Source organism: Haloterrigena salina JCM 13891 (genome assembly GCF_000337495.1).
In the GTDB taxonomy this organism is placed as follows: domain Archaea; phylum Halobacteriota; class Halobacteria; order Halobacteriales; family Natrialbaceae; genus Haloterrigena; species Haloterrigena salina.
In genome coordinates this window covers 55550-282792 of record NZ_AOIS01000037.1, presented here as the reverse complement: position 1 = coordinate 282792, position 227243 = coordinate 55550, and the positions used below count along the sequence as shown (strand labels likewise).

Here is a 227243-nt window from a genome sequence, read left to right as displayed (position 1 = left end):
TCGGTGGCATCGTCGTCGCCGCTGGCGTCGTCTCTCTCGCTATCCACGGCGCCGGCTGTCTCGATAGCAGTCGCGCGGTCAGTGAGCACGAGGTCCCCGTTCTCGTCTCGGTACTCGGTCTCGTAGACGGCGAAGGTCATCGACCCGGCTCGTCCGCCGTCGCGCTGGTAGACGTCGGTCAGCGTGGTCGTCCCAGTCAGGACGTCGCCGACGAACAGCGGTCGCTCGTACTCGTAGGCCTGCTCGCCGTGGAGGACGTACTCGGGCCGGAAGCCGAGGTCGAAGCCGTACCCCTCGAGGCCGTCGGGGCGATACCGCGGAAACCGGCTCACGCGAGCGTACGTCAGCGGCGCCGGAACGGTCTCGTAGCCCCGTTCTCGAGCGACGCCCTCGTCGCGAAAGAGCGGGTCGGGCTCCGTGATCGCCCGCGCGAACTCCTCGACCTTGCCGCGCTCGATCCGGAACTCCTCGACGGTTGTCCGAGAGTCACCTACCATCGCCTCGAGTTCCGGGAGGGGCTTAGTCGGCACGGGGACCACCTCGAGCGATCCGTTCGTGGGCGGGTTCGAGCGCGCGGTTCCGGCCGATCGGCGACCGACTCGAGTCGGGCGATCCGTGTACCATTTTCGTGACGGTTCGGTGACTGAACGCATAACTGTGTTCCTCGCGGTAGATCGGCGCCATCCCGATGAGACCGTCCCGCTGGTCGCGTTCCCGTCGGTCGTTCTCGTCGTATCGTAGTGGTGGAGAACGGGATCGAGAGCGCGACCGGAGGACAGCAACGGTCCCTCGAGCGGATCGCTCGACCGTTTGCGGTGGCGCGCGCTGGCGGTCGGCCGAACGAACGTGAGGGCGGCCGACCACATTGCGCGAGGGATGAGTGAGCGACCAACGGGAGCGAACGTTAGCGCGGAACCGAAGGTTCCGCGAACCGTGCGAATAGTGCGAGACCAGAGGTCTCGCATACCGTGCGAACGGCCGGAGGCCGTGAGCAGAGGGCGCTTTGCGCCCGTGAGCAGAAATCGGCTGGGGAGGGTGTGGCAATTCCCTGTTGCCACGATAGGTGAATCGTCCCGTCGTATTCCGCTCTCACTGGCGGGCAGGATTTCTACCCCCTCGTCAGCCGATTCGCTCCACCGCGAGCTAGCGCGCACCACCACACACCGATTCTATCGACCGCTCGTGATATCGAGAGAGACGGTATGCAGCGGCTACTTCCCCTCGAACTCCGGCTCGCGGTCCTCGTTGAACGCGGCCGCGCCCTTCGCGTGGTCTTCGGTCTCGAGCAGTTCCCCGAAGAGTTTGGCGTCGTAACGCAGGCCCTCCTCGAGGCCCGACTGCACGGCCATGTGCGCCGAGTCCTTGATCGCCTGGACGGCCAGGGGCGCCTGCCCAGCGAGGTCGGCGACGAACGCGTCGACCTCGTCCTCGAACCCCTCGTCGGAGTAGACGCGGTTGACGATTCCCTCGTCGGCGGCCCGCTGGGCGGAGATGTACTCGCCGGTCATGGCCAGTTCCTTCGCGACCGCGGGGCCGGCCAGCTTCGTCACGTACTGGACGCCGCCGGCGCCGGGGAGGAGCCCGAGGTTGACCTCGGGAAAGCCGAGCGTACTGGACTCGCTCGCCAGCCGGAAATCGCAGGCGAGCGCGGTCTCGAGCCCGCCGCCGAGACAGTAGCCGTCGATCTTCGCGATCACCGGCGCCGGGAAGTCACGGATGTACTCGTAGTGGTCCCGCTCGGAGCTGGCGCCGGCCGACTCCTCGGAGAAGCCGCCGATGTCCGCGCCGGCACAGAACGCCTTCTCGCCGGCGCCCTCGAGGACGACCGCCCGCAGGGCGACGCCGTCGGCGTCCTCGTTTTCGGCCTCGAGACGCTGCAGGCCGGCGATGATGCCCGCCCGAAGCTGGCCGTTCAGCGCGTTGAGCGCGTCCGGCCGGTCCATCGTGATCGTGCCGACGCCGGTCTCGTCGTCGAACGCCACTCGGACTGCATCGAGATCGTCGTCCATACGCGATGATCGCTACTGGGCCCCAAATAAGTGCACGGAGTCGCTCGATGAGCGTCTGAGTGACGGGAATCGTCTCGAACGACGGCGACGATCCCCACTCGGGCGGAACGAATATCTCGCTGGCCATGTGATGGCCCCACATGAACGACGCAGTCATCGTCGACGCGGTCCGGACGCCGTTCGGTAAGCGGGACGGCTCCCTTCGAGACACCCATCCGCAGGATCTGGCGGCGACGCCGCTCGAGGCCCTCGAGGAGCGAACCGGCTTCGACCCCAACGCGATCGAAGACGTGATCTACGGCTGCGTGACGCCGGTCGACGAGCAGGGGCTCAACATCGGCCGGATCGCACCGATGGTCGCCGGCTGGGGCGACGGCGTCCCCGGCGTCCAGCTCAACCGGATGTGCGGCTCCGGTCAGCAGTCCGTGAACTTCGCGGCGACGAACGTGATGGCCGGCCAGCACGACGTTCTCGTCGCCGGCGGCGTCGAGCACATGACCCGCGTCCCGCTCGGTTCCGACGGCGCCGACGGCGTGGCCGGCGAGGGCGCCGTCACGGACACCTACTTCGAGTACTTCGACGAACTGACCCACCAGGGCGAGGGCGCCGAACGGATCGCCGAGGAGTACGGCTTCGACCGCGCGGAACTCGACGAACTCGCCGTCGACTCCCAACGGCGCTGGGGCGAGGCCTGGGAGGAGGGGCGGTACGACGACCAGATCGTGCCGGTTGAGACGGAACTTGATGGAGAGGATGTAGTCGTTGAGCAAGACGAACACCCGCGGCCGGAGACCGACCTCGAGACGCTCTCGAGCCTCCCGCTTTCCTTCCGCGAGGAAGGCGAGGGCGTCCACCATCCCGGTAACTCCTCGGGGATCATCGACGGCTCGAGCGCGCTGCTGATCGCCAGCGAGGAAGCCGCCGAGGCCCACGGGTGGGAGCCGATGGCTCGCATCGTCGCGACCGAGGTCGTCGGCGTCGACCCCGTGACGATGCTCACCGGCCCGATTCCGGCGACCGAGGGCGTCCTCGAGAAGACCGACCTCGAACTCGAGGACATCGACCTCTTCGAGGTCAACGAGGCCTTCGCCTCGGTCGTCGCCGCCTGGCTCGAGGAAACCGGCGTCTCCTGGGAGGACGTGAACGTCAACGGCGGCGCCATCGCCCACGGCCACCCGCTGGGGGCGACCGGCGCGGCGCTGCTGACGAAGTTGGTGCACGAACTCGAGCGCACCGGCGGGGAGCGGGCGCTCTCGACGATGTGTATCGGCTTTGGACAGGGGATCGCGACGATCATCGAGCGGGTCTGAGCCGTCTGTCGCTGCCGTTCCTAGACGGGCGACCTACGCTGTTACCGTGACAACGATGGGAAGCCATACCCTCCATCGGAAATGGTGTGGGGTCGCAGTAATTGAAATCAGGAGTATTGCGTTAAAAGCGGATTCTTCAGACAGTTATTATGGGGGAACGACTCACAGGGAGACACCGAATATAGCCAAGAGACCCGTTATGAGGAAGTACAGGAGAGAACCCCCGAAGAACACTGCCACTGTTATCAGTAAGACCATCTGGAGAACTGACTGTCTAGAATCCGTAGAATCTTCCTCCCGCCGACCCATTCCGGTACCATTATCTATGTAGCCCATCGACTGGAGGGCTGAAGTTTCAGAATCTCCGTCCGCGTTCTCCATTCTAGCTTCAATATCCCCATTTAGACTCCCTTCATCTTCGTCCATAATTATTTCAAAACCATTTATGACAATAAACCTTCCTAGCAATTAGCTATATCTTCTTGAATGAACAGGAGAAACGCTCTGTATTCAGTACGCAGTTATTGAAATCTGTCGGAGATAGTGACAGCCTCTCCAGTACCGCCTCCGCCTGTACTGAACGCTGATTCACACTCTGTTAAAGAAGCCGTCTTACCAACTACTGACGCAAAAATGCCGCCGACGGACGGCGTCCGTTACTCGTCGAGCGCGTCGATGCGTAGGTCCTCGTCGAACTGCAGCGCGTTCTCGATCTCGGTCTCGTCGACGTCGTCGAAGGCCCAACGGGCGATCGAGCGGCGGTGGACCTCGTCGGCGCCGTCGACGATCCGGAACGCGCGGACGTTCTCGTAGAAGTGGGCGATCGGAAGGTCCTTCCCGATCCCGTTGCCCCCGCAACACTGTAAGGCGAGATCGATGGTGTCCTGCGTGACGTTCGCGGTGAACATCTTCGACATGGCGACCTCGATGCGGGCGTCGCTTCGGTCGAGTTCGCGCGCGGCATGACGGACCATACAGCGGGCGGCGTGCAGCCGCGTCTCGGCGTCGGCGATCCGGTGGCGCAGCGCCTGTTTGTCCTCGAGTTTCGTTCCGAACGCCTCCCGCTCCTGCAGGTAGGCCTTCGCGATCTCGAGGGATCGCTGGGCCATCCCGGAGTAGCGCATGCAGTGGGTGAGTCGGCCGCCGCCGAGTCGCATCTGGGCGATGCGAAAGCCCTCGTTCTCCTCGCCGATCGTGTTCTCGAGGGGGACCCGGACGTTGTCGAACTTCACTTCGGCGTGGCCGCCCTCGCGCTCGGTGATGCCGTGGCCGCCGAGGTGGGGGACGTTCCGGACGACCTCGACGCCGTCGGCGTCCCGCGGAACGAGGATGATCGAGGTGCCGTCGTAGGGGTGGGCGTCCAGATCGGTCCGAGCCATCACCAGGTAGAAGTCGGCGTCGAGTCCGTCGGAGGTCCACCACTTGTGGGCGTTGATGACCCACTCGTCGCCGTCCTTGACGGCCGTGCTCTGGAGCATCTTCGGATCCGAGCCGCCGCCCTGTTTGGGCTCGGTCATCGCGAACGCCGACGAAATGTCGCCCTGGACGAGCGGGCGCAGGTACTCCTCCTTCTGGTCTTCCGTGCCGACCATCTCTAAGGTGTGCATATTGCCCTCCTGGGGCGCGTTCGCCCGAATCGCGAGCGCGCCAATCAGCGAGCGGCCGACCTGCTCGAAGGAGGGCAGCATATCGCTGAAGTCCAGCCCCTGGCCGCCGTACTCCTCGGGGACCTGCGGCGCGAACAGGTCGCGCTCTCTGGCCTGCTCCCACAGGTCCTCGATTTCGGCCATCGAAATCCGCTCGCCGGTGGCGAGCGCCTCGCGTTCGCGCGGGATGACGACCTCGTCCATGAAGTCCGCTACGCGACCCGCAACCGCCGTCGCCGTCTCTGAGTCGTGGTACTCCATACCGGGGAATGAACACACAACATTGTAAATGTGCAGCAAAGTAGTCAGCTACAACGTTGTGAAATAAAGTCCAACGGTGTGCTCTCTATGCTGTCGAAGTGACTACTCGAGCGAATCGTCCCGCCGGTCGAGACGGTCGCTACAGCAGGAACCCGCCGACCATCGCCAGCACGAAGACGGCGGCGACGACGGCTAGCGCCTCGTACTTGTACTCCCGTTCGTCGGTCACGTCCGGCGTCGCGAAGACGACCCCGAGCAGGCCGCCGACCGCGACGACGAGCACCGCCACGGCGTAGATCGAGTACAGGAGGTCTGCCATAGAGTAGCATACGCTGCGAAGCGACGTAAATCCCCCGCGGAGGCGTCGGATTCCCGACGGCTCGAGCGGGTGGCGGGCTCGAGTCGGCGACTAACGACGTGACTCGGAGTACCCGAATGCGACGACTCGAGCGGGCGGAAAACCGACCGCGGCGGTCAGTCGTCGGCCTCGCTGGGGCCGTCGTCGCGAGCCGGTCCGCTGCCGTCCGCTGCGGGCGCCCGTTCGGTCGGTCGCTCCTGGGCCCGTTCCCGGCGCTGGCGCAGGTACCGTGCCCGGAGCACGTTGCCGAACACCGAGAGGACGAGCCCGACGAGCAGCACGAAGATTCCGGCGTTGATGCCGATCGTCCGGAGGGCGCTCCCCTCGTCGAACGCCAGCGAGTCAGGCACCGGGTAGCCGCCGTACTCGAGGCTGGCCATCATCACGCTGACGATGCCGACGACGACCAATACGCCCATCACGTTCGTCGCCCACCGCCAGGAGGACTTGCGCCGGAGGCGTTCGATCCCGGTCGTCTCGTGCTCGTCCGGATCGCCGTGGAAGTTCGGCGTCTGCTCTTTCGGCAGGAACGCCTTCATCTCGACGGGGTAAAACGCCGGGTGGAAGCCGTGCTCGAAGGTGTGGAACATCACGCCCATCAGCATGATGACCCCGAGCAGGCCGTGGAAGGCGACGAAGGCCATCACGACCGACTGGGAGTCGTAGAAGTCGATCAGCCAGGTCTTGCGCCAGATGAGCAGCCCCGAGAGCATCAACAGGAGGAGTTCGACGGTGAAGATCCAGATGACGCCCTTGCCGATGTAAGAGATCAGCGGCACCTCGTCGGCCTTGTAGCCCGCGAACTGGCGGGCCGCCGGATGGCGCTCGTCGGCTCGTCCCAGCGCGAACTTGACGTCCTGAACGAAGGCCGTCACGTCGGACGGAGCGGGCAAGACCGACCGGAAGTTGGACCGACTGGCCGACCGAAGCAGCATGTAGGGCACCCAGAACCCGGTCAGCGCGATCAGCGCGAAGCCGGCCAGCCGGTGGATCGAGAGCACGCCCTGGTTGCCGCCCATCAGCTCGACAAGCCACCACAGCTCCGTGTTGAAGGCGATAGCGTACCCCGTGAAGAACAGGATGAACACCGTCAGCGCCAGCAGCGAGTGGAACATCGTCGTCACCCGCGAGAACTTCCCGTGATCGAGGTTCGTCACCGTCGATCACCCCCGTCGGGATCGGCTGAATCGTCGGCCGAACCGTCCCTCGAGGCCGCCGTTCGATCGCTCGAGCCGTTGTCGGTCGTCTCCGGAACGCCGCCGTCAGATCTTCGGTCTGACGAGGATCGCGGTCCTGCGGACCGCTCACCCCCGTCCGTCGCCGCCGCGCTCTCTCCGGCGCGACTCGAGCCCGCGGGCGGCCGCATCCGGGTCGCCAGTCGGCGGAACGCGGCCCAGTGGATGAACACCATCAGGAGGATGAAGATCCCCATGACGACGTCGGCCAGGTGGACCAGGGTGATGGCGGCCTCGAGGATCGGGCCCGTGTTGCCGACGACCCAGTCGGCGCCGACGCCGCCGCCCTCGATAGTCGGGCGGACCCGCATGACGTCCTCGAAGAACGGGGCGCGCCCGGTGACGAGCGCGACGGCGCCGACCGCCAGTCCGAGGCCGAACAGGGCGCTGAACAAGAAGGCGAGACGGCCCGACCAACCGCCGCCGTCGTCGCCGCTCCCGTCGCTCCCGTCGCCGCCGGACCCCTCGCCGGTGGCCGGGCCGGGCCCGGCGTCCGCTCGCTGTTCGTCGGACGGTACTCCATCCTGTGCCTCGCGTTTCCGGGCGCTCGAGGCGGCCTCCCGATCGACCGCGTCGGTCGTCCGCTCGCGCTCGCTGGCGGCCCGGACGTCGTCGCCTGCGTGGTCGTGCGTGTCCGCTGATCGGTCGTCGCTCATGGTCACTGGAAGAGTTGGGCGTCCTCCTCGCCGAAGATGATCGCCATGGCCTCGTCGTTGAAGAACGGCTGGCTGTCGCGGGCCTCGAGTTCGTCGGCGATCTCGCCGGCGCCGCCGACGAGGATGGCGTCGGTCGCACACTCCTCGGCGCAGGCCGGCCCTTTCTGGACCTCCTGGCGTTCGCGACAGCCGGTGCACTTGTCCATGATGCCGCCGGTGCCGAAGATCTGGGCCGCGCCGTCGTTGCTGTCGGGGAACTGCGGCGCACCGAACGGACAGCCCGACAGGCAGTACTGGCAACCGACGCAGAGGTCCTCGTGGACCGACACGAAGCCGTCGTCTTCCTTCTGGAGGGCGTTGGTCGGGCAGACCGAGACGCAGGGCGCGTTCTCGCAGTGGTAACACTGCATCGGCAGGCTGGTCTCGCCGGGGTTCTCCCCCGCGGCCAGCCGGCCGGTCTTGTCGGCGTTCTCGCCCTGCGGGCCGGCGACGCCCTCGGCCATGGTCGTGATGTCGATGCGCTGGTTGTCGATCTCCCGGTCCCAGGTGCGTTTGCAGGCGACGACGCAGCCGCCGCAGTCGATACAGGCCTCGACGTCGGGGAAGATCCGCATCCCCTCGCCGGTGCTCATGACGCCCTGGCTCATCACCTGTCCGGAGGATTCGTCCTGTGTCATAGTTGCTCACCGCCGTTCTCCATGTCCCACTCGCGGACGTCGTACTGTTTCTGCGCTCCGAGGCCGCCCTCGTCCTGCGGGTAGTCGATGAACTCCATGTCAAGGTCGTCGACCACGCTCTGGGTCGCTTTCTGGACGTGGACGACGCCCGACTTCGTCTCCTGCATCTGCGTCTCCGCGTCGAACCCGCTGGGCGTGATGATGTTCGCGCTCTCGCCGATCGCCAGCGGTTCGGTGCCGTCGGGCCAGTTCGGCGTCCTGTCCTCGCCGTGGAAGACCCCGCCCCAGTGGTAGGGCAGGAAGACCTCCTCGTCGTTGACGCGGTTGGTCACGTTGGCCTTCACGAGGATCGACCCCTTGTCGGCCGACGTGACGACGACGTGATCGTCGCCGCCGACGACGTCGAGTTCCTCGGCCAGACTGGGGCTGATCTCCGCGTACATGTGCGGCTGCCGGTCGGCGGTATACTTGTTGTTCCGCGTCTCGGCGCCGCCGCCCTGGTGTTCGACCTGCCGGCCCGACGTCATGATCACGGTTCGGCCGCTCTCGAAGTCGCTGCCGAGCTCCGTGTGGACCGCTGCAGTCGCCTGCTCCTGTACGCTCGCGTTGTTCTGATCGAGTCGCCAGAAGTTGGTCTGCTCGCCGTTGGCCGGCCACTCCTCGACCAGATCGGGTCGCGGGCTCTCGACGGGCTCGCGGTGGACCGGCACCGTGTCGATGAAGTTCCAGACGACCGCACGGGCCTTTCCGCGCCCCGTCGGCGGGTCGGGCTGTTCGTAGTCGTACTCCTCGAACTCCGCGGGATCGACGTCCACCTGATCGCCGTACTGCTCGTCGACCGCCTGGGCCGCCTCGTACACCGAGACGTCCTCGTCGAGGGCCGCCTGCACCGGCAGCGTCTGGCTCGAGGCCTCGGTGGGGTCGTCGGGCAGGATCGTCGCGTAGCCGGGATACGACGGCACGCCCTGGATCTCCTGGTCGTCCCACCACGGCGCCTCGAACGAGCCGGCGATGAGGTCCAGTCCGTCCTCGCCCTGCTGGTCGACGGTCTCCTGTAAGGGGTACTCCTTGTCGACGTCCATCTCCGTCCACTCCTGGGGCGTCGGGGCCTGCTGGCCCCAGTTGACCCGGAAGTCGTGGCCGCCGTCGCGGGGGTCGGCCTCCTTCGTCCAGATGATCGGCGATCCCGGGTGGTCGTCGCCCCAGTAGGGCCAGGGGAGCGACCAGTAGTCGCCGTCGACGGGCGTGCCGGTGTTCTCCGCCCGCAGGTCCTCGGTGCTGAACGCCCAGTCGTACTCGTGGTGTTGCTGGAGTTTCTCCGGCGGCTGCTGGTAGCCGATCGAGCGCACTCCGAGGTTGATCTCCCGGAGCGCGTCCTCGTAGGAGCTCCGGCCGTTGTGTTGTTCCGGTCCCGACCCCCAGTCGAAGTGCTCGCCGAAGCCCATGTAGTCGGCCAGCTCCTGCATGATCTGGAGGTCGGGCTTGGAGTTGTGCGCCGGCGTCGCGACGGCCTCGCTCCACTGGACCGACCGGTGGGAGTTGGTCACCGACCGGACGTGCTCGTACTGGCTCGAGGCCGGCAACAGGAGGACGTCCGCGTCGTCGGGCAGCGTACTGGAGATCGCCGGGAAGACGTCGACGACGACCAGCAGGTCCAGCGCCTCCATGGCCCGTTTCATCTTGTCCATCTCGCTGATCGAGTTCGCCGAGTGCCCCCAGAAGAAGGCCATCTTCAGCGGGTTCGGCTGATAGAGGTTCGAGTCGAGCAGTCGGTCCTCCTGGCCCAGCGCGGCCTCGTACCAGCGGGCGACGGTCAGCCCGCGCTGGAACATCATCGACTGGGGATCCGGCTCCTCGAGCGGAGCGTCCTCCTGGAGCCCCTCGTCCTCGCTGCCTTCGCTGTCACCGCCTTCGTCGCCGCCGCTTCCGTCCTCCTCGCCGTTGGGCGATTCGCCCTCGTCCTCCGAGTCGGACTCTCCCTCTTCGACCGAGGCGGGGACCTCGAGGCCCGCCCACATCTCGTCGGGCATCCGCTCGAAGTTCCGGTAGAGGTCCTCGAAGGAGATGCTCCCGCTGGTCCAGGGGCTCCGGTTCCAGACCGACGACCAGTGCTCCCACGAGCCGGGCGCGTCGACGCCGTAGTAGCCCGGCAGGATGCTCGCGTCGACGCCGAGGTCTGTCGCGCCCTGTACGTTCGCGTGGCCGCGCATGACCTGGAGGCCGCCGCCGGAGCGGGCCGCGCTCCCGGTCGCGAGGCTAAAGAGCGCGTACGCGCGGATGTTCTGGGTCCCGTTGTTGTGCTGGGTGCCGCCCATCGCCCACTCGACCTGGATGTGCGGCGAGTTCTCGACGATCAGGTCGCCGATCTGCTCGAGATCCTCCTGGTCGATCCAGGTGATGTCGGCGACGGTCTCGAGGTCGTACTGGTCGAGTTCGGCCTCGACGTCGGGCCAGCCCATCACGCGGTCCCCGAGGAACTCGTCGTCGAGTTCTCCCTGCTCGCGGACGTAGTTGAGCAGCCCGAAAACCAGCGCGACGTCCGTCCCAGGCCGGAGTCGGTGGAAGTAGTCGGCGTGGGCCGACGTCTTCGTGTACCGAGGGTCGATCGAGACGATCGTGCCGCCCCGCGCCTGCCCCTCGAGGATGTGTTGCATCGCGATCGGGTGGGACTCGGCGGGGTTCTGCCCGAGGATGATCAATAGGTCGAAGTTGCGGTAGTCGTTGATCGTGTTCGTCATCGCGCCGAACCCCCAGGTGTTGGCGAGCCCGGTGACGGTCGGCGAGTGGCAGATCCGCGCCTGGTGGTCGACGTTGTTCGTCCCCATGAACGCCGCGAGCTTCCGGCTGGCGTAGGCCGCCTCGTTCGAGTGGTGGGCGCTGCCCAGGAGCATCACGCTCTCGCGGCTGTACTCCTCGACGGTCTCCTCCCAGGTGTCGGCGATCTCCTGATAGGCCTCGTCCCACGTCACCTGCCGCCACTCGCCGTCTTCCTTTCGCATCGGGTGTTTCAGCCGCTTGGGCGAGTGCTCGGTCTCGAGGATACCCGCACCCTTCGAGCAGAGCGAGCCGTTGTTGATCGGGTTCTCGAACCACGGCTCCTGACCGACGAAGGAGTTGCCGTCCTTGACGGCCTTGAACCCGCAGCCGACGGCGCAGTAGTTGCAGATCACCTTCGCCGTCTCTTCCCCCTCGGGAACGCCGTCGTCCTCTTGTTCCTCCTGGGTGCCGAGGACGTGGCCCGTCACGCCGCCGCCGAGGAAGACCCCTCCGGCGAGCGCGCTCGCCTTCATGAACGAACGCCTGTCGAGGTCGATCGTGACCGGCTCGTCCGCCGCGCTCATGGCATCACGCCCGTTGTCGCGACGACCGCGAGTGTACCTTCCCGTCGATTCGTCTCTGTGCTACGTACACCCATGATAACGCCTTTCCCGGTACCCACTATCAATATTTGCCTGAGTCAGTAGCGAGGAATGTAGCGTTCGACTAGGTTATCCGCGCATTACTCGAACGGTCTCGAGATATGACTCGTTTATCCCGCCGAGTCGGGAGAAGTTCGGGCTTACTCGGCGCAACGTTCATATCGTGGCATGAGATAGCACGACAGGATGAAGGTCGGGAGTTTCGTCTGTTCCTGTGCCGACACGTGTGACATCGACCTCGAGGCGGCCCGAGAGGGGATCGAGGGCGTCGACGTCGCGGCGAGTTCGCGGCTGCTCTGCGAGGACGGCCTGCCCGCGATGGAACAGGTGATCGACGAGTACGACCTCGATCAGGTGATCGTCACCTGCCCCGAGCGGCGAGTCCAGCGAAAACTCGAGCGCGTCGCCGAAGCCCAGGGGGTCCACCCCGACGCCGTCTCGTTCGTCGACCAGCGCGAGGGCGCGGGCTGGGTCCACGACGAGGCCGGCGCGACGGCGAAGACCGCCCGCATGGTCAACGCCCGGCAGGCCGGCCTCGAGGCCGAGTCCCGCCCGCAGACGCTCACGGCGGCGGCCGGCGACAGCGTCGCGGTCGTCGCCGATCCCGATACCGCCGCCGCGCTGGCCGACGACGCCGACGTGACCCTGATCGCCGACGGGAACGAATTCGTCGACGCGGCGGCCGATCTCGACGGCGTGACGATCGAACGCGGGCGCGTCGTCGATGTCGACGGCCGCTTCGGCGAGTTCGAGGTTCGACTCGAGTCCCGCGTCACCGAGGACTGTATCTCCTGTATGAAGTGCGTCCGCGAGGGCCCCGACGGCGCGGTCACGCGCTATCCGGTCGACATCGATCCCGACGCGCCCGACGGCGCGTGGACCGACGTCTGTCCCACCGACGCGATCGAGATGGACGGCGTCCAGCGGACGCTCGAGTTCGACCAGATCGTCTACCCCGCGGCGAACCGGCGAACGCGGGGCGGCCGCGTCGGCTTCTACACCGCGCCGATCGACGCGGCGACGATCTCCGCGGTGCGAAAGCACCTCGGCGGCATCGAAAAGCCCGCCCACCTCGATCTCGAGATGGACGTCTGCGCGGCCGGTGACTCGAGCCAGCCGGGCTGCAACGAGTGCGTCGAGGCCTGCCCGCACGACGCGGTCGAGCGGGCGAGGATCGACGAGGTCGCGTTCCACGAGGAGGCCTGCCAGAACTGCGGGGCCTGTACCAGCGCCTGTCCGACGGGCGCGACGCGGCTGCGCGAGCCCTCGAACGAGCGCGTCGCCCGCGAGATCGAGGCGCTGCTCCGGCCGACCGACGAGGAGGGGGGCTGGCTCCTGAACCGCTCGGGTTCGGACGTCGAATCGCCCATCGTCGCGTTCGTCTGCTCCGAAGAGGCCGACGATGCGCTCGCCGAGTACGGCCGCCTCGCGGCCGCGGGCAAGGCCGACGTCAAGTACCCGCCGATCCTCCCCGTGCGCGTCAACTGCACCGATACCGTCGGCGAGGCCCACGCGATGCACGCGCTGGCCTGCGGCGCCGACGGCGTCGCCGTCGTCGGCTGCGGTGGCGACTGCCTGCACTCGGGTCCCGATCCGAAAGCCGAACTGGTCGACCGGCTCAACCGAGCCGGGCGCGATCTCGAGCTCGGCGAGCGGTTCGCGTTCTTCGCGCCGGACCCCGACGAACCGGGCGCCTTCGTGGAAGCGATCTCGACCTTCGCCGTCGACCTCGAGCCCTCGCCCGTTTCGGCCGGCGAGCACGAGGCCACCGGCGGAATCGACGACGGGAGGGAGCGTCCGCCGTTCGACAGCCACGGCTGGACGTTAGAGAGCGTCCGGGCGATCCTCGAGCACGTCGACCCCGACCGCGAGGTGATTCGGGGGCTGAAGGACTTCGGCCGGATGGCGGTCGGCGACGGCTGTACGCTCACGCCCACGTGCTCGAACCTCTGTCCGACCGACGCGATCCGCCGCGACGAGGAGACGGCGACGCTGGAGTTCAACCACGAGCGCTGCGTCAACTGCGGGACCTGCGAGGAGGGTTGCGTCGAGGACGTCATCGCGATGCGCGACGGCCTCGACCTGACGCTGCTGCCGGAGAACCGCTCGGACGCGGACGATCCCGCCTGGGTCGCGGTCCACGACGGCGAGATGCGCGAGTGCAACCGCTGCGGGAAGCCCTTCGCGAGCGAGGGCACCGCGCGGAAGATCCAGTCGGAGGTCGGCGACGCCGTCGCCGGACTCGTGCCGGGTGCACAGGGGAGCGTCTTCGAGTACTGCGGCGACTGTCGCGCGCAACTGCTCTACGATCGCGGCAACGGCTAATCGAGACGGACGATCACGATCCACCGACAGTCATGAGCGTAAATCAACAGGCGCTATACGAAGCACGGATCGAGCTGGTGAACTTCCTGATCGACGCGTTCGCGGACGTGCCCAGCGAGGCGTTCGTCGAGGCGATCTGCTCGGAGGACGTCCTGTTGCCCGACGAGGGCGCCGGCGAGAAACTCGACGAGGGGTTCGCGACGCTCGAGGCGTTCATCGAGGCGAGCCGCGACCAGGAGGTCGACGCCGTGCGGGACGACCTCGAGCGCGAGTTCACCCGGCTGTTCGTCGGCCCGCGGCCGCCGATCCTCCCCCACGAGACCTACTACCGCGAGGACACGGACTTCCGCGGCGCGGGACTGGCGAAAGTCGAGGCCAGCTACGGCGCCGCGGGCTGGTCGCCGCCGGAGGAGTATCCCGAGGAAAACGACTACATAGCCGTCGAACTCGCCTTCCTCCGCTATCTGATCCGCCAGCAGCGGGCCGGCTACGAGGAGACCGTCGGCTACCAGCGCGTCTTCCACGAGGAACACCTCTCCGAGTGGATCCCCGCGTTCGCCGACGACGTTCGCGAAACCACCGACGAGCGGTTCTACGAGGCCGTCGCCTCGATCCTCGAGGGAACCGTCGCGTTCGAAGAGGAGATCGCGACGAGCATGGCGTGAGCGGAGAAACGGCGGAAAGACGGCGAGGAGAACGGGCGGCGTTACCGACGGAGTGCCGACGCGGCGCTCTCGAGTTCTTCGGTCTCGAAGGTCGCGCCGTTGATGACGACGAACGCGACCGCCAGCAGCGCGGCGAGGCCGGCACAGCCGAGCGAGAGTCGGCGTCGGCGATTCGGCGCGAGTCCCAGACGATCGCCGACCGCGTCGATTGCGAACAGCCCCGACAGGAGGAGGGCGATCCCGATCGCGGCGATCCAGGCGCCACCGAGCGGCGACGCCGAAGCGACGAGTAACCCGTAGCCGACCACCAGTATTCCGATGAGGATCGAGAGTGCGGCGACGAGGCTATTCGATTCGCCTGACGTGTGCGGAATATTTGAAGTCACGTCCGTCTGAAAGATAGCGACGATGATAATCATTGCGCGCCGCGAGTCGCGATTCCGAGACGGGTCGCGAGCGCTGAGTGTTCGGATCGGCGTACACCAACTATGTGGGTAGTACGACTAAGCACAGTTCTCGCGTGGCTACTGCCGTGACTCGAATTCTTAACCCACAGACGAACACCGCGCACAAACCGTGCGACGACGAAAGCGTACGCACGACGGCGTGCGGATCGCTTGTTACCGCGACCCACGACCGCACGCGTATCGTCTCCGACGAGACGGTCCGGACGTCGGCCGCGATCGAACGATGCGGGAGCTGTTTCGACGACGTCTCCGGCTACTGACGGGACCGCAGAATCGAACCGCCGATCAGTCGTCTTCGTCCCGGAACCCCTCGAGGACCTCGTCGCTGAACGAGACATCCCCGTCGACCTCGCCGTCGTTGATGCGGTGTGGCGCCTCGTGGTCCCACACTTCTCTGCCACAGGAGCACTCGAGGGCCGGCTCCGGTTTCCACTCGGTGTGCGTCATAGCTACGCGTTCACGAGCCACACGATTATAGCTTTCCCGCGATTCGCGTACAGGTCGGCCCCGCGGCGTCGAGTCGCCGATCACCGCGGGCGCGGATCGTCCGGGTCCGCGGGCTCCGTCTCCTCGCCCTCGAGGAACACCCGCGCGAACAGGTCGACGTGCATCGAGAGCACCTCCGCGGGCTCGAGGCCGTAGCGGTCGGCCTGTCGGTCGAGAAACGCCGCGAGATCGTCGCTCGGCCGGTGGTGGATCGCGCCGTCCTCGACGGTGAACTCGACCTCGGTCGCGTCGGCGACGAGGTGTTCGATCTCGAGCAGCGCCTGTTCGGCCTTGGTCTCGAGGGCGTCGTCCGCGTCCATGAGCCGGTTGTCGCCCCAGTCGGTCGCGGCCTCGCGGAACCGGTCGCTGACGGGAACGGTGAGTCGATCGCCCGTCATCTCACTCGGGCGGCCACTCCTCCGGTGCGGGATCGGGTTCGCCGAGCGCGCCGAACGAGGCGATCAACAGGCCGAGGAAGGCGACGATGACGAGCAGACCCATCAGGCCGCCGAGTCCGTTTTGGCCGACCCAGTTGCCGCCGACGATCGGTCCCATCTGGTCGACGATCCGGACCCCGATTACGACGGTCCAGCCGATGGCGAACAACAACCCCGCCGTGACGAGCGGGTTGTGTTCGATCGCAGTACGGATACCCATGTGAGCGGACACCACGGCCACGGTAAAAATTCCCTGCGCCACCGGTTCTCGAGCCGAACTGTCGTCGACGCTGATCCGTAGACCGAAACCGCTTACCTGGCCGCCTCGAGGCGACCGAGCGGAAACGCCTCACTCGGCGTCCGCGAGTTTCCAGTCGGCCTTCTCGGCCGCCGTCTCGAGGGGGACGAACTCCCAGTCGGCCGCCTCCGCGATGGGTTCGTCCTCGCCCGCGAGTCCGACGACGACCATCCGATCGGCGTAGAACATCGAGTTGCGGTCGATCGCGGCGAGGCGTTCGCCGGGACCGGTCCCGGTGCCGTTGAAGAAGTCGACGTCGATCCCCCGGTCGCGCTGGAACTTCTGGATCACGTGGGCGGGAACGTCGCCGACGATGCCGACCCAGTCGCTCCAGCCGGTGGCGTCCGCGACGACCGCGGCCGGGTGCTCGAGTCGCCGGAGCGCGCCGTAGGTGATCGCCGTCGTCATTTCGTCGGCGCCGCCGCCGTGGGGTCCCGACGCCGGCTCGGCGGCGTCCGCCGCGTTCGACGCCTCCGACGGCGACGCACCCATCGGTCGCATCGACTCGGTTCCCCGGTCGCTCGCTCCCGCCGTCGTCCCCGTCGATCCGCTCGAGGCGCCGCCGCTCGATCCGGATCCCTCGGTCGGAATCCCGACGGGCGTGCTCTCGTCCGTCTTGGGGACGTGCGGGGCGGGCGTGCGGTCCGGCCCGTCCGTCTCCGCGCCGTCGTCCCCGGTCTCGGTCGCCGGGTCTGCGTCTGTCGTCCCCTCCGTCGTCCCCGCCGCTGGCGAATCGGGTTCGTCCGCCGGCTCCGTCGCCCCGTCGTCGCGCCACAGCCAGTCGCCCCGGTTTCCCGACTCCTCCTCTTCTTCGGTACCGGTCTCGAGGTCATCGAGATCGATCCGGTCAGTCACTGTCACTCACCCCGCGGGCGGTTCCGATTCGCCCTCGGATACTGGACCGTCCGCTGTAGGCGCTGGCGACGGCCCGCGCGGAGAGGTCGACCCGAAGGACGCTCGCCGGATGCTCCCGTACCATCGTCACAACGTACGCGCGGACGGACTTCAATACCGTCCCCAAAACGAGGAATATACTGGAACAATGTCGTGTTGGACGCTCTCACTCGCCTCGAGCGGTCGGCCGCGAGGAACGGTATCGGTCGATTACGGTTCGGGGCATCTCACCGACTTATCAAATCGCGCGTGACTGACGCCGTCGCCTGCGAAACCCCCTTGCGGGATGATATCGAACGACGTCGTATGCGCATGGAACTCCGCGTCTGCAAACACTGCTACGAGGGGACCCACGGCAACGAGGGAAAGACCGCGATCACGCGCGATATGGTCGCCTGCGCCGAGCGCGTCCGCGAGTACAAGGACCTGATCGGACTCGACTCGCTGTACATCGCGAAGGTCGAGGAGGGCGACGTCGGGGGCGCGGAGGCCCTGCCGGCCATCGTCGCTCACATCGAGAACGATCAGGTAACGCTGGCGGACACGCAACTGGTGATGGAAGACGGGGACGGAAACCTGCTGGTCTACCCCGAACCGGAGGACGTCCTCGAGGTGCTGACGCGGAACATCGATCAGATCAGCGACCAGACGCGACAGGACGTCACCGTCGAACTCTCCGCGGAGAGCGCGGAACTGCTCGCCTGAGCCGGAATAAACCGGTTACACGTTTCCGTTCCGGGTATTTCTCATAAACTTTTGTGGTGTCCGGCGGAACTAGGTGGCATGCGAGCAGCCGTCATCGAAGAACACGGGGAACCGCTGGCGATCGAGGACGTATCGTATCCGGAGCCGCAGCCGGATCAGGTGATCGTCGAGACGGAGGCCTGCGGCGTCTGTCGCAGCGACTGGCACGCCTGGCAGGGCGACTGGAGCTGGATCGGTGCGGGGGTCCCGGAGGGGCAGATCCTCGGCCACGAACCGGCCGGTATCGTCTCCGAGATCGGGTCCGACGTCGAGACCCTCGCGGTCGGCGACCGGGTCGCTGTCCCGTTCCACCTCGGCGACGGGAGCTGTCCGCACTGCCGCGAGGGGCGGGCGAACAACTGCGAGACGGTGCTTCCGCTCGGACTGTCGGAGTACTCCCAGGGCGCGTTCGCGGAGGCGTTCCCGGTCCGGGAAGCCGACTTCAACTGCGTCAAGCTGCCCGAAGCCGTCGAGTACGACGAGATGGCGGGTCTCGGCTGCCGCTTTATGACCGCCTACCACGCGCTGGCCGACCGCGCCGACCTCCGCCCCGGCGACTGGGTGGCCGTCCACGGCTGCGGCGGCGTCGGGCTCTCCGCGATCCACATCGCGGACGCGCTGGGTGCCCACCCGATCGCGATCGACCTCGTCGATGACAAACTCGAGCGCGCCGCGGAACTCGGCGCGCGCGAGACGATCAACGTGACCGAGGTCGACAGCGCGGCCCGGGAGGTCCAGGCGATCACCGACGGCGGCGCAGACGTCTCCATCGACGCGCTGGGCGTCGCCGAGACCTGCACGAACTCGGTCAACAGCCTCGGCACGCGGGGCAGCCACGTCCAGGTCGGTCTGACGACCGGCGAGGAGGAGGGGCAGATCGAACTGCCCGTCGACGTCATGACGATGCAGGAGATCGACTTCCACGGCTCCTTCGGCATGCCGCTGGTCCGCTACGAAGAGCTGTTCAAGCTGATCGCGCAGGGCACCCTCGAGCCGAGCGAGATCATCGGCGAGCGGCTCTCGCTCGACGACCTGCCGGAGACGCTGGCCTCGATGGACGACTACGAGACGGTCGGCATTCCGGTCGTCACCGAGCTCTGAGCGGTTCGGAGAAGGCGACCGCTCTATCGATACGGAGCCGTTGCTGGTCCGGTATCGGTTTCGGAAACCCGGGCGGGGGCGGGAGCCCGCCCTGGCGTGAGAGACATGAGCTAACTCGAAGCGGGGGCGAGTCCACTTCCGAGCGATCCGGGCACGAACGCACGCAATCGACTGGTCAGCGCGTCGTCTCGGTTGAGCGCGTACCCGGCGGGGTTGATTTCCCCGCACCCGGTGCAATGCAAGTGTCACCCATTGTTATGCAGGCGCTTGGCCGGCAGTAGTCTCCCCAAACAGTTGACAGGCGTCGGCTAGCCCGGACGTTACGCGCGACAACGGCGGCGAAATCGCCGCTCAGATCCCGGTTCGTCCGCGACACGCCTCGGCGGACTCGCAACGCGCGTCGCGGGGCCCACGACGGGCGAAGATAATTGGTCCCGTTTCCCGTCTAGCGGTCCATGCACGAGGACAGCTTCGAGGAGCCGCTTCGGCTCGGAATCGTCGGGCTCGGATACATCGGAACGACCGTCGGCGGGCAGTTTCACCGACGCGGCGACGCGACCGTACGGGCGCTCTGCGACCTCGATACGGAGCGGCTCGCGGAAATCGGCGACGCCTTCGACGTTCCCGACGCCGAGCGGTACGCCGACTACCCGACGATGCTCGAGGACGCCGCGCTGGACGCCGTCCTCGTCGGCACGCCCCACACGCTCCACTACGAGCAGGTCGTCGCGGCCCTCGAGAACGGCTGTCACGTCTACTGCGACAAACCCCTCACCACGGACCTCGAGCGCGCACGCGACCTCGCGGAGCGGGCCGAACGGTCCGCGGAGACGCTGATGGTCGGCTACCAGCGACACCTCCAGACGGCGTTCCGGACCGCCAGAGAGCGCTTCGAGGGCGCGCCGCCGAACTGGCTGACCGCGTCGATCACCCAGGACTGGATCGAGGATTCGCGGGGGACGTGGCGGCTCGACCCCGACCTCTCGGGAGGCGGCTTCCTCTACGACACCGGGAGCCACGTCCTCGACGGCGTCCTCTGGACGACCGGCCTCGAACCCGAGTCCGTCGCGGCGAGTATGGACTTCCACGACGACGAGCAGCGGGTCGATAGCCGGGCACACCTCGACGTCCGGTTCGCCGACGGCGCGACGGGGACCTTCTCCTTTCACGGCGACGCCCCCTCGGTCCGCGAACACGTCCACGTCTGGGACGACGACGGCGCCATCTACCTCGAGGGGCGCCAGTGGGGCTCTCGAACCGTCACCGAGATCGACAGCGATGCGGGCGAGTACGAGCCCTACATCGACGCCCGGGCCGAGCAAACCCGCGCCGAGGCCTTCCTCGAGAGCGTCCGGACCGGCGACGAGCCGCCGGCGACGGCCCGGGACGCCCTCCGGGTGACCGCGCTGACGGAAGCGGCCTACGAGGCGGCCCGAACCGGGGATCGGATCGACGTGCCGACCGCGGAGTGAGTCGTGCCTCGAGCGAACCGCCGGACCAACGGTTGCCGTAGCTGGAAGTGACGACATTCCGCCGTGGAACGATCGATAGAACGCAGTTTTTCGGTCGCTAATATCGTTATACCGAGTCGCTGAAACCCGGCGCAGTCGGTCGGTTATGCAGTTATTACGGCTGGGAACGTCCCGGTTCTCGGATCGGCGGTCGAACCGCTTCGGCCGACGCCAGGTCGGCTGTCAAATCGTCGGTAAGAAGCGCATAGATCGGTTCCACTTTCGGTTACAAGCCGGATAACTACAACCGGTCGTGGCCTTCGATCGGATATGATCACCTGCAGTAACTGCGAGACCGCCCAATTCCTGCAGATAACGCAGAGCCGCGTCTACTTCGAAGATGGGGAGATGATCAACGAGATCTCCGAGACGTACGAGTGTACGCTCTGCGGGGCCACCGGTCAGTACATCTACGACGAAGACCACGACACGGAGGACGTCACCGGCGACGTCGAGCTCACCACGGAACGACCGAAGCACGCCTGAGCGACGGCGACCGGCCGTCGATCCCGTTCGGTTCGGCCCACTGATACGGTTGCGGCTCCCGAAACCGACGCCCGAGGCGTCTCACTCGTCGTCCGCTCGGGACCGCTCGGTAGCATCGTCGTCCGATCGCTCGTCGTCCTCCGTTCGGGACTGCTCTCCGTCGTCGCCGCGAGACCGTTCCTCGGCGCGGTCTCGAGGCGCTTCGTCGTCGCGGTCTCGATCGCGCTCGCGCTCGCCCTCCGGCGTCGATCCGACCGTGAGCCGCTCGAGTTCGTCGGGCGCTCGCTCGCGCTTCCGTTTTCGGTTTCGCTTTTTCTTGTGCTGTCGACGGGTGATCGCCGTCTGCCGGCGTTCGACGTCCCACTCCTCGAAGAAGCCGTACTCGGTCATCGTCTCCATCCCGGCCAGGGCGGCCGTGAGCTTGAGCCCGACCAGCGGGATCCCCGCGACCGAGATGATGACGTCCGCCCGGAGGACGGCGCCGTCCCTGAGCACCACGTCGAGCACGTCCACGAGCGTCTCTTCGTCCTTTCGCGGTCTCATGCGTGTGGCTGGGTATCGGTCGATTCGTCGCCGCCCAGTTCCGGCGCGAACGTGTACGGCGGCCACGGCCCCGTAAACCGGACCTCGAAGCCGTCGTGGTCCGCCACGTCGTCGAGGATCGAGCCGATCGCCGACTCCTCGTCCTCGTGGGCGAGCAGCGTCAGTCGACAGAGCGTTTCGCCGTCGCGTCCGTCGGCCTCGTCGGCGATATCGTCGGAGAGCGACGCCGTCGGCGACCGCTCGAGGCTGTGGACCTCCCGCGCGGCGTCCGCGAGTCGGTCCCGTAAATCGGCCGTGATCGACTCGCGGCGGGCCGCCCGCAGTTCGGTCAGGCGCTGCTCGAGTTTCTTCTCGAGCAGGAACGACGTCCCCGAGCCGGAGTCGTCGATCCGGTCGGCGAGTTCCTGTAGGCGGTCGTCCCGTTCGATCAGCGCCTCGTCGTCGACGGGATCGATCTCGACGACCTCGACGCGGTACTCCCAGTGGCCAGCCAGCCCCGAGAGCGCGCGGTCGAGCGTGTCAGACTCCTCGCGGAGCCACTCGCGGACGGCCTCGTCGCCGCCCCGGAGGATCGTGTCGAACTGGAACGGCACGGGCGTGCCGAACTCCTGGGCGGCCTCGTCGACGACCGTCTGGTGGCGGACGAGCCAGCGCCGAACCTGCGCGAGGTCGGCCGAATCGTAGATCCCGTCCGTGTCGTGGACGACCGCGCCGATGCCGTCGGCGACCACGATCGAGACGGGTTCGCCGTCGACGCCGGTCGTCTCGAGCGTCGCGCCCTCGTCGGCCCGGACGATACAGTAGAGGTACCGCCCGTCGTCGATCTCGGGAACCGCGTCGTCGACGGCGTCCTGGAGGTCGTCGAAATCGTCGACGCCCTCGAGATCGTCGATGCGCTCGGCGTCTGCGATCTCCTCGAGCCGGTCGTTAGATCGTCCGGAACTCATTCGTCCTCACCTCCGAGCACGGAGTAGCCGGGCTCGCTGGTGGCCCGCGGCTCGCCGTGCAGCTGTTCGATCGCGTCGTTGACTAGCCCGTTTAAGTCGCCGCGCAGGTCGTCGACGCCGTCCTCGATCCCCTCGTCTTCCTTGAGCTGCTCGAGCTCCGCCTCGATCGTCGCGAGCTGCTCGCCGAGCCGTTCGATCTCCTCGTCGGCGAGATCTCCCGACTCCATGCGACGAACCGCCTCGCGCTCTAGGGCGTCCATCAGGATCTCTACGACGGTGACGACGAGCGTGACTAGCCCCTGGCGCGCGTCCTCGCCGTCGCCGACGTCGATCTGCGTCATGATCCGTCCTCCGCGTTCGTCGCTTCCGCCTCTACTTCCTCGCCGTCGCCGCTCTCGGTCGAGTCGGTGTCTTCGCCGTCGCCGGATTCCGTTTCGTTCTCGCCGTCGCCGTCGGAATCGGAATCGTCGCTGAGCAGATCGAACCCGCCGCGGGTCGGCCGGTTCGGATCCGGCCGCGCGCCGAGGTGGGAGACCCCGCGGTCGGGCATCTCGTAGCTCTCCGCGCTCTCGTCGTCGCTCGAGTCGCCGCGCTCCGTTTCGGTGTCCGTCTTCTCGCGCTCGTCTGTATCCTCGTATCGCTCGTCCGGCGTGACGTTGACGCCGCTCGTGGGATCGATCACCGGGTTCGGCCGCTCCGTTTCGGCGAGTTCGGGGTCGTCGACCGCCGCCGCGACGCGGCGCATGTCGGTGCCCTCGGGGAACTCGAGGCCGTACTTGGCCGCGGTCTCGAAGGAGGCGATGGCGGCCCGGAGCTGTACGCCGAGCAGTTGCGTGTCGCCGATCGAGACGGCGATGTCGGCGTTGATGACGATCCCCTTGTCGAGCAGCATCTCGACGACCTCCGCGAGGTCGGCCTTCTGACGGCTCGGCTGGAAGTCATCGACCACGGCTCTCACCTCCGTCGTCGAGCGGTCCCGATTCGATCACGTCCGCAGCCGTCGGCCCGGTCGGGTCCGTCGGCGGCGAGACGGTCGCCAGCCCGACGGCCGTCAGTACTTCGAGTCGCCGTCGAATCGCCTTCGGTAACATAGTATCACTCATTGGTTGCTCGCTGCTGTTGGGTCTCCGAATCGTCGTTCTCGCGCCGTTGCTGGTCCGCCTGTCCGCCGTTCTCCCGCCGGCGCTGTTTCTCCCGTTCGATCTCGAACCGGCGGCCGTAGATCCGTTTCCGGGTGGGCGCCGTCGAGAGCTTGACGTCCTGTGGCACCGTCGAGTAGCGGGCGCCGCCGCCGAGGTCGCGGCGCTCGGTCGGAATCGTCGCCGCCGCGGTCGGGTTTCGGGAGTTCGTGCTGGTGTCCTTGCGGCGCATCTTCTCCCGGTTCATCTCGTAGAGCTGCTCGAACTTCTCGTGGGTCTCGAGCAGCGCCGACCGGAAGGCATCGATTCCCTTCAGCGCCTGTTCTTGAATGGCGATCTGATAGGCCTCCGGATCCGACGCGACGTCGATGTCGCCTAACGCCTGCTTCGCGTCGCCGGCGTCCATCTCGATCAGGTCCTTGTCGTCGCCGCCGATCAGGCCGCCCTCGTCGTCACCGCCGCCGGCGACGTCCGAGATGGCGTCTTCGACCATCCCGGCGTCCTCGCCATCTTCGAGCTCGTCGACGGCGTCCTGCAGTTCGCGCTTCTCCCGCCAAAGGTTGGTGAGATCCGTGGCGTCCCAGGCGTTCAGCAGGTTGATCGCCCGGAACAGCTGCGTGAAGTTTACGAGGTCGGTCGCGCCCTGCTCGTCGTCGGCGAGCACGTCGGGAATGTCCCCGACCTCGATCGCCGCGAGGAGGTCGTCGCCGTCGACGGCCTCGGGAAGCTCGCTGAAATCGATCGCCTCGAGCAGCTCTTCGGTCTCGCGGACGACGTTCACGAGCGTCTCGACGTCGCCGAGGATCGTCTCGAGCGTGCTGTCGTCGAGGTTCTCTACGTTCTCGACACCGCCGAGATACTCATCGAGGTTCTCGAGTGAGTCCTCCGCCTCGTCGAGGAGGACGTCGAAGGTCTCGCCGGCGTCGGCCGCGTCGTCACTCATCGTCGGCCTCCGTCTCGGACGCCGCGTCCGTCGTCGACTCGGTCGTTTCAGTCCCGGTCTCGGTCTCCGTCGACGCTTTCTCGTCCGCCTCGGAGGTCGAGTCCGGTTCGATCAGAACGGTGAGCACGCCGTTTTTGATCGTCGCCTCGGCCGTTCGCTCACCCCACGGGACGTCGATCCGATCGAGTTCGCGGTCCTCGACGCCGACGACGAGCGCCGCGCCGTCGAAGCCGACGGTGACGTCGTCCGGATCGGCGCCGGCCACGTCGGCGGTGACGAGCAGTTCGTCCTCGCTCTCCCGCGTCGTCAGGTGGTGGTCGCTCGAGGGCGCGGGCGACGAACTCGAGGAATCGGGCCGGTATCGGCGCGTCCGCGGCCGGTTCCGGTCGACGCCCCGATCGCGGTCGAACCGATCGCGATCGTCCTCACCGGCGAACGGGTTCCGGTCGTCCCCCGGTCGATCGGCGAGCGCGTCGCCGGTCCGGATCGAGACGTCGTAGTCGATCGTCGTCCGGTCGCCGCGATGCTGGCCGGAGCGGGAGGCCTCGTCCAGCCACTCGAGGGCCGACAGCAGGCTGGTGAGCCAGTGGCCCTGATCGTCGCTCGATTCGTCGCGTCGGTCCTCGGGTGTGTGGTCGTCCGGTGACATCAGCGTTTCACCTCTACGCGGCCGCTCGCGAGCCGCTCGTGGACGTCGCGAGCGATCTCGATCTCCTCCTCGAGTTCGTCCTTGCGCTGTCGATACTCCTCCTCGGAACGCTCGCCGAGTTCGTACAGCAACTGATTCTCCTTGAGTTCGGCCTCGAGCGCCTCGATGTCGTACATCTCGCTCAGCGCCATCGTGTGCAGCGTGTCCACGATTCCGACGAACGGTCGAATCAGGAGGTCGTCGAGGATGAACATGGTTACTGTTGGGCACCGATCCTAACGTCGACGAAGCTGTACGGTGCGAACGGCCCCGTGTAGCGGAACATGAGGTCGTCGTACTCGTCCTCGAGGACGGAGACCGCCTCGTCGAACCGCTCGCGCTCGTCGCGGTCGACGAGGTAGGAGCGGTTGAGTACGAGTCGGTCGCTGAACAGGTCGTTGGGAACCGACTGCGCGGCGATCGACTCGAGTTCGTCTGCGATGGCTTCCTCGAGCGCATCGGTGTCGACCTCGGCGTCCTCCTCGCGGACGATCTTGAGGCCGAGTTCTTCGCGGCCCTCGATGTCGTTGATCGCGCGCCGGAACGCCGGTCTGGCGCCGCGGAGGACGTTCTTCAGCGCCCGGTCGTTCTCGAAGGCCATCCCGAACTGCATCGGCACGATCGTTCGGCCGCCGTCGCGGTCCATGATCTCCCGGAGGACGTCGTCGTGTCGCTGGGCGTCCTCGTCGGTCTCCTCGGGATCGGTCGTGTCGATGTCGGAGACGACGGCGTTGAGCCGTCGATGCGAAACCGTGTAGACGCGGTCGGCGTCGCCGACGGCGTCGGTCTCGAACTCGACGGGATCGTCGTTCATCACGCCGTAGACGTACCGGTGGGTCATCGATCGATCACCCCGGCGTCGAACGACGGCGCTGCTCGTGCCCGCAAGCGCGGGCGCGATTCGTCCACGGCCTCGAAGGGGATCGATCGGGAAATCATGGGAACGGGTCGACTACCCGGGGAAGCGCCTCCGGACTCCGTTACGTCCGCGCTCACCCGCGGGTATTCGAGGAACTCGTCATGCGAATTTCACCGCCGCGATGGGTCATCGTAGTGCTTGCAATGGCAGCCCGCGACGGCGACCAGAACGGGTCGGAGCGGTTGCGGTCCGGCGTCGCCGGCTTGCAGACGCAGTCCCAGTCGTGTTACGAGCAGGGGGAGTACCCGGATCCGTATGGCAGCATCATCAGGTCGGAGACCCGACTCCTCGAGTCTCGCAGAGGTACTGGATCGCATCCTCGACAAGGGCGTCGTCATCGACGTCTGGGCGCGGATCTCGGTCGTCGGGATCGAACTCCTGACGATCGAGGCCCGCGTCGTCGTCGCGAGCGTCGACACCTTCCTGCACTACGCGGAGGAGATCGCCAAAATTGAGCAAGCGACGGCGGAGGGCGACCTCGAGGAGTTAGAGGAGCTCGAGGTCGAACCGCGTCCGGAATCGTCACCCGAATCCGCCACTCAATAACACTCCATGGCCGACGATTCGTCGCGCAAGCGCAAGGTCAGAGGTCGAAAGATCAGGAGCGACCGCTCCCGGAAGGAGAGTCGACACGCGAAGAAGAAACTCGCCCGGAAGTCGTCGAACGGGACGTCGCCGTCGAGCGCCCAGAGCGGGGACGGACCCCTCTCGGCGCCCGAAGCCGTCGCTCCCGACCCGTTCATCGAGACCGACGCCGTCGCCTCGCTGCGAAGCCGGATCACCGGCTGGCTCGAGGCGGAGAAGCCCGTCCACCTGATCGGTCCGACGGGCTGCGGGAAAACGGCGCTTGCGCTGTCGGCCGCCGCCGAACGCGGTCGGCCGGTCGTCTGGATCAACGGCGACGAGTCCGTCGACACCGCCGCGCTCGTCGGCGCGAACGCCGGCGGCGAACGGTACAAGGAGACCGATCAGTTCGTCGGCGGCGTCAGCAAGAAGACCGAAGTCGTCCGCGAACGGTGGGTCGACAACCCGCTCTCGGTGGCCGTCCGAGAGGGCGCGACGCTCGTCTACAACGAGTTCTCGCGCAGCGATCCCTCGGCGCACAACGTCTTGCTCTCGGTGTTCGAGGAAGGGGTCCTCGAGCGACCGGGCAAGCGCGGCGAGGACCGGACGATCGACGTCCACCCCGAGTTCCGGGCGATCTTCACGTCGAACGACGTCGAGTACGCGGGCGTCCACCGCCAGCAGGACGCGCTGCTCGACCGGTTCGTCGGCGTCCACATCGACTACTACGACGCGGAGACCGAACGCGAGATCGTCAAGTCTCACGTCGACCTCTCCGAGGAGGATATCGAGGCCATCGTCTCGAAGACCCGGGCGCTGCGCGACGAACTCGACCTCGTCGTCGGCACGCGGGCGGCGATCACGGCCGCGAAGGGGCTGGCGGTCTTCGACGGCCAGCGAAACGGTGACGGCGACGGCGAGGCCGGCGAGTTCGATGACGAGTTGTTGACCGACGTCTTCATGGACGTGCTCGCCCCGAAGATCGCCGGCGAGGGTCCGGAAGACGTCTCGCAGCTCCGGACGCGGATCGCCGAGTCCGTCTGACTCGGCACCCGTCTCCGAGGGAGAACGACGGTACGCGGATCACGGAGATCCAGACACGGACGAATACACACGAACGGTTCAGTACACGCCAATGGCCGAAGCCGATACCCAGCAATCAGCGGAAGCGGAGCAAGCGCGGGACCAGTGTCGGGCGCTGACCGAGGACGGCGAGCGCTGTTCGCGGCCGGCCCAGGAGGACGGCTTCTGCTATCAGCACGACGAGAGTGATCCAACAGTGAGCGACAGTCAAGCAGTCGAAGACGAACAGGACGAAGCGGCACAGGACGACGAACGGCAGTCGCAGGCTCAGAGTCAGGAACTGGGCGCGGTCGACATGACCGACGAGGAGAAGACCGATCCCGAGGACGTCGAGGCCGACGTCGACACCGATCACGACGAGATCGCGGGCGTCCTCGCGGTTCGCCGGACCGTCCAGTCGACCGCGGGCGAACTCATCGGTCGAGAGTTCGACGCCGTCAGCGAGATCTCGCCGACCGACGACGGCTGGCGCGCGATCGTCGAAGTCGTCGAGCGCCGAGCCGTCCCCGACACGCAGGACATCGTCGGTCGCTACGAGATCGAACTCGACGAGAGCGCGACCGTCCACGGCTACCGTCGTCTCGACCGCTACCGGCGCGGCGACACGACGTCGTTCGAGTAGCGGATCACCGCGTCGAAGCCGTCCGACGCTGGCCCGGTTCGCCGGGCACCGAGAGCCGCCGCTGTCGCCAACGCGTCCGTCGAAACTTCGAAGTCCCGTGCGCCCGTCGGTTCGACCGACGATCCGTGTCTGAACCTCCCGTTCGCGGCGTCGACGTCGATTCCGAGACCCGGTGTGCCCACTACCGCACCGAGCGCGACGTCGTCGCCTTCAAATTCGCCTGTTGCGAGCGCTACTATCCGTGCTATCGCTGCCACGCCGAGACGACAGACCACGACGCCGTCCCGTGGCCCCGCGATCGGTTCGACGAGCCCTCGGTACTGTGTGGCGTCTGCGAGACCGAACTCGTGGTTCCCGCGTACCTCGAGGCCGACTACCGGTGTCTGTCCTGCGACGCGCCGTTCAATCCCGGCTGTAGCGCGCACGCCGATCGGTACTTCGAGGCGAACGACGCCGTCGAGTAAGCCGGACCGTTCCGGAGCTAGTCGGCGTCTACCGACTGTGGGACGTGAGTGAGCGCGAGCAGACAGAACACGCTCGAGATCAACAGGAACGCCAGTCCGATGATCGAGGGCCCGGTAATCGGAACGCGAGCGGCGGCGAGCGTAAGTGCGATCGCCACCGCCGCGACGACGACGCTCGCCGCGAGTCCCGTCAGCTCGACGGTGACGGTTTCGGCGGTGCCGCCGACTCGGTTACCCAGCGCGATCGCCCGCTCCGACGCGTCCCACGAGAGCAACACCAGAGTGACGGCGACCGCCGACCGCCACAGCGACGGCGTTCCGACGACGGTCGTCGCCGTCACGCCGACGAAGACGAGCGCGATACCGACGGTCGAGAGCGGTCGGGCGACCCGCGCGGAGACGGGAAACACGCCGAGGGTCACCGAGAGCGCTCCGAGCCCGCACGCGAGGAGCGGCAACAGCGTCGGCAACGGCGGAGCGAGAGCGACGGCGCCGAGAAGGCCCCCGCCGGCGATCAGGAGGCCGACCGCGGTAGCCGATCTCCCCGCGAGTCGGTGGCCGCGTCGACGGGACCACATCCCGACGGCGTAGAGCGTCAGTCCCGCCGTTTCCACGAGCAGCGGCGCGATCCGGATCGCTCCCGTCGAACCGACGAGGCACGCGCCGAAAATCGCGACGAGCGTAACGCCGGCGCTCACGGTCGTCGGAAACGGGTCCGTCGGATCGCCCGGAAGACCGGTCATCGGGTCACCTCGTTTCGTATCGCCGCCTCGAGCGGCGTCGCCGGGTCCCAGTCGACGACCGACGCGCTCGCTCGCCGAAGGGCGTCGATACGGTTGTCTCGCCGGATCCGCGCGAGGTCCGTCCCGAGCGATTCCGCCGCCGTCACGTCGGGAGAGAGAACGGTCACCGGGTGTCCGTCCGCCCGGAGCGCGCGAGCGATCTCGAGGGGTCCATCGTCGAGCAGCGGCGAGCAGAGGACGACGCCGGTGCCCCGGTCGAGCCGTGTTCGAAGCGCGCGGGTCCCTCCGTCGACGGGTTCGTCGCTGTTCCGTTCGTCGGGCGGTTCGAGCGGAAGGACGTCCCCGTCCTCGAGTGTCCGTCGCAGCGTCGCCGCGTGGCGGGAACCGGTGTTCGGAGTGACCCAGTGGAACTCGGCGCCGAAGACCGCGAGCCCGATCGGTCCGTCCGACTCGGAGACGGCCGCGAGCAGTTCGCGCGCCGCGGCGCGTTCGTAGAGGACGGCGTGCGGTTCGCCGCGGCCGGTCGAGCGGTAGCAACGGTTCCGAGCGTCGAGACAGAGGACGGTCGCCCGGGAGCGGTTCTCGCGAAAACTGACGGTCGTCAGTTCGCCGTCTCGAGCGTACCGGTTCCAGTCGATCTTGGCGGGCGAATCGCCCGGTCGGTAGGAGCGGACCGTCGAAAACTCGATGCCGCTTTCGCCGTCGGTCGTGACGGTCGCGCCCGCGTGTCGGTGCGCTATTCGACCGAGCGAAACCGTTCGGACCGGGGAGCGACAGGCGAGTTCCGTCTCTTCCTCGACGGTCGTCTCGACTTCGACACTGCGGCTCACGTCCTCGAGGACGGCGCTCGCCGGCCCGAAGCGGTGAACCCCGTGTTTCGCCGTGACCGTGTACGAGAACGTCGTCTCGTCGCCAGGATCGAGCGCTGCCGCGTGCCGTGCCGACCCGTTCCGAACCGAGAGCATCGGCGGGACGCCGTCGACGAGACAGACGCTGGGGAGCGTCCGATCGCCCGCGTTCCGGAGGGTAACCGTGACCTCGACCGGATCACCGTGCGACGGATCGGAATCGGTCAGCGATCGCTCGAACTCCAGTGTCGGAGCCGGAGCCGACGTGACGTGCGAATAGGTCGCGAAGACGACACCGGGAATCGAGACGAGCAGGAGCGTCGGTTCCGCCAGCAGAACGCCCGTTCCGCTCGCGAGCAGGGCGGCGGCCAGCGAGAGGTTCCAGCGCGTCGTTCGTCGCGTCGTCATCGCCGCTCCTCCTCGGCCTCCGCCTCCGCAGCGAGCACTCGGATCGCTCGCGCCGTCCGCCGAGCCCGTCGCGGAACGGAGACGTAGTCCACGAGCGATCGGAACCGGGACGATGCCGAACCGTCTTCGACGCGGACGAACGCCGCGGCGACCGGATCGTCCGTCCACGTCCCCCGCTCGAGTCGCTCGCGGGCGGCCGCCGTAGAGCAGTCGGTCGTTCGGACGATCGTTCGAATCGCCGCCTCCCGGAACCGAGAGCGAACGCGTCGGTGTCGAGTCGACGGGCGCAATACCAGCCACCGACGGTCCAACAGTCGGTCGATCTCGGACCCGGGTGTCGGCGTCGGCGGGGGCGACTCCGGTGCCCGGCCGTCCGACCCCGTGCGCTCGGCGTCGTCGAATGCAACGAACGGACCGAGGAGGCTCGCGATCGTAACCACCACCGTGAAGAACGCGACCGGCAGCAGCTCGCCGTCCCACGGCCAACGGAGCCAGTCCTCGATTGCGGGTACGGTCAAGACGACCGCTGCAGCGCAGACCGACACCGCGCCGATCGTCACCAGGCACCTCCGAGCGACCGATATCGGTTCCGTCACTCGGTATCACCCTCTCCTTCGAGCCGTTCGAGTTCGCGGATCGCGTCCCGGCGACGCTCGAGCGGTTCGGTCGCGTCTCCGTATCGCGTTTCCCTGAACAGCTCCGTTATCGCCGTTACCGCCTCCTCGTCGTATCCCGCGTCGATGGCGGCCTCGGCCCACTCTTCGGGCGTTCGAGAGCGGGGGCGCTCCACGTCGAGCCGCTCGGTCATCGAAACCCACGCCTCGGCCACGTCGTCCCTGGGCTCGGCGGGCGGCCAGCCCTGATCCGTCGCGATCGACCGCGACGTCCGGTTCGACGACCGTCGGGCGCCCGGACGAAAGACGAGCGATCCGGATACCGACGTCGGGAGCCGACGGCGAACGTGCAGGACGATCGTCGCGATCGCGCCGATACCGAGAAGCGGAAGGGCGATCGAACGGAGCACGCCGAGGGCCGCGACGAGCGCGTCCGCCCGGGAACCGGTCCCGGCCGCAAGAGCGGCGGGATCGGCCTCGATGCCGAACAGCGAAAGCAACGCGTCGACGAGCAGTATCAGGACGGCCATCAGAGAGAGACCGGACCCTCCGGTCCCGTCCGCGGGAGCGTCGTACGAGGACGGTATCGGTGTCGACTCGAGGACCGCCGCCGTACCGCCGAGCGTGAGAATCGACAGGAGGGCGATCGCGATCAGGACGGTCCCGTTTCGGCGCACCGCCGCACGAACCGTATTCATCCGTCCAGACATCCCGTGCATACTGTGCGGTCCGCTTCGAGGGCGTCTCGATCGCGCATCGAGCCGTCACGGTGTCGATATCGGCCGACCATAGTTCACTCGAGCGTCGGTACCTCCGAGCGCGCGGGCGTTCCGTGTCGAGTTCGTCTTCCATCTCTCCGAACCGGAACCCGATACTGACTCCGTCGTTTCGGTCGGTGACTCCGATGAAGGCGCGTAGCGAACCGCCGGCAGGAACCCGACGACGGATATCCATGATGATATTAGCAATAGTCAGATTAAATCCTTTTGGGTATGTACGGTAAGTAAGTCACCACCCATCGGCAGGACTGCGTTCGTATCGAACTCGAGGGGAACAGCGAGGGCTCCGACGCGGTTCTCGCAGTAGCGAGGGGGGCGAGAACGACGTATCGGCCGACGACGCCGGTCTATCGAGGACAGTGGTCGGACGAAATACACCGTCTGAAGTCGAGAGGGGCGTGAATGAGACGGATCGTCGACGGTGCTGATCCGCTCCGTTAGTCGTCTGCAGGCACCGAGGCCGATGGTTCGACCGTTTCGTCCTCGAGCGGCCGCTCCGTCTCGCTCAGCGCCGCCTCGACCGTCGGGGCGAGTTCGTTGACGACCGACCGACCCTCTTTCTCCCGAACGACCAGTCCGTCCGCCTCGAGCGCCGAGAGGTGGTGGGAGACGGTACTCGGGTCACGCTCGAGTTCGTCGGCGAGGCGACCGTTCGGCGCCGAACCGAGGTCCGCGAGCGTCTCGAGCACCGCCCGCTTGGCGGGCTCCGCGAGGGCGGCGTGGAGTTCGGCGTCCTCGACGGTCGGCCCGCCGTCGCCAGGCGCCACCGCGGCCTCGTCCGCGAGGAAGTACCGGCGCTTGCCGTTAACCTTGGTCGCGGCGACCAGCCCCTCCTCCTCGAGGATGCGGACGTGGTGGCGGACCGTCGAGAGCGCGACGCCGCTCTCCTCGCTGACCTGCGAGAGGTAGCAGCCGGGGCCGGACGCGATGGTCTCGTAGATCGTCCGCCGCCGGTCGTTCTCGAGGGGGTCGGAGTCGTCGTAGCGGCTGTAGCCGAGGATCGAGAGGAGTTTCACCGGGAGCAGCGAACCGAGACGGCGGAGGTGCCGAAGGACGGAGGACTGGCCGAGCCAGTTCGCTGCGAGGCCGGTCGCGCCGCCTGCGGCGCTGCCGGCACCGCCGGCCGAACCGGCAGCGGCACCCGCGCCGGCACCGGTGCTGGCTGCCCCACCAGCGGCGCCGGCACTCCCCGCTGCAGCCCCCGCGGCGGTGATCGTCCCGAGCAGGCCGACGAGGACGGCGTCGGCCGTCGTCGAGGTTCCGTCCGGAACCGGGGAGCCACCGGTCCCGTCGTCAGCACTTCCCCCGCTTGCAGCGTTATCATCGCCGTCATCCGCGCCGCCGCTCGAATCGGTCGACGCGGACGCCGACACCTCGAGGTCGGCGGGCCCCGTTCCGTTCGGTCCGTCGAGTTCGGCGTCGCCGTCGATCGCGCCGCTCGAGTTCTCGAGCAGCCTGTCGGCCGTCTCGGTCGTCTCGTTAGTGACGGTGTCGACCGCGTCCCTCGTCTCGTCAGTGGTGTTTGTCGCCGTCTCGGTCCCGTTCTCGAGGATATCTTCGGGTTTGTCGGCGGAGTCATCGCTCTCGTCGGTTGCGTTCCATGTCCCGTCCGTCCCGGAATCCCGTTCGGCAGTCGTCCCGTCGTCCTCGTCGACGGTCTCGTTCGTCGCGTTCCCGTCGCCGACGTTCTCGAGGTCGTCGCTCGCGTTTTCGAACGCGTCGTCCGTCTCATCGACGGACTCGACGAGCGAATCGTCGGTCCCCAGCGACGCGGCGCCGCCGGTCGCGGCGGCGGCGATCCCGACCGTCCCGGCGCCGCAGACGAGGAGGGTGACGAGACAGACGAGGGCGCGACTCGCGGTCGACGAACGGATGGTCATGCTATTCGTGTGGGGTTGTGCGGTCGAGCGTAATACACCTTTTCCGTTTCCTGACAGTCTTGTGATTAGACCTGTCGCGGAATCGGACCGTCGGCGCCGATCCAGCAAGCTATTTCCGCGTCCGACGGCGGTATTCGGGTATGGATCCGGCGCTTGGCCCTCCGGTACAGATGGCCGAGAAGCGCGACGAGCTGACGCCCATGATGGCGCAGTACCACGACCTCTGTGCCCGCTACGACGACGCCATCGTGCTCTTTCAGGTGGGGGACTTCTACGAGACCTTCTGCGGCGCCGCCGAGCGCACCGCTCGCCTGCTCGAGATTGCCCTGACCAGCCGCGAGGACTCCACCGGCGAGTACCCGATGGCCGGCATCCCGATCGACAACGCCGAGTCGTACATCGAGGAGCTGCTCGAGGCCGGCTACCGCGTCGCCGTCGCGGACCAGGTCGAAGAGCCCGGCGAGACCTCCGGCGTGGTCGAGCGGGCGGTCACCCGCGTGATTACGCCCGGGACGCTCACCGAGGACGAACTGCTCTCGAGCGACGACAACAACTTCGTCGCGGCGATCGCTCGGGAGGGCGAGCGGCTCGGGCTCGCCCTGCTCGACGTCTCGACGGGCGACTTCTACGCGACGAGCGCGACCGCCCCCGAGTCGATCGCCGACGAGGTGAGCCGCTTCGCTCCCTCGGAGGCCGTCGTCGGCCCCGATGCACCCGCCGACCCCGTTCCCGACGACTGCATGGTGACGCCGTTCGACGCCCGCGCCTTCGACCGCGAGCGGGCCGGGGAGAAGCTCGCGACGTACTTTCGCAACCCCGACGCCCTGCTCGCGGCGGACGCCGAGATACGGGCCTGCGGCGCCTTGCTCGCGTACGCCGAGTACGTCCGCGGCGGCGAACACGAGGGCGAACGCGGCGACGTCGACGACGAGGAGCGCGTCGAGGCGGTCTTCGAGGGCGGCGCCGAACAGCGTCTCGAGTACATCACCCAACTCACCCGCTACGATCCCCGTGAGTACCTACTGCTCGATGCTGTCGCCCTGCGCAGCCTCGAACTGTTCGAGCCCCGAACCGTCCACGGCCGGGACGACGCCACGCTCGTCGGCGTGCTCGACGAGACCGCCAGCGCGCTCGGGGGTCGCAAGCTCAGGGACTGGATCCGTCGGCCGCTGCTCGAGCCCGCGCGGATCGAGGCCCGCCACGACGCGGTCGCCGAGCTGAAATCGGCCGTGCAGACCCGCGAGCGGCTCCACGACCGACTGCGGGAGGTCTACGACTTAGAGCGGCTGATCGGGCGTATCTCCCGCGAGCGAGCCAACGCCCGGGACCTGCGCTCGCTGCGCGATACGCTCGCGGTCGTCCCCGAGATCAGAGAGCAGTTGGCCGACACGGACTGCGAACGCCTGCGGAGCCTCCGCGAGAACCTCGATCCGCTGGCGGACGTCCGCGAGTTGATCGAGGACGCCGTCGTCGCGGAGCCGCCGATCGAGATCACCGAAGGCGGGATCATCGCGGAGGGGTACGACGAGAATCTGGACGACCTCAGGGGGACCGCTCGAGACGGCAAACAGTGGATCGACGACTTAGAGGAACGCGAGCGCGAGCGAACGGGCATCGACTCGCTGAAGGTCGGTCACAACTCCGTCCACGGCTACTATATCGAGGTGACGAACCCGAACCTCGATGCCGTCCCCGAGAACTACCAGCGCCGGCAGACGCTGAAGAACTCCGAGCGGTTCGTCACGCCGAAGCTCAAGGAGCGCGAGGACGAGATCGTCGGCGCCCAGCAGCGGGCCGACGAGCGCGAGTACGAACTGTTCTGCGAGGTCCGCAGCGACGTCGCCGCCGAGGTCGAACGCGTGCAGGGACTGGCAGAGGCGATTGCGGCCCTCGACGCGCTCGTCTCGCTCGCGACCGTCGCGGCCCAGTACGACTACTGTCGCCCCGAAATGCTCGAGCGCGACGGTCGGGACGGCCTCGAGATCGATATCGAGGGGGGCCGGCATCCGGTCGTCGAGCGCACCCAGGAGTCGTTCGTCCCCAACGACGCCCGGCTGACGAACGACCACCGGCTGGCCGTGATCACGGGCCCCAACATGTCGGGGAAGTCGACCTACATGCGCCAGGTCGCCCAGATCGTCCTGCTCGCACAGGTTGGGAGCTTCGTCCCGGCCCGCGCGGCCAGGCTGACGCCCGTCGATCGGATCTTCACCCGCGTCGGCGCCAGCGACGACATCGCGGGCGGGCGCTCGACGTTCATGGTCGAGATGGACGAACTCGCGACTATTCTTCGCGAGGCCGACGAGCGCTCGCTGGTCCTCTTAGACGAGGTGGGCCGGGGCACCTCGACCGCCGACGGGATGGCCATCGCGCAGGCGATCACCGAACACCTCCACGACCGGGTCGGCGCGACGACGCTGTTCGCGACCCACCACCACCCGCTGACCGAACTCGCCGACGAGCTCGCGGCCGCGTTCACGCTCCACTTCGAGGTCGACGAGGACGACGGCGAGGTCGTCTTCCACCACGAGATCGCCCCCGGCGCGGCGACGGGCTCCTACGGCGTTGAGGTAGCGACGGCCGCGGGCGTCCCCGAGACCGTGGTCGAGCGCTCGCGGGAACTGGTCGCGGAGGCGGCCGGTGACGACGTTGGCAACGGTGAACCGATCGAAGAACGTGAAGACGCGAGCGACGGGGACGCCTCGGCCGAACTGACCGCCGACGCGGCTGCTGCGGCCACTGCAGACGGAGGCGACATTCCCACCGACGTCGCCGCCGAACTCCGTGCGCTGGACCTCGCGCACCTCACGCCCGTCGAGGCGCTGACGGAACTGGATCGGCTGAAGCGACTGGTCGAGGACTGATTCGCGTTTCGGGGGCGTCATCAGTCACCATCCGATGTTCGGATTTCCTCGAGAAAGTCGACGTAGTGGGCTATCTCCTTCCAAACCACTCTCGAGAGAGTGTGATAGGTGAGAGGTAACCTCGGGATCTGGCCGACGCCGTCAGTGCCAGCGCAAGTACGAACGGAGGCACAAGCGAATCGATAAACACCAACCTAGCATCGGTCGTTCGTTGTCAAGACGTACGACTGGACGGTACGTGCCGTATCCAACTCGATAGTCAGCCATCTACTTCAAAGACGAATGATCGGGTACCGTCAACGGCTAGTTCGCCGCGTCGACGATCGGAACGCGATCGGCGAGTTCGAATAACGGCGTCACGTCTGTAGTCGCATAGTGATCAAGGGCGGCGCGCATCTCCTGAAATACCAGGGTGTCAGTCGCACCGACATCCGCCAGCTTTAGGTAACGTTCGCCGACGACCGGCACGTCACAGCCCTTGAACACCGGTTCAATACCTTTGTACGTCGGCCGCTGGGGGATCGGGTCAATACCCATCTCATACTCGTCGAGCGGCGTCTCTGGAACTCGAATCTCGAAGCGCTCGCACGCTTCTTCGAACTGTACCTTCTCGCCGAGTGCGTCGGTTACGCACGGATAGAGATCGACGCTGCCGGTGCCCTTGAGGAACGACTCGACGCGCTCGGGCACATTGAACCGGCGATCGATCGTTTCGGCGGCGATCCGGGCACGCTCTTCCAGATGCGGGATATCGAACGAATTGCCGTTGTAGGTCAGTAAGGTGTGGCCGGGCTTGGACTCGAGCCACTGGACAGTCTCTTCGATCACATCCAGTTCGGCCTCAGGACTCGAATCCTCTCGGAAGAACACCTCGTAATCGACCGGCTTCGCTGGTTCGGGCTGGTATGCCGCACAAATGCAGAACATCTCGACGTGTTCGCTGTTCTTCATATCGAACTCCTCATCGTCCGGTATCTCGGCGTTGATCGTCTCGATATCGAAGGCCGTTCGCGGTTCGGGTGCAGTCGACATACTCTCCCTATCGGGATATAACAACTTAAATATGTAATATACACACACTCACACTGTAGCTGATTAACACGCAGACACAATTAAATCATTAATTCGCCACAGAGTGATGGCTATCGCTGTAATATCGGATCCGGGCGCCTGAGACTGTTTTATCCGTAATGTCATCAATAATGACTATTCGTCAGTGGGTTAACACAATTCCCTATACCAGCAACTTCCGATAAAACAGTAGTTCGAACGGCTCGCCGAACCCCTCGATCCGCTCGCGCGCCGCTTCCTCGTACCCCAGCGTCTCGTAGAGCCCGCGGGCGGCGGTCTGCGTCGGCCTCGTGTCGAGGACGATCCGCGTCGCCCCCCGCTCGCGAGCGCGTCGTTCGAGTTCCGTCGCGATTCGCCGACCGTAGCCACGGCGCTGATAGTCCGGATCGACGCGCATACGGGTTAGTTCGACCGTCGACTCCGGGAGGTCGGAGAGGACCTGCGCGACGAAGTCCGTCCCGCCGACCGGCCGGAACGAACCCATGGCGACGATTCGCCCCTCGCGCTCGCCGACGAGGAACTCGCCGCCGCTCTCGAGGTACGTCTCGGTGACGGTCTCGAGGTCCTCGTCCGGAACGTCCGCGACGTAGGCCCCGACGTCTCGCATTGCAGTTTCGTGTAGCTCCCGGATCCGATCGGTGTCCGCCGGTTCGAATCGGCGAACGCGGAGGGCGGACATCTATCACTCCTGCTGCGACGGGCGGGACGCGCGATCGACGGTGCGGCTCATGGAGTATCGTCACCTCCCCAACGTGAAAAAGGGTGGATACACGAGGTGTCCCGCGTATGCCGCGGGCGACGGACTACGCATCTCGCTGGCCGACCTCGAGGAACGCCAGCGCCGCGCCCAGCAAGGCGGTGTTCTTCAGGAAGTGGGTCAGCTCCTGTTGTTGCTGTTGGGGATCGTCCTCGTTCCAGAAGTCGTGCATGATCGGCGTCGTTCCGATCAGGAAGCTGGCGATCGCCGCGGCGCCGGCCGCCGGGGCCCGCCAGAGGGCGACGCTGAGACCGCCCAGCAGGAGGCTCCCGCTGACCGAGGGCACCGCCACGCCGGGCAGCGGCGCGTCCTTGGCGTCGGCGTAGTCGATCCGCCCCTCGAGATCCCGGAGGTTGTCAATGGCGGTGAACGCGAGGACGCCGCCGAACAGGACTCGTCCGAGGCGGAACAGCGGTCGTGCTGTCACGTCTCTATCCGACGCCGATTCGGCGTCGCCGCTCCGCTGGCCGACCGCGCTGTCGCGCTGCTGTTCGGATTGAGAGAGGATGCTCATTGCCGGTTCGAAACGCGGTCGCAAACGGGTTAGGTTCACTCGTAGCAACTGCAGGCGTTCGTCTCGGCCGTCTTCGCCTGACCGCGCTCGTTTCGTCAGTCCTCGAGTCCGCGCTCGAAGAGTTCCCGAATCCGGTCGCTCCCGCTGTCGACGTAGCCGCCGTGGTAGCAAACGACGTGCTCGATCTCGTGATCGACCAGTTTCTCGACGGATTCGAGGGCGCGATCCATGTCGGGCGTGAAGTCAGGCTTCGGGCCCGACAGCGAGCCATCATCCCCGTCAGCGACGAGAGCGTCCCCGGCGATCAAGAAGCCGTCCTCCGGAAAGTACAGGGAAACGTGTCCGGGCGCGTGGCCCGGCGTCTCGAGGACCTCCATCGGGCCGGCGAGGGTCGGAATCCGGACGCCGCCGGCGAGTTCCAGATCGACGTCGACGGGGGGATAGCGATCGCCGTCGCCCTTGATCGGATCGCGCTCGCCGGTGATGTACGGCGCCTCCTCGCGGTGGGTCGCAACGACCGCGTCGACGGCCTCGAGCAACGCGTCGAGTCCGCCCGCGTGATCGGCGTCGTGGTGGGTGAGAACGACGAGCCAGATGTCCTCGAGGGCGTAGCCGAGCGACCGGAGGTGCGTTCGAAGACCTTCGAGCGCGCCCTCCGGGCCGGCGTCGATCAGGACCGGTCCGCGCTCGGTCTCGACCAGCGTCGGGGTGAGCGTAATCGTTCGACTACCGTACTCGACCGTGATCGGGAGCGTGTGGACGCCCGCCTCGCGTTCGTCTGCCGGCATACTCGAGTCGTTCGCTCCCAGCACGAAAGGACTGTCCGTCCGGTTTCCTCGCGTCGTTCGCCGTGGGGCGCCAACGGCATATTACGATTTAAACAATTAGCAGAAAACATTTTTAGTTTCAGCTATCTTTTGGGTGAACGATGGTAGCCGAGTCGCAGTTCCCCAGCCTCGAGGACGAGATTGATCCGTTTGCGAACGCACCGACGCGGACGCTCTCGGAAACGGTTCGGCCGCTGGCCGACGCCTACGACGACCGGATCGGCGATCGGGACCGATCCACGTGGCGGTGGTTCGACGCGGTCGAGCCCGAGTTTCGCCTGTCGTGTGTCAACGACGAGCGCGGACGGTGCGTTCGCGACGCAAAGGTGCTCGCCACGATGTTCATCACCGTTATCGACGACGTCGCAGAGCGACACGGCGACCGGGCGACCCTCGAGGAACTGCTGCTCGTCCCGTTCGACTCGCGGCCCGCCGATCCGACGCGCGACGGCGTCGACGGCGCGTACGTTCGATTCCAGCAGGAGCTCTGGGACGCGCTGCTGTCGCAGTTCCGGGAGGGCCCGCGGGCCGAGGAGTTCGAGCCGCTGTTCCGGTTCGACGTGCGGCAGGCGCTCCAGTCGGTCGACTACTCGGCGCTGCTGGCCCGGTATCCCGGCCTCGCCGGCGAGCGCGAACTCCAGACCTACGACGTCTACAACATGATGCTCTTCCCGTTCGCCGACATCGATCTCGCCAACGCGCCCGAGTTCGAGCGACGCGACCTCTCGGCCGTTCGGGACGTCGTCGCCCGCGGCCAGCGGATGGCGCGAATCGGAAACTGGATCGCCTCCTGGGAGCGCGAACTCGCCGAGGGCGACTACAGTTCCGGTGTCGTGGTCCGCGCCCTCGAGTCCGGCGTCGTGTCGATCGACGAACTCCGGGCGCTCCGACGGGAGCCGTCTGCGGAGGCGGTCAGCGTGATCGCCGAACGGATCCGCGACGCCGGCATCGAAGCCGCGTTCGTCGATCGGTGGCGCCGCGAGTACGAGCGGGGCGCCGACTACTGCGGCGAGATCGCGTCCGTCGACGTTCGAGCGTACCTCGACGGGTTCGTCCCGATCTTCCGCTCGCAACTCGCCCGTCGGGGCGGGGCCTGACGTCTTTCGCGGGTACGGAGCCCGGAAGGTGACCCATCGGTGCTGGGCGGTTACTCGAGTGCCGTCTCGATCGCGCACTCGAGGTCGCCGATCAGGTCGTCGACGTGTTCGATGCCGATGCTCGCGCGGATGAGGCTGTCCGAGAGGCCGGCCTCGAGCCGTTCCTCGCGCGGAATGGCGGCGTGGGTCATCGGCGCAGGCTGTTCGATCAGGCTCTCGACGCCGCCGAGGCTCTCCGCGAGGGTGAAGACCTCGGTGTTCGAGACGACCTCGCTGGCCTCCTCTAAGCTCGCGTCGAGTTCGAAGCTCAGCATCCCGCCGAAGTCGTCCATCTGCTCGGCGGCGATCTCGTGGCCCGGGTGGGACTCGAGGCCGGGGTAGTAGACCCGATCGACGTCGGGGTGGTCGTCGAGCCACTCGGCGATCGCGCGGGCGTTCTCGCAGTGGCGGTCCATGCGGACTGGCAGCGTCTTGGTGCCCCGGAGGACGAGGAAGGACTCGAAGGGGCCCGGCGTCGCGCCGACGGAGTTCTGGTAGAAGCCAAGTCGCTCGTCGAGGTCGGCGTCGTTGGTCAACAGGGCGCCGCCGACGACGTCCGAGTGACCGCCCAGATACTTCGTCAGGGAGTGGGAGACGATATCCGCGCCCAGATCGAGGGGGCGCTGGAGGTACGGCGTCGCGAAGGTGTTGTCGATCGCACACAGCGCGTCGTTGTCGTGGGCGATGTCGGCCGCGCCCGCGATATCGACGATCGACATGAGCGGGTTGGTCGGCGTCTCGAGCCAGAGCAGTTCCGTTTCCTCGCGGAACGCCGCCTCGATCTCGTCTAAGTCGGTCATATCGACGAACGAGAACTCGATATCGTACTCCTCGTAGACCTGCGTGAAGATGCGGTGGGTGCCGCCGTAGACGTCGTTGCCGGTGACGACGTGATCGCCGGCCTCGAGGAGGTTGAGCACGGTGTTGATCGAGGCCATCCCGCTGGCGAACGCACGGCCGTAGTCGGCGTTCTCGAGGCTCGCGAGGTTTTCCTCTAAGTCCGTCCGGGTCGGGTTCCCGGTCCGGGAGTACTCGTAGCCGCGGTGGTCGCCCGGCGCGTCCTGTTTGTAGGTGGAGTTCGCGTGGATCGGCGTCATCAGCGCGCCCGTTTCGGGATCGGGCGCCTGCCCGGCGTGGATCGAGCGGGTTTCGATTCGGTGCGGCTCCTGCTCGCCGCGTTCGTCGACGCCGTCACCGTCGCTGTCGGAGTCGTCCATACCGGCCCAACGACCTCGAGCCGGGTGACTCTTGCTCCTTCGGGGCGGCCGGAAACCGACTCACTGGAGCTGTCGTCGCTTCGGCGACTCCGTGACCGAGGCCGAGACGACGTGATCGACGAGTTTCGCCTCGATCTTCCGGAGGTGTTCGCCGACCGTCCCGCCCGCGATGCCGACCTCGCGGCCGATCTCCTCGTAGGTCGTCTCCCGGGGCGAGCCGTAGTAGCCGAGTTCGATCGCCGTCTCGAACAGCCGGCGCTGTTTCGGCGTGAGCGACGCGAGGAAGACGTTCTCCTCGGGTTCGAACGGCTGCTTCGTCTCGAGGGTGAGATCGACGGTGTCGGGCACGACCGACCGCGCCCGCTGGAACGACTCCTCGGTCGCGAACAGCGACACCTTGAGATCGCCCCCGCGGACGTACGTCAGTGGCGGGTCGAGGAACACCTGGAAGTCCCGCGTCACCCGCAGGAGTTCGCTGACGGTCTCGTTCGGAACGAACCGCGAACAGACGAAGATTCGGTCGCCGAACTCCTCGATCCAGTAGCCGAGATCGCCGAGCTCCTCGTCGACGAGCGCCTCGACGCGTTCGAACTCCCCCGCGAGTTCGTAGACCATCACCCCGAGCCCGTCGGGACGGAGACGGATCCGGTGGATCGCCACGCGGTCGACCCCTTCGCGGCGATCGATCCGCTTTTCGAACGGATGAAACCACCCTCCCTGCGGCGAGAGCCGAAGTTCGTACTGACGCATCAATGCGTAGGAATACCACAGGACCGCTTCAATAAACACCCCCTACGCTCCCAGTGAGCGGGAACCGGCCGACCCACCGCGCTCTCTCCAGCGATCCGCCCGCGGCGCCGTCCGGTTTCGCCGTCACTACCGCCCGACGGCGGGCCGATCGGCTCGTCGCCGCCACGGTCGTACGAATACGTGCGTTTTATAACGCCGACCGGACAACACCGTCGTACGACTATGCCGAACTCTAATGGCCCTCGTCAGGGATCCCGTAGAAAACTCTCGAACGAACCTCGAAACCGCGGCACCTCGTCGCCACAGCGCGCGATTCAGGAGTACGAGGAGGGCGAGAAGGTCCACCTCAAGATCGACCCGAGCGTCCCCAACGGCCGCTTCCACCCGCGCTTCGACGGACAGACCGGCGAAGTCGTCGGCAAACAGGGCGACGCCTTCAAGGTCCAGATCAGCGACCGCGGCAAGGAGAAGACGCTGATCGTCACCGCCGCGCACATGCGCGCCCAGAACCAAGAGAAGACCCGGATCTGAGCGAGCATGACGATCTTCAAGGAGATCGTCGACGAGGAGTTCCTCACGGTCTCGGAAACGAAGGAGCTGCTCGCCGACATCGAAGCCGAACGGGCGTTAGACGAGGACCGGGAGCTGCCGTACGAGCTCGCACGCGCAGTCGAGCACGTCAACCGGTTTACCGTCCTCGAGCCCGCCGAGGCACAGGACCTCGTCGACCAGCTCCAGGAGGTAGAGAAGGTCGACGAACCGACGGCGTACAAGATCGCCAACCTCCTGCCGCGCAACCGCGACGAACTCCGCTCGGTGTACGCACAGCAACGGTACTCGCTGTCGGGCGACGAACTCGACGAGATTCTTAACGTCGTCGCCCAGTACGCCTGACCGCGGGCCGACTCTTTAAGTACGCCGTCGCCGTATGGTTATGACAATGACCGAATCCGATAGCGGCGAGGCGGACGTCCGTCGCGCAGTCGTATTGGACTATCTCGCGCACGGGCTCTCGGACGACAGCCGTCCGCAGTACGAGAAATCGCCGGCTGGCTACGCTCTCGAGACCGACAACTTCGAGCTCTATCAGGTCGCGTTCGACGAGGACGAGCGACTCACGATCGGCAGCGACGTCGTCATCGAGCCCGACAGCGAACGCGACGTCGTCACCGAAGCCCGGCGGGTCGAGTACGAGGACCTCTCCTCGGGCGCCCAGTCGGAACTCGAGTACGTCGTCGCGGACCTCGTCGAGGACGAGGAGGAGCGGTTCGTCGACTTCTACAACGACGCCCAGCCGATCACGCTGCGGCTCCACCAGTTGAACCTGCTGCCGGGGATTGGGAAGAAGCTCCGCAACGGCATCCTCGACGAACGCAAGCGAAAGCCCTTCGAGAGCTTCGAGGAGCTCTCCGAACGCGTCTCCGGGCTCCACGATCCCGACGAGATCCTCGTCGAGCGCATCCTGGAGGAACTGCGCGACGACGACCTGAAGTACCAGACGTTCGTTGGTCGGCGCGAACAGGAACAGAACCAGTAGCTGGTTTTCGCGCCGCGAACCGTCAGCGAGTGCCTCGAGAGCAACGCGAACCGTCTATCAGGGACTACCTATGGAGGAACCGCGATCCACTGGACCGAGATCTCAGTGTGCGGTGGCGCGCGCTGTCGGTCGACCGAACGTGAGTGAGGGCGACCCGACGACATCGTGCGAGGGATGAGCGAACGACTCGGGAGTGAGCGAATCGGCTGGGGAGGGCGTGGCGACTCCCTGTTGCCACGATAGCAGAACACTGCTTTCGACGTACTTCTTCTCGAGTCTACTATGCAACCGACCTGAACGGCCCGTTCGGAGGGAAGTGAAACGGAACGAGGCGTCCTGCTATCGTGGCAACGATGAATTGCCACACCCTCCCCAGCCGATTCGTTCGTTCACTTCGTTCACTCACTCATCCCTCGCACGATATCGTCGATTGGTCTTCACGTTGTTCAGACACGATCGACAGCGTGCGCCACAGCACACTTCCAAGAATCCACTCGCGGGGGCTTCGGACGTGAATCGGTGCGAGTACATCGACCGCGAGACGGTGCGTTTACACCCGTCCCCGCGCAACCACTGGCAATGAGAGACCCAGACGGACTGATCGCGCGGGCGGGCGTCCGCGGCGATCCCGACCGGGACCAGCACTTTCTGGTCGACGACCGGGTGCTGGACCGACTGCCGACCTATCTCGAGGAGATCGACGCCGACACGAGTCACGTCCTCGAGATCGGCGGCGGGACGGGCGCGCTGACGGACCGACTGCTGGCGATGGGCGACGGGGACGACGAAGTCACTGTCGTCGAGCGCGACCGGGAACTCGCCGCGTTCCTGCGAGAGGAGTTCGCCGACGAGATCGCGGCCGGCGACCTGACCGTGATCGAGGGCGACGCCCTCGAGGTCGACCTGCCCGAGTTCACGGCCTCGCTTTCCAATCTCCCCTACGGCGTCTCGAGCGAGATTTCCTTCCGCTTACTCCCCGAAGGGCGTCCCCTCGTTCTCATGTTCCAGCGAGAGTTCGCCGAGCGGATGGTTGCCGAACCCGGCACCTCCGAGTACGGCCGGCTCTCGGTGTCGACTCAACACTACGCGGCGCCCGAAATCGTCGAAACGATCCCCAAGGAGGCGTTCTCGCCGCCGCCGGCCGTCGAGAGCGCGGTCGTCAGACTCGAGCCTCGCGACCCCGACTACGAGGTCGGCGACGAGGCCTTTTTCCTGCGGTTCGTGAAGGCGCTGTTCACTCAGCGGCGGAAGACGATCCGGAACGCGATCCGCAACACGGCCCATATCACCGGCCTCGAGGCCCCCGAGGCGGTCGTCGAGGCGGTCGGCGAGGAGCTCCTCCGGAAGCGGGCCGACGCGATGGCGCCCGCGGAGTTCGCGGCGCTGGCCGAACTCGCGGCCGAGGTGGGCGAGCCGAACGAGGCCCGAGCGCAGTGAACGCTGCAGGGGGAGGAAAGCGGCTCGCCACGGTTCCGATCGCGCTCGACCGACGGATACTCAAGCCTGCGCGAACCAGTCGCTCGAGAGACGCGTGATCCCATGTCCGTGCCACTGACCGTTTTCAATCGGTTGTCGGACGCGTTCGGGACCGAGTTCCAGATCGCGGCGACGATCGCGGTGGTCGCCGCGCTGCTGGCCGTGATGCTGTCCTATCGACGGCTCCAGGACTGGCTCTGCGAACGGACCAAGCCGCTGTACGCCGACATCGCGTCGACGGCCGTCCTCATCGCGACCTGCGTGATCACCCTCAGCGTCGTCCTCGAGGTGTGGAACCTCACCGGCGACGCCTACACGCTCTACTCCGAAGGACTGGGGCTCGACGAGACGATCTTCGTCCGAGCGGCGGTCACGTTCATTCTCGTTATCGGGACGCTGATCGTCAGGCGGTTCGTCAAGCGAGTTATCGCGGAGGTGCTGAGTTCGGCGTCGGCGGTCACGGACCACCAGCGCGAGGTCACCCACCGGATCTCGCAAGTGATCATCTGGTCGGTGTCGCTGGTCGTCATCCTCGGCATCTGGGTCGACGACCTCGGCGGCCTGCTGGTCGGGGCCGGGTTCCTCGGTATCGTCGTCGGTATGGCTGCCCGCCAGACGCTCGGCACCGTCCTCGCGGGCTTCGTCCTGATGTTCGATCGGCCCTTCGAGATCGGCGACTGGGTCGAGGTCGAGGACCACGAGGGGATCGTCACCGACATCTCGATCGTCAACACCCGCATCCAGTCGTTCGACGGCGAGTACATCATGATCCCCAACGACGTAATCTCCTCGAGCGCGGTCACGAACCGCTCGCGGCGCGGTCGGCTGCGCATCGAGATCGACGTCGGCGTCGACTACGCGAGCGACGTCGAGCGGGCCGCCGAGATCGCCAGGACGACGGTCGAGAACCTCGACCGATCGCTGACGGCGCCGTCACCCCAGGTCGTCAGCAAGTCCTTCGGCGATTCGGCGGTCGTCCTCGGCGTGCGGTTCTGGATCGACAACCCCTCCGCCAGACGCCGCTGGCAGGCCCGCACGACCGCGATCAACGAGGTCAAGACGGCCTTCGAGGACGAGGAGATCAAGATCCCGTACCCGCAGCGCGAACTGTCCGGCCGGGCCGAAACGAACGGCTTCCGGATCAACGACGGCGAAACTCGAGCGAGCGATCCCGGACAGGCGGGCGACGGTGACGAAACGGACGCACGCGACGGCGACGGCACGGAGCGGGAACCGAAACGGATGCCGCCGACGGAGGACGATTAAATGGGACTCGAGGATCAACGCGACGTGGAAACGGACGTCTACCAGCCCGCAGAGGACTCGCACCTCCTCGCGGACGCGGCCTGCGACGACCTCGCCGACGCCGACGAGGGCTCACTTGTCCTCGAGGTCGGCACCGGCTCGGGCTACGTCGCGGGCCGAATCGACGACGAGACGCCCGCCCGCGTGATCGCCGCGGATCTGAACCCCCACGCGGTTCGGCAGGCCCGCGAGGCGGGCCTCGAGGCGGTTCGGGCCGATCTGGTCGCTCCCTTCGCCGACGGCGCCCTCGACGCGGTCGTCTTCAACCCGCCGTACCTGCCGACCGATCCCGACAACGAGTGGGACGACTGGATGGAACAGGCTCTCTCGGGCGGCGAGGACGGCCGCGCGGTCATCGATCCCTTCCTCGCGGAGGTCGGCCGCGTGCTCGCGCCCGACGGCAGCGTCTACCTGCTGGTCAGCAGCCTCACGGGGGTCGACGATGTGGTCGAAGAGGCCGGCGAGCACGGCTTCAGCGCCGCCGCCGTCGCCGACGAGTCGTTCCCCTTCGAGACGCTGACGGTCCTCGAGTTGTTCCGCTGAGCGCGAGTCGGTCGCGTCTCGGAAGCGATTGATTCTCGGCGCGATGTCCGGAGAAATCCTGCGAGAGCCATTCGCACGGTTCGCGAGAAGAATCGAGGATCGCGGTGAAAACCCGAAAGAATTACTCCAGTGTATTAGCAAGGATGGAAAATATTAAGCGTCGGTATAGCCTAGCCGTTCCTACGATGACTGAGTACGTTTCGACCACGCCGGGGCTCTATCCGCTCCCGGACTGGGCGAAAGACGACCTCTCGGACCTGAAGGGCCACCAGAAACACGACCTCATCAGCGGCGACGAGGGCGAGGAGATCACCGCGGCCTACGAGGAGGCCCGCGAGGAAGTGATCGGCGTCCAGGAGGAGGCCGGCCTCGACCGCATCGTTGAAGGCCAACTGCGCTGGGACGACATGCTCGCCCACCCGCTGGCCGTCCACGACGCCGTCGAGACCCGCGGGATCGTCCGCTACTACGACAACAATAACTTCTACCGAGAGCCGGTCGTCCAGGACGACCTCGGCTTTTCCGGCGACGTCGCGAACGAACTCGAGGCGACGGCCGAACTGACCGACGGCGACCTGCAGGCCGTCCTCCCCGGTCCGTACTCGCTTTCCGATCTCGCCACCGACGAACAGTACGGTGACGAGGCCGAGTTCCTCGGCGCCATCGCCGACTTCCTCGAGGGCGAGGTCGACGCCTTCCCCGAGATCGAGACGCTGTTCCTGCTCGAGCCGTCGCTGGTCGAGAACGTTCCCGAGGACGGGCAGGACGAACGCGCGAGCGAGGCGATCGATCAGGTCGCCAGCGCGACCGACGCCGACGTCGTCGTCCAGCCCTACTGGGGCGCACTCGAGGAGAAGGTCTACGCGCACCTGCTCGACGCTGATATCGACGCAGTCGGCTTCGACTTCGTGGCGAACCAGGACGACAACCTCTACAACATCCAGGAGTACGGCGCCACGGACGACGTCGCGCTCGGTCTCGCCGACGGCCAGAACACGCTCGTCGAGGACCCCGAAGCGATCCGCGACCGGACCGAGTGGGTCGAGGGCCAACTCGGCGTCACCGAGTTCGAGACGGTGTACCTGACGACGAACACGGAGACGTTCTACCTGCCCTACAGCAAGTACCAGGAGAAACTCGCCGTCCTTGCCGAGGCCGCGGATCTCGCGGAGGTGACCGCCGCATGAGCGCAAACGAGAACAAGGATCAGTTCCGACCCGAGGACCACGCGAACGACAACTTCCTGCTGACGACCGTCGTCGGCTCCTACCCGAAGCCCAAGTGGCTCAACCGCGCGAAGGAGCTCTACCAGGACGAGGATCACGGCTTCGACGAGGACGACTATCAGGAGGCCAAGGACGACGCCGCCCGCCTCATCACGAACGAACACGAGCGCGCGGGGCTCGACGTCGTCGTCGACGGCGAGATGCGGCGCAACGAGATGGTCGAGTTCTTCGCCCACCGGATCGAGGGCTACGAGTTCAACGGTCCCGTCAAGGTCTGGGGTCACAACTACTTCGACAAGCCGAGCGTCGTCAGCGAGGTCGAGTACGACGAGAGCTGGCTCGTCGACGAGTACAAATTTACCGCCAGCGCCACCGATCGCCCCGTGAAGGTCCCGATCACGGGCCCGTACACGCTCGCGAGCTGGGCGTTCAACGAGGCCTACGAGGACGACGCGGAACTCGCCTACGCCCTCGCGGACCTCGTCAACGAGGAGATCGAGAAGCTCGTCGACGCCGGCGCCCGCTACATCCAGATCGACGAGCCCGCGCTCGCGACCACGCCGGACGACCACGCGATCGTCGGCGAGGCCCTAGAGCACATCGTCGCCGACATCGACGACGACGTCCGTATCGGACTGCACGTCTGTTACGGCGACTACTCCCGCATCTACCCCGAGATCCTCGAGTTCCCCGTCGACGAGTTCGACCTCGAGCTCGCCAACGGCGACTACGAACAGCTCGACGTCTTCAAGGACCCCGAGTTCACCGCCGACCTCGCGCTCGGCGTCACCGACGTCCACGTCGCCGAGGTCGAATCGGTCGAGCAGATCGAGGAGAACATCAAGAAGGGCCTCGAGGTCGTCCCGCCGGAGCAACTCGTCGTCTCGCCGGACTGCGGCGTGAAGCTGCTGCCCCGCGAGGTCGCCTACGGCAAGATGGAGAACATGGTGAAGGCCGCCCGCAACGTTGAAGCGGACTTAGACGAGGGCAATATCGACATCGAGCGCGGCACGCCGACGCCCGCCGACGACTGACGCGGATTCCACGGTGAGTCGTCGGCGATTCGTTTTCCGCCGGCGGTTTCGCTCACGACTTTCTTCGCTCCGTTCCAGCTTCGAGAGCTGCATGTGACCATTCTTCGTGGGTGAACTTCACACACAAATTTCTCTCCAGAGAATTGTTGAACCAACGGACACTAGCACGACACGAGTGTTACCTGGTGACCCTCGTGTCCGATAATATATACATAGGGGCGGTTCGAATAAACCGTCGATGCAAGATACGCTCGAGAGCCGACGCGAACTGCGTGACGAAGTTGCCGAACACCGCGATCCCGATCACGATATCGATCCGCTGTTCGTCAACCGCTGGTCGCCGCGCGCGATGACCGGCGACCCACTCGACGAGGAGGAGTACCTGCCCCTGTTCGAAGCTGCCCGCTGGGCGCCCTCCGCCTTCAACAACCAGCACTGGCGGTTCCTCGTCGCCGACCGCGAGGACGAGGAGTGGGACGCCTTCCTCGATCTACTCTCCGAGAACAATCGCGCGTGGGCGAGCGACGCCGCCGTGCTCGCGGTCATCGTCTCGAAGACGACGTTCGACCACAACGGCGAACCGGCGCCGGTCCACTCCTTCGACACCGGCGCGGCCTGGGAGAACCTCGCGCTCGAGGGCGCGCGCCGAGGGTTGGCCGTCCACGGAATGGCCGGCTTCGACTACGAGCGCGCGGCCGAAGAATTGGACGTCCCCGAGGAGTACGCGGTCGAGGCGATGGTCGCGATCGGCGAGCGCGCCCCGCCCGAGACGCTCCCCGAAGAACTGCAGGACCGCGAACAGCCCAGCGACCGGAAGCCTCTCGAGGAAATCGTCCACCGCGGCGGCTTCGAGTAGTCGATCCGATCGTTCACTCGGCCCCCGTTCCCGCGGAGTCGGCTCCGAACGTGACACCCGGCGTCGATAATCTCGTCTGAGTCGCGAGCACCAGCGCAGCGCTTGCGCTCAAGCCGTTCATCTCCGCTACACGGAACGAACCGAGACGATCGATCGGGACGAATAGAGCGAACCATCCCTGTAGTGCCCGTGCTCGACGATCCTCGGAAGGTCTCTAGCAGTAGTTGGTAATACGGTTTTTATTCAGAGTTACCTTCGAAACTTACAGTGAGTACAGACGATGCGCTTCCCAGCCTACACTTAGAGTTCGAGGAGAATTCGCTGACTCAGCAAATTCACAGAAGTGTCTTTTTATACACCTGTATAGGTGTGAGTATGTCCAACGGCGCGTCGATCGGTATCCGCCTCAAAGAAGACCTCACAGAGAGCTTCACGGTCAGTGCCGTCTCTGTCCTTATGGCCCTTCTCGCCCTCCTCGCCTTGTATAGAATTGAGCTTTCAGTATCAGAAACCGGTGGACTCTTACTCGCTATCGCGGTGTTCATCCCGTACGCTTACGAGCAGTACTGGCCAATCACGTACACCGGTGGCGCTGCCGTCGTCTGGACTGTCTCAGCGGCTCTCATCACGATGGGGATTTTCATCGGAACCTACCAGCTCGCCCGTTCCTCTGTCTCGGTTCAATACGACGGTGAAATTGCGTTTCTCGTGACCGTAGCCGTCCAATATGGAACCGCCGCGATATTCATGCGAGTCTACCAACATTCGTGAACACAGTACGACGGTGCATGAATGATCTGTGCCTGGAGTTCTCGATATGAGTCGATCCGCGACACCGGAGATTCCCGATTTGAACGCTCGTCGCGAACGACGACGATTCGGACAGGAGAGGATGCTCGTGACCGATGAACCAGACAGCGATGAGATACTTGCTCTCCTCGACGACAGCTACGCTCAGGAGATCCTTCGACGGACGAGAAATACTCCGATGTCCGCGAAAGACCTTAGCGAGGCCTGCGACATCTCGATTTCCACGGTGTATCGCCGTGTAGAGCGTCTCGTTGACTGTGGGCTCCTTTCGGAACGACGCATTCCACAGCCCGATGGGAATCACTACAGTATGTATGAAACTCGATTGGACGAACTCACCGTTACACTCACCGATGACGGGTTTGAGGTAACGGTCTCCGAGAGAGCAACTGGAAACCTCGCTGATCGCTTCACTGAGATGTGGGAGGGCCTCTGATGACCGCGATACAGAGTACTGGTGTACAGTCCCAGTCCCAGTTTCTTCTACTGTTCTCGGCGACGCTTATCGCGACCGGACTGGCGCTGTTTATTGTCTTTCACGCCTATCGGGGATACCGGCGGAACAACAGTGTCCGAATGTTGTATCTTGCAAGTGGACTTTGCCTCGTCACCGTCGTCCCGATGGTTCTGTCAATCACCGTGAACTCACTCGGTCAGGAGATCGGGTTCCGACCGCACGTCTATACGTTCTCTCTCCCGCTGATTAGTAGAATCAGCGAGATTATCGGTCTCTGTGTCCTGCTCTATTCCTTACTCATAGTCCCCGGCCAATCCCGGAATCAGTAGATTCGCGTTCGTACTTAACGAATCGCCCCGTTTCAGTTCCGGAGTGCAGACTGAATAAAGAAATCGTGCTACCAACTACTGCTAGAGCGACCGATGGGCGGACTCGGACTCGCAGTCGAATCGGTCGATCTCACCGGTATCAGAGTGGATCGAGACTACCCCGACTTTCCGGTACTACGACGATCGAACCGTCCCGGCGAACGACGATCCCGTAGCCGAGCAGGGACAGTTCGAGAATTACGTCGTCACCGCCGCCGTCGCCGCCGTCGCTCCGGACCGACTCGTCGGCGGCGAACGTCACTGACTCGAGGCTCGATACGTCCGCCGAAAGTGCCGCGATCGTCTCCGACGGCACGTCCCGGATCTCTCCCTCGACGGTGAACGAGAGCACATCGGGGTGCGAGTCGACCGACCCGGGACCGTCGTTCGCGGACGACCGAAGCGCGTCGATTCCGTCCGCGAGGTCCTCCCGGTCCGGCGTCGCGACGCCGACGTCGACGGTCTCGAGTCGAAGAGTCGCCGGTCCGGTCAGATCGAGCGCGATGGAATCCGCGTCGCCGACCGACACGGTCACGCGCACCGGGTTCAACGTCGTTCCCGCGAACTCGCCGAGTAGCGCCTCGGACACTCTCAGATGGCCCTCAACCGCGAATTCGAGCCCGTCGGGCGGTCGCGTTTCCACGACGACGTCCGACAGTCGAATGCGCTTCGCGTCGTCGAATCGGACTGTGTTGTTCATCGATCCCTCAGTGAGCGTACGGTCCGAGCGAGGGAAACGGTACCGCTGAGAATCGGCGTGTACGGCGTACACCTCCGCACACGAGCGCTACCCGATCGCTACCCGCAGTCGCGTGCGACATAGCCACCTGCTACCTCGCGTGTAGCTAGGAAATATTTATACAAGATAGAGTAATATGAATAGGCTGTATGACAGCTGATAACAATGGTGATGGAGTCGACGAATCGCGCCGAACGTTCATGAAGGCGACCGGTGCAGCGACGGCCGCGGCCGGACTCGGAGCTACCGGTGCGGCGGCCGGCGACGGGACGCGATCGAAGCGCATCAAGGACCTGATCGAGGCGATGACCATAGAGCAGAAGGTCGGCCAGATGACGCAGGTCGCGATCGACGACCTCGGCGAGGGGTTCGGCCCCGACACCGCGTTCAACGATCACGACGACGCGGACACGCTCGGCGAACTGTTCGCCGATCTCCACGTCGGATCGATCCTCAACGGCGGCGCCACGGGGCCGACGTACGACGGCGAGGAGTTCGTCGAGGGGCTCAACGGCCTCCAGGAGTACAACCTCGAGGTCAACGAGCCCTCGATCCCGTTCGTCTGGGGCTGTGACGCCCTCCACGGGAACTGCCTGCTCGAGGGGTGTACGAGCTTTCCGCAGCGACTCAACATGGGCGCGACGCGCGACGTCGACCTCGTCGAGGCGGCAGCGACCCATACGGGCGACTCCGTCGCGGCGATCGGCGGCCACTGGACCTTCGGGCCGACGCTGGACGTCCTGCGTGACATGCGCTGGGGTCGCTACTTCGAGGGTCACAGCGAGGACGCAATGTTGCTCGGCGAGATGGGGAAGGCGCGGGCCCGGGGCTTCCAAGCCAACGGCCGGGTCGCGGGGACGGTCAAGCACTTCGCCGGCTACGGCACCCCGAATACCGGTTCCGACCGGACGCACGCTCGGACCTCGATGCGGGACCTGCGGACCCGCCAGTTCGAGCCCTATCGGCGCGGTCTCGAGGAGGCAAAGACGGTGATGGTCAACAGCGGCGCGGTCAACGGGAAGCCGGCCCACGCTTCGCCGTGGCTGCTGACGACGGTACTGCGAGGCCGGTTCGGCTTCGACGGCGTGGTGCTGACCGACTGGGACGACTTCGAGCGGATGCTCTCGAACCACGAGTACCTGCCCGACACCGACGCGGGCTGGCGCGAGTCGGTCCGACAGGGCATCGAGGCCGGCATCGACATGCACATGTGCGGCGGCGAGACGGCGCCGACCGAGTTCATCGACACCGTGATCGACCTCGTCGAGAGCGGCGAGCTCGCCGAGCAGCGCATCGACGAGTCGGTCCGTCGCATCCTCGATCTCAAGGCCGATATCGGGCTGTTCGAGGATCCCCTCGCGCCGGAGGACGAGATCGGCGACATCGTCGGCGGCGCCGCCGACGTCTCCGAGCGACTCGCTAAGGAGTCGCTCGTCCTGCTGCAAAACGAGGACGACGCGCTCCCGCTCGAGGGCGTCGACGACCTCCTGCTGACCGGCCCCGGCGTCCACGAGGGGATGGAAAACCGGTTCCTGATGCAACACGGCGGCTGGACGCTCGGCTGGCAGGGGATCGAGGACGGCGAGCTGACCCCGGACGGCCCGCGGCCGCGCCAGAACACGATCGAGGGCGAACTGGATGCCCGGCTCGGCGACGGACTCACGCACGTGCCGACGGAGTACGAGCCGGCCGCCTACGAGAGCCTCTACGAGAACTTCGACAACGGCTTCTTCGACGTCACCGACGAGCAGGCGGCGGCGATCAGTGAGGCCGCACCGGGCTCCGACGCCGTCGTCGTCGTCCTCGGCGAGGGAACGCACAACGAGGGCTTCGGCGATCGGGACAAGATGCGGTTCCTCGAGGCCCAGCGGGAACTCGTCGAACTCGTCGATAGCGAGACGGGCGACGACGTCCCGCTCGTCGGCGTGATCCTCGCCGGGAGCCCGCGCGGCACGGCGGAGACGTTCCAACACCTCGATGCCGTGCTCTTCGCCGGCCAGCCGGGAAGCGATACCGGCGTCGCGATCGCCGACACGCTCTTCGGCGACTACAACCCCTCGGGGAAGCTCCCGTTCACGTGGGAGTCCCACGTTGGACACGTCCCCCAGATCTACGACGAGTATCCGCCGCGTCACCCCGACGGGGCGGGCGATCAAATGGTCCAGTTCGAGTTCGGCCACGGTCTCTCCTACACCGACTGGGAGTACGCGGACCTGTCGCTGTCGACCGCTTCGGTGAAAAACCCCGCGTCGACGCCGACCGTGACGGCCCACGTCACCGTCGAGAACGCCGGCGAAACGGCCGGCGAGCACGTCGTCGAGGTCTACAACACCGAGTCCTACGGCTCCGTGCTCCAGCCCCACCGTCGCCTGATGGGATTCGAACGGGTCGCCCTCGAGCCGGGCGAGTGCGAGACCGTCGCCGTCGACCTCGACCTCTCGACGCTCGAGGTCGTCCCCGGTGACGTCCCCGGCTGGGGGCCACGGGTCGTCGAGGCCGGTGAGTACGAACTCTGGGTCGGCACCGACTGGGGCGTGAACGCGGACGACGAGGACGGCGGCGAGACGGCGACGTTGACCGTCGGGAAGACGGCCTCCATCACCGACCCCGAGCCGACGCCGGGCCGCTACGACATCGACGGCGACGGCGACGAGGACTTCGAGGACGTGATGGCGCTCCACCGGCGGCTCAAACACCGAAGACGGCGACGGTGACGTGACGGGGCCCACCGCGACGGTGACCGTCGCGGCTGTGGCCGTCGCGGGCGGGTGGACGCGACTCCGGCACCAGCTTCGACAACAACTAACTGTCGGCTCGGTGAACGGGCGTCCATGTCCCTCGAGATCGGCGTTCTCGGCTATCGATTCATGGGTAAAGCACACGCGAACGCGATGGCGCGGCTGCCGATGTTCTTCCCTGAGGCGCCCGACGTCGAGCGCAGCGTACTCGTCGGCCGGGACGAGGACGCGCTCGAGGACGCGGCCGATCGACTCGGGTTCGACTCGGTATCGACGGACTGGACTGAGGTCGTCGAGGAGGTAGACGCCTTCTACAACCTCGGTCCGAACCACGTCCACGCCGAGCCCTCGATCGCGGCACTCGAGGCCGGCACGCCGGTCTTCTGCGAGAAGCCTCTCGCCCCGACGCTCGAGGACGCCCGAGAGATGGCCGACGCGGCCCGCGAGGCCGGCGACGACGTGCCCGCCGGCTGCGCCTTCAACTACCGGTTCGTCCCCGCGATCCAGTACGCGAAGCGGTTGCTCGAGGACGGCGAACTCGGCGAGATCCGCCACGTCCGCGGGCGCTACCTCCAGGACTGGCTGGTCGACCCCGAAGCGCCGTGGTCGTGGCGCAACGACGAGGAGCTGGCTGGCTCGGGCGCGCTGGGCGACCTCGGTGCGCACACGGTCGACCTGCTTCGGTTCCTAGTCGGCGACGACGACCTCGCGGGCAATATCGACCGGCTCAGCGGTCACCTGCGGACGTTCGTGGACGAACGTCCCGTGGAGGGCGAGGACGGTGAGACGCGACCCGTCACCGTCGACGACGCCTACTCCGCGCAACTCGAGTTCGAAAACGGCGCGATGGGCACCCTCGAGGCCTCCCGGTTCGCGACCGGGCACAAGAACGACCACGCGATCGAGATCCACGGCTCCGAGGGGAGCTTGAAGTTCTCCCTCGAGCGCCTGAACGAACTCGAACTGCTGCGCCGAGACGAGAATCGCGGCTACGAGACGATCCTGGTGACCGACGAGGACGATCCCTACGTCGACCACTGGTGGCCGCCGGGCCACGTGCTGGGCTGGGAGCACACGTTCGTCCACGAGAACTACGAGTTCCTGAGCGCCGTCGAGAGCGGCGGGGAGTTCGAGCCGAGTTTCGACGCCGGCCTCGAGGCCCAGCGCGTCCTCGCCGCGATCGAGGAGAGCGATGAGCGCGGCGAATGGATCGGACTCGAGTAGAGCGATCTCACCGCGTTCGGGAGGAGTTCGGTCGAATCGACAGCGCGCGCCACCGCAGAATTGCAGTCCACCCAGTTCTCCGATCGACCGCCGCCCAGCGCCGAGGGATTTTTTGTAGCTCCGTTGAAAACAACGAGGGAGGGATGGACGAGAGGATCAGAGACGCCATCGCCGACGAGGGATGGCTGTTCGTGGCGATCCTGACGCTCGCGCTGACGAGTCTCGCCGGACTCGCCGGCCTCGAGGCGCTCGCGGGCGTGATCACGATCGTCGGCTGGTTCGTGCTGACGCCGATCCTGCTGTTCTGGGGCGAGGAGGTCGCGCTGTTGCTCGAGACCGACGAGTCGACGGACGCGACGCGTACCGGCGACCCCGACGCCGAATCGGACCCGCTCGAGGAACTCAAACGCCGCTACGCGGCGGGGGAGATCGACGACGCGGAGTTCGAGCGCCGACTCGAGCGGCTCGTGGCTGTCGACGAGATTCCGGACGGCGCAATCGGAACCGGGACGGCCGACGCTGCGACCGAGACCGAGCCGCTCGAGCACGCTCGAGATCGTGAACGCGAACGGGAACGGGAACGTTAGTCGGGGACGCTCGGCTGAGACACCCGCTTTCGATTGCCGCAAGCGTCGCGTATTCCCGGTGGACGACCCAATCGGCGAGCGCTATGTCTTCGGAGATGACCGCCTACGTGATCGAGGAGTTCGGCGAACCGGACGCCTTCGAGCGAACGACCGTCGACGTCCCCGAACCCGGACCGGACGAGATCCGCGTCGAGGTCGTCGCGAGCAGCGTCAACCCAGTCGACTACAAGATCCGACAGGGAGCGATCCCGGACTTCGCGCCCGAGCTCCCGGCGCGGCTTCACTGCGACGTCGCCGGCGTCGTCGACGCGGTCGGCGAGGACGTCGACGCCTTCGAGACCGGCGACGAGGTCTACGGCATGCCCGGCGGTGCCGGCCGACAGGGCGCGCTGGCCGACTACGTCGTCGGCCACGCGGGAACGTTCGCCCGCGCGCCCGAGTCGCTGCCGCTTTCCGACGCCGCCGCGCTCCCGGTCGTCGCGCTCACGGCCTGGGAGATGTTGGCCGACAAGACGACCGTCGACGACGGCGACGACGTGATCGTCTACGGCGCCAGCGGCGGCGTCGGTCACGTCGGCGTCCAGCTCGCCGACCGCTTCGGCGCCGCGGTCACGGCGACCGGCTCGAGCGAGGCAAAGCGCGAGCTCGCCGAACGGCTCGGCGCCGACGCGACCGTCGACTACACGGAGACGGGCGTCGAGGAGTACGTCGCGGAACACGCCGACGGGATGGGGTTCGACGTCGTCTTCGACCCGATCGGCGACGACCACCTCGAGACGGCCTTCGAGGCGGTCCGACCCTACGGTTCCGTCGTTACCACCGAGTCGAGCGCGGCCCAGGACGTCGACCTCGCACCTATGCACGAGAACTCGCTGGAACTCGGCGTCGTGCTGGTCATCCTTCCAGTGCTGCTCGGTGACCGACAGGAGCGCATCGGGGAGGAGCTCGCAGAGATCGCCGATCTCGTCGACGACGGCGCCGTCGAACCCCACATCGACGAGCGCTATTCGTTCGACGACGTCGCCGAGGCCCACCGCCGCGCCGAGTCCGGTGACTTCGTCGGGAAGCTCCTGCTGGTCAACGAGTAACGAGCGACGGTCCGTCGCTCCGGTTCCGGCACCGGTACCGGTCCCGGCCCAGGTCCCGATCTCGATCTCGGCTCGAGCCCTGCTGGCTCCGACCGAAGATCGATATTTCTTATGCGCGACCGCGAGTAGCGACCGAGCATGCGACTCGAGACGAGTTCCTGGACCGACGTGGACGAGGCGTCACCGACGACCGCGCTGCTCCCCGTCGGCAGCACGGAACAACACGGCCCGCACGCCCCCGTCGGAACCGATACGTTCGTCGCTCGAGCGATCGCCGACGCGGCCGACCGAGCGAGCGACGCCGAGTCGATCGTCGGACCGACGATCCCGGTCGGAATCGCCCCCTACCACGGCAACTTTCCGGGGACGTGCTCCGTCTCCGCGGAGACGTTCCGGCGCTACGTCCGCGACGTCGTCGAGTCGATCGCCGACTCGAGCGTCGAGACGGTCGTCTTCGTCAACGGCCACGGCGGCAACGGCGAGACGCTCTCCCACCTCGCCCGCGAGGTGACCGCGGGGGACGAGATCGACTGCGAGGCGTACCTGTGGGAGTGGATGCGCGCCGTCGACGAGCACGTCGGTCACGCGGGCGAACTCGAGACGGCCGTGTTGCTCCACCTGCGTCCCGACGATGTCGGCGACCCGGTCGCCGGCGACGCGGCGACGTGGGCGGATACGGTCGACGGCGGGGTCGTCCACCAGTTCACCGACGAGTTCAGCGAGAACGGTGCGGTCGGCGACGCGACCGAGGCCTCCTCCGAACAGGGAAAACGGGTGTTCGAGACGGCCGTCGACGCGCTCGTCTCGTTCCTCGAGCAGGTGCGATCCGCCGACGGAGACGAGGGGAGAGAACCGGGAGGGAGCGCCCAGTCGTGACGCGCTCGACGAACGGCGACGAGGACGTCAAGGAGGTCGTCCGGCGGTACTGGAACGGCCGCGCCGACTCGTACGACGACGACGGGATCTCCGGCGTCCGCGCCGACGAGCAGCGCGAGGCGTGGCTGGCAGTGCTCCGTCGGTGGATCGGCGACTCGCCCCGACGCGTGCTCGACCTCGGCTGCGGGACGGGGACGATCTCGCTGCTGCTGGCCGAGTTGGGCCACGACGTCTCGGGCATCGATCTCACGCCAGAGATGCTCGAGCGCGCCCGAGCGAAGGCCGGGGAGGCGGGGCTGTCGATCGACTTCGGTCTCGGCGACGCCGAGGCGCTCCCGGTTCCCGACGACGCCTACGACNATCTGGACGTTGCCGAACCCCTCGAGGGCGATTCGGGAGTGGCGACGGGTCGTCCGACCCGGCGGTCGGATCGTCCTCCTCGAGGGCCACTGGGACTTCTCGGAGCCGTGGGACGAGTATCGGGAGATCCACGACGACCTGCCGCTGTACCGCGGTCGGCCGCCCGGCGAGCTGGTCGATTTTCTCGCGGACCGCGGATTCGAACGGATCGAACGCGAACCCCTGATGGACGCGACGCTCTGGGGCGAGGACCCGGAGCAAGAACTGTACGTCGTGGGCATCGACGTTCCCGAGTAACCGTCGCAGCGGGACCCGCGACGTGCGTCGGGGTCCGAGCTAGTCTTCGTCCACCGTGATCGACTCGAGTCCGTACCGCGATTCCGTCGGGTGCGGCTCGTATCCGTCGACGCCGGCCGCGGTGGCGACGACGTTCGTGAAGTTCGTCAGGACCGCGATCGGCGCGTCCTCGAGGACGATCGACTGGACCTCGTGATAGCGCTCCCGTCGCGCGTCCCGATCGGTGAGTTCCCGGGCCTCCTCGAGCAGGTCGTCGACCCGGTCGTTCTCGTAGCCGTGGTGGAGCGCCGCGTCCGTCGAGTGAAACAGCTGGGTGAGTCGATCCGGATCCGGGTACCGGAAGATCCCCCACGACGTGAGGTAGCCGTCGAACGAGCCCTGGCTGACGCGGTCGACCATCGAACTGTACTCCACCGTCGTCACGTCGACGTCGATCCCGACCGCGGTCAGGTGGTCCTGCATCGCCTCCGCGATCAGCGGGAGGCTCCTGGCGTCGTAGGTGAGGAACTCGACGGCCAGTTCCTCGCCGTCGCGGGTGCGGACGTCGCTCGAGCCGGTCGTCCAGCCGGCGTCCGACAGCAGGGAGCGAGCGCGTTCCGGATCGGCAGCGTGCTCGTCGGCGTCGACATCCGGATTCGCCCAGTCGGTGATCGTCGACGAAAACGGGCCGACCGCGGGCTCGTCGAGTCCCTCGAGAATCGACTCGGCGATGGCCTCCCGGTCGATCGCGCGGTGGACCGCCCGTCGAACGCGCCGGTCGTCGAACGGCGCCGACGTCGTGTCGAACGTGAGGAACCTGATTCGGGGCACCTCGTAGGTGTGGACGGCGATACCGCCGTCGGACTCGAGCGGGTCGACCGTCTCCTGGGGGAGGATGCGGGCCATCTCGAGTTCACCGCTCTCGAGTTTCATCCGGCGTGTCTGGTCGTCCTCGACGACCTCGTAGCGGACGGACTCGAGCGACGGCTCCCGACCGTGGTACTCGTCGTGTCTGGCGGCTCGGATCTCGGCGCCGGAGCGAAACGACTCGAGGGCGAACGGGCCGGTGCCGACGGGATCCTCGATCGACCCGTCGTCGCCGATCGCGTCCGGGCTGAGGACGACCGCCTCGTCGCGAGAGAGGTGGGCCGGCAGCGGGGCGAACGGCGTTTCGGTCTCGACGACGACGGTCCCGTCTTCGGCCTCGATCGCGTCGATCGGAACGTCGGCAAACGCCGTTGCGTCGGCGGTTCGGCGAAGCGATTCGACGGCCGCCGACGCGTCGAGCGAGGTCCCGTCGTGGAACGTCACGCCCTCTCGGAGGGCGAACCGCCACCGGCGCTCGTCGACCCGTTCCCAGTCGGTCGCGAGGCCCGGCGCCGGCGTCGCGTCGTAGTCGACGCTGACGAGCGCCTCGGTGATACCCAGTCGTCGGAGCAGGGTGCCCCCGTCGAGGGGGTCTCGAGTCGGTTTCCACGGGGCCCCGATCCGAAAGTCGGCCGCGTCGGGGTCGCTCGAGAGGCAGCCGGCGACGGTCAGGGACAGGGTCGCGGCTCCGAGGGTCGTCTTCAGCGCGGTTCGTCTGGTCGTGGCGTATCGCGAGTCGCGTGTCATGTGGGTGGTGGGATTCGCGGACGGAAGTCGGTCGGTCGGGCTATTCGTCGTCGGGTCCGGGATCGGACGCATCGACGTCGGACGGCGGATCTGCGCCCGCTTCGATCCACTCCGGCGCGTACAGACACCGGGAGCGCGGCCCGAGTGTTCCGTCGCCGACGGACTCGAGGGGCGGCTCGCGGCGACGACACTCTTCGGTGGCGACGGGACAGCGGGGATGGAACGCACAGCCGGCGGGCGGGTCGGTCGGGCTCGGCGGGTCGCCCGCGAGCGCGTCCCGATCCGCGACCGCCGTTGGAACCGGATCGTCCCGGTCGCCCGGAAGCGACGCCAGTAACGTCGCCGTGTACGGGTGCGTCGGGTTCGAGAGCGTCCGTTCGGTCCGGCCGACCTCGACGAGTCGGCCGAGATACATCACCGCGACGCGGTCCGCGACGTGGCGAACGACGTCCAGGTCGTGGGAGACGAACAGGCACGCGAGCCCGAGTTCGTCACGGAGATCGGCCAGCAGGTTGAGGATCGTCGCCTGCGTCGAGACGTCGAGCGCCGCCGTCGGCTCGTCGAGGACGAGGACGGACGGCTCCAGCGCGAGCGCGCGAGCGATCGCGACCCGCTGGCGCTGGCCGCCCGACAGCTGACGCGGGAACCGGTCGGCGTACTCGAGCGGGAGATCGACGAGCGAGAGGAGTTCCGCGACGCGGTCCTCTCGCCGAGTTGCGGCCCATCCGGCTTCGATCAGCGGCTCGGCGATCGACTCCCCGACCGTCCGCTTCGGATCGAGGCTCGTGCCGGGGTGCTGGAAGACGACGCCGATCTCGGCGCGCTGGTCGTCGGTCCGCGCGTCGACGCCGCCGACGGCGGTCCCGCGGAGCCTGACCGCGCCGACGGTCGGCTCCTCGAGGCCCGCGATCAGTCGCGCGAGCGTCGACTTGCCGCAGCCGCTCTCGCCGACGAGGCCGACGGTCTCCCCCGGCCGCAACGCGAGCGAGACGCCGTCAACGGCCGGCACGCGCTCGTCGGTTCCGAAGAGTCGATCGAGCAGCGCGTCCGATCCCCGGAACGACTTCTCGACGGCCTCGAGTTCGACGATCGGCGTCCCGGCCGTCGGATCGTCGTCCCGTCGAACGCGCTCGCCCGTCCGCGCGTCCGCGCCGCCGTCGACGGCCAGCGCCGTGTCGGCGGTCGTCGCCGTCCCCGTCGCCTCTGACGTCGATTCCGGCTCTGGGTTCGGGTTCGCAGCCGCCCCCTCGAGCGTCGACTCGCGGGCGTCCGGAACGCCGCAGGCGACCGTGTGGTCCTCACCCACCGAAACGGTCGGCTGCGCGGTCGAATAGCAGTCCTCCCGCGCGAACGAGCAGCGATCGGCGAAGGCGCAGCCGTTCTGCGGGCGAGAGCCGTCCGACGGCGAGCCGTCGATCGTCGGCAGTCGCGTCCCCGGCTTCGACCGACGGGGGAGACAGCCCAGCAGCGCCTTCGTATAGGGGTGGGCCGGGTTCGACCGCAGGTCGTCGACCGGACCTCGTTCGACGACGGTCCCGTCGTACATGACGACGAGCCGATCGCACAGCTCCGCGACGACGTCCAGATCGTGGCTGATGAGCAACACGCTCATCTCCCGTTCCTCGTTGAGCGCCGCGAGCCGCTCGAGGATCGCCGCCTGCGTCGTCGTGTCAAGCGCCGTCGTGGGCTCGTCGGCGATCAGCACGGAGGGGCGACGAGCGAGCGCGATCGCGAGCATCACTCGCTGGCGCATCCCGCCGCTGAACTGGTGCGGATAGTCGTCGATTCGCTCCGCCGGTCGGGGGATGCCGACCGTTTCCATCAGGTCGAGGACGTCCGATCGCAGCGCCCGCGAGCGGAGCCGCGAACTCGCGCCGAGTATCAGTTCCCTGAAAAACGGCTGCCGGTCCGGATCGCTGCGTACGCGTAGCGCCTCGGCGATCTGTTCGCCGACGGTGTAGACCGGGTTGAGCGACGTCGAGGGGTCCTGAAAGACCGTCGCGAGCTCCCGGCCGCGGAGCCGCCGCAGCGTCCGGTCGTCGGCGGTCGTCAGCTCCCGGCCGTCGAACCGGATGTTCCCGTCGACGATCTCGCCCGGCTCCTCGAGCCGAACGATCGATCTCGCGGTGACCGACTTTCCGGAGCCGCTCTCGCCGACGAGACCGACGATCTCGCCGGGTTCGATCCGGAACGATGCGCCGTCGACCGCACGGACGGGCTCCGATCCCGCCCGGGAACGGAACCGAACGTGTAAGTCGTCGATCTCGAGTAGTGCGTTCATGGTCAGGTCCGCCTCCGATCCGCGTCGTCTACGTGATCAGGATCCAGTACGTCCCGCAGCCCGTCGCCCAGCACGTTGAAGCCGATAACGGTCACCGCGATCGCGACGCCGGGCGCGGTGATGAGCCACGGCGCCGACCGGAGGTAGTTGCGGCCGTCGGCGATCATCGTGCCCCACTCCGCCGTCGGGGGCTGTGCGCCCAGTCCGAGGAAGGACAGGCCCGCCGCCGCGAGCACGACGGTCCCGAGGTTGAGCGTCGCGAGGACGAGCACCGGGCTCGCGACGTTCGGGAGCAGATGCCGCGTGACGATCCGTCGCCGGGGCGTTCCACAGAGCCGCGCCGATTCGACGAACGGCCGGTCCTTGACCGCGAGGACGCTGCTGCGCACGACGCGTGCGTACGAGGCCCAGCCGACGGCCGAGAGCGCGATCACGACGTTGCGCACGCTCGGGCCGAGCGTCCCGGCGATCACGAGCGCCAGCACGAGCCCCGGGAAGGCGAGTTGGACGTCGACCAGCCGCATCAACGCGGCGTCGACCAGTCGGCTCCCGGTCGCCGCGAGCAGGCCGATCGCCGTCCCGACGACGAGGCGAACGAGCGTCGCGCCGACCGCCAGTGCGAGCGAGATCCGGGCGCCGTAGACCAGCCGCGTCGCGACGTCGCGCCCGAGCGCGTCGGTTCCCAGCGGGTGGGCGAGCGACGGCCCCGCGAGGCGCCGCTCGAGCGCCTGGGCCGTCGGATCGTAGGGAGACAGCATCGGACCCACGACCGCGACGATCGCGAGGAGACACACGATTGCGCCGCCGAGCCGAATGTTGCCGTTCGATCGATACCGGCGGCCGAACCGGCGCCGAACGAGGCGTCGCCCCCGCTCGAGGAGCGCTCGCAGGCGGCGCGTCGGTCGGCGACGCCACGTCTCACGGTCGCTCATCGGCGATCGTCCCCTCCCCCGCCGCGTTCGATCCGCGGGTCGAGCGCGACGTACGCGAGATCGACCAGTTGGTTCGTCACGACGAAGGCGAACGCCGTCACGAGGACGACCCCCTGCACGATCGGGTAGTCGCGCGCGAAGATGGCGTCGACGAGCAGCGTTCCCAGTCCCGGTCGTTGAAAGACGACTTCGACGACCACGGCGCCGTTGAGGACGAAGCCGAACTGGAGGCCGACAATCGTCACGACGGGAACGAGCGCGTTTCGCAGCGCGTGTTTGTAGACGACGAGCCGTTCGCGAACGCCCTTCGAACGGGCGGCCGTCACGTACTCGGCCTCGAGGACCTCGAGCATCGACGTGCGAACGAGGCGAGTGATGACCGCGGCCATCCCGGTGCCGAGCGTGATCGCGGGGAGCACGAGGTGGGAAAGCGTGCCGGCGCCGGAGACGGGCGTCACTCCGAGCCGGAGCGAGCAGACGAGGATCAGCAGATAGCCCAGCCAGAAGTTCGGCATCGAGACGCCGACCAGCGCGGCGATCTGGCCGGTCCGGTCGATCCACGTCTCGTGGTGGACGGCGCTGACGACGCCCAGCGGGACGGCAACTACCAGCGCGACGGCCGTCGCCGCCAGCGCGAGTTCGAGCGTGTTCGGCAGGTGCTCGACCAACAGCGACGTGACGGGTTCCGACTGGTAGTACGACGTTCCGAGGTCGCCCCGAACCGCGTCGCCGAGCCACGAGAAATAGCGGACGACGAACGGCTCGTCGAACCCGTGTTCGGCGCGGAAGGCCGCGACCTCGCGCTCCGACGGCGGGCTCTGTCGCTGCTCTCGGAGGATCGTGTGCGCCGGATCGCCGGGCGTGAGGGAGACGAAGCCGAACGTGACGAACGAGACGGTCGCCATGACCGCCGCGAGCGATCCGAGTCGGGCGAGGAGGGCTCGTATCATCTCAGTTTCCGGCGCTCGAGAACGAGGGTTTCGAACGACTAGTCGATCGCCGGGACGTGAGCGTTGCGGACGTGCCGCCGTTCGGCGGTCGGCCCGAACCGCGAATCGGCGACACGGGACACGACGGAGCCGTCTCTCGTCGCGACCATCGCGTCGCGTTGGTTTCCTCGAGTCGTGCTGCGTCGATTGACACGGTAATCAAATCCACTTTAGTTAACTAAACTTCACCTGATTATATTGAACACTTTGGTCGGATTCTCGATTCGCCGTCTCGCGAATCGCGATCCGTCTCGCACGCATTGTATTGTGATGTCTATAGTAGAAATTAATAAAAACTGCTATTTTAACTTCTTGCTTAATAACCGAGTGAGAGCGGTCTCAGGGCCGAACGATAGAGCAAACGGAAACCGAAACGGAAGCGGAGAGCGCGGATGAGCGGATACAACGGTCGCGGAGAACGACCGTGTCGCTAAGGGCCGCCTCGGCGGCTATTCTAGACGAACCGGGTAGACAAGGCCCTACGGTCCCATACTGAAGTCCTCGACCGTCAGAGCGAGGTAAATCTCAAGCCGACTCGACCCGGGTTACCGTCCCGATTCGGTCGTAGCGGACGCTCCCCTCGCCGGGCGGTTGACCGTCGAGCTCGAGGTAGCCCGGTTCGATACCCGTCACCTCGCCGGTGACCTCGGGGTCGTCGCCGCCGGTTCGGTCGCGCTCCCAGACTTGGACGACGTCGCCGACCGTTACGTGGTCACGGACGAGCTCCGCGGCGCGCTCCTGATCGGCGTCGCGTGGAACGGTGAGTTCGGTCATGTACCAGGGAAACCACGGCCACGCGGGTAAGTACCCCCGCGTCAGGTGACGGCTCCTTATAACTCTTCGAACGACGGTTTTTGTGTAATCGGCCCGAACGGAAGGGTATGACGACCATTAAGGACAGCGTGCACGACCACATCCGGATCGACGGAGTCGCGGGGGATCTCCTCGATACGCCCGAACTCCAGCGACTCCGCCGGATTCGCCAACTCGGGACCGTCTCCCTCGTCTATCCCTCCGCGAATCACACGCGCTTCGAACACAGCCTCGGCGTCTACCACCTCGCCTGCGAGGCGCTGGAGCACCTCAACGTCGACGGGCGACAGGCCGAGCGCGTCCACGCCGCCGCGATCCTCCACGACATCGGCCACGGGCCGTTCAGCCACAACCTCGAGCCGCTGACCCACCGGCGAACAGGCCGGTACCACGACGACGTGCACGACCTGCTGACCAACGGCGAGATCGGATCCGTGCTTCGCGACCACGATCTGGCGCCCGACAGGATCGCGGACCTGATCGCCGGCGAGGGGCGATTCGGTCAGCTGGTCTCGGGCGAACTCGACGTCGACCGGATGGATTACCTAGTACGGGACGCCCACCATACGGGCGTCCCCTACGGAACGATCGACCACGGCCGGCTGGTCCGCGAACTGACGTTTACGGACGGCGAACTCGTCCTGGACGAGGGGAACGTCCAGACCGCCGAGAGCCTGCTGGTCGCGCGGGCGCTGATGAACCCCGCCGTCTACAGCCACAGCGTCGCCCGGATCAGCAAGGCGATGCTCCGGCGGGCCGCCGAGCGGCTGCTCGACGCTCCCGAAACGGATATCGACGCGGCGACGCTCCAGCGGATGGACGATCACGACCTGATCGCCGCCCTGCGCTCCTGTTCGGCGACGGAGACATTCTCACGCCGGCTGGACCGACGAGATCTGTACAAGCGGGCGGTGTGGGCCGAGATCGACGACGTGCCGGGCGGAATCATCGAGGCCGACCACGAGGCGGTCCGCGAGTTCGAGCGGGAGATTGCCGACGACGCCGCGGTCGATCCCGAATGCGTTATCGTCGACATCCAGAGCCGGCCGTCGATGAAGGAGTCGACCTCGAGGGTGGTCGTCAACGGCGATATCCGCCGGCTGGGCCAACAGTCGCCGCTGGTCGAGGCGCTGCGCGCGGCCCAGTACTCTCAGTGGCGACTCGGCGTCTACTCGCCCCCCGAGATGCGCGAACGGGTCGGGCGGGCGGCCGTCGACGTCCTCGGACTCGACATCGACGGCGCGCTGGTCAGCGAGGTCCGGAACGGCCTCGACGCGACGCTTGACCAATTTGTCGACTGAGCCGAAGCGACGACGGGTTCGAGGCCGCCGGCGCACGCGCGTCCGTCCCGAACCAGGGTCCCAGACCGCCGGGACCGGTGGGTTGAACGGACTCGAGGCCGATTCCCCTCCCGATGCGAGCCGCAGCCTTCACCGATCTGATCGGCCCCGAGGGAGTGAGCGTCATCGAGCAACCGGATCCCGAACCCGATCCGGGCGAGGCCACCGTCGACGTCGCCGCCTGCGCGATCAACCGCCACGATCTGTGGATCCTCGAGGGCGATTCGGCGATGGTCGATGCCGACGACCTCCCGTTCGTGACGGGGCTGGACGTCGCCGGCGTCGTCGGCGAGGTCGGCGACGACGTTAGGGCCGTCGAACCGGGCGACAGGGTCGTCCTCTGTCCGAACCAGACCTGCGGGTCCTGTCGGTTCTGCCGCGAAGGGCCGGAGAATCTCTGCGAGCGCTTCTCGCTGTACCACGGCGGACTCGCGGAGACGGCCCGCGTCGAGGCCGATCGACTCGTTCCGCTTCCCGACGGCGTGAGCGCGACGACCGCCGCGGCGATTCCGACGGCGTACATGACCGCGTTTCACATGCTCCGGCGGGCCGACGTCGGGCCGGGCGACCTCGTCTTCGTCCCCGGGGCGACCGGCGGCGTCGGCGTCGCCGCCGTCCAACTCGCCGACATCCTCGGCGCCCGGACGATCGGGACGTCGTCTTCGGAGTCCAAACTCGAGCGCGTCGCCGAGCTGGGACTCGATCACGCGATCCAGGCGACCGAGCCCGACGCGATCCGCGAGGCAGTCGAGGCGATCGGCACCCCCGACGCGGTGATCAACCACCTCGGCGGCGAGTACACCCGGCTCGGCCAGGAGGTCATGCGCCGCGGCGGAACGATGGTCGTCTGTGGCCGCACGGCCGGCGGCGAGTCGACGATCGACGTGCCGGACCTCTTCCTCGGCCACAAGCGCGTCGTCGGCTCCACGATGGGCACGCAGGACGATCTGCGCCGACTCGTCGAACTGACCGCCGACGGCGACCTCTCGCCGGTGATCGACGAGACGTTCCCGCTCGAGGCGACCGGCGAGGCGTTCGCGACGATGCAAGACCGGGAGAGCGTCGGCAAACTCGTCGTCGAACCGGAGAGCGATCGGTAGCATCGGCTATCGACGCAGTTCGGCTACGGAGCCTCCGCCCACGTGGTTCACTCGGTCGAGCCCCTCTCCGTGGGTGGGACTGAAAGGGATGACCCGCTAGCGAAAGCGCCAGCGGGTCAGGGCTTTCGGTGGGACTGAAAGGGGTGTCCGGGCTCGAGTCGCCGACTCGAGCCCGGACGGGGCTTTCAAGCCGGAGCTATTTCCCCGTACTCGGTGTCCGTCGGCTATGACCGAGATCGCCATCACGGGCGCATCGGGTCGGGTCGGCAGGCAGTCCATCGAGGCGTTCGACGACGAGACGCTCACGCTCTTCTCTCACAGCGAGAGCGAGGATTTAGACACCGAGACCCTCGAGATCGCGGACCGCGACGAGTTCGTCGAGGCCCTCGAGGGGCGGGATATCGACGTCCTGATCCATCTGGCGGCGAATCCGAGTCCGCGGGCCGAGTGGGACGAGGTGCGAGAACCGAACGTCGACGGCGTCTACAACGCCTTCGAGGCCGCCGCGGAGAACGACCTCGAGCGGGTAGTCTTCGCGAGTTCGAACCACGCGGTCAACATGGGGAACGTCGTCTCGCCCATCCGGCCGGAGTCGACGGTCGGCAAGCCCGACATCGTCCGGCCGGACGACGAGATGGATCCCGACACCTACTACGGCGTCACCAAGGTCTTCGGCGAGGCGATGGGTCACTACTACGCCAACCGCCACGGGCTGGACGTGGTTAACCTGCGGATCGGCTGGCTGCTCTCGGCGGACGAACTCGAGGAGGAAGTCGCCGACCGCGACGGCGCCGGCGAGCGGTACGCCCGCGCGATGTGGCTCAGTCCCGGCGACTGCCAACAGGTGATTCGCGCGGCCGCGACGACGGCCCTCGAGTCGACGCCGCTGACCGCCCACGGCATCTCCGACAACTCGGAGCGGTTCCTCTCGCTGTCGGAGACGATGCTCGAGCTGGGGTATCGGCCGCAGGACGACTCGGCCGACGTCTTGGGTGGCGAGTAGGTCGTCGAGCTCGAGTTCGCGCTATCGATGGCGCACTCGGGGACGGAGCGACGATCGTCCGTCGCGGGACCGTAAGACCGATTAGCGACAGGTTCCTACCCTGATGTATGGCCACAGACGTCGCCGATTCCACGGGGATGGGCCCGAACCTGCAGATGTCGCTGTTCGGGTACGTGATGGCGGCTATCCTCGTGATCGTCATGATCCCGTTGTTGCCGGTGCTGATCCCGGCGTATCTCGTCTGGCGGGCGTTCTTCGCGCCCGACGAGTTCGAGCACAGTTTCGAATCGTGGCGCCGCGAGTCGGGCAAGCCGCCGAGCGGGTCGTAACCGCTCGAGCGTCCCGTGGCGATTGGAGAAGAACCGCGTTGGATCGAACGCGTCTGCGCGCGGTCCGCTGCTTTTCGAACGGCTAGTCGTCGGCGCTGGCCGCGGTCAGATCCGCCGGCGGACTACCCGGCAACTCGTCCCGATCGTGGGGCGCCTCGAAGTCCAGATCGGGGCCTCGAGCGACGATTCGGTGGGGGTTCACGTCGGGGTGGGTCGTGTAGTAGTGTTCCTTGATGTGGTCCATGTTCACCGTCTCCGCGACGCTGTCCGTCTGGTAGAGATCGCGCAGGTACGGCCAGAGGTTCTCGTACTCGCGGATGTACTGAACGTTACACATGAAGTGCGTGTGGTAGACGTTATCGAACCGAACCAGCGTCGTGAACATCGCGACGTCGGCCTCGGTCAGCCGATCGCCGGCGAGGTAGCGCTGGTCTGCCAGCACCTCGTCCCAGTGGTCGAGCGCCGCGAAGAGGTCGTCGACGGCCTCGTCGTAGGGTTCCTGTCTGGTCGCGAAGCCGGCCCGGTAGACGCCGTTGTTGATCGGCTCGTAGATCTCGTCGATGATCCGGTCGACCTCGTCGCGGTAGCCCTCGGGGTAGAGGTCGACGTCCCGGTTCGCGTAGTCATCGAACTCGGTGTCGAGCATTCGCATGATCTCTTCGGACTCGTTGTTGACGATGGTTTCCTCTCGTTTGTCCCAGAGGACGGGCACCGTCACGCGGCAGGTCGCGTCCGGATCGGCCTCCACGTACAGCTCTCGGAGGTAGTCGGCGCCGCGAACGTGATCGCGCGTACAGCCCTCCTTTTCGGGCGTGAACTGCCAGCCGTCCTCGTCGCGGTAGGGGTCGACGATCGAGACCGAAATCGCGTCCTCGAGTCCCTTCAGCGCCCGCGTCACGAGTGTCCGGTGGGCCCACGGGCAGGCATAGGAGACGTAGAGGTGGTACCGTCCGGCCGCGGGCTGGAACGTCGCGTCGGGATCGTCCCGAACCCGGTCGCGAAACGTCGTCTCCTGTCGCTGGAACGAGCCGTCGCCGTCGTTGGCCTCGTACGCGTCGGTTCGCCACTCGCCGTCGACGAGCATGTTCATGGTCGAGTAAAGGGGCTCGAGGCTCAAAGACTCTCGCTAACACCGGTGTTACCGCGGTGGATCGTCGACGAACGTGTCGCCGCCCGCCGCGGTTATCTGGGAAATCCGTCGTATTCGGTCCGTTCACCGGTTTCGTAGTAAGACTTTTCAGCGATCGTTGGATTATACCGTATCGTGACTTTCGATGAGTGGCGGTAGTGACGGTCCACCGGATGGCGACCCGACGGATACGTTCGTCGAGGGAACGGGCGACGAAGAGCCGCGAATAACCTTCTACGGCGGACGGGGCATGAGCGCGCTCCCGATCGGCGTGTTCATCGTCTGGGCGATCGTCCAGACGGCGCTGTGGCGCATCTCGGATACCGGCGGGTTGATCGTCGGGATGCTGTTCGGACTCGTGATCGGAATGTTCTTCGTCCGCGGGAACTGGGCGTCCTACGCCAACACGATCTTCGAGGGAATGACCCAGCCGGTCGCGGTGACGGCCATCGTGGCCTGGATCTGGGCCGGCATCTTCGCACAGCTGTTACAGGACGGCGGCTTCGTCGGCGGCCTCGTCTGGCTCGCCGATCTGGCCGGCGTCGGCGCGGCGCTGTTCCCGGCCGCCACGTTCGTCCTCGCGGCGCTGTTCACGACGGGTATCGGGACGGGCTACGGCGCGGCCGTCGCGTTCGTCACGCTGTTCTTCCCGACCGGCCTTCTGCTGGGGGCGAGTCCGGTGCTCACGTTCGCCGCGATCCTGTCCGGTGCGATCTTCGGCGACAACCTCGCGCCCGTCAGCGACACGACGATCGTCAGCGCCGTCACGCAGGACTCCGACATCGGCGGCGTCGTCGCCTCGCGGTTCAAGTACGTCATCATCGCCGCCACGCTGACGTTCGTCGGCTACGTCGTCGCGGGACAGACGATGGGTGGCATCGAGACCGGCGCGGGCGCCGCCAACCTCCTCGCCGAGGCGAGCGATCCGATCGGACTCGTCCACCTCGTCTCCATGGGGATCGTGATCGGCGCGGCGATCGCCGGTCGACACATCGTCGAGGCGATCTCGTGGGGGATCGTCGTCGCCATCGCGTTCAACCTCGTGCTCGGACTGGCGGGTATCGGCGAGATCGTCACGTTCTCCGCGCCGGCGGACGCCCCGCTGGCCCAGCCGCTTGCCGACCTGCCGATCCTCCAGATCGTCGACGATGCGGACGCGGTCGGCGTCTCCGGCAGCGTCATGGAGGGCGCGTCCGGCTTCTTCGAACTCTCGATTCTCGTCTTGCTGATCATCGCGGCCGCCCAGATCATGATCCGGGGCGGCGCGTTCCAGGCGATCCTCGACTGGTCGCTCGAGAACCTCGCGACGAACGTCCGCAACGCCGAACTCACGATGGTCGCCTCGGCGGCCCTGATCAACGCGATCATCACGATCAACACGGCCGCGGAGGTCGCGATCGGTCCCTACATCTCGAAGATCGGTGAGCGATTCAACTTGAACGGCTACCGCCGGGCGAACATCTTGGACGGTCAGACCGCCGCGCTGGGGTACATCTTCCCGTGGTCCGGCGGCGTCCTCGCCGGCTACCAGGCGATGGAGGGACTGCCCGGTGAGTACGAGTGGCTCGATCAGGGGATGCTCGTCACCCCGATCGACGTCGTTCCCTACGTCTTCCAGGGCTGGCTGCTGGTGGCGGTGTTCGTCGTCGCGGCGATCACCGGCTTCGGCCGCGAGTACGTGACCGACCGCGAGAGCGAGGAGGTGGCTCGCGTATGAGCCTCTTTAGCAAGTACCTCAAGGGCTGGCGGTTCCGCAGTTCCGAACCGACGTTCGAACCCGGCGACGAGATCAGCGTCTTCGTCGCCGAAACCAACGGGACCGACGGCCGCGCCTACGTCGGCGACACCCGCCTGACCGTCGAGGGGGCTGGTCCGGAGACCGTCGAGAAACGCGTCCGGGTCCGCGTGACCGAGTTCGACGACTCGTCGGCGACCGGCCGCGGCGAGTTGCTCGAAGTCGTCGGCGAGAGCTCCTACACCGGCTGACGACCGTCGACGACGGGGTCGGTCCCTCGTCCCGAGAGAGACGCGCTTTTATCATCCAGCGGTTCCCACCGAGGAACATGGCAGAGGACGAGCGGGAGCAGCACCGCCAGAGCCGCCTGTTCACGGACGACGACGGCGAGTTCGACGCCGAACGGGCCCGCGAGGAGTCGCTGCCGGTCGAGGACGGCGAGGTGATCGACACCGACGAACTGGCCGACCACCAGCGCTACGTCGAGGGGCGAGGGATCTACGACGAGCGCAACCGGGTCAACGACCTCACCGGCAAGGAGTGGAAGTACGCGACGAAGTCCGTGATCGCCGAGGGCTACCCGCCGGCCCTCCAGCACGACCTGCGCAGCGAACACGGCGGCCAGAAACCGCCGCGGCTCTGCGCCGAGCTGATCGGCCGGTTCAGCAAGACCGGCGACACCGTCCTCGATCCGTTCGCCGGCGTCGGCGGCACGCTGTTCGGTGCGAGCCTCTGCGAACACGAGGGGACCGGGCTGCGCGAGGCCATCGGCTTCGAGCGGAACCGCCGGTGGGTCGAAATCTACGAGACCGCCCTCGAGCGCGAAAACGAGGAGCGCCGCGAGCGCGGCGAGCCGCCGCTTGCCGACCAGGACATGCGCCACGGCGACTGCGCGGATCTGATCGAGGGGGTCCCGGACGACTCGGTCGATCTCCTGTTGACCGACGTTCCCTACTGGCACATGGACGAACTCGAGCAGACGCGCAACGAACGCGCGACCCGGGAGAGCAAACTGGGGGCGTTCGACGCGGCCGCCGTGCCCGACGAGGGCGAGGGCGACGGCGAGGAGACACCGACCGACGAGGGGCCGACGACCGAAGCTGACGCGGAGACGGGAACCGGAACGAAGGCGGAGTGGCTCGACGACATGGCCGCGAAGTTCGAGCGCTTTACCGACGCGGTCGCGCCGGACGGCCACCTCGTCGTCTTCATCGGCGACATGTACCGCGAGCAGTCCTACGAGTTCCTTTCCGCCGACCTCGCGCGAGCGATCGAGTCGACCGCGCCGGTAACGCTCGCGGCGAACCTGATCTGGTACGATCCGACGAAGGACCTCCACGTCTACGGCTATCCGTTCTCGTTCGTGCCGTCGATGGTCCACCAGAACGTCCTCGTCTTCCGCCCCGAAACCGACAGCTAAATCGGGTCTGACTGTCGTCATTCGGCCGTCTGACGGGATTTTATGCCGTCAGCGTGTGTGGTCGAAACCGGCGCGCACTTGCCGGACGCTCCCCATCCCACTTCCACCCATCCGCGCGCCAGCCTTCCTTCCCACTCGCTCCCCCTTTGGTTTGGTGCGAGAGTTCGACCGTGTTCCCGGCGCTGGCCGACAGCGTTCGGTATCGCCGCTAACAGTGTCCAGCACCGCCGCTCCACTACGATGTGCGCCTCAGGCGCTGGCGGGCAAGAGCGTCTCCCGGACCTCTTCGGCGCGGTCGGTCTCGGTGATGACCGCGATCTCGTCGCCGGCGGCGAGTTCGGTTCCCGGTAGCGGGATCGTCAGCGACTCGCGTGCTCGTCCGTGGGCGTAGATCCGCGCGCCGCCGGGGAGTTCGAGTTCGCTCATTCGCTTGCCGACCGCCGGGGAGTCGTCGGCGATCTCGAGGACGGTCAGCTGCAGGTTCGACGCGATGTCGGCGACGACGTTGAAGTCGCCGCCGAGCATGGCCGTCTTGGCCCCGGCCGCGCCGAGGCGCTCGGGGTAGATGATCTCGTCGACGTCCGCGGCGTACTTCTCGTAGATACTCTGGCGGTAGTCCTCGTCGATCCGAAGGACGGTCCGGCAGCCGTGGTGGTCGCCGACCATGCAGGCCGCGAAGTTGACGTTCAGGTCCGGGGTGACGGCGCCGATGGCGGCGGCGTCCTCGATTCCCGCGTCGACGAGCGTCGCTTCGTCGGCGCCGTCGCCCCGGACCGTCTCGAACCCGTCGGACTCGGCCCGATCGATTCGGTCGGGGTCGTTGTCGACGACGACGACGTCGTGTCCCTCCTCGGTCATGATCCGAGCGGTTCGCGACCCGACCCGTCCGTACCCCACGATGACGAATCTCATGGTGCGTGGGTACACGCCCCGAGGTAAAATACGTTGGCTCGCGGAACTGCGAGCCGGAGCGACCGCTACTCGACGACGAACACTCGCAGATCGTTCAGGTTCGTCCCCGTCGGACCGGTGCGGATCAGCTCTCCGCGCTCGGCGAGGAACGGGTAGACGTCGTTGTCCGCGAGCATCTCGCGGGCTCGCTCGGCGTCGTCGACCGTCGTCTCGTCGACGACCGCCCCCGCGACGTCGGTCGCGCCGTCGATCCCGTCCGTGTCGACGGCGGCGACGGTGATCCCACCCCCGCCCTCGAGGTCGAGGGCGGCGCTCGTCGCGAACTCCTGGTTCGGCCCGCCCGTGCCGTCGCCCCGGACCGTCACCGTGGTCTCGCCGCCCGAGAGGATCACCGCCGGCGCCGAGACGGGGATCCCCGTCGCTTGCGCCTCTTCGGCGACGGCGACGTGGGTCGTGGCCGCGTCCCGGGCCTCCCCGCGGACCCGCGAGGAGAGTATCAGCGTCTCGTAGCCCCGCTCGGCGGCCGCGTCGCAGGCCGCCTCGAGGACCGTCAGGCCGTCGGCGACGACGTGGTTCGACACGGTCTCGAAGGCGGGATCGTCGGGCCCCGGCGTCTCGTCGATCTCGCCGGCCGCGCCGCGCTCGAGGCGGTCGGCGACGGCGTCGGGCACGTCGATCCCGTACCGGTCGACGACCGCGAGCGCGTCCCCGTAGGTCGACGCGTCAGGCGCCATCGGCCCGCTGGCGATCACGCTCAGGTCGTTGCCGACGACGTCGCTCAGGAGCAGCGAGACGACCGTCGCGGGGGCCGCCCGGCGGGCCAGCCGGCCGCCCTTCAGCGCCGAGCAGTGTTTTCGGACGGCGTTGATCTCGCGGATGTCGGCGCCGCTCTCGAGCAGCGCGTTCGTCGTTTCTTGAAGCGCCTCGAGCGTGACCGCGCCCGCGGGGGCAGGCATGACCGCGCTCCCGCCGCCGGTGATCGCCGCCAGCACGAGCGTGCCCTCGTCGGCGTCGTCGGCGGCCGCGAGCAGTTCCCGCGTGCTCTCCACGCCGCGCCGGCTCGGGACCGGGTGGTCGCCCTCCCGGACCGCCACGCGCTCGGTGTCGACGGGATCGTCCGTGACGACCACGCCGCCGTCGATCCGATCGCCGAGGACGTCCTGGAGGGCCGCGGCGACGTGTGCGGCGGCGTTCCCGCCGCCGAGGACGACGACCTCGTCGTACGCCGAGAGGTCGTAGGTCTCGTCCGCGATGCGGAGGGTCTCGTCGGCGCCGCCGCCTTCTCGAGACTCCGCTGGAGTCTCGCTCTCCTCGAGGGTGACCGTCTCGCGGATTACGCGCCGCGGACGGCCGGCCTCGATGCCGGTTTCGACGCACTCGAGAGCGAGGGCGCGCGCGTCGGTGGTCGCCACCCGCTCGCGGTCCTCGATCACGCGCTCTCACCCGTCGGTCGTTCGCCCGTTCGATCCGGTCTAACCCTCGGCCCGGTCGCCGCGTCGACGGTCGGGGGGACGGCTCGCTGGCCGCTCATGGAGGTGGGTTTTCCAGAATCCGATAAGAGGGTTCGGGTCCGTCACCCGGGGTAGCGGTCGACCGCTATTCCCGAGGGCCTGCCACCTGGAAAACGTATCCACGAATATGTATCAATACGCGGCGAGGGCGGACGAGAACCTTTAACTAATCCGTATGGCTATGCTCGAGCATCCAATATGGGGGCATTCGAGCAACTCGCAACGTTCTTCGGCTTCGACGAGCACGATACTGACCTCGAGACGGAACTGATCGCGGGAATCACGACGTTTCTGGCGATGTCGTACATCATCGTCGTCAACCCGGCGATCCTGAGTCAGGCGATCCAGATCGAGGGCTACGAGCAGCCCGAGGTTTTCCAGATGATCGCCGTCGCCACGATCCTCGCGTCGGTCGTCGCCATCCTCGTGATGGCCTTCTGGGCGAATCGACCGTTCGGTCTCGCACCCGGGATGGGGCTGAACGCCTTCTTCGCCTACACCGTCGTGCTTGGGTTGGGCGTCCCGTGGCAGGTCGCGCTCGCGGCGGTCTTCGTCGAAGGGATCGTCTTCATCGTGCTGACTGCGGTCGGGGCCCGCCGGTACATCATCGAACTCTTCCCCGAACCGGTCAAGTTCGCCGTGGGGGCCGGGATCGGCGTCTATCTCCTCTTTCTGGGACTCCAGGAGATGCAGATCGTCGTCGACGACCCCGAGACGCTGGTCGCGATGGGCAACGTCGCGACGAGCGCCGTCGCCGCCCTGTCGGTCGCCGGACTCGCGCTGATGCTCATCCTGCACGCTCGCGGTATTCGGGGCGCGATCGTCATCGGGATCGTCGCGACGGCGATCGCCGGCTGGGTGCTCACGCTCGCCGGTGTCGTCGACTCGGGAACGCTCGTCGATGGCAACACCTACGATCAGGTCACTGGCGGCGGGATCGTCGACTTGATCGCGAGCGTCCAGTACGACTTCACGCCGCTGGTCGCCGGCTTCGTCGACGGTCTCGGGATGATCACCGACGATCCGCTCGTCTTCGTCCTCGTCGTGTTCACGTTCTTCTTCGTCGACTTCTTCGACACCGCGGGGACGCTCATCGGCGTCTCCCAGATCGGCGGTTTCCTCGACGAGAACGGTGACCTCCCCGAGATCGAGAAACCGCTGATGGCCGACGCGGTCGGGACCACGGTCGGAGCGATCATCGGGACGTCGACGGTTACGACCTACATCGAGTCGTCGACCGGCGTCGAAGAGGGCGGCCGAACCGGTTTCACCGCACTCGTGGTCGGCGTGCTCTTCTTGCTGTCCCTGCTCGTCGTCCCGCTGATGAGCGCGATTCCCCAGTACGCGACCTACCTCGCGCTGGTCGTCGTCGGGATCATCATGCTGCAGGGTGTCACCGACATCGACTGGCAGGACCCGGCCTGGGCGATCTCCGCCGGGCTGACGATCACCGTTATGCCGCTGACCGCCTCGATCTCGAACGGGCTCGCCGCCGGGATCATGAGCTATCCGCTGGTCAAGGCCTCGATGGGCGAGGCGGACGACGTGTCGCTGGGCCAGTGGACGCTCGCTGCCACGTTCGTCCTCTACTTCGCGACGTACTTCGCGGTCGACGCCGGCATGCTCTCGTTCTGATCGGGATCGCAGCGCGGGCAGGGACTCCCGCCTCGCACCGGCAACCGCTCGGTCGACCGGTGACCTCATACGTCTTCCGCGGCAACACACGGGTATGGCTGCCATCACGATGTACGAACTGCCCGGCTGTCCGTACTGCGCGAAAGTCCGCTCGAAACTCGACGACCTCGACCTCGAGTACGACGTGATCGAGGTCCCCCGCTCGCACGACGAGCGGACCGAAGTCGAGAAGGTCAGCGGCCAGACGGGCGTGCCGGTCATCTCCGACGAGGCCGAGGGTGTCGAAGGAATGCACGAGAGCGACGACATCGTCGAGTATCTCGAGGAGACGTACGGCGAGGGCGCCGCGTAACGGTTGCCAGTTCCGCAGTTACCCGTTTTCCCGGTCGAGCGATCGATCAGCGGCGCTCGCGATCGGCGTTTTCGAGTTTTCACAGGTCGTCAGAACCGGTTCGGCGACGGCGCGCTCGAGAGCATCAGGAGCGCCAGGAACGCCCGGAGCGTCGACACTGCTCGGCTACGGATAGACGAACCAATCGAGAACCAGATCGACGACCGTGAGGGTCAGATAGCCGACGACGACGAAGCCGACGGCGGCGATCGCTGCGTCAATCGGCGAATCGAAGCGAGAGCGGTTGAACACCACGAGAAGCGCCGCAACGCCGACGGTCAGGACGGCGCGCTGTCTGCTGACCAGCGCGACCGAAGACTGCTCGAGCATCGTCGGTGCTTCGAGCTATCGGCTCAGTGATCGGTAGTTCTATCGGAATCGATCAGTGATCGAGAACTACTCCGAGAACCGCTCGAGGGCCGACCGATCGGTTCAGGCGGCCTCTTCGTGCTCGGCGCGCTCGCGGATGACCTTCCGCAGTTCGGCCGCGTCGTGAAGCTGCTCGAGCTCCTCGCGTTCGACCAGCGCGGTGCCGTCGACGGACTCCTGTTTGGCGCGGTCGACGACGTAGACCGAGTGGGTGTGGGTGACGTGGCCGATCGAGCTCATGATGCGGGCGCGCTTCTCCGCGGCCTTCGTGAACTCGGAGTGGCCGGTGAGCACGACGTCGTCGTCCTTCTCTTCCTCCTCGTGGCTGACGGCCTTGAACGGCGAGCGAAGCGTCGGGTGGACCTCGTAGCCGGCCCGCGTGAGGACGGCGACGACCTCCTCGTCGTCGGGGTCGGCTTCGGGATCGTCCGGCGTCGCCTCCGTCTCGTGGACGTCGTCGGCCCCTTCGAGGACCGAAACCGGGCTCGTCAGCGGCGCGTCGAACAGGTCCTCGAGTTCCATCGCGACCTCGACGGAGGCGTTCATGCCGTCCTCGTACTTCGAGACGGTCCGGCGGGAGACGCCGAGTTCGTTGGCCAGTTGGCCGAGGCTCCAATCCCTATCCTGCCGTTCGTCAGCGAGGAGATCGCCGTCGATGTTGACGTAGAGGCCGCCGGGGGCCGCGTAGATCAGCGGCGGCACCTCCTCGATGAACAGGTTGTACGCCGTGTCGGGACTGAGGACGGGGACGCCGTGTCGGAAGTAAGTCACGTCGGGTTTGAGGTCCTCGTCGCGACTCCGCAGGCCGATGACCAGCGGCGTCGCGTTCAGGTAGGTACCGAGCCGTCGCATTTCGTGGCCCGTCGCCTCGTTGAACGCGTCGATGTTGCCGAGGATCTTGACCAGAATGAGGTCCTCTCCTCGGCGCGCAGCGATATCGAAACTCTTCGGCCGGATCGCACACCGGTCGCTGACCACGAATCCCGCGTCCTCTAACATCGCGGTTACGTTGCCGACCAGTGCGGAGCGGGACATACGGGTACGTAAGCTATTCCTCGTATAAGACGTTTTCCCCGGGATATCCGGGTGCCGTGTCGCGGTTCGTCCCCGTACCGACAGTATACTTATATAGGGGTTTCCGTTCTCCGGGGGCGATCGGTCCGCCGTCCGACTCGATTCGTCGCTCGTCGCGGCGTCGGCGCTGCTCCGTCCCGAAAGGTGTTACCCGACGCCGGCCCAATCGCCGGCGATGACCGTCGTCGGACTCGACGATACCGACTCCCGCGACCGCGGGATGTGTACGACCTACGTCGCCGCGCGGGTCGCCGAGCGACTGCGCCGCGAGGGGTGTGCGGTCGAGCGATGCCTGCTCGTGCGGCTCAATCCCGCCGTCGAGTACAAGACGCGGGGGAACGCCGCGCTGGCGATTCACACCGACGCCGACCCCGACCAGGCGTTCGACGTCGCCCGCGAGCGCCTCGAGGCGCTGGCCGAAACCGCCGACGAGCGAACCCATCCGGGGCTGGTCGTCGCCGACGGCGCGCCCGCCGACGTGGCCGACGAGGTGAGCGCGTTCACCCGGCGGGCGATCCGGGACCACCTCGAGATTCGCGACGCCGTCGACCTCCTCGAGCGCCGCGGCTACCGCTCGTGGTCGGTCGGCGACGGCCGCGGTCGGATCGGCGCGCTGGCCGCCGTCGGCGCCTGGAACGCCCTCGAGGAGTGGACCTTCGAGCACATCTCTTATCGCGAGTCCGACCGCTGGGGGACGCCCCGCGAGGTCGACCGCGAGAGCGTCTTCGCCGCCGCCGATCGGGGCTACCCCGAGGTCTGGGACACGGTCGACCGCGACGAGGACGATACCGTCTGCGTCCCCCACACGCCCGGGCCGATCCTCTACGGGATCCGCGGCGACGACCCAAGCGCCGTCCGTGGCGTCGCCGACCGCATCGAGGGCGAACCCGTCGCCTCGAGCCAGCTGTTCGTAACCAATCAGGGGACGGACGTCCACCTGCGAGACGCGACCCTGGCGGCCGTCGAGGACGGCCGCGCCTACCGGATCGACGGCCGGGTCGCGAGCGAGCCCGAGACGCGCCGCGGCGGGCACGTCTTCGTCGCGCTCGAGAGCGCGACTGCCGCTCGCTCGGACGATCAGCGGCAGCGCCTCGAGTGCGCCGCCTTCGAGCCGACGAAACGGTTTCGCGACCGCGTCCGGGCGCTCCGGGTCGGCGACCGGCTCACCGTCTGCGGCGAGGTCTCGCGAGGGACGCTCAAACTCGAGAAGTTCGCGGTTCGGGACCTCGTGACGACCGAGCGCGTGACGCCGACCTGTCCCGACTGCGAGCGCCGGATGAAGAGCGCCGGCCGGAATCAGGGATATCGGTGCCGGGACTGCGGGACGAGCGCCGACGGGAAGGCGGAGCGCCCGCTCGAGCGCGACCTCGGAATCGGCTGGTACGAGGTGCCGCCGTGTGCGCGCCGCCACATCGCGAAGCCGCTGGTTCGCGGCGGGTTCGACGCGCCGACCCATCCCGAGCGGTAGCCCCGAGCGTCAGACGATGCCCCGTCGACTGGGAGCGGCGCTCGAGGTGGTTCCGACGGCGGAACCGGGGAGTTCCTCGACGCAGTTCCGACAGAACCTGTAGTCGAGGTCGTTTTCGGCGCCGCAGTCGGGACAGACGACCGTCTCCGCGTCCCGGTCGACGGTCGCCGCCCGTTCGGCGTCGGGACCGATCCGCGCCGAGCCGGACAGGTAGCGCCTGAGGCCCCGGCGAGCGACAGGTGGACGGCGAACAGCAGCACGGATCCCAGGACGACGGCGGTCGGTTCCTACCTATCAGGAGATAAGTCGAAATCCATTCGAATGCGACGTCGAGGAGGTGATTGCCGACGATCGGGGCACCGATATTCGCCGCTCGATCGATTCCGTTAGTTATCGGCCCCGATCGATTCGGACGGTTATTTCGCCGGTCGACACGGTCCGAAAGAAGAAATGATATACTAGCGATATCTATGTGTCGAGTATGGCTTCAGTACTAACCCGTCGGCGACTCCTCGGCGCGGCGGGCGGGTCCCTGCTCGGTGCCTTCCTCCTCGGTCCTCGCGTCGGCGGCTCGGATCACGTCGATCCGGACCTCGAGTCGGGGTGGCGCCAGCCCCGCACGGACGCGAGAAACGTCGCGCGGACGGCCGATCCCGGTCCCGGATCGGACGGACGGATCGGGTGGGACCACTCGCTCGATTCCCACCGTCGGTTCGAGCACGCCGGCCTCGCCCTCGTCGACGGGACGCTCCTCGTTCCGACCCACCGGTCGCTTCGGGCGATCGACGTCGAGAGCGGCGCGGAACGATGGCGGTACGCGTACCGGGATTTACCGGTCGGCCCGTTCGACCGTCCGCAACTCGAGACGGAGCCGCGGATCCGCGACGGCGTCGTCTACCTGGCGTTTCAGGCCGACATCTGCGCGCTCGAACTCGATTCGCAGCGACTTCGCTGGCGCTACAGTCTCGGCGGCAGCGTTGACGGGCTGCACCTGTTCGGGAACACGGCGTACGTGACGGGCAACCTCGACGGCGAGGACCGGCTGCTCGCCCTCGATGCGAACACCGGCCTCGAGCGCTGGCGAAAAACCGGACGCGTGATCCCGCTGGCCGCCCGCAGCGGGCTGCTCGTCGGCGCTCGCTACGAGAGCGGACGGCTGCTCGGACTCGAGCCCGAAACCGGAACCCGGCGCTGGCTGAGCGACGCCGCGATCGGCGCCTCGTCGCTGAACCGGGGCTTGGTCGCCGCGGTCGACGATCTCGTCGTCGGCATCGAATCGAACGGCGACTTGACCGCCCTCGAGGCGGACACCGGCGAGCGTCGCTGGACCGTCTTCGACGACGTCGGCGACCCGAACACGTACCGGCGCTCCGTCGCCGTCGATCCGTCCGAGCGAGCGATCTACCGGTCGCGTCCGGACGCGGGCACGATTTCCCGGATCGATTTCGCGGACGACGAGGAGTGGCGGACCGACGAATCGGCACTCGAGTTCGGCGTCAGCGTCGGTGGCGGGACCGTCTACGCGTCGACGACCGACGGCCTGCTCGCGCTCGAGGCCGACGCCGGCGACGAGCGGTTCCGCGTTTCGATCGACCCCGACGGAACCGACCCTCTCGGCGGTACGCCGTTGATCGCCGGCGACCGCGTCTACCACCTGCTCGGCGAGACGGTCTACGAGGTGACTCCGCGGTGAGCCGCGTAACCGCGGCCCTAAAGAAAGCCGGATGGACGCTTCTGTTCGCGTTTCTCGTCGCGCCGGCGGTCGCGCCGATCCGAGGCCTGCTCGAGTCGGCGGCCGAACTCGCGGGCGGACCCCGGTTGGACTGGCTCGCGATAGGGCTCCTGTTGCTCGTCGGGTTCGTCCTCGCGGAAACGTACGACGGGCCGATCGCGCTGTTGCTGCCGACCGCGTTGCTGGTGGCGATCCTGTACGCCGCCGTACAGTGGCTCGTCGGCCTCCGTGGAGCGAACGCGGTCTCGCTGCGGCTGCTGGCGGCCGCCGGACTCGGCTACCTCGCCGCGCTCACCGGCGCGATCGCGATCGTGTTCGAGACGGATCTCCGCCACCGTCTCGCGGCCCGCCTCGGGAGCGAGACCGTCGATCCGGACGCGAAGTGACTCGTCGAACGGGCGAGTTCTCGCTCGGCGCCCCGGGATCACCCCGGCGCCTGGTCAAGACGGTCCCAGCCGCGGGCCTCGATCCGACGCAACAGGTTCGCGACCACCGACAGTAGCGGCAACTCGAGCAGCGGGCCGATCACCAGCGCGAGCGCGATCAGCGGTTCGTTCGGGAAGGCGACGACGGCGATGGCCAGCGCCGTCGGCGAGTTTCGCGAGAGGACCGTACAGTTGAAGCAGGCGACTTCACGATAGGAGAAGTCGAGCAGCCGGCCGATCGCGAGCCCGAGCGAGAAGTTGACGGCGTAGAACGCGAGCAGCGGCGCCGCGAGCAGGACCAGCACGTCCGGCCGCTCGAGGACGAGCCGTCCCTGCGAGGCGAACATCGCGGCGACCGCGAGCGCGAGAAAGACGATCTGGACGGGTCCGAGTTTCGGCAGGAAGACGTCCGTCAGCCACCGGCGACCCCGCAGCGCCGTCAGGCCGTACCGCGCGACGGCGGCGAGGACCAGCGGGACGACCAGCACCAGCGCGATCCCCTCGAGGAGAATCCCCAGTCGGAGGTCGACGAGCGTGCCCGCGAACGCGTAGAGGTAGACCGGGAGCAAGACCAACTGAAGCACGAGATTGTACGGTAACAGCGACGTCGCCAGCGGGACGTCCCCGTTGGCCAGATCGGTGAAAATGAGGTACCAGTCGGTACAGGGGGTGACAAGCAACATGAGCAGCCCGACCCACAGCGCCGGGTGATCGGCGAGGAAGACGGCGCCGAGCGCCACCGCCAGCAGCGGGTTCCAGACGAAGTTCACCGCGAGACTCGAGCCGACGACACGGCGGTTCCCGAACGCTCGCCGCAGCCCCTCGAGGGGGATGCCGGCGAAGGAGGCGAACAACATCACCATCAGGAACGGGAAGATGAGTCGGTCGGCGAGGGCAGGGACGCCGGACACCTGCGCGGCCCCGAGGCCGACGGCGATCCCCGCCATCACGAACAGCGTCTGGAACCGTTCGAAGGCGTTCACGACCGCCGCTACGGCGGGTTCAACTGAGTGCGTGTCGGTCTCCCTCGAGTCCGCTCGTAGAGCGACCGCGGAACTGAGCGGGGCGAAAAGCGAGGCGTGAAGACGCGAACAGCGAAACGAAAACCGGGAAACAGGGGACGAGAGACGACAAGAGAGGCGAGAGACGAGGATCGGAGTTGCGACCGTGGCGCGGACTCAACGCATCGTAACGCCGCGACGCGCGAGATACTCGCTGGCGGCCTTGATCTCGACGGGGCTCCCGATAACGCGGCACTGACGATCTCCCTCCGGGACGACCGTTACGGTAAACTCATCGGAAAGCGGTGGCTCGACGGCGTCGAGGGTCTCCCGAGGGAGGACGATCTGCGTGCTGTCGCGAAGCCGCGCCGCGTTTGGCATTATCCGAATGGTCAGTCGGGTATCGTTTATACCCGTCGAAACTGCCGTCGGTTGTACGACGGATCGATCGACCGTCGTCGTTCGAATCCGCTCGAGGGCCCGTCATACGACGGTTTCCGTTCCGTTTGCCGATCGGCCCGGACACCGGTCGACCGGTTCGAACGCTCGACGGGAACGGCGACCGTGCGACGGTGCGCATGGAAAGTGTTTTTCGGCGCGGGCGGTTGGATACTGACAAATGGGGCTCGAGGAGGAGATCGAGGAGATCGAAGAAGAAATCGCCAACACGCCCTACAACAAGTCGACTGAGGCCCACATCGGCCGGCTGAAGTCCAAGCTCGCGGAGAAAAAGGAGAAGCTCCAGAACCAGAGCTCGGCCGGAGGCGGCACCGGCTACTCCGTCGAGAAACACGGCGACGCCACCGTCGCGCTGGTCGGCTTTCCGAGCGTCGGCAAGTCGTCGCTGCTGAACTCGATGACAAACGCCGACAGCGAGACGGGCTCCTACGAGTTCACGACGCTGGACGTTAACCCCGGAATGCTCCAGCACCGCGGAGCGAACATCCAGATGCTGGACGTCCCCGGATTGATCGAAGGCGCGGCGTCGGGGCGTGGCGATGGCCAGCAGGTGCTGGCGGTCGTGCGCAACGCCGATCTAATCGTCTTCGTCCTCTCGGTGTTCGAGATCGACCAGTACGACCGCCTGCAGGAGGAACTGTACGACATCAACATCCGCGTCGACCGGGAGCCGCCGCGGGTGACCGTGCGTCCGAAGATCAAAGACGGAATCAAGATCACCTCGAGTACGGACCAGGACCTAGACGAGGAGACCATCAAGCACGTCCTCCGGGAGCACGGCTACGTCAACGCCGACCTGAACCTCCAGGAGAACGTCACCATCGACCGGCTGGTCGACGGCCTGATGGAGAACCGCGAGTACATCCCCTCGATCACCTGCGTCAACAAGGTCGACCTGATCGAACCCGACTACAAGGAGACGGTCGACGAGCAACTGCGCGAGCGCGACTTAGACCCCGAGGAGGTCACGTTCATCAGCGCCGCGAAGGAGAAAGGGCTCGACGCACTCAAGGACCGCATCTGGGACAACCTGGGGCTGATCCGCGTCTACATGGACAAACCCGGCCGCGGCATCGACTGGGAGGAGCCGCTGGTCATCGAGAAGGGGGCGACCGTCGGCGAAGCCATCGAGAAACTCGGCGGCGAGATGGAAGAGCGGTTCCGCTTCGCCCGCGTGAGCGGCCCCAGCGCAACTCACGACGAACAGCAGGTCGGCACGGAACACGTCCTCGAGGACGAGGACGTGCTGAAACTGATTCTTCGCCGATAGGTCGTTCACAGGAACGCCGACGCGACGCACTGGTATCGAAAGCCGGCGTCCGGATAACAACACTGAATAGCGCGACCGAGGACCGACACTCTAGGTGACTATTACCGCCTGTGCCCTCTATTTCGAATCCGAAACGCGTTATTAGCGACCTCTCGAGCGACGGCCGCGGAAAGATACTCCTCTCCGTCGCCTTCGGCTGGTTTCTGTCGATCAGTGTCCGGATGATCTACCCGGCGTTGTTGCCCCATATCCGTGGCACGTACTCGCTTACGCTCACGACGTCCGGCCTGCTCCTGTCGGTGCTCTGGATCGCCTACGCGTTCGGGCAGCTGCCGGGCGGCATCCTCGCCGACTGGATCGGGGAGCGTCTGCTGTTGATCGCGGGATCCCTCCTCGCGGCGGCGATGCTCGCGCTCGTCATCGTCGTCGACTCGACGATCTTCCTGTTCCTCGCGACGGCCCTGTTCGGCGCCGGAACGGCGCTGTACGGCGTCTCGCGATTCACGATCCTGAACAAGATCTACCCCGACCAACTCGGCACGGCGACGGGCGCGACGATGGCCGCCGGCGACATCGGGAACGCGGTGATGCCGCCGACCGCCGGGTTTATCGCAACCGCGCTTGCCTGGCAGTACAGCTTCGGCGCCGCCGTTCCGCTCTTTCTGATCGCGGCTCTCAGCCTCTGGCTGACGCTTCCGAAACAGCCGTCGACGGCGGCGCCGCTGAGCGAGTACCTCGACCTCGAGGACGTCGTTCCGACGCTGTCACAGCCGGTCGTCCTCCGAGGGACCGCGCTGCTCGTGCTGTGGGCCGTCATCATTCAGGCGTTCATGGGGTTCTACCCGACGTATCTGATGGACGTAAAGGGACTCCCGGCGCAGGTCGCGAACGTCCTGTTCGGCTTCTTCTTCGCGCTCGGCATCCTGATGAAGCCGGTCGCCGGACGGGCCTACGATAGTATCGGCGTCCGGGCGCCCCTCCTCCTGATCATGGGATCGGCCGGTCTGGCGCTTCTCGCGCTCCCCTTCGTCGGGGAGGTGTGGCTCTTCGGTCTGCTGACCGTGCTCGCGAGTAGCCTCCTGGGATTCGAAACGATCGTGATCTCCGATCTCACCCGGCGGCTGCCGGACGGCACGCAGGGGACGAACCTGGGCGCGCTTCGGACGGTCTACCTCGCGCTCGGTGCGCTGAGTCCGGTCCTCTTCGGCGCGGTCGCAGATCGAGGGTACTTCGACGAAGCGTTCGTCGGTATCGCCACTCTCGCCGGTGTCGTCGTCTGTATCGTGTTCGCCTCGGTCGATTACTAGCACGGCGCGTGGAGCGGCGTCCTACCAGTCAACGAGAGTTCAAAACTGCGTACTATTATCGGATAATACCACAATCAGTGGCATTATCACGCAGTCGACCTACCGATAACGTATGTCCGACTTCGGAGCGCTATCGCTCATTCCGCCGCTGCTCGCGATCGGGCTCGCGATCGCGACGCGGCGACCGATGCTCTCGCTGTTCTTGGGCATCTGGTCGGGAGCGGTGATCCACACCGGCGGTCTCGGCATCGCACAGACGTTCGACTGGATCGTCGCCGCGATCATCGTCGACGACGGCTTCCACGTCCAGATTCTCGTGTTCACGCTCCTGCTGGGATCGGGCGTCGCGCTCATCTGGCGGCTCGGCGGCGCGATCGCCGTGCGCAACTGGGCGACTGAAAACCTCCGGTCCCAGCGGGCCGTCGGGCTGACCACGTGGGGTCTCGGAATCCTCATGTTCTTCGACGACTACGCCAACACCGCTATCGTCGGGAGTACGATGCGCGAAATCTCCGACGAGCTGCGGGTCTCCCGCGAGAAGCTCGCGTACATCGTCGACTCGACGGCTGCGCCCGTGGCGACGCTGGGCATCTCGAGTTGGGTCGCGTTCCAGCTGTCCCTGATTAGCACCGCGTACGAGGACATGGGCGTCGCGAGTGAAGCGCCGAACGCGTTCTGGACCTTCGTGCGGTCGATCCCGTACAACACCTACGCCCTGCTGGCGATCGCCATGGTCGGCATCGTCGTCTACACCGGCCGGGACTACGGCGAGATGCTCGACGCAGAGCACCGGTCGCGCACGACCGGTGCGGTCAACCGCGAGGGCGCACAGCCGCTCCAGAAGGTCGAGGAGGATCTAGGCGAACCGATCGACGAGCGACCGATGTTGCGGACGTTCTTCGCGCCGGTCGCCGTCCTGATCGGAGTGACGCTCGGGAGGGCGTTCTGGACGGGATATCAGACCTGGCAGTCGAGTCAGGCCGAAACGGGTGCGCCGACATCGATAGGGGCGGCGATCGAGGGCGACGGGGCCGTCGACGTGCTGTTCTCGACCCTGCAGGTGCTGATTGACATCGTCGGCGAGGCCGCCTTCGCGCCGGCGCTGATCTGGGGCTCGTTCGCGATGGTCGTCGCCGCGATCGCGATCGGGATCGGCTACGGACTCTTCGACATCGGCAACGGCGTCGACACCGTCATCGACGGCTTCGGCATCATGCTGACGGCGGTGACGATCCTCGTGCTCGCGTGGACGATCAGCAGCGTCGCGGAGACGCTGGGAACGGGCGAGTTCGTCGCCAACGTAGCAGAGCCGTACATCACGGCGGAGTTGCTCCCGGTCCTCGTGCTGTTCGTTGCGGCGTTCGTCGCGTTCACGATGGGGTCGTCGTGGGCGACGATGGGACTCGTCACGCCGATCGCCATCCGGATCGCCTATGAGTTCGGGAACGGGTTCGAACTCGTCCCGGTCGCCGTCGGCGCCGTCTTCTCCGGCGCGATCTTCGGCGACCACGCCTCGCCGATCTCCGACACGACGGTGCTCTCGGCGACGTTCAGCGGTGCCGACCTGATCGATCACGTGCGCACGCAACTCCCCTATGCCGCCACCGTCATGTTCGTCGTCGTGATCTGCTACCTGCTCAACGGCTACCTCGGCGTCTCGCCGCTGTTCTTCCTCCCGCTGGGCGTGCTCCTGCTCGTCGCCCTCGTCCGCGGTCTCTCGGAATTCGACGCCAACAGGAAAGACCTCGAACCGGTCGCGACCGATCCGGTGTTCGATACCGTGGAGTCCGACCGCCAGAGCGACGCGGATTCGACCGACCGGAACGAGTAGACCGCCGGCTTCGCCACGTTTTTTGGGGTCGCAGGCGTCGTCTCGCGTATGGACGGAACGCTCGACCACACGATGATCCGCGTCTCGGATCTCGAGGAGTCGCTCGACTGGTACCAGACCCACCTCGAGTACGAGGAGAAGGATCGCTTCGAGGGTGACGGCTTCACCATCGTCTACCTCGGGCCAGAAGACATGCACGAGGACGGCGCCATGCTCGAGATTACCCACAACGAAGGCGAGGAGCCAGAGGTGGGCGACGCCTGGGGCCACATCGCAGTGCGAGTCCCGGACGGCGAACTCGAGGACTACTACCAGCAGCTGCTGGACGAGGGCGTCGACGACTACCGCGACCCCGAGTCCTGCGGCGGCGACTACGCCTTCGTGAAGGATCCCGACGGCCACGAGATCGAGATCGTTCAGCGCGACCCCGACGAGGGCGTGCTCTGGTCCATCGACCACACCATGATCCGCGTCGAGGACGCCGACGAGGCGCTTGGCTTCTGGACCCGCAAGTTCGAGTACGACGAGGTCGGCCGCTGGGAGGCCGACTCCTTCGCGAACTACTTCGTCGAGCCCCGCGACGCCCCTGACGAGGCGATGTCCGTCGAACTCACCTACAACTACGACGGCCGCAGCTACGACATGGGCGACGCCTGGGGCCACCTCTGCGTCCGCGTCGACGACCTCCAGGAGGACTGGGAGGCCCTGCTCGAGCGCGAGGCGCCCGACTACCGGGACCCCGAGAGCAACGACAACATGTACGCCTTCACTAAGGATCAGGACGGCCACGAGATCGAACTGATCGAGCGCGACCTCGAGGCCGACTCGCTGTTCCCCTTCTGAGGTGGTCGCGGTCCGCTACGGTCTCGCATCCGCTGGCCGATTGACTGTTGAGTTCGGATTCGCTTTTTCTTCGGTGCTGGGTCCGACTGTCTCCTGATTATTCTGGCCTGCTTGAATTTCGGTCTCGAAAATAGGTCATTCGCACACGCTACGCGTGCAACCAGAGTATGGAACGGTACCTCGTACCACCAATCAGCTGCTACGGGGAGTAATACTATCTTACAGAGAAGTTCGCCAAATTTGATTTGAACTATACCGTGTATCGTTCCCTCTCCCCGTCAAAGGCACCGCGGGCGAGTGGAAATCGCCCTGATAGCAGCACGTTCCGGGACGGCTTTTATATGTAATATTCTGTTAGAGCTGTAATTCAGAGATCGATTGGTATCGCGAGCCGATCGTCGAAAGTCGACGTAGTCTTGCGATTTATCTCGGATTACTCAATATAATAGACCAATGACCCATACAGAAAACTTATTACGGGGTACTTTATAGATGGAGATACCCCTACCCGGCGCGGGCAGTACGAGCATCGTGCTGTCCGTATCCGTCCGCATCGCACGCTAACCAACCCGACAAAACAACAAGACAACATAAATGACAGACAACGCAACCATTCGCGAAAAGGGACGCGCAGTAGTCCTGGCCGCGCTTCTGGTGTTCTCCGTTGTTGCCATGTCCGCTGCATTTGCAGGCGGCGCGGCAGCAGCGACAGAAAGCAGTTACGGTGACGAAACGGCTGTGAATGACGGTAACACACAATTAAACAACAGTGACCGACTCTTCCAGGGTCAGGTCGGCTATGTCCTCAACGACAGCGATGGTGTTAGCACTAATCTATCGAACGCTAGCACTGTCGAACTCCACGATGCGCAGGGCAACTGGGTCCGCGACCTTGATGTCAAAAAGGCTACCAGCGACAAGGCTGACAACGTTGACTTCCTCTCACAAGGCGACCTGTACATCGAGGTTTCGACCGAGATTCTTGATGGTAGTTCGTACAATGTGACTGACGAAAGCGAAGTCGATGTTCAGTTCGACGTCAGCACGCACACGCTGACCACGGAGTTCTCCTCGGATACCGTTACCAACAAGGGTAACGTTGACCTGACGGTTGACTCCGAGCGCTCCGGTATTACGACTGAAGTGAGTGCTGAGGGCCTCAACCACGAGGATCTCTGGAACATCTTCGGCAACAGCAGCGCTGAACTCACCAGCGATAACGTTAACGCCTCCGATAGTGTCGTTTACGTTGATGCAGACGAAAATTCGATCGTCCTCAACGGTCGCGAGGACTTCGAAGCTGACTTCACCGGCATCGCGGCTGGTGAATACCAGTTCACGTCGTCCGTGACTGACACGACGGCTGAAGACACGGCCACGATCCAGGTCACCGAAGCTGGTGACACGGATTACTCCATCACCAACGTCGAGCAGGTCGAGTCTGGTGACATCGCTGAGATCACCGTCGCTCTCGAAGAAACCCAGGACGCCTCGATCGTGCTTGGGTCTGCGGACACCGACTACGCGACTGCCGTGAACGTGAGCGGTGTCGAGGGTGACGAGGTCACGCTGACCTTCAACACCCACGAAGCAGGGAACAGTCCGTGGGGCGTTGCTGGTGATAACAGCGACGTGTCCATTGAACAGAACGTCGAGAATAGTGAACTTGGAACCGACCCGCTCCCTGAGTACAACTGGCGTCTGGCCATTGGTGACGAACTCACCAGTGACTTTAACTCCAGTGACCTGAGCACCTACCAGCTCAACCAGGAATACGACCGCGACGCGCTGGTCGTTCAGGCCCACAGCGGCTTCGGTGACGTGACGACCTACACGGCACCCGCCGACCAGAACATCGAGAACCTCGAGGACTTCAACGAGTACGCGACCGCGACGGACACGATCGCGGAGAACGACTCGCTGCTCCTGACCCTCGAAGACTTCGGTGCAGAGGGTGCAATCGACGACATCACGAATGACTACCAGGATGATTTCATCCTCGAGATCACTCAGACTAAGTCGGGCGTCATCTCCGACGATACGACTGAGTTCAACAGCTCCAACGGCTCCCTCGATCTCGAACTGGTCACTACCAGCTCCGAGAACTACGAGGGCGATCTGGTCTTCAAGGTTACCGGTGACAACCTCGAGACCTACAACGACCTTGACTACGAGAACGCAGAGTTCGACACCACGTTCACGGTGAACGACAGCAACGAGTACGTCGCAGAAGACGAGGACGTCGAGTACGACGTCGCTCTCGACTTCAACAAGCGTACTCTCGAGTGGGACGACATCGACTCGCTGCCGGCTGAGGACGGAGCCCAGGCCAGCGGGACGACGAACGTCGCCCCCGGTACGGAAATCAACACCGAGGTTGACTCCGACGAAGGTGGCTTCGTCGACCTGAGTGACGCTGTCGTCGCCGCTGACGGCACCTTCACGACGGAATTCGACCTCGCTGGCGAAACACCCGGTGTCCACTTCAAGATGACCGCTACTGACACCGTCAACGAGGACAACACGGCCGTCGCAGAGGACGTGACCCTCGAAGCCGCTTCTGATGACGAACCCGAGACGGACGTCGATGTCTCGGCTGAGTACGACTCCCCGATCACGACCGAAGAGTCGACCGACATCAGCGCGGTCGTCACCAACAACGGTGACTCCGCACAGACCGTCGACGTTGAACTCACGTTCAACGGCGAGGTCTACACCGAGGAAGGCGTCGAAGTCGGCGCTAACTCGAGCGAGACCGTCACCCTCACCACCGTCAACGGTGAGGACCTCGACGCCGGTGACTACGATCTCACCATCTCTGTCTCCAACGAGAACGTTGACGCGTCCGCCGACGGTACGCTGACCGTCGAGGACGCATCCGAGAACGGTGAGGAGAACGGTACTGAGAACGGCGCCGAGAACGGTGAGGAGAACGGCAACGAGAACGGTACCGAGAACGGCAACGAGAACGGCGCCGAGAACGGTGAGGAGAACGGCAACGAGAACGGTGGCGAAGACGATGGCGAAGACGACGGTACGCCCGGCTTCGGCATCGCTGTCGCCCTCGTCGCGATGCTCGCTGCCGCCATGCTCGCGCTCCGCCGCCAAAACTAATTACCGCTAACTAACCACCGGACTTCGTCCGGCCCTTGACGCACATTCCATTTTCTTTCGCACGCTACATCCGATAGCGACAGCAGTCGCCGAGTCAACGGCCTGTTTTGTCTCACTGTTAGACGAGCGCTCATCGGAGATGTGGTACCGAAGATCCGAGTGACGCTATCGAGAATGCGCCGAACTGACGACGCGCTACACGATAGATCGTAGCGCTGCTATATGCATCTCGGGGGGAATTGGCTGAATCCTACACACACTGCGACAGTCGCCACTGAGATCGAACTCGAGTGGCTCATTATCGAACCGAGCATCGATAGAGACTGACCGAACAGCGGCCACCGTCGGCTACTTGCTGGGAACCGAGACAAGAGTTCTTGAACGCCGAGATCGTGCTATCAGAGCTCTCTGTGAGGAGAACCGGTTCAGAGAACTTTCGTTGCTCGAAGCGTGAAGGAACTAGAGGCGATTGAGACGCGTAACTCCAGCAGCCGTCACTCGTCGCCGACCAGACAGTACCCGTGTCCCGGTTCCTCGAGGATCGTTTCCTTCTCACCGTCGTAGTAGTTCGAGAAGACGGCCCGTTCGGCGTAGTAGATTCGTCCATCGATCGGGACCGGCGCACTGGTGACTCGACCGCGGTTCGCAACCCGCCAACATCGATTGCCGGTCTCCTTGTCGAGGGCGTACAGGTGCGAATCGTAGGAGCCGGCCAGCACCGTTCCGGCAGTGACCGTCAGCGCGCCGATGACGCGGCCGCCGACGTCCGCCGACCACAGCTCTTCCCCCGATTTAGCGTCGATCGCGTAGACGTAGCCGTCGTCATTGCCCATGTAGACGACATCTTCCTCGATGTCGACTGCGGGGTTCGACATGATAGAGCGGTCCGTATCGAACGACCACACTTCCGAGCCGTCCTCGAGGTCGAGACAGTAGAAGGTCTCGTCCCAGCTACCGACGTAGCCGTAGCCGTCGTGGGCTGCCACCGTACCCTTGATCTGAGCGCCCTTGCGGAAGGCGCCGCCTTCCTGTTCCTCGCCGTCGGCGTTGGTCTGGAACGACCACGCGAACTCGAGAGAGGGAAATTTCCAACAGTAGACGACGCCGTCGTTCGATCCGGCGAGAATCCGTCCCGTCTCGAGATCGATCGTCGGCGAGGGGTGGGGCTGGCCCCAGATGCGGTCGTCACTCCAGGTCGGCTCCCCGGTCTCGGGATCGATTTCCCAGAGTGCGCCGGAAGATGGGGCGCCGTATTCGGCGATGATGTAGAGCCGACCATCGTAGTAGGCGGGACTCGAGCCGATCGCGAGCGTTCCCTCGAGGTCCCGGGAACGAGTCCGCCAGACGAGGTCGCCGGTTTTGACGTCCAGCGCGTAGAGGTCACCGTCGTAGCCGCCGATGTAGGCGGTATCGTCGATCACTGCCGCCGAGCCGTGGAACCCTTTCTCCGTCGCGCCGGTCCGGGTCGACCACTGCAGTTCTCCCGTCGGTGCGTAGGCGTATACCCAACCGGTGTCGCCGGCGAAGATAATCGTCTCACCATCTGGTGTTGGGACGGGGCTTGACTTGGCAGCCGTGTGGCCGACGTAATTGAGCGGGAACGTCCAGTTGACGCTCACCGAACTCGGGACGACTTCGTCAGGGTAGTAACCGAGCCGACGCAGTCCACGACGGAACAGCGAGACGTCCGACTTAGGATGCGTTGCGTACTCGGAAACGGAAGCCGCGGGTTTAGCGGTCCCGCAACCGGTGTCGTCTTCGCTCGGGTCGACGATCGTACCGAGAGTGTCCACTGTCTCGGAACAACCGGCCAGCCCGGTGACCGCGGCCGCGCTACCGAGACGAAGAAGTTGTCGCCGGGACGGAACGTGTGTTCGCGCCCGCCCGTGATCCGCAGACCGATTTGTCGAGTTCATTGATATTCTGTCGCAGCCAAGAACTGCTGTTGACAAAAGTATCTCGATCGAACCAACTCCAGCCGATCGAGAGTATGAGGCCGGCGAAGACTCACATGAGGATTCGGTCTACCGAGGTGATCCGCAGTTCGGCTACTGTTGGTGTCTCTCTCGGGCCGCCTGCAGACATTCGTCGCTGCAGTAGTGGTACTCGAACACGTCCGCGCCGTCGCGAACTCGCCACGTCAGTCGTCGGTCGCAAGGCCCGATTTCGCATTCACAGATGCGACACGCCGTCGTCTCGCGGAGTCGGTCGTGACTCGAGGGCAGTTCGGGTCCGTCGTAGCGGTGTTCCATACGGCGACTGGACAGTCGACCGACTAAGACGGTCGGCTGAATTACTGGACATCTTATATATGCCGTCATTTCGAATTGTCGAATTTGGCGGACGAGGACGGTGGACCTCGAGACGACGGTCCGATGGGACACCCCTCGTTTTCAGTGAATCGGTTGCTTTCGGAACGTCGCGGGGCCGGCAGACACCCCTCGTTTTCAGTGAAGCGAGTTCGGAGCCGCGATGAAACGGGACCGCCCTCACAGCGGCCGGATCAATCGGACACCCCTCGTTTTCAGTGAAAAGCGCCGACAAGCAGCAGCGGGACGTTGTTATATCGAGGATTCGGAGAGGGCGTCTAGAACGTTGCGCTGGTCGCTCGTAGACTCGAGGCAGGCGCTCATCACGACGTCGGGATCGTGCAGTAGGCGGTGGGTCCGGTAGCTGCCCTGTCCCTTGCCGCCGCCGGTGTGTCGGCTCTCGGTGATCTCCGGCAGCGTCCACTTCTTCATCAGATCGAGGACCCGCTGGTGGGTCAGCGACTCGCCGGCGACGACGTCGGCGATGACGCAGTAGGTGTCGTAGACTTCGCCCGTCGAGAAGGAATCCGAGAGTTTGGACTTCGTCAGGTACGCCAGCGCGTAGAGGGCGTAGCGAGAGTGGGGCGTCCCGTTCTTGATGACCTGAATGGAGCGGTTGAGGTCGCTGTACTCGTCGGCTTTGCGCACGTGGTCTTCGGTGACTCGCTCGCTGCCGTCCTTCTCCGCGAGTTTGCCGGCCGAGCGGAGGATATCCAGCGCCCGGCGGGCGTCGCCGTGATCGCGGGCGGCGAGTGCCGAGGCCAGTTCGATCACGCCCGGTTCGAGGACGCCGTCCTTGAACGCGTCCTTGCGGCGCTCGAGGATCGCCTGCAGTTGGGTCGCGTCGTAGGGCGGGAAGATGATCGGATCGTCCTGGAAACTCGAGGCGACGCGCTCGTCGGGCGCGTCGGTGTAGTCGGTCTTGTTGCTGATCGCGACGACCGCAATGTAACAGCCCGTCTTGCCGGCCTCCTCGGAGCGGGAGAGTTTCGAGAGAATTTCGGCGGTGTCGTCGCCGAGTTTGTCGATCTCGTCTAAGATCACGATCAGCGAGTCCGAGTCGTGGAGGAGGCCGTCCCCGTCCCAGAGCGCGTCGTAGTAGCGACTCGCGCCGACGCCGTCCTTGGGGATGTAGCGGTCGGGATCGATCGCGTCCCGGACCTCGAAGGCCATCTTGCGGGCGGCTCGCGTCTCCGTGTTGTACTGATCGCAGTCGACGTACGCGGCCGTCAGATCGGTCTCCTGCATCTGGGCGATGCCGCGTGCGCGGCCGGTGACGTGTTTGGCGACGAGCGACTTACCGGTCCCCGTCTTCCCGAAGAGAAAGCCGCTCTCGGGCGGATCGCCGAAGGCCGCCGGTTTGAGTAGCGCCTCGACGGTCTCGATCTCGCGGTCGCGGCCGACGATGCGGTCCTTCTGGGGCACGTGCTGGGGCCGGAGGAGTTCCCGACGACGGAAGATAGACGTCGTTCCGTCCGCCATCGGATCGTCCTGGAGTTCCTCGATCGAGGGCGTCGGGATCGGATCAGTTCCCATTAACCAAGACTTTCCCGACGCGAGTGATAAACGCACCGAACCGGATTTTCAGTGAAAGGCTCGAGACGGGCCACGAGAGTGAGTGACTCACTGATCGGGTCGCGGACGACGACGGCACACACACCCCTCGTTTTCAGTGAACGGCCGCGTAAGTGGGGATACGTGATCCGCTCTCGGCTCGAGTCCCTTGATCGCGTTATTATATTATTTATTGTATCGGTAAAGTAGTAGTGTGGTTGTGTGTTCACAGACGCTGAAAATGTGCTTCAGCGAGCGTCGCTTTCGCTCAGCATTTTCTTTATACTACGGCTCAATCTTCGCACCCACGGATTTTCGTTTTCACTGAAAACGAGGGGTGTGCCCGTCGTCGTTCTCCGTCCCGATCGCTCGAGCCGAACCGACGACTGGTGTTGCGCCAAAGTCTTCGCCGGAGTCGCTGTGCGCGAGTGGCAAGAGCGGTACGCCTCGGGTCACTCACAAAGTCCTGACGTCGGCGCGTTCCTCCCGGCAGCAGAACGGCCTCGGTGTATCGTCGCGCTCGAGTACACCCGAACAGACAGTCACTAGCTTCCAGCTACTCCCATCAACAACTTATGAAAACCACCGATATGTTTATCGGCGCTTGCTCGAATGCGTGACGTAACTCATGCCAAGGTGTGGCAACTGCGACGCGTACGTGACGAGCGACTTCGTTCGGGTGTTCGGCGTGAACGACGAGGTCCACGGCTGTCCGAACTGTTCGACGTATCGCGAACTCTCCGGCGGCGACGGCGCGGTTCGCGAAACCGAGACGGAACGCGAGGTCGGCGAACTCCACGTCTGAGCGGCTGCGAACCGTTTTTCACGGCGACGCGCTCGAGTCGTCGCCGTTCGCTCTCGAGTTGTTGGAACAGGCTACCGCTCGAGCGCGCCGGCGAGTGCCGAGGCTGCGTTCGATGGAGCACACCCTCGCAAACGCGAGGGTGTAAATGATATTGGACGCGAGGAAATGGGACGGCCGATCGACGACGGCCGTTCTCGAGCGCGAGATTACGACTGCGTCTCGGTCGCCGTCTCCGTCTCGACGTCGGGGGCGGCGGCAGCGGCGTCGTTTCGGTACTCCTCGAGTTCCTGCTCGACTTTCGCCTGGCCTTTCTTGAACTCGCCGGTCGATTCGCCGATGGATCGCGCGAGTTTCGGGATCTTCTGTGCGCCGAACAGCAGGATCGCGACCCCGACGATGATCAGCAGTTCCGGGGCCCCGGGCGTCGGGACGAACAGCGGTGCGATCGATGTCACGTCTTTACTGCCTATCGGTGTGCATGTAGTCTTTTCCTCTCAACGGATCGATCCCGTTCTGCGACCGCTCGGTCCGATCGTCGTCCTCACGGGTGCTTCGGGCACGCTATCCGCCGAATCCGGCTCACTCTCCAGGTCGTTCCCTATGAGCGCGCTCGAGCGCGACCGGATACTGACGCTTCGGCCGGTGAAAAAACAGAATCGACGTACTCCGATATCTCCGCCTCGTACTCGAGCGTTAGCCGGCGCGCGTTGAACGCCGTGGCTCAGTCGTCGGCCGCGGCCGGTTCGACTTCTTCGATACTCGAGTCGGCGCGCTCGAGGTCCTCCAGATACTCGTCGGCGTCCAGCGCGGCCTTCGAACCCATGCCGGCGGCCGTCACGGCCTGCTGGTAGTGGTAGTCGACGACGTCGCCGGCGCCGAAGATGCCGGGGACGTGGGTCTCGGTCTGGCCGCCGCCGTCGCCGCCCTTCGTCTTCAGGTAGCCGTCGGCGTCCATCTCGACGCCGGTGCCCTCGAGGTAGTCGGTGTTTGGCGTGTGGCCGATCGCGAAGAAGACGGCGCCGACGTCGAAGTCGAATTCCTCGGTCTCGGGATCGTCGAGTCGATCGGTGGGGTGGCCCTGGTCGTTCTCGACGAGAGTGACGTGGTCGACGCCCTCCTCCTGGGAGCCGTGGAGCTCGATGACCTCGGTGTTTTTCATGATCTCGATCTCCCCTTCCTCGACCTTCTCCTCGACGCGGTCGACCCAGTAGTCCTCGGCGCGGAACTCGTCGCGGCGGTGGGCGATGTAGACGGTGTCAGCAAATTTTGTCAGGAAGGTGGCCTCCTCCATGGCGGCGTCGCCGCCGCCGACGACGAGCATGTCCTCGCCGCGGAAGAACGCGCCGTCACAGGTCGCGCAGGTCGAGAGCCCGTAGCCCATGAGTTCGTCCTCGCCGGGGATGCCGAGCGTCCGAGCGCTGGCGCCTGAGGCGGCGATGACGGCGTCGGCGGTGTAGACGTCGCCGTTGGTCAACTCGACGCGGAACGGCCGCTGGTCCGAATCGACGGACTCGATGATGCCGTTCTCCAGTTCAGCGCCGAACTGTGTGGCCTGCTCTTTCATGTTGTTGACCAGTTCGGGCCCGCTGATCCCCTCGGGGAAGCCGGGGTAGTTCGCGACGTCCGTGGTGAGGGTGAGCTGGCCGCCGGGCTCGTCGCCCTCGATGACCAGCGGCTCGTTGTTCGATCGGCCGGCGTAGATCGCGGCGGTGAGGCCGGCGATCCCGGTGCCGGCGATGATCAGTTTGCGGTGCTCGAGGACCTCGCCGTCCTCGGTATCGTCCGCGATGCCGAGCTTCTCGTCCAGTTCGCCGGTCTCGTCGAGCGCGCTGGTGTCGTCCCAGCCGCCGATGAGTTCGTCGTCGATGAACACTTCGGGTGCGGTCTTGCGACCGTCGGCGCGCTCGACCATCTCCTCGAAGAGGTCGTCGTCGCCCGTGACGTTGTACGTCTCGTACTCGACGTCCTTGCTATCGAACAGGTCCTTGGCCTTCTCGCAGTACGGACAGTCCTCCTTGGTATAGATCTCGACTCGAGGCTGTTCGCTCATGTATCAGGGTTGGGATAGAGCGCCTAAACCCCTTGCGTTCTCAGCAATCTCGAGCGGTTGCTGTGACGCGTCGCCGCCGTCGGCCGATCTCCGCTCGCGGTCGCGAGGCGTCTCGCACCTCGCTATTGACTACGAGGCTCGTGGGGTCCGCTTCCCACTACGAGGCCTGTGGGGCCCCGCTCTCGACGAACTCGACGGTCACGGCCACGTCGCGCTCGGTCCGGTCCTCGAGGCCGGCCTCGAGGGTCGGGACGAGTGTCGGATACGGAACGTCGGCGGGTCGCTGGACGACGACGGTGACCGCCGACTCACCGTCGGTTCCGGGGCCGACGAACTCGGCGCGCACCTCGACGAGTTCGAGGTCGTCGTACGCCTCGTCCTCGAGGACGGTCCGCACCTCGTCGTTGACGGCGTTCTGATGGCTTACGTACTGGCCGATGACCAACCCACCGGCGGCGAAGACGAGCATGCCGACGACGGCGGCGATGAGGAGGGTGTCGAGCCACTCGCCGGGGACGTTGGCCCGGAGCGATCCCCGCGTCCAGCCGTCGGGCCGATAGCCCAGATACCAGAAGACCGCGAGGCCGGCGAAGAGGATCGACGTGGCGTTGACGGCGACCAGCGCGCCGGCGCCGACGGCGACGGTCGTCTCGCCCCAGGCCAGCCCGATGCCGACCGCCGCGGCCGCCGGGATGAGCGCGACGGCGATCATCACGCCGACCAGCGAGACGGGGATCGCCGTCGCGAGGCCGAACGCACCGGCGGCGCCGGCACAGACGCCGACTACGAGCGCGAGCAGCCCCGGCGAGATCCGGTTCTGGACCTGCACGATGGCCGTGATGTCGATCGTCGAGGGAACGACCCCGCCGGACCGGACCAGCCACGCGAAGGCGAAGGCGCTGGCGATGGCGACGACGAGCCCCATCGCCAGCGAGGTGAGTCCGCCGGCGATCATGTCGCGGTCGTCGAGCACGAGGCCGACGGTCCCCGTCAGCGCGGCGCTGACCTGCGGCGCGATCACCATCGAGCCGACGACGATCGCCGGCGAGTCCAGCAGCAAGCCCGCCGTCGCGACGATCGCGCTCAGGACCGTCATCACGTAGTAGGTGACGCGACCGGGCATCATGTTCAGCGCCCGCGTGCGGATCTCCTCGCGGGCGATGCTGTCGTCTTCCTCCTGTCCGTTGACGTACCGTTCCTCGAGCTCCTCGATTCGCGGCGTCCGGGCCGTCTCGATCGAGGAGACGACGATGAAGTCGTCATCGACGCCGGCCTCGCGCAGCGACGTGAGCACGCTGTCGACCGCCTGCGTCGGGATCGGGAACGTGACGAGTTCGCCCTCCCCTCGGTCGCTGCTCTCGTTCGTTCGAACGTAATCGAGGCCCTCGTCCTCGAGCACGTCGAGCGCTGCGTCCCGCGTTTCGGCCGGGACGAACACCTGCAGTAGTCGCACTGGCGACGGAGACGAGTCGTCGCGTGATACCTATGCGGTCGTTATACTGTTGTTTCCGATCGTTTCTTCCCGGTTACCATCGGTGTCGGTCGCACTCGCCGTGCCGGCGCTGCCGACGGTGGCGCGGCGTCGAGTCCCGACTCCGCTTTCTCGTAGGCGATAGTGGAAGGCGACCCCCGGCGTCCATCTGTCGCCGATTCGCCGCCGACGGCCGAGCGAGACAACGCACTTACGGTCTCGACCGACGAGTATCGACCATGGCTGCGGATCTCGAGGAGAAGACGGATCGCTACGGCGAGTTGCTCGCGGAGGCCCTCGAGGCGGCGTCGGTCGCGCCGCCGGAGGGGACCCCGATGGCCGAGGCGGCGGCCGAATGTTACGAGATGGCGTCGTCGTACCTCGAGGACGGTCGTCACTTCCGCGAGGAAGACGATCTCGTCAACGCGCTGGCGTCGTTCTCCTACGGCCACGCGTGGCTCGACGCGGGCGCTCGAGTCGGCCTGTTCGACGTGCCGACTGAGGGTCACCTATTTACGGTCTAGCGGTCCGCTCGCGGCCAGCGAGCCGCGTCGGCTTCGAGGGCGAGGAAACGGAGCGCGGACGGCGAGACGCGGTACCAATACAGTTGGACACTACACTTCTGTAGCTCGCTGTTGTAGGGTCGACCGCGATGGTGATGGGACGCGCCGACCGAGTCGGGCCGAGTTCGTCGGCGGGTAACTCACACTGCCGGACCGTCGGCGGAGGGCGTCGTCGCGACACCCCTAAAATCCACACGAGTAACAGCAATATAACCGCAACATATATAATAGAAAATCCGAACAGTTTATAAGACAGGCGAAACCTTTATATGGTTCACGGCCTTACTCTATGTTAGCTGAGGCGACCGGGTTTCTTCTGGTTACCCCACCCGGGAGCCCCGAGTAACGCACCCGATACATACACCATGACAGACACCACAATCAAAACGTACTCAGGCGAGACGGAGAGCGAGGAAACGACCGAACAGTCGGGAGAGCAAGAGCGCTGCCCCGAGTGTGGCGGCCGAGTCGTATCGGACGCCGAACACGCCGAGACGGTCTGTGAAGACTGCGGTCTCGTCGTCGAGGAAGACGAGATCGACCGCGGCCCCGAGTGGCGGGCCTTCGACGCCGCCGAGAAGGACGAGAAGTCCCGCGTCGGCGCGCCGACGACGAACATGATGCACGACCAGGGCCTCTCGACGAACATCGGCTGGCAGGACAAGGACGCCTACGGGCGGGCCCTCTCGAGTCGCCAGCGCCAGAAGATGCAGCGCCTCCGCACCTGGAACGAGCGATTCCGCACCCGCGACTCCAAGGAGCGAAACCTCAAGCAGGCGCTGGGCGAGATCGATCGGATGGCGAGCGCGCTCGGCCTCCCGGAGAACGTCCGCGAGACCGCCAGCGTGATCTACCGCCGCGCACTCGAGGAGGACCTGCTGCCGGGCCGTTCGATCGAGGGCGTCGCGACGGCCTCGCTGTACGCCGCCGCACGACAGGCCGGCACGCCGCGTAGCTTAGACGAGATCTCGGCCGTCAGCCGCGTCGAGAAGATGGAGCTGACCCGCACGTACCGGTACATCATCCGGGAACTCGGCCTCGAAGTCAAGCCGGCCGATCCCGAACACTACGTGCCGCGGTTCGTCAGCGACCTCGACCTCTCGGACGAGACCGAGCGCATGGCCCGCGAGCTGCTCGAGTCGGCCCGTCAGGAGGGCGTCCACAGCGGCAAGTCGCCGGTCGGCCTCGCGGCCGCCGCGGTCTACGCCGCCGCCCTGCTGACCAACGAGAAGGTCACCCAGAACGACGTCAGCGAAGTCGCCAGCATCTCCGAGGTCACGATCCGCAACCGCTACAAGGAACTGCTCGAGGCCTCCGACACGGCAGCCCCGGCGTAAACGCGATGTTTCGGGGTCTGTCATCGGCGGTTTCGATTCGACCTCGGGTGCCGTAAGCGGTTGATTAGGAAGCGACAACACTTTTGAGGCACGGTGTGGAATATCATAGCATGGATGAGACGACCGTGCAACTGTTGTGTCCAGAATGTGCGAAAGATTGGCAGATTTCTCCCGGCGAACTCCCCGCTGCCGCCGACATGTTTCACTGCCCCGGCTGTCACGCCTCGCGGCGGATGTCCGAGTTCACGCGAACCGATCGGGATCTCCAGACGTTGAAACAACTCGGCTAGCGATCGACCCCTCGCAGTGCGGAGCGCGATCCGCCCACTTCTTCGATTCTCTTGTGCCAGTGTCCAGTAGTAGTGACCGTTTACCGAGCCTGACTGGTGCGTTCAAACCCCCCGATGAAAGGGCTCATTATTCGTGTAATACCCCATTGTACGCGCTTCCTTCGAGCGGTTTTGCACCGAGTAGGGACCCCTTTCCGCGATTTCTATCTGGCGACGTCCTGTCGACCGAACTCGGGGTCCGTGCTAACGCGACTCAAGATAATAATATAACCCTGCAGTGGGTATGATTGCATGGTTATGAAGAAGCAGGAGCTCATTCACCTTCACGGCCTTCTCGCGGAGGTATCGAACCAGTGCGCGGAGTGGGATGACTGTACTATCGATCTCGAGGAGTACGAGTCGCGGGGTATCCGACCGACATCGATCCACAAGTCGAAAACTGATCACAAAGCTGCTGTCTTCGCACTCGCCGGGGGAATCACGAAGAACATGCGCGAGGGGGAGCAGGAAGCAGTCGCCGCTACTGCGGACTGAGACAGACGACATCTCCTTCGATAATGCAACCGCTGACTGGCGAGACTCGTCTTCGCGTCGCTACGCTGGCCTCTTGTGAGCCTCGTCGGCGACGAGCGCCATTCTGCTAGGTCTCACGATACTCGCGCTACTAGCCGTCGCGATAGTCGGACTCCTGTTCATCGTTGTGCATAGCGCTCGCGAAAATACACTAGGACCGGGAAGGCAGCCGGGGACGGTAGTTACTCAACCAGATCCTCGAACTCGGGGAGGATCTCCTCGTCGTCGGTCTCCTCGTTATCGGTCTCCGCGGTCGACGACTCCTCCGTCTCGGTGTCCGACTCGTCGTCGACTTCGTCTTCCTCAAGTTCCTCGACCTCGATGACCTCGAGGGGGATGTTCTCGAGGAGTTGGCCGATCTCCTTGCGCGCGATGCGGGAGGCGTGTTCCTCGCGCTCGACGTTGAAGACGGTCATCTCCAGTTCGAGCGCGACCAGCGCCTCGTCGGCCGCGATGAAGGCGGGGGGGAGCTCCTCTCCCGATGGAGCGGTGCGCTCGCCCATGTTGATCTCGACGTAGTTTAAGTCAGGGTTTAACATCTCCCCCGTCTTCGAAATGGCGATGCGAATCGCCTCGTCCGGAGTTTCCACATCGAACACCGGCACGGCGGCTTCGACGACAACCCTGCAGTTCATGTGCGGATATTGTGTCGCATCCAGTATGAAAGTTCGCCTCAGGAGACAGGACACTCTGTTCGAGAGCTAGCTCTGCCCGGCGAGCGCCCCGTCGGCCGGATAGCTAGGTAATATCACGCACTGTACGGCTGGTTCGATCGACCGGCCACCCGTCCGCCCCGCCGGTTCGAAAGGCAAAAGCCCGCGCCCCCGAACGGACGGCTAGATGGAGACAGGGACGATTCCGGTCGACGAACTCGGGGGCGGTCTCGACCTGTACCGCACGCTCGAGAGCGGACAGAGCTACCTCTGGCGGCGCAGCGACGGCGAGATGTACGGCGGGTCGCCGGCGCCGGAGGCGTGGTATCACACCGTCGTCGACGGGGAAGTGATCCGGGTTCGTCGCCGCGGCGGCCCCGAGGGCGATCCGACCGCCGGCGTGGCGGCCGACGCGACGACCGGCCGCCTCGAGTGGGAATCGACGACCGATGCCGAACCGATCGTCCGCGAACTGCTGCGCCTGGACGACGACCTCGAGGCGATCGTCGACGCGGCGCCGGACGACCCCCTCCTCCGGGAGGCCTACGAGGCCCACCGCGGGATGCGACTGGTCGACGATCCGGCCTTCGGCTGCCTGATCTCGTTTATCTGTTCGACGCAGATGCGGGTCGGCCGGATCCACACGATGGTCTCGACGCTGGCTCGAGAATACGGCGACGCAATATCGTTCGACGGCGAGACCTACCACGCGTTCCCGACGCCGGCGCAACTCGCGGCGGCGACCGAGGCCGAACTGCGGGATCTGGGACTGGGCTACCGGGCCCCCTACGTCGTTCGCACGGCCGAGATGGTGGCCGACGGCGAGGCCCACCCTGAGGAAGCACGGGATCTCGCATACGAGCCCGCTCGAGAGTACCTGACCCGATTCGTTGGCGTCGGCGACAAGGTCGCCGACTGCGTGCTCCTGTTCTCGCTGGGATTCGACGAGGCCGTCCCCCTCGACACGTGGCTCAAGTCGGCCGTCGAGGAGTACTACCCCGACTGCGAACGGGGCTCCTACGCCGCGACCTCGCGGGCGATCCGCGAGCGACTGGGCGGGGAGTACGCCGGGTACGCCCAGACCTACATCTTCCACCACCTGCGGACCGGCGAGTGACGCCGTTCGCACGGAACAATTTTGTAATACTGCTGTCAATATGCTCGTATGGTCGACGGATCGATCCTCTCGCTGCTCGCGGCCGCCGGGTTCGTCGGCGCGCTCGGCGTCGCGATCAAGTACTTCGGGATGGTTCGGCTGATCGCGGGCCACGATTCCGACCGCGTTACCGACGAGGAGGGTCTGGCGGACTTCGTCGGGACGAACACGCTGTACGTCGCTGGACTGCTGGCGCTCGTCGCCGTCGTGGAGTACGCGGAACCCCTCGGTGGCTCCGACCTCGTCTGGATCGTCTTCGTCGTCGCGGTGTTCGGTCTCACCGTCCGCATGATCCGCGGCGCTCGCCGGTACGAACGGCCGGCGTGAGTAGCGCCGACGTGTTCAGCAAGAAGCGAGTCCGAGTCCGCACTGCTCGAGTGCGCGGTCTCGAACGTCGGTCTCACCGTCGACAGCGAGCGGTTCACTCGTAGTCCTCGCGACCGGTGACTGCCCAGTAGGCCTGCGAGACGAGCATAATGCCGAAGATAGCTGCGAGTATGGCGGCGACGTAACGAGCGGCCGTCTCGCCGATCAGATAGTAGGCGAATCCGCTCGCAACGAGGACGAACAGGATCGCACCGACGAGCAACTCGAGTAGTTCCCGGAGCGTCGCGCGGCTACTCGAGACGTCGAGATACTCGTCTTCGATGTGTTCGATGATGCCCATGGTCGTGTCCTCTCGTGTTCGGTTCCCGAGTCAAAAGAACTCCTCGAGTGTGACCTGATCCCGCTTTAGCGGTCACGCTCGAGCCGTATAAGAGAATACGAGACAGGAACACCCCCTATCGCGGCAACAGGGGATTCCACGGCCTCCCCAACCGATTCGCTCATTTCTCCCTCGCACGGCTCCGTCGGTCGCACCTCGCTTCGCTCGGACGCCCGACAGCGCGCGCCACGGCGTGGAGTCGGTCGGGCAGCACTCGCGTCGTAGAGTCGACTTTTTGCCGCTCGCGGTCGATCCCTCGCACATGGCAGGACGAACCCGCGCACACGTCTTCGTCTCCGGGACGGTACAGGGCGTCTACTACCGCGCGAACACTCGAGACACGGCCCGCGAGAGGGGCGTCGACGGCTGGGTGAAGAACTTGGACGACGGCCGCGTCGAGGCGATCTTCGAAGGGCCCGAGGACGCCGTCGAGGGGATGATCGAGTGGTGTCACACGGGCAGTCCCGCGGCCGACGTCGAGGACGTCGAGGTCGAGTACGAGGAGCCACGGGGCGAGGACGGCTTCGAAATTCAGTACTGAACCGGTGTTCGGCGCTGCTGTCGGCCGCCTCGAGGACCGAACCGATCCGTTCGGCGGTCGCCGTCACCGATCGTTCTACTCTCGACCGTCGGCGTGGTGGTCTCCCGAGCCCTCGCATTCGGCCCCCGATTCCGTGACCTCGTCGTCGTAGATATCGATATGGTGGATCGCGCTCGGGGAGAGGAGTCGATTACCTTCGAGTTCGATCCACCCGTTGGCGTGGACGACGATCGGCCCCTCGTAGAGCGGCTCGTCGTCGACCGGTTCGTCGTAGATGACGACGTCCCTGTAGGCTTCCGTGAGGGGATTCACGTCGTCGGAGACGATCGAATCTCGGGAGGCGATCGGCGGGAACATCACAGTAGAATGACGCTACTACGTCGGATAAGTGTGACGTAACGGACAGTATCCGTGCTGATCGATTCGAGGACTCCGTCGGGACCGAAGCGAGCGGTCAGACGGACTCGATCAGATACGCCTCGAGCCACGGCGGCTCCTCGGTGTACTTCCACTCGGCCATCTCGGCCTTCTCGCCGGCGTAGTAGGCCCGATAGGCCGCAACGGGATCGTCGGGCCGTTTGTACTCGTCGGGCATCGTCTGGGGCCGGGGCGTCGGCTCCTCGTCGGGGAATTCGATCGCCTCGGGATCGATGCGCTCGATCACCTGCCAGGAGGCGTGGTCGTCGTCCTTGTCGTATCGCTCGACGAACTCGGCGTTGAGCGCCGCGGCGTGTTCTCGGAGGCGAAGCCAGTTCGACCGCGACTCGGTCGCCCACGTCGTGACGGGGTGGTCGACGTGGGTCGCTTGGTAGAGGAAGTCCGCCTCGTAGCCGTTCTCCCGGGCCGCAGTGCAGAGGACCTGCGCGGCCTCGAGCAGCAGCTTGTTGACGTGCTGATCGCAGTGATAGCGCGCGGCGAGCCGCGGGTCCTCGTCGAGCCAGAAGACGTTCACGACGGTACTCGGGGCTCGAGACGATTGACGGTATCGCTTACGGACGTTCGACCGAGTACCACCGGTCCGCAACGTTGAACGGACGGCCCGTCGAACCCCCGGACATGATCACAGGCGAGCGAATGGGCGCCGTCGACGAGAACGCCGCGGCGCTGGGCGTGCCGCGAAAGCAGTTGATGGAGTCGAGCGGGAACGCCGTCGCCCGCGCGGTCCGCGACGCCGCCGAACCGGGGGCTCGAGTCGCGATCGTCGCCGGCCGAGGCAACAACGGCGGAGACGCGTTCGTCGCCGCCCGCTTTCTAGATGGGTACGACGTCACGACCCTCCTGCTCGGCCGCGCCGCGAACATCGGCACGGACATCGCTCGCGAGAACTGGGAGGCCCTCCAGCGGACCGACTACGAGACGCGAGAGATCGCGGACTCGAGCGGGTTCGAACTCCCCGAGTGCGACGTCGTCGTGGACGCGATGCTGGGGACGGGGATCAGCGGCGACCTCCGGGAACCCGCGGCGACCGCGGCCGACGCGATCAATGCCGCCGACGCGACCGTCGTGGCGGTTGACGTCCCCTCCGGCTTCGACGCCGACGGGGGCGATCACGCCGACAACGGCGTCGAGGCGGACCGCGTCGTCACGTTCCACGACGCGAAGCCGGGACTCGAGGACCTCAACGCGGAGCTCGCGGTCGCAGATATCGGTATCCCGACCGCGGCCGAACGGGACGTCGGACCCGGCGACGTCGACCTCGCGCGACCCGACACTCGCGAGGGACGGCCGAATATCATCGGCGGGGGTCCCTACACCGGCGCGCCGGCGCTGGCGGCCCAGGCCGCCCTGCGGGCCAGCGCGGAACTCGCCTTCGTCGCGGCTCCCGACTCCGTCGCCGGCGAGATCCAGGGGTACAGCGAGGATCTGATCGTCCAGTCCTACGAGAGCGATGTCCTCACGCCCGAGGTGGCCGACGACCTCCTCGAGACGGCCGAAGCGTACGATAACGCCGTCGTCATCGGCCCCGGCCTCGGCACCGAAGACGAGACCCTCGAGGCGACCCGCCAGTTCCTCTCAGCCTACACCGGCCGGGCGGTCGTCGACGCCGACGCCCTCGCGGTCGTTCCGGAGATCGAGACCGACGCGACGCTGGTCTGTACGCCAAACCGCGGCGAACTCGCGCGGATGGGCGGCCCGGACACCGACGACCTGGCGTCGGTAGCCGACGAGATCGAAGCGTTCGCGGCCGAGCTCGGCCACGTCGTCCTCGCGAAGGGGGCAAACGACGTGATCACCGACGGCGAGCGCACGCGGATCAGCCGCTCGGGCACCGTCGGCATGAAGGTCGGCGGCACCGGCGACACGCTCGCCGGCGTCGTCGCCGCCCTGCTGGAGCACGCCGAGCCCCTCGACGCCGCCGCGGCGGGGGCCCACGTCAACGGGCTCGCGGGCGAGCGCCTCGCAGAGAGCCAAGAGTACGGATTCCTCGCGTCCGATATGCTCGCGGAACTTCCAGCGGTCCTGTGGGACGGAGGTGAGGGTGATGTCTGAGGATCCGACGCCGGCCGAGGGCTCGAACCCGGACCCGAGAGCGGACTCGAACGACGGCGAGGCCGACGACCTCACTCACACCACCGACGAGGGCGACGTCCAGATGGTCGACGTCGGCGACAAGCCCGACAGCGAGCGCCGCGCGGTCGCGGCCGGGGAGATCCGCCTCCAGTCCTCGACGATCAAGGCGATCCGCGACGACCAGATCGGAAAGGGCGACGTGCTCGCGACCGCCCGCGTCGGTGCGATTCAGGCCGTCAAACACACCTGGGAGACGATCCCGATGTGCCACCAGATCCCGATCACCAACGTCGACACCGAGTTCTCGCTGGGCGAGGATCGGGTTGAACTCGAGGTCGCCGTCGAGACGACCGGGAAGACGGGCTGCGAGATGGAGGCCCTCGAGGGCGTCACGACCGGGCTCAACGTCGTCTGGGACATGGTCAAGGCCGTCGAGAAGGACGACGACGGGCAGTATCCCGAGACGGGGATCGAGAACGTCCAGGTCGTGACCAAGGAGAAGCACCGGAAGTGAAATACCAGTGACTCGAACCGGGGCGTATCATGGCACTCCGGACGCCGCTCTGTGACGCCCTCGAGATCGAGTACCCCCTCGTCCAGGCGCCGATCGGCAGCGCGACGACCCCGGAACTCGCGGCGGCCGTTTCGAACGCCGGCGGACTGGGCCACCTCGCCGTCACGTGGCGCGACCGCGAGGAGACCCGCGACGTAATCCGCGAGACCCGCGAGCGGACCGACGAGCCGTTCGCCGTCAACCTCGCACTGGACGACGCGACGACGGTCATCGACACCGACGCCCATCTCGAGGCCGTCCTCGAGGCAGGCGCACCGATCGTCTCGTTTTCCTTCGGCGACGCGGCCCCGTACGTCGACCGCGTCCACGACACCGGCGGGACGGTGCTACAGACCGTCGGCAGCGCGGACGCCGCACGCGAGGCCGTCGAGGCCGGCGTCGACGTCGTCGTCACGCAGGGCCTCGAGGCCGGCGGGCACGTCCAGAGCGAGGTCGCGACGACGGCGCTGGTCCCGCGGGTCGCGGACGCGGTCGGCGACGCGGTGCCGATCGTCGCGGCGGGCGGGATCGCCGACGGCCGCGGCGTCGCGGCGGCGCTCGCACTCGGCGCGGACGGCGCGTGGCTCGGCACTCGCTTCGTCGCGTGCGAGGAGGCGAACGTACACGAAACGTATCGGCGACGGCTCCGCGAGAGCGACGAGACCGACACCGCGTACACGACCCTGTACGATAAGGGCTGGCCGGGGATGCCCCATCGCGTCCTCGAGAACGAGACCCTCGAGCGCTGGCGGGCGGTCGGGGAGCCGCCTGCGGGCGAGCAGCCCGGCGAGGACGACGTCGTCGCGCGGACGAACGACGGTGACGGCGACCCAATCGAACGCTACGACGAGGCGCTGGCGACGCCCGACCTCGAGGGCGATATCGAGTCGATGGCACTGTACGCCGGCCAGAGCGTCGGCGGAGTCGACGAGGTGCAGTCTGCGGCTGCGGTCGTGAGGGAACTCGTCGCCGAGACGCGCGAGACGATCTCGNCGATGGCACTGTACGCCGGCCAGAGCGTCGGCGGAGTCGACGAGGTGCAGTCTGCGGCTGCGGTCGTGAGGGAACTCGTCGCCGAGACGCGCGAGACGATCTCGGATCTCTCGGCGGTCGCCAGTTCGGTGGATCAATAGGACTATCTCTCGACGTCCTCGAGGGTACTGGCTCGAACCGACCCGAGCACGGTGATTTCGGGAAGGTATAATTGGAAAATAGCTGTTTGAGTGGTCGGCGATGCTCGAACGAATGACGTCGCCAACCGAACTCCAACTTCTGCCGCTGTTGCTCGTCGTTCCGCTCGTTCCCGTGTCGGGAGTCTGTCTCTACTACGCGGTCTCCAAGGACGCGGCCGCTCGAGGCGCGAACGCTACTGGCTGGGGCGCAGCAGTCTTCCTCTTGCCTCCGATCGGTGGACCGGTGTACGCGGTATATCGGCGTCGGCTTCCCGAGCGGACCGAGCCGCTCGGACGGACGAGCGACTGCTCGGCGCGGTCGGTATCGGCGGGATAACCGCGGTCCTGTTCTCGACGTCGATCACGCCGCCGGATCCGTTCAGTACGGCCCCGGTTGCGTTCCTGCTGTTTGCGGTGCTGGTTCCGCTGGCGGCCGTCGTCGGTTACGACGTCGACCCACCGACCGTTGATTTTCAGCGCCGTGAGCGGTGGGTTCCGGATCGACGGTGACTGAACTGCGGGCACAGCGCGTTCGCTATCTGTCGATCGTTTCGAGAAACGTTCGGGCGAATCGCGATACCGGAAGCCCGTATCGAACGGAATCGAGATCGGCGGAACCTAGAGGTCCATCCCGCCGTTGACGTCGATCACCTCGCCGGTGACGTACGAGGAGTCCTCGCTGGCGAGGAACCGGACCACGGCCGCGATGTCCTCGACCTCGGCCAGTCGCTCGAGGGGGATCCCCGAGACGATCCGCTCTAAGACCTGATCGGGAACCGACTCGAGCATGTCGGTCCGGGTGAAGCCTGGAGCGACGCAGTTGGCCGTCGAGCCGCCCTTGGCGAGTTCGAGGGCGATGGTTCGGGTGAAGCCGAACATGCCGCTTTTCGCGGCGGCGTAGTTGGCCTGGCCGAAGTTCCCCTGTTTGCCGACGACGCTCGAGATGTTGATCAGACGCCCCTCGTGGGCGTTCCAGATGTCGTCGAAGAATTCCTGAGTGCAGTTGAACATCCCGCCGAGGTTGACGTCCATTACCCGATCCCAGTCCTCCCGGGACATCTCGGTGAACTGTACGTCGGCCGTGATGCCGGCGTTGTTGACCAAAACGTCAGCCGGGCCGAACGCCTCGTGACAGACCTCCCGCATGTGTTCGACCTCCTCGCGGTCGGTAACGTCGGCCTGGGCCGCGACGGCGCTCCCGCCGGCGTCCTCGATCGCGTCGACCGCATTTCGGGCGGCGTCTTCCGAGGAGCGGTAGTTGATGACGACGTTCGCACCCTCCGCGCCGAGGTGCTCCGCGATCCCCCGACCGATGCCGCGCGCCGAGCCGGTGATGATGCAGGTTCGCCCATCCATGGACATGACTCACGGCTTCAACGGCCGCCGATAAATAACGACCTGTTAGTTATCAGTACATACAACGAGGATAATGGTTTAGGGGCCGCTCGAGCCCAGCCGTCGGTCTCGAGCGAGCCGGGAGCGTCCCCGACAGCCGAACCGATACTATCGACTCTCGGTCTGCTCGATCCAGTCTTCGATGCGACTGGGCGAAATTCCCGTCTCGGTGGCCAGTTCGGCGACGTCGGCGTCGGCCAACTCGTCGAACGTCTCGATGCCGGCCTCGGCCAGCGTATCCGCGTAGGCCTGTCCGACGCCGTCGAGGGCCGTCAAATCGTCGGTCTCGGACTCGATCGCCGACTCGGCGTCGACGTCTTCGTCGGTGACCTCCTCGACGACCTCTTCGTCGACGTTCATCTCGCCCGGTTCGGCGGGTTCCGCCTGAACGTCGTCCTCGCCGCGTTCGACGATCTCCGCGTCCGATCGGTCCTCGCCGTGGCGGTCGCTGGTCTCGGCGTCGAGTTCGGTCTGGGTACCGCTCTCGGCGTCCGTCTCGAGGCCCGATCCGTCCGTGAGGTCCTCAGGACCCGACTCGTCGCCGGCGACGTCTTCTGCGAGTGCGGCGTCTTCCGTCTCGGATTCGACATCCGTGTCTCGCGGCTCCGCCGCTCGACTATCCGAGGCGCGTTGCGCCTCGCTTTCCCCGTTCGACCGTTCCTCGAACCACTCGCTGACCTGCGGCCAGAGTTCCTCGTGGCTGCGCGAGGAGACGGACATGCCGATGTGGCCCGTCGCGAACTCCATGACCTCGGTGTCGTCGGAGCCGATGACCTCGTTGAACGGCTTGGAGGCTCCCGGCGGGATGAGGTGGTCGTACTCGGCGACGATCTGGAGGACGGGCATGTCGATGTTGGAGACGTCGACGCGCTCGTCGCCCAGGTAGAGCTCGTTGTTGTAGAGCTTGTTGTCCTGGTAGATGTCGCGGATGAACTCCTCGTAGGCCTCGCCCGCGACGTCGATCCCCTCGTCGAGCCAGCGCTCCATCCGGGCGAAGTTCTCGACGAAGTCCTCGTCCTCCATGTTGTCGTAGAACCGGACGTACTTCGTCACGTTGTTCGCGACGGGGTCCATCAGCGCGAAGCCGACGTCCAAGAACTCGGCGGGGACGTTGTCGAAGGTCTCGGTGACCGCTTCCGGGTCGTAGAACTCCTCGCCGCCCCAGAGCTCGAGGACGCCGCCCTCGCCGGCGAAACAGAGGCCCGCGGCCATCAGTCCGAGGTTCTTAACCTTCTCGGGGTACAGCGAGGCGTACATGGCCGACTTCGTGCCGCCCATGCAGTAGCCGAGGATGTTGATCGACTCCTGGTCTGAGCGCTCGCGGACGACGTCGACGCAGTTGTCGATGTAGCGGTTGACGTAGTCGTCCAGCGACAGCGAGCGGTCCAGCTTCGAGGGCTCGCCCCAGTCGATCAGGTAGACGTCGAAGCCGGACTCGAGTAAGGTCCGGACCACCGAGCGGTCCGGCTGGAGGTCGAGGATGTAGGGTTTGTTGATCAGCGCGTAGACGATGAGGATCGGCACGTCGTGTTGCTCCTCCGTCTGGGACTCGTAGTGGAGGAGTTTCAGCTTGTTCTCCTCGTAGACGACCTCGCTGGGCGTCTGACCGACCTCGATGTTCTCGACGGTTTCGGTGCGGTCAGGGGCGACCTGACTCTTCTCGGCCAGATCGGCGGTCGCCTCCCAGGCCTGTCGCTGCATGTTCAGGGCGGTCGCGAATGGATTGTTCATTGCTCCTCTAGGTGCTCGAGAACGCGGTCGAGTTTCTGCTCGACGTCGTGCTGGCGACGCTCGAGTTCGACCAGCCGGTCGCCGATTTCGACGACGTCGTCCTCAGTCGCGAAGCCGAGTGTCCGCAGGGTCTCCTGGGACGTCTCCTGGGCCTGCTGTTGCATCTCGAGGACGTCGCCGACGGTCTCACCGGTCATCCGGGCGAAGGCGGTCGTCGACATGACGTCCTTGAACGCCTCGTTGGCCGTGTTGAGCCAGATGTCGCGGAACTCCTCGACGTCGACGTCCTCGCCCTCGAGCTGGTCGTTCATCCGCTCGACCATCTGCTGGGAGGCGTTCATCCACGTCTCGTAGGCCTTGGCGTACCCCTCGACGCCCTCCGAAATCTCGTTCTCCTCGGTCGCCTCGCCGACGGCGTCCGACCAGCTCTCGACGAACTGGGCCTGGGCCTCCATGTTCTCCTCCAAGGCGTTCATGAACTGTTCGTTCCACTGTTCGACGACCTCGTTCCACTCGTGTGACTGGGGCTGTGAATCTGACATTGGAATAATATTAGCGGGCCAACCGCAAAAGCCTGGGGCTGCGTTGCGCGTTATGCGGAGATGTCGATCTCTTCGGCGGCCTCCTCGACGTTCTCGGCGGCCTCGGAAACGTTGGCTTCGACCTGCTCGTGGGCCTCGAGGTAGGCGTCGAAGGACGTGTCGACGACCTCGGCGTAGCTGGCGGCGAACTCGTCGTAGGCGGCCTCGGACTCCTCGATGGCCTCGACGACGGCCTCGAGCGACTGGGACTGCGCTTCGGTTGCGGAGTCAAAGCCCTCGTCGACGAGTTCGCGGATCTCGTCGAATTCGGCGGCTTCCTCGGGCAGCGAGGCCTCGAGGGCGTCGAAGTAGGCGTGGACGGCGCCCTTGGTCAGTTCCGCGTTGGACTCGAACAGCGCGCCCGAGGACTCGATGGCGTCGCCGAAGGCGGCGATCGAGGACTTCTGGGCCTCGAGGGCGTCGTGGGTCATGCTCTGGGACTGTTCGATGGCGGTGCGCTGGGCGTCGAAGACGGCGGTGACTGGGTTCTGGGTCATGATTGATCCTCTCGGTTTCGTTTGACGGGGACGACGACGGTCTGGACGATATCTCCCTCTTCGATGTCGAGGGCTTCCCGTTCTGGACCGGGAATGCTGATCCGACCGCCGCTCTGGACGCGGGCTTTGAACGTCGCCGTCCCCATGTTCATCGGCCCGAAACTCGAGCCCGTATCGAACGGGTTCGAGCTACTGGCCTGCATCATCTTCTTCAACATCTCCTGCTGGGATTCGGCAACTTGCTCGCCCGCCTCCTGCATCTGTTCGGTGAACATCGCAGGCGGGAACCAGAGCGATCGATCGGAGTCGTCCGTCATCACCTGTATCAACGAGCGCACTCCACATAAGGGTTTCCACTAGTTACCATCTAATACCATCTGATACCATAGAGTGGGCCGGTTGGTTTCGAGCGATGACTGTATTACCGGATCGTATCACCGTCAAATTTCTGTCTGTCGGTTGTACTGACGCGAATTCCGGCTCCAGAGCGCTCCTAATCGTAAATTACTAGCTATGAGCACCAGTAACAGTCCGTGCGCGAGCCAAAGAAGTCATAATGTCCACACGCTTACCGACGCCATAGATGTCCCACGAGAATACTGCGAAACGGAACCTCGCTGCCATGGCCGATGCCTGGTCGGCGATGACTCAGACCCTCCTCCAGAGCGCGACCGCCGCGAACCGGGCGGCCATCTCGGCGATGGTGCCGCCAACCGCGTCGAACGGGTCGGAGAGCGAAACGGTTCCCGCGTCGATTCCGTCGATCGACCACTCCAGTCTCGACTGGCAGTTCGACCGAACCGTCGACGATCCGGACCACATCAGCGTCGGCGACACCGTGACATTCGAGAAGGTCATCAGCGACGAGGACGTCCGCGCGTTCGCCCACGTCAGCGGCGACACGAACCGGCTTCACCTCGACGAGGAGTTCGCCGCCAGCACCCGCTTCGGCGAACGGATCGCCCACGGCACGCTCGTGTCCGGGCTCATCAGCGCCGCCCTGGCTCGGCTACCCGGGCTCACCATCTACCTCTCTCAGGACCTCGAGTTCAGCGGTCCCGTCGGGATCGGCGACCGCGTCTCCGCCCGCGTCGAAATCGTCGAGGAGCTCGGGAACGATCAGTACCGTCTCGAGACGGTCATCCGCGACGAGGACGACGACGCGACCGTCATCAACGGCGAGGCGGTCGTGCTGATCGACGACCTCCCCGAGGAGTAGCCCGCTCCGAACTCGAGTCGGCACCGTCCGGCCGCTCGCCGTCCGCCGCCCTTCGCCCCTCGCCCCTCGCCCTCGAGGGCGAGTAGTCCCCGCAGCCGCGTTGAATCGGCCACCCCGCCGTTTTCGCAGTTTCAGAGTTCGCCAGAGCGGAGGGATCCGCCGTCGGGCGTGCGAACGTGAGCGTGTGCAGTGTTGCTAAGTAGTTCCTCGCGGAACGGCCCCATATGACGCTATTCGGGACTGCCGGGATCCGCGGTCCAGTCGAGGAGATCACCCCGTCGCTGGCGCTTTCCGTCGCGCAGGCCGCCGGCGAACCGGGGGCCACGTTCGTCGTCGGCCGCGACGGCCGGGAAACCGGTCCCGCGCTCGCCGCCGCCGTCGAAGCCGGCCTCGAGAGCGCCGGCGCGGACGTCTACCGCCTCGGGCAGGTGCCGACGCCGACGCTGGCCTTCGCCTCGCGCGGGCGACGCGGCGTGATGCTCACCGCGAGCCATAACCCGCCGGCGGACAACGGGATCAAACTCTTCGTCGACGGCGTCGAGTACGACCGACAGGCCGAACGGGAAATCGAGGACCAGCTCGCGGACGGCTCCTCGCCCGCGGTCGCCGACTGGGACGAGTGGGGTCGGTCGGCCGAACTCGATATTCTCGATCGGTATCGCGACGCCGTCATCGATTTCGTCCGCGACCGCTTCGACGGTGCGAAGCATGCGGTCTCGTCTTCGGATCCGCTCACCGGGGTCTCGATCGCCGTCGACTGCGGTAACGGCATGGCGTCGCTGGCGACCCCGCAGGTCCTCGAGCGGCTGGGGGCCAACGTCGTCGCGGTCAACGCCACCGTCGACGGCCACTTCGTCGCCCGCGAGAGCAAACCGACGCCCGAGACGCTCTCGGAGTTCACCGACTTCCTCGCGGGGAGCGAGGCGTCGCCCGACTCGGAACGGCGGGGCGCCACCGCCCCGAGGGCCGACCAGTTCGACCTCGGACTGGCCCACGACGGCGACGCCGACCGGCTGGTCGTCCTCGGCCCCGACGGCGACGTGATCCACGAGGATACGATCCTCGCCGTCGTCGCCGCCCACTACGCCGAGACGAGCGACGCCGACGATCCCGTCGTCGTCACCACGCCCAACGCCTCGGCCCGGATCGACGAGCAGGTCCGCGAGGCCGGCGGCCGCATCGAACGCGTCCGCCTGGGGGCGCTTCACGAGGGGATCGCGCGGGAGCGAGCCGAGGGAGGTCCGGACACCGAGATCGTCTTCGCCGCCGAACCCTGGAAACACATCCACACCGCCTTCGGCGGCTGGATCGACGGCGTCGCCAGCGCCGCCGTCGTCGCCGCGCTGGTCGCCGCGGCCGGCGACGCGGCGACGCTTCGCGATCCCGTCACCGAACGGCCCTACCGGAAGGTCAGCGTCGACTGTCCCGACGACGCCAAGACCGACGCGATGGCCGCCCTCGAGTCCGACCTCCCCGACGCCTTCCCCGACGCCGCGGTCGACACGGACTACGGCGTCCGCCTCGAGTTCGAGGACGCCTCCTGGATCCTCGTCCGCCCCAGCGGGACCGAACCCTACGTGCGCCTCTACGCCGAGAGCGACGCCGTGGACGAACTGGTCGCCGAGGCGCGCGAAGTCATCAAATCGGCCGTCGCTGCCTCGCGGTGACGGTGGTCGAGAGGGACCTTTTTCCGTCCGCTCGAATCAGTACCGGTCATGACCGATTCCGACTTGCTCGAGGCCGCCCGCACCGTTCAGGACTCCGCTCACGTCCCCTACTCCGAGTACCCCGTCGGCGCCGCGCTCGAGACCGCCGACGGCGAGGTCTTCGTCGGCTGTAACCTCGAAAATGCTAACTTCAGTAACAGCCTCCACGCCGAGGAGGTCGCCGTCGCCGAGGCGGTCAAAAAGGGCCATCGCGACTTTGCGCGACTCGCGGTCAGTTCCGGCCGCCGCGACGGCGTCACGCCTTGCGGGATGTGCCGCCAGACCCTCGCCGAGTTCTGCGACGACGATCTGGTCGTCATCTGCGACGAGGGCGAGGATGCGGAGCCAAGCGAGTACACGCTCGGCGAACTGCTGCCGAACACGATCACCGAGGAGATGCTCGAGTGACGCGTCGTCGCCGTCCCGGGTCACCCCTTTTCGACGTAGTAGACGACCACCTCCGCGCGGTTGGACCCGACGAGCGGTCCGGTCGGTAACGGAATCGCCGACTCGGCCCGGATGCTCCCTCGAGAGCGGATATCGTCGTCGATCAGCGGCGGTTCGGTGCCGACGGGATGGGCGACTCGAACCACGACGCGTTCCGGCTGTCGGAGCGGGACCGGATCGTCGTACTCGACCGAGACGTCGATGAGCGAGAGGTCGTCGTACTGGGGCGACTGGACGACGGCTTCCACGTCCTCGTGGACCTCCTCCTCGTACACTCCGGTCCGGTAGGTGTCGTAGGTCACGACCCCGAGAAACACCGAGAGGACGACGATGGTGACGGCGAGCGCGACGGCGCGCTTTTCCGTCGCGACGCGGGCCTCGTCCTGCTGGAACCAGTCGTCCGGCCGATACCCCTTGTGCCAGAGGACGGCGAGACTGGTGATGTTGATCGTGAGGATGTTGACGAGGACGAGGAGGCCCGCGGCGATGGCGACCGACGGTAAGCCCCACGCGATACCGATGCCGACGACGCCGAGGGGCGGAACGAGCGCCGCGGCGATCATGACGCCGACGAGGGCGGCCGACGTGCCCGCGGTGAGCGTCCACGCGCCCGCCACCCCGGCGCCGATCGCGATAGCTAGCGAGAGCAAGTCCGGAGTCAACCGGCCCTGAACCTCCGATATCTCGAAGATGTCGAGCATCGGCGAGACGAGCCCGGTCGTCCGGATGGCGAACGCGAAGGCGGCGGCGGTGACGACGCTGACGCCGAGTCCGATCGCCTGCAGCTTGATGCCGCGCCGGAACAGCGCGCGGTCGTTGATGACCGTGCCGACGCTCGCGCCGAGCGCCGGGCCGATCAGCGGGGCGATCACCATCGACCCGACGACAACCGCCGGCGAATCGAGCAACAGGCCGGCGGTCGCGACGACCACGCTCATGATCGTCATGACGAGGTACGTATTGAATCTGGGCGTGAGATCCTTCGCCTGGGCCTGTAGCTCCTCGCGGGAGATGCGCCCGGTGTTCTGCGCGTATCGTTGCTCGAGCTCCTCGTACTGCTCCGAGACGACGGTCTCCGCCTCAACGATCACGGTGTAGGAGTCATCGTCGAGGCCCGTGTCTCGGAGGTCGTCGAGAACCGATTCGACCGCCGGTGCCGGCAACGGGAACGTGATGACGACCGAGGGGTCCTCGCGACTCTGCTCCTCGACGAGGGTGTAATCGAGTCCCTCTCCGTCGAGCAGCTCCTCGACGGCCTCGCGCTTCTGTTTCGGAATCAGAATCTCCACGAGCCGCATGGGCTCACGTCCACAATACCGTGGATAAACGTTGGACCTGACGTCGAGTCACGTCGGCGGAAACCGTCGCGAGTCCCGACTCCGCGTCGGCGGTCCGGTCACGGCGAGCGCTCCGACAGCACCTCGCGGAGAACCGTCCGGTGACACCGCTTCTTCTCGGTGTTCTCGTAACAGACCAGCGCCAGCGACTCGCCCTCGGCCAAGCGCGACTCGAGATCCTCGAGCGCGGCCTGCGCGTCGGCCGATTCCTCGAGATGCTCTCGATACGCCTCCTCGAACTCGACCTCGTCCCACGCGGCGTTGTGGGCGCCCTCTTCGCAGAGCCCCCGCATCTTCATGTCCTCCTCGCGCTGGCGGAACGACTCGAGCAGGTCCGTCGGTGGCCCCAGTTCGGGCCGATTCTCGTCGACGGCGCCGTGGAACCACGACGTGGGTTGGCGGACGACGCCGACGCGGGTCGTCTCCGGCGGCAGGTCGACCAGTTCGTGCTGGAGCGCGGCGACGTAGGTGTTGGTGAGCGTTCCGGTATTCGCGTCAGCGTTCTCGCTCCCGACGATATCGCCGCTCTCGTCGGTCCCCGCGGGCTCGTGCTCGTCTGCGTCGGCCATACCTGCGCTACGGGCGCCCTGCAGTTATATACCGCGCCGCCTCGAATCGCCGGACCGAATGACCGGCGCCGATATCGACGACAGCGAAGACCCGAACGCCGACGTCCAGTACCACCTCGAGGTCGGCCCCGAGGACGTGGCCGACACCGTGCTCCTGCCGGGGAATCCCGAGCGCCTCGAGAAGATCGTCGCCTTCTGGGACGACCACGAGATCGCCGCACATCACCGCGAGTACCGGACTGCCACGGGAACGTACGAGGAGACGCCGATCTCGGTCACGTCGACGGGGATCGGTAGCCCCTCCGCGGCGATCGCCGTCGAGGAACTCGCTCGAGTCGGTTGTGACACCTTCGTCCGGGTCGGCTCCTGCGGGGCGATCCAGCCCGAGATGGACGTCGGCGACCTCGTCATCACGACGGGCGCGGTCCGCCAGGAGGGGACCAGCGACGAGTACGTCCGCGAGGACTACCCCGCGACGGCCGATCAGGAGGTCGTCAGCGCCCTCGTCGCCGCGGCGGAGCGACTGGGCTACGACTACCACACGGGCGTCACGATGAGCGCCGACTCCTTCTACGCGGGGCAGGGCCGCCCCGGCTTCGAGGGGTTCGAGGCCGCGGGCTCCGAGACCCTCGTCGAGGACCTTACGGAAGCCAACGTGAAGAACATCGAGATGGAGGCCAGCGCGATCCTGACGCTGGCGAACCTCTACGGGCTCCGCGCGGGCGCGGTCTGTACCGTCTACGCCAACCGCGAGACCGGCGAGTTCCGCACGGAAGGGGAGTCTCGCGCCGCCGAGACCGCGACGCTGGCGACGCACCTGCTGGCGGAGATGGACCGCGTCAAGCGCGAGGCCGGCGCCGATCGGTGGCACGCGGGGCTCTCGCTCGAGTAGTGGTACTACAGCGATAACCGGCCGAGAGACGAGCGCTCAGTCCCGCATCCGGACGATCCCGTTCTCGAAGACCTTCCGATTGGGAACGATGTACTCCTCCGAGTCGTCCTCGATCTTCGTGACGAAGAGGTCGACCTCCTGGACGATCCCCGTCTGGTCGCCGATCCGGATCTCGTCGCCGATCCCGTAGGGCTGGTTGAGAAGCAGATAGATCCCCGCCGCGCTCGAGACGAGGAAGTCCTTGAAGGCGACGGTGCCGACGATGACGATGCCGACGGCGTACACCGTCAGCAAGATTAGCAGGGCGACGACGTGGACGCCGACCTGTCCGAGCGCGATGATCAGCGTCACGTAGAGGACGCTGTACTTGACGAGTTTCGGGATCACGGAGACCTCGGGGAGCTTGACGCCCCGGAGGTACTCGCTGACGACCAGTTCGGCCTTGTCGGCGATGATGAAGCCGATGATGAGCACGAGGACGGCGATGAACAGCTGCGGGATGAACCCCGTCACCCGGAGCCAGAACGCCTCCGTGTCGAGCAACTGCGCGATGTGGATCGCCGTCAGCACGGCGATGCCGTAGATGAACCACGAACTCAGTCTGGCGACGATCTCGACCGTCGAGGTGCCGATCGACTGGGCGGTCCGCTCGAACGGCGTCCCCTCGACGGCCTCCGGGACGCCCGACGCCTGCAGGAGCTCCTCGTTGAGCCGCCCGACCAGATAGCCGACGACGAGTCCGAGCGCCAGCACCGCCGCGGCTATCACGGCCGGTTCGTTGATGAGCGTCTGCCACTCTACCATATCAGTACGCCTCCGGATCGACCTCCAAGATGAGCTCTCCGGCTTTGAACGCCCGGACGAGCCCATCGCTTTCCGAGAGCACGATCGTGATCGCGTTCGTATCCCGCGTGATCGCGCCCCCGGCCATGTGTCGGGCCCCCAACCCCTTCGGAATGTCGACACCTTCCGCGGACGGCTCGAGGTAACGGTACGCGGAGACGATCTTGCCCGCGTCGGAAATGACGAACGCGCCGTCGAGCCGCGAGAACTCCTTCAACATCACGTTCACGATCGGATCGCCGACGTGGACGTGGGACTTCTCGAAGGGGTTGTACGACAGCGGGCGGGACTTGTTCATCACCTTGCCAGCGTCGCCGACGACGAACAGCGCGCCGACGGGTTTCCCCTTCTGGCCCTTCTTGCCGAGTTCGATCGCCAACTCGAGGACGGCCTTGATCACCTCCGGCTCCGCGCGGGACTTGACGAACAGGTCGTAGATGCCCGTGTGTGTCTCGGCGTCGGCGCGGACCCGAGAGACCGTATCGATCTCGTCGCCGTAGAGGCTCGTCGCACAGACCAACTGGTCACCGTCCTCGATGAGGTCCTGTTCGATGGCGCCCTCGAGACCGAACTTGATCCGCTCTTTGATGTCGTCGAACGCGAGGGGGAGTTCGACGAAGACGTCGGCGTTGACGGGGTTTTCCGTCCCGACGACGATGACGTCGAGGTCGTCGACGTCCGAGAAGCGTTCGTAATACGAGCCACTCGGCGAGAAGAGAAGGACGGCATCGATGCTCGCATAAAGATCCCCGAACACGTCGTCTAACCCGGCCATTGCTCATACAAGTTGCTCCCGCGCGAATAAGCGTTGTGGACCGTCTGACGCACGTCTGTCGCTTGTCTCTCGGTTCGACCGGATTCAAAATACCCTGATCACGGTTCAGCGCTCGATCCGGAGCTCGAACGGCATTCCCGTCGTTCGACGGTGTGACGCAGCGTCGGTCCGATTCTCAACCAGTGGCAGATCGCTCTCGGCGACGTCGGGACCGTTCTCGAACGGTCGTCGACGCGCCGATTCCTGACGACACCCCGAACGAGTCTCTTTCGAGCCGGTCCGGAACCGGTGTCGACCGTCCGCTCCTCCACGATCGAATCACCGCGCGGAGCTGCCACTCGAGACGAGCGGGTCACTCGGTCAGCGGCAGGATGACCCCGAAAATCCACACCGAGAAGAAGCCGATGACGAGGCCGCCGCCTTCCGCGAAGGTAAACAGCGTGTGTTCCCACCCCGGAAGCTGTCCCACGAACATGTGGCCGAGCAACTCGCCGGCTGCGCCCAGCACCAGGAGCCCGAGACCGAGCAGGAAGCCGCTCTTCGTGAGGAACGGGTAATCGAGATCACCGTATCGTCCTGTACGGGTCATACGTAACACAGATACGCGAGGAATTATTATCGCTTCGGAACTCGAAGACGTCGTTCGGGCCTTGTTGCTGATCGCTCAGCGCTCCTGATCGGTTTCGTTGAATGAGGGCTGCGGGACCGGATTCGAACAACGCGAAGACGTGCTCGCTCCCGATGGTCGCTGCGCGCGTCTTCTCTCGTTCGAATCCGGCCTGCTCCCTCACTCGTTTTCTCGTGTCACTCGAAAACTCGTTCAGTGCGCGGGACCGGATTCGAACCGGCGGACCCCTACGGGACAGCGTCCTAAGCGCTGCGCCGTTGGCCTAGCTTGGCTACCCGCGCTCACTTCCAGATTTTCACGAATCCAGTAAGTACCTGTCGATCCGCGCTACCGCTGTTTCACTGGCTCTTCGGGCGACCAGTCCGGCGGCACGATAAACGTCACGTGCTCCGAATCCCGAAGCTGGTGCAGTTCCGCCGCTTGTTCGGCCAGCGATCGATTCCGGTACGGCATCTCGAGGCCGCAGCCGGTACAGACGAGCTTGCAGGTTGGCTCTTTCATAGACGGGACGCAGCCGTGCAGGAGCCGGACGAGCGTCTATTGTGAGGGACGAAGACAACCCGGTTTAGTAGTCGTGTCCTAGTGAAATTATCAGAGAACGGCCAATTAGGCAACTCGTTCGTAGCTGAACGTTGCCCAGCGTAGCACCGGATTGGACGGTCCGTTCGGTGCTATTTCGAATCAGACGCCCGAATATGTGATCGTTTCCTGACCTATTGGCCCTACCTTTATGCGCGCCGCACCGATAGCCGGGTGCATGCACAGCGCCCGGGATCGCATCGAATACGAACCGTGGCTCGAGGAACTCGAGCAGATCGCCGACCGGTTGGAGCTCTCGACCGAAGCGCGATCCTGTGCGGTGGATCTCTTCTTGACGGACGTTCCGGAGGACGACCGGTCGAAGCGGGCCGTCCTCGCGGCCAGCGTCTACGCCGGCTCGCTCGTCGCCGGCGAGGGTCGAACGCAGGGCGACGTCGCCGACGCCGCGGACGTCTCGCGGCTCTCGATCCAGTCGCGCTGGAAGGATCTCCTCGAAACCGCGGGCCTCGAGCCGCCGCGGTGGTAACTCGCCCGAGCCGACTGTTTCGACTGTTTCACGGGCACACGCTGTGACTGTCTTCCCGTAAGTATACGCTACAAGAACGAAAACCGCGCGTCGGGTGGCCGTCGCTTCCGTCTCTCGATTCGATTCTCCGGCGGGTGGCCGGATCGATCCGCTCCGTCAGTTGGTGCCGGCCGCGTCGTCCCCGTCCTCGAGGACGTTTCCGTGTTCGTCGATCTCGCCCTTGACGACCCGGGTGCTGGAGATGATGTCGCCGTCCTCCGCGCGGACGTGTGGCACGACGACGACCTCGAGGGGGTCGTGGCCGCGCTCCCGGCGAATCTCGTTGATCCGCTCCCCGCCGTCTTTGGTCTCCGGCGAGACGACCAGATAGTCGAACTGCGGTTCGGTCGCGATACCGGTCGGTTCCTCGAGAGGCCGGACCTCGAACTCGCGGTCGTGGTCCGCGGCGAACGACTCGAGTTCCGCCTCGAGCGCCGCCTTCCGTTCGTCGAACGATCTGACGCGGCGCTCGACGTGTCGCGTCTTCGGCGCGAGTTCGTCGCTCGTCAGTCCCACGGTCACGTCTCCGAGTTCGAACGCCCGTTCGAACAGCCGACGGTGGCCGTCGTGGACGGGGTCGAACGTCCCACCAAGCGCGACGTCCATACCCCATTCCACTGGAGCGGAGCGTATAAAACGGTCGAATCGGGGGACGCGTCGGCCTCGAGCGCCGGTCGGAGCGAGGCGATATTTCGACGGTCGTCGAATTAGGCCTTCACATTGTTTTTAGTACTCCCCTGCAGTGTCCCCAATATGGGATTAGACGAGGACGCACTCGAGTATCACCGCACCGATCCGCCGGGAAAAATAGAGATTTCGACAACGAAACCGACGAATACCCAACGCGACCTCTCGCTCGCGTACTCGCCCGGCGTCGCCGCGCCGTGTACGGAGATCGACGAGGATCCGACCGACGCCTACCAGTATACGGCCAAGGGTAACCTCGTCGGCGTCGTCTCGAACGGCTCGGCGGTGCTGGGACTCGGCGACATCGGCGCCCAAGCGTCGAAACCCGTCATGGAGGGGAAGGGCGTGCTGTTCAAGCGCTTCGCCGACATCGATGTCTTCGACATCGAACTCGACGAGGAAGACCCGCACAAGTTCGTCGAGGCCATCAAGATGATGGAGCCAACGTTCGGCGGCGTCAACTTAGAGGACATCAAGGCGCCGGGCTGTTTCACCATCGAGGAGCGCCTGCGCGAGGAGATCGACATTCCCGTCTTCCACGACGACCAGCACGGCACCGCGATCATCTCGGGCGCCGCGCTGATAAACGCCGCCGACATCGCCGGGAAGAGCCTCGAGGAACTCGAGGTCGTCTTCTCGGGCGCCGGCGCGAGCGCGATCGCGTCGGCCCGCTTCTACGAGTCGCTGGGCGTCCGGAAGGAGAACATCACGATGTGTGACTCCTCGGGGATCATCACCGAGGCCCGCGCGGCCGAGGGCGACGTCAACGAGTACAAACGGCAGTTCGCTCGGGACCTCCCCGAAGGCGGCCTCGCGGACGCGATGGAGGGCGCGGACGTCTTCGTCGGCCTCTCGATCGGCGGCATCGTCTCGCAGGACATGGTCCGCTCGATGGCCGACGATCCGATCATCTTCGCGATGGCCAACCCCGATCCCGAGATCGGCTACGAGGAGGCCAAGGAGGCCCGCGACGACACGGTCATCATGGCCACCGGCCGCTCGGACTACCCGAACCAGGTCAACAACGTCCTCGGGTTCCCCTTCATCTTCCGCGGCGCGCTCGACGTGCGCGCGACGGAGATCAACGAAGAGATGAAAGTCGCCTGTGCCGAGGCGCTGGCCGACCTCGCCCGCCAGGACGTCCCCGACGCGGTCGTCAAGGCCTACGGCGACGAGCCGATCCAGTACGGCCCCGACTACATCATCCCCAAGCCGGTCGACCCGCGCGTGCTCTTCCGCGTCGCGCCGGCGATCGCGGAGGCCGCGATGGAGTCCGGCGCCGCCCGGACCGAACTCGACCTCGAGGAATACGAGGAGGAACTCGAGGCCCGCCTCGGGAAGTCCCGCGAGATGATGCGGGTCGTCCTCAACAAGGCCAAGAGCGACCCCAAGACGGTCGCACTGGCAGAGGGCGAGAACGAGAAGATGATCCGCGCGGCCTACCAGATCCAGGAGCAGGGGATCGCCCTGCCGATCCTCATCGGCGACGAGAGCGAGATTCGCCAGACCGCCGCCAACCTCGGCCTCGACTTCGATCCGCAGGTCGCGGACCCGTCGGTCGGCGACTACGAGGAGTACGCCGACCGGCTCCACGAACTCCGCTCGCGCAAGGGGATCACGCGCAGCGAGGCCGGCGAACTCATCGAGCGCGACACCAACTACTTCGGGAGCGTGATGGTCGAACAGGGCGACGCGGACGCGCTCCTGACCGGCCTCTCCCACCACTACCCCTCGGCGCTGCGGCCGCCGCTGCAGGTGATCGGGACCGACGACGACGTCGATTACGCGGCCGGCGTCTACATGCTGACGTTCAAGAACCGCGTGATCTTCGTCGCCGACGCGACGGTCAATCAGGATCCCGACGAGGAGGTCCTCGCGGAGGTCACCAAACAGACGGGCAAGCTGGCGCGGCGGTTCAACATCGAACCGCGCGCGGCCCTGCTCTCGTACTCGAACTTCGGTAGCGTCGACAACGAAGCGACCCGCCGACCGCGGCGCGCGGCGAGCATGCTGCAGGACGATCCCGAGGCCGACTTCCCGGTCGACGGCGAGATGCAGGCCGACACCGCCGTCGTCGAGGACATCCTCGAGGGCACATACGGCTTCTCCGAACTCGAGGACCCGGCGAACGTGCTGGTCTTCCCGAACCTCGAGTCCGGTAACATCGGCTACAAGCTGCTCCAGCGACTCGGCGGCGCCGACGCCATCGGCCCGATGCTGGTCGGCATGGACGAGCCGGTCCACGTCCTCCAGCGGGGCGACGAGGTCAAGGACATCGTGAACCTGGCCGGCGTTGCGGTCGTCGACGCGCAGAAAGAGTAGCGAGCGGGCGCACAGCGCCCGTGAGTAGCGCGGTATCAGCCGCTCACCGCGAGCGAATTTTCGGCATTTTCTCGAGACGGGTTGGGAGAGCCGTCAGAACGGGTGTACGCTGGGTACGATAATTAGGACGCGTTCCACTCCCGAAACGCTCCGTCGCTGTCGGAGTCGGTCTCAGTGCCGACGTCCTCGAACGTGACGCCGCCGTAGGCGACGCTGCTGCCGGCTCCCGAGTAGACGCCCGCATCGCCGCAGTCCGCCGCTCGAGCGGTCGTCAGCGTCGCGTCGACGTCCTCTCGGAAGCGGAACGCCTGATCCCTCGCGCCCGTGGCCGTCACGGCGCTCAGCTTCAGATCGTCCATGTCGTCGAAGAGGATCGCGTTCGTGAACTCGCCGTCGACAACGGTGTTCGAGATCTCGGCGCCGTCGAACCCGGCCGCGTACAGCCCCGAGCCGGCGGCCAGCCCCCTGTTGTCGGTTCTGATCGTGACGTTGCTAACGGTCAGCTCTCGGCGACCGCCCTTGACGTGTCCAAGCGAGATCCCTCGCGCGTTCTCGATACACGAGACGGAGTCGATCGTCAGGTCCTCGATCTCGTCGCCGGTGTCGCCTCGGATCGCCGAATAGAGGCAGCCGGTGATGTACCCGTTGCTGATCGTGATCGACTCGTTTCCGTTCCGGTGGATGTGGACGCCGTACTCCGGACCGTTCTTGGGGTCGATCTCGAAGTTCTCGAGGGTGCAGTTCCGCGTCGGGGTGCCGTCGCTTCCGGCCAGCAGTTCCTCGCCGCCGTCCCAGATGCTGTTCGACGCGATCTCCGTGGTCTGGTTGTCGAACTGAATCGGCGCGTCCGAGCCGGCCTCGCCGCCCCGAGTCGCCCAGTAGCCGTCGATCCCGACGTTTTTCGAGGACACGACGTCGATGTGGTGGTAGTAGATCCGGTCGCCGTAGATCCGTTCCAGTCGGACGTTTTCCGCGTGTGCGGGCATGATCCCGTTCGTGGCCGGCGAATCGATTCGGACGTTGCAGACCCCCCAGTTCGACGCGCCGTCGAAATCGACCGCGTCGTAGCCCCTGTTGGAGAGCAGCGCCCGGCCGTCATCGCCGTCGGGGCGCGTTCCCTCGAGGACCGTCGCGCGACCCGCCCCCAGCAGGAGCGTATCGTCGCCGATCAGCGGCGTCCGCTCGAGGAGGTACCGACCCGGCGGGAAGTAGACGATCCCGCCGCCGGCGTCCTCGACGTCCGCGAGGAGGTCGTGGACGGCCGCGCCGACTTCCGTCTCGCCGTCGCCCTCGATCCCGTGGGCTTCGACGTTCCAGACCGGGGTCTCCTCGGTGCGCGCGTCGACGAACTGCGCCGCCTCGAAGTGGCTCGTTCCCGGCACCGGCTGCTCCGAACAGCCCTTGCCGCCGAAGTACGTCCAGTCCTCGCTCGAGGCGTCCCAGCGCCACGTGATCCCCTGATCGGTCGCGTGGTAGAGTTCGTCGTCGTACTCGCCCTCGTCGGGGCGGTCGGCGATCGGTCCTCGAACGATCGCGTGTTGGTCGACGGCTTCGACCGTATCGGTGTGATCCCACGCGTCGCCCTCCTCGAACGTCTCGAGTCCGAGCCGCGGCGTTCGATCGCTCACGATTGCTCGCCTCCGCGTCCGTATTCGCTCCCGTAGGCGGTTCCGTAGCCGGCGGCGTCGACCGACGCGTCGCTTTCCGAGCAGCCGGCCAGCAGGAGGGAGGTACCCGAGACCGCGACGAGTACGTCCCGTCGGCGGGGTCCTGAATCGGTCATACGCCCTGACTCTCCCACCACCGTATAAACATTATTGCCTGAAACGGAGCCTCGCGGACGCCGGCGGGCGTCGCGTTCGCGACGGCCGCGGAACCAGTGGGATTTTTCGAGGTCCCCTCGAGACGTGTAGAACACCCAATGCGATCTCCGAACCGAGATACGGTCTCCGAACGCGGTTGCGAACGGTCCGCCGGCCTCTCGCGTCGTCGGTTGCTCGGTGCGAGCGCGGGCGCCGCGGCGGCAGGGCTGGCCGGCTGCGTCGGCGTCGACCTGCCGACCACGCTGGGCGGACGCCTCGACGGCACCGAGGACGTGTCGCTGTTCCAGAACGGACTCCGTCGCCTCGGCTACTACCCCGACGAAACCGTCCCGGAGTCGGTGAGCGTCAACTGGTCGTTCCCGATCAACGCCGCCGACCACACGGCCGCCAAGTCCAGTCCCGTGCCGACGCCCGACGGCGAGACGATCGTCTTCGGTGGCGACACCGGCAAGGTGTGCGCCTACGCGCCGTCGGGCGACCTCCGGTGGGCGACCCAGACGGACGCGACGGAAAAGGGCTTTCACGGGTCGGCGGCGATCGTCGGCGATATCGCCTTCATCGGCGGTTACGACGGCGATCTCTACGCGCTGGATACCGAGAGCGGAGACATCGTCTGGCGAACGCGATCCGAGGACGGCGATCTGGACGGCCCGCTCGCGATCGGCTCGAGTCCCGCCTACCACGACGGCTCCCTCTACCTCATCTCCGAGTACGCCCCGCCCTCCTCCGGCGCGCTCTGGGAGATCGATCCCGAGACCGGCGACCCGACGTGGAGCGACGACCGCATCTGGGGGCAGGCCCACCCCTCGCCGACGATCGATCTCGAGACGGGACGGATCCTCGCGGGGTCGAACGACGGCGTCGTCTACTGCTGGGAGTACCCCTCCCTCGAGTTCGCGTGGTCGTTCCGGGCCGACGCCGACGGCGAGGAACAGGCGGGCGGCGCCTTCCGCAAGGGCGCACAGATCAAGGGCACCGTCGCGGCCCACGACGGCTACGGCTACGTCGGCAGCTGGGACGGGAACTTCTACTGTCTCGACCTCGAGGACGGCACGGAGGAGTGGTCGTTCGAGACGGGCAAGGTGATCATGTCGAACCCGGCCGTCGACACCGACGCGGACGTCGTCTACATGGGCAGCGACGACGACTACGTCTACGCGCTCGACGCGAAATCGGGCGAGGAGCTGTGGTCGACGGACGTCGGCGGTCGCGTCATCGGCGCGCTGACGGTCACCGCGGAGACGGTGCTGGCCGGCTCCTACGACTCGCACCTCTACGCTCTCGACAAGGAGACCGGCGACCAGCGGTGGCGGGTCCAAAATCGGGGCCGGGTCACCAGCGCGGCGGTCCCCGTCGACGGCCGGATCTACTACGCGGAGCGGGCCGTCTTCTCGAACTACTACGACGACGAGAAGGAAACGATCCTCGAGGAGCCGGGACACGGGTACTGCCTGGTCGGCGACGAGTAGCCCCCTCAGCCGACGAGTAGCGTCGACATGAGCAGTCGACAGCGGTCGCAACCGCGCGATCCGCCGGGCGGGTTCCGGACGGGGCCCTAACGTTGCATATAAATATACGCCGAGACTGGATGCGAGTATGCAAAACCAGGGACGCTCCACGCGCAAGCGAACCGGTGGCCGACTGAAGAACGTCCGCAAGCGCCGAAAGAACGAACTCGGACGCCTGCCGACGGAGACGCAGGTCGGCGAGCCCCGATACCGAACCGTCGACGTCCGCGGCAACGAGACGAAGACCCGCGCGCTCGCGACCAACGTCGCCAGCGTCAACAAGGGCGGCGAGACCGTCTCCGCCGAGATCGAGGACGTCGTCGAGAACGACGCCAACCCCAACTACGTCCGCCGAAACATCATCACGAAAGGCGCCGTCATCGAGACCTCGGAAGGCCGCGCACGCGTCACCTCCCGTCCCGGTCAGACCGGTCAGGTCAACGCCGTTCTGCTCGACTAGACTGCGACCGTCTCGCTTCGTCTTCGCTCGAAGGCGACGCTCAGTGCTCTCGAGCGACGGCTATCTTCGAGCAGTCGCGCCGTTCCGTTCGAACTCCCGTGAGCGGGCGCGTCAGACGTCCCCGATATCGGCGTTCCAGACCGGCGTCTTCGGCGCCTCGAGTCGCTCGAGTTCCTCGTCGGACAGGTCGACTTCGAGCGCGCCGACGTTTTCCTCGAGGTGCTCGATCGTCCGCGGGCCGACGATCGGCGCGTCGACCAGGTCCTTGTGCAACAACCAGGCCAGCGAGAGCTGCGCCGGCGTCGTGTCCGTCTCGTCGGCGAGGTCTCGGACGACCTCGAGCACGTCCCAGTTCTCCTCGGTGAACCGCTTCTCCATGAACTCGTCCGACGCGGCGCGGCCCTCCTCGGGGTCCGCATCGCGTTCGTACTTGCCCGTCAGGAAGCCGCCGGCCAGCGGCGACCACGGGAGGACGCCGATCCCCTGATCGGCACAGAGCGGCAGGACGTTGGCCTCCTCGTGGCGGTCGACGAGGTTGTACTCGCACTGCATCGAGACGAACCGCTCGCGGTTGTTCAGGTCGGCCTCGTACAGCGCCTTCGCGAACTTCCAGGCGGGCATCGTGCTCGCGCCGACGTAGCGGACTGTGCCTTCCTCGACGAGCGCGTCGAGCGCCGAGAGGGTCTCCGCGATCGGCGTCTCGTCGTCCCAGCGGTGGATCTGGTAGAGGTCGACGTAGTCGAGCCCGAGTCGCTCGAGGCTCGCGTCGGCCTGCTCGAAGATGTGCTTTCGGGAGAGTCCCTGCCCGTTCGGGCCGTCGTACATCGGGCCGTACACCTTCGTCGCGACGGTCAGTTCCGCCCGATCGCGGTCCGACTCGGCCAGCGCCTCGCCGAGGATCTCCTCGCTCTCGCCGCGGGAGTAGACGTTCGCGGTATCGAAGAACGTGATCCCGAGGTCGAGCGCTCGCTGGATCACCGCGCGGGACTGCTCGCGGTCGTCTATCATCCAGGGCTCGTCGCTGCCGAAGTTCATACAGCCGAGACAGAGCCGGGACACCTCGAGTCCCGTCTCGCCGAGGTGGGTGTACTCCATCCCGTCGTCGTTCGCGGCGTCGCGGGAAAGTCCTCAGCCGGCCTCGCGAACACTGTCTCGACGCCCGACAGAACCTCGAGCGCGGGCGGTACTCGAACGGGGGAGTGACGAAACCGAATCGAACCTCGAGTCAGGGGCGCGGCGCGGCCTTCTGGAGGGCGGTCTCGGCGATGTTGCCGCCGTAGTCGGCGCTCCGGGACAGCGAGTCGACGATCAGCCCCAGCGACTGGGCCTGNCGCGGCGCGGCCTTCTGGAGGGCGGTCTCGGCGATGTTGCCGCCGTAGTCGGCGCTCCGGGACAGCGAGTCGACGATCAGCCCCAGCGACTGGGCCTGCACCGGCTCGAGTTCCCGGAGCATGTCGTCGATCGTCCGGGTGTGTTCGTCGATTTCGAGGATCGCCTCGCGGGCGGCGTGGCCGAGGTCGGTCGCCTCGTCGCTGTCCTCGGCGACCAGCGCGTCCATCGACTTCTCGATGACGTCCGCGACGTCGTCGTGGAGGGCGACAAGCGCGTCGGCGACGTCTCCGGGGATCGCCTCGAGTTTGAGCGCGAGGTTGCTGATCTTGGCCGCGTGGTCGGCGACCCGTTCGAGCTGGCGGGCGCTCGAGTGGAAGTCGAAGCAGTCCTCGCGGGGGACGCCGAGCTCCTCCGCGGCCCGCGGCGAGCGCAGCGTCGCGCGGAAGATCCGCGAGACGACCTGCCAGAGGCGGTCGACGTCGTCGTCGCGTTCGATGACGTCCTGGGCGATGTCGTCGTCGTTCTCGACCAGCGCCGTGACGGCGTCCTCGAGCNGCGGTCGACGTCGTCGTCGCGTTCGATGACGTCCTGGGCGATGTCGTCGTCGTTCTCGACCAGCGCCGTGACGGCGTCCTCGAGCATCGCCCGAGCGATCAGGCGCATCCGCGAGACGGCGTTGACGATCGAGAGCTCAGAGGAGTCGAGCAAGTCTTGAATGACGACGCTGTCGGTCGTCTCCTCTAAGACCTCGACGCCGACGAGGCTCTGGGTCGCGCTCCGGATCGCGCTGCGCTGGTCGGTCGTGATGCGGCCGGCCGAGAGGCGGATGATGTCGAAGCCGCTGACGTACATCGTCATCACGGCCCGGGTGAGCCGCTCGCCCTCGAGGTCCGTGACGTCGAGGGTTCCCGTCTGGCGATCGGTTTCGCTCTGGGGCGTCAACAACAGCGAGTCCCCCTCCGGATAGAACTCGACGGTCGTCCCGGCGCTGACGTCGTTGTCGGTCGCCCAGGATTTCGGCAGCGAGACGGTAAACGTCGACCCGCCCGTCACCTGCACCTTGCGCGTCTCCATACAGTGGCGATTCGACCCCGTGCGTATAAACCCATCTTCATCTATAGAGTTCTTCGTCGACGGCAGTATAATCACACCACTGCTTCTGTGGCGGTGAGTCGCCGAAATGCGTATTCCAGTCCCTCGAGAGCCAGTCCGATCGTAGAGATATGCATAGTTGACAAGAATCTATGTAGTGATGGCTGCGACGGACCCGCCCCCGACCGTTCGCGAGCGGCGCGTTGTTCGGTCTCGAAAAACCGAGCACTACCGCCGATCAACGCCGTCGTACGCCCCCTCTCCGTAGGGCTCTGTAGCGTCACTGGGTCGACGTGCAACGGACGGACCGCTCATAGCACAGTATTTATTCGCTCGGGCCTTGAGTACGCATAATGGTACCTGCGCACCGATTCGGACGCCGACCGATCGGAGCCGAGTTCGGTCCGGCGCTCGCCGCCGGTCGTGTGCCACCACGGCAGCGATCGTATCAACCTGCGTTTTCCACCCGATAACTGCCCGAACTCACCCACAATGACCGCGAACGGACCCCAATCCGTCCCGACGTCCGACGACAGTACCGCCCTTGCGGACACGTCCGTAACCGACGACGTTCCCCTCGGATCACCGCGGGTCGACGACGCCGTCATCGAAGCCCGCGATCTGGACGTCTACTACGGCGACGACCAGGCGCTGGACAGTATCAATATGGACATCCCCGAGCGGAAGGTCACGGCGCTAATCGGACCGTCGGGCTGTGGGAAGTCGACGTTCCTGCGCTCGATCAACCGGATGAACGATCTGATAGACGTCGCCCGCGTCGAGGGCGACCTCTTCTTCCACGGGAAGAACGTCTACGACGACGACGTCGATCCCGTCGCCTTACGCCGGAAGATCGGCATGGTCTTCCAGTCGCCCAACCCGTTCCCGAAGAGCATTCGGGACAACGTCGCCTACGGGCTGCGGGTACAGGGGAAAGACGAAAACGCCGACGAGAAGATACGAACAGCCCTCGAGCGGGCGGCCCTCCTCGAGGAAGTCGAGGATCAGCTCGACTCGAGCGGACTGGACCTCTCCGGCGGTCAGCAACAGCGACTCTGCATCGCTCGGGCGATCGCGCCCGATCCGGAGGTCGTTCTGATGGACGAGCCGGCGTCGGCGCTGGATCCGATCGCCACCTCGAAGATCGAGGACTTGATCGAGGATCTCGCCGAGGAGTACACCGTCGTCATCGTCACCCACAACATGCAACAGGCGGCGCGGATTTCGGACAAGACGGCGGTCTTCCTCACCGGCGGCGAACTCGTCGAGTTCGACGACACCGAGAAGATCTTCGAGAATCCCGAAAGCGACCGCGTCGAAGACTACATCACCGGCAAGTTCGGGTAAGCGGAGCACCGACACTGCGGCTACGAGGAGCCGGAGTCGACAACTCCGAAGCGTCCGAAAGCCGCCGAAGAATGGCCGCACGGTTCGCGCTTGCCGACTGGACCGACCGGTGACTCGATTTTGCTGATCGACCCGCGGAAACGAAGTTCGACGCCGGAAACTCGACGCCGATCGATGTGCCCGCACCTCGAGTCCGTCGAACGCTTCGATCCGGACTCGCGATCCGATCACCGTACCGCTTCGTCGGACCACCGACCGATCGTGCGACCTCGTCTATATATGTTCGACTGTTCGTCGACGAATACTCTCTCGTAGAATACACGTACATTCATCGCTATGTCTTCTCGTGCCAGCTATTGTCATATGTATGGGTTAGCAGCCCAACACTGGTACCAGTTGTCGCGTTGACAGCCGCCGAATCAAGTACATATCACTATATAGCTCTCATAGTAGTCTACTTACCTACAGTGTGGCTTGCATCCGGTGATGTCGAGAGAAACCACGGCGTCCCTGCCGACCGGCTTCGGTCGGCGTGATTTTCTCGCCGCGGCTGGTGTTGCCCTCTCCGGTGGGTTAGCCGGCTGTAGCGGCGTCTTCGCCGCGGAAGAAGATCAGGTGAACGTCGCGGGGAGCAGTACGGTGTTTCCCGTGACCGAGGCGATCGCTTCCGCGTTCTCCGAAGAGAACCCGACCGTCAACATCTCGCTCAGTAAGACCGGCACCGGCGGCGGGTTCGGGAATTTCTTCTGCGCGGGACGAACCGACATTAACAATGCGAGTCGGGCGATCGCCGACGCCGAAGTCGAACAGTGCGGGAACAACGATATCACGCCCGTAGAGTTCCAGGTCGCGACCGACGCGCTGACGGTCGTCGTCAATCCGGACGCGGACTGGATCGACTGCCTCTCGGTCGAGGAACTCCGCGAGATCTGGCGGGCCGACGGCGCCCAACAGTGGAGCGATATCAACGAGGACTGGCCCGACGAGGAGTTCGAACTGTACGGGGCCGCGACGACCTCCGGCACGTTCGACTACTTCAACGAGGCCGTCATCGGCGAGGAGGAGAACCACCGTAGCGATTACCACGCGACCGAACGCGATCGAACGATCGTCCAGGGGGTTCAGGGCTCGGAGTACGCGATGGGCTACTTCGGCTTCTCGTACTACAGCGAGAACCCGGACTCGATCAAGGCGGTCTCCATCGATAACGGCGACGGCTGCGTCGAACCGTCGATCGACACGGCCATGTCCGGCGAGTACACGCCCCTCTCGCGACCGCTCTACATCTACGTCGCGAAGGAATCGCTCGCGAAGTCGGCGGTCCGAGACTTCACCCGCTTCTACATGAAACAGGCCGCGACGGACCTCGTCTCCGACGTCGGTTACGTCCCGCTCACCGAGGAGAACCGCGACGAGAACCTCGAGAAACTCAACGGCGCGATCGCGGAGGTGACCGAATGAGTCAACCCGACTTCTCTCACGACGCGAGTCGCACGGCGCGGGGCACCGCCTTCCGCTATCTCTTCATGCTGTGTGCGCTGCTGTCGATTCTGACGACCGTCGCGATCATTCTGACGCTGCTGATCGACGCGGTCGACTTCTTCGCGCAGGTCTCGCTCGTCGAATTCCTCACGGGCACGCGGTGGAGCCCAACGAACGAACCGATCGCCTTCGGCGTTCTCCCGCTGATTTCGGGGACGCTGGTCATCACCGTCGGTTCGGCGATGGTCGCGCTCCCGATCGGACTGCTGACCGCGATCTACCTGAGCGAGTACGCCACCGATCGCCAGCGGTCGTATCTCAAGCCGGCCCTCGAGGTGCTGGCGGGCGTTCCGACGGTCGTCTACGGCTACTTCGCGCTCGTCTACATCACGCCGGCGCTGGACACGATCCTGCCGCTGTCGACGTTCAACGGGCTGTCGGCGTCGATCATGGTCGGCATCATGATCATCCCGATGGTCTCCTCGATCAGCGAGGACGCGATGAGCGCAGTGCCGGACTCGCTCCGCCAGGCCAGTTACGGGCTGGGAGCGACGAAGTTCACCGTCTCGACGTCCGTCGTCGTGCCGGCGGCGCTGTCCGGGATCTTCTCGTCGTTCATCCTCGCGCTCTCGCGAGCGATCGGGGAGACGATGATCGTCGCCATCGCGGCGGGACAAACGCCCCGGATGGTCGATCTGACCGATCCGGCGGGGATGTTCCTGAACTCGATCCAGCCGATGACCTCCGCGATGGTCCAGATCGGAACGGGCGACATCGTCGGGCAGGGCGAAGCGTACAAGAGCCTCTTCGCGGTCGGGCTGACGCTGTTCGTTATCACCTTCGTCATGAACCTCATCAGTGAATTCGTCGCGTCGCGCTACCGGGAGGTGTACCGCTAATGGCGGCCGATACCCGCGACGAACCCGCCGATTCCGGGTTCGGTCAGATCAGCCGGACGAAAGACGTGTCGTTCCGCCTGCTCGCGCTGGCGGCGACGCTCGTCGGCATCGTCTCGCTCGCGGCGTTGCTCCTGAACGTCGCCGTCGATGCCGTCGGCTGGCTCGACTGGCAGTTCCTCACGAACCCGCCCCACCCCGACCCGTACCAGGCAGGATTCCTGCCCGCACTCGTCGGCTCCGTCGCCATCATGCTCGTGATCGCGCTGATCACGTTCCCGCTCGGCGTCGGCGCCGCGATCTATCTCGAGGAGTACGCCGACGACGGCTACCTCACGCGGTTCATCCAACTCAACATCGCGAACCTCGCGGGCGTCCCCTCGGTCGTCTACGGCCTGCTGGGACTGGGACTCTTCGTCGGCCTCTTTAGCATCGGCTACGGGACGGTGCTGGCGGCCGCGTTCACCATCGCCCTGCTCATCCTGCCGATCGTGATCATCTCGGCTCAGGAGGCGATTCGGTCCGTCCCCGACTCCCAGCGACAGGCGTCCTACGGGATGGGCGCGACGAAGTGGCAGACGATCCGCAACGTCGTCCTGCCGCGGGCGATGCCCGGCATCATGACCGGAACGATCCTCGCGCTCGGCCGCGCGATCGGGGAAACGGCGCCGCTGATCATGATCGCCGCCCCGACGACCGTCTTCGGACTTCCGAACGGTCCCTTCAGCAAGGTCAGCGCCATGCCGCTGCAGATCTACAACTGGGCCTCCTATCCCCAGACCGAATTCCAGTACGGCGTCGTCGCCGCCGGCGTCGTCACGCTGCTCGTCGTCTTGCTGACGATCAACTCGATCGCGATCGTCATTCGGAATCGATATCAACAGCGCACCTGACAATGACTAACGAACAGATGACTTCCTCGGAAACGGAATCGACCGACGACCAGCCAGCCCCGACGCCGGGAACCGACGGCCTCGTCGACAGCGCCGACGCCGGCGCCGAGACGGCGACCGATCGGACGCTGCTCGAGGCGCGCGACCTCGACGTCTACTACGGCGAGGAGCAAGCGCTCGACAGCGTCGACATCGAGATTCCCGAAAAGCAGGTGACGGCGGTCATCGGCCCTTCGGGCTGCGGGAAATCGACGTTCCTCCGGTGTATCAACCGGATGAACGATCTCGTCGACGCCGCCCACGTCGAGGGCGAACTGCTGTTCGACGGCAAGAACGTCTACGACGACGACGTCGACCCCGTCGCCTTACGCCGGAAGATCGGCATGGTCTTCCAGTCGCCCAACCCGTTCCCGAAGAGCATCCGGGACAACGTCGCCTACGGGCTGAAGGTCCAGGGGAAAGACGAAAACGTCGACGAGAAGGTACGAACAGCCCTCGAGCGGGCGGCCCTCCTCGAGGAAGTCGACGGTCAACTCGACTCGAGCGGACTGGATCTCTCCGGCGGTCAACAGCAGCGCCTCTGTATCGCCCGGGCGATCGCGCCCGATCCGGACGTGATCCTGATGGACGAGCCGGCGTCGGCGCTCGACCCCGTCGCCACCTCGAAGATCGAGGACCTGATCGAGGATCTCGCCGAGGAGTACACCGTCGTCATCGTCACCCACAACATGCAGCAAGCCGCCCGCATCTCCGATAAGACGGCGGTCTTCCTCACCGGTGGCGAACTCGTCGAGTTCGACGACACCGAGAAGATCTTCGAGAACCCCGAGCACGACCGCGTCGAAGACTACATCACCGGCAAGTTCGGATAGCCGTCGATACCATCGCCGATCGGCGGTCGCCGATCGCGCGCTAACCGGGTATAATTTTGTTCGTCGTGACGTTTTCGGTCACCGATCGCTGAGCGAACGCACCGTTCACCGCCGGCCGTGATGCGCTAATCTACGAATGTGTATTGTTCGCTAACCATATCTATTATGTGATTCAATAGCATGGATTGGCAACTATGGTCGCCACTGGCGTGCACATTCTGCTCGGTCTTGCACTGGTTCTGCTCGTCACTCGGTCCGAGCGATCGGAGCCGTATCTCGTCGCGGCGCTCGCCGCCGCCGTCCCCGACGTCGATACGTTCGTCTTTCGACCGTTGCTCGAACTCGGCTACGTCTCGAGTATCGTGTGGACGCACCGCGGGCTCACGCACTCGCTGCTGGCTGGGGTCGTCATAGTGGGTCTCCTCTCCGCGTTCGGCCCCTGGCGAGCCGCCGCGATCGGGTTCGGATCGCACGTCGGCTTCGATACGCTGAGCGGCGGGGTCCGGTTGTTCGCACCTGTCGATCAGACGGCGTACGGGGTTTCGCTCGACTGGCTGCTCCTGAACATGGCCACGTCGGCCTTCGCGGTCGCCGTGATCCTCGGCAGTTTACTCGGCATGAAATACGACTTCGAGCGACGCGTTTCCCTTCGATTCCCGAAGTCGACACTCGAGCGATTCCGTTAGCAAGAGATCGTCGCACGGGTTATTCACACGCAGCATTCCGATTGAATCGGACGGGTGATTTGGGGATAACGCGTCCCACCTGACAGCAGATTCGTATCGGTGTCCGTTGAACCGCCCGCCGCTGGGAGACGGTAACCGTCAGCTCGCCTTATGCGTCATCGATCGGCAAGGAGACGAAAACTGTCGTCCCGTTCTCAGGCTCGGACTCCACCCACATCTCGCCATCGTGACGTTCGGCGATCCGTTCACAGAGCGATAGCCCGATTCCCGTGCCGGAGTGGTCTTCACGACTGTGAAGGCGTTCGAACACCTCGAAGATTCGGTCGTGATTCGCGGGCTCGATGCCGATCCCTTCGTCGCGGACGGCGATAATCCCCTTCGTTCTGTCTTGTTCGGCCGACACGGAGACGCGCGGCGGTTCGTCGCCGCTGTATTCGAGCGCGTTGTCCAGCAGATTCTGGAACAGTTGTCGCAGTTGGCTAGCGTCTCCTTCGACGCGCGGAAGGTCCGTAACGGTTATCTCAGCATCGGTTTCCTCGATCTTCCGTTGGAGGTCAGTTTGTACGTCCATCAACACATCGTTCAAATCGACCGGTTCGAACGGGTCGCCCTGCGTCTCGACTCGCGAATACGCGAGCAGCGCATCGATCATATTGCGCATCCGTTCTGCACCATCGACGGCGAACTCGAGAAATTCTCGACCCTCCTCGTCCAGCGTCTCCCCGTACTGGTTTTCGATCAATTGGAGATAGCTCGATACCATCCGCAGCGGCTCTTGCAGATCGTGCGACGCAGCGTGGGCGAACTGCTCGAGCCGTTTGTTCGACGCCCTGAGCCGTTCGTTCACGGTTTCGAGTTGTCGTCGGTTTGCTTTTGGTCCGTGATATCAGTCAGCGCACCAGGGAAGGTCAGCGGGTTCCCGTCGTCGTCGCACTCGACGTATCCGCGGGCGATGACCCACTGCAGTTCGTCGTCGGCATTCCAAACGCGGTATTCGGCTTCGTACTCGCCGCAGGATTCGACGGCGTCTTCGATTTCCCGCGTCACTCGGTCACGGTCGTCCTCGTGAATGGAATCGAGCAATTCCTGAAGTGGCACGCCCTCGCTGGCCTTATCCGGGTCGACTCCGAAGGTCCTCGCGAAAGATCGTCCGGTAACGAACTGGTCTGCAGGAATGTCCCACTCCCACGTCCCGACCGCGCCGGCGTCTACTGCCGCCTCCATATGTAATCGCGTATCGCGTAAGGATTGATACTGTTCTCGCTGTTGGAGCTGCGTACTCACCCAATTGCTGAGGAGTTCGATAAACGTCACCTCCCAGTCCGAGAAGTCCTCGCTTCTGGCCTCCGTCCCGCACAAGCAAAACGTTCCGTAGACCTCATCGGCATTGAATATTGGCGCCCCGAGGTAACAGTCGATACCCCGGGGATCTGCTAACTCCGGGGCTTGCGCTTCGACGTCCCCGAGGACGAGCGTTCGCTCGGTTTCGACGACGCGTTTGGACTTCGGGACCTCGGGAAGCGGAACCGCATCTCCCCGCTGAATACCGGCTCCGTTTGGGACGTCAATTGCCTCGAAGACGCAGGCGTCGTCATCTACGAATGAGAACGCGGCGAACTCCGCCCCGACGGCGTCACGACCGGTTTCCAGGAGAGAATCGATTTGATCGAGGAACAGCTGGTCAGTATCTGAGATAATCTCCGAGACCTGCTGTAAGAACCTATTCCGACGCTCAAGTTCGTCCGCGAGATTTCCTTGAGAGCCGCTCGGTGATCCATCGCCACCCATTAGCTGTCAGCAGCGCCTCTATGAGGAAAGGGTTGTTCAATTCGTCTTCCCTACTGAACGAAAGGTTTACAGCCCGCTCCGAATACCGAAGCTGTATTACTATCTCCTGTTTGTGAGTAGTCTCGACAGCCTGTACCCAATCACGTCGGTTTTCAGCGAGTCAATCCGACTTCGGCTGCAGTTTCCGCATACTCGCTCTATCCGTCGGTAGTTCGATACTGATATCCATCGAACGTACTCTACCGAGCCGTTTTTGGAGCGCTTCGTATAATGCGTTTCACGTTGACAAGGTTTCAAGCGTCGTAGTGGTCCGACACTTCGCTCGCGGATCGATGCAGCCTGCGACAGGCGGTTCCGGTAGTTCGGTGGCACAAGTTATATCTACGCCCGGAAAGGTGGCTGAACCATGGCCAGAAAATCGTATCAGGAGAAACTCGCGGAACTCCGCGAGGACATCCTCTACATGAGCGAAGTCGTCATGGAGCGACTTCGAATGGGGCTCGACGCCCTCGAGCAGAAAGACCACGAACTCGCCCACGAGGTAATCGAGGGCGACGGCGAGATCAACCGGATGTACCTCGATCTCGAGCAGGACTGTATCGACCTGCTGGCGCTCCAGCAGCCGGTCGCGAGCGACCTCCGGTTTATCGCCGCCTCGTTCAAGATCATCACCGACTTAGAGCGGATCGCCGACCTCGCGACGAACCTCGGGGAGTACACGCTGGACGCCGAGGAGGACCTGTTCCCCGACGTCGACGTCCAGGAGATGGGCGAGCTGACCCTCCAGATGATCGAGGACGCGATGGTCGCCTACGACGAGGAGGACACCGCAGCCTGTCGCGAACTCGCCGCTCGCGACGACGACCTCGATCATTTCGCCGAGCGAGCCAGCGAGATCGTCGTCCGCGACCTGATCGAGCGCGAACTCGATTCGCCCGAAGAGGTCGAACTGCTATTGCAGGACGTCTCGCGGCTCCTGTTGACGATCCGCGACCTAGAGCGCGTCGGCGATCATTCGGTCAACATCGCGGCGCGGACGCTGTACATGGTCGAAAACGACGACGAACTGATCTACTGAGCGCCCCGCTTCGTTTTCTCGCCCGCGACCCGTCCTCACTCGGGTTCGCGGTCGGTCGTCCCCATCGTGATCTCGCCGTCGGCGCGGATCGTCCCGTCGATCTCCGCGTCGGGGCCGAGTTCCAGCGCCGCACACGAGACGTCGCCGAGGACGCGAGCACCCGCTGCGATCGTGACGTCGCCGTCGCGCGTGGTCAGGTCGCCGTGGATCCGCGTTTCCTCGCCGACGGTGACGTCGCCTCGAGCCCGGAGGCTGCCGAAGATCGTGGTGTCGGTCCCGACGGCGATCGTCTCGGCGCGGACGTTGCCGTGGAGCCGGCAGTCGTCGCCGATCGTCGCGGGCGTCGAGACCCGCCAGGCGTCGTCGCTGACCGTCGCGTTTTTAGGGATCACGAGCGGGTCGGCGTCGATCTCCTCGCCCTCGTCCTCGTCGACGAGTTCGGAGACGAGTCGCTGCGCGGTCTGTTCCTCGCCGATCAGCAGGAGGTGTTTGAGGTAGACGAACAGGAACACGATCGTCGGCATGGGGTTGCGGATGACGATCCAGCCGTTGGCCTCGAACCCCTCTTCGATCTCGACGTCGTCGCCGATATCGAGGTCGCCGGCGACTTTCATCTCGCCGGCGACGTGGACGCGCTCGCCGATGTAGGCGTCCTGCCCGACCAGTACGTTCTCGGCGACCTCACACCACATGTCGAGACGACAGTCCGCCTCGGCTTCGATGGCGCCGCCGAACTCGACGCCTTCGCCGGCGAGGACGTTTCGGCCGCGGACCCCGAACTCGACGGTCGACCGACCGCCGACGAGGACGTCACCGTCGGTTACGAGGTCGACTTCCTTGGCTTCCGTTCCGTCGGGAACGACCAGTTCGTCTAACGGGTCCCTGCTGAAGGCCACACTTCACCCCAAAGGAGTTATCCACTAATAAACCTCGCGCGTCGTCCGCCGCGCGTCTGACGCGCGTCTCACGCGACGCGAGTCGCAACGCCTCTCTTTTAATCCCGCGCCGCGTACGGCCGTCCATGACGACTCTCGCGTTCGACGAAGAGGGGGTCGACGTCGTCTACGAAGGCACCGAGTTCCGCCTCGAGCGAGAACTCATCGAGGAGGCGACGGAGAAGACCTACTACGACGTGACCGACCACGAAGTGCTGCAGATCGTCGCCGAACAGCCGAACCTCCAGGGCGAGCCGCGACGCGTCGGTGATATCCTCTGAGGACGAGCGGGGACCCCGAGATTGGCACGCGGTACGCACTCCCACGGGAGGCGAAAATCGAAACGGGTAAAAACATCACCCGGGTACGAATGAGTGAGCCGAGATAGCCTAGCCCGGCCAAGGCGGTAGATTCGAAATCTACTGTCCTCACGGACTCGGGAGTTCAAATCTCCCTCTCGGCGTTTTCACGGCGCAACAAGGCGAACAGAGTGAGCCACTGCGCCGTGAAACCCACTATGGAGATTTGAATCAGGGAGGAGCTTTGCTTCGACCGTGGTTCAAATCTCCCTCTCGGCGCTTTTGCAGCGACACTAACGACGAGCGACGCGTAGCGGCGCGAACCGACTCCCGTTGTTGCAAAACGACCGCGGTGATTCGAATCAGGGAGGAGCGTTGCTCCGGCCGTGGTTCAAATCTCCCGCTCGGCGCTTCTCACGGTGCAACGAGACGAACAGCGGACGGACTTCCCGAGTCCGAGACCCGTCCTCGATCGAGCCACGACACTAATCGAAACCCGCGTCGTCGAGTGCGGCGAGCCGTCCCGTGGTGGACGTCCGTGAGTGTCGGCCGATCCCATGCCAATCGCAAGCATACTGTTTATCGAAATAGGTCCGAAACCGGTAGTAGCAGAAAATGGGACTCGATTGTAACCAGGCGGCCGTCGATCGGGGTGGAAAACGGTGAGCTCCGACGATCACGAAGGTGCGGACGAGGAGACGTTTCATCCCCTCGGCGAAGAGTGGCAGGACGGCCTCGAGGCGGAACTCGAGGACACGGAGTACGACGCGGAGTTGGGGATGGAGATGGCCAAAGACGCCATGCGCGTCACCAAGGGGGAGCTCTCGGAGGAGGAGTTCCACGATCGCTACCACGAGGACGTGATGGAGGAGTTCGGCGAGGACGAACGGCCGGTCGAGGCCGGCGACGCCGACGAGGACGGGCGCCTCGAGAACACGCTCTCCCGGTTCGGCGTCGACGAGGAGTCGCGCCGCGACGTGATGAAGAAGATGGGGGGCGCCGGCGCGGTGGGGTTCGGCGCCTGGGGGATCTCCAACGGCGGTTCGGACGAACCGCCGGCCGCCGCGGTCGCGGAGGAGTCAGAAGAGGGGGGCGAAGAGAACGAAGGGACCCAGTGGGGTATGGCGCTCGATCTGGAGTACTGCGACGGCTGTCTCTCCTGTGTCGTCGCCTGCGCTGAGGAACACGACTGGGATCAGGGCGCCAACTGGATGTACATCCTCGACTACCAGGACGAGACGACCGACGAGGAGGAGGACTACCGCCTCATCCGGCCCTGTCAGCACTGCACCGACGCGCCCTGTGAGAAGGTCTGTCCGACGACGGCACGGCACACCCGCGACTCCGACGGGCTCGTCCTGACCGACTACGACGTCTGTATCGGCTGTCGCTACTGTCAGGTCGCCTGCCCGTACGGTGTCAACTACTTCCAGTGGGACGAGCCCGAAGTCCCCGAATCCGAACTCGAGGAGGACCACGTCTACGACGAACGGGGCCGCCCGGTCAGCGCCCGCGGGCCGCGCGGCGTCATGGAGAAGTGTACGTTCTGTCCGACGCGCCAGGACGGAAGCAAGGGCGAGGAATTCGTCGGCCGGACGGCCTGCGAGGACGCCTGTCCCCCCGAGGTCATTCAGTTCGGCGATATGAACGATCCGAACAGCGATCCGCAACGGTACATCGAGAACACCGCGAAAAGCCGCTCGCTCGTCCGAATCGAAACCGATCTCCCGGATCCGCAGACGATCGAGGAGAATCTCGAGGGCAACGATCAGGACCTCCAGTCGGTCGTCGAGTCCGTCGAGGACCTCGACGAGGAGACGATCGCGATCGTGTTGGCGGTCGCCATCCTCGGAGAGGGCGGCGAACCCGAACACGGGGCGAACGAGACCCTCGCCGAACAGGAGGCGGCCGTGTTCGACGTCGTCCGCGCGCTCGACGAAAACGGACTCGATCTCGAGAGCCAGGAACTGCTCGTCGAACTCGAGCTCGCCGAAGATCCGGGCGAGGACGAGGAGTTCCAGGGATCGGACGAGGAACTCGCACAGGAAGTCCTCGAGAACTTCGGCGGCGATCCGCAGTCGCAGTTCAAACTCCTCGAGGACATCGGGACGGATCCGAACGTCGTCTACATCGGTAATCAGCCCGGTCCGGAAGCCCATCAGGTCGAAGGGCCGGTCGCCTACGAGGACGTCGACCAGACGGACGTTCGCAAGGACGTCCTCGACGAGAAAACGTTCGGCCCGCAGGGTCCCTCCCTGTAAGCGGGTCGCCCACCGGCGACGACCCGTCGGGTTCATTACGCCCGCCGCGAACGTCCACGTATGAATATTCGCCAGCGACTGATCGTCGGGGCCCTCTGGATCGGCGTCGGGGCCGTAATGGCGATCACGATCGAGCCCGGCATTCCGTCGACCGTGAGCGAGTTCCTCAAACTGTTCGTCGTGCTCCTCGCGCTATTCATCGCGTGCGTCTACCTGCTCGACCCCTGGAACGTCATCTCCCGCCAGCGGTTCCACTAGCGGGACGAATCCGAAACGGCAGCTATTCTCCAGCGAACGTGCGAAAAACGGCTCGTCGCGACCTCAGTCGTCCGCCGGCGCGAGCGGCTGCTGATCGGCCGCGAGCAACCGATCGAGCGCGTCGACCATCGCCTCGACGCTCGCGCGCGTGATGTCGGCCTCGCTGCGGGCGACCGTCACAGAGCGATCGTTGCGAATCATGGTTACCTCGACGGTGACGACGGCGTCGGTGCCGCCGGTCACGGCGTCGACGTGGTAGGAGTCGAGTTCGGCGTCGGCCATCGAGCCCAGCGCCTCGCGAACCGCGGAGACGGCGGCGTCGACGGGGCCGGAGCCGGTTCCGCTCGCGACGCGTTCCTCGCCGTCAACTTCGAGTCGGACGCTCGCCGTGGGAACGGCACCGCCGCTGGTGGCGTTGAGGTCCAGCAGTTCGACGACCCGTTCGCGGTCGTCGCCGGTGACGTCCTCGGCGATCGCAAGCAGGTCGGCGTCCGTGACCCGACGACCCCGGTCGCCGAGCTCGGTGACGCGATTCGCGATTTCGGCGATTTCGTCGTCGGCGGCATCAACGCCGTGTTCCTCGAGCGTCGCCGCGACGCCCGCGCGGCCGGTGTGTTTCCCGAGGGCGAGCCGGCGCTCGCGGCCGACGGTTTCGGGCTCGTAGGGCTCGTACATCTTGTCGTCCTTGAGCGTCCCGTCGGTGTGAATCCCGCTCTCGTGGGTGAAGGCGTTCTCGCCGATGACGGCCTTGTTCGGCGGGAGCTGGACGCCGGTCGACCGCGAGACGGTCTGGGCGAGGTCGTACAGCTCCGTCAGGTCGAGGGTCTCCACGTCGTAGACGTGCGAGAGGGCGATCGCGACCTCCTCCAGCGCGACGTTGCCGGCGCGTTCGCCGAGCCCGTTGACCGTACAGTGAACGAGGTCGGCGCCGGCCGAGACGGCCGCCAGCGCGTTCGCAACGCCCAGGCCGAGGTCGTCGTGAGTGTGGGCGCTGACCGGTCCGACGTCGGCGAGCCGACCGACCGCTTCGGCCGTGCGCTCCGGCCCGGTGTGGCCGACGGTGTCGGCGAAGCAGATCCGATCGGCGCCGGCGTCGACGGCCGTCGCCATCAGCTCCTCGAGGTAGTCGAGATCGGCCCGGGAGCCGTCCTCGCCGATGACCTCGACCCAGAGGTCGTGGTCTTTCGCGTAGGCGACGAGTTCGGCGGTTTTCTCGAGGTTGTCCTCGTGTGAGGTGCCGACCTTGTCCTCGATGTGGCGGTCGCTCGCGGGGACGACGATGTGGACCCCGTCGACGTCACACTCGAGGGCCAGATCGATGTCGGACTCCATTCCGCGACAGAAGCTCGTGACGCGGGCGTCGAGCTCGAGGTCGGTCACCCGCGAGATGGCCTGTCGCTCGCCCGCACCGGTGCAGGCGCTGCCCGCCTCGATGACCGAAACGCCCGCCCGCTCGAGCGAGCGAGCGATTTCGACTTTCTCGTCGGGCGTCAGGGAGACACCCGGGGCTTGTTCGCCGTCGCGAAGCGTCGTATCGAGAAGGCGGACTGTGCGGTCTGGAGCGATCGTATCGTTGGCGGAGTGAGTCACAGGTAGAAGCGAATCGGTGGTTACGGTCGTTTCATCGGAGAATTTCACGCCCAGCCGGGTTGCCCCGACTTCCTCTATCCTCGGACATATGTATGTGCCTCTATCACAGTATGCTGACTTAAATCCGCCGGTCCCGACTCGCTGATACGAGGTTCGGCGTCCTCCACTCCCGGTTCGTTCGACCCCTCAGCACCTCGGTTTGGGGGCGCTCAGGACTCGATGACGACCCGGTCACCTTCCTCGACGCCGTCCGCGGCGCCGGCCGGAAGTTCGACGAGCAGGTCGCACTCCGCGCGGGCGAAGCTCCTCCACGGGCGCAGGCGCTCGATTCGTTCGACGACGCCGTCGGCCACCCAGACGGCGTCGATCGGGAAGAAGACGAACAGCATGTGGACGTCGCGGACCTTCGCGGAATCGAATCGAAAGGCGAGCGCGGAGTCGTCGGGCATCGATCGGCGAAACATCAGGCCGCGGGTCTGGCTCAGCAGCGAGTCGGCGAGGTCGACATCCGCCGCCAGCACTCGTCGGTCGCCGCCCTCGTCGGTCGCATCGCCGCCCGAATCCGCTTCGTGAACCAACTGCACGCCCTCGAGTCGGAAGGCGGGTGGCAAAAGTCTTCTCGCTCGAGGCGCAGTCGCGAGCCGACTGCGACGAGATCGAACGATCCGCCGTCTTCGTGGCGGAACCGCTTCGCGTCTCGTCCCGACTGCGTTGTAACGCGATCTTTCCCGCACGGATTGGTCCTTCGTTGCCGTAACCGCAGCGATGCGACCGAAAACAGTCGTACGGGCGGTACCACGAGAAGATTACGAGCCTGAACGAACGTCCGTCTTTTATTGGACGCCGTTTCTACGTGCGGGCGTCCGCGGGGACGAGAGAACCATGACTCATAGCAACGAACACCGGCCTGAGAGAAGCGTTTCCGACGAATCGCGCCGGACGTTCCTCAAGAAAGGGGCCGTCGTCACCGCCGGCGCGAGCGCCGCAGCGTCGGGCGTAACGAGCGCACAGGAGGACGACGAGGAGCGGCCCGGCGCCCTCGAGGGTGCGTGGGAGGCGCTGATTTTCCAGAATAACTTCCATCCGGAAGCGCGGTTCGCGATCGTCTCGGACACCCTCGACTGGTCGCCGAATTACGGCGGGATCGACGATAGCTGGTTCACGGGCTACAACACGCGCACGATTCGGTGGCTCAACACCGGCGAACACGTCCAGCTATTCGTCGCGGACGAAGCCGACATCANACACCCTCGACTGGTCGCCGAATTACGGCGGGATCGACGATAGCTGGTTCACGGGCTACAACACGCGCACGATTCGGTGGCTCAACACCGGCGAACACGTCCAGCTATTCGTCGCGGACGAAGCCGACATCGGGCAGTACGACGTGAGCCTCGGATACGTCCCGAACCAGGAAGAGGGCTCGGACCGGCCGCTGGTATTCGAGGTGAGCCCGGAGTGGTCGCCCTTCGATAACGATCCGCGGCTGACCACGATCAACTTCAGTCCGGTCGAGGAAGAGATCGAAACGCGACTGCTCGAGGGAGACGACTGGTGGCGGAACCAGGAAGAGACGATCCCCGAAGCCGAACGTACCGACGGCAACGCCACCGACCAGAACTAAGCTGACGACTCCGGGGACGAGAACCGACGGCCGACGCTCGGAGTTCCGAGTCGACTCGCCGACCCGTGACGTTCAACTGCTCGCCGTGCGAATGGCCGCTAACCGCGCATGGAGAAAACGCCACGGGGCACGTCGGTCGGCGTCGACGACCCCTACGAGTTCGCGGGCGTCTGCGATCACCTCACCGGCGAGGGGAACTGCCGGTACGCATTCGACCACTACGAGCACGATCCCGAGTTCGCCCGCGAGCGCGCCGAAGACGAGTACGAGTGTCCCGTCGTCGACCCCGAATCCGACTGGACGTGGGCCGACTGCCCGCACTTCCGCTCGCGCAATCGCGACCGGGAGTGCGTCCGCTGTGGCCTCGAAGAAAAGCGCATGGCCCACGACGACGAGCGGCCGCTGCTCGAGGAGCACCACCTCTCGTACGCGCGCGACGGGGAGACCCTCTCCCACGAGATCACGGTCTACCTCTGCCGGTGGTGTCACGCCAAGGTCCACAACTCGTGGGCACGGATCACCGACGACGCGGCGCCGGATCCGGAAGCGATCGCGGCCCTCGAGGAGCGCCGCGGTCGCGAATACGAGGAGTTGGGGTTCGAGTCGGCCGCGGAGCGATACGACGAGGACGACTGAGGAACGGACGGCCGCGTCAGCCCCCTCGCGGACCGAACCGGTCGATCAGCCCGTGTTCTTCATCCCGGCGGCGATTCCCTTGACCGTCAGCCGGAGCGTCCGTTCCTCGATATCAGTGCGGTGGGTCTGCTGGAGCAGGTAGACCTGCAACATGTTCAGCGGATCGACGTAGGGGTTGCGCCGCGCCAGGTTCTCGCCGAGCCAGTCGCGGGTGTGGAGATCCTCCCGCTGGCCGATTTCCGTGATCAGTTCGGTCGCCCGTTCGTACTCGTCGGTCACGCGCGGGAAGAACCGTTCGCGGAGCTCCGGCTCCGCAAGGTCGGCGTACTGCTCGGCGATCTCGAGTTCGGTTCGCGAGAGCGAGAGGGCGGCGTTGTCGAGCGTGGTGCGGAAGAACGGCCACTCGTCGTACATCTCCTGCAGCGTCTCCATCGAGCCGCCGTCGTCCAGGTACGCGTCGATTCCCGCCGCGACGGCGTACCAGCCCGGCAGGATACACCGCGATTGGGTCCAGGAGAACACCCACGGGATCGCCCGCAGGTCCTCGACGGTTCGCTCCCCGCTGCGGGAGGCGGGTCGCGACCCCAGGTCCAGATCCTCGATGACCGTGATCGGCGTCGCCTGCTCGAAGTACTGGACGAAGCCGTCGCTCTCGAGGAGATCGCGGTACTCCTGCCGGGCGGCGTCGGCCATCGTCTCCATCGCGTCGAACCACTCCTCGGGGAGTTCCTCCTCGTCGGGTTCTTCCTTGGCGTACAGCCGCGCCCGGAGCTGGGCGTTGAGCATCTGCTCGATGTTGCGCTCGGCAATGCGGGGGTTGGCGTACTTCTCGGCGATGGCCTCGCCCTGTTCGGTGAACTTCACTTGGCCGGTAATCGTGTTGTTGGGCAGCGCCAGCAGCGCCTCGTTCATCGGGCCGCCGCCCCGCGAGATTGAGCCGCCGCGACCGTGGAACAGCCGCATCTGGACGTCGTAATCGTCGCAGATCTCGCCCAGCCGGCGCTGGTTCTTGAACAGCGACCAGTTCGCGGCCAGGAACCCGTTCTCCTTGTTCGAGTCCGAGTAGCCCAGCATGATCTCCTGGGTCCGCCCGCGGGCCTCGAGGGCCTGCGAATAGGCCTCGTTCTCGAACAGCGTGCCCATAATGCGTCGTGCTCCCGAGAGGGCGTACTCGGTCTCGAGCAGCGGAACGATGTCGATCCCCGCGTGTTCGGGGAGCGAGACGACGCCGGCCTGATCCGCCAAAAAGAGCACCTCGAGGACGTGGCTTGGTTCGTCGGTCATCGAGATGGCGTAGGTGTCGATGGCTTCGACGCCGTATTCGGTCTGCCAGTCCCCGAGACTGTCGAAGAGTTCGAGGACTCGCGCCGAGTCCTCGGAGAGGTCGCTCGTCTCCGAGAGATCGACGAGAGGGTCGTCCTGGAGGACCGCATCGGTCAGCAGTTCGACGCGTTCGTCCTCGGAGAGTGATCTGTAGTCGATCCCCTCTCGCTCGAGGGCCTCGGCGATGGCGCCGGTGTGTTTCTGCTGGTGTTCGCGCAGGTCCAGACTGGCCAGCGAGAAGCCGAAGGTGGCGACCTGTCGGCGGATCGGATCGACGTGGGCCTCGACGACGCTCTCCCCGCCGTTGTTCCGCAAACTCTGTGCGATGACCGCGAGATCGTCGAGGAGTTCGTCGACGTCGTCGTAGCCGCCCGGCCGGACGTCGCCGACGCGCGCGAGGCGCTCGCGCATGAGTTTGAGTTTCTGGCGATAGGGCTCGCCCGGGTACCGATCTTCGGCGGTACGAGCGCTTCCGGGCAGTCGCTCACGGTCGTCCTCGAGGGAGGCCTCGAATTCGCCGCCCGTGTCGATCCGGCTCCCGTCCTGACTCAGGACGCCCGAGAGGCGCTTGAGTTCGTCGCGGTACTTCTCGAGGACGACCTCGCGCTGGCGCTCCAAGACGTTCGCGGTCACCTCGGGGGTCACGTAGGGGTTCCCGTCGCGGTCGCTGCCCGCCCACGAGCGGAACTCGAACAGTTTCGGAATCTCGAGGTCGCCCGCCGTCTCCGCGTCGATGGCGTCGGCGAGTTCGTCGTAGACCTCGCCGACGACGTCGAACAGCGTGTTCTCGAGGTACCACTGGACGTTNGTCGCCCGCCGTCTCCGCGTCGATGGCGTCGGCGAGTTCGTCGTAGACCTCGCCGACGACGTCGAACAGCGTGTTCTCGAGGTACCACTGGACGTTACGCGCCTCGTCTTCGGGCTCGGGCTGGCGGTTTCGGACCTGTGGCGTCTGCCAGAGGCTCGTCACCTCGGCATCGATATCCCGCCAGACCTGCGACTGTTCCTTCTCGGTCAGCAGCCGTTCATCTAGCGTCTCGAGGTGCGTCGAGATCGTCCGCAGCTTCGATTTGACCGTCTTCCGTCGGGCCTCGGTCGGATGAGCCGTGAACGTCGGCTCGATGAGGACGTCGTCGAGCACATCCTCGACGGTGTCGACGCCGCGCTCGCCGAGTTCCTCGGCCGCCATCTCGAGGCTGTCCTCGAGCGTTCCCTCGTTGGATTCGGTGCGGATCGTCCGGACCCGCTCGCGCTCCTCCGCGAGGTTGATCAGTTCGAAGTAGGTCGTAAACGCCCGCGCGACGATCCGCTGATTGTGAGGCGACAGCCCCTCGAGTCGCGAGATCAGCGGATCGCGGGACTCGAGGTCGCCCGAGCGGTAGTCGATCGCCGCCCGCCGGCACGACTCGACCGTCTCGAACCCCTGCCGGGAGGTCTGGTCCTCGAGAACGTCGCCGAGTAACGCGCCGAGCTCTCGAACGTCCTGTCGAATCTCCCTGTTGTGAAGTCTCATACTGTCATGGTATAGCTTCACCCCCAAAAACCCCTGTGTAGCCGTTCTACCGTCGGTTTGGATCGTCTTTCGTGATAGTTACTCGCGGTTGTTGACTTCGGTGACACTTCGTGTAGACGAACGACGATAGTGTTCGTTTGAGAATAGCAACCACAGTCTCGTTACCGCGAGATTTCGTCAGAACATGATGCCCGAGAGACTACTCGCTCGCCGTGACGGCCATCGGGGAGACGTATATATTTTCGCCACCGTCATTCAATTCACTACAACAATAGTTAATGATTGCGATTGCCGGGCGGCGACGGACCCCGTTGCTGACCGCGCCCGATTTCACCGGCGCGTTCGGTCTGCTGTACCCACTGCATAGCGCGCGATCGTCGTGCTCGTTCGACCGAAAGCGATTCCTATCGCTCGCGGGCCCTATTGGATCTTTCCGCCGAGGCGCCGTTGGGGGTACTTACTCGCTCCGCCGTGACCGAACGTCGATGTCGTCGCTCTCGAGTATCTGAACCGTCGCGTTCGCGACTGACTTTACCGGCGTTCGTCAGGGTAGCAGTCCCGAGCACTTCTAGTCTGGTTCCTGACGCTTGTCGGCGTTCCAGTCATTCGTATATCATTCATTGACAATTTGGTGTGTATGTACTGTTCCCTGTCATCGATGGAGGAGAAAAACTCCATCGAGAATCACTCTACGTCGGTGTTAGGGAGACTGAACGAATTGTACGACTATAATAACAAAACTCTATACACTGTGACAATAGCCCCGTGTTCGCTATGGAGAGTTCGACTGGTTTCGATCGCCGCTCCGTGGCTGTCCGGACAGCCGACGGTATCCCCGTAGCCGAGCGCGCGGAGCGCGCTCGTCCCGCGGTCGGCCGTCGTCGGGACGGGAACGACGGTTTCGACGCCCTCGCCGCGCCGAGAACCGAGAGCGCGTCCGGATCGGCAGCCTCCGGCCCCCGTTCGGGGCGACCGTTCGCTCGCGCGCGAGGACGGGGAAACCGCGATCGACCAGTGGCGTCGCTTGGACGGATTGCAGGGTATCGAACGCAACCCGGGACCGGCCGCTACGGAGGGTGAGAGCATGTACAGACAGCATACGATCGGCGTCGTCGTCCCGGCGTACAACGAGGAAGGATTCGTCGGCGATGTGCTCAGAACGATGCCGGAGTACGTCGATCGGATCTACGCCGTCGACGACTGCTCGACCGACGGCACCTGGGACGAGATCCGCCGGACGGCCGAGGAGATCAACGGCGCCGAGAAGTCCGTCGCGGCCGTTCGGGCCGACGAACAGCCGGCGGCCGCCACCGACGGCGGTCCGGCGTTCGACCGGCGCGTCGTCCCGATTCAACACGAAACGAATCGGGGCGTCGGCGGCGCGATCAAGACCGGCTACCTCGAGGCCCTCGAGGACAAGCTCGACATCACGGCCGTGATGGGCGGCGACGGGCAGATGGATCCCGACATCCTGCCGCGCTTTCTCGACCCGATCGTCGAGGGCGAGGCGGACTACACGAAGGGGAACCGCCTGGTCGACAAGGAGTACCGCGACGGCATGTCGCGGTGGCGGTTCTTCGGCAACTCGGTCCTGACCTTCCTGACGAAGATCGCCTCCGGTTACTGGAAGATGATGGATCCGCAGAACGGGTACACGGCCATCTCCCGGCGGGCCCTCGAGAACGTCGGCATCAAGGAGATGTACGAGTACTACGGCTACTGTAACGACCTGCTGGTGAAGCTCAACGCCCGCGGCATGCGGATCGCCGATGTCCCGATGCCGGCCGTCTACGGCGACGAGGAGTCGAGCATCGATTACCCCTCCTACATCTGGAACGTGTCGGGAATGCTCCTCCGGAACTTCTGCTGGCGGCTGAAGGCCCGTTATCTCGTCCTCGATTTCCACCCGCTGGCGCTGTTTTACCTCCTCGGGACGACGGTCTGTGGCATCGGCGTCCTCGGGATCGTCTGGTCGCTGTACGCCTGGCTGACGCTCGCCGCCCCGCTGTTCGTCCGCGGATCGGTGAGCGCGCTCCTGTTCGTCACCGGCTGCCTGTTCGTCCTCTTCGCGATGCTGTTCGACATGCAGGCAAACGAATCCATGGAGGTGTGACGATGGCGACCACAGCTGCGGGCCGCGTCGTCGTCACTGTCCAGCACCCGGCTCACGTCCACTTCTTCAGGAACGCGATCGACGAACTGGAGGATCGGGGCTACGACGTCCGCGTCTTCGCCCGCGAGAAGGACGTCACCGAGGCTCTCCTCGAGGCCTACGGGATCGAGTACGAGCGCCTCGCGGGGAGCGCGGAGTCGCCCCTCGAACTCGCGAAAGTGCAGGCGACCTACGAGTACCGCCTGCTCAAACGCGTCCGACGGCTGAATCCGGACGTCATGCTCGCGATCGGCGAACCGGCGGTCGCACACGCGTCCGCGGCCGTCGACGGCCACAGCGTGCTGTTTACCGACACCGAGCACGCGACCCTGTCGAACGCGCTCGCGCTGCCGTTCGCCGACCTCGTCTGTACGCCCCGCGCGTTCTGGGACGACCGCGGCTCCAGTCACTACACCTATCCGGGCTACCACGAACTGGCGTACCTCCACCCGGATCGGTTCAGTCCCGACCCGTCGGTCCTCGCGGACCTCGAGCCGACGGTCGAGACGGGACTCCCCGCGGCGACCGACGGTGGGGCCGCGTCCGGAGCTGAATCCGTCGGGCCCGGCGGCGCGACCGCCACCGCCGGCGACGAGTCGCTGGTCGTCCTGCGGCTGATCTCGTGGACCGCGGCCCACGATATCGGCCAGGAGGGGATGGCCGGCGTCGAACGCCTCGTCGCCGACCTCGAGCGCGAGGAAGCGACGGTCCTCGTCTCGGCGGAGGGCGACCTCCCGCCGGCGCTGGCCGACCGGCGGATCGACCTGGCGCCCGATCGAATGCACGACCTGCTGGCCCACGCCGACCTGTTCCTCGGCGAGAGCGCGACGATGGCCATCGAGAGCGCCGTCCTCGGCACGCCGTCGCTGTACGTCTCGGATCTGGACGCCGGCGTCCTCGAGGAACTCCAGACGCGCTACGGGTTGATCCGTCGGCTCGAGCGGGACGCCGAACCGAGCCGAGTCGCCGCCACCGCCCGTGAGCTGCTGGCGATCGACGACTCGACGTGGCGGGAACGCCGACGGACGTTGCTCGACGAGACGATCGACACGACGGAGTTCGTCGTGAACACGGTCGAACGGGTGAGCGACGCGTGATGGCGGACCGCTCGTTCGACGACGACTACGAGTTCGCCCTCTGTCTCACCCACGACGTCGACCGACCCTACAAGACGTTTCAGGCGCCCTACTACGCCGCCACGGAGCGGGATCCCTCCCACCTCCGGTCGCTGGTCACCGACGAGCGGCCCTACTGGCAGTTCGAGGAGCTGATGGCCCTCGAGGACGACCTCGACGTCCGGTCGGCCTGGTACTTCTTGAACGAGAAACGCCTCTGGGAGCAGTCCCCCCGCGAGTGGCTCGAGCCCCGCAATTGGATGCTCTACACGGGCCGGTACGATATCACGGACCCGGAGATCGTCGACGTCGTTCGGGCGCTCGACGACGGCGGCTGGGAGGTCGGCCTGCACGGCTCCTACGACTCCTACGACGACCGGGAGCGACTGCGGTACGAGAAGCGGGTCCTCGAGGACGTCCTCGGCGACTCCGTTCGCGGCGGCCGCCAGCACTACCTCAACACGAAACTCCCCGACACGTGGGAACACCACCGGGAGATCGGCCTCCGGTACGACGCCAGCTACGGCTCGAGCGACAGCTACGGCTTCGACGGTCAGTACGACGTCCTCCGCCCGTTCGACGACGAGTTCGTCGTCTTCCCGCTGACGGTGATGGAGACGACGCTGTTCTCCCGGACGCCCTCGGTCGACGCCGCGTGGCGCGAGTGCCGGCGCCTCCTCGAGGAGGCGGCCGACAACGGCGCGATCATGACCGCGCTCTGGCACCCGCGGTACCTAAACGAGGAGGAGTTTCCGGGGTATCGGACGATCTACCGCCGAATGATCGAGGAGGCGAAGGCGCTGGGCGGGTGGGTCGGTCCGCCGGCTGAGTGTTACGACCGGCTCACAGCTGTGACGCCGTAGCGACCATTCGCGCACAGAATCGACACTCCGCCCCGGTAGCTAACTGAGTCTATCGGAGAAATTACTGGTTCTCGAGGGCGGCGCGGGCCTCCTCGCGGCCCATGTCGAGACAGATATCGTGTTCGTCGTAGTACATCGCCGCGTTGGAAGCGTTGCCGACGACGTAGCCCAGCGGGCCGACAGCTTCGATCCGGTTGTCGTCGGTCGTCGTGAAGCGCATCGAGGTGTCCTCGAAGGCGAGTTCGCCGTTGACCCAGTACTGCATCACGCCGTCGGCGTTGGCTTGCCCGTTCTGGTAGGAGTTGACCTTCACGTGGCACTCGATTTCGTTCCATTCGTCCATCTGCACCACGGCGTCGGTCATCTGGAAGTCACCGGAGCCGGTGTTGTCGAGGTGGTAGGAGTAGCTGAAGAACTTGTACCCCTCCGGCGCCGGCGAGTCGTTCCGGTTGGCGAAGCCGATCGCGTTCGACCAGCCGTTCGTTCCGTCGGTGTTGCCGCCGCCGGAGGAGCCGGGACCGTTCGTCAGGGGCCCCCAGAACATTCGGATGGTGTCGTTCTGATGGAGGTTGAAGTTCTCCGGGTAGATTTTGAACCGCGTGTAGACCTCGTCCTGGTAGTCGCCGACGTGCTCGGGGAATCGATACTCGCAGTTGGCGATCTTCTGACCGTCGGTAAACGCCGTGTAGAGGGACTGCTGGCCCGTCGTCGTCCGGTTCGTGACGAACTCGGGCTGATGGGAACCGCGAACGTCGTTGACGTTGTAAACGTCGCCCGGGGCGCTGTAGTCGTCGTAATTAACGGAGATCAGGTCGCCGTCACCTGCGGCAGCCGCCGACCCCGCCACGCCCGAGATTCCGAGCGCCGCGGCGGCCGACCCGGCCAGCTTGAGATAGGACCGTCGGCCGAGACCCGCCTCGGCACCGCTGGTTCGGTCGTTGCTGACCGATCGATCGCGTTCGGTTACCGGCTGATCGCTCGTCATACAACTCGGGTAACGCGGGGATACCATTATAAACCTTTATTACTGATTAACGTCAGATTTCCATGATTGTATTTTATTCCTACTACGATTGTTCGATAATTCTCGAAAATATATATGGGCGACGGCAGGCGATATTGCCCGGTCGAAAGGCGGTATTACCGGTCGTTGACGGTAGGAAATGGTCTCTTACTCAGACAGGAATCGGCCGCTCGATCGCCGGTAGTGGACGGAAAACGGACGAAATCGAACCGTCGAAACGCCGAGTCGACGGTTCTACTGAACGTTGTGGTAGACGTCGACGGTGGCGTCGCCGACGAGTTGGAAGTCCGTGATGTCTCTGTCGAAGAAGTAGGCGTCTCGCTCGCCCGCCCCGACGGAGCCCGCGGCGCTCGTACCCTCGAGCGAGTCGGCGCGGTCGACGGTCGCGTCGCGGTAGTTCGACTGGATCACGTCGCCGTCGATGGTAAACGAGTAGTCGGTCGCGTCGTCGGCCTCGCTGCCGTCGATGACGATCGCGTGCGGGAGGACCCGGGTCTCGCCGCTGTAGTCGGCGGGATCGATGCGCTCGGCGTCGAGGTACACGTGCGTCTCGCCCGTCGCGAACGCGACGTCGACGAGTTCCCCGGAGAAGCGGAACCGGTGGACGCCGCGCTCGATCGTCCCCGTCACGGTCTCGGTGGTCTGTCGCTCGGCGCCGCCGGCGGACGCGTCGCCCAGGACGGTGTCGATCGTCCCGTCGACGGTCAGCTCGTAGCTCGTCTCCGATCCGTTCCCGACCACGGTCAGGACGTGTGGCAGCTCGTCGCCGTAGTCCGCGGGATCGATTTCCTCGCCGTCGACGGAGACGCGCGCGGCCCCGTCGACCGTCAGCTCCTCGAGTTCGCCGCTGAAGCGGAAGGCGTCGCGCCAGCCGCCGACGAGACCGGTGACGCGTCCGCCGTCGATGGCGTCGCCGTCGTCGATCGACGCGCCCCCGTCCGTCGATTTCTCGACCGAACCGCTGACGGCGAACTCGTATCGGGTGGTGCTCGTCGTTCCGAGGCCGTCGACGAGCACGACGTGCTCGAGGGGCTCGTCGGGCTGGTCCTCGGCCGGCGGCGAGTCGGGATAATCGGCCGGATCGATCTGCTCGCCCGAGACCCAGAGCTGCGAGGGGTCGTCGGCGGAGATGGCGACGATGTCGCCGTCGAAGAAGTAGCCGTCGATAGTGCCGGGCTCTGCCGTCGCCTCGACGACGGCGTACTCGTCGGACGTGATCTCGACGCTCTCGTTGTAGGTCGCCTGGCTCCAGTCGGACTGAACGATGTCGCCGTCGACGTAGATGCGGTACGCGGCTTCCTCGTCGCCGTTTCGGTAGGTGAACCGCTCCTCGTACTGCTCGCGGGCGCCGGGTTCGACCAGCGTCGGGTCCTCGTCGTACGGCGGCGAGTCGTCCCGCTCGGCGGGCATACCGCCGATCGCGATCTCGTGGTCGTCGTAGATCAGCGCGTCGCCGGAGAGGTTCGATCCGACGACGTACCCCAGCGGGCCGACGCCCTCGATGAGGTTGCTCTCCGTGGTCGTCATCCGGAGGTTCGTCCGCTCGAAGGCGAGTTCGTCGTTGACCCAGTAGCGCATCACGCCGTCCCGGTTCGCGCTGCCGCCGGAGAACGTGTTACACCGGACGTAGCCCTCGATCTCGTTCCACTGGTCCATCCAGATCGGAACGTCCGTCATCTGGAAGTCGCCCGAGCCGCCCCGGTCCATGTGATAGGAGTAGCTGAAGAAGTTGTAGCCGTCCGGCGCCGGCGAGTCGTTCCGGTTGGCGAACCCGATCGCGTTCGACCAGCCGTTGGTCCCGTCGGTCGCGCCGCCGCCCGACGAGCCGGGGCCGTTCGTCAGGGGCAGCCAGAAGATCCGGACCGTATCGTTCGTGCTGAGTCGGATCCCGTCGGGGTAGAGCTTGAAGCTGGTGTAGACCTCCCGCGGCATCTCGTAGCCGTTCTCCTCGAACCGGTACTCGAGGTTCGCGGTCTTTTGCGCGCTCGAGAACTCCATCCGGATCGCCTGACTCGAACCGTTCGTCGGCGAGGAGACGAATTCCGGCGGAATGCCGCTCCGATTGTCGTTGACGTTGTACAGCTGCGACGGATCGCCGTACCGGTCGTAGTCGAGTTCGATTCGTTTCATTCCCTCGGTCGATTGCGCGCCCGCGACGCCCGCCGAGGTCCCGATCGCCGCCGCGGCCGCGCCGGCGAGTTTGAGATACGATCGTCGATCGATTGCACCGTCACCAACAGCCCTCTCGTCCACACCGTCCGACGATTCGTCACCCAGTCCCGGAGTCTTGCGTGCCATATACACCGGGTAATCAGATTTTACTATCATAAACTTTTCCGCTCCGTGAACGGACAAATAATCCCATATTAATGACGTTTGAAAGGGACTTCTGTAAAATAACTCGGTATGTGTGAAAATATTGACCATATTTGTATTTGTGGTGTAAGATGAGATTACCGGCGGCTCGAGGCCGCATCGGTCGCACGACCGTCGCGGGTCGGCCCGTCTCGCGGGCTCGAAACGGTCGGATCGTCCGTACGGTCACGCGAACCGACGCTATCGCGGCCGTCGCGAACCGCGTGTCCGCACGACCCGTACCGGAACGAAAGAAGCGACTCCCTTCGTTTTGCGCAGTACGGCTACAGCGGCCGTACGGCTGCTATAACAAAGCCTACATGAACCGAAGCTGAGCGAGAGTGTCGCCTTCGGCGATCGACCGCCCGTCGACACCGACAACAATGAGTATTCGTGTTTCAGTAGCCGATCCGTCAGAACAGGAGACGTGGAACAGGTACGTCGATCGCTCCCCCCAGGGGACGGTCTTCCACCGGTACGAGGCCCTCGAGTGTCTCCGAAACCACTCGGGCGCGACGCTGTACCCGCTCGTGGGATACAAGGGGAACCACCCGGTCGGAATCTTCCCCGTCTTCGAACTGAACAGCGGCCCGTTCTCGCTGGTCTTCTCTCCGCCGTACGAACTCGGGATTCCGAATCTGGGGCCCGCACTGCTGGATATGGACCAGATGAAGCAGCGAAAACAGGAGAAACGCCACCTCCGCTTCTTCGAGAGCTGTCTCGAGTGGATCGACGAGGAGATCGATCCTCAGTACACTTACGTCGAGACCGACTGGCACTACGAGGACGCCCGCCCGTTCGCCTGGAACGACTTCGACGTCTCCCCGGCGTACACGTACGTGATCCCGCTCGCGGACCGACCCGACGAGGAGGAACTGATCGGTCGGTTCAGCCAGAACCCCCGGCGTCTGATCCGCGACGCCCAGGACAGGGACTACAGCGTCGACGTCGGCGACCGCGACGACGTCGCGTGGATCACCCAGAGCGTGATCGACCGGTACGAGGAACAGGACCGGACGCCGCACCTCTCCGTCGACTTCGTGACGGAGCTGTACGACCGGCTCCCGGAGGGGACCGTCCGACCGCTCGTGCTCTCGCTCGACGGCGAGCGGGTGACGGGGAACATCCTCACCGACACCGGGGACCGGATTCGCCACTGGCAGGGCGGGGCCCGCGTCGACATGGATCTCCCCGCGAACGAGCTGGTCGAGTGGCACGGCATGCTAAACGCCATCGAGCGCGACGTGCCGATCTACGAACTCGTCGGTGCGAACACGCGCCGGATCACCACGTGGAAGGCGAAGTTCAGCCCGGAGACGCGAACCTACTACTCGGCGAAGCGGTCGACGATGAGCATGGAGATGGCCGAGAGCCTCTACGTGAACCTCCGGGACAGCAGCGAGTTGCTCTCGCGACTGTCTCCGGCGACGAACTAGACCTCCCACCGCCTTGCGGGCCGCGTCGTCCGCGACCGCGAATCGACGTCGCTCACAACTACCATCCGACCAACCGTCTACGCTTTCGAAACCGTGTCAGCACTCGAACCGACTCTGTACCGGAGCATCGAACCGATAAACGAGAACCAGTGGAACAACGTCGTCACCCAGTCCGACCGCGGGACCGTCTACCAGCGCTACGAGTGGGTCCGGGCGATCGAGGAGGCCTTCGACTACGAGCCCCGCCACGTCGTCGTCGAGAAGAGCGGCAACCCCATCGCCCTCATGCCGAACTTCCAGGTCGACCTCCCCGTCCCCGATACCGTCACGGAGACGCTCCCCGTGGCGCCGCCGCTCAAACAGTTGGTCTCGCTGCCGACCGGGTTCGGCGGCCCGGTCGTCCTCACGGACGAGGCCGACGCGCTCGACCTGCTGTTCGACGGCCTCGAGGAGACCAGCGAGCGGACCGTCGTCAACCACGCCATCGAGACCTACGACCTCGAGTACGTGCGGTACGGCCAGTACCTCCAGACCCGGGGGTACGATCCGTCGTTCGACTCGTGTCTGTTCCTGATCGACCTCGAAGACGGCTGGGACGCTATCCTCGACGGAATGGACAAGGGCCGACGCCGCGACATCCGAAAGGGCAACGAACAGGAGTACCGGATCGAGATCGACCCGCTCGGGACGGACCTCGAGACGACCTACGACTGGTACGTCAAGAACCTGAAGCGCGTCGACGGTTCGCCGCTTCCGAAGGCGTTCTTCGAGTCCCTGGCCGACCGGCTCGAGGATCGCCTGCGGGTCTTCCGGGCCATCATCGAGGGTGAGGAGGTCGGCCGGTACGTCTACCTCTTAGACGACGAGGGCGACGTCCTCCACCACTGGCTGTCGGCGATCCCGGATTCGGACAACTACCAGTACCACCCCTCCGAACTCCTCCACGAACGCGGGATCAAGTGGGGGATCGAGCAGGGCTACGAGCGGTACAACTTCGGAAAGACCGGCTCGCACTTCTCGAACTCGGTCTTCCGGTTCAAACACAAGTACGGGGGGACGGCCGTCCCCGTCTTCAAGGTCGAGAAGGGGTACTCGCGCGTCGCGTGGCCCCTGTACCAGCTCGGGCGCGAGAAGTACGTCGAAAAGTCCCTCTAACGAACTTTTTCCGCGTCGGGTTCGCCCGCGGCGAACCACTCGCGCAAAAACTTCGATGAAAAAATGCCGCTCGCTCCCGCCGGTCGCTCGCGGGTGCAGTACTTGTGCCTCAACCGCAGTGGTAACGCCTCAGTCTGTACGTATCGCGAGTTTCAGAGCAAACTCCGGTGACGAGATCCGGTCACGGTCCTGATGGGCGAATGCGCGCGCTTCTCGAGGAGCCCCATGGCCTCGTCGACCCCTTTTCGTCACTCCCCGGGCCTCGAGGGAACGGCCGCCGGATCGAGTTCCTGGCCGTCGACCCACAGCTCCGCCAGTTCCGGGTCGGCGTCGACGGCGACGACCGAGCCGTCGTACAGGTAGCCGTCGGCGCTCTCGGGAGCGGCGACCGCGTCGGCGGTCGCGTACCCCTCGGTGTCGTCGGCCAGCGCGATTTCGACCGTCTCGTTCGGCGTCGTCGTATGTCCGTCGACGTTACTCCACTCGCTGTGGACGACGTAGCCGTCGACGTAGACGCGGTAGCTCGTCTCCGCGTCGCCGGTCGCGACGGTGATCCGGCCGTCGTAGTCGTCCATCCTGCTGGAGTCCTCGACGTAGGGATCCGATTCCCGTCGGTCCTCTATCGCCCCGTTGCCGCGCAGTTCGTGGTCGTCGTAGTAGATCGCCAGGTCCGCCGGCGCCGTTTCGTCGCCGCCGTACCGAACCAGCGGTCCGCCGTACTCGATCGCCTGATCTTTAGTCGTCGTCCAGCGAAAGTCGGTTCGCTCGTAGACGGGCGTGCCGTTCAGCCAGCACCGAACCTCGCCGTTCGGGTTCGCCGTGCCGTCGCTGACCGTGTTCATCCGGACGAGCGTCTCGAACCGGAACCACTTGCCGACCGGAACCGGCGCGCCGACGACCTCGAACTCGCCGCTGATGCCCTCCTGATCCATGTGGTAGGAGTACGCGGCGAGGTTGTAGGCCGCCTCGTCGTCGATCTCGCGATCGGTCACGGCGAACATGCTCGACCAGCCGTCGTCGCCGTGTGGCCGACCCCGACTGCCCGATCCCTGGACGCCGGCTTCCGTGTTGAGCCCCGCACACCAGAACCGACAGACGTCCGTCTCTTCCATCGTCCAGTCATCGCTCAGCGAGATCATCGCCCGCTGGTAGAGCGCCCGCGGCTGGTCGTAGCCGTCGTCGGGAAACCAGACCATCGCGTTGCTCCCGTCGCTGTCGCCCTCGGGGATGTCACACCGCAGGGCCGTCTCTCCCGTGTAGGCGCGTCCGTTTTCGAAGGCGAACCGTTCCGGATACCCCGTCCAGACGCGGTAGACGTCCGACGGGTCGTCGTGCGCGTCGTACTCGATTTCCCGTTCCTCGAACGTCGCAGCCCCGCCGCCACCCCCCTCCTCCCGGGCGACCAGTGCGATCACCCCGCCCGCGATCCCCGCCGTGAGCGCGCCGCCGGTGAGCTTCAAATACGACCGTCGGTCGACCATCTCCCGTACGATACGGCGATCCCGCCCTTAGTTACGTTCCGAATTCGAGAGTATACAATCGGTAGCAGGCCGTTATCCGATATACGCCCTTCCTACGGCACCGTCCCGCAACGTCGCGATACTCGAGGGCCTTCACGGATCGTCTCCGAGTTCCAACGAGGACAGTCAGACCGCGTCGCTGCGTGCAGCACTCCGCGCTCGAGATAGATTCTCGCTCTTCGGATCGAATCGCCACCGTAGTGGACGCTCGAGTTGGAATTCGAGTCCGTCTCGGCGGCCGTTGTGTCACCCTACTCTGACAGCTCTGATCCGATTACATTCACCGGAACTATCATAATGTATCGAATGTGAGCGACCCAACAGTAGCGACAGCGATACCTTCTCAGCGGCTGTGAACGGTGTCGAACGTCTGTCTCTTATACACATCTCTGAGCGNCCGACCGTCGGTCCCGACCGGGAGCCGAACCGAGACCGGAGCCCGTCGCTCGAGTACGGATACCGAACCCCTCGCGACCGATCGCGAGACCGACGCAGGTCGGTGGTGCGCCGTGAGACGGCTCGTCGACCGCGTCTACGGGCTGTCGACGGTCGCGTTACCGCTCATGGCCGTCGTCGGGGTCGTCGTTCCGCTGGTCCTCGGGCTGACGAACCTGGCGATTATGGGGCTGTACTTCGCTGTCCCCATGATCGTCGCGCCGGCGCTGGTCCGAGCGATCGGCGACGAACGGGACTCATCGACGACGGCCGGTCGTCGGATCCCGCGGGTCGACTGGCGCGTCTGGTCGGTCACGTTCCACCTGCTGCTCGCGGGGCTCGTGGTGTTGCTCAGTGCGACCGAGGTTCGACCGTTCCTGTTCTACGCGGGAATCGCCGTCGCGTACCTGCTGTGTTTCCTGTTGATAACGACCTCGCGGCCGACTCGAGGCCGCCATGCGATCGGCCTCTACCACCTGGTGGTCCTCGCCGCGCTCGTCATCTTCAGCGTCACGCTGAACTACGACTTCTTCGTCGGTCACGGCGACCTCATGACCCACATCGCGATGGCCACGTCGATCCTCGAGACGGGGGAGCTCTCGTCGCTGCTGCCGGAATACGAGGCGTTCCAGCTCTGGCACGTCTACACCGCCGTCTCGACGCAGCTGTTCGGCGATTGGATCCCGGTTCACACGACGATGTACCTCCTCTCCGGGGGCGTCTTCGCCGCCGCCGTCGGGCTCATGTACGGCCTCGCCCGGCGCGTCTACCCCAACGAGACCGCCAGCCTGCTGTCGTGTCTGGTGTTAATCTCGTTCCCGCTGTACCTCTTCTACGGGATGTATTCGATCCCGCGCAGCGTCACCTCGATCCTCTTTATCGCGCTCGTGCTCGCGCTCGTGGATCGGCCGACGGGGAACATGCGGATCCTGACGGTCCTGCTCGTCGCCGCGATCGTCGTCTACCACCCCGCGTCGATCCCGTTCGTCCTCGCGATCCTCCTGCTGTTCGCGGCCCTCGAGTTCTCGATCGCCAGCCCGATCCGGGCTGCCGACAACTACGTGCTCTCGGTCGGCGTCCTGGTCACGGCCACCTACTGGCTCTACAACGCCGAGTTCATCGTCGAGCGACTCGTCGACACGATGGTCTCGAGCTTCCTCGGCTCCGCGTCGGGGTCGGGCCAGTCCGGCGACGTGCTCGCCGCGCCGTGGGCGCAGGTCGCGAACTTCGTCCCCTACGCGTTCGCGCTGTTGCTGGTCCTCGTCGGTTTCCTGTTCTGGCACCGGCGGCTCGCGACGAACGGCGAAGCCGACGCGATGGCCGACGTGGCCGAGTCGAGCGTCGACTTCCGTTCGTCGCGGCGCGTGCCGCTGTTCACCTCCCTCGGGCTGCTGACGGTGGCGCTGATCCCGCTCGCGTTTCCCGGACCGACGCTGCTGCTCGACTCCTTGGCCGGCATCAACGTCAGTCGATTCGGTCACTACAGCATCATGTTCGTCGCGTTGCTCGGCGGGTTCGGACTGTACGAACTGTTCGACCGCGGCGGCGTCGCGGTGTTCCTCGCGCTCCTCGTGCTCACGTCGGGGCTCGGATTCACCGCCGTCTCCAACGAAGTCACCGCCTCCGACAACCCGGTCGTCGAACGTCCCTTCTACACCTTCTACCTCACCGACAACGAGGTCCAGTCGTTCGAGGCCATCGACGCGGGCTACGACGGCGAGATCGGCGCTGACAGGCTCTCCTGTCGGTATCTCACGGAGCTACAGGGCTCGTCGTGTTCGGTCGTCGACGCCGGCGGGGAGGGCGACCTGTTCGCCGGCTACGACGCTGTCCTCATCAGGGAGGGCGAGCTCGCGGACAGGCCGTTGCAGTTCTCCGAGTACGTCGAGAAGGAGTCGATCGACGAGAGCGAGCTCGCGGACCGAAACCGCGTCTACGACTCGAACGAGGTCGCGCTCTACGGCTGATCGATGCCGCGCGGCGCGCGGTCAGCCCGTGAGTTGCTCCGCGACTTGATCGACGTCAATGAGATCGAAGGCCTGGCAGGCGACCAACCAGACGACGGCGCTGGCGCCGATCGCGACAATGAGGCCGACGTATCCCGAGAGGACGTGCAGGAACGCCAGCACGATGGCGGCCATTCCGACGCTGATCCCCAGCGACGTCGTGAAGCAGCGGGCCACCTTTCGGTAGTCGAAGGGGAGTTCGGTGTAGACGATCCCGACCGTACAGATCGCGTAAGTGCCGTACGTGATCACGGTCGCGACCGCGGCCCCGGCGGCCCCGAAGAGCGGGATCAGGGCGAGGTTCAGGGCGACGTTCCCGATCGACGTCACCGCCTTGAGAACCGCTCGCGATCGGGCTCGTCCGAGGTAGTCCAGCGCGGGCCCGGAGATGTTCTCGAGGGCCTCGAAGAAGACGAACAGTGAGAGGATCTGGACGACGAGGATGCCGCCGGCGTAGCCGTCCCCGAAGATCAGCACGACGGCCGGGTCGGCGACGACGAGGATACCGATGCAGGCGGGCACGTACAGCGTCAGCGTCTTCCGCAGGCTCTCCTCGTACACCGAGGCGGCCGCCTCCGTTTCCCCCTTCGACGACTCGGCCCCGTAGGAGGGCGAGAGCGCGAAGCCGATCGACGCCGCGGGGACGCGCGTGAACTGGCTGATCTGTTTGCCGATGGTGTAGAACGCGACCTGCGTCGGATTCGTGAGAAAGCCCACGAGGATCGTGTCGAGGTGGCCGTCGACCTCGGCGGAGAGCCGCGTGACGCTCAGGGGCACGTTGTACCGGAGGATGTTCATTCGAACCTCGCCGTCGCCGGCGACGCTCTCCCGGTCGAGGTCGCTGACGCGCCAGACCATCCAGTGGCCGAGCAGCGTCGCGAGCGCGTAGGCGACCACGTAGCCCACGACGGCCGCCGTCGGCGTCGGTCGGAGCAGGACGGCGGCCGTCACGAGCGTCAGGGTCATGCCGCCCTTTATCGCGTGTAGCTTCGCCGTGGTGGCGATCGCTTCGTACCCCTGTAGGATGGCCCGGTTGTACCGGTAGAGCGTGTAGAACAGGACGTAGCCCGAGCCGACGAACAACAGGCCGGCGAGGCCGGCTTCGTTCAATAGCGCCGCGAGGAAGTCGGCGCCGACGAGCAGGGCGACGGCCACGGCAAGCGACGCGATCGCGACGAGGATCCACGATTCGACGACCGCGGCGACGGCGCGCTCGGTGGCGTCGTCCCTGTCCTCCGCGATGAACCGCGCCGCGGCCCACGGCAGTCCCGATTCGCTGATGAACCGAGAGAAGGAGAAGACCGAGAGCGCGAACGCGAGCAGTCCGTACGACTCCGGCCCGAGGATCCGCGTGAGCACGAGCAACAGGAGTCCGGTCGATACGACGTGGACGACGCGACCACCGAAATCGGAGACGATGTTCGATATCAGTCTGTTCGCCATGTGGTGTTTCGAGTTATGAGGGCATCGATTGGACGGCGCGGGGTTCCGGAGCCGACGCGAGCGCGGAATCGACGCCGTCCGCGGTCGGCCCGGAGCGATACCTGACCTGATGGTGATGTGAAACGCGAACTAATAGGTTCGTGACGGGAATCGTGTCACTAACGAGTTGCTGAACGCTAGGGATCGAATAGGATTCGCTATCCGCCGCCTGAACCGGCCGGCGGCGCGCGTAGGATCCGAATTCTCTCCACCGTCTCGAGGCGGTCCAGTTGCCGCGGTTCGAACGATCACCCACCGATATGTACGCGAATCGCATCGGCTGACCGTGATGTCACTCGTCAGTAAGGCGAAGCACACCACGCAGGATCTCACCAGCAAAGCGAAGAACGCGAAACTCGATCTGGCCGCCTACAAGTTCGCTGGCGAGTTCCCCGAGGAGTCGTACGCGTCGATCGACACCGAGCGAGCCGTCGTCGACGATAGAGAATCCGTGCGTCGATTCTTCGGCGACGACCCCACGTGGCGGGATCGGTACTTCGAGTACCTCGAGGACGGCCACGTCGGGATGGTCCTCCACGACGACGGCGAGGTGATGAGCTACGGCTGGACCCTGACGCCGGAGTCGGTGCGGGCCCCCAGGGCGCTCCCGGATACGATCGTCGAGGAGGACTGCTACTGGCTGTTCGACGCCGGGACGGAGCCGGCGTACCGCGGCAACGGGCTGTTCAAGGAGATCAACCGCGCGCGAACCGAGTGGATCCTCGAGCGAGATCCCGACGCGACGATCTACACCGATACCGGCGTCGACAACGTCGCCCGCTACGGCATCGAATCCTCGCAGTTCGAGCCGCACGGCACGATCTCGCTGGTCAGATTCGAGCTCCCGGGAACCCCGCTGTTGAAGTGGAGCCGGTGGGATCGGGACGCCGAGCATCCGCCGAAACCGGAGTGACGGTCGGGACGGACGACGGTCGCTCGAGTTTCGCGCCGGACCTGTTCGATCGCCCCACCAACGCCCGATCGACGGGTACGGGCCGATTACCGACCGTTCGTACGGTGGACGACCGACCGGTTTTATGTCACGGTCCGGAATAGTGCGGCGGCGATGCCTACGCCACGTCGTCTCCGATTCGTTCAGACGCAGGTCGCGTTGCTCCTGGGAGTGCTCCTGGCGCTGGCCGTGGTCGGCGCCTTCTCGCCGGGACTGTTCGTCCTGCTTGGAGTCATCGGCTTCGTCACGGCCATTGAACTCCTGACGCCGGCCGAGGTCCGCCCGCGGTGGTACGGGCGCGTCGAGGTGCTCGTCACGCTGGCGCTGGTCACCGCCGCGGCCGTCGCCGGCGTCCGCACCGTCCAGTTGTTCGAACCGGGCCTGCTTCCGTAGCGCAGCGTCCGTCGCCGTCAGCGAGTAAATCCCGTCTGGACGGTCGGACGCTACACTCCTCATAGCGGCACCGTCCTCCGAGCACTAACGTCGATATCCCGCACTCAGTAGAGCGCACAACGCTCGGACTCCGTACCGGCGCAAAACACTCGCCAAGCGACGACTCACGTCTCACTGACGCGCCGATTCGCTTAGAAGGAGTACTGGTCACCCGCTCGAGTCAGTCCCGTCAGCCCGATTGGCGCCGCTTCGCGACTCGAATCCGTCCCCGTCCCCCGTCGCCCGCTCAGTTCGCGCCGGTCTCCGCGTCCCACCCGCAGCGGACGAGCCACTCCCCGCGGTCGGTGTCGTCGGTGACCTCGAGTCGCACCGGCCGCTCGAGGACCTCGGCCAGCCCCACTGCGAACGTCGAGGCGACGGGGTGGTCGAACCGGTCGACGGCGCCGAACGCGCTGCCGGAGACGGCAATTTCGGCCCGACCTCGATCGATGTCGACGGCCGGCTCGGCCGCAGTCGCGAACTCGAACCGGGCCTCGAGGGCGTCGCTCAGTTGCTCGACCACCGCGGCCGGCGTCTCGGTCGCGTCCGGGCCGGTTCCCGCGACTTCCCGAACGAACTCGGTGCCGATCGGCTCGAGGACGAGGCCGTCCTCGCCGAAGCCGACGCTCGCGCCGCTCTCGGTCTGCCGCGGCGCGTCGTCCGACCCGGACGGAACGAACAGGCGGACGCGGTCGTCGTCAGTCGGAAGGTACCACCGGTCCGTCTCGAGACCGCGACGCGCGAGTATCGCCTCGTAGTTGGCGGCACAGGTCGCGTAGACTCGCTCGGCGTCGTCGCTTTCGACGAACCGGCTCCCCGTCACGGACCGGGTCAGCAGGCCGGCGAACAGTCCGACGCCGGCGAGCGCGTACAGCACCTCCTGTCCGTTCGGGAGGACGAACGCAGCCGCGAAGCTCAGGACGCCGAGGCCGACGAATCCGAGGGCGGTGAGCCGGAGCCGGTGTCGACGGGAGTTGCTGACTCCGTCCCGGAGCCGTTCGTTCTGGGCCCGCAGTCGCTCGACCCGGTGCTCGAGTTCGACGCGATCGCCCCGCGTCGGGCCGCGAGTTCGGTCGGTGTCGGCGATGCTCGCATCGACGTTTTCGTCGGGGTTGTCAGTCCTCATGGGTGGATTCCTGTGGCGGTCGACCGCCGCGGACGGCCGCCGGCGCGCCGCGTCGGTCCCGCGAGCGACGCCGAGAGAGACGGCTCGCTCCCGGTGGGCGGAGAGACGCCCGCAGTCGACGCGAACGGCGCATTCCTCGGGTGCTAATGACGATCCCGGTGAAAGTAATGCCCTCACTATACTCTATCGAAGCCGGAACCCGCGGGAGACGCCGTCGAGCGTCGCGGTTCTCGATCCGGCCAATCGTTCGCGCGGGCGGCGTAGTCGGCTGCTACGCTCGTGACCGTTCAAGTTGCGTAGTCACTACTTCCTGACTGTCTCCGCAAGCGACCACCCAATTTACGTATCGGATATCGAACGGGGGATATATGTCAGATACCACTGCGAACCGGAATCGGTCCGCGCGGACCAAGCGGTGGCTGCCACCGGATCTCGCGGCGGTCGTCGTGGCGACGCTGCTCGTCGTCGTCGCCGCGTTCGCGCCGATGATCCGCGAGACGCCGCTGCGCGTCCCCCTCGGAATCGTCTTCGTCCTCTTCGTCCCCGGATACGCGCTCATCGCGGCGCTGTTTCCCGAGCGGAACCGAGTCGCCGTCGCCGGCGCGGACGGCGACGATGCGGACGACGTGACCGGCGGCGGACGAACCCGCATTCTCGGCGCCGGCACCGGCCTCGACGGCGTCGATCGCCTCTCGCTGTCGGTCCTCGCCAGCGTGATCCTCGTCTCGACGGTCGGCGTCGCGATCCACTACACGCCCTGGCCCATCCAGGCCGGCCCGGTCGTCGCCGTCGTGGCGGTCGCCACGCTACTGCTGGCGTGGATCGCCGCCCGTCGTCGGCGAGCGCTCGCTCCGTCGGTCGCATTCGCCGTTCCGGTCGAGCGCTGGCGATCGACGGTTCGGGGTGCCGTTCGCGATCCCGACAGCCGCGCCGACGTCGTGCTGACCGGCCTCCTCGTTCTCGCCGTCGGGATCGCGCTGGCGAGCGTCGGCTTCGCCGCCGTCGGCCCCGGATTCGGCGGCGCCGACGAGGCCGAGGGCCACTCGGCGCTGTTCCTCGAGCAGGACGGTGACCTTCTGACCAACGAATCGGCCGTCCTCGAGGCCGACAACGCGACCAACGTCACCGTCGGCGTCGAGAACAAGGAAGGGCAGGCGGTCGACTACACCGTCGTCGCCGTCGCACAGCAACTCGAGGACGACGGCGAGAGCGTCTCCGTCGCGAACGAAACCGAACTCGACCGCCGCGGGGTCGAGGTCGACGACGGCGAAACCCGGCGTCTCGAGTACGAACTCGAGTCCGCGGCGGTCGACGACGCCGCAGACGACACGCGGGTCGTCTGGCTGCTCTACCCGGGCGAGGTTCCCGACGACCCGTCGACGGAGACCGCCGAGGCGTACGTGACGCTGTCGCCGTCGGACGGATCGGACGGGACAGACAGCTGAGCGCCGCGGCCGAACCCGGTCGACCGCACGGCCTGGCGGCAGCGAGGACCGGCGATCGGTTCGTCCGCCGCTCGAGGCTCGTTCACGTTCACGTTCACGTTCGCCGGCCGGCGAATCACCTCTCTCCTCCGCTCATCCACGTTCGAACGTACCGACAGCCGCTTCGCTCGCGGTATCACGAACGCTCCCTGACACCTCGAAGAGTCAGGGCCTCCCGGTCGACCTGACAGCGGGACCGAACGTCGTTACCCCTCCGGCAACAATAATCAAGAGGCCGTACTTACAAGCGAGACTATGACAGAGTCGGGTCCACCGGAGGGGGAACGCGAGGGGGACCCGGAGCGGTCGCTCGTCTCGCGAGTCGCGCGCTCGGTCGTGCCCGGCGTCGTCCGCCGCAGCTACGCGCTGAAACTCGCGCTCGCGCTCTTCGTCGTCGTCCTGCTGATCGCCGGCATCGGCGTGGTCAGTTACGTTCAGATTCAGGGGATCATCGAAGCTGACGCGGAGGATACCCTCCGATCGACCGCAACGGTCCAGTCAGACGCCGTCAGCGAGTGGATCGACGGGATCGAGAGCCAGACGCGCGGGATCGCGACGTCGGACGTCTACGGCACTCGAGACCGGGAGGCGATCAGGGACCACTTACGGGACTCGCAGGCGCTGGCCGGTGAGGACGTCGTGGGCGCCCACTACGTGGATCCGGAGAGCGACGAGATCGTCGCGAGTACCGACCCGGAGTACGAGGGGGAGTCGGTCGCGACGACGGTCCCGGCCTGGAGCGATCCGATCGAGCGGGCGACCGCCGACTCGGGCGACGGCGACCCGATCGCGTCGTCCGATCGCGCCTACGAACGCAACGGCCGCCTGCTGATGGCGTTCGCCCGTCCGGTTCGCGTCGGCGACGGCGTCCTCGTCGTCGTCGCCGACGTCCGGCAGGGCTTCGAACAGCTCTACCGATCGGAGACGATCACGACGACGCGGGTCCTGACCGCCGGCGGCCGCGAGGTGGCCGCCCCGCGCCAGTCCCGGCCGGCGCCCCTCTCGGACTCGTCGGCGTTCGACGCCGCTCGCGACGGAGAGACGGCGATTCACGACCGCGAGTCCGACGTGTTCGCGTTCGCTCCCGTCGACGGCACCGACTGGATCGTCGTCGCCGAGGCCCCCAAGGCGCAGCTCTATCAGGCCGGCGAGACCGTCGGCCGGAACGTCGCCGTCCTGATCGTCACCTCGCTCGCCGCCCTCGCCGTCGTCGGACTCGTGCTCGGCCGCGGGACCGTCCTCCCGCTGATCCGACTGCGCGAGCGGACCCGGGCGCTCGAGGACGGCGAGTTCGACGTCGATCTTCGAACCGACCGCGAGGACGAGATCGGGCGGTTGTTCACCTCCTTTGCGGCCATGCGAGACGCCCTCCGGACGCAGATCCGGGAGACCGAGGCGGCCCGAAAACGGGCCGAACGCTCCAGTCAGAAACTCACGCGACAGAACGAACGCCTCGACCAGTTCGCGAGTACGGTCAGCCACGACCTGCGCAACCCGCTGAACGTCGCGGACGGCTACCGGGAGCTCCTCGAGTCGAAGCTCGCCGACGTCGAGTCCGAGGGCGTCGACCTCGAGGAACTCCGTGAGTACGCGACGCGGATCGACGAGTCCCACGAGCGCATGGAGACGATCATCGACGACGTGCTGGCGCTCGCCCGGGAGGAGAATACTATCAACGACACCGTCTCGGTCGACCTCGAGTCCGTCGCCGCCGACGCCTGGGCGAACGTCGACCACGAGGACGCGACGGTATCGGTGGTCGGCAACCGGACGTTCGAGGCCGATCGGGAGCGGCTCCTGCGCGTGTTCGAGAACCTCTTCCGGAACAGTGTCGAACACGGTTCGACAAGCTCTCCGTCGCACGCTCAGGAGAATAGCGTGGAACACGGTTCCACGGACAGTCGGCCGCAGGCCGACGACAGTGTCGAGCATGGCTCGACAAGCCCTCCTTCGCACGCTCAGGAGGACGCCGTGGAGCACGGCTCCACGAGTTCCGTCCCCCACCCCGAGCAAAACCCCGTCCAGCAGGGCGACTCGAGCGTCAGCATCGAGGTCGGTCCCACGGAGACGGGCTTCTACGTCGCCGACGACGGCCCCGGCATCCCGACGGACGCCGTCGACGACGTCTTCGAGTACGGGGCGACGACGGCCGAGGACGGAACCGGGTTCGGGCTGGCGATCGTCGAGAGCATCGTCTCGGCACACGACTGGACGATCGCCGTCGACGAGAGCTACGACGACGGGGCGAAGTTCGTCGTCTCGGACGGCGGCAGCGAGTGAGCCGGGTCTCGAGAAGGCGGTGTCGGGCGGGTTCGCAACCGGCCTTCGGTTCGGCGACAGGCCATCACTGTTATCAGCGTTACCGAGAGTTCATCGGTAATGCACCGCCGACGGTATCTGGCGTCGCTCTCGGCTAGTTCGGTGGCCGCGTTCGCCGGCTGCTCGAGCCAGCGAACCGACGGTCCGGTGACGGCCGGACCGCCGCGACTCACCGTCGAAGGGCGATGGGTGACCGATCCGGACGGCAACCCGGTCGTCCTCCGCGGAGTGAGCCTCGACGATCCGGTGTGGAGCCTCGAACACGCCGAGGTGCGGGAAGAAGAGTACTGGGATGCCTTCCGACTCGCGACCGACGACGACGCCGGGTGGCACGCGCGGGTACTCCGGCTCCCGATAACGCCGCGTTCGATCAGCGACGCCGGTATGGACGCCGTCGTCGACGCTCTCGATCGGGCGGTCGAACTCGCGGCCGAGCGAGGCGTCTACCTGCTGATCGACTACCACGCGAGCGAACGCTACGACACGTCGTCGATCGATCGGCGACTGCGCTCGTTCTGGGACCGCGTCGCCCCGCGGTACGCCGACGACGCCCACGTCCTCTACGAACTGTTCGGCGCGCCGACCGAACCGGCGGCCGGTGGCCTCGAGGCCTGGCGGACCTGGCGCGACTGCGCGACGCCGTGGCTGTCCCGCGTCCGCGACCGCGCTCCGGAGACGCCGATCGTCGTCGGGTCGCCGGCGTGGTCGTCGATGACGGCCCACGCCGCCGAGGAACCGTTCGATCACGACGGACTGCTGTACTCGGCGCACGTCTACCCGTCGTGGGACCCCCGCTCCTGGGAGGCGGCCTTCGGAACGCCCGCCTTCGACGTCCCGGTGTTCGTGACCGAATGGGGGTACACCACCGCCGAGGCGGCGGAGGCGGACGCCCACCTGATCGGGAGCACGGCGGAGTGGGGCGAGCCGTTCCGCGAGTGGGTCGACGCCCACGAGAACGTCCACTGGTGTGCGGCGACGTTCGGCACTCGCCGACAGCCGGCCATGTTCGACGCCGACTGGACCCTCCCCGACGGCGATGACCACATGGGCGCGCTAGTCAAGAACTGGCTCGCCGACAGACGCGACGACCACCGACCCGGTCGGGCGACGCCGATCCCGTCCGGCGAGGGGTCGCCGCCGGCATCTCCGGAATCGGTCAGGATCGAGGAGGTCCACGAGACGAGGGCGACCGTGCGATGGGAGCAGCCGCTGGACCCGGACGGCGACGACGTCCTCCAGTACCGGGTGATCGTCGACGACCGCGAGCCGTCGACCCTGCGGGGCGTCGAACGAGCGACGGAGCTCTCGAGCCTCGATCCGGATCGGGAGTACGAGGTTCGCGTGACGGCCGTCGACGAGCGCGGCCTCGAGTCGGACCCCGCGTCCGCCCGGTTCAGTACGCTCGATCGCACCCGGCCGGCGGCAACCATCCCCAGAACCTCTTCGAACCCGGTCGGCGACGAAGACGGTGCATGGTCCGCCGTCGAACCACACGCAGCCGATATGCTCCTCTGGACCGATCGCCCGCTCGAGAACACGATCACGTGGCGGGCGCTGTGGGACGAAACCGCACTGTACGTGCGCATCGATCTCACCGATATCGAGGACTGGCAGGACACCTTCGCGGAGGTGTATCTCGACCTCGACAACAGCCGCGAGGAGACGTACGACGGAGAGAACGATCTCGATATGATCGTTCCTCGAGGCGGGCGGAGCATCTGGCAGAGCGCGAACACGGCGCCGATAAGCGACGGCTCTTCGGTCACGACGACCGAGACCGACGGCGGATGGCGGGCAGAGTTTACGATCCCGTGGCGAGAATACGGCGTGCGGCCGATCGTCGGTCATCGCTTCGGGATGGACGTCCACACTGTCGTCGAGGAAGACGGCGAGCGGATCGCGAAGTTCGGCTGGTTCGACGAAACCGACGACGCGTGGGTGGATCCGCGGAAGTTCGCGACCGTCGAACTCGACGAGTGATGCCATCGCGACTCGCGGCTGGAAGAGACGCAGTCTCCGGACCGGCCACACTCGTACGATACCGTTACGACTGCGCAACTGATCGTCACGAGTACTAATTCGGCCGTCGAACCCGTTCTCGCTGGTCGTCCCGATCGCTCGCGGACTCGGTCTCGTTCGCATCTGTCGATCCGAGCAGATCCGTCCGGAAGGTGCGGTCGTACGAGAGGAACTCCAGCGGGACCGTCCGCTGAATCCCGGCATACTCGAGAGTCGCAGTAAATTCGACCGTCAGAGTCGACGTTTCGTCGTTCCGGAGGTGCGTGACCCACCAGTCGTCTAGCTCCGCGTTGTCGATGGCCGCCCCGGCGTCGATCGTTCGCGTACTATCGGCCGGGATAACGGTCTGGTCGGCCGCGACGCCCTCTCCGACGACGATCCCGTTCAGCCGTACCGTGTAGCCGATCTCCGTGATCGGGACCGGCAGCCCGGTCGGGTTGGTCACCGTCGCCGACGCGTCGATCGGCGTTCGGTTCTCGGTCGCGGTGCCCCACTCGGCGTCCGTTTCGTCGACGACCAACACCGTCCGATCGTACGCCCGGAACCGTCGGGTCTGATTCGTCCGGAGCGGCTCGAGCAGGTCCGTCCGAACGGTCCGTTCCTGCGCCACTCCGTCCGCGGGGAGCCGGATACCGCCGTAAGTGGTGACCACGTCGGGTTCGATTCGCACCGTCGTCGTCTCGTTTCGGTTGACGTGGGACGCCCACCACGCCGGGATCTCGTCGTTGTCGATCCACGTCGAGACGGTAACGGCGCGTCCCGCGTCGTCGAACCGGACGCGGTTGTCCCGCTCCGACGCGAGCACGATGTCGTTCGCCGAGACGGTGTACGAGACGTCCGCCGCGGCGTCGCCAGCGCGGAGTACCAGCGGCTCGTCGACGCCGATTCGGGTTTCGACTTCGGTCCGCTCCTCCGTGACGGTCCCCCACTCGGTCTCGACCGATTCGACCTGCGGCCGATCGGCCGTGATCACGCCGTACGTCGCGGTCCCGCCGGTCAGGATGATCGCGGCGAGCACCGCCAGCACCGCTCTGCGACGGTCCATCTACCGCCCCTTCCGTTCGACCGGGGTTCTGCTATCGCGTTACACGTTCAGGTCGTTCAAGTCCGCACCGTCAGTGCGCGTTCTCGACGCTTCGGGACGCAGGCGAGCGCTGGTCTCCTCCGATCGCTCGAGTCGTCTCTACTCACGAGACCGCGGCGAACCGTGCCCGCCGCTCCGCGACCGAATCTCGGATACCAAATATTATTGGATATACGATTATTCCGATCGGTTTCCTCTGTTGTCCTAGGGCAGGGACCCACCCCATCATCGCAGTGTCAGAGGCAGTTTTCCTGCCCTACGGCGACATCCCCCCTTCCATCCTCCCTTCGAAGCGCGTCAGGAGACCCTCGACCGCTCCTCTTTCCGTCCAGTCGCTTCGTCGTCCCTGCTCGAGTCGAGCGACTCGTCGAGCTCGATAAGGGACTCGCTTCCGGTGAAAACACGGCGTAGCCTCAGAGGAACACGCTGCGCGTCGCTTACTCGAGAACTGTATCGGTGAAGTGCTCCGTCAGGGATTCGAACCACGGTCACAGCAAAGCTGCTCCCTGATTCGAATCCTGAGTTGCAGACTTCGCTCACGAAATTGTTCGCGAAGAAGTGCTCCGTCAGGGATTCGAACCCTGGTCATTGCCGTGAGAGGGCAATATGATTGGCCGGACTACACCAACGGAGCGTTCACTGCGTTCTCGCACCGAGCCTCGACGGACATCGTCCCTCTCGGCAACGGAGCGTGTACGTCCTTCGTCTGCATTCAATCGTTACGTCGTACGATGTTTAAGCATTCCGTTTCGATCCGAGAGTGTCCCACCGTCACACGGGTTTGCCTGCTGACAGCAGTCATTCCTCGAAGGGCGATTTGGTCGCTTCGGGTTCGAACCCGTCGAGGCTGATGATGTTCTCGCGACCGACCCGGAGTTTGCTGATCGTGCCGTCCTCTTCCATATCGGAGAGGAGCATGCTGACCTTGGATTTCGACCAGCCCGTTTCCTCGACGATGTTGACCTGCTTCATGCGGCCGCCGTTCTCGCGGATGAGCTTGACGACACGGTCCTCGTCGGTGAGCAGCTCTTCGTCGGTGAGCGGATCGGGCTCCGATTGGGTCTCTTGTGCCGACGGCTCGTCGTCGGTATCGCGCTCGGACGCGCCGGCCGTCGTGGCTGCCGCCGCCGGGGCCGACGAGGCGGGCGTCTCGGAATCGTCCGGCTCCGCGACTGCGTCCGGCGTCGGGCCGTCGCCGTCGCCGTCGGACCGCCGGCGGTGATACCAGACGGCGCCGACGACGACCGCCAACGCGAGGAGGCCGGCCGCGGCGAGTTGCCACATTACGGCGCTCCCTTCGGCGACGCCGTCCCGTACGAACACCGCTCGCGGTTGCCCGTCGAGAAACTGCTGTTCGCCGCTCCAGCGGACCGTGTCCGTGTTCTCGAGCGAGTTGCCGGCGTACTGAGCGTCGGCAGCGGGATCGACGCGATCGAAGGTGAGACCGTCGCCGGCCTCGACCTCGATTATCTGATCGTCCGCGATGTAGAGGTCTTCGAAGACGTCGCCGACGGTAACGGTCCCATCGTCGACGCGGGCGAACCCTTCCCAGGTGAACGACATTTCGACGATGCCGTGCGTTGTGCCCAACTGCTCTTCGACTCTCGCGGAGCGTCGGAAGTTCGTCGCTTCCATCTCGCGGTCGGTCTGCTCGGCGCCGCTGGCCGTCATGGCCTTCGAGGAGTTGACGAACCGCTGGTAAAGATCCGTCTCTTCGGACTCGAACTCCTCGGCGAACTCCTCGAACGCGTCCTGCTCTTCGGACGCGTTCTCGCCCTCGAACCGCCGTTCGTGGCGGATCGTCCACGTCGCGCTCCCGTTCTCGTGGACGGTGATCTCGAACGTCGTCTCATCGAAGTCCTGGGACTGAGCGATCGCGGGCTGTGACTGCGTTCCCGTCGGCGCCGTCGACTGTGCGTACGGCGACGGGTCGCTCGCGGCACCCGTCTCAGCCATCGCCGTCGGGACGCCGAGACCGGCGACACAGAGGACGACGAGAACGACGGCGACGACGGAGACCGGCCGGTTCATTCGTCTACCACTACGTGCCGCAGCTAAAAATCCTTGTGAATACGAGACTCTCGAGGCGACCGGCCGACATTCGAGTCGAGAGCCGATAGCGTTCGGCTACGGACCCAAAATCGTACTCTGAGAGGGGATGAATCAGTGATGCACAGCGCTCGAGACCGACGCGTGTCGGGATGTCGATACGTACAAACGGGTCGACGGCGTATCGGCGGCTATGATCGCCAATCTCGCGCAGGGCGTCCAGGCGTTTACGAGCAACGTCTTTCTCGTCGACGGCGAGCGGACCGTGTTGGTCGACGCGGGAGCGAACTTCGACGTCGTCGCGGCCGTTCGGGAACGGGTCGACGACCTCGACGCCGTCGTGCTCACGCACACCCACCGCGACCACGTCGGCAATCTCGAGGCGGTGACAGACGCCTTCGACGTCGATGCGTGGGGGTACGACACCTCGATCGACGGCGTCGACCACGCGATCGCGGACGAGGAGACGGTCCGCCTGGGCGACCACGAGTACGTCGCGCTCCACACGCCCGGCCACAAGAACGACCACCTCTGCTTTTACGCCGAGCGCCCGGGCATCCTCTTCGCCGGCGATCTGATCTTCCAGAACGGGAGTTTCGGCCGGACGGACCTCGAGGAGGGCGACCGTGAGACGCTCATCGAGAGCATCGACCGCGTCCGCGAGCGGATCGATCCGGACCTCGAGGAGATGCACACGGGTCACGGGCCGAGCGTGACGTCAGACCCGTACGATCACGTCGAGCTCTCGGCCCAGATGGCGCGACAGGCCTGATTAACGCCGCTGTTCTGCCGAGTGCGTCTCCAGTACGTGCGCGTCCGTCGGCGCGAATCCGACCACGACGTCGCCGTCGATCGCCACGTCACCACCGTCGTCTACCCCGTCAGCTCCGTTGTCGTCCGTACCACCGTCGGTCGTCGCAGTCGCCCCGTTCTCGAGGCCGTCGGGGTCCGACGGAAGTAGCGTCTCGGCGTCGAACTGGAGGACGACCGACCCGCCGTCCCACCGCCCGTACGTTCGGACGCGCTCGCCGCGGAACTCGCTCGTTTCGATCTCGACGGCGAACCGATTAGCGTCGGCGTCTCGAGCGAGCGCGGCCGGTCGGACGCAGAAGCTCACGCGCTCCGCGCCCGCGGGGACGTCAGCGAGCTCGAACTCGCGGTCGCTCCCGTCGACGGCGACCCGCGTCCGGTCGCCGTCGCGGCCGCGCACGCTCGCGTCGAAGACGTTGTTGTCGCCGACGAACTCGGCGACGAACCGCGTCGACGGCTCGCGGTAGATCTCCCGTGGCCGGCCGACCTGTTCGATCCGGCCGTCGCGCAGCACCGCGAGGCGGTCGGAAATCGCCAACGCCTCCGCCTGGTCGTGGGTGACGTAGACGGTCGTGATCTCGAGTCGCGACTGGATCCGTTTGAGCTGGCGGCGCAGCGACTCCCGGAGCCGCGCGTCGAGGGCGCTCATCGGCTCGTCGAGCAGGAGCAGGTCGGGTTCGGGCGCGAGCGCGCGGGCCAGCGCGACCCGCTGGCGCTGGCCGCCCGACAGCTGGTCGGGATCGCGGTCGCCCATCCCCTCGAGATCGACCAACTCGAGCAGTTCGCGGACGCGCTCGTCGACGCTCGTCCCCGCGGGCGGCTCCCGGTATCGAAGTCCGTAGCCGACGTTTTCGGCGACGCTCATGTGCGGAAAGAGCGCGTAGCTCTGGAAGACGACGCCGACGTCGCGGTCCTCGGGCGCCGCGTCGGTGACCGCCTCGCCGTCGAAGCGGACGGTGCCGTCGGTCGGCGTCTCGAACCCCGCGATCGCTCTGAGCGTGGTCGTCTTCCCGCAGCCCGACGGCCCGACGAGCGTGAAGAACTCGCCGTCGCGGACGGTCAGGTCGACGTCCCGCAGCGCGACGGTGCCGCTCCCGTCCGTCCCGTAACGCTTGGTGACGCCCTCGAGTCGGAGTTCGGTCACAGTTCGTACCTCCCGCCGACGCGGTCGACGACGACGAAACTCGCCGCCGTGACGGCCAATAGCAGGGTCCCCATAGCGATCGCGGGCCCGGAGCGACGGCCGAGGTAGCGCTCGACGGCGACCGGCATCGTGTAGTGCTCGCTCCCGCTGGCCAAAATCACCGTCGAAGAGAACTCGCCGATCGAGACGGCGAAGGCGAAGGCCGCGCCGGCGACGATCCCGCTGGCGACCAGCGGAAGTTCGACGTCGAGCAGCGCCCGCGTTCGCGAGGCGCCGAGCGCGCGGGCGGACTCGACCATCGCCGGATCGAGGGTCGCGAGCAGCGGCGAGACGTTGCGCGTCACGAACGGGTAGGCGGCGACCGCGTGGGCGGCGACGATGGCGACCGCGCCCGTCACCTGAAAGCGCCAGCCGCCCGGCAGCGGGATGCCGAAGACCAGTCCCTGCAGGAGGCCGATCCCGAAGACGACGCCACTGACCGCCAGCGGGAGCATCGCGAGCGTGTCGACGAGCCGTCCGCTCCTGCCGGCCCGGACCGTCAGCACCGAGATCACGACGCCCATCGGCACCGCGACGGCCAGCGTCGCGAGCCCGAACAGCAGCGAGTTCCGGATCGCGGGGACCGGACGCGTCTGGAAGCTCGCGCCCTCGAGCTGGCGCTCGAGCAGGAACGCGTAGTTCCGGAGCGTGAACCCGGAGCCGTCGGTGAAACTCCCGACGACCAGACTCGCCAGCGGGCCGACGAAGAGGACTAGCGCGACGAGGCCGTACCCCAGAATCGCGAGCCGCCGCGGCGAGAGCGCCGTCCGCACGTCGGGGAAGAGCGCCTCCCTCGGCGGCGGCGACGGCGCTTGCGAGAGGCCGGCCCGTGCCGACTCGTAGCGGAGGTAGGCGTAGGTCAGGCCCAGCGAGAGGACCGTCTCGAGGATCGCGAGCGAGGCCGCTTCCCCGTAGGCCAACCGCTGGACCCGGTCGTAGATCCAGACCTCGACGGTCGCCAGTTGGAGGCCGCCGAGCGCGAGCACGATGGGGAAGGTCATGAACGTGAAGATGAAGGTCAGCAGCGCGCCGGTGAGGACCGCCGGGACGAGTTGCGGCACGACGACGTCGCGGAAGGCCCGACGGGGGCTCGCGCCGAGGCTGCGGGCGGTCTCGACGGTTCGGGCGTCGACGGACTCCCAGGCGGAGACGGTCAGGCGGGCGACCAGCGGCGCGTTGTAGAAGGCGTGGGCGAGGATCACGATCGCGAGCGGGCTCGTCTCGACGAACGCGAACGGGCCCAGGCCGACCGCCCCGAGCAGGGTGTTGAGCGTCCCCGTCCGCCCGAACATCGCGTAGAAGCCGACGGCGACCATGATTCCGGGCAGCACGAACGGCAGGATCGTCAGTGACCGGAGCGTGCGCCGGCCGCGGAACTCGTAGTTCGCGAGGATGTAGGCGGCCGGGAGGCCGATCGCGACGCTCGCGACCGTCGACAGCGCGGCCTGATAGGCCGTGAAGCCGAACAGCCCCTTCCGAACGGGCGGGAGATCGACGGCGAGCCACGGCACCGGGAGATCGAGTCCGGGAACCGGAGACGCGAGCGTCACCGCGATCGATATTCCACCGAGCCAGCCCACCAGTGCGCCGAGGTGGTCGCCGATCGCGAGCGGCTCCGCGAAGACGTCCGCGAGGACGCCGAAGTAGAACGGATCCGTCACCACCTCGGCGACGTGGCCGAGCGTCGGCGATCCGTCCTCGAGGAGCGCCTCGACGAAGACGAGCCCGACCGGGAGGTAGAGCACGACGACGAGGACGGCCGCCGTCCCGAGCGCGGCCAGCGAGAGGGCGCGGCGCTCGAGCCACGCGCTGGCGGCGCCGGCGGAGCGTCGATCGACGACGAGACGATCTGCGAGGGACACGAATGGGGCGACTCGTTACTGGCCGGCGAACTCCTGGGCCCAGTCCTCGACCCAGCCGTCGAGGTTGCCCTGGAGATCGTCGTAGCCGAACGAGACCATCTCCTCCGGCGTGTGCGCGTACTCGTCGAACTCCTCGTCGAGGTCGACGTGCTCGTCCGCGACGGCCGGATACTGGACGTTTCGCGTGGCGATCTCGGCCTGGGCCTCGCTCGAGAGGACGAAGTCGAAGAAGTCGTAGGCGAGGTCGGCGTCGCCGGCGCCCTCGAAGATCGCCATCCCCTCGGGGTTGGCGTAGCCCTGGTCGTCCGGGAAGGCGACCTGGTGGCGCGAGAAGTCGTAGTCGAACCGGTTGGCGTACACCTGATCGGTCGAGTAGGAGACGACCATCGATCGCTCGCCCTCCATGTACGCGCCCGAGTAGGACTCGCTCCAGCCGTCGAGGACGCGAACCCCGTTGTCCTCGAGTCGCTGCCAGTAGTCGAGGTACCCGTCCTCGCCGAAGGCGTCGATCGTCCACAGCAGGAACGCCTGTCCCGAATCGGCTTTCTGGGCGTTCTGGGCCAGCAACGCGTCCTCGTATTCGGGCTCTGTCAGGGCCTCGAGCGACGCGGGTTCCGCGACCTCGGTCTCGTCGTAGACGAGGCTGATGTAGCCCATGTCGTAGGTGAGCGTGCGGCCGTGGGGGTCACCCAACGCGAACTCGTCGCGGACGCGGTCGGCCCGCTCGAGTCGGTCGTCGTCGAGTTCGCGAAAGAGGGCGCCGTCCTCGAGCTGGTCGTCGACGCGCACCAGGTCGTCCACGTTCAGCCCCAGGTAGACGTCGGCGTCGATCCCGGCGTCCCGGTCGGCACGCTGGACGTAGTGGTTGATCCCGCCGTCGGGCAGTTGCTCCCACTCGAGTTCGGCGTCGAACTCGTCCTCGAAGCGCTCCTTGAGCCACGGGCCGGCGGAGTCCTCCGTATCGATCATCGACTCGTAGGTGACGACGGTGAGCGTTCCGTCGCCCTCCTCGTCGCCGCCGTCGTCCCGCGTCAGACAGCCGGCGATGCCGAGCGCCGATCCGCTTCCGATCGCACCGAGCAACGCGCGCCGTTTCATTACACGGTGGTTCCACTGAGTGGTCTTAATCCCTCTGATCGGCTATTCCGGCAACGGCTGCCGCCTGAACCGTCCTCGAGCGACTTCGCGAGCGGAAAACCAGCTCGAACGAGGTCGACATTTTCGACTCGGACGGGACCAAAGATCGATCGCCGGCAACCGACTGCGACGTTCGTCCCGGCCCGTCAGACCGCTCGAGCCGCCTCGAGCAGCGCGTCGTAGGCGTCAGAATACGCGCGAGCGATCCGCGCCGGCTCCGCCCGCTCGTCGCTCCCGAGCGGCGGCAGGCGAATCCGGTCGATCGGATCGAGGTATTCGAGCACGTCGGGGACGCGCTTCTCGAGGGCGCCGTCTTTCGGACTCGAACTGGCGATCTCGCAGGCCCGGCAGTAGCGGTCGCTCGGGTAGATCCGGACGCGGCCGGGTTCGACGGCCGCGACGGCGCTGATCGCCGCGGGATCGAGTGACTGGAGCGGTCGCGCGATGTCGCTGTAGGACTCGACGACCGCGACCTCCGTCGATTCGATCTCGGCGGCCAGCCCCTCGAAGGCGGGGACGTACCGCCGCTCGGCGAGCTCGTTGAACTCCGCGACAGTCTCGACGGCGACGGCGTCCTCGAGCGGGAGCGCGTCGGCGACCGCGTCCGGTACGTCCGCGGTCGCGTTGCGCACGAACGTCGGACTGTCGTCGTCGCCCGGGCGGCCGACGCGGTCGACGAGGAACTCGCGATCGGACTTCCCGAGGAGTCCGGTCCCGCCGTCGGGCGTGGGCCGCCAGAGGCGGTGGACGGGATTGAGGGTTTCTGGGTCGCGATCCCACCCCTCCGCAGCTGCGAGGCGCTTCGCGTCCTTCCCGTAGAGGCGGTCGTCGGACAGCGCCGTCCGGCAGTCGTCGTGGTCGAACCAGTAGTCGTTGCCGGCGCGGGGCTTGTAGCCGACCGCGCCGGTGCGCTCGAGCAGGCCGACCGAGAACGTGGTCTTGCCGGCGTCGACGCGATCGGCACCGACCACGAGGAGGATCATTCTTTCAGGCCGTAGTAGCCGGGTTCGTCCTCGGATCGCGGCTCGGCGACCACGAGATCGTCCGCGTTGTTCATCACCCAGGGAATCGCCCAGTCGAGCAGGATGCTCTCGGTGCCTTCGTCGATTTCGGCGTCGGGCTCTAACCCCTGCAGGAGGCGGGCGATCTCGTAAACGGTGTACATCTGGTCGTCCTCGAGCAACTCCGCCGGCGTGTAGAAGTCACACGGCGGGAGACTGTCGAACTCGTCTTTCGGAACGGGCATAGGCGACCGTACACGTGCGCGCCACAAGACCGCACCGATCCCGGCTCTCAGTTTCAGTTCCGGATCCAACCGCCGCGACGTCGGTTCCGGGACGACGGCGCTCGAGAGACGAGACGGCTACCGAGACGCGTCCGACCGGCGTACTCGGTCTATCGCTCGATGTACCGTTTCGAGTAGTAAAATCCAAAGTTATCGAGGGATAATCCCACAACCCATAACTCATACGCTAGTTATTAGCCACAAATCTTTATGATTTCGGCGAGAGACGAACTCGAGTGGAATCTACCGACGCCCTTGTCCCGATTATCTATGCCGTCGCGACGGTGATCGCCGCCGTACTCGGTAGTGTCGTCTGGCGTCATCGGGAGAAAACCGGGGCCGTGCCGCTGGTAGTGGCGATGACCGGCGCAGTGATCTGGGCGGGATCGTTGTTCGCGCGCTCCACGGTCGACCACTACTCGCTGTCGACGTTCTTCCTCCGATTTCTCTACGTCGGCGTCGGGGCCAGCGTCCTCGGTTCGTTCCTGTTCGTCCTCGTGTACACCGGCCGCGAGCGTCTCCTCACGCGACGAGCGGTCGTCCTCCTCTCGATCGAGCCGGCGCTCCTCGTGTTGTTCGCGTTCGCGAATCCCGGAGACCTGTTTTTCGACTCGGTCTACCGCGATCCGACGGTCGTCGGCGGGATCGGCTTTCGGTGGGGACCCGCGTTCGACGTCCACCTCGTCTACTCGTACTGTCTCTCCCTCGCCGGAACGATACTCATCCTCGAGTTCCTGTACAACTCCCGGTCGCTGTACCGAGGACAGGCCGCGATGCTGGTCGGAGCGACCGCGTCACCGCTGCTGACGAACGTGGTCTACACCTTCGACGTCATGGGATCGATCGAAATCGATACGACACCGATCGGTTTCATCGTCGCGGGTGCGCTGTATTCGGTCGCGATCGTCCGCTATCGACTGGTCGATATCGTTCCGATCGCCCGCGATCGCGTCCTCGATAGCGTTACGGACGGCGTCTTCGTCGTCGACACCCAGAACCGCCTCATCGACGTCAATCCCGTCGGGAGAGCGTGGCTCGAGGCGTTCGACGAGTCGCCCATCGGTACGGACCTCGACTCGCTGTTCGCCGAGGTCCCCGAATTGCGCGACGAATTCCGCGGGCTCAGGGATCGCCGCGCCGAGACCGAACGCGAACTGGCGTTCCGCGGCGGACACTTTCACGTTCGGACGACGCCGATCGAGGACGGCCGCGATCGCCACGTCGGCTGGCTGTTCGTCGTCCGCGACATCACCGAGCGCAAGCGCCGGGAAGCCCGGTTACGGCGCCAGAACGAGCGACTCGAGCGGTTCGCCGATCTCGTCTCTCACGATCTGCGCAATCCGTTGAACGTCGCGGACGGCTACCTCGATCTCGCTCGCGAGACCGACGACGACGAGGCGTATCTCGACGAGATCGAGCGGTCCCACGAGCGCATGGAGACGATCATCGAGGACGTCCTCGCGCTCGCTCGCGAGGGGGCGGACGTGACCGACCCGGAGCCGATCGCGCTCGCTGCCATCGCCGAACGAGCGTGGAACGGCGTCGATACCGGGGCGGCATCGCTCGCGATCGACGCCGACGCCTCGATCCTCGCCGACCCGGAGCGGACCACGCGACTGCTCGAGAACCTGTTCCGCAATTCCCTCGAGCACGGGACCGAGCGCTCGGCCGGCGCCGACCTCGAGGTCGCGGTGGGAACGCTCGACGGCGCCCGCGACGGATCCGCCCCGGGGTTTTACGTCGCGGACGACGGCGGCGGAATCCCGCCGTCCCAGCGTGATCGGGTCTTCGAGGGCGGTTACACGACCGACGAGGACGGCACGGGGTTCGGACTCGCGATCGTCGACGAGATCGCGACGGCCCACGGCTGGACCAGCGCCGTCGCGGAGAGCGACACGGGCGGTGCCAGGTTCGAGTTCCGCGGCGTCGAACCGGCCGCCGACGCGACCTCCTCGGACGCCGGTTCGGCGACGGACGCGGCGGCTATCGAGACCGACTCGTCGCGGCCCTGACCCGTTCGTCGCCTCGAGGGCAGTCGAGTACGCGCGCCCGCGAGCGCTGCCCGTCACTCGTCTCGCGTACCGCCGTCCAGATAGTACCGGATCCGGTCCCGACTCGACTCGGCCACCTTCACGAACTCGACGACGCGCTCGCCGTCCTCGCGGCGGTCGGACTCGAGGGAAATCGTCAGCGACTGCTCGCGCAGGTGCTCGAGGAGCGCGCCGATCGTCTCCGGATCGCCCCTGACCGTGTGCCGTTCGCCGACTGTCTTCCCCTCCTTCACGTCCCGAATCGTCGAGACCATCGGCCGGAGGATCGACTCGCCGAGGTCGTGGGCCCGTTCCTCGAGTCGGTCGTCGTCCGCGTCGGACTCGGCCGCCTGAAACGCGTCCCGGACGATCCGCGAGAAGACGAAGTCGCGACCGTGATCGAAGGGCAGCGAGAACGCGTAGGCGAGCTCCTCGTGGTGTTGAGTCTCCGTCGTGTACTTGACCAGCTCTTCCCCGTCCGCCGACTTCAGGACGACCCCTTCCCGGCCGGCCGCGTCGAGTTCCTCGATCACCGCTCGAGTCGGTCCGACGGCGTCGGACGGCGCCGCTCGTCCGAAGAGCCGCGGCTGGGACATCCCGTACTCCTCGCAGAGCCGTCGCCGGTCGGCGACGGAGAGCGGTTCTCCGGACTCTCGGTCACGGACGTCGAAGACCCGGAACTCGTGGGTGTCGATCCCCTCGTAGTCGTGAGTCGAGTAGGGCGTCTCCGGGCCGATGAGTTCGGCACAGAGGGTCTTCTCCGGGTGGGTCGCGAAGAACTCCTCGAGCGGGAGGCGATCGCGGGCCCGCCCCGTCGTGTACGGACAGACGTAGCCGCTTCTGGTGAATGCGAGGGGCTCGCCGCCGACGGCCGCGATGCGAACGTTGAAGCCGTCGAGTTTCTCCTCGACGACGACGGTCTCGCCGTCTTCGAAAAACGACGGAACTCCGGGGTCGAGCACGAGAATCCGAGGGATGCTCGGATAGCCGCGAACGATGGTCTCCGTCTCCTCGACGATGACCGTCCCCCGCTCGACCCCGTGGCGAGCGGCCGTGAGGACGTAGTGGGTCCGTCCCGCCGTCGACCGTTCCTCGACGTGCTCGAAGAGGTCCTCGGGCGTCTCCGCGGTCGCCCCGAGCCGCTCGAGGTACTCGTCGCGATTCATGCGTTGTTTGTCACCACACCTCGTGAAAAACACCCGGTCGGCCAGCGGACGACGATCCGCAGGCCGTCCGACCGCGTCGGTCGGTCGAACGCGGGGGGAGACCTTTGTAGCGCACCGTCGAAGTGCCGACTATGCCCGGCGAACTGCCGCGCCAACAGTTCGTTCTCGACACGTCGCTGTTCATCACCGAGGAGATCCGTCGAGGCGACGAATCGCTCGAGTCGGCCGTCATCCGTCTGCTCGACCTCGTCGCGACCGCGCGACTCGAACTCAACATCTCCTGTTACGTGCCGCCCTCGATCCACGACGAACTCGCGACGATGTTACGCGAGCGCGACGTCGACGAAACGGTGTTCTCGCGGCTCGACACGTGGGTCGTCCGCAAGAGCCCCGATCGGTACGGCGTGACGATTCCGGCAAACATCGTCTACAACTTCATCGACGAGATGAGCGATCGGGTCGATCGCGGCCTCCGCGTCTCCGAACAGGCGATCCGCGAGGTCGAACAGCTCGATCCCGACGCGCTCGCGAGCGATCCGTCCGACGACGGGCGCGAGGAGTACATGACCGACGCCGACCGGATCCTCTCGAACATGCGCGATAAGTACCGAGGGGCGCTCCGACAGGGCGTGCTCGACTCCCGCGAGGACTTCGACCTGCTGATCCTCGCCCGCGAACTCGACGCTGGCGTGGTCACCGAGGATCGGGGCATCATCTCTTGGGCCGACGAGTTCGGGCTCCGGTACGTTCGCGGCGGGCAGTTCCCGACGCTCCTCGAGGAGTACCTGCGAGCGACCGGCATCGAGGATGAGTCGTAACGGCGGTCTCCGGTTACCGCGCTATCCGCTCCTCGAGTGATATCACCGGTGCGCCGCTACCGGCGGGCCGATCTGCGAGAAAAATTCGGGATTGACTGGCTCGTCGCTGTCGCGGCCGGCGGCTTACTCGAAGTGGTCGAGGCAGGTCTGGTACTCTTCTTCGGCCTTCTCCCAGTTGACGACGTCGAAGAAGGCGTCGATGAACTCGCCACGGTCCGGACCGTAGTCGTAGTAGTAGGAGTGTTCCCAGACGTCCAGCGCGAGCACGGGATGGGCGCCCCAGAGCGCGCCCTGGTCGTGCTTGTCGACCGCGAGGTTACGCAGCTGCTTGGCGACCGGGTCGTAGACGAGCAGCGCCCAGCCACCGGCGGCGCCGGCGGCCTTCTGGAACTCGCCCTTCCAGCCCTCGTAGGAGCCGAAGTCCTCCTCGATGCGGTCGGCGAGGTCGCCCTCGGGCTCGCCGCCGCCGTTGGGGGACATGTTCTCCCAGAACAGCGTGTGGAGATAGTGGCCACAGCCGTTGTGGGTGACGTCCGAGAGGGCACCGGGCGTCGAACCGTAGTCGCCCGATTCGCGGTTCTCCTCGAGGGTCTCCTCGGCCGAGTTCAGACCGTTCACGTAACCCTGGTGGTGGGTGTCGTGGTGCCAGGTCAGGACCTGCTCGGAAAGTGCCGGTTCAAGCGCGTCGTAGTCGTACGGAAGTGGTGGAAGTTCGTGGTCAGTCATTGGCGCTCACCTACAGGTTATATCTGCATCTCGCGTGTTAAGCTTTGAGGAGAGAAACGCTACCACGGAGCACAACACGACGCCCGCACGCGATTTTCGCTCCAGACGCCGAGCTATCGGGGCGCACTCCCCAGTTCGTCGCCCCTCGTCCGGCTGTCGTCGGTCCCTCAGGCGAGTTCCTTGTGCCGGGCGTGCTCGAGCCACTCCTCGAGGGACGGCTGGTTCCAGTAGCGGACCATCTCGCTGCGATGGTCGTGTTCGAGAACGCCCGCATCCTCGAGTTTCGGCAGGTGCGTATGCTGGAGGTCCATGCGAACCTGTTGGCGGCGGCTCTCGAGATTGGGATCGTCCTCGGTGTCGGCCCGGTCGGTCGTCTCGGGATCCGCGCTCGACTCGAGGTACTGGCGCGTGACGACGGCATCCGTCAGTTCGTCCATCGTTGCGACGCCGTCGGGCTGGTCGTGGAGATGGTACAGCGCGTATCGGCGGCGACGATTCGAAAGTAACTCGAAGACGAGATCCAGCGACGGCGTCACCTGAGCTGTGAGTTCCGTTGCCTCTCCCTCCGTTTCACGCATCCACGAACCACCTACCGTATGTTACCATTCGAAACCACCACCAGCCTCTACTGCAGCCGTCACATTAGATGTTACGTCTACCTAGAAAAATACATGTACTCGGCCCTGAATCAGACCGGCGGTAAAGCGCCAATACAGGGCCGCTCGAGTAGGTTCAGTCGAAACTCGAAATGAGTGGCTCTCGATGAAAACGACGAACGGATGATCGCGGTGATTGCGTTACTCGTAGAGCCACTCGGCGTCGTGCTGATCGTAGTCGATCAGCTCGTCGTCGTCGAAGTGGATCGCGATCTCGCGTTCGTTGGCGCCCTCGTCCTCGTGGTCGGCGGCGTGGACGACGTTCCGACCGAGATCGAGCGCGTAGTCGCCCCGGATCGTTCCGGGTTCGGCCTCGAGGGGGTCGGTCTCGCCGATCATCTGGCGGACCTGACGCGTCGCGTCCTGACCCTCCCAGACCATCGGGACGACCGGTCCCGAGGTGATGAAGTCCACGAGGTCGTCGTAGAACGGTTTGTCCTCGTGTTCGCCGTAGTGTTCTTCGGCCCGTTCGCGGGGCATGTTCTCGACCTTGATCCCGACGAGCTTGAGCCCGCGGTCCTCGAGTCGGGAGACGACTTCGCCCACGAGCCCACGCGCGAAGGCGTCGGGCTTGACCATCACGAAGGTTCGCTCGCGGTCACTCATTAGGCCTCACTCTCCTCGGCCTCGGCTTCGGCTTCCTCGGTCTCGTCGACCGCTTCGTCGCCGGCGGACACGTCGTCTTCATCTTCGTCGACGGCGTCGGCCTCGGTCTCGAGATCCTCGTCTTCGCCGGCTTCGACCTGCTCGGTCTGGTCGGCTTCCTCGGCGGCGGTGTCGGCTTGGGCGGGACCCTTGCCGCGACGCCCTTCCTCGGTCCACTCGAGATCGCGGGGTTCGCGACCGAGCTTGTAGTTCTTCTCGGCCTTCGAGTCGACGAAGTGGAGCACGCTGCCGTCGTTCTTGACGTACATGATGCCCGTGCCGGGCTCGATCTCTTCGCCCGTGTAGTCACACGTTCGTTTCTCGACCATTGGTTATTGTCCTCCGATGGAGTCCGCCTCGCGGGCGGTCTCGCGAAGCTGGAGTACGTCCCCTTCGCGGACCGGCCCGAGGCAGTTCCGGGTGATGATACGTCCCTGGTTCTCGCCCTCCTGAATACGGCATTTGACCTGCATGGCCTCGCCGTGCATGCCGGTCTTGCCGACGATCTCGATGACCTCGGCGGGCGTGGATCCAGTTTCTTCCTCTTCAGCACTCATCTCTGATCACCTCAGTCGAGGTCCTCGACCTTGTCGGCGATATCTTCGACGTCGTCGGAGGCCTCGCCGGCGTCGACGATCGCTGCGGCGGCCGAGCCGACCTCGAGACCGGCTGCGTGGCCGACGTCGTCCTGGGTCTCGACGAAGATGACGGGGATGCCCTTCTCCTCGGCGAGGTCGGGCAGGTGCATGACGATCTCCTCGGGGGAGACGTCCTCGGCAACGTAGACGAGCTCGGCGTTGCCGCGCTCGATCGCCTTCGTGGTTTCGTTCGTTCCTTTCTTTACGCGTCCGGTGTCTCGTGCGACCTCGAGGGCCTCGAGGGCGTCCTCTGCGAGGTCGGCTGGGATGTCGGTGTTGACGTAGACTGACATTGGTTGTTCACCTCTCCTACACGTGGGCTCGCGCTCCCCTGCCATTCGGGGCACGATACGGGCAGACGGACGTCGTGAGCGGGCGTCCGACGACCGTCGTGTTGGACGCCGCAAACAGTTCCGTCAGCCCGTATGTCCACCCCTGGCCGAAGTAGCTTCGGCGGAAGTCCTGTGAGGCTAGGAGCATCATCAACCCCGCGTAGGGTGTACTACGTCTGTAGCGTTGCCCCCCTTAAAAGCGTGTTCAAACGACCGGAGCCGTGCGACGCGTCCGCACATCGGGAATGGTAGCGTTCCTGACCAAATCGCTACGGGCGGCGACTCAAGCCGTTTCCGCGAGGGCCTCGATCTCCGAAGCCAGCTTGCGGCGCAACCGCTCGGCCGCCTCGTTGTCGTAGTCGGTGTGGTACTCCTTCGCCACGCCGTGTTCCGCGAGCACGTAGTGGCGGTCGGGCGCGACGTCGTGGCGATCGAGACACTGCTTCGTACACTCGAGCGGACAGCCGTCGATCGCGACGATCGGCCGGCCCGAGGTCGCAGTGTCGACCAGCGGCGCCACGCCGCCGCCGACGCCGGCGATACAGGACATCTCGGCGACGCCGTCCCGGTCGAGGGAGACGGCCAGATCGTTCGCCAGCTGTGCAGCGCTCGAGCACCCCGAACAGGAGTAGACCAGCGGGAGCTCGTCGTACTCGATCTCGTCGCTCATCTCGGGCGTCCGTTTCGCTCGAGCGCTCGAGAAGGTGGTCCCGCACATGTGCGCCCCGACAGGTTTCTCGCTCGGCGGCGTACCGGTTCCCGTGACCGATCTCAGATCGCACCCGGTCCCGGACGCGGTCGACGCCGAGGCCTGGACACTCCGCGTGACCGGCGCCGTCGACCGATCGCTTCGCCTCTCCGCGGCGGCCCTCGAGTCGTTCCCGCTCGAGACGGTGACCGACGACTTCGCCTGCGCCGAGGGGTGGGTCGCCGACGGGCTCGCGTGGCGCGGGATTCGCGTCGGGGAACTCCTCGAGCGCGCCGGGCCGTCGGCCGAGGCCGAGCACGCCCTCCTCCGCGCGATGGACGGCGACTACGCCTGTTCGTTCCCGCTCGAGACCCTCTCGGACGCGCTGCTCGGGGTCGGACTCGACGGGGAGCCACTGCCGGTCGAACACGGCGGGCCGGCCCGACTCGTCCCGACCGGCCCCGACCGCGACTGCTGGGAGAGCGTGAAGTGGGTCTCGGAAATTCGCGTCGGCGAAACGCGGTTTCCGGACGCTGACACCGCGAAAGAGACCGCACTGTCCCGGCTCGAGTAGGACGGCTCGTCCTTCTCGTTCGCCTGATCGCCGGATCGAGGACAGCCCGACCGTTCGGACCGCGGCCGATGGTAGCGACAACTATCTCCGATGCAACCTCCATTTACGTGATTACCTGCTAACAATACATGCACTGTAGGCATGACTTCGATAGAAAAGATTACTTTCGCTTGTAATTCACCGGATCGACTCGCGACGTTCTGGGAACGGGCGCTCGAGCGCGACCGGGTCCCACTCCCCGCTGAACCACCCGACGAGACGGACGATCCGGATCACGTTCTCCTCGCGGCTCCCGACGATCGATCGCCGCCGCTCCTGTTCAAGCGACTGCCGAAGGGATCCACCGAGGATATCCCCATTCACCTCGATTTGGCGACCGAAGATCGAGCGGCCACGGTCGCACGCCTCGAGGAACTCGGCGCGAGCGCAGTCGAGGCGAAACGCGAGCGATTCGACGATCGGGCCGAGGAGTGGACCGTGATGGAGGATCCGGAGGGGAATGGCTTCTGCGTCTGCGATCGAGCACCCCGATGAGAGCGAGTCCGCGATAGCGTTCCGGCACTTGTTACTCTCGAGTCGACGGGGCGACCGGATGAACGCGGACGTCGTCGATCTCGCCGAGTCGCTGTTCGAAGGCGCCGACGATCGCCGGCGGTCGCGTTCGGCTCCTCGAGTCGCCACTTGGTCGAGTGCGACAGTGGACGTACCGTTTCACCTATCGGAAAATTTACTTTCGAAACGCGAACGGTCGACGACCGTCGCTACGCGCCTTCGGAAGCCGTTTCGGTGATCCGATCGAGGAGTTCTCGTTCCGAGCGCCGGTTGCGGACGAACTCGATCAGCCAGGAGACGCGAACCTCCACCGTGAGGCCCGATTTACCTTTCTTCTTCTTTCCGTCGGTCTCGTCCAGGACGGACACGGTGATGGTCTCGATTGCGGCGATAAACGCCTGCGGATCGGTAATCGCGTCGCTCGCGGCGCTAACGATGTCCGAGAGCCGCTGTCGCAGTTCGGCACTGTCAGCCGAGGCCGATAGGTCGTCCGCGTTCAGGTCCGAGACCGACACCTTCAGGGTGAGATTCGACCCGCTTCGGCGGAGCGTCTCGATCGTGATACCCTGTTGCTCCAGCAGGGACTCGAACGCGTCGACGTCCAGGCCGGGAACGTCTCGTTTCCCGTTCTTGTCACCGCCTTTTTCGTCGCCGTTCTCGGCGTTTTCGCCGTTTTTACCGTCTTTGCCGTCCTTGCCGTTTTCGCCGTCTTCGTCGTCTTCGGCGTTCTCGTCGGAGCCGTTCGGCGCTCCGTTCCCGTTTCCGTTCTCGTCGGACTCGTTCTCGTCATCGCTCATGAGATCCTCGCCGCTGCAGCCCGCGAGGACGGTTGCCAGTCCGACGCCGCTACCAAGGAGGAGTTTTCTTCGCTCCATGGTCGCCTCATTGACGGTATTTCTTAAAGGTAATCGGATGATATAAATTGAGACGAGATCGTCCGAATTTTGGAACTGTTTCCGGACGCTCAATCGAGGCGCCGTCTGCCGGTTACGGTGTCGGAGCCACAGTTCGGTCGCGTCCGACCGAGTTCGGTGTCAACGATTGCACTGATTGCAACGGACCGACGACGGTTCTCGGCCACACCACCGAACCGCCGGGCGGACCGGGAATGCCGTCCTCGACGGATCCCGGATACTATTACGGGCTGCGTTCCAACGAGACCCCATGATCGTCGAGACGGGCGCGACGGCCCTGTTCGAGGAGGCGACGGCGGTCGACGAGCGACGCGTCCTCGTTCTGGCCGGTAACCGCGAGCGGGGGTACGAGGCCCTCGAGTCGATCCTCGACGCGCTTCCCGTGCCGATCACGGAAACCACGCTCGTCGGTCCCGAAGACCGGCTTCGCTGCGAACACCTGCCCCAGGCCAACGCGAGCGAACTCCTCGGAACGACGCGGACCGTGATCGCGCTCGACGCCCACGAGGGGCTGCGGCCGAACGCGCTCGGGAAAGTCGTCGGCGCGGTCGACGGCGGCGGCCTGCTCGTCCTGTTGACGCCGCCGCTCGAGGAGTGGCCCGACCGCCGCGGCGCGTTCGACGGGTCGCTGGCCGTCCCGCCGTTCTCGCTGGACGACGTCACCGGTCGATTCAGGACTCGACTCGTCGAGACGTTACGAGCCCACCGGGGGATCGGAATCGTCGACCTCGAGGCCGAACGGATCGTCGACGACGGGCTGACGGAACCGGCGCCGAAGCGAGTCGACGGCTCGGGTGAAAGCTCGCTCGAGACCCCGTCGAACGCTCGGTTCCCCGCCGACGCCTACGAGGCGTGTCTCACGGGCGACCAGCGGGACGCCGTCGAGGCGTTCGAGTCGCTGCTCGAGGGCGATACTGCCGAGGATAGTGAGGACCAACAGCGAGCCGTCGTCCTCGAGGCCGACCGCGGACGGGGCAAGTCCAGCGCCGCGGGGCTGGCCGCGGGGGCGTTCGCCGCCGACGGACTAGACGTGCTCGTCACCGCACCCCGATCGCGGAACGCGGCGGAACTGTTCGACCGCGCCGGCGAACTGCTGGGGACGCTCGAGGCCGACGCGACGATCGACGGTCGGACGATCGAGACGGGTTCCGGCGGTCGCGTTCGGTACCTCGAACCGGCGACGGCCGTCGAGCGAATCGAATCGGCGGCCGGCGACGACCGCGGCCCCGCCGATATCGTCATCGTCGACGAGGCCGCCGCGCTCCCGGTCTCGGTCCTCGAGTCGCTGCTCGCGGCCGATCGAGTCGCGTTCGCGACGACGATCCACGGCTACGAGGGCGCGGGACGGGGGTTCTCCGTTCGCTTCCGGGACCGCCTCGCCGAGAGCGATCACGAGGTGATCGAGCGCACGCTCGTCGAGCCCATCCGGTACGCCGCCGGCGACCCCGTCGAGGTCTGGGCCTTCCGCGCGCTGTTGCTCGACGCGCGCCCGCCGGTCGAACCGCTGGTCGCCGACGCGACGCCCGAGACCGTCGCGTACCGCAGCCTCGAGCCCGACGACCTCCTCGCAGACGACCGGCTCCTGCGGGAGGCGTTCGGCCTGCTCGTGCTCGCTCACTACCGCACCGAACCTAACGATCTCGCGCGGCTGCTTGACGCGCCTAACCTCGAGGCCCGCGCGCTGGTTCACGACGGCCACGTCGTCAGCGTCGCCCTGCTGGCCCGCGAGGGGAACCTGCCGCCCGAGACCCGCGCGATGATGTACGAGGGCGGTCGGATTCGGGGGAACATGCTCCCGGACGTCCTCACGAGCCAGTTGCGCGACGAGGCCGCCGGCGAGTCGGCCGGCCTGCGCGTCGTCCGCATCGCGACCCACCACGCGGCCCGCTCTCGAGGGCTGGGCTCGCATCTGCTCGAGCGCGTTCGCGAAGAATTCGAGTCCGTAGTCGACTGGCTCGGCACCGGCTTCGGCGCCACGCCCGGCCTGCTCGAGTTCTGGCGCGAGAACGGCTACCGGACCGTCCACGTCTCGACGACCCGCAACGACGCCAGCGGCGAGTACTCGTCGCTCATGGTTGCCCCGACGAGCGACGCCGGTCGGAAACTGCACGACCGCCACGCCGACTGGTTCGCCCGCCGGTTCCCCGTGCTCTGTACGGACGCCCTCTCGGACCTCGAGCCGGACGTCGCCCGCGCGGTCCTTCGCTCGGTCGACGCCGACGCGGCCCCGGAGCTCGGCCTTTCGGCCCACGACTGGCGCGTCGTCGCCGGCGCGGCCTACGGCCCCGGCCTGTTCGACGCCGATCCCGGCCCATTCCGGGACCTCGTCGTCCGGTACTTCGTCGAGAATCCCGACGACGTCGACCTGACCGCCCGCGAGGAGCGCTTGCTCGTCCTGCGCGCCCTGCAGGGCCGACCGTGGGAAGCCGTCGCGGATCGACTCGAGTACCACTCGTCTGGCCAGTGTATGCGTGCGCTCGGTGGGGCGTTCTGTCCGCTAGTGGATAAATACGGGTCGGATGCGGCCCTCGAGGTTCGAGAGCGGTTCCTCGAGGAATAGCGGATCGTTTTCACTGTCTTGATCGTTTGAACACCACGAAAGCCCCTTCCGGCATCCGGTCGATGGCCTCGCTGCGCGCGCTCCCGATGGTCGCGTGCTTGCATCGTCCGTCTTTCCGGATGCCGGCAGCCCCTTTCATTCCCACCCGGGTGGCATGACCGACCGGCCGACACGGGTGGGAATGAAAGGGGCTGGCTCGCTCGATCCTTCTCGGACGAAGTAAGCACCGCAGGACGAAGTCCGAGGAGCACAGCGAGGTATTCGCGAACGAAGTGAACGAATGCCAGCGAGAGCCTTCGGCTCTCGCTTGGCTCGGGAGGTCGAGCGAGTCAGGGGCTTTCGTGGTCGTTTCGATTGAATCAGCACCGAACGACCGAGAGCCGCTGACTCACTTCGCTACTCATCACTCCAGAACGGCCTCGAGCGCGTCCATCGCTCGATCGACCTTTTCGACCTCGGCGTTGTAGCCCATGTGGCCGAATCGGAGGATGTCGTTCTCGAGGTCGCCCAGTCCGGTCGCCAGCACGACGTCCTCCTCTTCGGCGACCCGTTGCTGGATTTCCACTGCCTCGCCGGGCAAGCGGAACGCCGTCACGGTCGGCGAACTCCGTTCGACGTCGGGATAGACCTCGAGTCCCAGTTCGGCACCTCGTTCACGACAGCGCTCGGCGGCTTCCTCGTGGCGCCGGTAGACGCTCTCGAGGCCCTCCTCAAGGATCATCTCGACCGCAGTCTCGAGCGCGGCGACGTTCGCGCTCAGGTGGGTGTAGGGGAAGCCGTCGGAGACGTCGCGCCACGGGAGGAAGTTCGTGTACAGCGAGGACGGATCGCGTTCCTCCATGCGCTCCCACGCTCGGTCGCTGATCGCGGCGGTGGTCAGCCCCGGCGGCGCGCTGAAGCACTTCTGGGACGCCCCGAGACAGACGTCGATCCGATCGGTCGGAACCGGCGTCCCGCCGAGCGACGAGACGGCGTCGACGACGCTCGGCACGTCGTACTCCTCGAGCAGGTCCAACACGGGGTCGAGATCGTTGAGCGTCCCCGTGGGCGTCTCGCAGTGGACCATCGTCGCGAGTTCGAACGGCTCGCCGTCGGTTGCGGCGTCCTCGAGCGCGGCCTCGATGGCCTCGAGGTCGAGCGGGTCGTCGTAGGGCGCCGAGACGAGTTCGGCCTCGCCGTCGGAGGATTCGACGAAGTCCGCGAAGCCGTCGCCGTAGAGCCCGTTCGAAATGCAGAGGACGCGGTCGCCGGGCGCGACCAGCGAGGCGATCGCCGCCTCGAGGCCCAGAATGCCCTCGCCGCCGGGGACGACGACGTCGTGGTCGGTGTCGTAGACGTCGGCGAGGTCCTCGCAGAGCGCCTCGTAGCGCTCGGCGAACGCGGGATCGACGTCCGGATTCGGCTGTTCCTCGGCCATCGCCTCCCTGACCGCCGGCGGAACCGCCGTCGGGCCTGGCGTGAACTTCATAGTCGTTCTCCGCGCCGCGTCCCTTAGCCGATTACGGTGGCGGTGAACGATTCGCCGCGGAGGGTCGGGAGACTCCCCGCGAACGGTCAGGAGAGCAGTCGCCGCAGCACCGACTCGGGCGTCGCCTTCAGGAACCACACGACGAGCCGCCAGCGGCGGGGGACGTAGACGTGGTTCCGCCGCTTGCGAATCGCACGGGCGATCTGTTCGGCGGCCGTCTCGGGCGAGCACTCCCAGAAGCCACCCATCGAGAGGTCGGTGTCGACGAAGCCCGGTTCGACGATCGTGATCGTCACGTCCGCGTCGCGATCGGCCTGTTGCGCCCGCAACCCCTCGAGATACGTCGAGACGTACGCCTTCGAGGCGTTGTACGCCTGCACGCCGCCGACGCCGAAGTGGGCGGCGACCGAGGAGATGCCCACGAGGTGGCCGTCTCCGCCCCTCGCGCGGTCGGGCGTCGACTCGAAGTACTCCATCGCGACAGCCGCGATCGCGGTAAAGCCGCGGACGTTGACGTCGATCGTCTCCCGTTCGGCCTCCCACTCGAGGTCGGGATTCATCGCCGCAGTGCCGGCGCTGATGACGACCACGTCGACCGACCGCATCGCCGCGGCGAGTTCGAAAAAGCCCTCGCGGGCGTCGTCGGTATCGGTGACGTCCATCGTCGCGACGGAGGACTCGGTCGGCAGTTCGGCGCCGATCTCCCGCATGCGTTCCGTCCGGCGGGCCGCTAGCCCGATCTCGTACCCCTCGTCGGCGAGCGCTCGAGCCAGCGCCTCGCCGATGCCCGAGGAGCCGCCGACGCCGATCGCTCCGCGCGTCTCGCGCATACCGACGGATGCGACGAACCGTAACGATACTGGTGACCCACCCCAGGAGGCGAGACGTCTCAGAGCGGTCGCTGTCGCGTCGGAAGCGACCGGATCACGACCGAAGGCCGTACGCCTTTGGTTCGGCCCGCCATCTGTTCCCGTATGGTCGATGCAGTCACGATCCTCGCGGTCGCCCTGCTCGTCGGCGGCGTCGTCGGAACGGTCGCGCCGCTGGTCCCCGGCGGGCTGCTCTCGCTGTCGGGGCTCGCCCTCTACTGGTGGCATTCCGGCTTCAGCGAGCCCGGGACCCTCACGGTCGCCGTCCTCGCGCTCCTCGCCGTCATGACGATGGTCGCGGAGCTCTTCGGCGGCTCGATCGCCGCTCGAGCGGGCGGAGCCTCGTGGACGACTACCACGATCGCCACCGTTGTCGCCATCGTTCTGATGATCGTCACCGGCCCGTTAGGACTGCTCGCCGGGCTGTTCGGGACGGTCTTCCTCGTCGAGTTCGTTCAGGGCGGCGACGCCGGCGGCAGCGTCCGCTCGGCGGCGTACGCGACCGGTGGAATGCTCGCGTCGACGGCGATCCAGGTGCTGTTGACCGTCACGGTCCTGCTCGGATTTCTCGTCGCGGTTTTCGTGTTCTGATCGCCGCGTTCGCGCGTTTCCGTCCCCGCCGTTGTCCGGAACGGAACCACCGGTCCGCAGGTTCGTATTCGAGTTACCGTGACAGCAACTTATCCGGCTCCGAGCGGTAGGCTCTCTATGGGCATGTTCGAACGGCTCGGCGAGAAAGTCGAGCGCTTCAAACAGGAGGCGGTGGCCGCACGCGAGGACAGCGCCCCCTACCGCTGTCGCGACTGCGAGAACCGGTTCCACAGCGAACGGGAGACGTGTCCGGCGTGTGGAAGCACGGCGGTCGAGCGAGTTTCCGAGGCGACCGAATCGGACGGAGAGACGAACGCAGAGTCGGAGACGGAAACGAAAACGGAGTGACGCACTGCCGTCGGTGGCCGATCGAGTATCGATTGACGATCGGTGCGATCCGAATTAGGGATGCGCGTAGTAGACGACGGTCTCCTCTTCCTCGTCGTCGTGGCGGTCGATTCTCGCGAAGCCGACGCGTTCGAACTGCACCATCTCGTCGGACGCGAGGTCGCCGACGCCGGGTTCCGCGTGGCCGCGCACGTCGCCGTCGGGTGTGCGCATCCGGACGGCGACGCTCTCGCTCGCCGGGGCCCAGTGGACGACATCGACCTCGCCTTCTCGGACCACGTCGATATCGTCGTCCGTGTACTCGAGTGCCCCCTCGGCGTACCGGAAGCAGCCGAGTCCCTTGAGCCAGATGCGCTCGTCGGCCTCGGGCACGTCCTCGGGCTCGAGCATCACGGAGTCGCTGACGGGAATCTCGCGGACGCCGCGCTCCTCGTGGTTGGGATGGAGCGGCGGGTTCGCCTCCGCGGGCGGATCGCCGGAGATCGGGAGCTGGTTGCCCTCGCGGACGAAGAAGCGGCGGTCGGTCTCCTCGTCGATCAGGTCGCGGTTGTTCGCGTAGATCGAACTCATCGCGAGGTCGACGTCGCTGGTCGACGTGCCCAGCCCGGCCATCGCCTCGACGATGGCCTCGCCGCGGATGCCCCGCCGGCGGAGGCTCTTGAGCGTCGGCGCGCGCGGATCGTCCCAGCCGTCGAGTTCGCCGTCCTCGATCAGTTCGGCGATGGTCGACGTGCTCATCTTCACGTCGTAGGCGTCGATCTGGACGTGGCCCCAGTGGACGACTTCGGGGTAGTCCCACCCGAAATAATCGTAGACGAACTGTTGGCGCTTCGCCGAATCCTGAAGGTCGATGCCGCGGATGATGTGGCTGATCTCGAGGAGGTGGTCGTCGACGCCGGACTGGAAGTCGAGCATCGGCCAGCAGCGGTACTCGCTGGCCTCCTCGCGGGGATGGGGCGTGTCGATCATTCGGAAGCCGACCCAGTCCCGGAGCGCAGGGTTCTTGTGCTCGATGTCGGTCTTGACCCGCAGGACCATCTCGCCGCTGTCGTACTCGCCGTCGACCATGGCCTCGAACTCCTCGCGGACCGTCTCGACGTCCTTCTCGCGGTGGGGACAGGGCTCGCCGCTGTTTTTCAACTCAGAGAACTCCTCGCCGGAACACGAGCAGGTGTAGGCCCCGCCGAGGTCGATCAGTTCGCGGGCGTGCTCGTAGTAGGTCTCGAGGCGATCGCTCGCCTTGTAGGTCGCGTCGGGCTCGAAGCCGAGGTAGTCGAGATCCTCGAGGATGGCGTCGTAGGCCTCGAGATCGGGGCGTTTCGTTTCGGGATCGGTGTCGTCAAAGCGGACGCAGAACCAGCCGTCGTAGCGCTCCTTGTAGGTGCCGATAACGGCGGGCATCCGGGCGTGGCCGACGTGCCACGGGCCGTTGGGGTTGGGCGCGACGCGCATCCGAATCTCGTCGTACTCGTCGGCGTCCTGATGAGCCTGCGAGTCAGGGCTCGCGGAGCTCGGCTCCGCGGCGTTCGGGAGGTCGGGGAGGTCGTGTTCGTCCTCCTCGTCCTCGGCCTCGATCTCGGCGAGTTCCTCGGGGGCGAGGTCCTCGAGGCGCTCGCGTTTCTCCTCGTACGAGAGGTCGTTGACTCGGCCGATGACGCCGCCGGCGATGCCCGGAATCTCGTCGCCGTGCTCGCGGAAGTCGGGGTTGTCGCCCATCAGCGGCCCCATGATCGCGCCGACGTCGGCGTCGCTCTCGTGTTTGACGGCGTTCAACAGCGCGTGCTTCTCGGCCTCGCGCTCGATGCGCTCGCGCAACTCGTCGTTCATTACGCTGCGATAGTCGTGCCCGGACCAAAACGTCCGCGATGTCCACGCATCGTTTGCGGGACCTCCCTCGCGAATTCTGCGGCGGTGACGCCGACGTTCGATTCGTTCTGACGGCGGACCGGTCGGTATACGGTGGTGCGCACTGTCGACCCGCCGAACGCGAGTGAGGAGGGTCGACGACAGTGCGCGAGTCGGCTGGGGAGGACGTGGAATCACTGCTGCCACGGTAGCGGCAGATGAACCGTTCCTAGACGTGCGAACACGTGTTCCGTTCAGACGCAATCTAAATCGTGATCTCAAAAAGTATCGATGAAACAAGCGTCTTGCTACCGTGGCAACGGGGAGGTGCCACCACCTCCCCAGCCAATTCACTCCCGATGGTCGCTCATCCACTGGAAGACGCTTCGCGCCTTCCAAGCTGCTGAAAATCGGAGATTTTCGCATCACGAGACGGCTTCGCCGTCTCGAACGACTTCGTTCGTTTCACTCACGAAGACCTCGCACGGATTTGCTTCCCGGCCTCGCTTTCGCTCGGCCGGTCACAGCGCGCGCCACCGCAGATGGGTTCCTCGGTCCGTAACGGCCCGTTTTCGATCCCTGCGGCCCCTCCTTCCAACCGAAGTCCCACCGCTACTCGAGCGACCGCACTCGCACGACCGAAAAATATTGTCGAAAAGCGGTGACCGAGCGACGCTACCGAACGGCTCAGTAGCCGCGCTCGATCAGGTAGTCAGCCAGATCCCGAAGCAACTCGCGGGCCTCGTTGTCCGGGAGGACCTCGAGTCGCTCCTTGCCCTGGGCGACGAGGTCCTGAGCCGTGGTGTTGGCGTACTCGATCGAGCCCGAGGCCTCGAGTTCGGCGACGGCGTCGTCGATCTCGGCTTCGGTGACGGCCTCGACGTCGTTCGTGTCGACGAGGTTGTCGACGTCGACGCCCTGATCGCGGGCGTGGACCGTGATCAGCGTCTGTTTGTTTTCGACGAGGTCGCTGCCCCGCTGTTTGCCGAGTTTCTCGCTCGGGACCGTCAGGTCGAGGACGTCGTCCTGGATCTGGAACGCCCGGCCGATGTCGAGCCCGTAGCCGTAGAGGGCGTCGACCGTCTCCTCGTCGGCCCCCAGCAAGATCGCGGGGAGACACGCCGAGGCGGCGTACAACACCGCGGTCTTCTGCTCGACCATTTCGAGATACTCGTCGGGCGAGACGTCCGCGCGTTCCTCGAAGGTGACGTCCAGCGACTGGCCCTCGCAGATCTTGGTACAGGTCGTCGCGAGCACGTTGAGCGCTTCGACCGACCGGTCGGGTTTCGCGCCGGTCTCGAGCATGATCTCGAACGCCTTCGAGTAGAGCGTGTCGCCCGCCAGAATGGCGGTCTCGAGGTCGTACTCCTTGTGGACGGCGGGGACGCCGCGGCGGAGGTCGTCGTCGTCCATGATGTCGTCGTGGATGAGAGTAAACGACTGGATGACTTCGACGCTGACCGCCGCGTCCATGATGTCGATGCGGTTCCCGTTTAACGTCGAGAACTCGCGGTAGTCGGTACTCAGGGGCTCGACGTCCAGCAGCGATTCGGCCACCGTCAGCAGGACGGTCGGACGCAGTCGCTTGCCACCGGCGTCGAGCAGGTAACGCGACGCCTCGTAGAGCCGTTCGGGACGCTGGATCGGTAGCTCCTCCGGAATGGCCTCGTTGACCCGCTCGCGGCGCTCGCGGACGGCCTCGAGCACCGCCTCCTCTCGTGCCTCGGGACTGGTCATATCAGTCGACGAGTTGGATGAGGTTGCCGTTGCGCGTGACGTGGAGATCACGTCCGAGCTGGTACCCCTCGCTCTCACAGAGGTTGACGTAGCTGGAGTAGCCGCTCATATCCTGGTGAGCGGGGATGATGTGCTGGGGCTGGAGGGCGTCGAGCATCTCGTAGTGGCCCTCCTGGTTGAGGTGGCCCGAGACGTGGATGTCGTCGTAGACGCGGGCGCCCTGCATGCCGAGGAGCTTCTCGGCCTGGTAGCGCTGGCCCTCGTTGGTCGGCTCCGGAATGACCCGGGCCGAGAAGACGACCTTGTCGCCATCGTCCAGTTCGTAGGGCGTTTCGCCGCGAGCCATTCGGGTGAGCATCGCGCGCGGCTCGCCCTGGTGGCCAGTGACGATGGGCAGGTAGTTCTCCTTGCCCTCGTTCATGATCCGCTTGAAGGTGCGGTCGACGGACTTGCGGTGGCCGAACATCCCGAGGTCGTCGGGGAAGTCGACGAAGTCGAGTCGTTCCGCCGTTCCGGAGTACTTCTCCATCGAGCGGCCGAGCAGGACGGGCTGGCGGCCGATGTCCTTGGCGAACTCGACCAGCGACGTCACCCGCGAGATGTGACTCGAGAATGTCGTCGCGACGATGCCGCCGTCGTAGTCCTCGATGCTGTAGAGGACATCCCGGAGGTGCTCCCGGGCGACCTTCTCCGAGGGCGTACGGCCCTTCTTGTTGGCGTTGGTACAGTCCTCGATGTAACAGAGGACGCCCTCGCCTTCGCGACCGATCTCGCGGAACCGCTCCATGTCGATCGGGTCGCCGATGACGGGCGTGTGGTCCATCCGTTTGTCGAGCCCGTAGACGACCGCGCCTTCGGGCGTGTGCAGCACCGGATTGATCGCGTCAATGATCGAGTGGGTGACGTTGACGAACTCGAGTTCGACCTTGCCGGAATCGCCGATGGACATCGTCTCGCCGGCGTCCATCTTCACGAGGTCGTTCTCGACGCCGAACTTCTGCTCGCCCTCGATCTGCTGTTTGACCAGTTCGATCGTGAACGGCGTCGCGACGACCGGCGCGTCGTACCGGTGGGCCAGCTTCGAGATGGCGCCGATGTGGTCGAGGTGGCCGTGGGTCGGCACGATCGCTTTCACGTCGCCCTCGAGATCCGACATCACTCGGTCGTCGGGGATCGCTCCCATGTCGATCAGGTCTAAGCTGTGCATCCGCTCGGTTTCGACGTTGTCGTGGATCAGTACCTGCGAGAGGTTCAGACCCATGTCAAAGATGACGACGTCGTCTCCGGCGCGAACGGCAGTCATCTGCCGTCCGACTTCCTCGTAGCCGCCGATTGTTGCGATTTCGATTTCCATAGTTCGTTGTACTGAAAGCCGCGATCGACTCTCATCGAAACGGTCCGCGGACTCCCGGTTGTGCGGCCCCGGCGTCTTACAGCGCGTCGGCCATCCCGCTATGCGCACGGGGAGGCAATCGCCTCCGATCGGTCGAGGTGTCACACCGTCGACCCCGAGCGCACTTGCCCGCGGGTTTCGCTAGTGGCCACTACACGCCGGGGTGTTAAAAACGCAGTGGGTTGGGTATCCCGCTCGAGCGCTCCCACAAAAATGCCGAACGCGTCGATTTCGGCCCTACTGGCTGAGATAGCCGCCGTCGACGCCGAATGCCTCTCCGGTGACGAACGACGCCTCGTCGCTACACAGCCACGCCACGGCGTTCGCGACCTCTTCGGGCGTCCCGAGTCGATTCATCGCGTGCATCCCCGCGATCTGGTCGCGCTCCTCCTCGGTCATGTCCGCCTCGAGCAGCGGCGTGTCGATGAAGCCGGGACAGACGCTGTTGATCCGAACGCCGGTTTCGCCGTTCTCGAGGGCGGCGCTTTTCGTGAGTCCGAGAACGCCGTGTTTGGCAGCGGCGTACGCCGAGGAGGTTTCGAACCCGACCTTCCCGAGAACCGAGGCGTTGTTCACGATCGCGCCGCCCGCGTCCTGTGACTTCATCTGGGCGATCTCGGCAGTCAGACAGTTGAACACGCCGTTCAGGTTGACGTCGATGACGCCGTGCCAGCTCTCGGGGGGATACTCGTCGACGGTGGCCCGTTCGCCGCCGATTCCAGCGTTGTTGAACGCGCAGTCGAGTCGTCCATACACCTCAACGGTGGTATCGACCATCGTTCGGGCCGATTCCGGATCGCTCACGTCCGTCTCGACGAAGATCGCGTCGCCGTCGTCGTCCTCGATCATCGCGGCCGTCTCCTCGCCGCCGTCGACGTCTAGATCCGCGACGACGACGCGCGCTCCGCGCCGCGCGAACTCGAGGGCTGTCTCCCGTCCGATTCCCGATCCGCCGCCGGTGATCAGTGCGGTCGCCTGGTCGATCGAAACCATACCGGGAGACGACACGAAGAGGGAGAAAAAACGGACCCAGTCGTGTGCGCCGTCGGTCGCCGACTACGACGAGTCGATCGTCGTCCCTGGCTCGTCGCCGGCGAGGAACGCCTCGAGGTCCGCGAGCCCGAAGATCGAGGCCTCGGCCTCGAGGGCCAGCAACGCCTGTACCTTCGCGGCCATGCCGCCGGTGACGTCGGTCGCCGCGCTCTCGCCCAGCACGCCGGCGACGTCCTCGTAGGCCGCGATGCGGTCGATCACCGCATCGTCGTCGTCCAGCACGCCCGGCACCGTCGAGCAGAGGCCGATCCGGTCGGCCTCGAGGTCGCGGGCCAGCTCCGCCACGAGTTCGTCGCCGCTGACGACGGTCGCGCCCGAACCCGCGTGGGCGATCAGATCGCCGTGGAGTACGGGGACGAACCCCTCCCCGAGCAGCGTCGCGACCTGCCCGGTCGGCAACTCGAGGTCGCCCTCGACGTCTCGGTGGCCCGCCGAGAACGGGTGGACCGGAACCGCCTCGACGCCGCACTCGAGCAGCCGGCTCAGGACGAACCGGTTCAGGGTCGTCATCGCTCCGTGGATGTCGAGCGCGGCGCCGGCGTCGCGGGTCCCTTCGACGGTCGTGACCCCGTGCTCGCTGGCGTTGTGGTGGCCGAAGCTGCCGCCGCCGTGGACGATCACGAGGTCTTCGACGCCGTCCTCGAGGGCTGCGGCGACCGCGTCGGCGGCCCGCTCGAGGGCCTCGCCGTCGAGCGTCTCGGGACGGTCCTTGTCGGTGATGACGCTACCGCCGAGTTTCAGGACGATCATTCGAGTCGGGCCACCCCCGTTTCGGCGAGTTCGGCGCGGAAGGCGTCCTCGCAACCGGGCGTGTACGACAGTGCTGTCTCAGTCTCGTCGGTGTCGTCCAGCGAAACGATACAGCCGCCGCCGCCGGCGCCCGTCAGCTTCGCGCCCATGGCGCCGGCGTCGCGGGCCGCCCAGACCATCGAGTCGAGCGTCCGGGAGGAGACCCCGAGCGCCGAGAGGAGTCCGTGGTTGAAGTTCATCAGCCGGCCGAGTTCCTCGATATCGCCCGTGGCGAGGGCGTCCTCGCCGCGCCGGACGATGTCGCCGATGGCTTCGACCGTGTCGGCCGCGAAGTCGTACTCCTCGCGGAGGCCGCGGACGCCAGCGACGAGTTCGCCCGTGTCGCCCGCACCGCCGTCGAAGCCGATCACGATCGGGAGCTCCGGCGCCTCGAGTGAGCGGCAGTCGTCGCCCTCGACGCGGACGGCGCCGCCCGTAGCTGAGCAGAAGGTGTCGGCGCGGGAGGCCTGCCCGCCCTGGACCTCGTGTTCCGTCCGGTAGGCGCGTTCGGCCAGTTCGTCGATCTCGAGAGTCGTGCCGAGTTCGCGGGTGCCGGCGTCGATGGCGGCGACGGCGACCGCCGCCGAGGAGCCCAGCCCCGCGCCCAGCGGGATGTCGCTCTCGATGGTGACGTCGAATCCGACGTCGTCCTCGCCGGTGACGTCCCGAACCTGCTCGATCGCGCTGTCGACGTACCCCATCGCGGCGTTGAGCAGCGACTCCGAGACGTCGACGTCCGGTCGTCCCTCGGGCTCGCCGGCGTACTCGACCGTGAAGCCGTCCAGACTCAGGTCCTCGGCGTGAACCCGAAGTTTGCTGTCCGCCCGTTGCTCGACGTCGACCCGCGCCCGTAACTCGATCGCACACGGAACCGCGGGCTCGCCGTAAACCACCGCGTGCTCCCCGAACAAGTACACCTTCCCGGGAGCGCTCGAGACTGCCATATCCCGCCGTTCGTCCGACGACGGTTAATAGCTACTCTTCTCGCGGTCCCGGGGTCCCGGAGGAGTCGGATTTAAGCGGGTGTCGCCGCAACGCGGTCGTACATGTCTCTCGTCCTGCCGAGCGAGCTCGTCGTCGACCGCTTTCTCCCCACCGTGCGGGCGATGCTGGCGACTCGCCTCGCCGACCGCGGCATGACCCAACAGGAGATCGCAACGAAGCTCGGCGTCACGCAGGCCGCCGTCAGCAAGTACGTCAGCGGCGAGAGCGGCGGCGACGACCGCTTTCGCGACCACCCCGAGACCGTCGCCACCGTCGACCGCATCGCCGACGGCCTCGCCGGCGGCGAAATGGACGGCTACGACGCGCTAGCGGAGCTGCTGGCGCTGATCCGCGACTTAGAGGATCGCGGCCCGATCTGCGAGCTCCACGAGGAGGAGATGCCCGCCCTACGAGGCCTCGGTTGCGACCTCTGCGTCCGCGGCCTCGACTCCGACGTCCGCGCCGAACGCGACGTCCTCGCGAACGTCAGAACGGCCGCCCGGACCCTCGCCTCGATCCCGGAGATGGCCGCGGCCGTCCCGAACGTGGGGACTAACGTCGGGATGGCCCTCCCCGACGCGCACGACGAGACCGACGTGGCCGCCGTTCCCGGCCGGATCTACGAGATCGGTCGCCGGATCGAAATCCCCGCCAACCCGGAGTTTGGCGCCTCGAAACACGTCGCGACGGCGATCCTCNGGTCGCCGGATCGAAATCCCCGCCAACCCGGAGTTTGGCGCCTCGAAACACGTCGCGACGGCGATCCTCGCCGCCCGATCGGTCGATCCCGAGGTCCGCGGCGCGGTCAACGTCGCGACCGACGACGCGCTCCTCGAGGCCGCCCGCGCGCTCGGGTACGACCCCCTCGAGTTCGACGCCGACTACGAGGACCGGGGCGACCACCTCCGCGACCGGTTCGCCGAGCACGGGAGCGTTCCGCGGGTGGCCTACCACCGCGGGGCGTTCGGCATCGAGCCGATCACCTACGTCTTCGGTCCGACGGCGACCGACGCGGCCGAACTGGTCAGCGACCTACTTGCGGAGGCGTCGGCCTGACGCACAGTAACCGACGCCGCGGGCGGGTCAGGGGTCGTCCGCGAGACTCCGATCGAATTCTGGTCGATACACCGTCTCGACGACGTCTCGGAAAATTTGTTATGCGTGCAACTGTTTAGACGCCGTCGTTTCGCTCGCGAGCGACCGTTTCGTCGGAGAAACCCGGCCGGGTGAATGTCACTCCTCTAAGGCGTGGGTAAGAATTCGTCCGGTGGGAATCGCCTCGGTTGCGACGGCGTCTCGGACACTTGTTACACGTGAAACTATTTCTCTCCGTCATTTCACTCGCGAGTGACCGTTTCACCGGTGAAATCCGGGAGGGATAATATCACTCGGCTATGAGTTATATAATAATACGACCGACATGAGTTGCTTCGATACCGAGACAGATGGATATCATCATCACCATCCAGCACGCGGCGAACGTTCACCTCTTCAAGAACGTCGTCCGCGACCTCGAGGCTGCGGGTCACGACGTCCACGTGTTCGGCCGCGAGAAGGGGGTTACGGGGGAACTCCTCGACGCCTACGACATCGATCACGAACTGCTCTGTGGGGAGCCCGACGGCTGGCTCGGACTGGGGCTGACGCAGTTGCGCTACGANCTCCTCGACGCCTACGACATCGATCACGAACTGCTCTGTGGGGAGCCCGACGGCTGGCTCGGACTGGGGCTGACGCAGTTGCGCTACGAGTACCGGCTCCTCCGCCGGGCGCGGGCGATCGATCCCGACTACATCGTCTCGAGCCACGGAATCGCCGCGACGCACGTCGCCAAACTGGTCGGCGCGGAGAGCCACGTCTACATCGACACCGAGACGGCGATCAACGGCGGCAACCGACTCACCCTCCCGTTCGCGGACGTGCTCTACACTCCAGACAACTTCCGCGAGGGCTACGGCGACGGACACGTCACCTATCCCGGCTACCACGAACTCGCGTACCTCCATCCGAATCAGTTCGAGCCGGACCCGTCGGTCCTGCGACGCAACGACGTCGATCCCGACGAGCGGTACGCCGTCATCCGGTTCGGCGCGTGGAACGGCAACCACGACGTCGGGAAGGAGGGTATCTCTCCCTCGGCGCGTCGCCGGATCGTCGACGTCCTCGCCGACGACGGACGGGTGTTCGTCTCCGACGAGGGCGACGGCCCGCTGCCAGAAGGCACCGAACCGCTTCCCGTGCCGCCGGCGGCGTTTCACCACCTGCTCGCGTTCGCCGACGTCGTCGTCGGCGAGGTCGCGACGACCACCCTCGAGGCCGGCCTCCTCGGCACGCCGACCGTTCGGATCAGCCCGTTCGCGGGCGCGGACGACATGGGCAAGTTCGACGAACTCGAGGCCTACGGTCTCGTCCGATCGTTCCACACGAGCCGCGAGAGCGACGCGNTCGCGGGCGCGGACGACATGGGCAAGTTCGACGAACTCGAGGCCTACGGTCTCGTCCGATCGTTCCACACGAGCCGCGAGAGCGACGCGATCGATACCCTTGAGCGGATCGTCAGCGACCCGATCGACGACGAAACCTGGGCGGACCGACGCGAGGCGATGCTCGAGGAGAAGATTGACGTCACCGAGTACGTGCTCAGCCAGCTCCTCGCGGACGTCGACGAACCGACGCCGGGGGCGCCCGCGCAGGCGGAGCGCGAGTCGGAGTCTGACGCGGACGAACGCGGCGATCCGGTCCCTCAGTAACGCCACCATNTCGCGGGCGCGGACGACATGGGCAAGTTCGACGAACTCGAGGCCTACGGTCTCGTCCGATCGTTCCACACGAGCCGCGAGAGCGACGCGGTCGACACCCTCGAGCGGATCGTCAGCGATCCAACCGCCGACGAAACCTGGGCAGACCGACGCGAGGCGATGCTCGAGGAGAAGATCGACGTCACCGAGTACGTGCTCAGCCAGCTCCTCACGGACGTCGACGAACCGACGCCGGGGGCGCCCGCGCAGGCGGAGCGCGAGTCGGAGTCTGACGCGGACGAACGCGGCGATCCGGTCCCTCAGTAACGCCACCATGATCCGCGTCCTGAGCCTCACCACAACCGACTGGCGCAGCTTCTATCAAAGCCAGATGACAGCCCTCGAGCGCGCCGGCGTCGANACCATGATCCGCGTCCTGAGCCTCACCACAACCGACTGGCGCAGCTTCTATCAAAGCCAGATGACAGCCCTCGAGCGCGCCGGCGTCGAGGTGACGACGCTGCCGGTCCCCAGCGAACACCGGGCCCACGAGGACGAGGTCCAGCGGCGGACGCCGTTCGATTACGCCCGCTACCTCCCGCAGGTACTCCGAGCGGCGCGCGGGGACTACGACCTCGTCCACGCCAACTACGGACTCACGTTCCCGTTCGCCGTCGCGGCGTCGGCGCTGCCGGGGACCGACCTCCCGGTCGTCTGTACGCTCTGGGGCGGCGAGTATCGCGACAACCCGTACGCCGACGTCATCAGGTGGTTCACCGCGCGCGCCGATCGCGTCGTCGTTCCCTCGAACGCGATGGCCGATCGCGTCGATCGACCCTGTCACAACGTCCCGTTCCCGGTCGACACCGAGCGGTTCCGACCCGTTCCGCGGGACGAAGCGCGCGAGCGCGTCGGCTGGGAGACCGACGAGCGGATCGTCCTCTTTCCCTACGCCCCCTCGCGCGAGGAGAAGAACTATCCGCTGGCCGAACGGGTCGTGGACGGACTCCCCGACGACGTACAGTTGCGGACCGTCGCCAACCAGCCCTACGAGGAGGTACCGTACTACCTGAACGCCGCCGACGCCGTCTTGATCACCTCGCACTACGAGAGCGGACCGATGACGATCAAGGAGGCCGCGGCCTGTAACGTCCCGGTCGTCTCGCGCGACGTCGGCTTCGCCCGCGAGGTGCTCGAGCCCGTTTCCGACTCCCACGTCGTCGCCGACGACGACGCACTCCAGTCGCGACTGGCCGACGTGCTCGCGGGCGATCGCCGATCGGACGGGCGAGCGCACGTCACCGAGTACACCGTCGACAAGATGGGGGACCGACTGCGCACCGTTTACCAGCGTTGTCTCGAAAACGAGGCGTAACGAACGGTCGGCGACGACTTACGCCGCGGCTCGCCCCGGTCGAATCGTCTCGAGCGATTCAGAAGCCGACGAGAGCGCGGTACGGAATGCCGACGGCGAAAATCACGATCAGTGCCACCGCGGCCAGCACGACCGGCAGCGGGATGACGTCCTCCTCGAAGTGAAACAGCGAATCGATCATAGTCGCCCGTTGTGCGGGTGCTCATGTAACTCCTTTGTTCAGCAGGTGTGACTCGAGCCCGCGACGCGGACGGTGCGGCCGCTCGTCGAGACGGTAAAGCGGAGAGCGAAAACGATCAGTATCGATTCCGGTTCGAACGGATTAGACGCCGCTTTCGAAGTCGTCGAGCGAGTAGGACGGCTCGGCGCCGCGTCGATCGAGGACCTCGTTGGCGAGCAGCCAGTAGACGACAGAGAGGGCCTTGCGACCCTTGTTGTTCGTCGGGACGACCAGGTCGACGTTGCTGACCTGGTTGTTCGAGTCACACATCGCGATGACCGGGATGCCGACCGTAATGGCCTCCTTGACGGCCTGGGCGTCGCCGATCGGGTCGGTGACGACCAGCACGTCCGGCTCGATGTAGCCGTCGTACTTGGGGTTGGTCAGCGTGCCCGGGATGAAGCGACCGGTGCGGGCGCGGGCGCCCACGGCCTCGGCGAACTTCTCCGCCGGGAACCGACCGTACTGGCGACTCGAGGTGACCAGGATCTGCTCGGGGTCGTAGTTGGCGAGGAAGTCCGCGGCCGTGCGGATGCGGCCGTCGGTCTTCGAGACGTCGAGCACGTAGAGCCCGTCGGTCCGGACGCGGTGGATGAACCGCTCCATGTCCGAGGTCTTCTGTTGGGTCCCGATGTGGACACCGGCGCCCAGGTAGTCCTCGACGGGGATGAGGAGGTCGGCCTCCTCGTCGCTCATAACGTCATCGTCGAGGGAGGGTCCGGCGTCTTCTTCCTCCTCCTCGGCGGCTGGTTCGGCGTCGGCGTCGGCCTCCGCGGCCTCGGCGTCGGCGGATTGTTCGTCTACAGGCTCGACGTCCTCCTCGGCGGCGGGACCCGGCCCCTCGGCCGGCTCCTCGTCGATTTCCTCCTCGGCGGCGTCGAGCCCTTCTTGGGTTGCGTCGTTATCTGTCATGTCGCGTCGTCTGCGATTCTGATGAGCTCGTTGAGTTTGGCGGTTCGCTCGCCGCCGACGGCGCCCGTCTTGATGAAGGGGGCGTCGGTCGCAACGGCGAGGTGTGCGATCGTTGTGTCCTCGGTCTCGCCCGAGCGGTGGGAGATGACCGGATCGTAGCCGTTCTGGGCCGCGAGTTCGATCGCGTCGAAGGCGTCGGTCAGCGTCCCGATCTGGTTCGGCTTGATCAGGATGCTGTTGGCCGCACCGCGGTCGATGCCCTCGACGAGTCGATCCGTGTTCGTGACGAACAGATCGTCGCCACAGATCAGCGTCTGGTCGCCGACCTCGTCGGTGAGGTCGGCGAAGGCGTCGTAATCGTCCTCGTCGAGGGGGTCCTCGACGTAGACCAGATCGTACTCGCGGACGAGCTCCGCGATGTACTCGATCTGCTCGTCGGTGTCGCGGCTCCGGTCGCTGTACTCGTAGGTACCGGCGTCGCTGTCGTACAGCTCCGCGCCGGCGACGTCCAGTCCGAAGCCGATGTTGAAGCCGACTTCGTCCTGGACGATCGAGACCGCTTCGTCGACGATCTCGAAGGCCTCTCTGTCGTCGATCGACGGCGCCCACGCCCCCTCGTCGCCCTTGCCGCAGGGAACGTCGCGTTCCTCGAGCAGGTCGGCGACGGTGCTGTGGACGGTGGCGTTGGCGAAGACGGCGTCCTCGACGCTGGGTGCGCCGACGGGCGCGACGAGGAACTCCTGAATGTCGGTCGCGTCGGCGGCGTGTTCGCCGCCGCCGACGACGTTCCCGAGCGGGATCGGGAAGTTCTGGCCGCGGAACGCGCCGCCTAAGTGCTGGAACAGCGGCGCGCCGAGCACGTCGGCACCGGCCTTCGCGGCGGCCATCGAGATGGCGACCGCGCTGTTGGCGCCGATCTCCGAGAAGTCGTCGGTTCCGTCGGCGGCATGTAGTGCGGCGTCGACCTCGCGCTGGTTGCCGGCGTAGGCCTCGCCGACGAGTCGCGGGACGGCGTCCTCGCGGGCCGCGGCGATCGCTTCGCTGGGCGGTCGCTCGACGGCCTCGTACTCGCCGGTGCTGGCGCCACTCGGCGCCGCGGCACGGCCGAAACCGCCGCTTTCGGTCACCACGTCGGCCTCGACGGTCGGATTGCCCCGCGAGTCGAGGATCCGACGCAGGCGAACGTCAGTGATGAGCGTCATTTTCGGTCGTACCCCCGTTTGACGGTGAACGGAAGCACCTCGGCGTCGTACTCCTCGGCGGCGATGAGGATCGGCTCCGACTGGTCGGTCTCGACCAGCACCGGCGCGCCGTAGGAGATCTGCAGCGCTCGAGCGCCGAGGATGCGTGCTTTCTCGTAGCGGTTGTGCTGTTGTTGTTGCATTGTTACTGGTACGGGGAGACGACGTCGACGAGGTCGCGGTGACTGACGAGCATGCGCCGACAGCAGTAGCGCTCGACGCCGAGTTCGTCGAGGACCTTCTCGGGGTCCTCGTCGCCCTCGTTGGCTCGTTCGTCGAACTCCTCCCAGTGTTCGGCGACGACGTTGCCACAGGTGAAACACCGGACCGGTACCATCATGCTTGAATCACCTTAGCGGTAGGACTTCTGGTAGCGCGCCCGAGCGCCCGGGCCGCCCCATTTCTTCGGTTCGGACTGGCGAACGTCGTTGACCAGCAGCGACCGGTCGAACTCCATGTAGGCGTCGCGGAGTTCGGCGTCGTTGGTGTGCTGGACGATGCCGCGTGCGATAGCGGTGCGGACGGCGTCTGCCTGTCCGCTAATGCCGCCGCCTTCGACGCGAATGTCGATGTCCATCTCGCTGCGCAGCTCCTCGCCGGCGATGCGGAACGGCTCGAGCATCTTGAGCCGGGACATCTCCGGTTCGACCAGTTCGACTGGCTTGGAGTTGATTCGGACGCGACCCTCGCCCTCGCGAACGGTCGCGCGGGCGACGGCGGTCTTTTTCTTTCCACTCGTGTTCGTTACCATGTGACGTTAGCACCTAACTGTTCGGAGACTTCGCCCAGCTGGACGAAGCGGATGTTCGAAAGCCGGTCCAGCGACGTCCCCTCGAGCACTTCCGCTTCCTGGTCGCCCTCGTAGGGGTTGCCGACGTAGACGCGGATGCTATCGAGCGCCTCGCGGCCGCGGGGCTTCTTGTACGGCAGCATGCCGCGAACGGAGCGCTTGAAGATCGTGTCCGGCCGCTTCGGGTAGTAGGGACCGCTGTCGGACTGCAGCTGCAGTCGCTTACGGTAGGTCCCGAAGACGTCCTCCTCGTCGCCGGTGATGATCGCGTCCTCGGCGTTGACGATGGCGATACTCTCGCCGTCGAGTGCGCGCTGTGCGACTTCGCTGGCGACGCGACCGAGGATGCAGTCTCGGGCGTCGACGACGACGTCCGCGTCGAATTCCGCGATACTCATCGAATCACCCGGACGTTAGATCCATCGGGGTTTGCTTCGAGCGCCTGCTCGAGCGGTACTGATTCGCCGACCTGTTCGATCTTCGTCTCGGCCGAGGAACTGAAGTCGACGGCCGCGACGGTAACCGATTTCTGTAGTGCGCCGGAGCCCAGCACTTTGCCGGGAACGACGACGGTCTCTTCTTCGCGTGCGTATCGCTCGATACGGCCCAGGTTCACCTCTGCGTGGGTGCGCCGGGGCTTCTCGAGTCGATCCGCGACATCTCGCCAGACGTCGGCGTCCGTCTCGCGGGACGTCGACTTCAGCTCGGCGATGAGATCGTTGAGCCTCGGATTAGTTTTGCTACTCATTGGTTTCCTCCAAAGATACGGAACCGACGGGACGAGGAACCGTCTCGTCGGTCGTGGAATCGCTGTCGTGTCGAACGGCCCCAACGCGTACAGCTCGACGTCCGGTATGGACGGTCGGCTGTTCGGTCGTGGACGTTCGACGAGTGAGAAGTGGATGCAGGGAGCAGGATTTGAACCTGCGGACTCCTACGAGACAGCGCCCTGAACGCTGCGCCGTTGGCCTGACTTGGCTATCCCTGCTCGCACTTCCGTGTATCCGCCGCCCCTTCAAACCCCTTTCGATTCCATCGGACGAGCCCGCGCCGGTCTCGTTGCTAACGGCGCCGGCGAACGCGGGCTCTTGGTGTCGGGAATTGGGGCGGAACATCTGTTGCTATAGCTGTACTGCGTCTTCGAGTTCGGTCGCCCGGGACTCGATCGAGTCGGCGGCTCGCGTGACCAGTTCTTCGACGCTGAAGGAGCCGTCCGTCTCCACGTGGAAGACGAAGGCGTTGGGCACGTCCTCGACCTCGACTTCCTTCCCCGGATACCGGTTCGAGAGGTCGTGATCGAACTCGCTCGTGGGAACGAGTTCGCCGTTGTCCTCGATGACGCCCCGAACGATTCGGGACTCTTCGTCCTCGAACTCGGGGAGGTCGCCGACGACCTCCACCTGCTGGAGGTGTCGGTAGCCGACGGCCACGCCGCCCTGATGTTTAGCGTGGTCCTTCCCGTAATCGACGACGGCGTCGGCCTCGGCCTCGAGGCGCTGGTCGTCTTTGAGGTCGATGATCGGGACGTTCTGGTCGGCCGGTTGGACGAGCTCGTCGTTCGAGACGAGATCGCCCGAGTAGGCCGTGGCCGGCCCTTCGACGTCGATCGAGAGCGTGACGGTCTCGTCCTCGCCGAACTCGCCTTCCGGCGGCGTCGTCAGCGGAACGAGCCCGAGCCGAAGCGCGAGCTGCTCGTCGAACATGACCGACGAGTTCTCGACGAACCGGACGGTGTCGATCGCCATCGTCGGCACGTCGGCGAGCATCGCTCGCCGGATACCGTTGGCGAACCCGGGGGTCACGCCCCGAACGAGGAACCGCGCCTCGCGTTCCCCGCGTTCGACGAACTCGACGTCGTACTCTTCAGTCATGGATCTAGTAGCCGCCCTTACCCTTCGGTGCGCGCGATCCGTCGTGCGGGATCGGCGTGACGTCTTCGATGCGACCGATCTCGATACCGGAGCGGGCGAGCGCGCGAATCGTCGCCTGCGCGCCCGGTCCGGGGGACTTCTGGAGGTTGCCGCCGGGGCCGCGCACGCGAACGTGCAGACCCGTGATGCCGGCTGCCTTGACCTCCTCGGCGACGGACTCGGCCATCTGCATGGCCGCGTACGGCGACGCCTCGTCGCGGTTCTGCTTGACCGCCGTCCCGCCGGAGGACTTGGCGATCGTCTCCGCGCCCGTGAGGTCGGTCACGGTCATGACGGTGTTGTTGAACGATGCGTGCACGTGGGCAACGCCCCACTTTTCGTCGTCCTGGCTCATGGTTTACTGACCCTCCGCTCGTTCGGGGTGGAGTTCGTCCGCGAGGGGACTGTTCTCGTCGAACTCGACGAGGTCCTCCTCGTCGACGTCGACGACGTACGACGGAACCCGGTGGCGCTGGTCGCCGATCACGATGTGCCCGTGGGTGATGTACTGTCGGGCCTGCTGGGTCGTGTTGGCCAGCCCGTTCCGGTAGACGACCGTCTGGAGGCGACGCTCGAGGATGTCCTCGATCTCGAGCGACAGGATGTCGCCGAGTTCGTCGCTCTCGTCGAGAATGCCGACGCGCTTGAGTCGACCGAGGAACTCCTCGGAGCGGCGCTGGACGGTCTCGTCGTCCTGGGCCTGACCGAGGAGTTCGCGGGCCTCGCGCCGGTAGGAGCGAAGCTCGGACTGGGCGCGCCAGAGCTCTTCTTTGTTCGAGAGCCCGTAGCGGTCGACCAGCGAGTGCTCGGTGGCGATGCGTTCGCCCTGGTATGGGTGGTTCGGCGTCTCGTATTGTTTGGTGTCAGTGCCGAGTGGCATTATTCACCCTCGTCCTCTTCGGCAGCGGCCTCTTCGGCCTGTTCTTCGCGGATCTCTTCGACGTTGACTCCGATGGTGCCCTCCGTTCGGCCGGTGGACTTGGTTCGCTGACCGCGAACCTTCTGTCCGCGCTTGTGGCGGACGCCCTTGTAGGAGTCGATCATCTTCATCCGGTTGATGTCGTGCTGACGGGTCAACTGGAGATCGTTCCCGATCTCGTGGGTCGTTTCGCCGGTGTAGAAGTCCGACTGGCGGTTGTTGAGCCAGTCCGGCACTTCCTCGGCGTAGTTCTCTACAGTTTCGACGACCTCGTCGATGATGTCGTCATCGAGTCGACCGAACGTGGCCGTTCGATCGACGTCCGCTTCGTCGGCGATGAGTCGGGCGGTCCGTCGACCGACACCGTTCAGCTCCGACAGCGAACGCTCGACAGTCTTCGTCCCATCGAGGTCCGTCTGCCCGATGCGGACGAAGTACTGGAGGTCTTCGTCGTCCTCTTGTTCTTGAGGTGCTTCCTCACTCATGTGTCGTGTATCTGTGTCTAGTGTGCGCGCGGTTCAAACGACTGGCGAAAGAACGCCAGGGAATGCTACTGACGAGGTGTCGCCAGCGTATCCGACGTTGTGGCGGGGATTCGAACCCCGGAGGCTTGACGCCACATGGTTAGCAACCATGCGCCTTGGGCCGCTTGGCTACCACAACACCGTGTCTCTATCGTCGCCCTTCCGGACTCGGGGACCGCCTCCCCTACACGTATCGCACCCGAACCTACCGGCGACGGGTACTTAAGCGCAACGAAAGGCCCCGGCCCCGGTATCGAGTCCCACCCCGCCTTCGTCGTCCCGCGGGCCGGCGATCGCGTCCTCGAGTTATTTTCTCATCATTTATAGTATCGGGCCGGAAACTAGCAACCGTTCATGAGTTTGTTCGAGGCCGAGGCCGCGTTCGACCATCCCGTACTGGAACTCGAGACGCTGGCCGAGATGTTCGAACGGAGCGCCGAGCGAAACGGCGACACTGCTGCACAGCAGTACAAGGGCGGGATCTACGATCGGTCGCTCGCCGGGAACGGTGACGCCGCGCCCCTTGAGCCCGCGCCGGCGGGCGAGTACGCGTCGATCACGTACGACGACATGGCCCACCTCGTCCGCCGGATCGCGGCCGGTTTCCGCGACCTCGGGATCGCCGACGGCGAACGCGTTGGAATCTTCGCGGACACGCGCATGGAGTGGGCCCTCTCCGACTTCGGGATCCTCGCCGCCGGCGGCGTCGTGACCACCGTCTACGAGAGTTCCTCGCCGGACCAGATCCAGTACCTCCTCGACGACCCCGACGCCTCGGGAGTCGTCGTCGAGAACGAGACGCTCCTCGAGCGCGTCCTCAAGGTCGAGGACGAACTTGACCTCGAGTTCTACGTCGTCTTCGACGCCCTCGAGAACGACGCGTACGCGGACCGCGAGGACGTGATCACGCTCGGCGAGCTCTACCGGCGTGGCGACGAGGGATTCGACCGCGAGGCGTACGACTCGTGGCTCGCGGCTCGGGACGTCGACGACCTGGCGAGCCTGATCTACACCAGCGGTACGACGGGTAAACCGAAGGGCGTGAAACTGACCCACCGGAACCTCAGATCGAACGTCAACCAGCTCTACCGGCGGTACGGCCCGCGCGACGACAAGGACGAAGACGACCCCTCGATAACGCCCGAGTCGCGAGCGCTCTCCGTTCTGCCGCTGGCCCACGTCTTCGAGCGGACGGCGGGTCACTTCATGCTGTTCGCGGCCGGGGCCTGCATCGCCTACGGCGAGAGCCCGGAGACCTTCGCCGAGGATCTCGGCGCGGTCGGCGCCACCAGCACGACGGCCGTCCCGCGGGTCTACGAGAAGCTCTACGACGGGATCCGCGAGAGCGCGGCCGCAGACGAGGACACGAAGGAGGCCCTCGAGTGGGCCCTCGACGTCGCGCGCCGGTACAACGCGGCCGACGATCCCGGCGAGGAACTCGAGTCCGAGCTGGCGGACGCCGACGAACTCGTCTTCGCGACGATCCGCGAGAAGCTGGGCGGCAACATAGAGTTCCTCGTCAGCGGCGGCGGGAGCCTCTCGCCGGACCTCTGTCAGCTCTTCCATACGATGGGGCTGTCCATCGTCGAGGGCTACGGGATGACCGAGACCTCGCCGGTCATCGCGACGAACCAGCCGAGCGATCCGCGCGTCGGAACCGTCGGGCCCGCGCTCGCGGGCGTCGAGACCAAACTCGACGCCTCGGTCGTCAGGGACGAGGCCTTCGACGACGAGGGAACGGTCGGCGAACTCCTCGTCAGGGGCCCGAACGTCACCGAGGGCTACTGGGAGAAGCCCGGCGCGACGGACCGCGCGTTCACCGAGGCGGGATGGCTCCGAACCGGCGACATCGTCCACGAACGGCCCGACGGCTACCTCGAGTTCCGCGAGCGCACGAAACAACTGCTGGTGCTCTCGACGGGGAAGAACGTCGCGCCGGGTCCGCTCGAGGACGCCTTCGCCTCCGTCGACGTCGTCGAACAGGCGATGGTCGTCGGCGACGGCGAGAAGTTCGTCGGCGCCTTGCTGGTCCCCAACGTCGACGAACTCCGGAGCCGCGCCGCGAGCGAGGGCGTCTCTCTCCCCGAGGACATCGAGGCCCTCCTCGAGGACGAGTGGATGCTCGAGCGAGTCCAGGCGGCAGTCGACGACGTCAACGAGGGCTTCGAGTCCTACGAGACGATCAAGGAGTTCCGACTGGTCCCCGAGGGCTTCACCGAGGAAAACGACCTCGTGACGCCGACGATGAAGAAGCGGCGTTCGAAGATCGCCGAGCGCTACGGGCACCTCGTCGAAGACATCTACACCGAAGACGACGCCGGAGCGGGTTCGGACTGAGCGATTCCGTTCGCAGTCGACCGACCCGAGTAACGATCAGTCCGCCGGCGGCTCGACCTCGAGGTACTCGTCGTTGAGTTCCCACTCGCCGTCGCCGTTCTGGATCATGTACTCGCCGTAGTAGGGCACCCGATTTGCGACGACCTCGCGGAACGCCTCGCGGATCTCGGGTTTGGACATCTCGCCCATCGACTTGAGGTCGTCGTTGCGGTTCAAACACCCCTTCAGGTAGCCCTCGTGAGTAACGCGCACGCGGTGGCAGTTCGCGCAGAAGGTGGGGTTCTCGACGGGGTCGACGATCTCGACCATCCCGCCGTCGTCGTCCGCGGTTCCCCCAATCCAGTAGCGCTTGCGGTCGTGCATCTCCCGGTGTTCGATCTCGTCGGCCTGCTCGGCCAGCCAGTCGTGGACCCGCTGGATGTCGACGTTCCACTCGGGCTTGCCCGTCAGTTCGGGCATGTACTCGATCAACTGCAGCCGGAGGCCGTCGTTTTCCGCGACGTGGTCGACCATCTCGGGCACGTAGCCCGCGGTGTGTTCGAAGACGACCATGTTGAGTTTCACCGGATCGAGCCCCGCGTCCAGCGCGGCCTCGACCCCCTCGAGGACCTTCTCGTAGGCGCCGCTTTTCGTGATCTCGGCGAAGTCCTGCGGATCCAGCGCGTCCTGGGAGACGTTGACCCGCTCGAGTCCGGCCTCGACGAGGCTCTCGGCGCGGCCCGGAAGGAACGTGCCGTTGGTCGTCAGCGAGACCTCCATCTGGTCGGGGGTGCGTTCGATGATCTCTTCGAGGTCCTGTCGGAGCATCGGCTCGCCGCCGGTGAACTTGACCGCGTCGACGTCGAACTCGGCGGCGACCTCCAGAAATGCGACGACGTCGTCGGTCGACATCTCGTCGTCCTGGGGATCCATCGGCCCGCGGGTGTCACCCAGCCCCTCGTTGTGACAGTAGACGCAATCGAAGTTACACCGATCGGTGAGAGAGACCCGAACCCCAGTTACCTCCCGCCCGAAGTCGTCGGTGAGCATGCTACCGAGTTGCAGGCGGATCCGCTTAAGCACGCCGGGTATTTCCACTCCTCCGTAACCGATTTCGGTTTCGATATCGGATGCTGGCGGGTCGAACGAGATCGTTCGGGTCGGTCACTCATGCCGGTGGCCGTGGTGGAGACGACCATGAGTACTATCGCAGAGTTGACTGTTCCGGCCCAGGAGTTCGCGCTTCGGGAGACGCTCGAGGCCACGGACAATCTCGACGTCGAAATCGAGCGCGTCGTCGCCTACGATCCCGATCACGTGATGCCCTACGTCTGGTTCGCCGACGACGAGGCCGCCTTCGAGGGGTTCGACGACGCGCTCGCGGACGACCCGACCGTCGAGGCGGCAGAACGGTTGACGGACCTCGACGACGAGCGACTCTATCGGATGCACTGGGTCGACGACGTCACCGTCATCCTTCACCTGCTGACCGAGGAGCGGGCGACGGTCATGGACGCCAGCGTCGAGGGTCGGCAGTGGCGGTTCCGAGTGCTCGTTCCCGAACGCGAGTCGCTCTCGCGCACCTACGACTTCGCGACCGAGCAGGGGCTGACGATCGAGGTTCGGAAGATCCACCGGTTGGAGGACGACCGTCGGGGCCGGTACGGACTGACCGACGCCCAGTACGAGACGCTGGTCGCGGCCCTCGAGCACGGCTACTACGAAATTCCACGAGTGATAGATATGGACGCCCTGTCGGACGAACTCGACGTCTCCCACCAGGCGCTCTCGGAGCGACTCCGTCGGGCCCACCTGACGCTGGTCGAGGAAGCTATCCAGGTCGGTAGCGGGGACGGGTAGGTTGCGGTCTGTGGTTCGGGGCCTCGCGACCGATACCGCTCGAGCGACCTCGGTGGCGACACCTCGGCGGAAGAACTACCCGGCCCACGGCCGAACGGGAACGTATGGACGAGGACATGCTCGAGGACCAGCGCCGGCTGGTCGAACTCATCGAGGAGGAGGGGTGGGACGTGACCGACCTCGAGATCTCGGCCTACGACAGCCCGTGGGCCGACGAGGACGACCCCGAAGCGACGGTGACGATCACGGCCCGGAAACCCTACGAGAGCGA

221 protein-coding genes, 5 tRNA genes and 6 pseudogenes (2 of these 232 running past the window's edge) are annotated in these 227243 nt (G+C 65.9%); 107 read left to right on the top strand and 125 right to left on the bottom strand.

The annotated features are described in order from the left end of the window. Positions 1 to 530, bottom strand: partial view of an FAS1-like dehydratase domain-containing protein gene (locus tag C477_RS12000; protein WP_049914516.1) — the 5' portion only. The gene continues 535 nt to the left of window position 1, outside the view; only the first 530 of its 1065 coding nucleotides appear in the window; it begins with the start codon at positions 528 to 530; its stop codon lies off the left edge, out of view. Positions 531 to 1211: 681 nt separating this feature from the next. Beyond that, a complete protein-coding gene (locus C477_RS11995) occupies positions 1212 to 2009 on the bottom strand; it encodes an enoyl-CoA hydratase/isomerase family protein (protein ID WP_008894759.1) in 798 nt (265 codons plus the stop codon). 140 nt (positions 2010 to 2149) lie between these two features. Here C477_RS11995 and C477_RS11990 point away from each other — a divergent pair, with 140 nt between their 5' ends. Beyond that, a complete protein-coding gene (locus tag C477_RS11990; RefSeq protein WP_008894758.1) occupies positions 2150 to 3319 on the top strand; it encodes a thiolase family protein in 1170 nt (389 codons plus the stop codon). Between the two features lie 162 nt (positions 3320 to 3481). Here C477_RS11990 and C477_RS11985 read toward each other — a convergent pair whose 3' ends face one another. The 7 genes from C477_RS11985 to C477_RS11955 form a co-directional block, all read right to left on the bottom strand. Next, complete coding sequence (locus tag C477_RS11985) at positions 3482 to 3745, bottom strand: hypothetical protein (RefSeq protein WP_008894757.1); 264 nt, start codon at positions 3743 to 3745, stop codon at positions 3482 to 3484. A 230-nt stretch (positions 3746 to 3975) separates the two neighbouring features. Next, on the bottom strand, positions 3976 to 5226 hold the full coding sequence (locus C477_RS11980) for an acyl-CoA dehydrogenase family protein (RefSeq protein ID WP_008894756.1): 1251 nt from the start codon (positions 5224 to 5226) through the stop codon (positions 3976 to 3978). 139 nt (positions 5227 to 5365) lie between these two features. Then, complete coding sequence (locus tag C477_RS11975) at positions 5366 to 5545, bottom strand: hypothetical protein (protein ID WP_008894755.1); 180 nt, start codon at positions 5543 to 5545, stop codon at positions 5366 to 5368. Between the two features lie 155 nt (positions 5546 to 5700). Then, complete coding sequence (locus tag C477_RS11970) at positions 5701 to 6741, bottom strand: cytochrome b/b6 domain-containing protein (RefSeq protein ID WP_008894754.1); 1041 nt, start codon at positions 6739 to 6741, stop codon at positions 5701 to 5703. Further along, the gene (locus C477_RS11965) at positions 6738 to 7475 is read right to left on the bottom strand and encodes a hypothetical protein (protein WP_049914503.1); all 738 of its coding nucleotides are present in this window, start codon (positions 7473 to 7475) and stop codon (positions 6738 to 6740) included. Before C477_RS11965 ends, C477_RS11970 begins: the two co-directional genes overlap by 4 nt. 2 nt (positions 7476 to 7477) lie before the next feature. Then, on the bottom strand, positions 7478 to 8152 hold the full coding sequence (locus C477_RS11960) for a 4Fe-4S dicluster domain-containing protein (protein WP_012943512.1): 675 nt from the start codon (positions 8150 to 8152) through the stop codon (positions 7478 to 7480). Beyond that, positions 8149 to 11493 carry a molybdopterin-dependent oxidoreductase gene (locus C477_RS11955; RefSeq protein WP_008894751.1) on the bottom strand — a complete coding sequence of 1115 codons (3345 nt, stop codon included), beginning with the start codon at positions 11491 to 11493 and terminating at the stop codon, positions 8149 to 8151. The genes C477_RS11960 and C477_RS11955 overlap by 4 nt, the downstream gene beginning before the upstream one ends. A gap of 264 nt (positions 11494 to 11757) precedes the next feature. Here C477_RS11955 and C477_RS11950 point away from each other — a divergent pair, with 264 nt between their 5' ends. Both C477_RS11950 and C477_RS11945 read left to right on the top strand, forming a co-directional pair. Beyond that, positions 11758 to 13896 carry a hydrogenase iron-sulfur subunit gene (locus tag C477_RS11950; protein WP_008894750.1) on the top strand — a complete coding sequence of 713 codons (2139 nt, stop codon included), beginning with the start codon at positions 11758 to 11760 and terminating at the stop codon, positions 13894 to 13896. 32 nt (positions 13897 to 13928) lie between these two features. Next, positions 13929 to 14561: a TorD/DmsD family molecular chaperone gene (locus tag C477_RS11945; protein WP_008894749.1), complete on the top strand. Its 633-nt coding sequence runs from the start codon at positions 13929 to 13931 to the stop codon at positions 14559 to 14561. Between the two features lie 41 nt (positions 14562 to 14602). Here C477_RS11945 and C477_RS11940 read toward each other — a convergent pair whose 3' ends face one another. The 5 genes from C477_RS11940 to C477_RS11920 form a co-directional block, all read right to left on the bottom strand. Then, positions 14603 to 14947: a hypothetical protein gene (locus C477_RS11940; protein WP_049914515.1), complete on the bottom strand. Its 345-nt coding sequence runs from the start codon at positions 14945 to 14947 to the stop codon at positions 14603 to 14605. Between the two features lie 366 nt (positions 14948 to 15313). Beyond that, positions 15314 to 15475, bottom strand: coding sequence for a hypothetical protein (locus C477_RS24120; protein WP_008894746.1), 162 nt, complete (start codon positions 15473 to 15475; stop codon positions 15314 to 15316). Between the two features lie 80 nt (positions 15476 to 15555). Further along, a complete protein-coding gene (locus C477_RS11930) occupies positions 15556 to 15912 on the bottom strand; it encodes a hypothetical protein (RefSeq protein ID WP_008894745.1) in 357 nt (118 codons plus the stop codon). A 1-nt stretch (position 15913) separates the two neighbouring features. Then, a complete protein-coding gene (locus C477_RS11925) occupies positions 15914 to 16171 on the bottom strand; it encodes a hypothetical protein (protein ID WP_008894744.1) in 258 nt (85 codons plus the stop codon). Positions 16172 to 16300: 129 nt separating this feature from the next. Beyond that, a complete protein-coding gene (locus C477_RS11920) occupies positions 16301 to 17104 on the bottom strand; it encodes a DUF7124 domain-containing protein (protein WP_049914502.1) in 804 nt (267 codons plus the stop codon). Positions 17105 to 17449: 345 nt separating this feature from the next. Here C477_RS11920 and C477_RS11915 point away from each other — a divergent pair, with 345 nt between their 5' ends. The 4 genes from C477_RS11915 to C477_RS11900 all read left to right on the top strand — a co-directional run bounded on the left by C477_RS11915 (position 17450) and on the right by C477_RS11900 (position 20985). Then, the gene (locus C477_RS11915; RefSeq protein ID WP_008894742.1) at positions 17450 to 17848 is read left to right on the top strand and encodes a hypothetical protein; all 399 of its coding nucleotides are present in this window, start codon (positions 17450 to 17452) and stop codon (positions 17846 to 17848) included. 78 nt (positions 17849 to 17926) lie between these two features. Further along, positions 17927 to 18988: a zinc-dependent alcohol dehydrogenase family protein gene (locus C477_RS11910; protein ID WP_008894741.1), complete on the top strand. Its 1062-nt coding sequence runs from the start codon at positions 17927 to 17929 to the stop codon at positions 18986 to 18988. A gap of 455 nt (positions 18989 to 19443) precedes the next feature. Continuing rightward, positions 19444 to 20460 carry a Gfo/Idh/MocA family protein gene (locus C477_RS11905; protein WP_008894740.1) on the top strand — a complete coding sequence of 339 codons (1017 nt, stop codon included), beginning with the start codon at positions 19444 to 19446 and terminating at the stop codon, positions 20458 to 20460. 309 nt (positions 20461 to 20769) lie between these two features. Then, on the top strand, positions 20770 to 20985 hold the full coding sequence (locus C477_RS11900; RefSeq protein ID WP_008894739.1) for a hypothetical protein: 216 nt from the start codon (positions 20770 to 20772) through the stop codon (positions 20983 to 20985). 207 nt (positions 20986 to 21192) lie between these two features. Here the strand turns inward: C477_RS11900 and gvpM are convergent. The 9 genes and pseudogenes from gvpM to C477_RS11860 form a co-directional block, all read right to left on the bottom strand. Beyond that, a pseudogene (gvpM, locus tag C477_RS24730) lies at positions 21193 to 21528 on the bottom strand (gas vesicle protein GvpM); the annotation flags it as partial. Then, the gene (gene gvpL / locus C477_RS11890) at positions 21525 to 22475 is read right to left on the bottom strand and encodes a gas vesicle protein GvpL (RefSeq protein WP_008894737.1); all 951 of its coding nucleotides are present in this window, start codon (positions 22473 to 22475) and stop codon (positions 21525 to 21527) included. The pseudogene gvpM and the gene gvpL, both read right to left, overlap by 4 nt. Beyond that, the gene (locus C477_RS11885; RefSeq protein WP_008894736.1) at positions 22472 to 22816 is read right to left on the bottom strand and encodes a gas vesicle protein K; all 345 of its coding nucleotides are present in this window, start codon (positions 22814 to 22816) and stop codon (positions 22472 to 22474) included. The genes gvpL and C477_RS11885 overlap by 4 nt, the downstream gene beginning before the upstream one ends. Next, a complete protein-coding gene (gvpJ, locus tag C477_RS11880) occupies positions 22813 to 23424 on the bottom strand; it encodes a gas vesicle protein GvpJ (RefSeq protein ID WP_008894735.1) in 612 nt (203 codons plus the stop codon). Before gvpJ ends, C477_RS11885 begins: the two co-directional genes overlap by 4 nt. Then, positions 23414 to 23578: a hypothetical protein gene (locus tag C477_RS23835; RefSeq protein ID WP_160168017.1), complete on the bottom strand. Its 165-nt coding sequence runs from the start codon at positions 23576 to 23578 to the stop codon at positions 23414 to 23416. The genes gvpJ and C477_RS23835 overlap by 11 nt, the downstream gene beginning before the upstream one ends. Next, entirely contained in the window at positions 23571 to 24557 is a 987-nt protein-coding gene (locus C477_RS11875) for a hypothetical protein (RefSeq protein ID WP_008894734.1), read from the bottom strand. Before C477_RS11875 ends, C477_RS23835 begins: the two co-directional genes overlap by 8 nt. Beyond that, complete coding sequence (locus C477_RS11870; RefSeq protein WP_008894733.1) at positions 24550 to 25206, bottom strand: Hsp20/alpha crystallin family protein; 657 nt, start codon at positions 25204 to 25206, stop codon at positions 24550 to 24552. The genes C477_RS11875 and C477_RS11870 overlap by 8 nt, the downstream gene beginning before the upstream one ends. Then, positions 25206 to 25460, bottom strand: a complete 255-nt coding sequence (gvpF, locus tag C477_RS11865; protein ID WP_008894732.1) for a gas vesicle protein GvpF — start codon at positions 25458 to 25460, stop codon at positions 25206 to 25208. The genes C477_RS11870 and gvpF overlap by 1 nt, the downstream gene beginning before the upstream one ends. Positions 25461 to 25462: 2 nt before the next feature. Beyond that, positions 25463 to 26086: a GvpL/GvpF family gas vesicle protein gene (locus C477_RS11860; protein WP_008894731.1), complete on the bottom strand. Its 624-nt coding sequence runs from the start codon at positions 26084 to 26086 to the stop codon at positions 25463 to 25465. A gap of 333 nt (positions 26087 to 26419) precedes the next feature. Between C477_RS11860 and gvpA the strand changes: the two genes are divergently transcribed. The 4 genes from gvpA to C477_RS11840 all read left to right on the top strand — a co-directional run bounded on the left by gvpA (position 26420) and on the right by C477_RS11840 (position 28897). Continuing rightward, the gene (gvpA, locus tag C477_RS11855) at positions 26420 to 26710 is read left to right on the top strand and encodes a gas vesicle protein GvpA (protein ID WP_008894730.1); all 291 of its coding nucleotides are present in this window, start codon (positions 26420 to 26422) and stop codon (positions 26708 to 26710) included. Positions 26711 to 26716: 6 nt separating this feature from the next. Further along, positions 26717 to 27772: a gas vesicle protein GvpN gene (gvpN, locus tag C477_RS11850; protein WP_008894729.1), complete on the top strand. Its 1056-nt coding sequence runs from the start codon at positions 26717 to 26719 to the stop codon at positions 27770 to 27772. Between the two features lie 91 nt (positions 27773 to 27863). After that, positions 27864 to 28433 (top strand): gas vesicle protein GvpO, halophile-type, encoded by a 570-nt coding sequence (gene gvpO, locus C477_RS24725; protein WP_008894728.1) that lies wholly within the window; start codon positions 27864 to 27866, stop codon positions 28431 to 28433. A 125-nt stretch (positions 28434 to 28558) separates the two neighbouring features. Continuing rightward, positions 28559 to 28897: a CHY zinc finger protein gene (locus tag C477_RS11840; protein ID WP_008894727.1), complete on the top strand. Its 339-nt coding sequence runs from the start codon at positions 28559 to 28561 to the stop codon at positions 28895 to 28897. 17 nt (positions 28898 to 28914) lie between these two features. On the opposite strand, the gene C477_RS11835 is transcribed toward C477_RS11840, so the two are convergent. The 5 genes from C477_RS11835 to C477_RS11815 all read right to left on the bottom strand — a co-directional run bounded on the left by C477_RS11835 (position 28915) and on the right by C477_RS11815 (position 34169). Beyond that, positions 28915 to 29640, bottom strand: a complete 726-nt coding sequence (locus tag C477_RS11835) for a DUF7519 family protein (protein WP_008894726.1) — start codon at positions 29638 to 29640, stop codon at positions 28915 to 28917. Beyond that, a complete protein-coding gene (locus tag C477_RS11830; RefSeq protein WP_008894725.1) occupies positions 29637 to 30896 on the bottom strand; it encodes a DUF58 domain-containing protein in 1260 nt (419 codons plus the stop codon). The genes C477_RS11835 and C477_RS11830 overlap by 4 nt, the downstream gene beginning before the upstream one ends. Beyond that, positions 30893 to 31456 (bottom strand): DUF7269 family protein, encoded by a 564-nt coding sequence (locus tag C477_RS11825; protein WP_008894724.1) that lies wholly within the window; start codon positions 31454 to 31456, stop codon positions 30893 to 30895. Before C477_RS11825 ends, C477_RS11830 begins: the two co-directional genes overlap by 4 nt. A 32-nt stretch (positions 31457 to 31488) precedes the next feature. Next, positions 31489 to 32208: a DUF4129 domain-containing protein gene (locus C477_RS11820; RefSeq protein WP_239641871.1), complete on the bottom strand. Its 720-nt coding sequence runs from the start codon at positions 32206 to 32208 to the stop codon at positions 31489 to 31491. A 518-nt stretch (positions 32209 to 32726) separates the two neighbouring features. Further along, the gene (locus C477_RS11815; protein ID WP_008894722.1) at positions 32727 to 34169 is read right to left on the bottom strand and encodes an ArsR family transcriptional regulator; all 1443 of its coding nucleotides are present in this window, start codon (positions 34167 to 34169) and stop codon (positions 32727 to 32729) included. 140 nt (positions 34170 to 34309) lie between these two features. Here C477_RS11815 and mutS point away from each other — a divergent pair, with 140 nt between their 5' ends. After that, positions 34310 to 37033, top strand: coding sequence for a DNA mismatch repair protein MutS (gene mutS / locus C477_RS11810; RefSeq protein WP_049914500.1), 2724 nt, complete (start codon positions 34310 to 34312; stop codon positions 37031 to 37033). 303 nt (positions 37034 to 37336) lie between these two features. Here the strand turns inward: mutS and C477_RS11805 are convergent, their stop codons facing one another. The 4 genes from C477_RS11805 to C477_RS11790 all read right to left on the bottom strand — a co-directional run bounded on the left by C477_RS11805 (position 37337) and on the right by C477_RS11790 (position 40163). Then, positions 37337 to 38065 (bottom strand): 3'-5' exonuclease family protein, encoded by a 729-nt coding sequence (locus tag C477_RS11805; RefSeq protein WP_008894720.1) that lies wholly within the window; start codon positions 38063 to 38065, stop codon positions 37337 to 37339. A gap of 202 nt (positions 38066 to 38267) precedes the next feature. Next, positions 38268 to 38783, bottom strand: a complete 516-nt coding sequence (locus tag C477_RS11800; RefSeq protein WP_008894719.1) for a GNAT family N-acetyltransferase — start codon at positions 38781 to 38783, stop codon at positions 38268 to 38270. A 124-nt stretch (positions 38784 to 38907) separates the two neighbouring features. Then, a complete protein-coding gene (locus C477_RS11795) occupies positions 38908 to 39375 on the bottom strand; it encodes a DoxX family membrane protein (RefSeq protein WP_008894718.1) in 468 nt (155 codons plus the stop codon). 95 nt (positions 39376 to 39470) lie between these two features. Beyond that, positions 39471 to 40163 carry an MBL fold metallo-hydrolase gene (locus C477_RS11790; protein WP_008894717.1) on the bottom strand — a complete coding sequence of 231 codons (693 nt, stop codon included), beginning with the start codon at positions 40161 to 40163 and terminating at the stop codon, positions 39471 to 39473. Between the two features lie 140 nt (positions 40164 to 40303). Here C477_RS11790 and C477_RS11785 point away from each other — a divergent pair, with 140 nt between their 5' ends. Next, a complete protein-coding gene (locus C477_RS11785) occupies positions 40304 to 41299 on the top strand; it encodes a hypothetical protein (protein ID WP_008894716.1) in 996 nt (331 codons plus the stop codon). 50 nt (positions 41300 to 41349) lie between these two features. Here the strand turns inward: C477_RS11785 and C477_RS11780 are convergent, their stop codons facing one another. Continuing rightward, positions 41350 to 42555 carry a cystathionine gamma-synthase gene (locus C477_RS11780; RefSeq protein WP_008894715.1) on the bottom strand — a complete coding sequence of 402 codons (1206 nt, stop codon included), beginning with the start codon at positions 42553 to 42555 and terminating at the stop codon, positions 41350 to 41352. A gap of 60 nt (positions 42556 to 42615) precedes the next feature. Further along, positions 42616 to 43305, bottom strand: coding sequence for a helix-turn-helix domain-containing protein (locus C477_RS11775; RefSeq protein WP_008894714.1), 690 nt, complete (start codon positions 43303 to 43305; stop codon positions 42616 to 42618). A 222-nt stretch (positions 43306 to 43527) separates the two neighbouring features. Here C477_RS11775 and C477_RS11770 point away from each other — a divergent pair, with 222 nt between their 5' ends. From C477_RS11770 to C477_RS25025, 12 genes are all read left to right on the top strand, one after another. Next, positions 43528 to 43836 carry a 50S ribosomal protein L21e gene (locus C477_RS11770; protein ID WP_008894713.1) on the top strand — a complete coding sequence of 103 codons (309 nt, stop codon included), beginning with the start codon at positions 43528 to 43530 and terminating at the stop codon, positions 43834 to 43836. 6 nt (positions 43837 to 43842) lie between these two features. Next, positions 43843 to 44199, top strand: a complete 357-nt coding sequence (locus tag C477_RS11765; RefSeq protein WP_008894712.1) for an RNA polymerase Rpb4 family protein — start codon at positions 43843 to 43845, stop codon at positions 44197 to 44199. Between the two features lie 46 nt (positions 44200 to 44245). Next, positions 44246 to 44842, top strand: a complete 597-nt coding sequence (locus C477_RS11760; protein WP_008894711.1) for a DUF655 domain-containing protein — start codon at positions 44246 to 44248, stop codon at positions 44840 to 44842. A gap of 579 nt (positions 44843 to 45421) precedes the next feature. Then, positions 45422 to 46279 (top strand): 16S ribosomal RNA methyltransferase A, encoded by an 858-nt coding sequence (locus C477_RS11755; protein WP_008894710.1) that lies wholly within the window; start codon positions 45422 to 45424, stop codon positions 46277 to 46279. Positions 46280 to 46381: 102 nt separating this feature from the next. Then, positions 46382 to 47584, top strand: a complete 1203-nt coding sequence (locus C477_RS11750) for a mechanosensitive ion channel family protein (RefSeq protein ID WP_008894709.1) — start codon at positions 46382 to 46384, stop codon at positions 47582 to 47584. Next, the gene (locus tag C477_RS11745) at positions 47585 to 48166 is read left to right on the top strand and encodes a HemK2/MTQ2 family protein methyltransferase (protein ID WP_008894708.1); all 582 of its coding nucleotides are present in this window, start codon (positions 47585 to 47587) and stop codon (positions 48164 to 48166) included. Between the two features lie 185 nt (positions 48167 to 48351). Next, the gene (locus C477_RS11740; protein WP_008894707.1) at positions 48352 to 49353 is read left to right on the top strand and encodes a hypothetical protein; all 1002 of its coding nucleotides are present in this window, start codon (positions 48352 to 48354) and stop codon (positions 49351 to 49353) included. Beyond that, on the top strand, positions 49350 to 50426 hold the full coding sequence (locus tag C477_RS11735) for a methionine synthase (protein WP_008894706.1): 1077 nt from the start codon (positions 49350 to 49352) through the stop codon (positions 50424 to 50426). Before C477_RS11740 ends, C477_RS11735 begins: the two co-directional genes overlap by 4 nt. A gap of 238 nt (positions 50427 to 50664) precedes the next feature. Continuing rightward, positions 50665 to 51282 carry a nitroreductase family protein gene (locus C477_RS11730; protein WP_008894705.1) on the top strand — a complete coding sequence of 206 codons (618 nt, stop codon included), beginning with the start codon at positions 50665 to 50667 and terminating at the stop codon, positions 51280 to 51282. A gap of 267 nt (positions 51283 to 51549) precedes the next feature. Beyond that, complete coding sequence (locus C477_RS11725) at positions 51550 to 52053, top strand: hypothetical protein (RefSeq protein WP_008894704.1); 504 nt, start codon at positions 51550 to 51552, stop codon at positions 52051 to 52053. A gap of 121 nt (positions 52054 to 52174) precedes the next feature. Next, on the top strand, positions 52175 to 52528 hold the full coding sequence (locus tag C477_RS11720; protein ID WP_008894703.1) for a winged helix-turn-helix domain-containing protein: 354 nt from the start codon (positions 52175 to 52177) through the stop codon (positions 52526 to 52528). Further along, positions 52528 to 52878, top strand: coding sequence for a DUF7521 family protein (locus tag C477_RS25025; RefSeq protein WP_008894702.1), 351 nt, complete (start codon positions 52528 to 52530; stop codon positions 52876 to 52878). The genes C477_RS11720 and C477_RS25025 overlap by 1 nt, the downstream gene beginning before the upstream one ends. A 139-nt stretch (positions 52879 to 53017) precedes the next feature. Here the strand turns inward: C477_RS25025 and C477_RS11710 are convergent, their stop codons facing one another. Next, positions 53018 to 53617, bottom strand: a complete 600-nt coding sequence (locus C477_RS11710) for a hypothetical protein (protein WP_008894701.1) — start codon at positions 53615 to 53617, stop codon at positions 53018 to 53020. A gap of 188 nt (positions 53618 to 53805) precedes the next feature. Here C477_RS11710 and C477_RS11705 point away from each other — a divergent pair, with 188 nt between their 5' ends. From C477_RS11705 to C477_RS11680, 6 genes and pseudogenes are all read left to right on the top strand, one after another. After that, on the top strand, positions 53806 to 56370 hold the full coding sequence (locus C477_RS11705) for a glycoside hydrolase family 3 protein (RefSeq protein WP_049914499.1): 2565 nt from the start codon (positions 53806 to 53808) through the stop codon (positions 56368 to 56370). A 117-nt stretch (positions 56371 to 56487) separates the two neighbouring features. After that, positions 56488 to 57618 (top strand): Gfo/Idh/MocA family protein, encoded by a 1131-nt coding sequence (locus C477_RS11700; RefSeq protein ID WP_008894699.1) that lies wholly within the window; start codon positions 56488 to 56490, stop codon positions 57616 to 57618. 143 nt (positions 57619 to 57761) lie between these two features. After that, positions 57762 to 58205, top strand: a complete 444-nt coding sequence (locus C477_RS11695; protein ID WP_008894698.1) for an SHOCT domain-containing protein — start codon at positions 57762 to 57764, stop codon at positions 58203 to 58205. A gap of 83 nt (positions 58206 to 58288) precedes the next feature. Beyond that, positions 58289 to 59293 (top strand): zinc-binding dehydrogenase, encoded by a 1005-nt coding sequence (locus tag C477_RS11690; RefSeq protein WP_008894697.1) that lies wholly within the window; start codon positions 58289 to 58291, stop codon positions 59291 to 59293. 138 nt (positions 59294 to 59431) lie between these two features. After that, the gene (locus C477_RS11685) at positions 59432 to 60169 is read left to right on the top strand and encodes a creatininase family protein (RefSeq protein ID WP_008894696.1); all 738 of its coding nucleotides are present in this window, start codon (positions 59432 to 59434) and stop codon (positions 60167 to 60169) included. Then, positions 60166 to 60826 (top strand): annotated as a pseudogene (locus tag C477_RS11680) (class I SAM-dependent methyltransferase). Before C477_RS11685 ends, C477_RS11680 begins: the two are co-directional and overlap by 4 nt. A 39-nt stretch (positions 60827 to 60865) precedes the next feature. Here C477_RS11680 and C477_RS11675 read toward each other — a convergent pair. The 5 genes from C477_RS11675 to C477_RS11655 form a co-directional block, all read right to left on the bottom strand. Further along, positions 60866 to 62419 carry an ABC transporter substrate-binding protein gene (locus C477_RS11675; RefSeq protein WP_049914514.1) on the bottom strand — a complete coding sequence of 518 codons (1554 nt, stop codon included), beginning with the start codon at positions 62417 to 62419 and terminating at the stop codon, positions 60866 to 60868. A gap of 40 nt (positions 62420 to 62459) precedes the next feature. Further along, on the bottom strand, positions 62460 to 64700 hold the full coding sequence (locus C477_RS11670; RefSeq protein ID WP_008894693.1) for a dipeptide ABC transporter ATP-binding protein: 2241 nt from the start codon (positions 64698 to 64700) through the stop codon (positions 62460 to 62462). Positions 64701 to 64702: 2 nt separating this feature from the next. Further along, the gene (nikC, locus tag C477_RS11665; RefSeq protein ID WP_008894692.1) at positions 64703 to 65632 is read right to left on the bottom strand and encodes a nickel transporter permease; all 930 of its coding nucleotides are present in this window, start codon (positions 65630 to 65632) and stop codon (positions 64703 to 64705) included. Beyond that, complete coding sequence (gene nikB / locus C477_RS11660) at positions 65629 to 66582, bottom strand: nickel ABC transporter permease (protein ID WP_008894691.1); 954 nt, start codon at positions 66580 to 66582, stop codon at positions 65629 to 65631. The genes nikC and nikB overlap by 4 nt, the downstream gene beginning before the upstream one ends. Before the next feature lie 564 nt (positions 66583 to 67146). Further along, positions 67147 to 67395: a hypothetical protein gene (locus C477_RS11655; RefSeq protein WP_008894690.1), complete on the bottom strand. Its 249-nt coding sequence runs from the start codon at positions 67393 to 67395 to the stop codon at positions 67147 to 67149. A 107-nt stretch (positions 67396 to 67502) separates the two neighbouring features. Between C477_RS11655 and C477_RS11650 the strand changes: the two genes are divergently transcribed. The 4 genes from C477_RS11650 (at position 67503) to C477_RS11635 (ending at position 71206) form a co-directional block, all read left to right on the top strand. Then, positions 67503 to 68735, top strand: a complete 1233-nt coding sequence (locus C477_RS11650; protein WP_008894689.1) for an HD domain-containing protein — start codon at positions 67503 to 67505, stop codon at positions 68733 to 68735. A 113-nt stretch (positions 68736 to 68848) separates the two neighbouring features. After that, positions 68849 to 69874, top strand: a complete 1026-nt coding sequence (locus C477_RS11645; RefSeq protein WP_008894688.1) for an alcohol dehydrogenase catalytic domain-containing protein — start codon at positions 68849 to 68851, stop codon at positions 69872 to 69874. 226 nt (positions 69875 to 70100) lie between these two features. Then, a complete protein-coding gene (locus tag C477_RS11640) occupies positions 70101 to 70877 on the top strand; it encodes an NAD-dependent epimerase/dehydratase family protein (RefSeq protein WP_008894687.1) in 777 nt (258 codons plus the stop codon). Positions 70878 to 70984: 107 nt separating this feature from the next. Further along, entirely contained in the window at positions 70985 to 71206 is a 222-nt protein-coding gene (locus C477_RS11635) for a DUF7535 family protein (protein ID WP_049914498.1), read from the top strand. 82 nt (positions 71207 to 71288) lie between these two features. On the opposite strand, the gene C477_RS11630 is transcribed toward C477_RS11635, so the two are convergent. Next, complete coding sequence (locus tag C477_RS11630; RefSeq protein WP_008894685.1) at positions 71289 to 72296, bottom strand: glutathione S-transferase family protein; 1008 nt, start codon at positions 72294 to 72296, stop codon at positions 71289 to 71291. 184 nt (positions 72297 to 72480) lie between these two features. On the opposite strand from C477_RS11630, the gene C477_RS11625 reads away from it, so the two are divergent. The 3 genes from C477_RS11625 to C477_RS11615 all read left to right on the top strand — a co-directional run bounded on the left by C477_RS11625 (position 72481) and on the right by C477_RS11615 (position 75490). Next, positions 72481 to 74052: a Na+/H+ antiporter NhaC family protein gene (locus tag C477_RS11625; protein ID WP_008894684.1), complete on the top strand. Its 1572-nt coding sequence runs from the start codon at positions 72481 to 72483 to the stop codon at positions 74050 to 74052. Next, positions 74049 to 74321: a DUF7513 family protein gene (locus C477_RS11620; RefSeq protein ID WP_008894683.1), complete on the top strand. Its 273-nt coding sequence runs from the start codon at positions 74049 to 74051 to the stop codon at positions 74319 to 74321. The genes C477_RS11625 and C477_RS11620 overlap by 4 nt, the downstream gene beginning before the upstream one ends. Before the next feature lie 77 nt (positions 74322 to 74398). Further along, entirely contained in the window at positions 74399 to 75490 is a 1092-nt protein-coding gene (locus C477_RS11615) for a DNA methyltransferase (RefSeq protein WP_008894682.1), read from the top strand. A 249-nt stretch (positions 75491 to 75739) separates the two neighbouring features. On the opposite strand, the gene C477_RS11610 is transcribed toward C477_RS11615, so the two are convergent. Next, positions 75740 to 76402 carry a potassium channel family protein gene (locus C477_RS11610; RefSeq protein ID WP_008894681.1) on the bottom strand — a complete coding sequence of 221 codons (663 nt, stop codon included), beginning with the start codon at positions 76400 to 76402 and terminating at the stop codon, positions 75740 to 75742. Between the two features lie 65 nt (positions 76403 to 76467). Further along, positions 76468 to 77835, bottom strand: a complete 1368-nt coding sequence (locus tag C477_RS11605) for a glycerate kinase type-2 family protein (protein WP_008894680.1) — start codon at positions 77833 to 77835, stop codon at positions 76468 to 76470. 276 nt (positions 77836 to 78111) lie between these two features. Between C477_RS11605 and C477_RS11600 the strand changes: the two genes are divergently transcribed. Together C477_RS11600 and C477_RS11595 are read left to right on the top strand one after the other, a co-directional pair. Then, entirely contained in the window at positions 78112 to 79548 is a 1437-nt protein-coding gene (locus C477_RS11600; RefSeq protein WP_008894679.1) for an NCS2 family permease, read from the top strand. A gap of 94 nt (positions 79549 to 79642) precedes the next feature. Beyond that, positions 79643 to 79900: a glutaredoxin family protein gene (locus C477_RS11595; RefSeq protein ID WP_008894678.1), complete on the top strand. Its 258-nt coding sequence runs from the start codon at positions 79643 to 79645 to the stop codon at positions 79898 to 79900. 165 nt (positions 79901 to 80065) lie between these two features. On the opposite strand, the gene C477_RS11590 is transcribed toward C477_RS11595, so the two are convergent. Together C477_RS11590 and C477_RS11585 are read right to left on the bottom strand one after the other, a co-directional pair. After that, complete coding sequence (locus C477_RS11590; protein ID WP_008894677.1) at positions 80066 to 80269, bottom strand: hypothetical protein; 204 nt, start codon at positions 80267 to 80269, stop codon at positions 80066 to 80068. 102 nt (positions 80270 to 80371) lie between these two features. Next, positions 80372 to 81343, bottom strand: a complete 972-nt coding sequence (locus C477_RS11585) for a transcriptional regulator (protein WP_008894676.1) — start codon at positions 81341 to 81343, stop codon at positions 80372 to 80374. Between the two features lie 214 nt (positions 81344 to 81557). On the opposite strand from C477_RS11585, the gene C477_RS11580 reads away from it, so the two are divergent. Next, complete coding sequence (locus tag C477_RS11580) at positions 81558 to 82850, top strand: tRNA(Ile)(2)-agmatinylcytidine synthase (protein ID WP_008894675.1); 1293 nt, start codon at positions 81558 to 81560, stop codon at positions 82848 to 82850. Between the two features lie 9 nt (positions 82851 to 82859). On the opposite strand, the gene C477_RS25020 is transcribed toward C477_RS11580, so the two are convergent. After that, entirely contained in the window at positions 82860 to 83042 is a 183-nt protein-coding gene (locus C477_RS25020; protein WP_449404398.1) for a DUF7577 domain-containing protein, read from the bottom strand. 289 nt (positions 83043 to 83331) lie between these two features. Between C477_RS25020 and C477_RS11575 the strand changes: the two genes are divergently transcribed. Together C477_RS11575 and C477_RS11570 are read left to right on the top strand one after the other, a co-directional pair. After that, a complete protein-coding gene (locus C477_RS11575) occupies positions 83332 to 84543 on the top strand; it encodes an outer membrane protein assembly factor BamB family protein (RefSeq protein ID WP_008894674.1) in 1212 nt (403 codons plus the stop codon). Continuing rightward, the gene (locus C477_RS11570; protein WP_008894673.1) at positions 84540 to 84968 is read left to right on the top strand and encodes a hypothetical protein; all 429 of its coding nucleotides are present in this window, start codon (positions 84540 to 84542) and stop codon (positions 84966 to 84968) included. Before C477_RS11575 ends, C477_RS11570 begins: the two co-directional genes overlap by 4 nt. A gap of 38 nt (positions 84969 to 85006) precedes the next feature. On the opposite strand, the gene C477_RS11565 is transcribed toward C477_RS11570, so the two are convergent. Then, the gene (locus tag C477_RS11565; protein WP_008894672.1) at positions 85007 to 85990 is read right to left on the bottom strand and encodes an arsenic resistance protein; all 984 of its coding nucleotides are present in this window, start codon (positions 85988 to 85990) and stop codon (positions 85007 to 85009) included. 195 nt (positions 85991 to 86185) lie between these two features. Beyond that, entirely contained in the window at positions 86186 to 86389 is a 204-nt protein-coding gene (locus C477_RS11560; RefSeq protein WP_008894671.1) for a VNG_1110C family protein, read from the bottom strand. 238 nt (positions 86390 to 86627) lie between these two features. Between C477_RS11560 and C477_RS11555 the strand changes: the two genes are divergently transcribed. The 5 genes from C477_RS11555 (at position 86628) to C477_RS11535 (ending at position 94832) form a co-directional block, all read left to right on the top strand. Then, positions 86628 to 87737, top strand: a complete 1110-nt coding sequence (locus C477_RS11555) for an OBG GTPase family GTP-binding protein (protein WP_008894670.1) — start codon at positions 86628 to 86630, stop codon at positions 87735 to 87737. 110 nt (positions 87738 to 87847) lie between these two features. Further along, entirely contained in the window at positions 87848 to 89044 is a 1197-nt protein-coding gene (locus tag C477_RS11550) for an MFS transporter (protein ID WP_008894669.1), read from the top strand. A 112-nt stretch (positions 89045 to 89156) separates the two neighbouring features. Continuing rightward, complete coding sequence (locus C477_RS11545; protein ID WP_008894668.1) at positions 89157 to 90875, top strand: Na+/H+ antiporter NhaC family protein; 1719 nt, start codon at positions 89157 to 89159, stop codon at positions 90873 to 90875. Positions 90876 to 90923: 48 nt separating this feature from the next. Then, on the top strand, positions 90924 to 91718 hold the full coding sequence (locus tag C477_RS11540) for a VOC family protein (protein ID WP_008894667.1): 795 nt from the start codon (positions 90924 to 90926) through the stop codon (positions 91716 to 91718). 594 nt (positions 91719 to 92312) lie between these two features. After that, entirely contained in the window at positions 92313 to 94832 is a 2520-nt protein-coding gene (locus C477_RS11535; protein ID WP_083870280.1) for a COG1470 family protein, read from the top strand. A gap of 494 nt (positions 94833 to 95326) precedes the next feature. Here the strand turns inward: C477_RS11535 and C477_RS11530 are convergent, their stop codons facing one another. From C477_RS11530 to C477_RS11520, 3 genes are all read right to left on the bottom strand, one after another. Next, positions 95327 to 96748: an outer membrane protein assembly factor BamB family protein gene (locus C477_RS11530; RefSeq protein ID WP_049914497.1), complete on the bottom strand. Its 1422-nt coding sequence runs from the start codon at positions 96746 to 96748 to the stop codon at positions 95327 to 95329. A gap of 132 nt (positions 96749 to 96880) precedes the next feature. After that, positions 96881 to 97084, bottom strand: a complete 204-nt coding sequence (locus C477_RS11525; RefSeq protein WP_008894664.1) for a hypothetical protein — start codon at positions 97082 to 97084, stop codon at positions 96881 to 96883. Positions 97085 to 97393: 309 nt separating this feature from the next. Continuing rightward, positions 97394 to 98677, bottom strand: a complete 1284-nt coding sequence (locus C477_RS11520; RefSeq protein ID WP_008894663.1) for a Cdc6/Cdc18 family protein — start codon at positions 98675 to 98677, stop codon at positions 97394 to 97396. Between the two features lie 646 nt (positions 98678 to 99323). Here C477_RS11520 and C477_RS24110 point away from each other — a divergent pair. After that, positions 99324 to 99500, top strand: coding sequence for a DUF7563 family protein (locus tag C477_RS24110; RefSeq protein ID WP_169332647.1), 177 nt, complete (start codon positions 99324 to 99326; stop codon positions 99498 to 99500). Positions 99501 to 99706: 206 nt separating this feature from the next. On the opposite strand, the gene C477_RS11515 is transcribed toward C477_RS24110, so the two are convergent. The 3 genes from C477_RS11515 to C477_RS11505 all read right to left on the bottom strand — a co-directional run bounded on the left by C477_RS11515 (position 99707) and on the right by C477_RS11505 (position 103003). Continuing rightward, on the bottom strand, positions 99707 to 99955 hold the full coding sequence (locus tag C477_RS11515; RefSeq protein ID WP_008894661.1) for a Sec-independent protein translocase subunit TatA/TatB: 249 nt from the start codon (positions 99953 to 99955) through the stop codon (positions 99707 to 99709). 266 nt (positions 99956 to 100221) lie between these two features. After that, positions 100222 to 101550, bottom strand: coding sequence for an FAD-dependent oxidoreductase (locus tag C477_RS11510; protein WP_008894660.1), 1329 nt, complete (start codon positions 101548 to 101550; stop codon positions 100222 to 100224). Between the two features lie 157 nt (positions 101551 to 101707). Further along, entirely contained in the window at positions 101708 to 103003 is a 1296-nt protein-coding gene (locus tag C477_RS11505) for a DUF389 domain-containing protein (RefSeq protein ID WP_008894659.1), read from the bottom strand. Between the two features lie 257 nt (positions 103004 to 103260). Between C477_RS11505 and C477_RS11500 the strand changes: the two genes are divergently transcribed. The 4 genes from C477_RS11500 (at position 103261) to C477_RS11485 (ending at position 105745) form a co-directional block, all read left to right on the top strand. After that, the gene (locus C477_RS11500; RefSeq protein ID WP_008894658.1) at positions 103261 to 103545 is read left to right on the top strand and encodes a DUF357 domain-containing protein; all 285 of its coding nucleotides are present in this window, start codon (positions 103261 to 103263) and stop codon (positions 103543 to 103545) included. A 404-nt stretch (positions 103546 to 103949) separates the two neighbouring features. Next, positions 103950 to 104921: a transcription initiation factor IIB gene (locus C477_RS11495; RefSeq protein ID WP_008894657.1), complete on the top strand. Its 972-nt coding sequence runs from the start codon at positions 103950 to 103952 to the stop codon at positions 104919 to 104921. 110 nt (positions 104922 to 105031) lie between these two features. Continuing rightward, positions 105032 to 105211, top strand: a complete 180-nt coding sequence (locus tag C477_RS11490) for a DUF7836 family putative zinc-binding protein (RefSeq protein ID WP_008894656.1) — start codon at positions 105032 to 105034, stop codon at positions 105209 to 105211. A gap of 297 nt (positions 105212 to 105508) precedes the next feature. Further along, a complete protein-coding gene (locus C477_RS11485; protein ID WP_049914513.1) occupies positions 105509 to 105745 on the top strand; it encodes a UPF0058 family protein in 237 nt (78 codons plus the stop codon). Positions 105746 to 105966: 221 nt separating this feature from the next. On the opposite strand, the gene C477_RS11480 is transcribed toward C477_RS11485, so the two are convergent. Further along, the gene (locus C477_RS11480) at positions 105967 to 106419 is read right to left on the bottom strand and encodes a DUF555 domain-containing protein (protein ID WP_008894654.1); all 453 of its coding nucleotides are present in this window, start codon (positions 106417 to 106419) and stop codon (positions 105967 to 105969) included. 205 nt (positions 106420 to 106624) lie between these two features. Here C477_RS11480 and C477_RS11475 point away from each other — a divergent pair, with 205 nt between their 5' ends. Both C477_RS11475 and C477_RS11470 read left to right on the top strand, forming a co-directional pair. Then, the gene (locus C477_RS11475) at positions 106625 to 107554 is read left to right on the top strand and encodes a DNA-3-methyladenine glycosylase family protein (RefSeq protein ID WP_008894653.1); all 930 of its coding nucleotides are present in this window, start codon (positions 106625 to 106627) and stop codon (positions 107552 to 107554) included. Between the two features lie 48 nt (positions 107555 to 107602). Further along, positions 107603 to 107920, top strand: a complete 318-nt coding sequence (locus tag C477_RS11470; RefSeq protein ID WP_008894652.1) for a DUF3784 domain-containing protein — start codon at positions 107603 to 107605, stop codon at positions 107918 to 107920. 94 nt (positions 107921 to 108014) lie between these two features. On the opposite strand, the gene C477_RS11465 is transcribed toward C477_RS11470, so the two are convergent. Further along, positions 108015 to 108260, bottom strand: a complete 246-nt coding sequence (locus tag C477_RS11465) for a hypothetical protein (protein WP_008894651.1) — start codon at positions 108258 to 108260, stop codon at positions 108015 to 108017. Between the two features lie 301 nt (positions 108261 to 108561). Here C477_RS11465 and C477_RS11460 point away from each other — a divergent pair, with 301 nt between their 5' ends. Next, complete coding sequence (locus C477_RS11460; protein WP_008894650.1) at positions 108562 to 108840, top strand: acylphosphatase; 279 nt, start codon at positions 108562 to 108564, stop codon at positions 108838 to 108840. Between the two features lie 75 nt (positions 108841 to 108915). On the opposite strand, the gene C477_RS11455 is transcribed toward C477_RS11460, so the two are convergent. Next, a complete protein-coding gene (locus C477_RS11455) occupies positions 108916 to 109197 on the bottom strand; it encodes a hypothetical protein (protein WP_008894649.1) in 282 nt (93 codons plus the stop codon). Positions 109198 to 109294: 97 nt separating this feature from the next. Then, positions 109295 to 109792, bottom strand: coding sequence for a hypothetical protein (locus tag C477_RS11450; RefSeq protein WP_008894648.1), 498 nt, complete (start codon positions 109790 to 109792; stop codon positions 109295 to 109297). A gap of 104 nt (positions 109793 to 109896) precedes the next feature. On the opposite strand from C477_RS11450, the gene C477_RS11445 reads away from it, so the two are divergent. The 4 genes from C477_RS11445 (at position 109897) to C477_RS24515 (ending at position 113413) form a co-directional block, all read left to right on the top strand. Continuing rightward, complete coding sequence (locus C477_RS11445; protein ID WP_008894647.1) at positions 109897 to 111330, top strand: bifunctional ADP-dependent NAD(P)H-hydrate dehydratase/NAD(P)H-hydrate epimerase; 1434 nt, start codon at positions 109897 to 109899, stop codon at positions 111328 to 111330. Further along, positions 111323 to 111865 carry a cyclic pyranopterin monophosphate synthase MoaC gene (gene moaC / locus C477_RS11440; protein ID WP_008894646.1) on the top strand — a complete coding sequence of 181 codons (543 nt, stop codon included), beginning with the start codon at positions 111323 to 111325 and terminating at the stop codon, positions 111863 to 111865. Before C477_RS11445 ends, moaC begins: the two co-directional genes overlap by 8 nt. A gap of 29 nt (positions 111866 to 111894) precedes the next feature. After that, positions 111895 to 113037, top strand: coding sequence for an NAD(P)H-dependent flavin oxidoreductase (locus tag C477_RS11435; RefSeq protein WP_008894645.1), 1143 nt, complete (start codon positions 111895 to 111897; stop codon positions 113035 to 113037). A 112-nt stretch (positions 113038 to 113149) separates the two neighbouring features. Then, a complete protein-coding gene (locus tag C477_RS24515; protein ID WP_239641869.1) occupies positions 113150 to 113413 on the top strand; it encodes a hypothetical protein in 264 nt (87 codons plus the stop codon). Positions 113414 to 113694: 281 nt separating this feature from the next. On the opposite strand, the gene C477_RS11425 is transcribed toward C477_RS24515, so the two are convergent. The 5 genes from C477_RS11425 to C477_RS11405 form a co-directional block, all read right to left on the bottom strand. Then, a complete protein-coding gene (locus C477_RS11425) occupies positions 113695 to 114438 on the bottom strand; it encodes a beta-ketoacyl-ACP reductase (protein WP_008894643.1) in 744 nt (247 codons plus the stop codon). 141 nt (positions 114439 to 114579) lie between these two features. Further along, positions 114580 to 116202, bottom strand: a complete 1623-nt coding sequence (gene phaC / locus C477_RS11420) for a class III poly(R)-hydroxyalkanoic acid synthase subunit PhaC (protein WP_008894642.1) — start codon at positions 116200 to 116202, stop codon at positions 114580 to 114582. Continuing rightward, positions 116199 to 116744, bottom strand: a complete 546-nt coding sequence (locus tag C477_RS11415; RefSeq protein WP_008894641.1) for a poly(R)-hydroxyalkanoic acid synthase subunit PhaE — start codon at positions 116742 to 116744, stop codon at positions 116199 to 116201. The genes phaC and C477_RS11415 overlap by 4 nt, the downstream gene beginning before the upstream one ends. Before the next feature lie 50 nt (positions 116745 to 116794). After that, on the bottom strand, positions 116795 to 117280 hold the full coding sequence (locus tag C477_RS11410; RefSeq protein WP_008894640.1) for a hypothetical protein: 486 nt from the start codon (positions 117278 to 117280) through the stop codon (positions 116795 to 116797). After that, positions 117277 to 117597, bottom strand: coding sequence for an AbrB/MazE/SpoVT family DNA-binding domain-containing protein (locus tag C477_RS11405; protein ID WP_008894639.1), 321 nt, complete (start codon positions 117595 to 117597; stop codon positions 117277 to 117279). Before C477_RS11405 ends, C477_RS11410 begins: the two co-directional genes overlap by 4 nt. A gap of 266 nt (positions 117598 to 117863) precedes the next feature. On the opposite strand from C477_RS11405, the gene C477_RS11400 reads away from it, so the two are divergent. From C477_RS11400 to cdd, 3 genes are all read left to right on the top strand, one after another. Then, positions 117864 to 118499, top strand: a complete 636-nt coding sequence (locus tag C477_RS11400) for a MaoC family dehydratase (RefSeq protein ID WP_049914496.1) — start codon at positions 117864 to 117866, stop codon at positions 118497 to 118499. 224 nt (positions 118500 to 118723) lie between these two features. Continuing rightward, positions 118724 to 120166, top strand: coding sequence for a phosphohexomutase domain-containing protein (locus C477_RS11395; protein ID WP_008894637.1), 1443 nt, complete (start codon positions 118724 to 118726; stop codon positions 120164 to 120166). Positions 120167 to 120214: 48 nt separating this feature from the next. Continuing rightward, complete coding sequence (gene cdd / locus C477_RS11390; protein WP_008894636.1) at positions 120215 to 120613, top strand: cytidine deaminase; 399 nt, start codon at positions 120215 to 120217, stop codon at positions 120611 to 120613. 20 nt (positions 120614 to 120633) lie between these two features. Here cdd and C477_RS11385 read toward each other — a convergent pair whose 3' ends face one another. Together C477_RS11385 and C477_RS11380 are read right to left on the bottom strand one after the other, a co-directional pair. After that, entirely contained in the window at positions 120634 to 121950 is a 1317-nt protein-coding gene (locus C477_RS11385; RefSeq protein ID WP_008894635.1) for a TIGR00341 family protein, read from the bottom strand. Positions 121951 to 122048: 98 nt separating this feature from the next. Then, positions 122049 to 122558 carry a DUF488 domain-containing protein gene (locus C477_RS11380; protein ID WP_008894634.1) on the bottom strand — a complete coding sequence of 170 codons (510 nt, stop codon included), beginning with the start codon at positions 122556 to 122558 and terminating at the stop codon, positions 122049 to 122051. A gap of 58 nt (positions 122559 to 122616) precedes the next feature. Between C477_RS11380 and C477_RS11375 the strand changes: the two genes are divergently transcribed. Then, entirely contained in the window at positions 122617 to 123450 is an 834-nt protein-coding gene (locus C477_RS11375) for a nucleoside phosphorylase (protein ID WP_008894633.1), read from the top strand. A gap of 36 nt (positions 123451 to 123486) precedes the next feature. On the opposite strand, the gene C477_RS11370 is transcribed toward C477_RS11375, so the two are convergent. The 5 genes from C477_RS11370 to C477_RS24105 form a co-directional block, all read right to left on the bottom strand. Further along, on the bottom strand, positions 123487 to 124254 hold the full coding sequence (locus C477_RS11370; protein ID WP_008894632.1) for a mechanosensitive ion channel family protein: 768 nt from the start codon (positions 124252 to 124254) through the stop codon (positions 123487 to 123489). Between the two features lies 1 nt (position 124255). Further along, entirely contained in the window at positions 124256 to 125068 is an 813-nt protein-coding gene (gene dacZ, locus C477_RS11365; RefSeq protein WP_008894631.1) for a diadenylate cyclase DacZ, read from the bottom strand. A 352-nt stretch (positions 125069 to 125420) separates the two neighbouring features. Further along, positions 125421 to 125657: a DUF7860 family protein gene (locus C477_RS11360; protein ID WP_008894630.1), complete on the bottom strand. Its 237-nt coding sequence runs from the start codon at positions 125655 to 125657 to the stop codon at positions 125421 to 125423. A gap of 235 nt (positions 125658 to 125892) precedes the next feature. Then, positions 125893 to 125977, bottom strand: a tRNA-Leu gene (locus tag C477_RS11355). Positions 125978 to 126023: 46 nt separating this feature from the next. Beyond that, the gene (locus C477_RS24105; RefSeq protein ID WP_008894629.1) at positions 126024 to 126197 is read right to left on the bottom strand and encodes a hypothetical protein; all 174 of its coding nucleotides are present in this window, start codon (positions 126195 to 126197) and stop codon (positions 126024 to 126026) included. A gap of 256 nt (positions 126198 to 126453) precedes the next feature. Here C477_RS24105 and C477_RS11350 point away from each other — a divergent pair, with 256 nt between their 5' ends. Next, positions 126454 to 126762, top strand: coding sequence for a transcription initiation factor IIB family protein (locus tag C477_RS11350; RefSeq protein WP_008894628.1), 309 nt, complete (start codon positions 126454 to 126456; stop codon positions 126760 to 126762). Positions 126763 to 126918: 156 nt separating this feature from the next. Here C477_RS11350 and C477_RS11345 read toward each other — a convergent pair whose 3' ends face one another. Then, positions 126919 to 127407, bottom strand: coding sequence for a phosphopantetheine adenylyltransferase (locus tag C477_RS11345; RefSeq protein WP_008894627.1), 489 nt, complete (start codon positions 127405 to 127407; stop codon positions 126919 to 126921). Positions 127408 to 127554: 147 nt separating this feature from the next. Here C477_RS11345 and C477_RS11340 point away from each other — a divergent pair, with 147 nt between their 5' ends. Then, a complete protein-coding gene (locus C477_RS11340) occupies positions 127555 to 129810 on the top strand; it encodes an NADP-dependent malic enzyme (protein ID WP_008894626.1) in 2256 nt (751 codons plus the stop codon). 122 nt (positions 129811 to 129932) lie between these two features. Here C477_RS11340 and C477_RS11335 read toward each other — a convergent pair whose 3' ends face one another. Further along, complete coding sequence (locus C477_RS11335; RefSeq protein ID WP_008894625.1) at positions 129933 to 131438, bottom strand: glycosyl hydrolase family 28-related protein; 1506 nt, start codon at positions 131436 to 131438, stop codon at positions 129933 to 129935. After that, positions 131435 to 131593: a hypothetical protein gene (locus C477_RS23830; RefSeq protein ID WP_160168016.1), complete on the bottom strand. Its 159-nt coding sequence runs from the start codon at positions 131591 to 131593 to the stop codon at positions 131435 to 131437. The genes C477_RS11335 and C477_RS23830 overlap by 4 nt, the downstream gene beginning before the upstream one ends. 138 nt (positions 131594 to 131731) lie before the next feature. On the opposite strand from C477_RS23830, the gene C477_RS11330 reads away from it, so the two are divergent. Continuing rightward, positions 131732 to 133102 carry an outer membrane protein assembly factor BamB family protein gene (locus C477_RS11330; RefSeq protein WP_008894624.1) on the top strand — a complete coding sequence of 457 codons (1371 nt, stop codon included), beginning with the start codon at positions 131732 to 131734 and terminating at the stop codon, positions 133100 to 133102. A 127-nt stretch (positions 133103 to 133229) separates the two neighbouring features. Further along, the gene (locus tag C477_RS11325; protein WP_008894623.1) at positions 133230 to 133601 is read left to right on the top strand and encodes a 30S ribosomal protein S8e; all 372 of its coding nucleotides are present in this window, start codon (positions 133230 to 133232) and stop codon (positions 133599 to 133601) included. Positions 133602 to 133712: 111 nt separating this feature from the next. Here C477_RS11325 and C477_RS11320 read toward each other — a convergent pair whose 3' ends face one another. Beyond that, positions 133713 to 134696, bottom strand: a complete 984-nt coding sequence (locus C477_RS11320) for an aldo/keto reductase (protein ID WP_008894622.1) — start codon at positions 134694 to 134696, stop codon at positions 133713 to 133715. A 232-nt stretch (positions 134697 to 134928) separates the two neighbouring features. Beyond that, positions 134929 to 136007: pseudogene (locus C477_RS11315) on the bottom strand (PhoU domain-containing protein); the annotation flags it as partial. Positions 136008 to 136517: 510 nt separating this feature from the next. Between C477_RS11315 and pstB (C477_RS11310) the strand changes: the two are divergent. The 6 genes from pstB (C477_RS11310) (at position 136518) to C477_RS11285 (ending at position 142201) form a co-directional block, all read left to right on the top strand. After that, entirely contained in the window at positions 136518 to 137372 is an 855-nt protein-coding gene (pstB, locus tag C477_RS11310) for a phosphate ABC transporter ATP-binding protein PstB (RefSeq protein WP_008894621.1), read from the top strand. A 486-nt stretch (positions 137373 to 137858) separates the two neighbouring features. Next, entirely contained in the window at positions 137859 to 138833 is a 975-nt protein-coding gene (locus tag C477_RS11305) for a PstS family phosphate ABC transporter substrate-binding protein (protein ID WP_008894619.1), read from the top strand. Next, the gene (pstC, locus tag C477_RS11300) at positions 138830 to 139753 is read left to right on the top strand and encodes a phosphate ABC transporter permease subunit PstC (RefSeq protein WP_008894618.1); all 924 of its coding nucleotides are present in this window, start codon (positions 138830 to 138832) and stop codon (positions 139751 to 139753) included. The genes C477_RS11305 and pstC overlap by 4 nt, the downstream gene beginning before the upstream one ends. After that, positions 139753 to 140643 (top strand): phosphate ABC transporter permease PstA, encoded by an 891-nt coding sequence (pstA, locus tag C477_RS11295; protein WP_008894617.1) that lies wholly within the window; start codon positions 139753 to 139755, stop codon positions 140641 to 140643. Before pstC ends, pstA begins: the two co-directional genes overlap by 1 nt. 2 nt (positions 140644 to 140645) lie before the next feature. Next, positions 140646 to 141515 (top strand): phosphate ABC transporter ATP-binding protein PstB, encoded by an 870-nt coding sequence (gene pstB / locus C477_RS11290; RefSeq protein WP_008894616.1) that lies wholly within the window; start codon positions 140646 to 140648, stop codon positions 141513 to 141515. A 194-nt stretch (positions 141516 to 141709) separates the two neighbouring features. After that, positions 141710 to 142201, top strand: a complete 492-nt coding sequence (locus C477_RS11285; protein WP_008894615.1) for a metal-dependent hydrolase — start codon at positions 141710 to 141712, stop codon at positions 142199 to 142201. A gap of 148 nt (positions 142202 to 142349) precedes the next feature. On the opposite strand, the pseudogene C477_RS24305 reads toward C477_RS11285, so the two are convergent. Continuing rightward, positions 142350 to 143989, bottom strand: a pseudogene (locus C477_RS24305) (GAF domain-containing sensor histidine kinase). Between the two features lie 406 nt (positions 143990 to 144395). Between C477_RS24305 and phoU the strand changes: the two are divergent. Next, a complete protein-coding gene (phoU, locus tag C477_RS11270; protein ID WP_008894612.1) occupies positions 144396 to 145067 on the top strand; it encodes a phosphate signaling complex protein PhoU in 672 nt (223 codons plus the stop codon). Positions 145068 to 145102: 35 nt separating this feature from the next. Here the strand turns inward: phoU and C477_RS11265 are convergent, their stop codons facing one another. Next, a complete protein-coding gene (locus C477_RS11265) occupies positions 145103 to 145963 on the bottom strand; it encodes a polymer-forming cytoskeletal protein (RefSeq protein ID WP_008894611.1) in 861 nt (286 codons plus the stop codon). A 125-nt stretch (positions 145964 to 146088) separates the two neighbouring features. Between C477_RS11265 and C477_RS11260 the strand changes: the two genes are divergently transcribed. The 4 genes from C477_RS11260 to C477_RS11245 all read left to right on the top strand — a co-directional run bounded on the left by C477_RS11260 (position 146089) and on the right by C477_RS11245 (position 148820). Further along, complete coding sequence (locus C477_RS11260) at positions 146089 to 146283, top strand: DUF5800 family protein (RefSeq protein ID WP_008894610.1); 195 nt, start codon at positions 146089 to 146091, stop codon at positions 146281 to 146283. Between the two features lie 97 nt (positions 146284 to 146380). After that, a tRNA-Ser gene (locus C477_RS11255) sits at positions 146381 to 146465 on the top strand. A 498-nt stretch (positions 146466 to 146963) separates the two neighbouring features. Beyond that, complete coding sequence (locus C477_RS11250) at positions 146964 to 148562, top strand: 4Fe-4S ferredoxin N-terminal domain-containing protein (RefSeq protein ID WP_008894609.1); 1599 nt, start codon at positions 146964 to 146966, stop codon at positions 148560 to 148562. Positions 148563 to 148622: 60 nt separating this feature from the next. Further along, the gene (locus C477_RS11245; protein WP_008894608.1) at positions 148623 to 148820 is read left to right on the top strand and encodes a hypothetical protein; all 198 of its coding nucleotides are present in this window, start codon (positions 148623 to 148625) and stop codon (positions 148818 to 148820) included. Between the two features lie 63 nt (positions 148821 to 148883). On the opposite strand, the gene C477_RS11240 is transcribed toward C477_RS11245, so the two are convergent. Together C477_RS11240 and C477_RS11235 are read right to left on the bottom strand one after the other, a co-directional pair. Continuing rightward, complete coding sequence (locus C477_RS11240) at positions 148884 to 150410, bottom strand: (R)-citramalate synthase (protein WP_008894607.1); 1527 nt, start codon at positions 150408 to 150410, stop codon at positions 148884 to 148886. A 209-nt stretch (positions 150411 to 150619) separates the two neighbouring features. Then, positions 150620 to 150994, bottom strand: a complete 375-nt coding sequence (locus tag C477_RS11235; protein ID WP_049914495.1) for a DUF192 domain-containing protein — start codon at positions 150992 to 150994, stop codon at positions 150620 to 150622. A gap of 803 nt (positions 150995 to 151797) precedes the next feature. On the opposite strand from C477_RS11235, the gene C477_RS11225 reads away from it, so the two are divergent. Together C477_RS11225 and C477_RS11220 are read left to right on the top strand one after the other, a co-directional pair. Then, a complete protein-coding gene (locus tag C477_RS11225) occupies positions 151798 to 152034 on the top strand; it encodes a hypothetical protein (protein WP_049914493.1) in 237 nt (78 codons plus the stop codon). A gap of 108 nt (positions 152035 to 152142) precedes the next feature. Beyond that, complete coding sequence (locus C477_RS11220) at positions 152143 to 152670, top strand: DUF7097 family protein (protein WP_008894605.1); 528 nt, start codon at positions 152143 to 152145, stop codon at positions 152668 to 152670. Between the two features lie 45 nt (positions 152671 to 152715). Here C477_RS11220 and C477_RS11215 read toward each other — a convergent pair. Then, positions 152716 to 155506 (bottom strand): annotated as a pseudogene (locus C477_RS11215) (phosphoenolpyruvate carboxylase). Between the two features lie 1084 nt (positions 155507 to 156590). On the opposite strand from C477_RS11215, the gene C477_RS11210 reads away from it, so the two are divergent. The 3 genes from C477_RS11210 to C477_RS11200 are packed head-to-tail and all read left to right on the top strand — an operon-like array spanning position 156591 to position 159636. Continuing rightward, the gene (locus C477_RS11210; protein WP_008894604.1) at positions 156591 to 157619 is read left to right on the top strand and encodes a glycosyltransferase family 2 protein; all 1029 of its coding nucleotides are present in this window, start codon (positions 156591 to 156593) and stop codon (positions 157617 to 157619) included. A gap of 2 nt (positions 157620 to 157621) precedes the next feature. Then, a complete protein-coding gene (locus C477_RS11205; RefSeq protein WP_049914492.1) occupies positions 157622 to 158755 on the top strand; it encodes a DUF354 domain-containing protein in 1134 nt (377 codons plus the stop codon). Beyond that, complete coding sequence (locus C477_RS11200) at positions 158755 to 159636, top strand: polysaccharide deacetylase family protein (RefSeq protein ID WP_008894602.1); 882 nt, start codon at positions 158755 to 158757, stop codon at positions 159634 to 159636. Before C477_RS11205 ends, C477_RS11200 begins: the two co-directional genes overlap by 1 nt. Before the next feature lie 61 nt (positions 159637 to 159697). Here C477_RS11200 and C477_RS11195 read toward each other — a convergent pair whose 3' ends face one another. Beyond that, positions 159698 to 160621, bottom strand: a complete 924-nt coding sequence (locus C477_RS11195; protein ID WP_008894601.1) for a hypothetical protein — start codon at positions 160619 to 160621, stop codon at positions 159698 to 159700. Between the two features lie 273 nt (positions 160622 to 160894). Then, a complete protein-coding gene (locus tag C477_RS11190; protein WP_049914491.1) occupies positions 160895 to 162958 on the bottom strand; it encodes a hypothetical protein in 2064 nt (687 codons plus the stop codon). Positions 162959 to 163398: 440 nt separating this feature from the next. Here C477_RS11190 and C477_RS11185 point away from each other — a divergent pair, with 440 nt between their 5' ends. Further along, complete coding sequence (locus C477_RS11185; RefSeq protein ID WP_008894599.1) at positions 163399 to 164451, top strand: GNAT family N-acetyltransferase; 1053 nt, start codon at positions 163399 to 163401, stop codon at positions 164449 to 164451. 93 nt (positions 164452 to 164544) lie between these two features. Next, a complete protein-coding gene (locus tag C477_RS11180) occupies positions 164545 to 165606 on the top strand; it encodes a GNAT family N-acetyltransferase (RefSeq protein WP_008894598.1) in 1062 nt (353 codons plus the stop codon). Between the two features lie 248 nt (positions 165607 to 165854). Here C477_RS11180 and C477_RS11175 read toward each other — a convergent pair whose 3' ends face one another. Then, positions 165855 to 167087: a hypothetical protein gene (locus C477_RS11175; protein ID WP_008894597.1), complete on the bottom strand. Its 1233-nt coding sequence runs from the start codon at positions 167085 to 167087 to the stop codon at positions 165855 to 165857. A 548-nt stretch (positions 167088 to 167635) separates the two neighbouring features. Between C477_RS11175 and C477_RS11170 the strand changes: the two genes are divergently transcribed. Next, positions 167636 to 169528: a hypothetical protein gene (locus tag C477_RS11170; protein WP_049914512.1), complete on the top strand. Its 1893-nt coding sequence runs from the start codon at positions 167636 to 167638 to the stop codon at positions 169526 to 169528. Positions 169529 to 169549: 21 nt separating this feature from the next. Here C477_RS11170 and C477_RS11165 read toward each other — a convergent pair whose 3' ends face one another. Beyond that, positions 169550 to 171010, bottom strand: coding sequence for an oligosaccharide flippase family protein (locus tag C477_RS11165; RefSeq protein ID WP_008894595.1), 1461 nt, complete (start codon positions 171008 to 171010; stop codon positions 169550 to 169552). Between the two features lie 328 nt (positions 171011 to 171338). On the opposite strand from C477_RS11165, the gene C477_RS11160 reads away from it, so the two are divergent. After that, positions 171339 to 171962: a GNAT family N-acetyltransferase gene (locus C477_RS11160; RefSeq protein WP_008894594.1), complete on the top strand. Its 624-nt coding sequence runs from the start codon at positions 171339 to 171341 to the stop codon at positions 171960 to 171962. A 153-nt stretch (positions 171963 to 172115) separates the two neighbouring features. Continuing rightward, entirely contained in the window at positions 172116 to 172394 is a 279-nt protein-coding gene (locus tag C477_RS11155) for a hypothetical protein (protein WP_049914490.1), read from the top strand. Positions 172395 to 172680: 286 nt separating this feature from the next. On the opposite strand, the gene C477_RS11150 is transcribed toward C477_RS11155, so the two are convergent. Beyond that, entirely contained in the window at positions 172681 to 173559 is an 879-nt protein-coding gene (locus tag C477_RS11150; RefSeq protein ID WP_008894592.1) for a hypothetical protein, read from the bottom strand. Between the two features lie 368 nt (positions 173560 to 173927). Here C477_RS11150 and C477_RS11145 point away from each other — a divergent pair, with 368 nt between their 5' ends. The 3 genes from C477_RS11145 (at position 173928) to C477_RS11135 (ending at position 179342) form a co-directional block, all read left to right on the top strand. Next, the gene (locus C477_RS11145) at positions 173928 to 175004 is read left to right on the top strand and encodes a DUF1616 domain-containing protein (protein ID WP_008894591.1); all 1077 of its coding nucleotides are present in this window, start codon (positions 173928 to 173930) and stop codon (positions 175002 to 175004) included. A gap of 294 nt (positions 175005 to 175298) precedes the next feature. Further along, positions 175299 to 177323 (top strand): sensor histidine kinase, encoded by a 2025-nt coding sequence (locus C477_RS11140; protein ID WP_008894590.1) that lies wholly within the window; start codon positions 175299 to 175301, stop codon positions 177321 to 177323. 99 nt (positions 177324 to 177422) lie between these two features. Next, positions 177423 to 179342: a cellulase family glycosylhydrolase gene (locus C477_RS11135; protein ID WP_008894589.1), complete on the top strand. Its 1920-nt coding sequence runs from the start codon at positions 177423 to 177425 to the stop codon at positions 179340 to 179342. Between the two features lie 94 nt (positions 179343 to 179436). Here the strand turns inward: C477_RS11135 and C477_RS11130 are convergent, their stop codons facing one another. The 3 genes from C477_RS11130 to C477_RS11120 all read right to left on the bottom strand — a co-directional run bounded on the left by C477_RS11130 (position 179437) and on the right by C477_RS11120 (position 182496). Then, positions 179437 to 180426, bottom strand: a complete 990-nt coding sequence (locus C477_RS11130) for an LEA type 2 family protein (protein WP_008894588.1) — start codon at positions 180424 to 180426, stop codon at positions 179437 to 179439. A 598-nt stretch (positions 180427 to 181024) separates the two neighbouring features. After that, positions 181025 to 181099 (bottom strand) — tRNA-Glu (locus C477_RS11125). A 164-nt stretch (positions 181100 to 181263) separates the two neighbouring features. Next, on the bottom strand, positions 181264 to 182496 hold the full coding sequence (locus tag C477_RS11120) for a helix-turn-helix transcriptional regulator (RefSeq protein WP_008894587.1): 1233 nt from the start codon (positions 182494 to 182496) through the stop codon (positions 181264 to 181266). Positions 182497 to 182707: 211 nt separating this feature from the next. Here C477_RS11120 and C477_RS11115 point away from each other — a divergent pair, with 211 nt between their 5' ends. Beyond that, the gene (locus C477_RS11115) at positions 182708 to 183286 is read left to right on the top strand and encodes an MBL fold metallo-hydrolase (protein WP_008894586.1); all 579 of its coding nucleotides are present in this window, start codon (positions 182708 to 182710) and stop codon (positions 183284 to 183286) included. On the opposite strand, the gene C477_RS11110 is transcribed toward C477_RS11115, so the two are convergent. The 5 genes from C477_RS11110 to C477_RS11090 form a co-directional block, all read right to left on the bottom strand. Beyond that, on the bottom strand, positions 183287 to 184468 hold the full coding sequence (locus C477_RS11110) for an ABC transporter ATP-binding protein (RefSeq protein ID WP_008894585.1): 1182 nt from the start codon (positions 184466 to 184468) through the stop codon (positions 183287 to 183289). It abuts the gene before it with no gap. Beyond that, positions 184465 to 186369 carry an ABC transporter permease gene (locus tag C477_RS11105; protein ID WP_008894584.1) on the bottom strand — a complete coding sequence of 635 codons (1905 nt, stop codon included), beginning with the start codon at positions 186367 to 186369 and terminating at the stop codon, positions 184465 to 184467. The genes C477_RS11110 and C477_RS11105 overlap by 4 nt, the downstream gene beginning before the upstream one ends. A 15-nt stretch (positions 186370 to 186384) precedes the next feature. Further along, entirely contained in the window at positions 186385 to 187467 is a 1083-nt protein-coding gene (locus C477_RS11100) for a thiamine ABC transporter substrate-binding protein (RefSeq protein WP_008894583.1), read from the bottom strand. Between the two features lie 185 nt (positions 187468 to 187652). Further along, positions 187653 to 188489, bottom strand: coding sequence for an ATPase P (locus C477_RS11095; protein ID WP_008894582.1), 837 nt, complete (start codon positions 188487 to 188489; stop codon positions 187653 to 187655). Further along, positions 188486 to 188752 (bottom strand): DUF5827 family protein, encoded by a 267-nt coding sequence (locus tag C477_RS11090; protein WP_008894581.1) that lies wholly within the window; start codon positions 188750 to 188752, stop codon positions 188486 to 188488. The genes C477_RS11095 and C477_RS11090 overlap by 4 nt, the downstream gene beginning before the upstream one ends. Before the next feature lie 275 nt (positions 188753 to 189027). Here C477_RS11090 and C477_RS11085 point away from each other — a divergent pair, with 275 nt between their 5' ends. Further along, positions 189028 to 190803 carry a sensor histidine kinase gene (locus C477_RS11085; protein WP_008894580.1) on the top strand — a complete coding sequence of 592 codons (1776 nt, stop codon included), beginning with the start codon at positions 189028 to 189030 and terminating at the stop codon, positions 190801 to 190803. Between the two features lie 53 nt (positions 190804 to 190856). Here C477_RS11085 and C477_RS11080 read toward each other — a convergent pair whose 3' ends face one another. Then, entirely contained in the window at positions 190857 to 191987 is a 1131-nt protein-coding gene (locus C477_RS11080) for an RNA ligase (protein ID WP_008894579.1), read from the bottom strand. A gap of 131 nt (positions 191988 to 192118) precedes the next feature. Here C477_RS11080 and C477_RS11075 point away from each other — a divergent pair, with 131 nt between their 5' ends. Continuing rightward, entirely contained in the window at positions 192119 to 192805 is a 687-nt protein-coding gene (locus tag C477_RS11075; protein ID WP_008894578.1) for an RNA ligase partner protein, read from the top strand. Positions 192806 to 192928: 123 nt separating this feature from the next. Here the strand turns inward: C477_RS11075 and sod are convergent, their stop codons facing one another. The 7 genes from sod to C477_RS11040 all read right to left on the bottom strand — a co-directional run bounded on the left by sod (position 192929) and on the right by C477_RS11040 (position 196472). Continuing rightward, complete coding sequence (gene sod / locus C477_RS11070; RefSeq protein WP_008894577.1) at positions 192929 to 193531, bottom strand: superoxide dismutase; 603 nt, start codon at positions 193529 to 193531, stop codon at positions 192929 to 192931. A gap of 167 nt (positions 193532 to 193698) precedes the next feature. Further along, on the bottom strand, positions 193699 to 194109 hold the full coding sequence (locus C477_RS11065) for a DUF7344 domain-containing protein (protein WP_008894576.1): 411 nt from the start codon (positions 194107 to 194109) through the stop codon (positions 193699 to 193701). A gap of 219 nt (positions 194110 to 194328) precedes the next feature. After that, the gene (gene ndk / locus C477_RS11060) at positions 194329 to 194793 is read right to left on the bottom strand and encodes a nucleoside-diphosphate kinase (RefSeq protein WP_008894575.1); all 465 of its coding nucleotides are present in this window, start codon (positions 194791 to 194793) and stop codon (positions 194329 to 194331) included. Continuing rightward, positions 194793 to 195161, bottom strand: coding sequence for a 50S ribosomal protein L24e (locus tag C477_RS11055; protein WP_008894574.1), 369 nt, complete (start codon positions 195159 to 195161; stop codon positions 194793 to 194795). Before C477_RS11055 ends, ndk begins: the two co-directional genes overlap by 1 nt. Positions 195162 to 195164: 3 nt before the next feature. Continuing rightward, positions 195165 to 195389 carry a 30S ribosomal protein S28e gene (locus tag C477_RS11050; RefSeq protein ID WP_008894573.1) on the bottom strand — a complete coding sequence of 75 codons (225 nt, stop codon included), beginning with the start codon at positions 195387 to 195389 and terminating at the stop codon, positions 195165 to 195167. Positions 195390 to 195400: 11 nt separating this feature from the next. After that, positions 195401 to 195763 (bottom strand): 50S ribosomal protein L7Ae, encoded by a 363-nt coding sequence (rpl7ae, locus tag C477_RS11045; protein WP_008894572.1) that lies wholly within the window; start codon positions 195761 to 195763, stop codon positions 195401 to 195403. Positions 195764 to 196085: 322 nt separating this feature from the next. Further along, positions 196086 to 196472 (bottom strand): putative zinc-binding protein, encoded by a 387-nt coding sequence (locus C477_RS11040; protein WP_049914511.1) that lies wholly within the window; start codon positions 196470 to 196472, stop codon positions 196086 to 196088. Between the two features lie 46 nt (positions 196473 to 196518). Here C477_RS11040 and C477_RS11035 point away from each other — a divergent pair, with 46 nt between their 5' ends. Next, a complete protein-coding gene (locus C477_RS11035) occupies positions 196519 to 197064 on the top strand; it encodes a molybdopterin-dependent oxidoreductase (protein ID WP_008894570.1) in 546 nt (181 codons plus the stop codon). Positions 197065 to 197205: 141 nt separating this feature from the next. Next, positions 197206 to 197598: a VOC family protein gene (locus C477_RS11030; protein WP_008894569.1), complete on the top strand. Its 393-nt coding sequence runs from the start codon at positions 197206 to 197208 to the stop codon at positions 197596 to 197598. A gap of 227 nt (positions 197599 to 197825) precedes the next feature. Here C477_RS11030 and C477_RS11025 read toward each other — a convergent pair whose 3' ends face one another. Further along, the gene (locus C477_RS11025; protein WP_008894568.1) at positions 197826 to 198491 is read right to left on the bottom strand and encodes a hypothetical protein; all 666 of its coding nucleotides are present in this window, start codon (positions 198489 to 198491) and stop codon (positions 197826 to 197828) included. 289 nt (positions 198492 to 198780) lie between these two features. On the opposite strand from C477_RS11025, the gene tmcA reads away from it, so the two are divergent. Further along, complete coding sequence (gene tmcA / locus C477_RS11020; RefSeq protein ID WP_008894567.1) at positions 198781 to 201090, top strand: tRNA(Met) cytidine acetyltransferase TmcA; 2310 nt, start codon at positions 198781 to 198783, stop codon at positions 201088 to 201090. 403 nt (positions 201091 to 201493) lie between these two features. On the opposite strand, the gene C477_RS11015 is transcribed toward tmcA, so the two are convergent. Next, positions 201494 to 202558 carry a pyridoxal-phosphate-dependent aminotransferase family protein gene (locus C477_RS11015; RefSeq protein ID WP_008894566.1) on the bottom strand — a complete coding sequence of 355 codons (1065 nt, stop codon included), beginning with the start codon at positions 202556 to 202558 and terminating at the stop codon, positions 201494 to 201496. A gap of 86 nt (positions 202559 to 202644) precedes the next feature. Continuing rightward, complete coding sequence (locus C477_RS11010) at positions 202645 to 203388, bottom strand: SDR family NAD(P)-dependent oxidoreductase (protein ID WP_008894565.1); 744 nt, start codon at positions 203386 to 203388, stop codon at positions 202645 to 202647. A 144-nt stretch (positions 203389 to 203532) separates the two neighbouring features. On the opposite strand from C477_RS11010, the gene C477_RS11005 reads away from it, so the two are divergent. Together C477_RS11005 and C477_RS11000 are read left to right on the top strand one after the other, a co-directional pair. Further along, positions 203533 to 204018, top strand: a complete 486-nt coding sequence (locus C477_RS11005; RefSeq protein ID WP_008894564.1) for a DUF456 domain-containing protein — start codon at positions 203533 to 203535, stop codon at positions 204016 to 204018. A gap of 117 nt (positions 204019 to 204135) precedes the next feature. After that, positions 204136 to 204366, top strand: coding sequence for an FmdB family zinc ribbon protein (locus C477_RS11000; RefSeq protein WP_008894563.1), 231 nt, complete (start codon positions 204136 to 204138; stop codon positions 204364 to 204366). Between the two features lie 54 nt (positions 204367 to 204420). Here C477_RS11000 and C477_RS10995 read toward each other — a convergent pair whose 3' ends face one another. The 6 genes from C477_RS10995 to mvk all read right to left on the bottom strand — a co-directional run bounded on the left by C477_RS10995 (position 204421) and on the right by mvk (position 212127). Continuing rightward, complete coding sequence (locus tag C477_RS10995; RefSeq protein ID WP_008894562.1) at positions 204421 to 206193, bottom strand: glutamate--tRNA ligase; 1773 nt, start codon at positions 206191 to 206193, stop codon at positions 204421 to 204423. Between the two features lie 705 nt (positions 206194 to 206898). Further along, entirely contained in the window at positions 206899 to 207948 is a 1050-nt protein-coding gene (gene idsA3, locus C477_RS10990) for a geranylfarnesyl diphosphate synthase (protein WP_008894561.1), read from the bottom strand. Position 207949: 1 nt separating this feature from the next. Further along, positions 207950 to 209302 carry a ribonuclease J gene (locus tag C477_RS10985; RefSeq protein ID WP_008894560.1) on the bottom strand — a complete coding sequence of 451 codons (1353 nt, stop codon included), beginning with the start codon at positions 209300 to 209302 and terminating at the stop codon, positions 207950 to 207952. Positions 209303 to 209578: 276 nt separating this feature from the next. Beyond that, positions 209579 to 210334 (bottom strand): SDR family NAD(P)-dependent oxidoreductase, encoded by a 756-nt coding sequence (locus tag C477_RS10980; RefSeq protein ID WP_008894559.1) that lies wholly within the window; start codon positions 210332 to 210334, stop codon positions 209579 to 209581. Between the two features lie 63 nt (positions 210335 to 210397). Next, positions 210398 to 211144, bottom strand: coding sequence for an isopentenyl phosphate kinase (locus C477_RS10975; RefSeq protein ID WP_008894558.1), 747 nt, complete (start codon positions 211142 to 211144; stop codon positions 210398 to 210400). Continuing rightward, positions 211141 to 212127, bottom strand: coding sequence for a mevalonate kinase (gene mvk, locus C477_RS10970; protein WP_008894557.1), 987 nt, complete (start codon positions 212125 to 212127; stop codon positions 211141 to 211143). The genes C477_RS10975 and mvk overlap by 4 nt, the downstream gene beginning before the upstream one ends. Before the next feature lie 102 nt (positions 212128 to 212229). On the opposite strand from mvk, the pseudogene C477_RS10965 reads away from it, so the two are divergent. The 4 genes and pseudogenes from C477_RS10965 to C477_RS10950 all read left to right on the top strand — a co-directional run bounded on the left by C477_RS10965 (position 212230) and on the right by C477_RS10950 (position 216280). Then, positions 212230 to 213223: pseudogene (locus C477_RS10965) on the top strand (thiamine-phosphate synthase family protein). A gap of 389 nt (positions 213224 to 213612) precedes the next feature. Next, positions 213613 to 214917, top strand: a complete 1305-nt coding sequence (locus tag C477_RS10960; RefSeq protein WP_008894555.1) for a hypothetical protein — start codon at positions 213613 to 213615, stop codon at positions 214915 to 214917. A gap of 27 nt (positions 214918 to 214944) precedes the next feature. Continuing rightward, positions 214945 to 215232 (top strand): hypothetical protein, encoded by a 288-nt coding sequence (locus tag C477_RS10955; RefSeq protein WP_008894554.1) that lies wholly within the window; start codon positions 214945 to 214947, stop codon positions 215230 to 215232. A 64-nt stretch (positions 215233 to 215296) separates the two neighbouring features. Beyond that, positions 215297 to 216280, top strand: coding sequence for a glycosyltransferase family 4 protein (locus C477_RS10950; RefSeq protein ID WP_049914510.1), 984 nt, complete (start codon positions 215297 to 215299; stop codon positions 216278 to 216280). A gap of 58 nt (positions 216281 to 216338) precedes the next feature. On the opposite strand, the gene C477_RS24720 is transcribed toward C477_RS10950, so the two are convergent. From C477_RS24720 to C477_RS10885, 14 genes are all read right to left on the bottom strand, one after another. Further along, the gene (locus C477_RS24720) at positions 216339 to 216461 is read right to left on the bottom strand and encodes a hypothetical protein (protein ID WP_008894552.1); all 123 of its coding nucleotides are present in this window, start codon (positions 216459 to 216461) and stop codon (positions 216339 to 216341) included. 141 nt (positions 216462 to 216602) lie between these two features. Then, complete coding sequence (gene rpsB, locus C477_RS10945; RefSeq protein ID WP_008894551.1) at positions 216603 to 217412, bottom strand: 30S ribosomal protein S2; 810 nt, start codon at positions 217410 to 217412, stop codon at positions 216603 to 216605. Next, a complete protein-coding gene (gene eno, locus C477_RS10940) occupies positions 217409 to 218614 on the bottom strand; it encodes a phosphopyruvate hydratase (RefSeq protein ID WP_008894550.1) in 1206 nt (401 codons plus the stop codon). The genes rpsB and eno overlap by 4 nt, the downstream gene beginning before the upstream one ends. Beyond that, positions 218611 to 218796 (bottom strand): DNA-directed RNA polymerase subunit K, encoded by a 186-nt coding sequence (locus C477_RS10935; protein ID WP_008894549.1) that lies wholly within the window; start codon positions 218794 to 218796, stop codon positions 218611 to 218613. The genes eno and C477_RS10935 overlap by 4 nt, the downstream gene beginning before the upstream one ends. Positions 218797 to 218798: 2 nt before the next feature. Beyond that, the gene (locus tag C477_RS10930) at positions 218799 to 218993 is read right to left on the bottom strand and encodes a DNA-directed RNA polymerase subunit N (protein ID WP_008894548.1); all 195 of its coding nucleotides are present in this window, start codon (positions 218991 to 218993) and stop codon (positions 218799 to 218801) included. A 12-nt stretch (positions 218994 to 219005) separates the two neighbouring features. Further along, a complete protein-coding gene (locus C477_RS10925) occupies positions 219006 to 219404 on the bottom strand; it encodes a 30S ribosomal protein S9 (protein ID WP_008894547.1) in 399 nt (132 codons plus the stop codon). Then, the gene (locus C477_RS10920; RefSeq protein WP_008894546.1) at positions 219398 to 219841 is read right to left on the bottom strand and encodes a 50S ribosomal protein L13; all 444 of its coding nucleotides are present in this window, start codon (positions 219839 to 219841) and stop codon (positions 219398 to 219400) included. Before C477_RS10920 ends, C477_RS10925 begins: the two co-directional genes overlap by 7 nt. Further along, positions 219838 to 220191, bottom strand: a complete 354-nt coding sequence (locus C477_RS10915) for a 50S ribosomal protein L18e (protein WP_008894545.1) — start codon at positions 220189 to 220191, stop codon at positions 219838 to 219840. The genes C477_RS10920 and C477_RS10915 overlap by 4 nt, the downstream gene beginning before the upstream one ends. A 155-nt stretch (positions 220192 to 220346) precedes the next feature. Further along, positions 220347 to 220431: transfer RNA gene (locus C477_RS10910), tRNA-Leu, on the bottom strand. Between the two features lie 133 nt (positions 220432 to 220564). Next, positions 220565 to 221314 carry a DNA-directed RNA polymerase subunit D gene (locus tag C477_RS10905; protein ID WP_008894544.1) on the bottom strand — a complete coding sequence of 250 codons (750 nt, stop codon included), beginning with the start codon at positions 221312 to 221314 and terminating at the stop codon, positions 220565 to 220567. A 4-nt stretch (positions 221315 to 221318) separates the two neighbouring features. Further along, positions 221319 to 221708 (bottom strand): 30S ribosomal protein S11, encoded by a 390-nt coding sequence (locus C477_RS10900; RefSeq protein WP_008894543.1) that lies wholly within the window; start codon positions 221706 to 221708, stop codon positions 221319 to 221321. A 3-nt stretch (positions 221709 to 221711) separates the two neighbouring features. Next, positions 221712 to 222233 (bottom strand): 30S ribosomal protein S4, encoded by a 522-nt coding sequence (locus tag C477_RS10895; protein ID WP_008894542.1) that lies wholly within the window; start codon positions 222231 to 222233, stop codon positions 221712 to 221714. Then, the gene (locus tag C477_RS10890; protein ID WP_008894541.1) at positions 222233 to 222757 is read right to left on the bottom strand and encodes a 30S ribosomal protein S13; all 525 of its coding nucleotides are present in this window, start codon (positions 222755 to 222757) and stop codon (positions 222233 to 222235) included. The genes C477_RS10895 and C477_RS10890 overlap by 1 nt, the downstream gene beginning before the upstream one ends. Before the next feature lie 95 nt (positions 222758 to 222852). After that, a tRNA-Ser gene (locus tag C477_RS10885) sits at positions 222853 to 222935 on the bottom strand. A gap of 215 nt (positions 222936 to 223150) precedes the next feature. Between C477_RS10885 and C477_RS10880 the strand changes: the two genes are divergently transcribed. After that, positions 223151 to 225133 carry an AMP-dependent synthetase/ligase gene (locus tag C477_RS10880; RefSeq protein WP_008894540.1) on the top strand — a complete coding sequence of 661 codons (1983 nt, stop codon included), beginning with the start codon at positions 223151 to 223153 and terminating at the stop codon, positions 225131 to 225133. Between the two features lie 36 nt (positions 225134 to 225169). Here C477_RS10880 and moaA read toward each other — a convergent pair whose 3' ends face one another. Continuing rightward, positions 225170 to 226162, bottom strand: coding sequence for a GTP 3',8-cyclase MoaA (gene moaA, locus C477_RS10875; RefSeq protein WP_008894539.1), 993 nt, complete (start codon positions 226160 to 226162; stop codon positions 225170 to 225172). 147 nt (positions 226163 to 226309) lie between these two features. On the opposite strand from moaA, the gene C477_RS10870 reads away from it, so the two are divergent. Both C477_RS10870 and C477_RS10865 read left to right on the top strand, forming a co-directional pair. Next, a complete protein-coding gene (locus tag C477_RS10870; RefSeq protein ID WP_049914509.1) occupies positions 226310 to 226972 on the top strand; it encodes a helix-turn-helix domain-containing protein in 663 nt (220 codons plus the stop codon). 104 nt (positions 226973 to 227076) lie between these two features. Then, positions 227077 to 227243: the 5' portion of a hypothetical protein gene (locus tag C477_RS10865; protein ID WP_008894537.1), read on the top strand. It continues 46 nt past the right edge of the window; 167 of the gene's 213 nt are visible here — the first part of the coding sequence; the start codon lies at positions 227077 to 227079; its stop codon lies off the right edge, out of view.

Bases quoted from the DNA above. Each gene is read 5' to 3' on its own strand.
- C477_RS11995 (WP_008894759.1), bottom strand. From the start codon at position 2,009: ATGGACGACGATCTCGATGCAGTCCGAGTGGCGTTCGACGACGAGACC.
- C477_RS11990 (WP_008894758.1), top strand. From the start codon at position 2,150: ATGAACGACGCAGTCATCGTCGACGCGGTCCGGACGCCGTTCGGTAAG.
- C477_RS11985 (WP_008894757.1), bottom strand. From the start codon at position 3,745: ATGGACGAAGATGAAGGGAGTCTAAATGGGGATATTGAAGCTAGAATG.
- C477_RS11980 (WP_008894756.1), bottom strand. From the start codon at position 5,226: ATGGAGTACCACGACTCAGAGACGGCGACGGCGGTTGCGGGTCGCGTA.
- C477_RS11975 (WP_008894755.1), bottom strand. From the start codon at position 5,545: ATGGCAGACCTCCTGTACTCGATCTACGCCGTGGCGGTGCTCGTCGTC.
- C477_RS11965 (WP_049914503.1), bottom strand. From the start codon at position 7,475: ATGAGCGACGACCGATCAGCGGACACGCACGACCACGCAGGCGACGAC.
- C477_RS11960 (WP_012943512.1), bottom strand. From the start codon at position 8,152: ATGACACAGGACGAATCCTCCGGACAGGTGATGAGCCAGGGCGTCATG.
- C477_RS11955 (WP_008894751.1), bottom strand. From the start codon at position 11,493: ATGAGCGCGGCGGACGAGCCGGTCACGATCGACCTCGACAGGCGTTCG.
- C477_RS11950 (WP_008894750.1), top strand. From the start codon at position 11,758: ATGAAGGTCGGGAGTTTCGTCTGTTCCTGTGCCGACACGTGTGACATC.
- C477_RS11945 (WP_008894749.1), top strand. From the start codon at position 13,929: ATGAGCGTAAATCAACAGGCGCTATACGAAGCACGGATCGAGCTGGTG.
- C477_RS24120 (WP_008894746.1), bottom strand. From the start codon at position 15,475: ATGACGCACACCGAGTGGAAACCGGAGCCGGCCCTCGAGTGCTCCTGT.
- C477_RS11930 (WP_008894745.1), bottom strand. From the start codon at position 15,912: ATGACGGGCGATCGACTCACCGTTCCCGTCAGCGACCGGTTCCGCGAG.
- C477_RS11925 (WP_008894744.1), bottom strand. From the start codon at position 16,171: ATGGGTATCCGTACTGCGATCGAACACAACCCGCTCGTCACGGCGGGG.
- C477_RS11915 (WP_008894742.1), top strand. From the start codon at position 17,450: ATGCGCATGGAACTCCGCGTCTGCAAACACTGCTACGAGGGGACCCAC.
- C477_RS11910 (WP_008894741.1), top strand. From the start codon at position 17,927: ATGCGAGCAGCCGTCATCGAAGAACACGGGGAACCGCTGGCGATCGAG.
- C477_RS11905 (WP_008894740.1), top strand. From the start codon at position 19,444: ATGCACGAGGACAGCTTCGAGGAGCCGCTTCGGCTCGGAATCGTCGGG.
- C477_RS11900 (WP_008894739.1), top strand. From the start codon at position 20,770: ATGATCACCTGCAGTAACTGCGAGACCGCCCAATTCCTGCAGATAACG.
- gvpL (WP_008894737.1), bottom strand. From the start codon at position 22,475: ATGAGTTCCGGACGATCTAACGACCGGCTCGAGGAGATCGCAGACGCC.
- C477_RS11885 (WP_008894736.1), bottom strand. From the start codon at position 22,816: ATGACGCAGATCGACGTCGGCGACGGCGAGGACGCGCGCCAGGGGCTA.
- C477_RS23835 (WP_160168017.1), bottom strand. From the start codon at position 23,578: ATGAGTGATACTATGTTACCGAAGGCGATTCGACGGCGACTCGAAGTA.
- C477_RS11875 (WP_008894734.1), bottom strand. From the start codon at position 24,557: ATGAGTGACGACGCGGCCGACGCCGGCGAGACCTTCGACGTCCTCCTC.
- C477_RS11870 (WP_008894733.1), bottom strand. From the start codon at position 25,206: ATGTCACCGGACGACCACACACCCGAGGACCGACGCGACGAATCGAGC.
- gvpF (WP_008894732.1), bottom strand. From the start codon at position 25,460: ATGTTCATCCTCGACGACCTCCTGATTCGACCGTTCGTCGGAATCGTG.
- C477_RS11860 (WP_008894731.1), bottom strand. From the start codon at position 26,086: ATGACCCACCGGTACGTCTACGGCGTGATGAACGACGATCCCGTCGAG.
- gvpA (WP_008894730.1), top strand. From the start codon at position 26,420: ATGGCAGCATCATCAGGTCGGAGACCCGACTCCTCGAGTCTCGCAGAG.
- gvpN (WP_008894729.1), top strand. From the start codon at position 26,717: ATGGCCGACGATTCGTCGCGCAAGCGCAAGGTCAGAGGTCGAAAGATC.
- gvpO (WP_008894728.1), top strand. From the start codon at position 27,864: ATGGCCGAAGCCGATACCCAGCAATCAGCGGAAGCGGAGCAAGCGCGG.
- C477_RS11835 (WP_008894726.1), bottom strand. From the start codon at position 29,640: ATGACCGGTCTTCCGGGCGATCCGACGGACCCGTTTCCGACGACCGTG.
- C477_RS11830 (WP_008894725.1), bottom strand. From the start codon at position 30,896: ATGACGACGCGACGAACGACGCGCTGGAACCTCTCGCTGGCCGCCGCC.
- C477_RS11820 (WP_239641871.1), bottom strand. From the start codon at position 32,208: ATGAATACGGTTCGTGCGGCGGTGCGCCGAAACGGGACCGTCCTGATC.
- C477_RS11815 (WP_008894722.1), bottom strand. From the start codon at position 34,169: ATGACCATCCGTTCGTCGACCGCGAGTCGCGCCCTCGTCTGTCTCGTC.
- mutS (WP_049914500.1), top strand. From the start codon at position 34,310: ATGGATCCGGCGCTTGGCCCTCCGGTACAGATGGCCGAGAAGCGCGAC.
- C477_RS11805 (WP_008894720.1), bottom strand. From the start codon at position 38,065: ATGTCGACTGCACCCGAACCGCGAACGGCCTTCGATATCGAGACGATC.
- C477_RS11800 (WP_008894719.1), bottom strand. From the start codon at position 38,783: ATGTCCGCCCTCCGCGTTCGCCGATTCGAACCGGCGGACACCGATCGG.
- C477_RS11795 (WP_008894718.1), bottom strand. From the start codon at position 39,375: ATGAGCATCCTCTCTCAATCCGAACAGCAGCGCGACAGCGCGGTCGGC.
- C477_RS11790 (WP_008894717.1), bottom strand. From the start codon at position 40,163: ATGCCGGCAGACGAACGCGAGGCGGGCGTCCACACGCTCCCGATCACG.
- C477_RS11785 (WP_008894716.1), top strand. From the start codon at position 40,304: ATGGTAGCCGAGTCGCAGTTCCCCAGCCTCGAGGACGAGATTGATCCG.
- C477_RS11780 (WP_008894715.1), bottom strand. From the start codon at position 42,555: ATGGACGACTCCGACAGCGACGGTGACGGCGTCGACGAACGCGGCGAG.
- C477_RS11775 (WP_008894714.1), bottom strand. From the start codon at position 43,305: ATGCGTCAGTACGAACTTCGGCTCTCGCCGCAGGGAGGGTGGTTTCAT.
- C477_RS11770 (WP_008894713.1), top strand. From the start codon at position 43,528: ATGCCGAACTCTAATGGCCCTCGTCAGGGATCCCGTAGAAAACTCTCG.
- C477_RS11765 (WP_008894712.1), top strand. From the start codon at position 43,843: ATGACGATCTTCAAGGAGATCGTCGACGAGGAGTTCCTCACGGTCTCG.
- C477_RS11760 (WP_008894711.1), top strand. From the start codon at position 44,246: ATGACCGAATCCGATAGCGGCGAGGCGGACGTCCGTCGCGCAGTCGTA.
- C477_RS11755 (WP_008894710.1), top strand. From the start codon at position 45,422: ATGAGAGACCCAGACGGACTGATCGCGCGGGCGGGCGTCCGCGGCGAT.
- C477_RS11750 (WP_008894709.1), top strand. From the start codon at position 46,382: ATGTCCGTGCCACTGACCGTTTTCAATCGGTTGTCGGACGCGTTCGGG.
- C477_RS11745 (WP_008894708.1), top strand. From the start codon at position 47,585: ATGGGACTCGAGGATCAACGCGACGTGGAAACGGACGTCTACCAGCCC.
- C477_RS11740 (WP_008894707.1), top strand. From the start codon at position 48,352: ATGACTGAGTACGTTTCGACCACGCCGGGGCTCTATCCGCTCCCGGAC.
- C477_RS11735 (WP_008894706.1), top strand. From the start codon at position 49,350: ATGAGCGCAAACGAGAACAAGGATCAGTTCCGACCCGAGGACCACGCG.
- C477_RS11730 (WP_008894705.1), top strand. From the start codon at position 50,665: ATGCAAGATACGCTCGAGAGCCGACGCGAACTGCGTGACGAAGTTGCC.
- C477_RS11720 (WP_008894703.1), top strand. From the start codon at position 52,175: ATGCTCGTGACCGATGAACCAGACAGCGATGAGATACTTGCTCTCCTC.
- C477_RS25025 (WP_008894702.1), top strand. From the start codon at position 52,528: ATGACCGCGATACAGAGTACTGGTGTACAGTCCCAGTCCCAGTTTCTT.
- C477_RS11710 (WP_008894701.1), bottom strand. From the start codon at position 53,617: ATGAACAACACAGTCCGATTCGACGACGCGAAGCGCATTCGACTGTCG.
- C477_RS11705 (WP_049914499.1), top strand. From the start codon at position 53,806: ATGACAGCTGATAACAATGGTGATGGAGTCGACGAATCGCGCCGAACG.
- C477_RS11700 (WP_008894699.1), top strand. From the start codon at position 56,488: ATGTCCCTCGAGATCGGCGTTCTCGGCTATCGATTCATGGGTAAAGCA.
- C477_RS11695 (WP_008894698.1), top strand. From the start codon at position 57,762: ATGGACGAGAGGATCAGAGACGCCATCGCCGACGAGGGATGGCTGTTC.
- C477_RS11690 (WP_008894697.1), top strand. From the start codon at position 58,289: ATGTCTTCGGAGATGACCGCCTACGTGATCGAGGAGTTCGGCGAACCG.
- C477_RS11685 (WP_008894696.1), top strand. From the start codon at position 59,432: ATGCGACTCGAGACGAGTTCCTGGACCGACGTGGACGAGGCGTCACCG.
- C477_RS11675 (WP_049914514.1), bottom strand. From the start codon at position 62,419: ATGACACGCGACTCGCGATACGCCACGACCAGACGAACCGCGCTGAAG.
- C477_RS11670 (WP_008894693.1), bottom strand. From the start codon at position 64,700: ATGAACGCACTACTCGAGATCGACGACTTACACGTTCGGTTCCGTTCC.
- nikC (WP_008894692.1), bottom strand. From the start codon at position 65,632: ATGAGCGACCGTGAGACGTGGCGTCGCCGACCGACGCGCCGCCTGCGA.
- nikB (WP_008894691.1), bottom strand. From the start codon at position 66,582: ATGATACGAGCCCTCCTCGCCCGACTCGGATCGCTCGCGGCGGTCATG.
- C477_RS11655 (WP_008894690.1), bottom strand. From the start codon at position 67,395: ATGACCGAACTCACCGTTCCACGCGACGCCGATCAGGAGCGCGCCGCG.
- C477_RS11650 (WP_008894689.1), top strand. From the start codon at position 67,503: ATGACGACCATTAAGGACAGCGTGCACGACCACATCCGGATCGACGGA.
- C477_RS11645 (WP_008894688.1), top strand. From the start codon at position 68,849: ATGCGAGCCGCAGCCTTCACCGATCTGATCGGCCCCGAGGGAGTGAGC.
- C477_RS11640 (WP_008894687.1), top strand. From the start codon at position 70,101: ATGACCGAGATCGCCATCACGGGCGCATCGGGTCGGGTCGGCAGGCAG.
- C477_RS11635 (WP_049914498.1), top strand. From the start codon at position 70,985: ATGGCCACAGACGTCGCCGATTCCACGGGGATGGGCCCGAACCTGCAG.
- C477_RS11630 (WP_008894685.1), bottom strand. From the start codon at position 72,296: ATGAACATGCTCGTCGACGGCGAGTGGCGAACCGACGCGTACGAGGCC.
- C477_RS11625 (WP_008894684.1), top strand. From the start codon at position 72,481: ATGAGTGGCGGTAGTGACGGTCCACCGGATGGCGACCCGACGGATACG.
- C477_RS11620 (WP_008894683.1), top strand. From the start codon at position 74,049: ATGAGCCTCTTTAGCAAGTACCTCAAGGGCTGGCGGTTCCGCAGTTCC.
- C477_RS11615 (WP_008894682.1), top strand. From the start codon at position 74,399: ATGGCAGAGGACGAGCGGGAGCAGCACCGCCAGAGCCGCCTGTTCACG.
- C477_RS11610 (WP_008894681.1), bottom strand. From the start codon at position 76,402: ATGAGATTCGTCATCGTGGGGTACGGACGGGTCGGGTCGCGAACCGCT.
- C477_RS11600 (WP_008894679.1), top strand. From the start codon at position 78,112: ATGGGGGCATTCGAGCAACTCGCAACGTTCTTCGGCTTCGACGAGCAC.
- C477_RS11595 (WP_008894678.1), top strand. From the start codon at position 79,643: ATGGCTGCCATCACGATGTACGAACTGCCCGGCTGTCCGTACTGCGCG.
- C477_RS11590 (WP_008894677.1), bottom strand. From the start codon at position 80,269: ATGCTCGAGCAGTCTTCGGTCGCGCTGGTCAGCAGACAGCGCGCCGTC.
- C477_RS11585 (WP_008894676.1), bottom strand. From the start codon at position 81,343: ATGTCCCGCTCCGCACTGGTCGGCAACGTAACCGCGATGTTAGAGGAC.
- C477_RS11580 (WP_008894675.1), top strand. From the start codon at position 81,558: ATGACCGTCGTCGGACTCGACGATACCGACTCCCGCGACCGCGGGATG.
- C477_RS11575 (WP_008894674.1), top strand. From the start codon at position 83,332: ATGGCTTCAGTACTAACCCGTCGGCGACTCCTCGGCGCGGCGGGCGGG.
- C477_RS11560 (WP_008894671.1), bottom strand. From the start codon at position 86,389: ATGCCAAACGCGGCGCGGCTTCGCGACAGCACGCAGATCGTCCTCCCT.
- C477_RS11555 (WP_008894670.1), top strand. From the start codon at position 86,628: ATGGGGCTCGAGGAGGAGATCGAGGAGATCGAAGAAGAAATCGCCAAC.
- C477_RS11545 (WP_008894668.1), top strand. From the start codon at position 89,157: ATGTCCGACTTCGGAGCGCTATCGCTCATTCCGCCGCTGCTCGCGATC.
- C477_RS11540 (WP_008894667.1), top strand. From the start codon at position 90,924: ATGGACGGAACGCTCGACCACACGATGATCCGCGTCTCGGATCTCGAG.
- C477_RS11535 (WP_083870280.1), top strand. From the start codon at position 92,313: ATGACAGACAACGCAACCATTCGCGAAAAGGGACGCGCAGTAGTCCTG.
- C477_RS11530 (WP_049914497.1), bottom strand. From the start codon at position 96,748: ATGAACTCGACAAATCGGTCTGCGGATCACGGGCGGGCGCGAACACAC.
- C477_RS11525 (WP_008894664.1), bottom strand. From the start codon at position 97,084: ATGGAACACCGCTACGACGGACCCGAACTGCCCTCGAGTCACGACCGA.
- C477_RS11520 (WP_008894663.1), bottom strand. From the start codon at position 98,677: ATGGGAACTGATCCGATCCCGACGCCCTCGATCGAGGAACTCCAGGAC.
- C477_RS24110 (WP_169332647.1), top strand. From the start codon at position 99,324: ATGCCAAGGTGTGGCAACTGCGACGCGTACGTGACGAGCGACTTCGTT.
- C477_RS11510 (WP_008894660.1), bottom strand. From the start codon at position 101,550: ATGAGCGAACAGCCTCGAGTCGAGATCTATACCAAGGAGGACTGTCCG.
- C477_RS11500 (WP_008894658.1), top strand. From the start codon at position 103,261: ATGGCTGCGGATCTCGAGGAGAAGACGGATCGCTACGGCGAGTTGCTC.
- C477_RS11495 (WP_008894657.1), top strand. From the start codon at position 103,950: ATGACAGACACCACAATCAAAACGTACTCAGGCGAGACGGAGAGCGAG.
- C477_RS11490 (WP_008894656.1), top strand. From the start codon at position 105,032: ATGGATGAGACGACCGTGCAACTGTTGTGTCCAGAATGTGCGAAAGAT.
- C477_RS11485 (WP_049914513.1), top strand. From the start codon at position 105,509: ATGAAGAAGCAGGAGCTCATTCACCTTCACGGCCTTCTCGCGGAGGTA.
- C477_RS11480 (WP_008894654.1), bottom strand. From the start codon at position 106,419: ATGAACTGCAGGGTTGTCGTCGAAGCCGCCGTGCCGGTGTTCGATGTG.
- C477_RS11475 (WP_008894653.1), top strand. From the start codon at position 106,625: ATGGAGACAGGGACGATTCCGGTCGACGAACTCGGGGGCGGTCTCGAC.
- C477_RS11470 (WP_008894652.1), top strand. From the start codon at position 107,603: ATGGTCGACGGATCGATCCTCTCGCTGCTCGCGGCCGCCGGGTTCGTC.
- C477_RS11465 (WP_008894651.1), bottom strand. From the start codon at position 108,260: ATGGGCATCATCGAACACATCGAAGACGAGTATCTCGACGTCTCGAGT.
- C477_RS11460 (WP_008894650.1), top strand. From the start codon at position 108,562: ATGGCAGGACGAACCCGCGCACACGTCTTCGTCTCCGGGACGGTACAG.
- C477_RS11455 (WP_008894649.1), bottom strand. From the start codon at position 109,197: ATGTTCCCGCCGATCGCCTCCCGAGATTCGATCGTCTCCGACGACGTG.
- C477_RS11445 (WP_008894647.1), top strand. From the start codon at position 109,897: ATGATCACAGGCGAGCGAATGGGCGCCGTCGACGAGAACGCCGCGGCG.
- moaC (WP_008894646.1), top strand. From the start codon at position 111,323: ATGTCTGAGGATCCGACGCCGGCCGAGGGCTCGAACCCGGACCCGAGA.
- C477_RS24515 (WP_239641869.1), top strand. From the start codon at position 113,150: ATGACGTCGCCAACCGAACTCCAACTTCTGCCGCTGTTGCTCGTCGTT.
- C477_RS11425 (WP_008894643.1), bottom strand. From the start codon at position 114,438: ATGTCCATGGATGGGCGAACCTGCATCATCACCGGCTCGGCGCGCGGC.
- phaC (WP_008894642.1), bottom strand. From the start codon at position 116,202: ATGAACAATCCATTCGCGACCGCCCTGAACATGCAGCGACAGGCCTGG.
- C477_RS11415 (WP_008894641.1), bottom strand. From the start codon at position 116,744: ATGTCAGATTCACAGCCCCAGTCACACGAGTGGAACGAGGTCGTCGAA.
- C477_RS11410 (WP_008894640.1), bottom strand. From the start codon at position 117,280: ATGACCCAGAACCCAGTCACCGCCGTCTTCGACGCCCAGCGCACCGCC.
- C477_RS11405 (WP_008894639.1), bottom strand. From the start codon at position 117,597: ATGACGGACGACTCCGATCGATCGCTCTGGTTCCCGCCTGCGATGTTC.
- C477_RS11400 (WP_049914496.1), top strand. From the start codon at position 117,864: ATGTCCCACGAGAATACTGCGAAACGGAACCTCGCTGCCATGGCCGAT.
- C477_RS11395 (WP_008894637.1), top strand. From the start codon at position 118,724: ATGACGCTATTCGGGACTGCCGGGATCCGCGGTCCAGTCGAGGAGATC.
- cdd (WP_008894636.1), top strand. From the start codon at position 120,215: ATGACCGATTCCGACTTGCTCGAGGCCGCCCGCACCGTTCAGGACTCC.
- C477_RS11385 (WP_008894635.1), bottom strand. From the start codon at position 121,950: ATGCGGCTCGTGGAGATTCTGATTCCGAAACAGAAGCGCGAGGCCGTC.
- C477_RS11380 (WP_008894634.1), bottom strand. From the start codon at position 122,558: ATGGCCGACGCAGACGAGCACGAGCCCGCGGGGACCGACGAGAGCGGC.
- C477_RS11375 (WP_008894633.1), top strand. From the start codon at position 122,617: ATGACCGGCGCCGATATCGACGACAGCGAAGACCCGAACGCCGACGTC.
- C477_RS11370 (WP_008894632.1), bottom strand. From the start codon at position 124,254: ATGGTAGAGTGGCAGACGCTCATCAACGAACCGGCCGTGATAGCCGCG.
- dacZ (WP_008894631.1), bottom strand. From the start codon at position 125,068: ATGGCCGGGTTAGACGACGTGTTCGGGGATCTTTATGCGAGCATCGAT.
- C477_RS11360 (WP_008894630.1), bottom strand. From the start codon at position 125,657: ATGACCCGTACAGGACGATACGGTGATCTCGATTACCCGTTCCTCACG.
- C477_RS24105 (WP_008894629.1), bottom strand. From the start codon at position 126,197: ATGAAAGAGCCAACCTGCAAGCTCGTCTGTACCGGCTGCGGCCTCGAG.
- C477_RS11350 (WP_008894628.1), top strand. From the start codon at position 126,454: ATGCACAGCGCCCGGGATCGCATCGAATACGAACCGTGGCTCGAGGAA.
- C477_RS11345 (WP_008894627.1), bottom strand. From the start codon at position 127,407: ATGGACGTCGCGCTTGGTGGGACGTTCGACCCCGTCCACGACGGCCAC.
- C477_RS11340 (WP_008894626.1), top strand. From the start codon at position 127,555: ATGGGATTAGACGAGGACGCACTCGAGTATCACCGCACCGATCCGCCG.
- C477_RS23830 (WP_160168016.1), bottom strand. From the start codon at position 131,593: ATGACCGATTCAGGACCCCGCCGACGGGACGTACTCGTCGCGGTCTCG.
- C477_RS11330 (WP_008894624.1), top strand. From the start codon at position 131,732: ATGCGATCTCCGAACCGAGATACGGTCTCCGAACGCGGTTGCGAACGG.
- C477_RS11325 (WP_008894623.1), top strand. From the start codon at position 133,230: ATGCAAAACCAGGGACGCTCCACGCGCAAGCGAACCGGTGGCCGACTG.
- C477_RS11320 (WP_008894622.1), bottom strand. From the start codon at position 134,696: ATGGAGTACACCCACCTCGGCGAGACGGGACTCGAGGTGTCCCGGCTC.
- pstB (WP_008894621.1), top strand. From the start codon at position 136,518: ATGACCGCGAACGGACCCCAATCCGTCCCGACGTCCGACGACAGTACC.
- C477_RS11305 (WP_008894619.1), top strand. From the start codon at position 137,859: ATGTCGAGAGAAACCACGGCGTCCCTGCCGACCGGCTTCGGTCGGCGT.
- pstC (WP_008894618.1), top strand. From the start codon at position 138,830: ATGAGTCAACCCGACTTCTCTCACGACGCGAGTCGCACGGCGCGGGGC.
- pstA (WP_008894617.1), top strand. From the start codon at position 139,753: ATGGCGGCCGATACCCGCGACGAACCCGCCGATTCCGGGTTCGGTCAG.
- pstB (WP_008894616.1), top strand. From the start codon at position 140,646: ATGACTAACGAACAGATGACTTCCTCGGAAACGGAATCGACCGACGAC.
- C477_RS11285 (WP_008894615.1), top strand. From the start codon at position 141,710: ATGGTCGCCACTGGCGTGCACATTCTGCTCGGTCTTGCACTGGTTCTG.
- phoU (WP_008894612.1), top strand. From the start codon at position 144,396: ATGGCCAGAAAATCGTATCAGGAGAAACTCGCGGAACTCCGCGAGGAC.
- C477_RS11260 (WP_008894610.1), top strand. From the start codon at position 146,089: ATGACGACTCTCGCGTTCGACGAAGAGGGGGTCGACGTCGTCTACGAA.
- C477_RS11245 (WP_008894608.1), top strand. From the start codon at position 148,623: ATGAATATTCGCCAGCGACTGATCGTCGGGGCCCTCTGGATCGGCGTC.
- C477_RS11220 (WP_008894605.1), top strand. From the start codon at position 152,143: ATGGAGAAAACGCCACGGGGCACGTCGGTCGGCGTCGACGACCCCTAC.
- C477_RS11210 (WP_008894604.1), top strand. From the start codon at position 156,591: ATGTACAGACAGCATACGATCGGCGTCGTCGTCCCGGCGTACAACGAG.
- C477_RS11205 (WP_049914492.1), top strand. From the start codon at position 157,622: ATGGCGACCACAGCTGCGGGCCGCGTCGTCGTCACTGTCCAGCACCCG.
- C477_RS11200 (WP_008894602.1), top strand. From the start codon at position 158,755: ATGGCGGACCGCTCGTTCGACGACGACTACGAGTTCGCCCTCTGTCTC.
- C477_RS11195 (WP_008894601.1), bottom strand. From the start codon at position 160,621: ATGACGAGCGATCAGCCGGTAACCGAACGCGATCGATCGGTCAGCAAC.
- C477_RS11190 (WP_049914491.1), bottom strand. From the start codon at position 162,958: ATGGCACGCAAGACTCCGGGACTGGGTGACGAATCGTCGGACGGTGTG.
- C477_RS11185 (WP_008894599.1), top strand. From the start codon at position 163,399: ATGAGTATTCGTGTTTCAGTAGCCGATCCGTCAGAACAGGAGACGTGG.
- C477_RS11175 (WP_008894597.1), bottom strand. From the start codon at position 167,087: ATGGTCGACCGACGGTCGTATTTGAAGCTCACCGGCGGCGCGCTCACG.
- C477_RS11165 (WP_008894595.1), bottom strand. From the start codon at position 171,010: ATGGCGAACAGACTGATATCGAACATCGTCTCCGATTTCGGTGGTCGC.
- C477_RS11160 (WP_008894594.1), top strand. From the start codon at position 171,339: ATGTCACTCGTCAGTAAGGCGAAGCACACCACGCAGGATCTCACCAGC.
- C477_RS11155 (WP_049914490.1), top strand. From the start codon at position 172,116: ATGCCTACGCCACGTCGTCTCCGATTCGTTCAGACGCAGGTCGCGTTG.
- C477_RS11150 (WP_008894592.1), bottom strand. From the start codon at position 173,559: ATGAGGACTGACAACCCCGACGAAAACGTCGATGCGAGCATCGCCGAC.
- C477_RS11145 (WP_008894591.1), top strand. From the start codon at position 173,928: ATGTCAGATACCACTGCGAACCGGAATCGGTCCGCGCGGACCAAGCGG.
- C477_RS11140 (WP_008894590.1), top strand. From the start codon at position 175,299: ATGACAGAGTCGGGTCCACCGGAGGGGGAACGCGAGGGGGACCCGGAG.
- C477_RS11135 (WP_008894589.1), top strand. From the start codon at position 177,423: ATGCACCGCCGACGGTATCTGGCGTCGCTCTCGGCTAGTTCGGTGGCC.
- C477_RS11130 (WP_008894588.1), bottom strand. From the start codon at position 180,426: ATGGACCGTCGCAGAGCGGTGCTGGCGGTGCTCGCCGCGATCATCCTG.
- C477_RS11120 (WP_008894587.1), bottom strand. From the start codon at position 182,496: ATGAACCGGCCGGTCTCCGTCGTCGCCGTCGTTCTCGTCGTCCTCTGT.
- C477_RS11115 (WP_008894586.1), top strand. From the start codon at position 182,708: ATGATCGCCAATCTCGCGCAGGGCGTCCAGGCGTTTACGAGCAACGTC.
- C477_RS11100 (WP_008894583.1), bottom strand. From the start codon at position 187,467: ATGAAACGGCGCGCGTTGCTCGGTGCGATCGGAAGCGGATCGGCGCTC.
- C477_RS11095 (WP_008894582.1), bottom strand. From the start codon at position 188,489: ATGATCCTCCTCGTGGTCGGTGCCGATCGCGTCGACGCCGGCAAGACC.
- C477_RS11090 (WP_008894581.1), bottom strand. From the start codon at position 188,752: ATGCCCGTTCCGAAAGACGAGTTCGACAGTCTCCCGCCGTGTGACTTC.
- C477_RS11080 (WP_008894579.1), bottom strand. From the start codon at position 191,987: ATGAATCGCGACGAGTACCTCGAGCGGCTCGGGGCGACCGCGGAGACG.
- C477_RS11075 (WP_008894578.1), top strand. From the start codon at position 192,119: ATGCCCGGCGAACTGCCGCGCCAACAGTTCGTTCTCGACACGTCGCTG.
- sod (WP_008894577.1), bottom strand. From the start codon at position 193,531: ATGACTGACCACGAACTTCCACCACTTCCGTACGACTACGACGCGCTT.
- C477_RS11065 (WP_008894576.1), bottom strand. From the start codon at position 194,109: ATGCGTGAAACGGAGGGAGAGGCAACGGAACTCACAGCTCAGGTGACG.
- ndk (WP_008894575.1), bottom strand. From the start codon at position 194,793: ATGAGTGACCGCGAGCGAACCTTCGTGATGGTCAAGCCCGACGCCTTC.
- C477_RS11055 (WP_008894574.1), bottom strand. From the start codon at position 195,161: ATGGTCGAGAAACGAACGTGTGACTACACGGGCGAAGAGATCGAGCCC.
- C477_RS11050 (WP_008894573.1), bottom strand. From the start codon at position 195,389: ATGAGTGCTGAAGAGGAAGAAACTGGATCCACGCCCGCCGAGGTCATC.
- rpl7ae (WP_008894572.1), bottom strand. From the start codon at position 195,763: ATGTCAGTCTACGTCAACACCGACATCCCAGCCGACCTCGCAGAGGAC.
- C477_RS11040 (WP_049914511.1), bottom strand. From the start codon at position 196,472: ATGAGCGACGAGATCGAGTACGACGAGCTCCCGCTGGTCTACTCCTGT.
- C477_RS11035 (WP_008894570.1), top strand. From the start codon at position 196,519: ATGTGCGCCCCGACAGGTTTCTCGCTCGGCGGCGTACCGGTTCCCGTG.
- C477_RS11030 (WP_008894569.1), top strand. From the start codon at position 197,206: ATGACTTCGATAGAAAAGATTACTTTCGCTTGTAATTCACCGGATCGA.
- C477_RS11025 (WP_008894568.1), bottom strand. From the start codon at position 198,491: ATGGAGCGAAGAAAACTCCTCCTTGGTAGCGGCGTCGGACTGGCAACC.
- tmcA (WP_008894567.1), top strand. From the start codon at position 198,781: ATGATCGTCGAGACGGGCGCGACGGCCCTGTTCGAGGAGGCGACGGCG.
- C477_RS11015 (WP_008894566.1), bottom strand. From the start codon at position 202,558: ATGAAGTTCACGCCAGGCCCGACGGCGGTTCCGCCGGCGGTCAGGGAG.
- C477_RS11010 (WP_008894565.1), bottom strand. From the start codon at position 203,388: ATGCGCGAGACGCGCGGAGCGATCGGCGTCGGCGGCTCCTCGGGCATC.
- C477_RS11005 (WP_008894564.1), top strand. From the start codon at position 203,533: ATGGTCGATGCAGTCACGATCCTCGCGGTCGCCCTGCTCGTCGGCGGC.
- C477_RS11000 (WP_008894563.1), top strand. From the start codon at position 204,136: ATGGGCATGTTCGAACGGCTCGGCGAGAAAGTCGAGCGCTTCAAACAG.
- C477_RS10995 (WP_008894562.1), bottom strand. From the start codon at position 206,193: ATGAACGACGAGTTGCGCGAGCGCATCGAGCGCGAGGCCGAGAAGCAC.
- idsA3 (WP_008894561.1), bottom strand. From the start codon at position 207,948: ATGACCAGTCCCGAGGCACGAGAGGAGGCGGTGCTCGAGGCCGTCCGC.
- C477_RS10985 (WP_008894560.1), bottom strand. From the start codon at position 209,302: ATGGAAATCGAAATCGCAACAATCGGCGGCTACGAGGAAGTCGGACGG.
- C477_RS10980 (WP_008894559.1), bottom strand. From the start codon at position 210,334: ATGGTTTCGATCGACCAGGCGACCGCACTGATCACCGGCGGCGGATCG.
- C477_RS10975 (WP_008894558.1), bottom strand. From the start codon at position 211,144: ATGATCGTCCTGAAACTCGGCGGTAGCGTCATCACCGACAAGGACCGT.
- mvk (WP_008894557.1), bottom strand. From the start codon at position 212,127: ATGGCAGTCTCGAGCGCTCCCGGGAAGGTGTACTTGTTCGGGGAGCAC.
- C477_RS10955 (WP_008894554.1), top strand. From the start codon at position 214,945: ATGGGCAAGTTCGACGAACTCGAGGCCTACGGTCTCGTCCGATCGTTC.
- C477_RS24720 (WP_008894552.1), bottom strand. From the start codon at position 216,461: ATGATCGATTCGCTGTTTCACTTCGAGGAGGACGTCATCCCGCTGCCG.
- rpsB (WP_008894551.1), bottom strand. From the start codon at position 217,412: ATGACAGATAACGACGCAACCCAAGAAGGGCTCGACGCCGCCGAGGAG.
- eno (WP_008894550.1), bottom strand. From the start codon at position 218,614: ATGACGCTCATCACTGACGTTCGCCTGCGTCGGATCCTCGACTCGCGG.
- C477_RS10935 (WP_008894549.1), bottom strand. From the start codon at position 218,796: ATGCAACAACAACAGCACAACCGCTACGAGAAAGCACGCATCCTCGGC.
- C477_RS10930 (WP_008894548.1), bottom strand. From the start codon at position 218,993: ATGATGGTACCGGTCCGGTGTTTCACCTGTGGCAACGTCGTCGCCGAA.
- C477_RS10925 (WP_008894547.1), bottom strand. From the start codon at position 219,404: ATGGTAACGAACACGAGTGGAAAGAAAAAGACCGCCGTCGCCCGCGCG.
- C477_RS10920 (WP_008894546.1), bottom strand. From the start codon at position 219,841: ATGAGTATCGCGGAATTCGACGCGGACGTCGTCGTCGACGCCCGAGAC.
- C477_RS10915 (WP_008894545.1), bottom strand. From the start codon at position 220,191: ATGAGTAGCAAAACTAATCCGAGGCTCAACGATCTCATCGCCGAGCTG.
- C477_RS10905 (WP_008894544.1), bottom strand. From the start codon at position 221,314: ATGACTGAAGAGTACGACGTCGAGTTCGTCGAACGCGGGGAACGCGAG.
- C477_RS10900 (WP_008894543.1), bottom strand. From the start codon at position 221,708: ATGAGCCAGGACGACGAAAAGTGGGGCGTTGCCCACGTGCACGCATCG.
- C477_RS10895 (WP_008894542.1), bottom strand. From the start codon at position 222,233: ATGCCACTCGGCACTGACACCAAACAATACGAGACGCCGAACCACCCA.
- C477_RS10890 (WP_008894541.1), bottom strand. From the start codon at position 222,757: ATGAGTGAGGAAGCACCTCAAGAACAAGAGGACGACGAAGACCTCCAG.
- C477_RS10880 (WP_008894540.1), top strand. From the start codon at position 223,151: ATGAGTTTGTTCGAGGCCGAGGCCGCGTTCGACCATCCCGTACTGGAA.
- moaA (WP_008894539.1), bottom strand. From the start codon at position 226,162: ATGCTCACCGACGACTTCGGGCGGGAGGTAACTGGGGTTCGGGTCTCT.
- C477_RS10870 (WP_049914509.1), top strand. From the start codon at position 226,310: ATGAGTACTATCGCAGAGTTGACTGTTCCGGCCCAGGAGTTCGCGCTT.